Annotated in this window: 210 protein-coding genes, 1 tRNA gene and 8 pseudogenes (2 of these 219 running past the window's edge); 114 read left to right on the top strand and 105 right to left on the bottom strand. The window is 52.6% G+C overall.

Annotated features, from left to right (window positions below; genetic code table 11):
• The 11 genes from yciT to pspF all read right to left on the bottom strand — a co-directional run.
• Positions 1 to 410 carry the 5' portion of a DNA-binding transcriptional regulator YciT gene (gene yciT, locus BM427_RS07765; RefSeq protein ID WP_090120556.1) on the bottom strand. The gene continues 349 nt to the left of window position 1, outside the view, so the window shows 410 of its 759 coding nt (coding positions 1–410); it begins with the start codon at positions 408 to 410; its stop codon lies beyond the left edge, outside the window.
• A gap of 87 nt (positions 411 to 497) precedes the next feature.
• A complete protein-coding gene (yciZ, locus tag BM427_RS07760; RefSeq protein ID WP_090120732.1) occupies positions 498 to 680 on the bottom strand; it encodes a protein YciZ/DeoL in 183 nt (60 codons plus the stop codon).
• Between the two features lie 519 nt (positions 681 to 1,199).
• On the bottom strand, positions 1,200 to 3,134 hold the full coding sequence (locus BM427_RS07755) for an exoribonuclease II (protein WP_090120555.1): 1,935 nt from the start codon (positions 3,132 to 3,134) through the stop codon (positions 1,200 to 1,202).
• Between the two features lie 122 nt (positions 3,135 to 3,256).
• The gene (locus BM427_RS07750; protein WP_090120554.1) at positions 3,257 to 4,429 is read right to left on the bottom strand and encodes a CMD domain-containing protein; all 1,173 of its coding nucleotides are present in this window, start codon (positions 4,427 to 4,429) and stop codon (positions 3,257 to 3,259) included.
• A gap of 179 nt (positions 4,430 to 4,608) precedes the next feature.
• Positions 4,609 to 5,397, bottom strand: coding sequence for an enoyl-ACP reductase FabI (fabI, locus tag BM427_RS07740; RefSeq protein ID WP_090120551.1), 789 nt, complete (start codon positions 5,395 to 5,397; stop codon positions 4,609 to 4,611).
• A 122-nt stretch (positions 5,398 to 5,519) separates the two neighbouring features.
• Positions 5,520 to 6,326, bottom strand: coding sequence for a putrescine export ABC transporter ATP-binding protein SapF (gene sapF, locus BM427_RS07735; RefSeq protein ID WP_090120730.1), 807 nt, complete (start codon positions 6,324 to 6,326; stop codon positions 5,520 to 5,522).
• Positions 6,326 to 7,318, bottom strand: coding sequence for a putrescine export ABC transporter ATP-binding protein SapD (sapD, locus tag BM427_RS07730; RefSeq protein ID WP_090120550.1), 993 nt, complete (start codon positions 7,316 to 7,318; stop codon positions 6,326 to 6,328). The genes sapF and sapD overlap by 1 nt, the downstream gene beginning before the upstream one ends.
• A complete protein-coding gene (sapC, locus tag BM427_RS07725; RefSeq protein WP_090120548.1) occupies positions 7,318 to 8,208 on the bottom strand; it encodes a putrescine export ABC transporter permease SapC in 891 nt (296 codons plus the stop codon). The genes sapD and sapC overlap by 1 nt, the downstream gene beginning before the upstream one ends.
• A complete protein-coding gene (gene sapB, locus BM427_RS07720) occupies positions 8,195 to 9,160 on the bottom strand; it encodes a putrescine export ABC transporter permease SapB (RefSeq protein WP_090120547.1) in 966 nt (321 codons plus the stop codon). The genes sapC and sapB overlap by 14 nt, the downstream gene beginning before the upstream one ends.
• Complete coding sequence (gene sapA, locus BM427_RS07715) at positions 9,157 to 10,797, bottom strand: ABC transporter substrate-binding protein SapA (protein WP_090120546.1); 1,641 nt, start codon at positions 10,795 to 10,797, stop codon at positions 9,157 to 9,159. The genes sapB and sapA overlap by 4 nt, the downstream gene beginning before the upstream one ends.
• A gap of 98 nt (positions 10,798 to 10,895) precedes the next feature.
• Complete coding sequence (gene pspF / locus BM427_RS07710; protein ID WP_167518507.1) at positions 10,896 to 11,882, bottom strand: phage shock protein operon transcriptional activator; 987 nt, start codon at positions 11,880 to 11,882, stop codon at positions 10,896 to 10,898.
• A 153-nt stretch (positions 11,883 to 12,035) separates the two neighbouring features.
• On the opposite strand from pspF, the gene pspA reads away from it, so the two are divergent.
• The 7 genes from pspA (at position 12,036) to tyrR (ending at position 17,753) form a co-directional block, all read left to right on the top strand.
• The gene (pspA, locus tag BM427_RS07705; protein WP_090120544.1) at positions 12,036 to 12,704 is read left to right on the top strand and encodes a phage shock protein PspA; all 669 of its coding nucleotides are present in this window, start codon (positions 12,036 to 12,038) and stop codon (positions 12,702 to 12,704) included.
• A 50-nt stretch (positions 12,705 to 12,754) separates the two neighbouring features.
• On the top strand, positions 12,755 to 12,976 hold the full coding sequence (gene pspB / locus BM427_RS07700) for an envelope stress response membrane protein PspB (protein ID WP_090120543.1): 222 nt from the start codon (positions 12,755 to 12,757) through the stop codon (positions 12,974 to 12,976).
• Complete coding sequence (gene pspC / locus BM427_RS07695) at positions 12,976 to 13,335, top strand: envelope stress response membrane protein PspC (RefSeq protein WP_090120541.1); 360 nt, start codon at positions 12,976 to 12,978, stop codon at positions 13,333 to 13,335. Before pspB ends, pspC begins: the two co-directional genes overlap by 1 nt.
• 10 nt (positions 13,336 to 13,345) lie before the next feature.
• On the top strand, positions 13,346 to 13,582 hold the full coding sequence (pspD, locus tag BM427_RS07690; RefSeq protein WP_090120540.1) for a phage shock protein PspD: 237 nt from the start codon (positions 13,346 to 13,348) through the stop codon (positions 13,580 to 13,582).
• 40 nt (positions 13,583 to 13,622) lie between these two features.
• On the top strand, positions 13,623 to 15,020 hold the full coding sequence (locus BM427_RS07685; protein WP_090120726.1) for a YcjX family GTP-binding protein: 1,398 nt from the start codon (positions 13,623 to 13,625) through the stop codon (positions 15,018 to 15,020).
• Positions 15,017 to 16,066 (top strand): YcjF family protein, encoded by a 1,050-nt coding sequence (locus tag BM427_RS07680; protein WP_090120539.1) that lies wholly within the window; start codon positions 15,017 to 15,019, stop codon positions 16,064 to 16,066. The genes BM427_RS07685 and BM427_RS07680 overlap by 4 nt, the downstream gene beginning before the upstream one ends.
• Positions 16,067 to 16,211: 145 nt before the next feature.
• A complete protein-coding gene (tyrR, locus tag BM427_RS07675; RefSeq protein WP_090120724.1) occupies positions 16,212 to 17,753 on the top strand; it encodes a transcriptional regulator TyrR in 1,542 nt (513 codons plus the stop codon).
• 41 nt (positions 17,754 to 17,794) lie between these two features.
• Here the strand turns inward: tyrR and tpx are convergent, their stop codons facing one another.
• Positions 17,795 to 18,301 (bottom strand): thiol peroxidase, encoded by a 507-nt coding sequence (gene tpx / locus BM427_RS07670; protein WP_090120538.1) that lies wholly within the window; start codon positions 18,299 to 18,301, stop codon positions 17,795 to 17,797.
• A 116-nt stretch (positions 18,302 to 18,417) separates the two neighbouring features.
• Between tpx and ycjG the strand changes: the two genes are divergently transcribed.
• Positions 18,418 to 19,383: an L-Ala-D/L-Glu epimerase gene (gene ycjG, locus BM427_RS07665; RefSeq protein WP_090120537.1), complete on the top strand. Its 966-nt coding sequence runs from the start codon at positions 18,418 to 18,420 to the stop codon at positions 19,381 to 19,383.
• Here the strand turns inward: ycjG and mpaA are convergent.
• Positions 19,374 to 20,087, bottom strand: a complete 714-nt coding sequence (gene mpaA, locus BM427_RS07660; protein ID WP_090120534.1) for a murein tripeptide amidase MpaA — start codon at positions 20,085 to 20,087, stop codon at positions 19,374 to 19,376. The two genes, ycjG and mpaA, sit on opposite strands and share 10 nt — an antisense overlap.
• A 198-nt stretch (positions 20,088 to 20,285) precedes the next feature.
• Between mpaA and BM427_RS07655 the strand changes: the two genes are divergently transcribed.
• Positions 20,286 to 21,902 carry a peptide ABC transporter substrate-binding protein gene (locus BM427_RS07655; protein ID WP_090120532.1) on the top strand — a complete coding sequence of 539 codons (1,617 nt, stop codon included), beginning with the start codon at positions 20,286 to 20,288 and terminating at the stop codon, positions 21,900 to 21,902.
• A gap of 431 nt (positions 21,903 to 22,333) precedes the next feature.
• On the top strand, positions 22,334 to 22,522 hold the full coding sequence (locus tag BM427_RS07650; RefSeq protein WP_007371969.1) for a YdiH family protein: 189 nt from the start codon (positions 22,334 to 22,336) through the stop codon (positions 22,520 to 22,522).
• Positions 22,523 to 22,597: 75 nt separating this feature from the next.
• On the opposite strand, the gene BM427_RS07645 is transcribed toward BM427_RS07650, so the two are convergent.
• Together BM427_RS07645 and BM427_RS07640 are read right to left on the bottom strand one after the other, a co-directional pair.
• The gene (locus BM427_RS07645) at positions 22,598 to 23,821 is read right to left on the bottom strand and encodes a GGDEF domain-containing protein (RefSeq protein WP_090120530.1); all 1,224 of its coding nucleotides are present in this window, start codon (positions 23,819 to 23,821) and stop codon (positions 22,598 to 22,600) included.
• Positions 23,822 to 23,917: 96 nt separating this feature from the next.
• Positions 23,918 to 26,053, bottom strand: a complete 2,136-nt coding sequence (locus tag BM427_RS07640; RefSeq protein ID WP_090120529.1) for a putative bifunctional diguanylate cyclase/phosphodiesterase — start codon at positions 26,051 to 26,053, stop codon at positions 23,918 to 23,920.
• A gap of 448 nt (positions 26,054 to 26,501) precedes the next feature.
• Between BM427_RS07640 and BM427_RS07635 the strand changes: the two genes are divergently transcribed.
• The 4 genes from BM427_RS07635 (at position 26,502) to dbpA (ending at position 30,664) form a co-directional block, all read left to right on the top strand.
• On the top strand, positions 26,502 to 27,692 hold the full coding sequence (locus BM427_RS07635) for a methyl-accepting chemotaxis protein (RefSeq protein ID WP_090120527.1): 1,191 nt from the start codon (positions 26,502 to 26,504) through the stop codon (positions 27,690 to 27,692).
• A gap of 147 nt (positions 27,693 to 27,839) precedes the next feature.
• A complete protein-coding gene (zntB, locus tag BM427_RS07630; RefSeq protein ID WP_090120525.1) occupies positions 27,840 to 28,823 on the top strand; it encodes a zinc transporter ZntB in 984 nt (327 codons plus the stop codon).
• A gap of 270 nt (positions 28,824 to 29,093) precedes the next feature.
• Positions 29,094 to 29,264 carry a proline-rich small protein YnaL gene (ynaL, locus tag BM427_RS26225; RefSeq protein ID WP_090120723.1) on the top strand — a complete coding sequence of 57 codons (171 nt, stop codon included), beginning with the start codon at positions 29,094 to 29,096 and terminating at the stop codon, positions 29,262 to 29,264.
• A 29-nt stretch (positions 29,265 to 29,293) separates the two neighbouring features.
• Positions 29,294 to 30,664 (top strand): ATP-dependent RNA helicase DbpA, encoded by a 1,371-nt coding sequence (gene dbpA / locus BM427_RS07620; protein ID WP_090120524.1) that lies wholly within the window; start codon positions 29,294 to 29,296, stop codon positions 30,662 to 30,664.
• A gap of 36 nt (positions 30,665 to 30,700) precedes the next feature.
• On the opposite strand, the gene ttcA is transcribed toward dbpA, so the two are convergent.
• The 5 genes and pseudogenes from ttcA to nifJ all read right to left on the bottom strand — a co-directional run bounded on the left by ttcA (position 30,701) and on the right by nifJ (position 36,343).
• Positions 30,701 to 31,636, bottom strand: coding sequence for a tRNA 2-thiocytidine(32) synthetase TtcA (gene ttcA, locus BM427_RS07615; protein WP_090120522.1), 936 nt, complete (start codon positions 31,634 to 31,636; stop codon positions 30,701 to 30,703).
• A gap of 104 nt (positions 31,637 to 31,740) precedes the next feature.
• Positions 31,741 to 31,874: pseudogene (locus BM427_RS26460) on the bottom strand (site-specific integrase); the annotation flags it as partial.
• Between the two features lie 215 nt (positions 31,875 to 32,089).
• Positions 32,090 to 32,416, bottom strand: a complete 327-nt coding sequence (locus BM427_RS07605; RefSeq protein WP_090120520.1) for an antibiotic biosynthesis monooxygenase family protein — start codon at positions 32,414 to 32,416, stop codon at positions 32,090 to 32,092.
• Between the two features lie 69 nt (positions 32,417 to 32,485).
• Complete coding sequence (locus BM427_RS07600; RefSeq protein WP_090120518.1) at positions 32,486 to 32,698, bottom strand: KTSC domain-containing protein; 213 nt, start codon at positions 32,696 to 32,698, stop codon at positions 32,486 to 32,488.
• Positions 32,699 to 32,818: 120 nt separating this feature from the next.
• Complete coding sequence (gene nifJ / locus BM427_RS07595) at positions 32,819 to 36,343, bottom strand: pyruvate:ferredoxin (flavodoxin) oxidoreductase (protein WP_090120517.1); 3,525 nt, start codon at positions 36,341 to 36,343, stop codon at positions 32,819 to 32,821.
• Between the two features lie 987 nt (positions 36,344 to 37,330).
• On the opposite strand from nifJ, the gene cspE reads away from it, so the two are divergent.
• From cspE to BM427_RS07575, 3 genes are all read left to right on the top strand, one after another.
• The gene (gene cspE, locus BM427_RS07585) at positions 37,331 to 37,543 is read left to right on the top strand and encodes a transcription antiterminator/RNA stability regulator CspE (protein WP_007371983.1); all 213 of its coding nucleotides are present in this window, start codon (positions 37,331 to 37,333) and stop codon (positions 37,541 to 37,543) included.
• A 15-nt stretch (positions 37,544 to 37,558) separates the two neighbouring features.
• A tRNA-OTHER gene (locus BM427_RS07580) sits at positions 37,559 to 37,639 on the top strand.
• A 958-nt stretch (positions 37,640 to 38,597) separates the two neighbouring features.
• Positions 38,598 to 38,864 carry a putative hemolysin gene (locus BM427_RS07575; RefSeq protein WP_090120721.1) on the top strand — a complete coding sequence of 89 codons (267 nt, stop codon included), beginning with the start codon at positions 38,598 to 38,600 and terminating at the stop codon, positions 38,862 to 38,864.
• Here the strand turns inward: BM427_RS07575 and BM427_RS07570 are convergent.
• From BM427_RS07570 to BM427_RS07560, 3 genes are all read right to left on the bottom strand, one after another.
• Positions 38,861 to 39,286: an META domain-containing protein gene (locus BM427_RS07570; RefSeq protein WP_090120513.1), complete on the bottom strand. Its 426-nt coding sequence runs from the start codon at positions 39,284 to 39,286 to the stop codon at positions 38,861 to 38,863. The genes BM427_RS07575 and BM427_RS07570 overlap by 4 nt on opposite strands.
• Before the next feature lie 113 nt (positions 39,287 to 39,399).
• Positions 39,400 to 40,389, bottom strand: a complete 990-nt coding sequence (locus tag BM427_RS07565; RefSeq protein WP_090120512.1) for a 2-hydroxyacid dehydrogenase — start codon at positions 40,387 to 40,389, stop codon at positions 39,400 to 39,402.
• Between the two features lie 135 nt (positions 40,390 to 40,524).
• Positions 40,525 to 40,710, bottom strand: coding sequence for a hypothetical protein (locus BM427_RS07560; RefSeq protein ID WP_090120510.1), 186 nt, complete (start codon positions 40,708 to 40,710; stop codon positions 40,525 to 40,527).
• 171 nt (positions 40,711 to 40,881) lie between these two features.
• Here BM427_RS07560 and BM427_RS07555 point away from each other — a divergent pair, with 171 nt between their 5' ends.
• Genes BM427_RS07555 through BM427_RS07545 form a run of 3 tightly spaced genes read left to right on the top strand, consistent with a single transcriptional unit; the run spans position 40,882 to position 44,058 of the window.
• Positions 40,882 to 43,521, top strand: coding sequence for a YdbH family protein (locus BM427_RS07555; RefSeq protein ID WP_090120509.1), 2,640 nt, complete (start codon positions 40,882 to 40,884; stop codon positions 43,519 to 43,521).
• Positions 43,518 to 43,709, top strand: coding sequence for a YnbE family lipoprotein (locus tag BM427_RS07550; protein WP_007371989.1), 192 nt, complete (start codon positions 43,518 to 43,520; stop codon positions 43,707 to 43,709). The genes BM427_RS07555 and BM427_RS07550 overlap by 4 nt, the downstream gene beginning before the upstream one ends.
• Positions 43,710 to 43,719: 10 nt before the next feature.
• The gene (locus BM427_RS07545; RefSeq protein ID WP_090120508.1) at positions 43,720 to 44,058 is read left to right on the top strand and encodes a YdbL family probable chaperone protein; all 339 of its coding nucleotides are present in this window, start codon (positions 43,720 to 43,722) and stop codon (positions 44,056 to 44,058) included.
• A gap of 318 nt (positions 44,059 to 44,376) precedes the next feature.
• Here the strand turns inward: BM427_RS07545 and azoR are convergent, their stop codons facing one another.
• Entirely contained in the window at positions 44,377 to 44,982 is a 606-nt protein-coding gene (gene azoR, locus BM427_RS07540) for an FMN-dependent NADH-azoreductase (protein ID WP_090120506.1), read from the bottom strand.
• Positions 44,983 to 45,180: 198 nt separating this feature from the next.
• On the opposite strand from azoR, the gene hrpA reads away from it, so the two are divergent.
• Positions 45,181 to 49,083, top strand: coding sequence for an ATP-dependent RNA helicase HrpA (hrpA, locus tag BM427_RS07535; protein ID WP_090120505.1), 3,903 nt, complete (start codon positions 45,181 to 45,183; stop codon positions 49,081 to 49,083).
• 73 nt (positions 49,084 to 49,156) lie between these two features.
• Here the strand turns inward: hrpA and BM427_RS07530 are convergent, their stop codons facing one another.
• From BM427_RS07530 to BM427_RS07515, 4 genes are read right to left on the bottom strand one after another with little or no spacing between them, the layout of a single operon-like run.
• Complete coding sequence (locus tag BM427_RS07530; protein ID WP_090120504.1) at positions 49,157 to 49,819, bottom strand: O-methyltransferase; 663 nt, start codon at positions 49,817 to 49,819, stop codon at positions 49,157 to 49,159.
• Positions 49,820 to 49,843: 24 nt separating this feature from the next.
• Positions 49,844 to 51,220 (bottom strand): efflux transporter outer membrane subunit, encoded by a 1,377-nt coding sequence (locus BM427_RS07525; protein ID WP_090120502.1) that lies wholly within the window; start codon positions 51,218 to 51,220, stop codon positions 49,844 to 49,846.
• Positions 51,217 to 52,299, bottom strand: coding sequence for an HlyD family secretion protein (locus BM427_RS07520; protein ID WP_090120501.1), 1,083 nt, complete (start codon positions 52,297 to 52,299; stop codon positions 51,217 to 51,219). Before BM427_RS07520 ends, BM427_RS07525 begins: the two co-directional genes overlap by 4 nt.
• Before the next feature lie 19 nt (positions 52,300 to 52,318).
• Positions 52,319 to 53,971 carry an MFS transporter gene (locus BM427_RS07515; RefSeq protein ID WP_090120499.1) on the bottom strand — a complete coding sequence of 551 codons (1,653 nt, stop codon included), beginning with the start codon at positions 53,969 to 53,971 and terminating at the stop codon, positions 52,319 to 52,321.
• A 241-nt stretch (positions 53,972 to 54,212) separates the two neighbouring features.
• Here BM427_RS07515 and BM427_RS07510 point away from each other — a divergent pair, with 241 nt between their 5' ends.
• Entirely contained in the window at positions 54,213 to 54,671 is a 459-nt protein-coding gene (locus BM427_RS07510) for a GNAT family N-acetyltransferase (RefSeq protein ID WP_090120498.1), read from the top strand.
• A 107-nt stretch (positions 54,672 to 54,778) separates the two neighbouring features.
• Positions 54,779 to 55,579 (top strand): YdcF family protein, encoded by an 801-nt coding sequence (locus BM427_RS07505; RefSeq protein WP_090120496.1) that lies wholly within the window; start codon positions 54,779 to 54,781, stop codon positions 55,577 to 55,579.
• A gap of 311 nt (positions 55,580 to 55,890) precedes the next feature.
• Here the strand turns inward: BM427_RS07505 and BM427_RS07500 are convergent, their stop codons facing one another.
• Both BM427_RS07500 and gap read right to left on the bottom strand, forming a co-directional pair.
• Positions 55,891 to 56,817 carry an alpha/beta hydrolase gene (locus BM427_RS07500; RefSeq protein ID WP_090120495.1) on the bottom strand — a complete coding sequence of 309 codons (927 nt, stop codon included), beginning with the start codon at positions 56,815 to 56,817 and terminating at the stop codon, positions 55,891 to 55,893.
• 87 nt (positions 56,818 to 56,904) lie between these two features.
• Positions 56,905 to 57,906 carry a type I glyceraldehyde-3-phosphate dehydrogenase gene (gene gap, locus BM427_RS07495; protein WP_090120493.1) on the bottom strand — a complete coding sequence of 334 codons (1,002 nt, stop codon included), beginning with the start codon at positions 57,904 to 57,906 and terminating at the stop codon, positions 56,905 to 56,907.
• 187 nt (positions 57,907 to 58,093) lie between these two features.
• On the opposite strand from gap, the gene cybB reads away from it, so the two are divergent.
• A complete protein-coding gene (cybB, locus tag BM427_RS07490) occupies positions 58,094 to 58,624 on the top strand; it encodes a cytochrome b561 (protein ID WP_090120492.1) in 531 nt (176 codons plus the stop codon).
• A 219-nt stretch (positions 58,625 to 58,843) separates the two neighbouring features.
• Complete coding sequence (locus BM427_RS07485; protein ID WP_090120491.1) at positions 58,844 to 60,169, top strand: MFS transporter; 1,326 nt, start codon at positions 58,844 to 58,846, stop codon at positions 60,167 to 60,169.
• 136 nt (positions 60,170 to 60,305) lie between these two features.
• On the opposite strand, the gene BM427_RS07480 is transcribed toward BM427_RS07485, so the two are convergent.
• The gene (locus BM427_RS07480; protein ID WP_090120489.1) at positions 60,306 to 60,638 is read right to left on the bottom strand and encodes a hypothetical protein; all 333 of its coding nucleotides are present in this window, start codon (positions 60,636 to 60,638) and stop codon (positions 60,306 to 60,308) included.
• Positions 60,639 to 61,353: 715 nt separating this feature from the next.
• Between BM427_RS07480 and BM427_RS07475 the strand changes: the two genes are divergently transcribed.
• From BM427_RS07475 to BM427_RS07460, 4 genes are all read left to right on the top strand, one after another.
• Positions 61,354 to 62,448, top strand: coding sequence for a glycosyltransferase family 9 protein (locus tag BM427_RS07475; protein WP_090120488.1), 1,095 nt, complete (start codon positions 61,354 to 61,356; stop codon positions 62,446 to 62,448).
• A 348-nt stretch (positions 62,449 to 62,796) separates the two neighbouring features.
• The gene (locus BM427_RS07470; RefSeq protein WP_090120487.1) at positions 62,797 to 63,072 is read left to right on the top strand and encodes a metal/formaldehyde-sensitive transcriptional repressor; all 276 of its coding nucleotides are present in this window, start codon (positions 62,797 to 62,799) and stop codon (positions 63,070 to 63,072) included.
• Between the two features lie 32 nt (positions 63,073 to 63,104).
• Positions 63,105 to 64,223, top strand: coding sequence for an S-(hydroxymethyl)glutathione dehydrogenase/class III alcohol dehydrogenase (locus tag BM427_RS07465; protein ID WP_090120486.1), 1,119 nt, complete (start codon positions 63,105 to 63,107; stop codon positions 64,221 to 64,223).
• Positions 64,224 to 64,376: 153 nt separating this feature from the next.
• A complete protein-coding gene (locus BM427_RS07460; protein ID WP_090120484.1) occupies positions 64,377 to 66,071 on the top strand; it encodes a methyl-accepting chemotaxis protein in 1,695 nt (564 codons plus the stop codon).
• Positions 66,072 to 66,148: 77 nt separating this feature from the next.
• Here BM427_RS07460 and BM427_RS07455 read toward each other — a convergent pair.
• The 6 genes and pseudogenes from BM427_RS07455 to BM427_RS07435 form a co-directional block, all read right to left on the bottom strand.
• A pseudogene (locus BM427_RS07455) lies at positions 66,149 to 66,394 on the bottom strand (transposase); the annotation flags it as partial.
• A 157-nt stretch (positions 66,395 to 66,551) separates the two neighbouring features.
• Positions 66,552 to 66,764 (bottom strand): YdgH/BhsA/McbA-like domain containing protein, encoded by a 213-nt coding sequence (locus BM427_RS07450; protein WP_090120483.1) that lies wholly within the window; start codon positions 66,762 to 66,764, stop codon positions 66,552 to 66,554.
• 114 nt (positions 66,765 to 66,878) lie between these two features.
• Positions 66,879 to 67,007, bottom strand: a pseudogene (locus BM427_RS25945) (formate dehydrogenase accessory sulfurtransferase FdhD); the annotation flags it as partial.
• Between the two features lie 345 nt (positions 67,008 to 67,352).
• Positions 67,353 to 68,045 carry a DUF2076 domain-containing protein gene (locus BM427_RS07445; protein WP_090120481.1) on the bottom strand — a complete coding sequence of 231 codons (693 nt, stop codon included), beginning with the start codon at positions 68,043 to 68,045 and terminating at the stop codon, positions 67,353 to 67,355.
• 166 nt (positions 68,046 to 68,211) lie between these two features.
• Positions 68,212 to 70,509, bottom strand: a complete 2,298-nt coding sequence (locus tag BM427_RS07440; RefSeq protein WP_090120480.1) for an FdhF/YdeP family oxidoreductase — start codon at positions 70,507 to 70,509, stop codon at positions 68,212 to 68,214.
• 138 nt (positions 70,510 to 70,647) lie between these two features.
• Entirely contained in the window at positions 70,648 to 71,571 is a 924-nt protein-coding gene (locus tag BM427_RS07435; protein ID WP_090120479.1) for a LysR substrate-binding domain-containing protein, read from the bottom strand.
• Positions 71,572 to 71,870: 299 nt separating this feature from the next.
• Here BM427_RS07435 and hglS point away from each other — a divergent pair, with 299 nt between their 5' ends.
• Positions 71,871 to 73,214: a 2-oxoadipate dioxygenase/decarboxylase HglS gene (gene hglS / locus BM427_RS07430; protein WP_090120477.1), complete on the top strand. Its 1,344-nt coding sequence runs from the start codon at positions 71,871 to 71,873 to the stop codon at positions 73,212 to 73,214.
• A 45-nt stretch (positions 73,215 to 73,259) separates the two neighbouring features.
• Positions 73,260 to 74,768, top strand: coding sequence for a carboxylesterase/lipase family protein (locus BM427_RS07425; RefSeq protein ID WP_090120476.1), 1,509 nt, complete (start codon positions 73,260 to 73,262; stop codon positions 74,766 to 74,768).
• Here BM427_RS07425 and BM427_RS07420 read toward each other — a convergent pair.
• Complete coding sequence (locus BM427_RS07420) at positions 74,755 to 75,606, bottom strand: LysR family transcriptional regulator (RefSeq protein ID WP_090120475.1); 852 nt, start codon at positions 75,604 to 75,606, stop codon at positions 74,755 to 74,757. The two genes, BM427_RS07425 and BM427_RS07420, sit on opposite strands and share 14 nt — an antisense overlap.
• Before the next feature lie 110 nt (positions 75,607 to 75,716).
• Between BM427_RS07420 and BM427_RS07415 the strand changes: the two genes are divergently transcribed.
• From BM427_RS07415 to rimL, 4 genes are all read left to right on the top strand, one after another.
• The gene (locus BM427_RS07415) at positions 75,717 to 76,886 is read left to right on the top strand and encodes a pyridoxal phosphate-dependent aminotransferase (RefSeq protein WP_090120473.1); all 1,170 of its coding nucleotides are present in this window, start codon (positions 75,717 to 75,719) and stop codon (positions 76,884 to 76,886) included.
• A 12-nt stretch (positions 76,887 to 76,898) separates the two neighbouring features.
• Positions 76,899 to 77,678, top strand: coding sequence for an ABC transporter substrate-binding protein (locus BM427_RS07410; RefSeq protein ID WP_090120472.1), 780 nt, complete (start codon positions 76,899 to 76,901; stop codon positions 77,676 to 77,678).
• A 268-nt stretch (positions 77,679 to 77,946) separates the two neighbouring features.
• On the top strand, positions 77,947 to 79,602 hold the full coding sequence (locus tag BM427_RS07405) for a glucan biosynthesis protein D (protein ID WP_090120471.1): 1,656 nt from the start codon (positions 77,947 to 77,949) through the stop codon (positions 79,600 to 79,602).
• Positions 79,603 to 79,647: 45 nt separating this feature from the next.
• Positions 79,648 to 80,205, top strand: coding sequence for a 50S ribosomal protein L7/L12-serine acetyltransferase (gene rimL / locus BM427_RS07400; RefSeq protein ID WP_090120469.1), 558 nt, complete (start codon positions 79,648 to 79,650; stop codon positions 80,203 to 80,205).
• Between the two features lie 38 nt (positions 80,206 to 80,243).
• On the opposite strand, the gene BM427_RS07395 is transcribed toward rimL, so the two are convergent.
• The 5 genes from BM427_RS07395 to ydcK form a co-directional block, all read right to left on the bottom strand.
• Positions 80,244 to 80,990, bottom strand: a complete 747-nt coding sequence (locus tag BM427_RS07395; RefSeq protein WP_090120468.1) for an anti-sigma factor family protein — start codon at positions 80,988 to 80,990, stop codon at positions 80,244 to 80,246.
• A complete protein-coding gene (locus BM427_RS07390) occupies positions 80,987 to 81,493 on the bottom strand; it encodes an RNA polymerase sigma factor (protein WP_090120466.1) in 507 nt (168 codons plus the stop codon). The genes BM427_RS07395 and BM427_RS07390 overlap by 4 nt, the downstream gene beginning before the upstream one ends.
• Positions 81,494 to 81,502: 9 nt before the next feature.
• Positions 81,503 to 82,042, bottom strand: coding sequence for a cytochrome b (locus BM427_RS07385; RefSeq protein WP_090120465.1), 540 nt, complete (start codon positions 82,040 to 82,042; stop codon positions 81,503 to 81,505).
• Positions 82,042 to 83,094 carry a catalase family peroxidase gene (locus BM427_RS07380; protein ID WP_090120463.1) on the bottom strand — a complete coding sequence of 351 codons (1,053 nt, stop codon included), beginning with the start codon at positions 83,092 to 83,094 and terminating at the stop codon, positions 82,042 to 82,044. Before BM427_RS07380 ends, BM427_RS07385 begins: the two co-directional genes overlap by 1 nt.
• Before the next feature lie 337 nt (positions 83,095 to 83,431).
• On the bottom strand, positions 83,432 to 84,412 hold the full coding sequence (gene ydcK, locus BM427_RS07375; protein WP_090120462.1) for a YdcK family protein: 981 nt from the start codon (positions 84,410 to 84,412) through the stop codon (positions 83,432 to 83,434).
• Positions 84,413 to 84,526: 114 nt separating this feature from the next.
• On the opposite strand from ydcK, the gene tehB reads away from it, so the two are divergent.
• Complete coding sequence (tehB, locus tag BM427_RS07370; protein ID WP_090120460.1) at positions 84,527 to 85,123, top strand: tellurite resistance methyltransferase TehB; 597 nt, start codon at positions 84,527 to 84,529, stop codon at positions 85,121 to 85,123.
• Positions 85,124 to 85,263: 140 nt separating this feature from the next.
• Here the strand turns inward: tehB and pepT are convergent, their stop codons facing one another.
• The gene (pepT, locus tag BM427_RS07365) at positions 85,264 to 86,493 is read right to left on the bottom strand and encodes a peptidase T (protein WP_090120459.1); all 1,230 of its coding nucleotides are present in this window, start codon (positions 86,491 to 86,493) and stop codon (positions 85,264 to 85,266) included.
• 106 nt (positions 86,494 to 86,599) lie between these two features.
• Here pepT and BM427_RS07360 point away from each other — a divergent pair, with 106 nt between their 5' ends.
• Positions 86,600 to 88,195, top strand: a complete 1,596-nt coding sequence (locus BM427_RS07360) for an ABC transporter substrate-binding protein (RefSeq protein WP_090120458.1) — start codon at positions 86,600 to 86,602, stop codon at positions 88,193 to 88,195.
• 217 nt (positions 88,196 to 88,412) lie between these two features.
• Positions 88,413 to 89,081, top strand: a complete 669-nt coding sequence (locus BM427_RS07355) for a DUF3313 domain-containing protein (protein WP_090120456.1) — start codon at positions 88,413 to 88,415, stop codon at positions 89,079 to 89,081.
• On the opposite strand, the gene BM427_RS07350 is transcribed toward BM427_RS07355, so the two are convergent.
• Positions 89,068 to 89,982 (bottom strand): DMT family transporter, encoded by a 915-nt coding sequence (locus BM427_RS07350; protein ID WP_090120454.1) that lies wholly within the window; start codon positions 89,980 to 89,982, stop codon positions 89,068 to 89,070. The two genes, BM427_RS07355 and BM427_RS07350, sit on opposite strands and share 14 nt — an antisense overlap.
• 173 nt (positions 89,983 to 90,155) lie before the next feature.
• Between BM427_RS07350 and BM427_RS07345 the strand changes: the two genes are divergently transcribed.
• Positions 90,156 to 91,031, top strand: a complete 876-nt coding sequence (locus BM427_RS07345; protein WP_090120452.1) for a helix-turn-helix domain-containing protein — start codon at positions 90,156 to 90,158, stop codon at positions 91,029 to 91,031.
• On the opposite strand, the gene BM427_RS07340 is transcribed toward BM427_RS07345, so the two are convergent.
• Positions 91,008 to 92,192 (bottom strand): benzoate/H(+) symporter BenE family transporter, encoded by a 1,185-nt coding sequence (locus BM427_RS07340; RefSeq protein WP_090120450.1) that lies wholly within the window; start codon positions 92,190 to 92,192, stop codon positions 91,008 to 91,010. The two genes, BM427_RS07345 and BM427_RS07340, sit on opposite strands and share 24 nt — an antisense overlap.
• Before the next feature lie 76 nt (positions 92,193 to 92,268).
• Here BM427_RS07340 and BM427_RS07335 point away from each other — a divergent pair, with 76 nt between their 5' ends.
• Both BM427_RS07335 and BM427_RS07330 read left to right on the top strand, forming a co-directional pair.
• A complete protein-coding gene (locus BM427_RS07335) occupies positions 92,269 to 92,865 on the top strand; it encodes a helix-turn-helix domain-containing protein (protein ID WP_090120449.1) in 597 nt (198 codons plus the stop codon).
• A gap of 184 nt (positions 92,866 to 93,049) precedes the next feature.
• Positions 93,050 to 95,008 (top strand): peptidase U32 family protein, encoded by a 1,959-nt coding sequence (locus tag BM427_RS07330; protein WP_090120720.1) that lies wholly within the window; start codon positions 93,050 to 93,052, stop codon positions 95,006 to 95,008.
• A 30-nt stretch (positions 95,009 to 95,038) separates the two neighbouring features.
• Here BM427_RS07330 and BM427_RS07325 read toward each other — a convergent pair whose 3' ends face one another.
• Positions 95,039 to 95,290 carry a hypothetical protein gene (locus tag BM427_RS07325; protein ID WP_090120447.1) on the bottom strand — a complete coding sequence of 84 codons (252 nt, stop codon included), beginning with the start codon at positions 95,288 to 95,290 and terminating at the stop codon, positions 95,039 to 95,041.
• A gap of 70 nt (positions 95,291 to 95,360) precedes the next feature.
• A complete protein-coding gene (locus tag BM427_RS07320; protein WP_090120446.1) occupies positions 95,361 to 96,323 on the bottom strand; it encodes a LysR family transcriptional regulator in 963 nt (320 codons plus the stop codon).
• Positions 96,324 to 96,420: 97 nt separating this feature from the next.
• Between BM427_RS07320 and BM427_RS07315 the strand changes: the two genes are divergently transcribed.
• The 3 genes and pseudogenes from BM427_RS07315 to BM427_RS25235 form a co-directional block, all read left to right on the top strand.
• Complete coding sequence (locus BM427_RS07315; RefSeq protein ID WP_090120444.1) at positions 96,421 to 97,101, top strand: nitroreductase; 681 nt, start codon at positions 96,421 to 96,423, stop codon at positions 97,099 to 97,101.
• A gap of 431 nt (positions 97,102 to 97,532) precedes the next feature.
• On the top strand, positions 97,533 to 98,069 hold the full coding sequence (locus BM427_RS07310) for a dihydrofolate reductase family protein (RefSeq protein WP_090120443.1): 537 nt from the start codon (positions 97,533 to 97,535) through the stop codon (positions 98,067 to 98,069).
• An 86-nt stretch (positions 98,070 to 98,155) separates the two neighbouring features.
• Positions 98,156 to 98,303 (top strand): annotated as a pseudogene (locus BM427_RS25235) (IS3 family transposase); the annotation flags it as partial.
• 164 nt (positions 98,304 to 98,467) lie between these two features.
• Here the strand turns inward: BM427_RS25235 and BM427_RS07305 are convergent.
• Positions 98,468 to 99,355, bottom strand: coding sequence for a LysR family transcriptional regulator (locus BM427_RS07305; RefSeq protein WP_090120441.1), 888 nt, complete (start codon positions 99,353 to 99,355; stop codon positions 98,468 to 98,470).
• A 96-nt stretch (positions 99,356 to 99,451) separates the two neighbouring features.
• Between BM427_RS07305 and BM427_RS07300 the strand changes: the two genes are divergently transcribed.
• On the top strand, positions 99,452 to 100,498 hold the full coding sequence (locus BM427_RS07300) for an SDR family oxidoreductase (RefSeq protein ID WP_090120440.1): 1,047 nt from the start codon (positions 99,452 to 99,454) through the stop codon (positions 100,496 to 100,498).
• A gap of 257 nt (positions 100,499 to 100,755) precedes the next feature.
• Here the strand turns inward: BM427_RS07300 and BM427_RS07295 are convergent, their stop codons facing one another.
• Positions 100,756 to 101,709 carry an alpha/beta hydrolase gene (locus BM427_RS07295; RefSeq protein ID WP_090120438.1) on the bottom strand — a complete coding sequence of 318 codons (954 nt, stop codon included), beginning with the start codon at positions 101,707 to 101,709 and terminating at the stop codon, positions 100,756 to 100,758.
• A gap of 71 nt (positions 101,710 to 101,780) precedes the next feature.
• Here BM427_RS07295 and BM427_RS07290 point away from each other — a divergent pair, with 71 nt between their 5' ends.
• Positions 101,781 to 102,722 carry a LysR family transcriptional regulator gene (locus BM427_RS07290; RefSeq protein WP_090120437.1) on the top strand — a complete coding sequence of 314 codons (942 nt, stop codon included), beginning with the start codon at positions 101,781 to 101,783 and terminating at the stop codon, positions 102,720 to 102,722.
• A gap of 204 nt (positions 102,723 to 102,926) precedes the next feature.
• Here BM427_RS07290 and BM427_RS07285 read toward each other — a convergent pair whose 3' ends face one another.
• Positions 102,927 to 103,499 (bottom strand): TetR/AcrR family transcriptional regulator, encoded by a 573-nt coding sequence (locus BM427_RS07285; RefSeq protein ID WP_090120435.1) that lies wholly within the window; start codon positions 103,497 to 103,499, stop codon positions 102,927 to 102,929.
• 129 nt (positions 103,500 to 103,628) lie between these two features.
• Between BM427_RS07285 and BM427_RS25685 the strand changes: the two genes are divergently transcribed.
• The gene (locus tag BM427_RS25685) at positions 103,629 to 103,787 is read left to right on the top strand and encodes a hypothetical protein (RefSeq protein WP_167518508.1); all 159 of its coding nucleotides are present in this window, start codon (positions 103,629 to 103,631) and stop codon (positions 103,785 to 103,787) included.
• A 111-nt stretch (positions 103,788 to 103,898) separates the two neighbouring features.
• Here the strand turns inward: BM427_RS25685 and BM427_RS07280 are convergent, their stop codons facing one another.
• The 4 genes from BM427_RS07280 to BM427_RS07265 all read right to left on the bottom strand — a co-directional run bounded on the left by BM427_RS07280 (position 103,899) and on the right by BM427_RS07265 (position 108,123).
• Positions 103,899 to 104,924 (bottom strand): ExeA family protein, encoded by a 1,026-nt coding sequence (locus BM427_RS07280; RefSeq protein WP_090120433.1) that lies wholly within the window; start codon positions 104,922 to 104,924, stop codon positions 103,899 to 103,901.
• Positions 104,857 to 106,521 carry a DDE-type integrase/transposase/recombinase gene (locus tag BM427_RS07275; RefSeq protein ID WP_090120431.1) on the bottom strand — a complete coding sequence of 555 codons (1,665 nt, stop codon included), beginning with the start codon at positions 106,519 to 106,521 and terminating at the stop codon, positions 104,857 to 104,859. The genes BM427_RS07280 and BM427_RS07275 overlap by 68 nt, the downstream gene beginning before the upstream one ends.
• A complete protein-coding gene (locus tag BM427_RS07270; protein ID WP_090120430.1) occupies positions 106,505 to 107,065 on the bottom strand; it encodes a recombinase family protein in 561 nt (186 codons plus the stop codon). The genes BM427_RS07275 and BM427_RS07270 overlap by 17 nt, the downstream gene beginning before the upstream one ends.
• A 194-nt stretch (positions 107,066 to 107,259) precedes the next feature.
• Positions 107,260 to 108,123: an ETX/MTX2 family pore-forming toxin gene (locus BM427_RS07265; RefSeq protein WP_167518509.1), complete on the bottom strand. Its 864-nt coding sequence runs from the start codon at positions 108,121 to 108,123 to the stop codon at positions 107,260 to 107,262.
• 290 nt (positions 108,124 to 108,413) lie between these two features.
• Here BM427_RS07265 and BM427_RS07260 point away from each other — a divergent pair, with 290 nt between their 5' ends.
• Both BM427_RS07260 and BM427_RS07255 read left to right on the top strand, forming a co-directional pair.
• Complete coding sequence (locus tag BM427_RS07260; protein WP_090120427.1) at positions 108,414 to 109,748, top strand: amidase; 1,335 nt, start codon at positions 108,414 to 108,416, stop codon at positions 109,746 to 109,748.
• A 332-nt stretch (positions 109,749 to 110,080) separates the two neighbouring features.
• The gene (locus BM427_RS07255; RefSeq protein ID WP_090120425.1) at positions 110,081 to 110,557 is read left to right on the top strand and encodes a WbuC family cupin fold metalloprotein; all 477 of its coding nucleotides are present in this window, start codon (positions 110,081 to 110,083) and stop codon (positions 110,555 to 110,557) included.
• Here BM427_RS07255 and BM427_RS25680 read toward each other — a convergent pair.
• A complete protein-coding gene (locus tag BM427_RS25680; RefSeq protein ID WP_167518510.1) occupies positions 110,547 to 110,828 on the bottom strand; it encodes a polymyxin B resistance protein pmrD in 282 nt (93 codons plus the stop codon). The genes BM427_RS07255 and BM427_RS25680 overlap by 11 nt on opposite strands.
• 448 nt (positions 110,829 to 111,276) lie before the next feature.
• On the opposite strand from BM427_RS25680, the gene BM427_RS07245 reads away from it, so the two are divergent.
• Positions 111,277 to 112,065 (top strand): phosphotransferase family protein, encoded by a 789-nt coding sequence (locus BM427_RS07245; protein WP_090120423.1) that lies wholly within the window; start codon positions 111,277 to 111,279, stop codon positions 112,063 to 112,065.
• 62 nt (positions 112,066 to 112,127) lie between these two features.
• Here the strand turns inward: BM427_RS07245 and BM427_RS07240 are convergent, their stop codons facing one another.
• Positions 112,128 to 112,511 (bottom strand): winged helix-turn-helix transcriptional regulator, encoded by a 384-nt coding sequence (locus BM427_RS07240; protein ID WP_090120421.1) that lies wholly within the window; start codon positions 112,509 to 112,511, stop codon positions 112,128 to 112,130.
• 111 nt (positions 112,512 to 112,622) lie between these two features.
• Between BM427_RS07240 and BM427_RS07235 the strand changes: the two genes are divergently transcribed.
• Entirely contained in the window at positions 112,623 to 113,672 is a 1,050-nt protein-coding gene (locus BM427_RS07235; RefSeq protein WP_090120420.1) for an NAD(P)-dependent alcohol dehydrogenase, read from the top strand.
• A gap of 108 nt (positions 113,673 to 113,780) precedes the next feature.
• Here BM427_RS07235 and BM427_RS07230 read toward each other — a convergent pair whose 3' ends face one another.
• From BM427_RS07230 to BM427_RS07215, 4 genes are all read right to left on the bottom strand, one after another.
• On the bottom strand, positions 113,781 to 115,130 hold the full coding sequence (locus BM427_RS07230; RefSeq protein ID WP_090120419.1) for a GntP family permease: 1,350 nt from the start codon (positions 115,128 to 115,130) through the stop codon (positions 113,781 to 113,783).
• Positions 115,131 to 115,225: 95 nt separating this feature from the next.
• Complete coding sequence (yjhG, locus tag BM427_RS07225; protein ID WP_090120418.1) at positions 115,226 to 117,193, bottom strand: xylonate dehydratase YjhG; 1,968 nt, start codon at positions 117,191 to 117,193, stop codon at positions 115,226 to 115,228.
• A 10-nt stretch (positions 117,194 to 117,203) separates the two neighbouring features.
• On the bottom strand, positions 117,204 to 118,109 hold the full coding sequence (locus BM427_RS07220; protein WP_139234386.1) for a dihydrodipicolinate synthase family protein: 906 nt from the start codon (positions 118,107 to 118,109) through the stop codon (positions 117,204 to 117,206).
• A gap of 4 nt (positions 118,110 to 118,113) precedes the next feature.
• A complete protein-coding gene (locus BM427_RS07215) occupies positions 118,114 to 118,902 on the bottom strand; it encodes an IclR family transcriptional regulator (protein ID WP_090120415.1) in 789 nt (262 codons plus the stop codon).
• Between the two features lie 464 nt (positions 118,903 to 119,366).
• On the opposite strand from BM427_RS07215, the gene BM427_RS07210 reads away from it, so the two are divergent.
• Positions 119,367 to 120,269 (top strand): GNAT family N-acetyltransferase, encoded by a 903-nt coding sequence (locus BM427_RS07210; RefSeq protein WP_090120414.1) that lies wholly within the window; start codon positions 119,367 to 119,369, stop codon positions 120,267 to 120,269.
• Positions 120,270 to 120,313: 44 nt separating this feature from the next.
• On the opposite strand, the pseudogene BM427_RS07205 reads toward BM427_RS07210, so the two are convergent.
• Together BM427_RS07205 and BM427_RS07200 are read right to left on the bottom strand one after the other, a co-directional pair.
• Positions 120,314 to 120,551, bottom strand: a pseudogene (locus BM427_RS07205) (ISL3 family transposase); the annotation flags it as partial.
• Positions 120,552 to 120,605: 54 nt separating this feature from the next.
• On the bottom strand, positions 120,606 to 120,956 hold the full coding sequence (locus BM427_RS07200) for an SH3 domain-containing protein (RefSeq protein ID WP_090120412.1): 351 nt from the start codon (positions 120,954 to 120,956) through the stop codon (positions 120,606 to 120,608).
• A 202-nt stretch (positions 120,957 to 121,158) separates the two neighbouring features.
• On the opposite strand from BM427_RS07200, the gene BM427_RS26310 reads away from it, so the two are divergent.
• From BM427_RS26310 to BM427_RS25675, 4 genes are all read left to right on the top strand, one after another.
• Entirely contained in the window at positions 121,159 to 121,206 is a 48-nt protein-coding gene (locus tag BM427_RS26310) for a hypothetical protein (protein ID WP_341874205.1), read from the top strand.
• Between the two features lie 13 nt (positions 121,207 to 121,219).
• Complete coding sequence (locus BM427_RS07195) at positions 121,220 to 121,480, top strand: bacteriocin immunity protein (protein ID WP_090120410.1); 261 nt, start codon at positions 121,220 to 121,222, stop codon at positions 121,478 to 121,480.
• A gap of 324 nt (positions 121,481 to 121,804) precedes the next feature.
• Positions 121,805 to 122,248: a hypothetical protein gene (locus BM427_RS07190; protein WP_090120409.1), complete on the top strand. Its 444-nt coding sequence runs from the start codon at positions 121,805 to 121,807 to the stop codon at positions 122,246 to 122,248.
• A gap of 141 nt (positions 122,249 to 122,389) precedes the next feature.
• Positions 122,390 to 122,539: a hypothetical protein gene (locus BM427_RS25675; protein WP_175539125.1), complete on the top strand. Its 150-nt coding sequence runs from the start codon at positions 122,390 to 122,392 to the stop codon at positions 122,537 to 122,539.
• A gap of 148 nt (positions 122,540 to 122,687) precedes the next feature.
• On the opposite strand, the gene BM427_RS07180 is transcribed toward BM427_RS25675, so the two are convergent.
• From BM427_RS07180 to BM427_RS07160, 5 genes and pseudogenes are all read right to left on the bottom strand, one after another.
• Positions 122,688 to 123,110, bottom strand: coding sequence for an ASCH domain-containing protein (locus tag BM427_RS07180; RefSeq protein WP_090120407.1), 423 nt, complete (start codon positions 123,108 to 123,110; stop codon positions 122,688 to 122,690).
• 92 nt (positions 123,111 to 123,202) lie between these two features.
• Positions 123,203 to 123,378: pseudogene (locus tag BM427_RS07175) on the bottom strand (LysR substrate-binding domain-containing protein); the annotation flags it as partial.
• 440 nt (positions 123,379 to 123,818) lie between these two features.
• Complete coding sequence (locus BM427_RS07170; RefSeq protein ID WP_090120406.1) at positions 123,819 to 124,553, bottom strand: hypothetical protein; 735 nt, start codon at positions 124,551 to 124,553, stop codon at positions 123,819 to 123,821.
• 341 nt (positions 124,554 to 124,894) lie between these two features.
• A complete protein-coding gene (locus BM427_RS07165; RefSeq protein ID WP_090120405.1) occupies positions 124,895 to 126,115 on the bottom strand; it encodes an MFS transporter in 1,221 nt (406 codons plus the stop codon).
• 168 nt (positions 126,116 to 126,283) lie between these two features.
• Complete coding sequence (locus tag BM427_RS07160) at positions 126,284 to 127,210, bottom strand: LysR family transcriptional regulator (protein WP_090120404.1); 927 nt, start codon at positions 127,208 to 127,210, stop codon at positions 126,284 to 126,286.
• Between the two features lie 159 nt (positions 127,211 to 127,369).
• Between BM427_RS07160 and BM427_RS07155 the strand changes: the two genes are divergently transcribed.
• From BM427_RS07155 to acnB, 11 genes are all read left to right on the top strand, one after another.
• Complete coding sequence (locus BM427_RS07155; protein ID WP_090120403.1) at positions 127,370 to 128,458, top strand: 4-oxalomesaconate tautomerase; 1,089 nt, start codon at positions 127,370 to 127,372, stop codon at positions 128,456 to 128,458.
• Between the two features lie 94 nt (positions 128,459 to 128,552).
• Positions 128,553 to 129,797, top strand: coding sequence for an MFS transporter (locus BM427_RS07150; RefSeq protein ID WP_090120402.1), 1,245 nt, complete (start codon positions 128,553 to 128,555; stop codon positions 129,795 to 129,797).
• A 72-nt stretch (positions 129,798 to 129,869) separates the two neighbouring features.
• Positions 129,870 to 130,733: a fumarylacetoacetate hydrolase family protein gene (locus BM427_RS07145; protein WP_090120401.1), complete on the top strand. Its 864-nt coding sequence runs from the start codon at positions 129,870 to 129,872 to the stop codon at positions 130,731 to 130,733.
• A gap of 56 nt (positions 130,734 to 130,789) precedes the next feature.
• Positions 130,790 to 131,887, top strand: a complete 1,098-nt coding sequence (gene citC / locus BM427_RS07140) for a [citrate (pro-3S)-lyase] ligase (RefSeq protein ID WP_090120400.1) — start codon at positions 130,790 to 130,792, stop codon at positions 131,885 to 131,887.
• 1 nt (position 131,888) lies between these two features.
• Positions 131,889 to 132,182 carry a citrate lyase acyl carrier protein gene (gene citD / locus BM427_RS07135; RefSeq protein WP_090120399.1) on the top strand — a complete coding sequence of 98 codons (294 nt, stop codon included), beginning with the start codon at positions 131,889 to 131,891 and terminating at the stop codon, positions 132,180 to 132,182.
• A complete protein-coding gene (gene citE, locus BM427_RS07130; protein WP_090120398.1) occupies positions 132,179 to 133,054 on the top strand; it encodes a citrate (pro-3S)-lyase subunit beta in 876 nt (291 codons plus the stop codon). Before citD ends, citE begins: the two co-directional genes overlap by 4 nt.
• A 17-nt stretch (positions 133,055 to 133,071) precedes the next feature.
• Entirely contained in the window at positions 133,072 to 134,592 is a 1,521-nt protein-coding gene (gene citF / locus BM427_RS07125; protein ID WP_090120396.1) for a citrate lyase subunit alpha, read from the top strand.
• Positions 134,592 to 135,137 carry a citrate lyase holo-[acyl-carrier protein] synthase gene (gene citX, locus BM427_RS07120; RefSeq protein ID WP_244316580.1) on the top strand — a complete coding sequence of 182 codons (546 nt, stop codon included), beginning with the start codon at positions 134,592 to 134,594 and terminating at the stop codon, positions 135,135 to 135,137. The genes citF and citX overlap by 1 nt, the downstream gene beginning before the upstream one ends.
• A complete protein-coding gene (citG, locus tag BM427_RS07115; protein WP_090120394.1) occupies positions 135,112 to 135,984 on the top strand; it encodes a triphosphoribosyl-dephospho-CoA synthase CitG in 873 nt (290 codons plus the stop codon). Before citX ends, citG begins: the two co-directional genes overlap by 26 nt.
• 33 nt (positions 135,985 to 136,017) lie before the next feature.
• Positions 136,018 to 136,581 carry an RBBP9/YdeN family alpha/beta hydrolase gene (locus tag BM427_RS07110; RefSeq protein WP_167518511.1) on the top strand — a complete coding sequence of 188 codons (564 nt, stop codon included), beginning with the start codon at positions 136,018 to 136,020 and terminating at the stop codon, positions 136,579 to 136,581.
• A gap of 62 nt (positions 136,582 to 136,643) precedes the next feature.
• A complete protein-coding gene (gene acnB / locus BM427_RS07105) occupies positions 136,644 to 139,238 on the top strand; it encodes a bifunctional aconitate hydratase 2/2-methylisocitrate dehydratase (RefSeq protein WP_090120391.1) in 2,595 nt (864 codons plus the stop codon).
• 166 nt (positions 139,239 to 139,404) lie between these two features.
• Here the strand turns inward: acnB and BM427_RS07100 are convergent.
• Together BM427_RS07100 and BM427_RS07095 are read right to left on the bottom strand one after the other, a co-directional pair.
• Positions 139,405 to 139,602 (bottom strand): annotated as a pseudogene (locus BM427_RS07100) (Rid family hydrolase); the annotation flags it as partial.
• A 77-nt stretch (positions 139,603 to 139,679) separates the two neighbouring features.
• Entirely contained in the window at positions 139,680 to 140,513 is an 834-nt protein-coding gene (locus tag BM427_RS07095) for a sulfite exporter TauE/SafE family protein (protein ID WP_244316581.1), read from the bottom strand.
• Positions 140,514 to 140,596: 83 nt separating this feature from the next.
• Here BM427_RS07095 and BM427_RS07090 point away from each other — a divergent pair, with 83 nt between their 5' ends.
• Positions 140,597 to 141,478, top strand: coding sequence for a LysR substrate-binding domain-containing protein (locus tag BM427_RS07090; protein ID WP_090120388.1), 882 nt, complete (start codon positions 140,597 to 140,599; stop codon positions 141,476 to 141,478).
• Positions 141,479 to 141,558: 80 nt separating this feature from the next.
• Here the strand turns inward: BM427_RS07090 and BM427_RS07085 are convergent, their stop codons facing one another.
• Genes BM427_RS07085 through BM427_RS07075 form a run of 3 tightly spaced genes read right to left on the bottom strand, consistent with a single transcriptional unit; the run spans position 141,559 to position 144,034 of the window.
• Positions 141,559 to 141,687, bottom strand: a complete 129-nt coding sequence (locus BM427_RS07085; protein WP_090120387.1) for a DUF2474 domain-containing protein — start codon at positions 141,685 to 141,687, stop codon at positions 141,559 to 141,561.
• Entirely contained in the window at positions 141,687 to 142,697 is a 1,011-nt protein-coding gene (gene cydB, locus BM427_RS07080) for a cytochrome d ubiquinol oxidase subunit II (protein ID WP_090120386.1), read from the bottom strand. Before cydB ends, BM427_RS07085 begins: the two co-directional genes overlap by 1 nt.
• Positions 142,697 to 144,034, bottom strand: coding sequence for a cytochrome ubiquinol oxidase subunit I (locus BM427_RS07075; RefSeq protein ID WP_090120385.1), 1,338 nt, complete (start codon positions 144,032 to 144,034; stop codon positions 142,697 to 142,699). Before BM427_RS07075 ends, cydB begins: the two co-directional genes overlap by 1 nt.
• Positions 144,035 to 144,255: 221 nt before the next feature.
• Here BM427_RS07075 and BM427_RS07070 point away from each other — a divergent pair, with 221 nt between their 5' ends.
• From BM427_RS07070 to BM427_RS07030, 9 genes are all read left to right on the top strand, one after another.
• Complete coding sequence (locus BM427_RS07070) at positions 144,256 to 145,971, top strand: AAA family ATPase (protein WP_090120383.1); 1,716 nt, start codon at positions 144,256 to 144,258, stop codon at positions 145,969 to 145,971.
• Positions 145,964 to 146,848 (top strand): hypothetical protein, encoded by an 885-nt coding sequence (locus BM427_RS07065; RefSeq protein ID WP_139234385.1) that lies wholly within the window; start codon positions 145,964 to 145,966, stop codon positions 146,846 to 146,848. Before BM427_RS07070 ends, BM427_RS07065 begins: the two co-directional genes overlap by 8 nt.
• A 100-nt stretch (positions 146,849 to 146,948) precedes the next feature.
• Positions 146,949 to 148,355: an aminotransferase-like domain-containing protein gene (locus BM427_RS07060; protein ID WP_090120380.1), complete on the top strand. Its 1,407-nt coding sequence runs from the start codon at positions 146,949 to 146,951 to the stop codon at positions 148,353 to 148,355.
• 346 nt (positions 148,356 to 148,701) lie between these two features.
• Positions 148,702 to 149,844 (top strand): putative ABC transporter substrate-binding protein YdcS, encoded by a 1,143-nt coding sequence (gene ydcS / locus BM427_RS07055; RefSeq protein WP_090120379.1) that lies wholly within the window; start codon positions 148,702 to 148,704, stop codon positions 149,842 to 149,844.
• Positions 149,845 to 149,861: 17 nt separating this feature from the next.
• Complete coding sequence (locus tag BM427_RS07050; protein ID WP_090120377.1) at positions 149,862 to 150,875, top strand: ABC transporter ATP-binding protein; 1,014 nt, start codon at positions 149,862 to 149,864, stop codon at positions 150,873 to 150,875.
• A gap of 1 nt (position 150,876) precedes the next feature.
• On the top strand, positions 150,877 to 151,812 hold the full coding sequence (locus BM427_RS07045) for an ABC transporter permease (RefSeq protein WP_090120376.1): 936 nt from the start codon (positions 150,877 to 150,879) through the stop codon (positions 151,810 to 151,812).
• On the top strand, positions 151,802 to 152,608 hold the full coding sequence (locus tag BM427_RS07040; RefSeq protein ID WP_090120374.1) for an ABC transporter permease: 807 nt from the start codon (positions 151,802 to 151,804) through the stop codon (positions 152,606 to 152,608). Before BM427_RS07045 ends, BM427_RS07040 begins: the two co-directional genes overlap by 11 nt.
• Positions 152,609 to 152,632: 24 nt before the next feature.
• On the top strand, positions 152,633 to 154,057 hold the full coding sequence (gene patD / locus BM427_RS07035; RefSeq protein ID WP_090120373.1) for an aminobutyraldehyde dehydrogenase: 1,425 nt from the start codon (positions 152,633 to 152,635) through the stop codon (positions 154,055 to 154,057).
• Between the two features lie 270 nt (positions 154,058 to 154,327).
• Positions 154,328 to 154,549, top strand: a complete 222-nt coding sequence (locus BM427_RS07030) for a hypothetical protein (protein ID WP_090120371.1) — start codon at positions 154,328 to 154,330, stop codon at positions 154,547 to 154,549.
• Between the two features lie 55 nt (positions 154,550 to 154,604).
• Here the strand turns inward: BM427_RS07030 and BM427_RS07025 are convergent, their stop codons facing one another.
• On the bottom strand, positions 154,605 to 155,042 hold the full coding sequence (locus BM427_RS07025; protein ID WP_090120370.1) for an ECs1072 family phage-associated protein: 438 nt from the start codon (positions 155,040 to 155,042) through the stop codon (positions 154,605 to 154,607).
• 248 nt (positions 155,043 to 155,290) lie between these two features.
• Between BM427_RS07025 and BM427_RS07020 the strand changes: the two genes are divergently transcribed.
• The 4 genes from BM427_RS07020 to BM427_RS07005 all read left to right on the top strand — a co-directional run bounded on the left by BM427_RS07020 (position 155,291) and on the right by BM427_RS07005 (position 157,118).
• The gene (locus tag BM427_RS07020) at positions 155,291 to 155,569 is read left to right on the top strand and encodes a hypothetical protein (protein WP_425280065.1); all 279 of its coding nucleotides are present in this window, start codon (positions 155,291 to 155,293) and stop codon (positions 155,567 to 155,569) included.
• 160 nt (positions 155,570 to 155,729) lie between these two features.
• Positions 155,730 to 155,903, top strand: a complete 174-nt coding sequence (locus BM427_RS07015) for a GhoT/OrtT family toxin (protein ID WP_064569008.1) — start codon at positions 155,730 to 155,732, stop codon at positions 155,901 to 155,903.
• A gap of 213 nt (positions 155,904 to 156,116) precedes the next feature.
• Positions 156,117 to 156,290, top strand: coding sequence for a GhoT/OrtT family toxin (locus BM427_RS07010; RefSeq protein ID WP_090120717.1), 174 nt, complete (start codon positions 156,117 to 156,119; stop codon positions 156,288 to 156,290).
• A gap of 66 nt (positions 156,291 to 156,356) precedes the next feature.
• The gene (locus tag BM427_RS07005) at positions 156,357 to 157,118 is read left to right on the top strand and encodes an alpha/beta fold hydrolase (protein ID WP_090120367.1); all 762 of its coding nucleotides are present in this window, start codon (positions 156,357 to 156,359) and stop codon (positions 157,116 to 157,118) included.
• Positions 157,119 to 157,174: 56 nt separating this feature from the next.
• Here BM427_RS07005 and BM427_RS07000 read toward each other — a convergent pair whose 3' ends face one another.
• The 3 genes from BM427_RS07000 to BM427_RS06990 are packed head-to-tail and all read right to left on the bottom strand — an operon-like array spanning position 157,175 to position 163,678.
• A complete protein-coding gene (locus BM427_RS07000) occupies positions 157,175 to 159,349 on the bottom strand; it encodes a virulence factor SrfC family protein (protein ID WP_090120366.1) in 2,175 nt (724 codons plus the stop codon).
• Positions 159,346 to 162,327, bottom strand: a complete 2,982-nt coding sequence (locus BM427_RS06995; RefSeq protein WP_090120716.1) for a virulence factor SrfB — start codon at positions 162,325 to 162,327, stop codon at positions 159,346 to 159,348. The genes BM427_RS07000 and BM427_RS06995 overlap by 4 nt, the downstream gene beginning before the upstream one ends.
• Before the next feature lie 4 nt (positions 162,328 to 162,331).
• Complete coding sequence (locus BM427_RS06990; RefSeq protein WP_090120364.1) at positions 162,332 to 163,678, bottom strand: SrfA family protein; 1,347 nt, start codon at positions 163,676 to 163,678, stop codon at positions 162,332 to 162,334.
• Positions 163,679 to 163,956: 278 nt separating this feature from the next.
• Here BM427_RS06990 and BM427_RS06985 point away from each other — a divergent pair, with 278 nt between their 5' ends.
• Positions 163,957 to 165,555: an ABC transporter substrate-binding protein gene (locus BM427_RS06985; protein ID WP_090120363.1), complete on the top strand. Its 1,599-nt coding sequence runs from the start codon at positions 163,957 to 163,959 to the stop codon at positions 165,553 to 165,555.
• Positions 165,556 to 165,565: 10 nt separating this feature from the next.
• A complete protein-coding gene (locus BM427_RS06980) occupies positions 165,566 to 165,799 on the top strand; it encodes a YdcY family protein (protein ID WP_090120361.1) in 234 nt (77 codons plus the stop codon).
• Here BM427_RS06980 and BM427_RS06975 read toward each other — a convergent pair whose 3' ends face one another.
• Together BM427_RS06975 and BM427_RS06970 are read right to left on the bottom strand one after the other, a co-directional pair.
• Positions 165,800 to 166,249: a DMT family transporter gene (locus tag BM427_RS06975; protein WP_090120360.1), complete on the bottom strand. Its 450-nt coding sequence runs from the start codon at positions 166,247 to 166,249 to the stop codon at positions 165,800 to 165,802.
• A complete protein-coding gene (locus tag BM427_RS06970) occupies positions 166,249 to 166,764 on the bottom strand; it encodes a GNAT family N-acetyltransferase (protein ID WP_090120358.1) in 516 nt (171 codons plus the stop codon). Before BM427_RS06970 ends, BM427_RS06975 begins: the two co-directional genes overlap by 1 nt.
• Positions 166,765 to 166,801: 37 nt before the next feature.
• On the opposite strand from BM427_RS06970, the gene BM427_RS06965 reads away from it, so the two are divergent.
• The 4 genes from BM427_RS06965 to BM427_RS06950 all read left to right on the top strand — a co-directional run bounded on the left by BM427_RS06965 (position 166,802) and on the right by BM427_RS06950 (position 171,531).
• A complete protein-coding gene (locus BM427_RS06965; RefSeq protein WP_090120357.1) occupies positions 166,802 to 167,377 on the top strand; it encodes a helix-turn-helix domain-containing protein in 576 nt (191 codons plus the stop codon).
• 67 nt (positions 167,378 to 167,444) lie between these two features.
• Positions 167,445 to 168,476 carry an NADPH-dependent curcumin/dihydrocurcumin reductase gene (gene curA, locus BM427_RS06960; protein ID WP_090120356.1) on the top strand — a complete coding sequence of 344 codons (1,032 nt, stop codon included), beginning with the start codon at positions 167,445 to 167,447 and terminating at the stop codon, positions 168,474 to 168,476.
• 260 nt (positions 168,477 to 168,736) lie between these two features.
• Complete coding sequence (locus BM427_RS06955; RefSeq protein WP_090120354.1) at positions 168,737 to 169,393, top strand: GntR family transcriptional regulator; 657 nt, start codon at positions 168,737 to 168,739, stop codon at positions 169,391 to 169,393.
• 194 nt (positions 169,394 to 169,587) lie between these two features.
• The gene (locus tag BM427_RS06950; protein ID WP_090120352.1) at positions 169,588 to 171,531 is read left to right on the top strand and encodes a methyl-accepting chemotaxis protein; all 1,944 of its coding nucleotides are present in this window, start codon (positions 169,588 to 169,590) and stop codon (positions 171,529 to 171,531) included.
• A 126-nt stretch (positions 171,532 to 171,657) separates the two neighbouring features.
• On the opposite strand, the gene pqqU is transcribed toward BM427_RS06950, so the two are convergent.
• From pqqU to BM427_RS06935, 4 genes are all read right to left on the bottom strand, one after another.
• Positions 171,658 to 173,772, bottom strand: coding sequence for a TonB-dependent receptor PqqU (gene pqqU / locus BM427_RS06945; RefSeq protein ID WP_090120351.1), 2,115 nt, complete (start codon positions 173,770 to 173,772; stop codon positions 171,658 to 171,660).
• A gap of 419 nt (positions 173,773 to 174,191) precedes the next feature.
• The gene (gene ansP, locus BM427_RS06940; RefSeq protein WP_090120349.1) at positions 174,192 to 175,661 is read right to left on the bottom strand and encodes an L-asparagine permease; all 1,470 of its coding nucleotides are present in this window, start codon (positions 175,659 to 175,661) and stop codon (positions 174,192 to 174,194) included.
• Positions 175,662 to 176,124: 463 nt separating this feature from the next.
• Complete coding sequence (locus tag BM427_RS26455) at positions 176,125 to 176,322, bottom strand: hypothetical protein (RefSeq protein WP_139234384.1); 198 nt, start codon at positions 176,320 to 176,322, stop codon at positions 176,125 to 176,127.
• Positions 176,300 to 177,496, bottom strand: coding sequence for an L-talarate/galactarate dehydratase (locus tag BM427_RS06935; protein WP_090120347.1), 1,197 nt, complete (start codon positions 177,494 to 177,496; stop codon positions 176,300 to 176,302). The genes BM427_RS26455 and BM427_RS06935 overlap by 23 nt, the downstream gene beginning before the upstream one ends.
• A 308-nt stretch (positions 177,497 to 177,804) precedes the next feature.
• Here BM427_RS06935 and BM427_RS06930 point away from each other — a divergent pair, with 308 nt between their 5' ends.
• The 3 genes from BM427_RS06930 to pptA all read left to right on the top strand — a co-directional run bounded on the left by BM427_RS06930 (position 177,805) and on the right by pptA (position 179,706).
• Entirely contained in the window at positions 177,805 to 178,818 is a 1,014-nt protein-coding gene (locus BM427_RS06930; protein WP_090120345.1) for a LacI family DNA-binding transcriptional regulator, read from the top strand.
• Positions 178,819 to 178,822: 4 nt separating this feature from the next.
• Complete coding sequence (locus BM427_RS06925; RefSeq protein ID WP_090120344.1) at positions 178,823 to 179,356, top strand: P-loop NTPase family protein; 534 nt, start codon at positions 178,823 to 178,825, stop codon at positions 179,354 to 179,356.
• A 119-nt stretch (positions 179,357 to 179,475) separates the two neighbouring features.
• Positions 179,476 to 179,706, top strand: a complete 231-nt coding sequence (pptA, locus tag BM427_RS06920; protein ID WP_090120342.1) for a tautomerase PptA — start codon at positions 179,476 to 179,478, stop codon at positions 179,704 to 179,706.
• Between the two features lie 88 nt (positions 179,707 to 179,794).
• Here pptA and BM427_RS06915 read toward each other — a convergent pair whose 3' ends face one another.
• Together BM427_RS06915 and BM427_RS06910 are read right to left on the bottom strand one after the other, a co-directional pair.
• Positions 179,795 to 180,367 carry a flavin reductase family protein gene (locus BM427_RS06915; protein WP_090120340.1) on the bottom strand — a complete coding sequence of 191 codons (573 nt, stop codon included), beginning with the start codon at positions 180,365 to 180,367 and terminating at the stop codon, positions 179,795 to 179,797.
• A gap of 81 nt (positions 180,368 to 180,448) precedes the next feature.
• The gene (locus tag BM427_RS06910) at positions 180,449 to 182,227 is read right to left on the bottom strand and encodes a diguanylate cyclase (protein WP_090120338.1); all 1,779 of its coding nucleotides are present in this window, start codon (positions 182,225 to 182,227) and stop codon (positions 180,449 to 180,451) included.
• Between the two features lie 234 nt (positions 182,228 to 182,461).
• Here BM427_RS06910 and BM427_RS06905 point away from each other — a divergent pair, with 234 nt between their 5' ends.
• The 4 genes from BM427_RS06905 (at position 182,462) to nhoA (ending at position 186,745) form a co-directional block, all read left to right on the top strand.
• Positions 182,462 to 183,163 (top strand): ABC transporter ATP-binding protein, encoded by a 702-nt coding sequence (locus BM427_RS06905; protein WP_090120336.1) that lies wholly within the window; start codon positions 182,462 to 182,464, stop codon positions 183,161 to 183,163.
• A complete protein-coding gene (locus tag BM427_RS06900; RefSeq protein WP_090120334.1) occupies positions 183,160 to 184,128 on the top strand; it encodes an ABC transporter substrate-binding protein in 969 nt (322 codons plus the stop codon). The genes BM427_RS06905 and BM427_RS06900 overlap by 4 nt, the downstream gene beginning before the upstream one ends.
• 47 nt (positions 184,129 to 184,175) lie before the next feature.
• A complete protein-coding gene (locus tag BM427_RS06895; RefSeq protein WP_090120332.1) occupies positions 184,176 to 185,831 on the top strand; it encodes an ABC transporter permease in 1,656 nt (551 codons plus the stop codon).
• A 71-nt stretch (positions 185,832 to 185,902) separates the two neighbouring features.
• The gene (gene nhoA / locus BM427_RS06890; protein ID WP_090120331.1) at positions 185,903 to 186,745 is read left to right on the top strand and encodes an N-hydroxyarylamine O-acetyltransferase; all 843 of its coding nucleotides are present in this window, start codon (positions 185,903 to 185,905) and stop codon (positions 186,743 to 186,745) included.
• Here nhoA and BM427_RS06885 read toward each other — a convergent pair.
• Positions 186,742 to 186,918: a hypothetical protein gene (locus BM427_RS06885; protein WP_175539114.1), complete on the bottom strand. Its 177-nt coding sequence runs from the start codon at positions 186,916 to 186,918 to the stop codon at positions 186,742 to 186,744. The two genes, nhoA and BM427_RS06885, sit on opposite strands and share 4 nt — an antisense overlap.
• On the opposite strand from BM427_RS06885, the gene BM427_RS26220 reads away from it, so the two are divergent.
• A complete protein-coding gene (locus BM427_RS26220; protein WP_280116133.1) occupies positions 186,917 to 187,039 on the top strand; it encodes a hypothetical protein in 123 nt (40 codons plus the stop codon). The two genes, BM427_RS06885 and BM427_RS26220, sit on opposite strands and share 2 nt — an antisense overlap.
• Positions 187,040 to 187,050: 11 nt before the next feature.
• Here the strand turns inward: BM427_RS26220 and yddG are convergent, their stop codons facing one another.
• Positions 187,051 to 187,932, bottom strand: a complete 882-nt coding sequence (gene yddG / locus BM427_RS06880) for an aromatic amino acid DMT transporter YddG (RefSeq protein ID WP_090120329.1) — start codon at positions 187,930 to 187,932, stop codon at positions 187,051 to 187,053.
• A gap of 221 nt (positions 187,933 to 188,153) precedes the next feature.
• On the opposite strand from yddG, the gene fdnG reads away from it, so the two are divergent.
• From fdnG to araJ, 4 genes are all read left to right on the top strand, one after another.
• Positions 188,154 to 191,201, top strand: coding sequence for a formate dehydrogenase-N subunit alpha (gene fdnG / locus BM427_RS06875; protein WP_090120328.1), 3,048 nt, complete (start codon positions 188,154 to 188,156; stop codon positions 191,199 to 191,201).
• A gap of 12 nt (positions 191,202 to 191,213) precedes the next feature.
• Positions 191,214 to 192,098 carry a formate dehydrogenase subunit beta gene (gene fdxH / locus BM427_RS06870; RefSeq protein WP_090120326.1) on the top strand — a complete coding sequence of 295 codons (885 nt, stop codon included), beginning with the start codon at positions 191,214 to 191,216 and terminating at the stop codon, positions 192,096 to 192,098.
• Positions 192,091 to 192,747 carry a formate dehydrogenase-N subunit gamma gene (gene fdnI, locus BM427_RS06865; RefSeq protein WP_090120324.1) on the top strand — a complete coding sequence of 219 codons (657 nt, stop codon included), beginning with the start codon at positions 192,091 to 192,093 and terminating at the stop codon, positions 192,745 to 192,747. The genes fdxH and fdnI overlap by 8 nt, the downstream gene beginning before the upstream one ends.
• 293 nt (positions 192,748 to 193,040) lie before the next feature.
• Complete coding sequence (araJ, locus tag BM427_RS06860) at positions 193,041 to 194,213, top strand: MFS transporter AraJ (RefSeq protein ID WP_090120323.1); 1,173 nt, start codon at positions 193,041 to 193,043, stop codon at positions 194,211 to 194,213.
• A 187-nt stretch (positions 194,214 to 194,400) separates the two neighbouring features.
• On the opposite strand, the gene BM427_RS06855 is transcribed toward araJ, so the two are convergent.
• Positions 194,401 to 195,714 carry an L-cysteine desulfidase family protein gene (locus BM427_RS06855; RefSeq protein ID WP_090120322.1) on the bottom strand — a complete coding sequence of 438 codons (1,314 nt, stop codon included), beginning with the start codon at positions 195,712 to 195,714 and terminating at the stop codon, positions 194,401 to 194,403.
• Positions 195,715 to 195,957: 243 nt separating this feature from the next.
• On the opposite strand from BM427_RS06855, the pseudogene BM427_RS06850 reads away from it, so the two are divergent.
• Positions 195,958 to 196,068, top strand: a pseudogene (locus BM427_RS06850) (type VI secretion system tube protein Hcp); the annotation flags it as partial.
• Positions 196,069 to 196,259: 191 nt separating this feature from the next.
• Here BM427_RS06850 and adhP read toward each other — a convergent pair.
• Complete coding sequence (adhP, locus tag BM427_RS06845; RefSeq protein ID WP_090120320.1) at positions 196,260 to 197,270, bottom strand: alcohol dehydrogenase AdhP; 1,011 nt, start codon at positions 197,268 to 197,270, stop codon at positions 196,260 to 196,262.
• A gap of 278 nt (positions 197,271 to 197,548) precedes the next feature.
• Between adhP and BM427_RS06840 the strand changes: the two genes are divergently transcribed.
• Positions 197,549 to 198,148 carry an inorganic diphosphatase gene (locus BM427_RS06840; protein ID WP_090120319.1) on the top strand — a complete coding sequence of 200 codons (600 nt, stop codon included), beginning with the start codon at positions 197,549 to 197,551 and terminating at the stop codon, positions 198,146 to 198,148.
• A 150-nt stretch (positions 198,149 to 198,298) separates the two neighbouring features.
• Here the strand turns inward: BM427_RS06840 and BM427_RS06835 are convergent, their stop codons facing one another.
• From BM427_RS06835 to BM427_RS06815, 5 genes are all read right to left on the bottom strand, one after another.
• Positions 198,299 to 200,005, bottom strand: a complete 1,707-nt coding sequence (locus BM427_RS06835) for an ABC-F family ATP-binding cassette domain-containing protein (protein ID WP_090120318.1) — start codon at positions 200,003 to 200,005, stop codon at positions 198,299 to 198,301.
• Positions 200,006 to 200,311: 306 nt separating this feature from the next.
• A complete protein-coding gene (locus BM427_RS06830; protein WP_090120317.1) occupies positions 200,312 to 202,015 on the bottom strand; it encodes an NAD-dependent malic enzyme in 1,704 nt (567 codons plus the stop codon).
• Positions 202,016 to 202,193: 178 nt separating this feature from the next.
• Positions 202,194 to 202,331, bottom strand: a complete 138-nt coding sequence (gene sra / locus BM427_RS06825) for a stationary-phase-induced ribosome-associated protein (protein ID WP_090120315.1) — start codon at positions 202,329 to 202,331, stop codon at positions 202,194 to 202,196.
• A 577-nt stretch (positions 202,332 to 202,908) separates the two neighbouring features.
• Entirely contained in the window at positions 202,909 to 203,994 is a 1,086-nt protein-coding gene (locus BM427_RS06820) for a mannuronate-specific alginate lyase (protein WP_090120314.1), read from the bottom strand.
• Between the two features lie 49 nt (positions 203,995 to 204,043).
• A complete protein-coding gene (locus BM427_RS06815) occupies positions 204,044 to 205,582 on the bottom strand; it encodes a methyl-accepting chemotaxis protein (protein ID WP_090120313.1) in 1,539 nt (512 codons plus the stop codon).
• 724 nt (positions 205,583 to 206,306) lie between these two features.
• Between BM427_RS06815 and BM427_RS06810 the strand changes: the two genes are divergently transcribed.
• Entirely contained in the window at positions 206,307 to 207,548 is a 1,242-nt protein-coding gene (locus tag BM427_RS06810; RefSeq protein WP_090120312.1) for a diguanylate phosphodiesterase, read from the top strand.
• Positions 207,549 to 207,767: 219 nt separating this feature from the next.
• Here BM427_RS06810 and BM427_RS06805 read toward each other — a convergent pair whose 3' ends face one another.
• The gene (locus tag BM427_RS06805; RefSeq protein ID WP_090120310.1) at positions 207,768 to 208,190 is read right to left on the bottom strand and encodes a GNAT family N-acetyltransferase; all 423 of its coding nucleotides are present in this window, start codon (positions 208,188 to 208,190) and stop codon (positions 207,768 to 207,770) included.
• 105 nt (positions 208,191 to 208,295) lie between these two features.
• Between BM427_RS06805 and BM427_RS06800 the strand changes: the two genes are divergently transcribed.
• Positions 208,296 to 210,077 carry a thiamine pyrophosphate-requiring protein gene (locus BM427_RS06800; RefSeq protein ID WP_175539124.1) on the top strand — a complete coding sequence of 594 codons (1,782 nt, stop codon included), beginning with the start codon at positions 208,296 to 208,298 and terminating at the stop codon, positions 210,075 to 210,077.
• Positions 210,078 to 210,136: 59 nt separating this feature from the next.
• Here BM427_RS06800 and BM427_RS06795 read toward each other — a convergent pair whose 3' ends face one another.
• From BM427_RS06795 to BM427_RS06780, 4 genes are read right to left on the bottom strand one after another with little or no spacing between them, the layout of a single operon-like run.
• Positions 210,137 to 210,958: an alpha/beta fold hydrolase gene (locus BM427_RS06795; RefSeq protein WP_090120308.1), complete on the bottom strand. Its 822-nt coding sequence runs from the start codon at positions 210,956 to 210,958 to the stop codon at positions 210,137 to 210,139.
• A 37-nt stretch (positions 210,959 to 210,995) separates the two neighbouring features.
• The gene (locus BM427_RS06790) at positions 210,996 to 212,618 is read right to left on the bottom strand and encodes an MFS transporter (RefSeq protein WP_090120307.1); all 1,623 of its coding nucleotides are present in this window, start codon (positions 212,616 to 212,618) and stop codon (positions 210,996 to 210,998) included.
• Positions 212,615 to 213,025, bottom strand: coding sequence for a DoxX family protein (locus tag BM427_RS06785; protein ID WP_090120714.1), 411 nt, complete (start codon positions 213,023 to 213,025; stop codon positions 212,615 to 212,617). Before BM427_RS06785 ends, BM427_RS06790 begins: the two co-directional genes overlap by 4 nt.
• Positions 213,026 to 213,029: 4 nt before the next feature.
• Entirely contained in the window at positions 213,030 to 214,904 is a 1,875-nt protein-coding gene (locus tag BM427_RS06780) for an amidohydrolase (protein ID WP_090120305.1), read from the bottom strand.
• Positions 214,905 to 215,138: 234 nt separating this feature from the next.
• On the opposite strand from BM427_RS06780, the gene BM427_RS06775 reads away from it, so the two are divergent.
• The 5 genes from BM427_RS06775 to BM427_RS06755 are packed head-to-tail and all read left to right on the top strand — an operon-like array spanning position 215,139 to position 222,277.
• Positions 215,139 to 215,825 carry a hydrolase gene (locus tag BM427_RS06775; protein WP_090120304.1) on the top strand — a complete coding sequence of 229 codons (687 nt, stop codon included), beginning with the start codon at positions 215,139 to 215,141 and terminating at the stop codon, positions 215,823 to 215,825.
• 57 nt (positions 215,826 to 215,882) lie between these two features.
• A complete protein-coding gene (locus BM427_RS06770) occupies positions 215,883 to 216,053 on the top strand; it encodes a DUF1427 family protein (RefSeq protein WP_074776415.1) in 171 nt (56 codons plus the stop codon).
• A 4-nt stretch (positions 216,054 to 216,057) separates the two neighbouring features.
• Positions 216,058 to 216,324 carry a XapX domain-containing protein gene (locus tag BM427_RS06765; RefSeq protein ID WP_090120303.1) on the top strand — a complete coding sequence of 89 codons (267 nt, stop codon included), beginning with the start codon at positions 216,058 to 216,060 and terminating at the stop codon, positions 216,322 to 216,324.
• A gap of 17 nt (positions 216,325 to 216,341) precedes the next feature.
• Positions 216,342 to 216,728, top strand: a complete 387-nt coding sequence (locus BM427_RS06760) for a response regulator transcription factor (RefSeq protein WP_090120302.1) — start codon at positions 216,342 to 216,344, stop codon at positions 216,726 to 216,728.
• Positions 216,725 to 222,277: an AAA family ATPase gene (locus tag BM427_RS06755; protein ID WP_090120300.1), complete on the top strand. Its 5,553-nt coding sequence runs from the start codon at positions 216,725 to 216,727 to the stop codon at positions 222,275 to 222,277. Before BM427_RS06760 ends, BM427_RS06755 begins: the two co-directional genes overlap by 4 nt.
• On the opposite strand, the gene BM427_RS06750 is transcribed toward BM427_RS06755, so the two are convergent.
• Positions 222,274 to 222,894 (bottom strand): response regulator transcription factor, encoded by a 621-nt coding sequence (locus BM427_RS06750; protein WP_090120298.1) that lies wholly within the window; start codon positions 222,892 to 222,894, stop codon positions 222,274 to 222,276. The two genes, BM427_RS06755 and BM427_RS06750, sit on opposite strands and share 4 nt — an antisense overlap.
• Positions 222,895 to 223,250: 356 nt before the next feature.
• Here BM427_RS06750 and BM427_RS06745 point away from each other — a divergent pair, with 356 nt between their 5' ends.
• From BM427_RS06745 to BM427_RS06735, 3 genes are read left to right on the top strand one after another with little or no spacing between them, the layout of a single operon-like run.
• The gene (locus tag BM427_RS06745) at positions 223,251 to 223,733 is read left to right on the top strand and encodes a GNAT family N-acetyltransferase (protein ID WP_090120297.1); all 483 of its coding nucleotides are present in this window, start codon (positions 223,251 to 223,253) and stop codon (positions 223,731 to 223,733) included.
• 2 nt (positions 223,734 to 223,735) lie between these two features.
• Positions 223,736 to 224,278, top strand: coding sequence for an NUDIX domain-containing protein (locus tag BM427_RS06740; RefSeq protein WP_208809154.1), 543 nt, complete (start codon positions 223,736 to 223,738; stop codon positions 224,276 to 224,278).
• Entirely contained in the window at positions 224,275 to 224,883 is a 609-nt protein-coding gene (locus BM427_RS06735) for a class I SAM-dependent DNA methyltransferase (RefSeq protein ID WP_090120293.1), read from the top strand. Before BM427_RS06740 ends, BM427_RS06735 begins: the two co-directional genes overlap by 4 nt.
• Here BM427_RS06735 and BM427_RS06730 read toward each other — a convergent pair.
• Positions 224,871 to 226,265: an MFS transporter gene (locus tag BM427_RS06730; RefSeq protein ID WP_090120292.1), complete on the bottom strand. Its 1,395-nt coding sequence runs from the start codon at positions 226,263 to 226,265 to the stop codon at positions 224,871 to 224,873. The genes BM427_RS06735 and BM427_RS06730 overlap by 13 nt on opposite strands.
• A gap of 131 nt (positions 226,266 to 226,396) precedes the next feature.
• Between BM427_RS06730 and BM427_RS06725 the strand changes: the two genes are divergently transcribed.
• Both BM427_RS06725 and BM427_RS06720 read left to right on the top strand, forming a co-directional pair.
• Positions 226,397 to 227,308 carry a LysR family transcriptional regulator gene (locus BM427_RS06725; RefSeq protein WP_090120290.1) on the top strand — a complete coding sequence of 304 codons (912 nt, stop codon included), beginning with the start codon at positions 226,397 to 226,399 and terminating at the stop codon, positions 227,306 to 227,308.
• Between the two features lie 126 nt (positions 227,309 to 227,434).
• Entirely contained in the window at positions 227,435 to 228,550 is a 1,116-nt protein-coding gene (locus BM427_RS06720) for an endonuclease/exonuclease/phosphatase family protein (protein ID WP_090120713.1), read from the top strand.
• 75 nt (positions 228,551 to 228,625) lie between these two features.
• On the opposite strand, the gene BM427_RS06715 is transcribed toward BM427_RS06720, so the two are convergent.
• The 3 genes from BM427_RS06715 to BM427_RS25670 are packed head-to-tail and all read right to left on the bottom strand — an operon-like array spanning position 228,626 to position 229,613.
• Complete coding sequence (locus BM427_RS06715; RefSeq protein WP_090120288.1) at positions 228,626 to 229,231, bottom strand: hypothetical protein; 606 nt, start codon at positions 229,229 to 229,231, stop codon at positions 228,626 to 228,628.
• A complete protein-coding gene (locus BM427_RS06710) occupies positions 229,232 to 229,441 on the bottom strand; it encodes a hypothetical protein (protein WP_244316582.1) in 210 nt (69 codons plus the stop codon). It abuts the gene before it with no gap.
• Between the two features lie 19 nt (positions 229,442 to 229,460).
• Positions 229,461 to 229,613 carry a hypothetical protein gene (locus BM427_RS25670; RefSeq protein ID WP_167518497.1) on the bottom strand — a complete coding sequence of 51 codons (153 nt, stop codon included), beginning with the start codon at positions 229,611 to 229,613 and terminating at the stop codon, positions 229,461 to 229,463.
• Positions 229,614 to 229,802: 189 nt separating this feature from the next.
• On the opposite strand from BM427_RS25670, the gene BM427_RS06705 reads away from it, so the two are divergent.
• Positions 229,803 to 230,177 carry a nuclear transport factor 2 family protein gene (locus BM427_RS06705; protein WP_090120287.1) on the top strand — a complete coding sequence of 125 codons (375 nt, stop codon included), beginning with the start codon at positions 229,803 to 229,805 and terminating at the stop codon, positions 230,175 to 230,177.
• A 362-nt stretch (positions 230,178 to 230,539) separates the two neighbouring features.
• On the opposite strand, the gene BM427_RS06700 is transcribed toward BM427_RS06705, so the two are convergent.
• A protein-coding gene (locus BM427_RS06700; RefSeq protein WP_090120285.1) for an SDR family oxidoreductase crosses the window boundary here: on the bottom strand, positions 230,540 to 230,686 show its final stretch. Its footprint extends 495 nt past the window's final position; the window shows 147 of its 642 coding nt (coding positions 496–642); the start codon falls outside the window, past its right edge; its stop codon occupies positions 230,540 to 230,542.

The raw sequence follows: 230,686 nt of genomic DNA, 5'->3' as shown, positions 1-230,686 counted from the left end.
ATGCCGCCAAGCAGGATCACATCGCACTGCGATTCTTTCAGTAGGTGCGCGATATAGCTGCTGACAGTAATAATGGTGATATCACGTCGTTCGCCTAACTTACGGGCGAGCAGTGCATTGCTGCTGCCGTTTTCAATAAATACTGTTTCACCGGGGCTAACCAGAGAGGAGGCAAAATCTGCCAGCGCGCGCTTGACGGTGTAGTTACTCATCATGCGTGTTTCAACATCATCACTATCCAGCGGCACGGCAAAACCGTGTGTGCGGCGCAGATAGCTCTGTTTTTCGAGCGTATTCAGATCCTGACGAATCGTGACTTCAGAAACGCCGGTCATGTGAGCCAGATCGGCGACGCTCATCTGGCCTTTATCAATTACTGTTTGCAGAATAATTTGTTGTCGGGAATTCATAGTTGTGTCGTTTTAATCAGGTATTGAATTCGGACATCACCACTGCGGCTAGCGCATCCTGCTGCCGTCAGATGGTGAAAATAAAGATCAAATTTCCCAGGGCATTTTGGGGGCACCGGAAGAGGAGGCCTTGTCGTTGTTGTCGAGATCCAATAATTCCGCTTTCAGGATTTCCAGATTGCGAATTGCAGATTGTGTGTCTCCGGCAACCAGTATGTCCAGAACGGTATCAATCCGGCCAGCAAGGAGTTTAAAGTCAATGTCTGCCATACCTTCACCTATATATCGAAAACTGAATAAATTAATGATGCAGAAAAGAGTGTAAAAAGAGAAGAAGAAAAACGACATCTCAAATTGTTATAAACACTCAGCATATATTCATTATGCCATACGCAGTCTGATTCTGGTGTGGATTAGTCTTGCACTGTGCCACGCCGCGCCCTTGCTTCAACCATACATTTCATGGATCTGTTCTACCTGCACATCAGTCAAAAGTACCATCTGGGTGATATCGGCAGTTTCATCGGATGCTCATTTTATGGGCATAGCACCGCCCAGGTTAAGGGCAATCAGGACGAACGCGTTGTATTTCTCAGAACCTGTCATTAACGCAAGTCCGTGTATCAGCACAGCTGATGCGAAAAATGTATAGATCTTGACGAAACAGTAAGTTGCCCTGGATTAATTGTGGCTGTTTTTATGGGGTTGTGGGAGGCATTGAAAAAAATACGGGAAGGATTGCAGCGAAAAACGGCCCCTTCGGCGGGGAAGGAGCCGCTGGTGGGTTTTTTAAAGAGCCGGTCGGGCGATAATGCTACGGGTTTCCATGCGCACTTCGGCGATAGTGACATCAATAACATCCGTCACTTTAAACGCCGTTTCGCCTTTGATTTGCACCGTTCCGTTTTCCTGGCTGCAAACCAGTTCATCACGCACAGCGTGAATGAAGGGGGCCGGAATAAACGCGACTGCGCCGTTATCGACCAGGCGCACACGCATACCGCCGCGGCTGATATCGATAATCTCGGCCGCAAAACGGGTGTCTGTACCGGCTTTGTTCTGCAGGAAGCGGGCGTACAGCCAGTCACCGACATCGCGTTCCGCCATGCGATTCAGACGGCGACGTTCAGCCATCTGCACGGTGGTTTCATCCTGAGGACGCTTTGGCGTTTCACCTTTAATAATTGCTTTCAGCAGTCGATGGTTAACCATATCGCCGTACTTACGGATCGGTGAAGTCCAGGTGGCATATGCTTCGAGGCCAAGACCGAAGTGCGGGCCTGGTGCAACGCTGATCTCGGCAAACGACTGGAAGCGACGAATACGGCTGTCGAGGAAGCCAGATGGTTGAGCATCCAGTTCACGACGCAATTTGCAGAAACCTTCCAGCGTCAGCACTTCTTCCGCATCAACATGCATGCCATGGGTTTTCAGCATGGCGGCCAGCTGTTCACTATTCGCCGGATCAAAACCCAGATGCACGTTATAAATACCGAAGCCCAGCTTGTCACGCAGAACGCGAGCAGCACAGATGTTGGCAGCGATCATCGCCTCTTCAACAATGCGATTCGCAATGCGGCGCGGTTCGGCTACTATATCCAGCACTTCGCCTTTTTCACCCAGAACAAAGCGGTAATCCGGGCGATCCTTAAATACCAGCGCATGGGTCTCACGCCATTGCGAACGAAGCTGGCTTACGCGATGCAGCAGACGGATCTGCGCGGCAATTGCTTCATTCGTTGGTTGCCATGAACCGGTATTTTCCAGCCAGTCGGACACTTCGTCATAAACCAGTTTGGCTTTCGATTCGATGGTGGCCGCAAAGAATTCGATATTCTCTTCGATGCTACCATCGTCATCCAGCGTCATGCGGCAAACCAGCGCAGGGCGAATTTCGTTCGCGCGCAGGGAACAGAGATCGTCGGAGAGTTCGCGCGGCAGCATCGGGATATTAAAGCCCGGGAGATAGTTGGTGAACGCGCGCACTTTGGCAGAATCATCAAGCTTGCTGTCTTCTGCAATCCACGCGGTAGGATCGGCGATAGCAACGGTCAGTTGCAGCTTACCGTCGGCGGTCTCTTCTACAAACAGCGCATCGTCCATATCTTCAGTGCTGGCACTGTCGATAGTGACGAAATCCAGCGCGGTCAGATCGACGCGTTGCAGACCATCATCAAGCATTTCTGTTGCCACGCCATTCGGCGCTTCTTTTTCCAGATTGTGGCGCGCCAGGGTGACCCACCACGGAACAAAATGGTCTTCTGCAAAGGTAATAAATTGCGTCAGCTCGGCATAGAAGCCGCGATCGCCTTTAAGTGGATGGCGACGCATTTCCGCAACGGCCCAGTCGCCTTCTTTAAAATCATGCTCCACACCGCGAGCCGCGCGGCAGGGAATGGCGTCTTTTAGCAACGGATGATCCGGTACAATGGAAAGACGATCGTCTTTCTTATGCACTTTACCGACAAAACGGGTCAGAAACGGCTCGACCAGTTCTTCAGGTTCTGCGCTTTCGCGATCTTTATCGCTGTGAATGACGGCGATGATTTTGTCGCCGTGCATCACTTTCTTCATCTGCGGCGGCGGAATGAAGTAGCTTTTTTGCGCATCGACTTCGAGAAATCCGAAACCTTTTTCCGTGCCTTTTACAACACCTTCCGCGCGTGGTGTCTGGGAATGAAGTTGCTGTTTAAGCTGCGCTAGCAGCGGGTTGTCCTGAAACATAGTTATGTATTTTCGTGGCTAAAAGAGCGGCTGACAGTTTTACGCGATTCTGCTGGTTGCGGCAAGCGCTGTTTCAGTAAAATCTGTGTGGGCAAGCGGCGGCGAAGCCGCTTGCCATTGTGTTATTCAGTCTCAGGGAAGGTGGTTTGCCCGAGGGCAATTTTCAGTCGGTTAATCCAGCCATTCAGGGCGCAACCCATTAAGAGATTCACCGCGGCCTGGCGGCTGAAACCTTGTTCAACAAGCAGCGAAAAGTGCAGTGAGCTAAAGCGGTCGGCTGCGCAAGTAAGCAACTGCACTGACAGAAGCAATGCCTTGATTTGCGGATTGTCAGCCATTTCGCGATTGACCTCACGCTCGCCGCTGCGCAACGCTTGTTCCATCGACCTTTCTTGTGGCGTACGTTGTAGCGCTTCGGCGAAACAACCGACGCTGCCATTAATGCGGGCGGTATAGAGTGCGGTAAGCCCGGCGAGCTGTTTATTCGGTGTCGCCCTGGTGAGCTTGTCGCAAATTTCGCCCAGCGCATTTAATTGCAAATGTTCATGTGCCAGCAACGGGGCGAGCAGGCGCAGTTCCGGCAGCGGTTGCCAGTGAGCCAGTGACGCCATCTGCTGCGCGTTAGCAATGCGCAAATCCACGACATCAATAGCGGGCTGCCATGTGATGTTGGCGTTAGCGAACAGTGAGGCATCAGCTTCCTGTTGTATCTCCATGCCGGGGATGGCACGCACAGGCTGGCCGAGCACGGCCTGTAAAATCGCCAGGATACGGGCCTGGAAAGCGACAAAGCCGATAATTTGCGTGATAACCACCACGTCATACTGCGTTAAACCGACATCTTCCAGTTGCTGCCGTGCGCGGGTGTCAATCACTGACGGTGAAGCCGCAAGCTGGCGGGCATATTGCGTGATTTGCGCCAGCCGATAGTTACTCTCCCGCGAAGAATCCGGGCCAGGCAGCGGTGCGAGTCGTGCTGCGTAGTGGTTGCATAACCGTTGAATACCAAAAACCTGCGCCACGGTAAGCGCAGTGCTGAGACGATCGTAGGTACTGAAGGTGCGCAGGCGATTAACCGTCACGCGCTGTGGAAAGAGCAGGGCGTAGAGCTTGCGGGCGGGTGTCACAATACCGTCAAGATTGGCTGCCTGGTCTTCAGGCAGGGTGATATCGAGCAGGAAAGGGTCATTTACCGTGGCGGCTTCGGGAACCAGCGGTAGCGCCTGCGCACGGTTGGCACTCGACTGGGTCTCATGGTACCAGTGGTTTTTGCCTTCTGTCCGGCGTCGTTCCATGGTCGTTCCTTGGTCTGAAAGTGGCGATCCGGATTCGACGTCAGGTCTATACGCCGGATCTTTTTTGCTGTTTTATCCTGGCGCATGGCAAGTGAGGGATGAAAGATTGTTAGGTGATAATAAATATCAGAATGGCATATCGAAGAAAAAGCCCCTTCAGAAGAAGGGGCGAGGGTAAATTATTTGATTTCCAGTTCGTTCATCGCAGCGATGTTAAAACCACCATCTACGTGAACCACTTCACCGGAGATACCCGCTGAGAGATCGGAGCACAGGAACGCAGCGGAGTTGCCCACGTCCTCGATGGTCACAGTGCGGCGAATCGGGGTAACCGCTTCGCAATGCGCCAGCATTTTACGGAAGTCTTTAATACCGGACGCCGCCAGCGTACGGATCGGACCTGCGGAAATACCGTTAACACGAACACCTTCCGGCCCCATGGCATTCGCCATGTAACGCACGTTCGCTTCAAGAGAGGCTTTAGCCAGACCCATTACATTGTAGTTCGGGATAGCACGCTCAGCACCCAGGTAGGAGAGCGTCAGCAGTGCTGAGCCCGGATTCAGCATCTGGCGGCAGGCCTTAGCCATTGCAACGAAGCTATAGGAGCTGATGTCGTGTGCGATTTTAAAACCTTCGCGGGTTACCGCGTTGACGTAGTCGCCGTCCAGTTGGTCGCCTGGCGCGAAGCCGATAGAGTGAACGAAACCGTCAAATTTCGGCCAGACTTTCGTCAGGTCCGCAAACAGGGCGTCAATACTCTCATCTTTAGCAACATCACATTCCAGAACAATGCTGGAACCCAACTGGGCGGCAAACTCTTCAACACGGCCTTTCAGCTTGTCGTTCTGGTAGGTGAATGCCAGCTCAGCGCCTTCGCGATGCATTGCCTGAGCGATGCCGTATGCGATGGAGAGTTTGCTGGCGACGCCAGTAACCAGAATGCGCTTACCGGAAAGAAAACCCATAGCTTTAATCCTTATATTCATTGTTGTGGCGAACGTCCTCTTCGTGTGGCGTTCGTCGTTAAAACGCGGCGATTCTATCATGAGTCGCCGAATGAGTTAATCCGACCACTGCATCTCGTCAATCAGCGGTCTTTGCGCCAGGCATCAGCGGTTAATGCTTCGCCAAAATGTCCGGCGATCAAACGCTTTGTTAAATCATGCAACGGAGAGGCAAGCACATCAGCGGTGCTGCCGCGCTCCACCACTTCACCCTGATGCATAACCAGCACCTGGTCGCTAATGTGCTTCATCATCCCGATATGCTGGGTGACATAGATATAAGAGATACCCTGTTTTTCTTGCAATTCCAGCATCAGATTAATTAACTGCGAACGCATCGACATATCCAGCGAGGCCAGTGCTTCATCGGCGATGATCACCTTCGGCCGCAAGATCAGCGCTCGCGCCAGGCCAAGGCGCTGTTTTTGCCCGGGTGCCAGCATGTGTGGGTAGTAGCTGACATGATCCGGCAACAAACCCACCATGCGCAGCGTCTCGATAATACGTTTCTGTCGTGCTTCCGGCTCCAGCTCCGTGTTCAGACGCAGCGGGAAATCAAGAATTTGCGACAAACGCTGGTGTGGGTTAAGCGATGTCGTGGGATCCTGAAAAATCATGCGAATGCGCTGGCTACGGAAAGTATAGTCGCCGTAATGCAGCGGCTGATCGTCAATCACCAGCTCGCCGGAAGAGGGTTCCACCATGCCCACCAGCATTTTCGCCAGCGTCGATTTCCCGGAACCGTTCTCGCCGATAATCGCCAGCGTCTGCTTTTCGCGCAGGGTAAAACTTAACGGTTTAACCGCTTCCACGGTTTGACGACGGAACCAGCCAGTGCGGTAGCGGAAGGTTTTGCTCAGGTTACGCACTTCAAGCAAGGTCTCAACCATCATTCGCTCTCCATATTCAGCGGGAAGTGGCAGGCATAAAGATGGTTTCTTGCGCCGGTCAGACGCGGTCTTTCGACGCATTTTCGCTGTGCATACGGACAGCGCGGCCCGAGGCGGCAACCAATCGGCAGTTGCTCCAGTAGCGGAATGGCGCCAGGCATCGTGTTGAGACGGCTTTTATGCGGCATTGCGCTGCCAAAATCCGGGATCGCGCGGATCAGCGCCTGCGTATACGGATGATGTGGCGTAACCACCAACTCCTCGCTGGGCGCGGTTTCCACCGTTTGCCCGCAATACATCACATTAATGCGGTCGGCCCATTTACTCAGCATTTGTAAATCGTGGCTGATTAGCATAATGGTGGTGTTGTTGTTCTGGTTAAGACGGTCAAGCAGGCGGAAGATCTGCGCCTGGGTGGTCGGTTCCATCGCGTTCGTTGGTTCGTCAGCAATCAGCAGGCGCGGTTGGTTAGCCAGCGCGATGGCGATCATCACTTTCTGACATTCGCCTTCGGTCAACTCGTAAGGGAAACTACGCATCGCATCTTCGTGATCTTTAACCCCGACGCGGTGCAATAGCTCGACAGCCCGGCGCTTACGCCAGCCAAAACGCTGCCACCAACGGCCTTTCCACGTCCAGCCGGGAATGTTTTGCATCAACTGCTTACCGACGCGTTCCGAGGGATCGAGACAGGATTGCGGCTCCTGGAAAATCATCGACACGTTATGGCCGAGCAGCTTGCGTCGTTCGCGCGCCGAGAGGCGCAGCAGGTCGATATCGTCAAAGCGCATGCGATCGGCGGTGACCCGCCAGTTATCTTTGGTAACGCCGCAAATCGCTTTCGCGATCAGGCTCTTACCCGAACCGGATTCGCCCACCAGACCGCGAATTTCACCCTCTGCAAGCGTCATGCTGATGCGATCAACAGCTTTAACCCAGACATCGCCGGTTTTCACTTCAATGGTCAGATTGCGGATATCAAGAAGTGGCATTATTCGACTCCCGCAGCGATCGCACGACGGATCCCGTCGCCGAGGATGTTAACCAGTAGCACGCTAATCATAATGGCTGCGCCCGGTAACATCACGGTCCACGGTGCGACATAAATCAGTTCCAGCGCATCGCCGAGCATTGCGCCCCATTCCGGAGAAGGAAGCTGAGCGCCGAGATCGAGAAAACCAAGCGCAGCGATATCCAGAATCGCCATTGATAGCGCACGAGTGATTTCCGTCACCATCCCGGCTGTAATATTGGGCAGCACAGCGTACCAGAGGATATTGCTAGTTGACGCGCCATCAAGCCTGGCGGCCACCACATACTCCTTCTCGAGCTCGTCATGCACCATGCTGTAGACCGAACGCACCATGCGCGGCAGCAGCGCCAGCCAGACAGCGAACAGCGCATGAGTAAGGTGCGGGCCCGCAAACGCCACCACAATAATGGCAAGCAGCAGCGTAGGCAGTGACAACAGCGTATCGAGAATATGGTTCAGCACGGCTGAGCGCAGTCCATGGCTGGCACCCGCGAAAATGCCGAGCGCCAGCCCACAAAGCGTGGCGGCAAGCGTGACAATAAATGCACCGCCGACGGTGGGTGCTGCACCGCTTAGTAATCGACTCAGTACATCACGGCCCAGGTCGTCCGTGCCGAGGAAAAACGACACATCGCCATAGCGCGACCATGATGGCGGTAATAGCTGATAACCGAGGAACTGCTGGTCGATGCCATAAGGCGCGAACCAGTGGCCAAAAATACACAGCAGCGCCAGTGCGCCGCAACCGTACAGGCCGATCATCGCGGTGGTATCGCCATAAAATTTACGCCAGGCTGTGCGTAGCGTGCTGGGTGGGCGTTTTTCGCTGTAAACGCTATCGTAAGGCATACCATTCCTTATGTTTCAACGGGTTCGCCAGCGCACCCAAAATATCCGACAGCACGTTGACAATAATAACCAGCGAGCCAATCACCATCACACCGGCCGAAATCACCGCATAATCCTGCTGGCGAATGGCATTAATCAACCAGCGTCCAAGACCCGGCCAACTGAACACCATTTCAGTGATCATCGCCAGCGTCAGCATTGTGGAAAATTGCAACCCAAGACGCGGGATCACCGGCGGCAGGGCATTATGCAGTACATGGCGGCGCAAAATGGTGACGCGTGAAAGACCGCGCGTCGCTGCCGCTTTAATGTAGTTTTTGTCGAACACATCAATGGTACTGATTCGCATCAAACGGATCACCTCCGTTGTTGGCGCTACTGCCAGCGTCATTACCGGCAACACCAGATGGCGTAGAGCGCTTATCATCATCTCATCGCGCCACGGCGAGTCTGAAAGCCAGGCATCAATCAGCGAGAATCCGGTCACTGTTTTTACCTGATAGAGTAGATCGAAGCGCCCGGACACCGGCAGCCAACCAAGGTTGAGCGAAAAGAAAAGCGTCAGCAGCAGCGCCAGCCAGAACACTGGGATGGAAAAGCCGAGCAGCGCAATAGCGCTGATCAGTGAATCCTGCCACTTACTGCGCATCACCCCCGCGAACATCCCGACTGGGATACCGATCACCAGCGCGGAACCAAACGCCAGTAGGCAGAGCTCCATGGTGGCAGGAAAGACCTCTTTTAACTGTTCCGAAATAAGTTGGCCGTTAATGCTCGATACGCCAAAATCCCAATGCAACAGACCGTTAAACCAGAATACCCATGCGTTCCACAGCGAGGCACCCTGTAGCGGAGCGTGGGGGGTGAAATAGCTCAGGCTGAAGCCAATAAACGTCAGCAAAAAGAGGGTCACCAACAGCAGCAGCAGACGACGCAAAGTAAAGATAATCATGGTTTCGACACCTCTTGTTTATCCCGCGAGACTCCGGCAAAAGAGGCGCTGCCAAACGGACTCAGCACCAGTCCTTTAATATCATAGCGATACGCCTGCAAACGCAGCGAGGAAGCCAGCGGCAGCACCGGCAATTCGCGGGCAAGGATCTGCTGAGCTTCTTTATAATCATCAATTCGCGCAGCAAGTTGCTGTGAAGCAAGCGCTTTTTGCAACACATCGTCGAATTCATGGTTACACCAGTGCGCAAAGTTGGTCTGCGAGTTTATTGCTGCGCAACTCAGCAGCGGGCGGAAGAAACTGTCAGGATCGTTACTGTCTGTCGCCCAGCCTGTGAGTGTTAAATCATGGTTCATATCCATCAATCGCGCTTCCTGGAAGCGGCCTTCCACCGGCACGATCACCACTTTAACGCCGACCTGCGCCATATCGGCCTGGATAAGCTCGGCGGTTTTCAGTGGACTGGGGTTCCATGGCTGTGAGCTGGAGGGCACCCACAGTTGTAATGTGAGATTTTCCACCCCCAGTGCTTTTAGCCGCTCGCGCGCCTGGGCCGGATCATATTCGGTGATTTTGGCTTCATTATCATAAGCCCAGGAGGCGCGGGGCAGAATTGACGCTGCCGTTTCCGCTGTGCCGTAGTAGATCGACTGCATCAGGCGTTGGTTATTGATCGATAGCGCCAGTGCATGGCGCACTTGCGGGTTATCCAGCGGCGGTTTGTTGGTATTAAACGCCAGATAGGCGATGTTCATCCCAGGACGCAGTGTCAGGCGCAGGCGCGGATCGTCCCGCAGAATCGTCAACTGGCTGGCGGCTGGCCACGCCAGTACATCACACTCGCCGGTCAGTAATTTTGACAAACGGCCCGTACCGCCGGAGCCTAAATCGACAACGACCTGCTGCATTAGGGGCTTACCACGCCAGAATTTTTCGTGACGTTGTAACCGAATGTATTGCCCGGCGCGATACTCATCAAGCTGATAGGGGCCGGTGCCGACCGGCTGGCGATCGATCAGTTCCTGACGATCTTTTTTCGCCAGTTCGCCTGCATATTCTGCCGACATCACGGAAGCATAATGCGTCGCCAGATGCCATAAAAACGAGGCATCCGGTTTTTTCAGGCGAAACTCGACGGTGCGGTTGTCCAGCTTCCGTACGCTATCGACGGAATCGGCAAATTGCAAACTGTCAAAGTACGGGAAACTATCGCCGTTGACGTTATGCCAGGGATGATTGCGGTTGAAAATGCGCTGAAAGGTAAACACCACGTCATCGGCATTTAATGCGCGGTGCGGTGTGAACCAGGGCGTGGTCTGAAAGGCAACATTATCGCGTAGACGAAAACGGTAAGTTGCGCCGTTATCCAGCACTTCCCAACTTTCCGCCAGCTCCGGTACCAGCCGGTAAGTGTAGGGATCGACGTCTAATAAGCGATCGTAAAGTTGCGCAGCCAGCGTATCAACAATCAAACCGCTACTGGCTTTCTGCGGGTTAAAGGTATTGACCTGGCCATTGACGCAATAAACAAAACCGCTATCGCGAATATCCGCCAGCGGTACGGGCGTGACTGCCGCCTGGGCGATACCTGAGATCAGGCTTGCGATCAACAGCAGAGAGGAGAGAACCGGACGCATGATTTATTCAACGTGTTTAAATTCATGAACAAAGTGTATCGCACTTGCTATGGCTTCGTACAAATGTCTGCAAGCGACTGCTGTTATTGTCGACGATTTCAGCTGATTTGATGCTTTTTCAGCAGCGCCCTTAGCTGGTGATAGGTCAGCCCCAGCAATTCCGTCGCGCGTTTTTGGTTAAATTTTGCTTGTTGCAGACTCTGCTGTAACAGCTGCTTTTCCTGCTGGTGCTGAAATTGTCGCAGATCGAGCGGCAGGGAGACCGGGGTATTCTCTTCAACCTTCGGCGCACTCAGCGTACGGTTAAAGGGATCAAGAATTATAGTATCAAGCGGCACATCGCTGCGCCCATGACGATATACTGAACGTTCCACCACGTTTTTCAGCTCGCGAATATTTCCGGGCCAGCCGTAATTCATCAACATATCGCGGGCACGATCGGTAAAACCGGGAAACAGCGGCAATTTAAGTTCCCGGCACATCTGAATGGCAAAGTGATCGGCCATCAGCATGATATCGCTCTGCCGCTGTCGCAGCGGCGGCAATAGCACCACGTCAAAGGCCAGTCTGTCGAGCAGATCGGCGCGGAAGATACCGTCCTGCACCATCTGCGGCAAGTCGGCATTGGTGGCGCAGACCAGCCGCACATTCACCTGCAAAGGCTGGCTACCACCCACGCGTTCGAGTTCGCCATATTCAATGACCCGCAGGAGTTTTTCCTGTACCAGCATCGGCGCAGTGGCCAGCTCATCGAGAAACAGTGTTCCACCGTCGGCACGCTCAAAGCGGCCTGGATGGCGTTTCTGCGCGCCGGTAAAAGCACCGGCTTCATGGCCGAACAATTCTGAATCCAGCAGATTTTCATTCAACGCCGCACAGTTGAGGGAGATAAATGGCCCTTGCCAGCGCGAGGAGAGGAAATGCAGACGGTTAGCAATCAGCTCTTTACCTGTGCCGCGCTCACCGATGATCAGTACCGGTTTATCGATTGGCGCAAGGCGTGAAACCTGTTCCAGCACCTCGATAAAGCTATTAGCCTCACCGAGCAGGTTATCCTTGTGTTCTGGCATGATGAAATTCACCATTAGTTAGTTTTATTAACCACTCTAAATGAAAAAAACGCGGTGGTAAAATTATTAAAATCATTAATAATCAAGTAAATAAAAAGTTGGCACGAAGATTGTAAATAAGTCAGTAACAGGGCCATGCCCGATTACAGAAATGAAGAGGAACTGATTATGGGTATTTTTTCTCGTTTTGCCGACATCGTGAACGCCAACATTAACTCGTTGCTGGAAAAGGCGGAGGATCCGCAGAAACTGGTGCGCCTGATGATTCAGGAGATGGAAGATACGCTGGTTGAAGTGCGTTCAACTTCAGCACGTGCGTTGGCAGAAAAAAAACAGCTGACGCGCCGTATTGAGCAGGCCTCTGCCCAGCAGGAAGAGTGGCAGGAGAAAGCCGAACTGGCACTGCGTAAAGATAAAGACGATCTGGCGCGTGCGGCGCTGATCGAAAAACAGAAAGTTACCGCGCTGATGGAGACCCTGGGCCAGGAAGTGACGCTGGTGGATGAAAGCCTGGCGCGGATGAAAAAAGAAATTGGCGAGCTGGAAAACAAACTCAGCGAAACTCGTGCTCGTCAGCAGGCGCTTACCCTTCGCCACCAGGCGGCCAGCTCCTCGCGTGATGTCCGCCGTCAACTGGATAGCGGCAAACTGGATGAGGCGATGGCACGTTTTGAATCCTTCGAACGTCGTATCGATCAGATGGAAGCGGAAGCCGAAAGCCACGGTTTTGGTAAACAAAAATCGCTGGATCAGCAATTTGCCGAGCTGCATGCGGATGACGAAATCAGCGAGCAACTGGCACAACTGAAAGCCAAAGTGAAACAGGACAATCAATAATAATAAGGCGGTATCAGAAGATGCCGCATCACTTGCTGTAAGGAGTACACATGAGCACGCTTTTTCTGGCTATCCCCCTGACGCTATTCATCCTGTTTGTTCTACCCGTCTGGCTATGGCTGCATTACAACAATCGCCAGCGCGGCGATTTGAATCAAAACGAACAGCAGCGGCTCCAGCAACTGTCCGCCGAAGCCGCGCGAATGCGCGAGCGTATTCAGGCGCTGGAAGATATTCTTGATGCTGAACACCCTAACTGGAGGGAGCGCTGATGGCAACGTTAGATCTGAATAAGAAATTATGGCGTATCCCGCAGCGTGGCAAACTGGGTGGCGTCTGCGCCGGCATTGCGCAGTATCTGGATATCAAAGTCAAAGTAGTGCGTATTCTGGCGATCCTGGCAATGTGTTTCGGCCTGTTTTTCTTCGTCGTCGCCGCTTATATCGTACTGTTTTTTATCCTCGACCCGCTGCCAGATAATTACGTGGAAGGGGAACGCGTCCCTTCCAGCAGGGAACTGCTCGATACCGTCGATGCACAGTTGGCTGAAGGGGAACATCGCTTGCGTCAGATGGAACGCTATGTCACCTCCGACAGTTTCTCACTGCGCAGCCGTTTCCGTCAGCTATAAGAGGTAAATCATGAATCGTCATTGGCAACAGGCACGTCGGCATGCCCTACCGGGGTTGAAATTCGCCGGCAAGCTGGTTTTGCTCACCGCTCTGCGTTATGGCCCGGCGGGCGTGGCCGGTTGGGCGGTTAAATCTGTTGCCCGCCGTCCGGCCAGAGTACTGTTGGCGTTTGCGCTGGAACCGTTACTGAAACGTGCAGCGGATAAATTTTCTCGCCGCTTTATGGCCGAGAGGCAGGTAAAATAAGTGATTTACGGCTTCACCCTAAGGGCAATGCTGCATGGCGATGGACCGATTTAAGAACGAACTGAACGCGCTGGTGAACCGCGGCATGGACAGGCATTTACGCCTTGCGGTCACTGGCCTTAGCCGCAGTGGAAAAACCGCGTTTATCACGGCGATGGTCAATCAACTTCTTAACCTGCATGCGGGTGCGCGGTTGCCGCTGCTGAGCGCCGTGCGCGAAGAACGGTTGCTGGGCGTGAAACGCGTCCCCCAGCGCGATTTTGGCATTCCCCGTTTCACCTACGATGAAGGTCTGGCCCAGCTTTATGGTATGCCGCCCGCCTGGCCGACGCCAACGCGCGGCGTCAGCGAAATTCGTCTGGCGCTGCGTTTCCGCTCAAATGATTCGCTGCTGCGCCATTTCAAAGAGACCTCAACGCTCTATCTGGAGATTGTCGATTATCCCGGCGAGTGGCTGCTGGATTTACCGATGCTGGCGCAGGACTACCTGAGCTGGTCGCGGCAGATGACCGGGCTTTTACAGGGACAACGCCAGGCGTGGTCGCAAAAATGGCGCGCGTTATGCGCCGATCTTGATCCGCTTGCGCCAGCCGATGAGAACCGTCTTGCGGAGATCGCTGCGGCCTGGACGGACTATCTGCATCAGTGCAAACGTGAAGGTCTGCATTTTATTCAGCCTGGGCGCTTTGTTCTACCGGGCGATATGGCGGGGGCCCCCGCGCTGCAATTCTTCCCGTGGCCAGATGTCGATGGTGTTGGTGAGACGAAGCTGGCTCAGGCTGATAAACACACCAATGCCGGAATGCTGCGAGAGCGCTACAACTATTACTGTGAACATGTGGTGAAGGGCTTCTACAAACATCACTTTTTGAAGTTCGATCGCCAGATTGTGCTGGTGGACTGTCTGCAACCGCTGAACAACGGTCCGCAGGCGTTCAATGATATGCGGCTGGCACTGACCCAACTGATGCAAAGTTTCCATTATGGCCAGCGCACGCTGTTCCGCCGTCTGTTTTCGCCAGTGATCGATAAATTGCTATTTGCCGCCACCAAAGCTGACCATGTGACACTCGATCAGCACGCCAATATGGTGTCGCTGCTGCAACAGCTCGTCCAGGATGCCTGGCAGAATGCGGCCTTCGAAGGTATCAGCATGGATTGCATGGGGCTGGCATCGGTGCAGGCCACGCAGAGCGGCATCATCGAGGTGAATGGCGAGAAAATCCCGGCCTTGCGCGGGCATCGTCTGAGTGACGGTACGCCATTAACCTTTTATCCGGGCGAAGTGCCTGCTCGACTGCCGGGGCAGACATTTTGGGATAAACAGGGTTTCAGTTTCGAAGCTTTTCGTCCGCAGGCAATGGATGTAGATACGCCGCTACCGCATATTCGCCTCGATGCTGCGCTGGAGTTTTTAATTGGAGATAAATTGCGATGAGCGAGCCGCTAAAGCCAAGAATCGATTTCGCCGGGCCGCTGGAAGCAGAAACCGACGTGCAGTTTAAAGGCGCGCAAACTTTTGACGCGCAGCAGGCAGAGAAATTCTCGCCACTCATCGCTGACGGCTTGTCTGCTGAGGGTCCGACAGAAGCTGCAGTGGAATCCGCACTGCGCCCGAAGCGCAGTCTGTGGCGTAAAATGGTTAGCGCAGGTCTGGCGCTGTTTGGCGTGAGCGTTATTGGTCAGGGTGTGCAGTGGACGATGAATGCCTGGCAGACCCAGAACTGGGTCGCGCTCGGCGGCTGTGCGGCCGGCGCGCTGATCATCGGTGCGGGTGTCGGTTCGGTCGCCAGCGAATGGCGGCGGCTCTGGCGTTTGCGACAGCGAGCGCAGGAGCGTGATGAAGCCCGTGATTTGCTGCACAGTCATGCCACCGGGAAAGGCCGCGCGTTTTGTGAAAAACTGGCGCAACAGGCTGGCATCGATCATGCACACCCTGCAATGCAGCGCTGGTATGCCGCCATTCATGAAACACAAAGCGATCGTGAAATTGTCAGCCTTTATGCTCACCTGGTACAACCGGTGCTGGATGCGCAGGCGCGGCGCGAAATCAGCCGTTCGGCGGCCGAATCCACATTGATGATCGCGGTAAGCCCGCTGGCGCTGGTGGATATGGCTTTTATTGCCTGGCGCAATCTGCGGCTGATCAATCGCATTGCCACGCTTTATGGTATTGAACTGGGGTATTACAGCCGCTTGCGATTGTTCCGCCTGGTACTGCTGAACATTGCGTTTGCCGGTGCCAGTGAACTGGTGCGCGAAGTGGGAATGGACTGGGTATCACAGGATCTCGCGGCGCGGCTTTCTGCTCGTGCCGCACAGGGAATTGGTGCCGGGTTGCTGACGGCACGTCTGGGGATTAAGGCAATGGAATTGTGCCGCCCTTTGCCGTGGTTAGATGACGATAAACCCCGCCTTGGCGATTTCCGGCGCCAGTTGATTAGCCAGCTTAAAGAGACCTTGCAAAAGCGGCCAGCGGAATAAAAGAACAGCGTTGCGCGCTTATCTTTACAGCGTAATGCCGCTATTTCCGGCAGGCTGTCAATATTTGTTGACAGACATCTTCCTGCCAGCCAGGAAGTGGCTTATCATCCTTTAATACGTGAATGAAAAAAGGGTGGTTATTCCCATGCGTCTTGAAGTTTTTTGCGAGGATCGTCTTGGTCTGGCACGTGAATTGCTCGATTTACTGGTGCTGCGCGGTATTGATTTGCGCGGTATTGAAATTGACCCGGTCGGGCGCATTTACCTCAATTTTGCCGCACTTCAGTTCGATACATTCAGTAGCCTGATGGCCGAAATTCGCCGCATTTCCGGCGTTACTGACGTTCGCACCGTATCGTGGATGCCTTCTGAACGTGAGCACCGCGCCCTTAGCGCACTGCTGGAAGCACTTCCGGAGCCAGTACTTTCGCTGGACATGAAAAGTAAAATTGAGCTGGCAAACCCGGCGAGTTGCCAGCTTTTCACGCAAGATAGCGACAAATTACGCAACCACAATGCCGCGCAACTGATCCCCGGTTTTAACTTTCAGCGTTGGCTGGAGGGGAACCCACATACCTCCCATAGCGAACATGTGGTGATCGGCGGACAAAACTTCCTGATGGAAATTACTCCGGTTCATTTGGAAGGGGAAACAGGCGAACCGATGCTGACTGGCGCCGTTGTTATGCTACGTTCCACCGTGCGCATGGGGCGGCAGTTACAGAATATCAGTCCGCAGGATGTAAGCGCTTTTAGCCAGATTGTCGCTGCCAGTCAGAAGATGAAGCATGTTGTCGAGCAGGCGCGCAAACTGGCAACGTTGACCGCGCCGCTGTTGATTACCGGCGATACCGGCACAGGGAAAGATTTGCTGGCGCATGCCTGTCACCTTGCTAGTCCGCGAGCGATGAAGCCATATCTGGCACTTAACTGCGCATCGATTCCGGAAGAATCGGTCGAGAGCGAACTTTTCGGTCATGCGCCGGAAGGGAAAAAAGGGTTTTTTGAGCAGGCTAACGGCGGCTCTGTACTGCTGGATGAAATTGGCGAAATGTCTCCGCGTATGCAGGTCAAACTGCTGCGTTTCCTCAACGATGGTACCTTCCGCCGCGTTGGCGAAGATCATGAAGTGCATGTTGATGTCAGAGTGATTTGCGCCACCCAACGTAACCTGGTGGAGCTGGTACAGAAGGGGGTATTTCGCGAGGATCTCTATTATCGTCTGAATGTCCTGACGCTGAATTTGCCGCCGCTGCGCGAACGTCCGCAGGACATCATGCCGCTGACGGAACTGTTTGTCGCCCGTTTCGCCGATGAGCAGGGTGTACCACGACCGAAATTATCACAGGATTTGCCGCCGTTGCTAAACCGCTATAGCTGGCCGGGCAACGTCCGTCAGTTGAAAAACGCCATCTATCGGGCGTTAACGCAACTGGAAGGTTATGAGCTGCGCGCTCAGGATATTATGTTGCCGGATTACGACGCGGCAGCTGTGGCTGTGGATGAGGATGCAATGGAAGGTTCGCTGGATGAGATCACCAGCCGTTTTGAACGTTCGGTGCTGACGCAGCTTTATCGCAACTACCCCAGTACGCGTAAACTGGCGCGCAGGCTTGGCGTATCGCACACGGCGATTGCCAACAAGTTGCGGGAATATGGTTTAAGCCAGAAGAAAAGCGAAGAGTAGAGTAAAGAAAACCCGGCAGCGTTCGCTGCCGGGCTGAAATATCAGGATTTCAGTACGTCAAGTGCCGCGGTGTAATCCGGCTCAGTGGTAATTTCATTGACCAACTGGCTGAAAATAACCTTATCGTTTTCATCAAGCACCACAACAGCGCGTGCTGCCAGACCTTTCAGTGCGCCTTCAGAAATACCCACGCCGTAGTTTTCCAGAAAATCAGCGCTACGCAGCGTTGACAGCGTAACCACATTGCTCAGACCTTCCGCGCCACAGAAGCGCGATTGCGCAAACGGCAGATCTGCAGAAATGCATAACACCAGTGTGTTGTTAATTTCAGTGGCTAACTGATTGAATTTCCGCACAGAAGCTGCACAAACACCGGTATCAATGCTCGGGAAAATATTCAGTACTTTGCGTTTGCCCGAGAACTGTGCGAGAGAGACGTCAGACAGGTCTTTAGCCACAAGCGTAAACGGTTTGGCTTGTGCGCCAACCTGCGGGATTGCGCCTGCAACGGGAACCGGATTGCCCTGAAAATGAACGAGTTGTGACATAATATCTTCCTGTTTACATATAATTAACGTCGGGGCTAGTGTATGCCATCCGCTGAGAACACGGCAAACCAATTTTCACATCTATACTGGTTTACATTGCGGCAGAGGAGAGAGGAATGCGCAACGTTAAAGTTTATGAGGAAACCTGGCCGCTGCATACCCCGTTCGTAATCTCGCGCGGCGCCCGCAGCGAAGCGCGCGTGGTGGTGGTTGAGCTGGAAGAGGATGGCATCAAAGCCTCGGGTGAATGTACGCCGTATCCACGCTACGGTGAGAGCGAAGCGTCAGTCATGGCGCAGATACTGACCATTGTACCGCAACTGGAAAACCGACTTAGCCGCGAGGAGCTGCAAACGCTCTTGCCACCCGGTGCTGCGCGAAACGCCGTGGATTCTGCGCTCTGGGATTTGGCGGCGCGCAAAGCGACCCAGACCCTGACACACTATGCAGGCATTACATTGCCGCAAAGCATCACTACGGCGCAGACCGTGGTGATTGGCACACCGGAGCAGATGGCGGCCAGCGCGGCGGCGCTCAGCGAGAAAGGCGCTCAGTTGCTGAAAGTGAAGCTTGACGATCACTTGATCAGTGAGCGACTGGTGGCGATCCGCGCTGCAGCGCCTGCGGCGACACTGATTGTTGATGCCAACGAGTCGTGGCATGCCGAAGGCCTTGTGGCGCGCTGCCAACTGCTGGCGGATTTAGGCGTGGCGATGCTGGAACAACCGCTTCCGGCCGGGGGCGACGAGATGCTGGCCAACTTTATCCATCCGTTGCCCATTTGCGCTGACGAGAGTTGCCATACGCGGGAAAGCCTGGCGTCATTACACGGACGTTATGAGATGGTCAACATCAAGCTGGATAAAACCGGTGGTCTGACGGAAGCGCTGGCGCTGGCCGACGAGGCCGCAAAGCAGGGTTTTGCGCTGATGTTGGGCTGCATGATTTGCACTTCACGCGCCATCAGCGCGGCACTGCCGCTGGCAAACCGCGTGCGCTTCGCCGATCTCGATGGCCCAACATGGCTGGCGGTGGATGTCGAACCGGCGCTGCACTTTACCACCGGCACGCTTCATCTTTGAGGATCCCAGTGCAGTAATTCTGTCACCGCCGCGAGGTACTTTTCGCTCGCTTCGTCGGCTGAGATTGGCGGAAACTCAACGGTGATGCAGTGCAGACCGATATCCGCACACCAGCTTCCAAAAGAGCCGGGCGTTTCATAACCAACACTAGTGACCAGCGGCAGAGATAACGCGCTGGACAACCAGTGGCCAAGCACACTTTCCTGCGGATCTTCCACACATGCCAGCGGATCATGGAACGTCACGACCCATGCCGGGTGAATGCGATGAATCAACTGGCACAACGCCTGCGTTTCTGGTTCAGAACCAGGTGCGTCACCGGTCAGTAACACCACATCCCGTGCATCGGCGGCGCTGTTCCAGCGATAAACCGTTTCACCTGCTTTCCAGTTGGCGGCGGGAAAATTCCGGTTGAGATCGACGCCGTTGGCGTTCGCACGCAGGCCAAGCTGGCAACCGTCGGGATTGACCGCCAGGAGCACATGATGATGACGTAGATCGGCTTTCAGCGTACGCAGGGCGCAGGAAAGTGTGACAACCGAGGAGTTTTCGTCACCATGCGTCCCGGCAATAATCAAACCGCTTTCGTGCGTGGCGACGGGCGCCGGAAACCAGATCAGCGGTGCACCGAGCAATGAGCGGCCAAACTCTTCGCTTCCGGGGGCAAAACGGCCCCGCTGCGGACGTGGACGTGTGAAAGGCATTAGCTTCCTCTGTTCTGGTGTTTGCTTACAACAAGTGTTGAGCAAAAATCGGTACGACGCAAATCTTGCCATGGAGGTTAAATTACTGTCCAGCATCAATTTTTCGACTGACCAGATTTGCATTCCGCTATGTTAAAACAAATAATTACACTTCAATTGCCGGGTTTGCCGGGAAATGACATATCAAAAGGGGATCTTATGACGCATCGAGTTTCCAGGCTGTGTTGCGCGCTCTGGCTGTGCGGTTTTTCTTCAGTATCGTTTGCGGCTGATGTTCCTCCAGGTACGCAACTGGCGGCAACGCAGGAGGTTGTGCGTCATCTGAAAGACGAACCCGCCTCGCTGGATCCCGCTAAAGCTGTTGGCCTGCCGGAGATTCAGGTGCTGCGTGACCTGTTTGAAGGTCTGGTGAATCAGGACGAGAAGGGCAACATTATTCCCGGCGTCGCCAGCAAATGGCAGAGCAATGATAACCGCATCTGGATTTTTACCCTGCGCGACAATGCCCGCTGGTCTGATGGCTCCCCGGTAACCGCAGAGGATTTCGTTTATAGCTGGCAGCGTCTGGTGGATCCGAAAACGACCTCACCTTTTGCCAGCTTTGCGGCGCTAGCGGGGCTGGCCAATGCGCAGGATATTACCGCGGGTAAAGCGACGCCGGATAAGCTCGGCGTCAGCGCGGTGGATGCGCACACATTGCGGGTGCAACTTTCTCGCTCCGTACCGTGGTTCCCGAGTCTTGCGGCCAATTTCGCACTTTATCCGGTGCAAAAAGCGAACGTTGAGAGCGGCGCAGAATGGACGCGTCCAGGTCATCTGGTCGGTAACGGCGCGTTTGTGTTGAGCGATCGTGTAGTGAATGAAAAGTTGGTGCTCAGCCGCAACAAGCACTACTGGGATGATGGCAAAACCGTGATCGATAAGGTGACGTTTATGCCCATCAATCAGGAGTCTGCTGCAACCAAACGTTATCTGGCGAATGGCGTCGACATTACAGAATCTTTCCCGAAAAACCTCTATCAGAAGTTGTTGAAAGATATCCCGGGGCAGGTCTACACACCGCCGCAACTGGGCACGTATTACTACGCATTTAATACGCAAAAAGGCCCAACGTCCGATCCCCGCGTACGCCTGGCGCTGAGTATGACCATCGACCGTCGGGTTATCGCGCAAAAAGTGCTGGGCACCGGCGAGAAACCCGCATGGCGTTTAACGCCGGATGTGACCGCAGGTTTCACCCCGGAACGTTCACCGTTTGAATCGATGAGTCAGGCAGAGTTGAACGCGCAGGCGAAAACGCTATTGCAGGCGGCAGGTTATGGCCCACAGCGGCCGCTTAAACTCCGGTTGCTGTATAATAGCTCGGAAAATCACCAGAAGATTGCTATCGCAGTGGCCTCCATGTGGCGACAGACTCTGGGCGCGGATGTGACGCTGCAAAACCAGGAGTGGAAAACCTATGTCGACAGCCGTAACAGCGGCAATTTTGATGTGATCCGCGCCTCATGGGTGGGGGACTACAACGAACCATCCACGTTCCTGTCGATCCTGACGTCGGGAAGCAGCAGCAATATTTCGCGCTTCAATGATGAAAGCTATGACAAAGTGGTTGCCCAGGCGGCGCAGGAAACCAGCGCCAAAGCGCGCAATATGGATTACAACGCGGCGGAGCATCTCATTGCCGAAAAAGCGCCAATTGCGCCGATTTATCAGTACACCAATGGGCGTTTGATTAAGCCGTGGCTGAAAGGATACCCAATTAACAATCCGGAAGATGTGGCATACAGCCGCACGTTATACATTATTAAACATTGATAAAAAAATCCCCTTACGTCACGGGAAGTAAGGGGAAACTCATTGATTGCGGAATCACTCCTGTCTTAGCAGGAATGTTAAAAATTTTACTTAAAAAATGTGAAGGGACAATGAAGGAAATGTGGAGCATCACGAAAATGTGAATTGCCGTCTCAGGGCCGCGGTAAAAAAGCCTGTTGCCGCTACATTGAACGGACGAAAAATACCGGAAGCAATGTGGGCAATCTTGTACGGGATATCTGAATGTTAGACTCAACTATTCTGGATAGAGAAAGATAATCTTTATCATTTTCGCGGCTCGGCCCTTTTTTGGTATGGTCGTCGAGAACAGCATTTTTCGCGGGTAAACCCGGCTCTTTTACGATTATGGTCAAAAAACAGACAGTATTAGGTGGTATAGTAGTTTGGTGTTTACTACCTCAGAGGACGTTATGGAGACTGAATTAGACCCAACCCAACTGGCTATCGAATATCTGCGTCGCGATCGCAGCGCGATGACACCGGCCGAGTACCTCAAAAAACTCAAACGACTCCGGCTGGAGTTCGCGGATTTGCTGACGCTCTCACATACCGAATTGAAAGAAGAGATCGATTTTGCCTGGCGGTTGGGCATTCATTAATACCGTAATACCGTAATACCGTAATACCGTAATACCGTAATAGCGCCCGAAAGAGGGCGCTTTTTTTGGCTCTATTCAGGCGACAAGCACCTGGTTACGACCGTTATTTTTTGCGCGATAAAGCGCTTCATCAACGCGACGGAACATGGCATCGAGGCTTTCATTTTGCAAATGGCGCGCGACGCCGATACTGACGGTAAAGCCAGGCAGACCGGGCGTGGCGATATTCACTACCGCCTGGCGGATGGTTTCCGCCACGTCCAGCGCGGTATCCAGGTTGGTATGCGGCAACAACAGTAAAAATTCTTCACCGCCCCAGCGAAAGACATAATCACCCCTGCGACTATTGGCTTCCAGCGTGCGTGCAAGTTCGATCAGCACTTCGTCACCGCACTGATGACCGAATTGATCGTTAATATGTTTGAAATGATCTGCATCGACCAGCATGACGCAAAAATCGAGTACGGTCGGCAGAACATGCTCAGTCAGGTGATAAAACTGACGGCGGTTCAACAGCCCGGTGAGGGCATCACGGTGCGCAGCGTATTCCAGCTCCTGCTCAAGCCGCTTCTGTTCCGTAATATCATGAATAATGCATAACATCAGCCGTTCGCCGTATATCTCAATTGGCCCGGCGTAGGTTTGCACATGCCGCATTGAACCATCGGCCAACTGATGAATAAAATTGAGTGGCTTATGTCCACCAGGCAGGTTGGCGATTTCTGACATCACTGGCAAGACGTTGCGCCCCATGGTGTTAATTTCCCATGTATGCATCTTGCACATCTCTTCATGATCGTAACCATAAAAGCGCAGAGCAGCGAGATTAGCCTCTACGATCAGGCCATCGCGGACGGGATCAATAAGCAGCATTGGGGCTGACGTCGTATAGAAAAAGCGGGCATAGAACCCGTGCTTACGCGGCCGGTAAGCTGAGGGGTGGCTGGCCTTTAGCGCAGCGGCCGCAGCACCTCCGGAAATGCCCTCGAAAATGAGCACTTCACCGACTGTTTCAAGTTCGCGCAGCACGGCGCGGCAACTGATCATACACTCTTCACCGGAGGGGCAAATACTCCAGATTTCGACCACATCTTCGTGATTTTGCAGGCAGGGTAAATACATTGAAAGGGTGATCTGCGCAACGGCAGAAAAGAAGCCACTGCGCATTTCACGCAATGAACGCCCTGCCGCCAGCTTCTGCGCCTGTGTGTTAGAAAATAGCAACGTTTCCGTGTCAGGAGCGACCACCCAAACCGGCGTGGAGAGGACATTCAGCGCATCCAGGTGATATTTTAGCATGACTACTCCACTTATCGCGCAGGTTGCAATGTCGCCGCTGGTCAGATATAGCGGCAATTTACTAACTTTATTGCAACACACATGAAATGTAGAGCTTTATGCAGGTTTTTTTTGTGACGACTCTGAACATTCCAGTGACATCGCGAAAGGTTTATGTTCAAGCAGCACTGAAATCTTCTCAACAGGTTGCGGACGAGCAAACAGGAAACCCTGTAAAAAAGCACAGCCCATATTGGTGAGCAATGCATGCTGTTCTGTCGTTTCTATTCCTTCGGCGATCACACGCATATTCATCGAGTGGGCAATGTCGATTATCGTTGAGACGATTTTCACGTTGCGGCTATTTTCGCGAATATCTTTCACAAAACTTTTATCAATTTTGAGTTCAGTGGCAGGCAATTTTTTTAGCATCAACATATTGGAATAGCCGGTACCAAAATCATCAATCGCCACAGTGATCCCCAACTGCGCAAACTGGGTCAGCAGATGAACGCTACGCTCAAGGTTTTTCAGCGCGGTGTTTTCGGTGATTTCCAGTGTCAGGCGGGTTGGGTCGACATGATAACGGGTCAAAGCATCAGTGACCTGTTCATAAATATTATGCTGTTCGAACTGGATGGGCGAGAGATTGATCGCCAATGTCAGGTGGGGAAAACCCTGGTTATTCCAGCAATGTAACTGGCGACAGGCAGATTCAATCACCCACTGACCAACAGAGATAATCAGCCCGGTTTTTTCCAGCATCGGCAGAAACGTTGCCGGCAGCAAAACCCCCTGCTGCGGGTGACGCCAGCGCAGCAGGGCTTCGAATCCGGTCAGGGTGTGTTCGGGCGCGGTATATTGCGGCTGATACCAGAGTTCAAACTGATTGCGCGCCAGAGCCTGCGATAAATCCTGCAAGAACTGCGGTGCATCGGCGGTTTTCTGTGCCATTCCGGTGTGATAAATCGCCCAGCCGTTGCTTCCTTCCTGCTTAACACTGTACATAGCGGTGTCGGCCTTCAGCTTCAGCTCATGGGCGTTTTCACCGTGCTCTGGATAAAAACTCACCCCGGCGCTAAGCGATACATTGATGACATGGCTTAATTCATAAAAAGGGTGCTGAATAGTGGCGATCATACGGCGAATCAGGGCGTCAACTTCTTCCTCACTGGTCTGTGGCACAAGCAGCGTAAACTCGTCGCCGCCGAGTCTGGCCAGCGACATTTTGTCATTAATGCAGGCTGAAAGTCTTTCTGCCACCGCAACCAGCAGGCGGTCGCCAATATGGTGCCCCCAGGCATCATTCACCAGCTTGAAGCGATCCAGGTCCATATAAATCAGCGCGAAGGTCGTCTGCTCTTCTGCTGCGCTATTCAGGCAGGAATCCAGTAAAATATCGAACTGAATACGGTTTGCCAGCCCGGTGAGCGGATCATAATGCGCCTGTTTCTCCAGTTGTAGGTTTAACTGGCGCAGACTGTCGGTCAGACGTGCTGTCCGCAATTGTGAATCGATCATTGAGATAAACAGCATGATGCCAAAAATCACCAGCGTTGTAGTAGCGACCCACAGCGATAGTCCTTGCTCACCGACGCTGCGGCCCATGATATGTAGCGCATCGCTACGCACGATAATGCCGAGCCCGTCATTACTGAAGGTCGCGGCGCTCATGCCGGTGTAGTGCATGGCGCAAATGGCAATGCCCATCACCAGCGAAGCATAAACGCGATTAATAAAGATGCCATGCGTATTTTGCCGCAGGCTGAATGCCAGCCACAGAGCGACCCAGGCGCTGGCAATGGCAATCACCAGCGACAGCGCCACCAGCGGGATGTTCCAGTAAATGCTGACGAAGCTCATCATCGCCGCCATGCCGATATAATGCATCGACACCACGCCGCTACCGAGAACGAGAGTGGAGAAAATCAGGCGTCTTGTCGACAAAGTATGGCCGCTGACGGCGATATTGAGCGACAAGGTGGAGGCCAGTAAAGCAATAACAAATGAGAGGATGGTTAATTCAAAATCATAATGCATCATTATCGGCATTTTCATCGCCAGCATACCAACAAAATGCATTGACCAGATACCCATACCCAATGTAGCTCCACCAGAAATCCGCCAGAACAGGGCCCTACGAGGTTCTGAGTTCAGCACTTTACCTGCGCTATCCAGTGCGACAAATGAGGCAATGAATGCCACCAAAAAAGAGATGCCGACCAGAATAGGGTCCCACGAAACATAGAGCATATGTCATCCACGCAGGCAAAAGAGTTGATATGTAATCCTGGCACTAATTTTAGCAACTAACCTGATGAATTTAATGGTTGGGTGGATTTATTCGTGCAAGGAAAAATTAATAAACATGGATCATCTTTTATTTATCGACATTAATAGCAGGAACTTAAAAAAGTGAATGCTTTAATAGAGTTTGAAAGAAAATTAAGGAAAAATATGCTTCGAGGGTCACTGAGTGATGCGAGTTTTATATGATATATCCAGGCAGTGAATTCCGACTTCGTCGGGTTATTAGGCTGCTTATGTTGGGTTTACTGTTGGCATGTAGATAAGTTCAATGACTTAATCTAAATTAATATTATTTAGATGTGAACTTTGCGCAGTATCAATTTCATCGTGTGAAAGTATATTTCGAGTGCTATAACGATCTTACCGTGTTCCAAAGTTTGGTGGTATCACTATGCTAAGACATATTAGTGTAAGGGCTTTTATTATTTTATTTTGGCTTTCTTCTTTTATTTTTACGGAAACTTTAGTGATCATTCTCTCAAAAAATGCCACCCTCATTATGACCACCTCAGTTGTTTTCATAACTTCACTCGCATTACTTTGGCTGTATATGACGCACTATTTAGTGACGCCGATTAATACCGTTAAAAAAAGCATAGAAGAGGTAACATCGGGTAATCTTTCTATTGTTATTCCTGAGTTTGGAAATAACTGCGCCGGTCGCTTAATACCCGGAATCAACTCACTTTCTGCCAGCATCGCTACCTTAGTCAGAGAAATTCGCGCCTCTTCGGATTCTGCCCTCGATCTTTCGGCTGAACTGGCCACGCGCAGTGCTGACCTCTCCGTGAAAACCGAGGAGCAATCTGCTGCGCTGGTACAGACCGCCTCAAGCATGGAACAGATGGCTTCCAGTACCAAAAATAATGCCGATAATACACGCATCGCCAGCACCCGCGCGAAAGATGCTACAAGCTGTGCGTTAAAAGGCGGGGATTTAATGGGGAAGGTCGCGAAAAATATGCAGTCAATTACTGAATGTGCCAATCAGATGACGGAAATTATTTCGATTATTGACGGTATCGCTTTCCAGACCAATATTTTGGCGCTCAATGCGGCGGTAGAGGCCGCGCGGGCAGGCGATCACGGGAAGGGGTTCTCCGTAGTCGCCGGTGAAGTGCGTAGCCTTGCGCATCGTAGCGCTGAGGCGGCGAAAAATATCAAATCCCTGATTGCTGAAACGACAGATAACGTGACGCAGGGTGCGACAGTGGTGAATGAAGCAGAACAAAATATGCATGATATTGTTTCCGGCGCGAGCATGGTCAGTAAGTTGATGGATGATATTGCCGTCACGACGCTGCAGCAGGAAAAAGGCATTTCGCAGATCACCCTGGTATTGGCGGAGCTGGAAAAAGTGACGCAAAGCAACGTCACTACGGTCGATGAACTTGCCGGTTCCTCTGACGTGCTGAAACATCAGGTTGAGGCGTTACAAAAAAGGACCGGTAAATTCCGGCTGATCGAGGTCGCTCCGGCAGCACGCATGGCAACAGAGACCATGTTGCCGCCGGAAAAACAGCACCAGCGCGTCAAAACGCCAGTTTTGCGTAATCAGGAAAATTACTGGCACTCCTTCTGAAGGTATCCGCACTGAATAACAATGCCCGATAAACCGGGTTTTTTATTAGCAGTTTGCATGAATTTGTTAACAAATTCAGCGTGATGATTGCTTAAGATTCTCATCCGGCTAGACTGACAGCAATACCTTGCTGATTTTGGAGGCGCTGTGGAAGTATTAAAAGGCTCCAGGGTGAATGTCCCGGATGCGGTTTTTGCGTGGCGGCTGGATGGAAAAGGCGGCGTTAAGCCGCTTGAAGACGATGACATTATTACTGAGCAGACACCGTGCTGGGTACATCTGAATTATACCAATCAGGAGAGTGCCCAGTGGCTGGCCTCAACGCCGTTGCTGCCGAACAGCGCCCGTGATGCGCTTTCCGGCGAAAGTACGCGCCCACGCGTAAGCCGGCTGGGCGAGGGAACGTTAATTACACTGCGCTGTATTAACGGTAGCACTGATGAGCGGCCCGACCAGCTCGTGGCCGTGCGGTTATACATGGATTCACGGATGATTGTCTCCACGCGTCAGCGTAAGGTTATGGCGCTGGATGATGTGGTCAGAGATCTGGAAGAGGGCGCCGGTCCGACGGATAGCGGTGCCTGGCTGGTGGATGTTTGCGATGCGTTGACCGATCACGCCAGCGAATTTATTGAATCATTGCACGACAGGATTATCGATCTGGAAGATAACCTGCTCGAGCAGCAAATTCCGCCGCGGGGAATTCTGGCGTTGCTGCGCAAACAGTTAATTGTTATGCGCCGTTATATGGCGCCGCAGCGGGATGTCTTTTCCCGGCTGGCCAGCGAACGACTGGCGTGGATGAGCGACGATCAGCGCCGCCGGATGCAGGATATTGCCGATCGCCTCGGGCGCGGCCTGGATGAGATCGATGCCTGTATAGCACGTACGGCAGTGATGACGGATGAGATTACTCAGGTGATGCAGGAATCGCTGACACGACGTACTTATACTATGTCATTGATGGCAATGGTCTTTCTGCCGAGTACCTTTCTTACTGGCTTGTTTGGCGTCAATCTGGGCGGCATTCCGGGAGGCGGCTGGCAATTCGGTTTTTGGATCTTCTGCATGATGTTGGTAGTACTGATCGGCGGTGTTACCTGGTGGTTGCATCGTAGTAACTGGCTGTAAAATTTCACTTTTTTAACATTTTTTGAACATAAAAACGCCAAATAATTTGAGCGAGGTCAATAAACATAATACCTATTCAGGGCAATATTCCTCCCGCAGGTGAATGCAACGTCAAGCGATGGGCGTTGCGCTCCATATTGTCTTACTTCCTTTTTTGAATTACTGCATAGCACAATTGATTCGTACGACGCCGACTTAATGAGTCGGCTTTTTTTTGCCTCTTTTTTACCTGCGTCTACCCTTAACAAGGTATCTCATGTTAAGGAGGCGATGATGAATACACGTAATTCCTCATATCCCAGCGATCCGATTCCGACCGATCCGATTCCGATTCCCGATCCCATTCCACATCCGCAACCGATGCCGGACCCACCGCCGGATGAAGAACCCATTAAGATGTCGCGTAAACAGGGCAGATCTGAGAGGATACGCGCCTGCTGATCTCAGCCTTTTTATCGCGAGACTTTATTGTGACCGATTTTTCAACCTTAAATGCTTTGCCTGCCGCCCAGATCGAGAATCTTAACGATCTGGGCTATCTCTCTATGACTCCCGTCCAGGCCGCTGCACTGCCTGCTATTCTCGCCGGAAAAGATGTCCGCGTGCAGGCAAAAACAGGCAGTGGTAAAACGGCGGCGTTTGGGCTGGGCTTATTGCAACATATTGATGCCAGCCGTTTTCAGACGCAGTCTCTTATTTTATGCCCGACGCGTGAATTGGCCGAGCAGGTTGCCAGCGAGTTACGTCGTCTGGCGCGCTATATGCCCAATATCAAAGTACTGACTCTCTGTGGCGGCCAGCCTTTTGGCGCGCAGCGCGATTCATTACAGCATGCGCCGCACATTATTGTTGCCACGCCGGGGCGTTTGCTCGATCACCTGCAAAAAAACACCATCACCCTGGAAAGTCTGCAAACGCTGGTCATGGACGAAGCCGATCGTATGCTCGATATGGGATTCAGCGAGGCGATTGATGCCGTTATCCGTTTTGCGCCTGCCTCACGACAGACTCTGCTGTTTTCTGCAACCTGGCCGGAAGCAATTGCTGCCATAAGTGGCCGTGTTCAGCGCGACCCGGAAACCATTGAAATCGATAGCGTCGATGCGCTGCCCGCCATTGAACAGCAGTTCTTTGAGGTTTCCCGTCAAGGCAAAGTTGCGCTCTTGCAAAAGCTCTTAAGCGAGCACCGTCCGGCTTCTTGTGTCGTGTTCTGTAATACCAAAAAAGATTGTCAGGAAGTGTGCGATTCGCTAAACGCCGCCGGGCAGGACGCACTGGCACTACATGGCGATCTTGAACAGCGCGACCGTGATCAAACGTTAGTACGTTTTGCCAACGGCAGCGTGCGCGTACTGGTGGCGACCGATGTCGCTGCGCGCGGTCTGGACATTAAATCGCTGGAGCTGGTTGTCAACTACGAGCTGGCATGGGATCCGGAAGTGCACGTACACCGTATCGGACGCACTGCGCGCGCGGGTAATAGCGGTCTGGCAATCAGTTTTTGTGCTCCGGAAGAGGCGCAGCGCGCCAATATTCTTGCAGAAATGCTGCAACTGAAGCTGAACTGGTGCAACGCACCGGTTAGCGTCAAAGTAGTACCGCTCGAAGCGGAAATGGCCACGCTGTGTATCGATGGCGGTAAAAAAGCCAAAATGCGTCCCGGGGATGTGCTGGGCGCGCTGACCGGCGATATGGGGCTGGATGGCGCGGACATCGGTAAAATTACCGTACATCCGGCGCATGTGTATGTGGCTGTTCGTCAGAGCGTCGCGCGTCAGGCGTGGAAGCAGTTACAGAACGGGAAGATTAAAGGCAAAAGCTGCCGCGTCAGGCTGTTGTAAAAACAGCCTCTCTGCACGAGCAGCGAGGCTGTGATTTTATTTCACTTCGATGACATTAAGACGCAGTTCATCGAGCTGTGCGTCATCTTCTTCCGGCTGCCAGCCAGCCGGTTGCAACGGGATCTCTTCGCGGTCAAACGCCAGATCGCCGCCGTTGACCACTTCCGATCCATGCGTAATACCCTTGAAATCAAACAGATTGACATCGCTAAGATGCGACGGCACCACGTTTTGCATAGCACTGAACATGGTTTCGATGCGCCCAGGATATCGTTTGTCCCAGTCACGTAGCATATCGGCAATAACCTGGCGTTGCAGGTTCGGTTGCGAACCACACAGGTTGCACGGAATGATCGGGAAACCTTTCGCTTGTGAAAAACGCTCAATATCTTTTTCGCGGCAGTAAGCCAGCGGGCGGATCACGATATGTTTGCCGTCATCGCTCATCAGCTTCGGCGGCATACCTTTCATTTTCCCGCCGTAGAACATATTCAAAAACAGCGTTTGCAGAATGTCGTCACGATGGTGGCCAAGCGCAATCTTGGTTGCGCCCAGTTCGCTCGCCGTACGATAGAGGATCCCGCGACGTAGACGGGAACAGAGAGAACAGGTGGTTTTGCCTTCCGGGATCTTCTCTTTCACGATGCCGTAAGTGTTCTCTTCCACAATTTTGTACTCAACGCCAAGCGAATCCAGATATTGAGGCAGAATATGTTCCGGGAAGCCCGGTTGTTTCTGGTCGAGGTTGACCGCCACCAGCGAAAAATTGACCGGCGCGCTCTGTTGCAGGTTACGCAGAATTTCCAGCATCGTGTAGCTGTCTTTGCCGCCAGAAAGACAGACCATAATGCGGTCACCTTCTTCAATCATATTGAAGTCGGCAATAGCTTCGCCGACGTTACGACGCAGACGTTTCTGTAGCTTATTCAGATTGTACTGCTCTTTCTTTGTAATCTCTTGTTTCTCGGTCATTATTTCTTTTCTCTGGAAGCATCGGGAGCACAACGTGGGCAAACCAAATCCATAAGGGAAAGCCAATTATTCCCTGTGACAGTCATTACCTCTGTCTATGCACCATAAGCCATTTGCGCGTTTTTATGCCCCATCCGGCAGGCAATAAAATACAGATTAGCGCCGGCACTCAAAAGCCAGCAGGCAAAAGTATGCGCGTATGGTACGGATTCCGGCGACGAATGCCAGCGCGTTTTACGACCGCATTTCATCTTGCCCCTACACAGTATAAAGAATAGTGTGACTTTCGTTCGCTTTTGTTGGTTCGCTGAATATAAACATCATGCATTTTACTGCCTTCTATTCGTAGGATCTTCCTCAAACCTGTATCGTCGTGGTAGGGAGAAATATCCTGTTATTTATTGCCGGGCACGTTGTCGAGTAGTAAAGCAGCCGGGCAGTAAAATCGACGGGTTATTCCTGCGGCGCTGCAAACGAATACTCTTTTTCAACCCGGCAAATGCGCGTGGTGAAGGCGCTATACCACTTTTCCCGTCCAGTTTTCTGTGCAATCACGTGCTCCGCATTTGCTTTCCAGTTTTTAATGGCGTCTAGCGAATCCCAGTATGAGACGGTAATACCCACTTCCTCGCGTGCGGAATCAACACCGAGAAAGCCCGGCTGGTTAACGGCCAGTTCCATCATGCGATCGGACATCGCGCCATAACCTTCATCAACCACTGTGCGCACGGAGGTAAAAATCACTGCGTAATAGGGTGTGGAAGGGTTATTTTTGAACATTGCGTTTTCCGTTATAAGGGTGAAAAACCTTATCCTGGCAGATGAGAAGAACAGCGGGCAGCTACCTGTTCAGGCGACTTTTTTTTCGGGGAATTTTCCTTTTACCACACCATCATAAAAGCGACCTTTTGAGACGACGCTAAGAAACACCGTGAAAATCCGCTCCGGAACATTCTGATACTGATAAATGCTTTTATCATGAAAACAGATTTCGAGCGTGTGGTCGCGGCTGTCATAACCAATAGACGAAATGCGTGATGAGGTTACGGGATGATGCCGCATGTTATTCGCTCCTGCCGCCCGGGAAAACTGATTATTAACGCAGCTTGCGGATAGTGTCATGCGAAATCCGTGCGTTAAAAAAGCCACCGGTGTTAACCGGTGACTTTTTAGGCTGAACGCTTACTCTGACGTGCTTTTCTCTGCTTTTCCGGCCAGTTGCGCGAGGAAGTTGTAGCGTTTTTGCAGGTCGGCGGCGGCATCTTTCCACAATTGTTCTGCCACTTCCGGCTGCTGCGCATTCAGACGGCGGAAGCGCTGCTCATTGAGCAGGGTTTCTGCCAGCGCGTCAGACGGTGGGCGTGAATCCAGCGCCAGCGGGATTTTGCCTTCCTCTTCGCGGCGCGGATCGTAACGGTAGAGCGGCCAGAAGCCGGTAGCGGTCAACTGACGCATTTGATCGTGGCTCAGCGCCAGGTCATAGCCATGCTCTTCGCACGGGCTGTAAGCGATGATCAGCGATGGACCTGGATAGGCTTCCGCTTCCTGAATGGCTTTCACGGTCTGGTTCAACTGTGCGCCAAGGGAAATCTGCGCCACATAAACATGACCGTACATCATCATACTGATGCCCAGATCTTTGCGTGCTTTACGTTTACCGTGTTCGCCAAATTTGGTCACCGCGCCCAGCGGTGTGGCTTTTGATGCCTGGCCGCCAGTATTGGAGTAGCACTGGGTATCGAGCACCAGAATATTGACGTTTTCGGTCAGGCTCATCACATGATCCAGCCCGCCGAAACCAATGTCATAGGCCCAGCCATCGCCACCAATCAGCCAGATCGATTTCTCAACCAGCGCATCGGCATCGGTCAGAAGTTGCTGTGCACCCTCAACATTAGCCAGCGCGTTGCGCAGTTCGGCAACCTGTTTGCGGCGAACATCTGGCGTAGCTTCCTGATGAAGTGCAGTAATCAGTTCAACTGGGATATGGTCGGCAAATTGATTCACCAGACGCATCACGCGCTGGCGGTGCTGATCGACGCTGAGGCGGAACCCCAGGCCAAACTCGGCGTTATCCTCAAATAGCGAGTTCGCCCACGCTGGACCGCGCCCGTTAGCGTCTGTGGTATACGGTGTAGAAGGCAGATTACCGCCATAAATGGAGGAACAGCCGGTGGCATTGGCGATCATCATCCGATCGCCATACAACTGGGTCAGGAGTTTGATGTACGGCGTTTCACCACAGCCGGAACACGCACCGGAATATTCAAACAGCGGGGTGATCAGTTGCGAAGTACGGATATCAATGCGTTCCAGCGTGTTGCGGTCGATCTCCGGCAGGCCGAGGAAGAAGTCATAATTCACTTTCTCTTCTTCCACATGTTCAAGGCGCGACATCATATTGATGGCCTTGATGTCCGGATTCTGACGATCTTTTGCCGGGCAGACTTCAACACACAGATTACAGCCGGTGCAATCTTCCGGCGCGACCTGCAAGACATATTTCTGTCCGCGCATATCACGGGATTTCACGTCCAGTGAATGGAGCGTATTGGGCGCATCTTCCATCGCCGCCGGAGAAACCACTTTTGCACGGATCGCCGAATGCGGGCAGGCGGCAACACAGTGGTTACACTGGGTACAGAGATCTTCTTTCCAGATGGGGATTTCTTCCGCGATATTGCGTTTTTCCCAGCGAGTAGTGCCCACAGGCCAGGTGCCGTCCGGTGGCAGGGCGGAGACCGGCAACGCATCGCCAAGGCCCGCCAGCATAGCGGCGGTGACGGTTTTTACAAAATCCGGAGCCGCATCGGAGACTACCGGTGGACGGGGCGCGCTCTGCGGATTGACAGGCCCCAGTGGTACTTCGAACAGTGATTCTCGTGCCAGCGCCAGCGCCTGCCAGTTGCGCTCAACCAGTTCCTGACCTTTGCTGCTGTAGCTCTTGGCGATCGCGCCCTGGAGTTCAGCCAGCGCGCTGTCGCCAGGCAACACATGGGTCAGATGGAAGAACGCCATCTGCATAACGGTATTAATCCGCGCGCCGAGGCTGCATTCGCGGGCGATTTTCGCCGCATTGACCACAAAAAAACGGGCTTTTTTCTGATTCAACACCGCCTGAACTTCCTGCGGCAGACGCGACCACACTTCCTCTGCGCTGTAGGGCGTGTTGAGCAGAAAAATACCACCCGGTTTCAGTCGTTCTGCCATTTGGTATTTATCGATAAACTGCAACTGATGGCAACCGACAAAATCCGCCTGTGAAACCAGATACGCGGAGTTTATTGGTCTTTCGCTGACGCGCAAATGCGAAACCGTGAGGCCGCCCGCTTTTTTCGAGTCATAGACAAAATAACCCTGAGCGTACCATGGCGTAGAGTTACCAATAATCTTGATATTGTTTTTGGTCGCCGAGACGCTGCCATCGCTGCCCAACCCGTAAAACAGCGCTTCCAGTTTCGCATGCGACGGCAGGGTGTTTTCCGGCAGCGGCAGCGAAAGGTTTGTCACGTCGTCGTAGATACCGACAGTAAAACGCGGTTTAGGGTTTGCCGCGCGCAACTCATTAAACACCGCCAGCACGCATTCCGGGCCAAACTCTTTGGACGATAGACCGTAACGCCCGCCAATCACGCGGGGCAAGGTTTGCCGTTTGCCATAGTTAAAGGCTTCCGCCAATGCCGTCATCACATCAAGATAAAGCGGTTCTGCTGGTGCGCCCGGCTCTTTTGTGCGATCGAGCACAGCAACAGTACGCACGCTTTCCGGCAGAACCCCCAGCAAATGCACGGCGCTGAACGGACGATAGAGGCGAACTTTCAGCACGCCGACTTTCTCGCCCCGCGCTAGCAATTCATCAACTACCTCTTCGCAGGTACCAATCGCTGAACCCATCAGCACAATCACGCGATCGGCTTGCGGATGGCCGTAGTATTCGAACGGTTTGTAGCTGCGCCCGGTGGCTTCGGCAAAATCGTTCATTGCCTGTTCGACATGAGCGTAGACCGCGTTGTACCAGGGGTTGGTCGCCTCGCGGGACTGGAAGTACGTGTCCGGGTTAGCTGATGTGCCGCGAATAACCGGATGCTCCGGGTTCAGCGCACGGGCACGATGTTCGTCAATCTCCTGCTTTGGCAGCAGATTACGGATAGTGTCGTCCGCCAGCGGCGTAATCTTGTTGATTTCGTGTGAGGTACGGAAACCATCAAAAAAGTGAATGAACGGCACACGGCTTTTCAGCGTAGCAATATGCGAAATCAGCGCGAAATCCTGCGCTTCCTGCACGCTACCCGCAGCGAGCATGGCGCAGCCGGTCTGTCGCACCGCCATCACGTCGGAGTGATCGCCAAAAATGGAGAGGGCATGAGTAGCCACGGTACGCGCTGCGACGTGCAATACAAAGGGCGTCAGCTGCCCGGCCAGTTTGTATAACGTCGGGATCATCAGCAGCAGGCCCTGCGATGAGGTAAATGAGGTTGAGAGTGCCCCGGTTTGCAGTGCGCCGTGGACGGCTGCAATAGCCCCGGCTTCCGACTGCATTTCAACAACGCGGGGCGTGTCACCCCAGACATTCTTCAGGCCGTTACCAGCCCAGGCATCAGCCTGCTCAGCCATCGTTGAACTGGGTGTTATGGGATATATGGCGATAACTTCACTGGTACGAAAGGCCACTGAGGCCACTGCGCCATTACCGTCAATCGTGATCATATGGATGCTCTCATTGCTTAATTATAAGATTTACAAGTTTTTTTGCGCGCTAACGCTTTCCATGTTGGGCTGCAGAAAGCAATTTTTAATTTATTATGTCTGGCTGATCTGCTTTGTTCTCATTTATCCTGGTTCACCGGACGGTGTCGCCCCGTTGGACATGTCTGCTACCCATCAGGAAGGCAATGAAACGCTGGTGTACCCGTACGTGGTATGAAGTATAAGGCGCCGTGTCTTTATCCAGTATAAACAACCAGTGAAGATAGATACTTGATCTGATGTGCGTGGCCGGTATTTATCATCTGAATGAATTCACTGCGTTCAGGCGGATCGGCCTCAGATTTAGCTTTCTTCAGCAGCGCTATGCGTTCGAAAGACTTTTATCTCTATTTTTCAATGTATTGCACTCCATGAGTCGCTCCTTCAACAAAAGCACATCTGCCATGTTTGTGATAACCTATTCAGCATTACGTTGCACTATCAGGGAAAAATACACTGAAATGCAGCCAGCAATTTTCCCGTAAGTAGCACTCATTGACTTTGCCGGTGTTGATTCTGCGCGTTGAGGCGGTTACGCCGCTGCGAGCAGGGGCCGGGTAACAGGCTCTGGAGTCACATAACGTATTTACAGGATGCAACAGATAGCAGCATAATGCCGGATTTTAGCGTCATGATAATTGCAATGTCCGATAAAATTACCCGGATGCTCTTCTACCGTTGGGCGTTATTTTACGGGTAACGCTCATTGTATGGTATTTCGCCTCGTGGGTTATCAATCTAAAATAAAGCTTGCTATAAGTTGGTAGGTATGTGATTAATGAGGGGTAGGTTTGTTCCACAGATGTAATAAAGCGGTTTAGTAAAGCAGTCCTCATCACAAGTGTTATCCATAGATAATTCTTCTTTTTGAGCCTCCTTATCGTTAATAATTTAATTCTGTGCGAAAGCCGTTTTCGCCGAAAGGCTCTATGTATTGAGGAAATGCTTATGTCTAACAAAATGACTGGTTTAGTAAAATGGTTTAATGAATCCAAAGGGTTCGGTTTTATCACGCCTGACAATGGCAGCAAAGACGTATTCGTGCATTTTTCAGCCATCCAGAGCGGCGGTTTTAAGACGCTGAATGAAGGGCAGAAAGTAGAATTTACGATTGAAGATGGGCAAAAAGGTCCATCAGCAGGGAATGTTTCCGCCATATAATGCAGAACTCCCTGTCCGCCATTAGCTCAGCATGGTTAGAGCGATGCTTTATATACAGGAAGTAGGGTCGGGGTTCGAGCCCTCGATGGCGGCCCAATTTTAGTAAGATAGCCCTGCCACCCATGTGGCGGGGTTATTTATTTTCAGCGTTCTGCTATCTTTGTGTGTATTGTTTCTGCTTCCGGGTTTTCTTTATTGAAGAAATACGGACGAACAAAAAACTTTTCAACAGGGTTCCCTGCGTATGCATTATTGCGCCCCGCTTATGTAAATCAAAATTAGACCCAAATAAAAGAAGAAACAGCGGAGCTAAGTTCTGACGCCAATCGTGTAAGCAAGAATTCTTGTTCATATTACACACAGTCATGAACATTAATAATGTTAAGCTACCAGTCGTGCGTCCCGTCAATTTATTATTGCATTTCAATCCTCGTAATTGTTCATAGCTTCCTGGATACGTTTAAGTATCACATACAGCATTTTACTTTCATTGCTCCACTATGTTTTTGAATGCCAACAACATACGGGTTATGAATGATGGGTAAGACGTTGAGAACTGCATGGTTTCTACTGTTTCTGTCATTTTGTTCAGTTGCAGGCTATGCAGGTTCTTCTCCTGCCTTGCTTCACGGGCAAAAAAGTAGCTACGTTCGACATTCTTCAGGGGAGGGGGATATTGCCGAGAACCCTGATGAGCACGTCCGGGAATCAACTGAGCAATTCTTCCGCAGGCTCCAGGGTTGAATTCTTCCTGTTCATAAAAAATACGCTATAAGCAACCTGCTCACTGGGCAGGTTTTTTTATTTCAGGCTCCGGAAATCCACTACATGAATTCGTACAACCGGATCTGATACCAATGCTATCAAGGAACCCGCCCGAAGGGCTTCGGAAAGGCTTTGCCAAGAGGACACAAAATGCATTTATTGCCTTCATCAGGCGATAAAAACGCAAAAAAATGTTTCTGCGGTGCATAAAGATGACTTTCAGCTCTCGACGTATTGTGCTGTGCTGCCTATTATGCTTGGGTTTCGCTTTAATAAAGGGAGAGAAGAGATGCGTTCTGCGTTTTGGGGGATATGCGCTGTTTTACTGTTGTCGGCATGCAGTAGTGAACCTGTACAACAGGCTACGGCTGCTCACGTTGTGCCAGGCATAAAGGCGGCAATGTCTAATCGCGGTCAGGCAAATTGCGCAATGATTGGCGGGTCGTTATCTGCCGCACGACAACTTGATGGTTCGATGGTGGGAATGTGTGCATTGCCGAATGGCAAACGCTGTAGTGAACAGGCGCTCGCCACCGGAAGCTGCGGTAATTACTAAGCGTTATGCTCGCGGGTATAAATCAATGTCTGCGATACGGTTGTCAGCGTTAACTGGTCGCCGGTCAAATCAATCTGCGCGCCATCATTCAGCATTGCCTGGATAGTATGATCCAGTTCGTTACGTTGCGGATCTGCGCACATCATCATGGTCATGTCCATGTGCTTCACGGTTAATGCGCCGTCAGAGAGTTTGCCCTGACCCATAAAGCCGTTACACATTTTACCCGTGACGCGCAGATCCTTGTCAAAACGAATTTCCGCAGCCGGACCCTGGTCAGAAGCCGTCAGTGCTTTGCCGTTAAACGTAGTCAGTACAAAACGCTGGTTAGCCAGTTGCTCCGGTTTAAGAGTATCAGTACGCGAACTGACACAGGCGGAAAGAGCAACGCTCAACGCAATTAAGGGAATAATTTTTTTCATCTCTTCTTCTAAGAATTTTCTATTAAAGGCGGGGATTTTAACAGGGTTAACCAGGGGATCATTGCGTTTTAATCTTAAAACGGCTCCCCTGGCCGGGGAACCGCACAAACCGATTAAAACAGCGTGTTCGGGCAACTTTCACCGTCACGTAACTGGCGCAGATTTTCCAGCGTGGTCTCAGAAATGCTGATCAACGCCTCGGCGGTCAGAAACGCCTGGTGGCCGGTAAACAGCACGTTATGACATGCCGACAGGCGACGGAACACATCGTCCTGGATCACATCATTGGATTTGTCCTCAAAGAAGAGATCGCGTTCATTTTCATACACATCCATGCCGAGCGCACCAATTTTCTGCGTCTTCAGTGCATCAATCGCCGCCTGCGAATCGATCAGACCGCCACGGCTGGTGTTGATGATCATCACACCGTTTTTCATGCGTTCAAACGCGGCGCGGTTCAGTAAATGGAAGTTTTCCGGCGTCAACGGGCAATGCAGAGAGATGACGTCCGCCTGAGAAAACAGTGTATCAAGATCCACATACTCTACGCCAAGGTCCAGCGCCGCTGTGCTCGGGTAGGGATCAAACGCCAGCAGGCGCATACCAAACCCCTTCAGGATACGCAGCGCCGCAACGCCGATTTTGCCGGTGCCAATCACGCCAGCTGTTTTGCCGTACATCGTAAAACCGGTCAGACCTTCGAGCGAGAAGTTGGCATCACGGGTACGCTGATAAGCACGATGAATACGACGGTTGAGTGTCATCATCATACCAATTGCATGTTCCGCCACCGCTTCCGGTGAGTAGGCAGGTACACGCACCACTTGCAGCCCGAGTTCTTTGGCCGCATCAAGATCGACATTGTTGAACCCGGCACAGCGCAGCGCGATAAATTTCACACCCAGTTTTTTTAGCTCTTCCAGTACCGGACGGCTACCGTCATCATTGACGAAAATACACACTCCCTCACAGCCGTTGGCGGTTTTGGCGGTCTTTTCCGTCAACAAAAAGTCAAAAAATTCAAGATCGTAGCCATAACTCTCGTTTACCTGCTGCAAATACTTTTTATCGTATTGCTTTGTGCTATATATCGCGAGCTTCATAAGGCTTTCTCCAACGGTTTCCTGCCTACATTATCACTGCATAAAATTATTATGTAAACATTCAAATTTTATTGATAATCACAGGTGTGATGAATGTGTCTGCTTTCAGTATAACTGCCTGCAGCGCCGACAGTATTAGCGCAGTTGCTTGAGAGTACTGTTAGAGACCCAGTTAATGATAAAAGCCAGCAGCACACTGATAATCCATGGGATTTTCGAGTCGTGAAACACATTTGCACTGAGATAATCACCAAACGTGAAACAGGTGAAAATGGTAGCACCCGCAAACCAGCCGCGGATCAGAGAACCTTTAGTGAACATTCCTTAAACCTATAGCGTAATGATTTCGCAGCAATATCGTCCTCTGCTACTGAAAATGCAACAGCCAGACTATGATTAAAGCGGCTCACGCTTTTAACAGGGTGGTTAAACATGTCACAATATCCAGCAGAATTGGCTTAATCACACGATAAATCAGGATATTAGCTGCCCATGAAGGGTAAATACAAAGCCGCCATCGCACTGGTTTTATTATTGATACTACTGCCGTTAACGTTACTGATGACGTTGGCGCAATGGGTGCCGACCGTTGCCGGGATCTGGTTGCCTGTTGGTACGCGCATTGCGCTGGAAGAGCGCCCGCGCTTTACACGCCATTCACTGAATATTCCCGATCTGCGCTACTGGGTTGACGATTGCCAACTGGCGTGGCTCCAGAATGCGGAGCTTTCCCGCCCAAGCCGCTGGCAGTTGCACGTAGGCGCGTTGACGATCAATAGTGCCTGTCTGAATAAGTTGCCTGCAAACAACGCGACATCAACCGCGCCGCGTACACTGAGCGAATGGCAATCGATGCTGCCTTACACCTGGCTTACGGTGGATCAATTAACTGTCTCGCCGTGGCAATCATGGAGCGGCAAATTGTCGCTGGCATTGACACCTGAAATTCAGTACCTGAGTTACAACGGTGAACGCGTGCAGCTTGAGGCCCGTCTGCATGGACAGGCACTCAGCGTCAACCGGCTCGCGCTGCATCTGTTTAATAACCAGCCGCCATTCACGCTTGGTGGCGAATTTACGCTGCCCGCTGTCCCGAATGGATGGCCCGTAAATGGTCATATGCAAAGTACGCTCACTTTGCCCCAACAACCCGGTCTGGTGGATGTTGATATGGCGTGGCGCGATAACCAAGGGCAGACGATTGTTATGTCGCGCGACAGCAGCGATCCGCTGCTTGATTTACCCTGGCGGGTGTCCAGCGAACAACTCGCCATCAGTGATGGGCGCTGGAACTGGCCGTATGCCGATTTTCCGCTGAGTGGGCGCGTAGGTTTGAAGGTTGATAACTGGCAGCAGGGGTTGGAGAAGGCGCAGATAAGTGGTCGACTGAACGTGCTGACGCAGGGTGAAGCCGGTAAAGGTAACGCCGTGCTGACAATCGGTCCGGGTCGCCTCAGCATGACCGACAGTGCCATGCCGCTGCAACTGACCGGAGAAGCGAAGCAGGGCGACCTGGTGTTTTACGCCGTATTACCAGCGCAACTGAGCGGCAGTTTTGATGAGCCGAAACTGGCCTTTATGCCAGGCGCGCTGCTGCGTTCGCGCGGGCGGGTAATCGATTCACTGAATGTTGATGAGGTGCGCTGGCCGCTGGCGGGCGTAAAACTGACCCGGCAGGGCGTCGGTGGCCGTCTGCAGGCTATTCTTCGCGCGCACGACAATGTGATGGGCGATTTGCACCTGCATCTCGACGGGCGGGCACAGAATTTTTTACCCGATAATGGCGAGTGGCGCTGGCGTTACTGGGGTGATGGTCATTTTACGCCGATGAATGCACGCTGGGATGTTGCCGGTCGCGGTCAGTGGCAGGACAACACCATCACGCTGACCGATCTTTCAACCGGTTTTGATCAACTTCAGTACGGTGCGATGCAAATCAGTGCGCCCCGGCTGGTGTTGGATGCGCCCGTGAAATGGGTACGGGATGAGGAGAAGCCGCAATTCAGCGGTGCGTTGGCGCTGGATGCCGGGCAAACAACCTTTAACGGCGGTAGCCATTTGCCCACCTCGCAACTAAAATTCAGCGTCGATGGCACCAATCCCACCCATTTTCAGTTTAAAGGCACCCTGAGGGCCGATGCCATCGGCCCTGTGCAGGTGAATGGCCGCTGGGATGGCGAAAGATTACGCGGGCAGGCCTGGTGGCCGCGCCAGTCGCTCAGTGTTTTCCAGCCATTGATCCCACCAGACTGGAAGATGAAGCTGCTCAATGGCTCACTCTACGCTCAGGTGGCATTTTCTGCGGCGGCCAGGCAAGGTTTTGAAGCTGGCGGGCACGGGGTGCTGAAAAGCGGTAGCGTCTGGACGCCGGATAATGAAATCAAGGGTGTCGATTTTGTGTTGCCATTCCGCTACAGCAATGCTGCCTGGCAACTGGGGACCCGCAGGCCAGTGTCGCTGCGCATTGGCGAAATTGTTAACCAGGTGACAGCCAAAAATATTACCGCTGATTTACAGGGCTCCTGGCCCTGGAGCGAAGAAAACCCGCTCATCCTGAGCGATGTCAACGTCGATGTGCTCGGCGGTAAAGTGACCATGCAGCAATTGCGCATGCCGCAGCACGATCCGGCGCTGGTGCGTATCAATCATATTTCGTCCAGCGAGCTGATCAGCGCGGTGAATCCGAAACAGTTTGCGCTCTCCGGGCCTTTTGACGGCGCGCTGCCGCTGTGGCTGGATAACCCGCAATGGATAATTAAGGACGGCTGGCTGCACAACCCCGGCCCAATGACGTTGCGTATCGACAAGGATACTGCAGATGCCGTGGTGAACGACAACATAACGGCGGGCACGGCTATCAACTGGTTGCGTTATATGGAAATTTCCCGTTCCTGGACAAAGATAGATCTGGATAATCTTGGCGTGTTAAAAATGCGGGCTAGCATTCGTGGTACCAGCTATGTTGAAGGGAAGAGCAGTACCGTGAATTTGAACTATACCCATGAAGAAAACGTCTTTACCTTATGGCGCAGTTTACGTTTTGGCGACAATTTGCAGTCATGGCTTGAGCAACATGCCGCGCTTCCCCAGGCGCGCTGTGCGAAGGGCGAAAAGTGTGAGGAAATACAATGAAAACCCCGATAGCCGTGCCGGTGCTGGCAATCACCACCTTGCTGGCTGGCTGTACGCCGCGCATTGAGGTGGCGGCACCCAAAGAGCCGATCACCATCAATATGAATGTGAAGATCGAGCATGAAATCCACATCAAAGTGGATAAAGATGTCGAAACCCTGCTGAAATCGCGCAGCGATCTGTTCTGAGGCCATCATGATGAAAAAACAAGTGCTGATGGTATTGCTGACGCTGAGCCTCGCCAGCACAACTGCGCAGGCATTGACGTTGGATGAAGCCCGTTCACAAGGTCGGGTGGGGGAAACCTTAACCGGTTATGTTGCGCCGATAAGCCACGATAAAGAGACGCTGGCACTGGTGGATCGCATTAACAAAGCGCGTGCCGAAAGTTACCAGCAACTGGCCGATAGCAATAACATTTCCGTTGATGATGTGGCGAAAATGGCGGGCCAGAAACTGGTGGATCGCGCCCGTCCCGGCGAGTATGTGCAGGGCATTAACGGTAAATGGCTGAAGAAATCGTCAGCGGCACATTGATTTCATCACTGAGGTGCTGGCGTAACCACGCCATCACCTGTTCCGCCCGCCGTGTTATCGCCCACCTCCGTTCTGCTTTTTCAGCATCCCCTATGAATAATGCCGGGCTTTTATTGCGCATACATACGTTGTACCAGGCGTCGCATAATTTGCACCTGCCGGTTGATCAAAAAATTAAAGACAACATTTCACGACACCTTTCCCGGCAAGTCGAACAGTTCGATGGTTTTTACAGACGATACTGGCAGCGACGAAGCGCTATATGGCGGAGCAGAGCGGGAGAAACCCCTCCCACCGGACGGTGAGAGGGAGAATATCTTATGCTGCGACCAGGCTATCGATAGCCGCTTTGGCGTCGGTCTGCGCTTTGGTAGCCACTTCCGGACCGTAAGCAATGCCTTCAGCGAACACGAAGTTCACATCGGTAATGCCGATAAAGCCAAGGAACAGCTTCAGATACGGTGCAATCAGGTCAGACGGGGTATCTTTGTGGATGCCGCCGCGGCTGGAGAGGATCACCGCACGTTTGCCTTTCACCAGACCTTCCGGGCCAGCTTCGGTGTAACGGAAGGTCACGCCAGCGCGAGCGACCAGGTCAAAGTAGTTTTTCAACTGCGTCGGGATGTTGAAGTTGTACATCGGGGCATTAATCACGATCACATCATGAGCCTGCAATTCAGCAATCAGCTCATCGGAGAGTTTCAGCGCTTCCTGCTGGCGTGGTGTCAGCGGAGCATCGCTCGGACGCAGCGCACCAACCAGCTCGCCATCCAGCACCGGAATCGGGTTTGCGGCCAGATCGCGAACGGTGATTTGATCGCCAGCATGTTTCGCGCTCCACTGTTCAACGAAATAGTCAGCCAACTGACCAGACTGTGAGTACCCTGCCAAAATACTGGATTTAAGAACTAACACTTTACTCATGGGTGGTTCCTTTTTGTATTGATATGGGGTCGCCCCGTAATTCGTGACACTGTATGCACAAATTTCTGCCTTGAATAGCGCAATATATCGAATCCTATGTTCGAATTTCTTGAACAAGGCAAGCTGTGCCACGATGTGATATTCTACGTCCATTAAGAACTTACGCAGTTTTCCGGCAGTGCTCTGCCCAATAACGTTATGACAGAACAACATACCTTAACGATTTCCGATCTATCGCCGCGCCTCGACACCCTGATGTTGCGCGACAGACAACGCTTCGCTCGCCGTCTACATGGCAGCAAGAAAGTTAAAAATCCTGAATCTCAGCAAGCGCTGCTGCGCCAACTCGCGCAGGAGATCGGCGACGCGGCGGGAAAAGTAGCGCTGCGCGAAGCGGCTCGTCCGCAAATTGATTACCCGGAAAACCTGCCGGTCAGTCAGAAGAAACAGGCGATTCTTGAAGCGGTGCGCGATAACCAGGTGGTCATCGTCGCCGGGGAGACCGGTTCCGGTAAAACGACCCAGTTACCGAAAATTTGCATGGAACTGGGGCGCGGCGTGAAAGGCCTGATTGGTCACACGCAGCCACGTCGTCTGGCGGCGCGTACCGTGGCAAACCGTATTGCTGAAGAGTTGAAAACTGAACCGGGCGGCTGCATCGGTTACAAAGTCCGTTTTAGCGATCACGTCAGTGATAACACCATGGTTAAACTGATGACCGACGGTATTCTGCTGGCGGAGATCCAACAGGATCGTCTGCTGATGCAGTACGACACCATCATCATCGATGAAGCGCACGAACGCAGCCTGAACATCGATTTCCTGCTCGGTTACTTGCGCGAACTGCTGCCAAAACGCCCGGATCTGAAAATCATCATCACTTCTGCCACTATCGATCCGCAACGTTTTTCGCGCCATTTCAATAATGCGCCAATCATTGAAGTTTCCGGTCGTACTTATCCGGTGGAAGTGCGCTATCGGCCGATTGTTGAAGAAGCGGATGACACGGAACGCGATCAATTACAGGCGATTTTTGATGCGGTTGATGAACTCGGCCGTGAAAGCGCGGGCGATATCCTGATCTTTATGAGCGGCGAGCGTGAAATTCGCGATACCGCCGATGCGCTAAGCAAACGCGATCTGCGCCATACCGAGATCCTGCCGCTGTATGCGCGTTTGTCGAACAACGAGCAGAACCGCGTTTTCCAGCCGCACAGCGGACGCCGCATTGTGCTGGCGACTAACGTAGCCGAAACCTCTCTGACCGTACCAGGTATCAAATATGTGATAGACCCAGGCACGGCGCGTATCAGCCGCTACAGCTACCGCACCAAAGTGCAGCGTTTACCGATCGAGCCGGTTTCGCAGGCTTCCGCTAACCAGCGTAAAGGCCGCTGTGGACGCGTTTCAGAAGGGATCTGTATTCGTCTCTATTCGGAAGATGATTTCCTGTCGCGCCCGGAATTTACCGATCCGGAGATTCTGCGTACCAACCTGGCTTCGGTCATTCTGCAAATGACCGCGCTGGGGCTGGGCGATATCGCCGCATTCCCGTTTGTTGAAGCGCCGGATAAACGCAATATTCAGGATGGTGTGCGCCTGCTGGAAGAGCTTGGCGCTATTACGACCGATGAGCAGCAAACCGCCTATAAACTCACGCCGCTGGGCCGCCAACTATCACAACTGCCGGTCGATCCGCGTCTGGCGCGTATGGTGCTGGAAGCGCAGAAACATGGTTGCGTGCGTGAAGCGATGATTATCACGTCGGCGTTGTCGATTCAGGATCCGCGCGAACGTCCGCTGGATAAAAAGCAAGCGTCGGATGAAAAACATCAACGCTTCCACGACAAAGAGTCTGATTTCCTCGCCTTTGTGAACCTATGGAACTACCTGGGCGAGCAGCAAAAAGCGCTGTCATCGAATCAGTTCCGCCGTCAGTGCCGGGTGGATTACCTCAACTATCTGCGCGTGCGCGAATGGCAGGATATCTATACCCAACTGCGCCAGGTGGTGAAAGAGTTAGGCATTCCGGTAAACAGCGAGCCAGCAGAGTACCGCGAAATTCATATCGCGCTGCTGACCGGACTGTTGTCGCATATCGGCATGAAAGATGCGGAAAAGCAGGAATATACCGGTGCGCGCAATGCCCGTTTCGCCATATTCCCCGGTTCGGGGTTATTTAAAAAACCCCCAAAATGGGCAATGGTCGCAGAGCTGGTGGAAACCAGCCGTCTATGGGGACGTATTGCTGCCCGCATCGATCCGGAGTGGGTGGAGCCGGTCGCACAACATCTGATCAAACGTTCGTACAGCGAGCCGCACTGGGAGCGTGCGCAGGGCGCGGTGATGGCGACAGAAAAAGTCACCGTTTATGGGCTACCGATTGTCGCCGCGCGCAAGGTGAACTACAGCCAGATCGATCCGGCGCTGTGTCGTGAGTTGTTTATTCGTCATGCGCTGGTGGAAGGCGACTGGCAAACTCGTCACGCCTTTTTCCGCGAGAATCTGAAACTGCGTGCTGAAGTGGAAGAGTTAGAACATAAATCCCGACGCCGCGACATTCTTGTGGATGATGAGACGTTATTTGAGTTTTACGATCAGCGCATCAGCCACGAGGTGATCTCGGCCCGCCACTTTGATAGCTGGTGGAAAAAGGCCAGCCGTGAAACGCCGGATTTGCTCAACTTTGAAAAGAGCATGCTGATTAAAGAGGGGGCAGAAAACGTCAGCAAACTCGACTATCCGAACTTCTGGCATCAGGGCAATCTTAAGCTGCGGCTGAGCTACCAGTTTGAGCCCGGCGCAGATGCTGACGGCGTGACGGTACATATCCCGCTGCCGTTGCTGAACCAGGTGGACGAGAGCGGTTTCGAATGGCAGATCCCCGGTCTGCGCCGCGAGTTGGTCATTGCGCTGATCAAATCACTGCCAAAACCAACGCGCCGCAATTTTGTTCCGGCACCGAATTATGCCGAAGCCTTTCTTGGCCGCGTTACGCCGCTGGAGCTGCCACTGCTGGATGCGCTGGAGCGCGAATTACGCCGTATGACCGGCGTGACCGTTGACCGCGATGATTGGCACTGGGATCAGGTTCCCGATCACCTGAAAATCAGCTTCCGTGTGGTGGATGACAACAACAAGAAGCTGCTGGAAGGACGCTCGCTGTCGGAACTGAAAGAGAATTTGAAAGGTAAAGTGCGGGAAACGCTGTCTGCAGTGGCCGATGACGGCATCGAGCAGAGCGGGCTGCACATCTGGAGTTTCGGCACGCTTGCGGAAAGCTACGAGCAGAAGCGCGGCAACTATAAGGTGAAAGCCTGGCCCGCGCTGGTGGATGAACGTGACAGTGTCGCGATCAAGCTGTTCGATAACCCGCAGGAACAACAACAGGCAATGTGGCGCGGTATCCGCCGTCTGCTGCTGTTGAATATTCCCTCGCCCATCAAATACCTGCATGAAAAATTACCGAACAAGGCCAAACTGGGCCTCTACTTTAACCCTTACGGTAAAGTTCTGGATCTGATTGATGACTGTATCTCCTGCGGTGTCGATAAGCTGATCGATGAGGCGGGCGGCCCGGTATGGACGGAAGAGGGTTTTGCCGCGCTGCATGAAAAAGTGCGCGCCGAACTGAACGAAACGGTGGTCGATATCGCCAAACAGGTCGAGCAGATCCTCACCGCAGTGTTCAATATCAACAAGCGTCTGAAAGGGCGTGTTGATATGACCATGGCGCTGGGGCTGTCGGATATCAAAGCGCAGATGGGTGGGCTGGTTTACCGCGGTTTTGTGACCGGCAACGGTTTCCGCCGCCTGGGCGATACGCTGCGTTATTTACAGGCGATCGAAAAACGGCTGGAGAAACTGGCGGTCGATCCACACCGTGACCGTGCGCAGATGCTGAAAGTGGAGCAGACGCAGCAAGCGTGGCAGCAGTGGCTGAATAAGCTGCCGCCCGCTCGCCGCGATGATGATGAGGTGAAAGAGATCCGCTGGATGATAGAAGAGCTGCGCGTCAGCTATTTCGCCCAGCAGCTCGGAACACCTTATCCCATCTCCGATAAGCGCATTTTGCAGGCGATGGACCAAATCAGCGCCTGATGGTGTTGAGCTTATCAGTTCTCTGGTTTGTTGTTTCCAGGCCGGATACGGTGTTAGCCGCTATCCGGCATTTTTAGATGGCGTTTACCCACGCCAGCGTAAAACCGTCCCAGCCCTTCACGCCGACAGTCTGCATGGCCGTAACCGTCAGGCGCGGATCATCGCTCAACATATCAATAAATTTACGCACGCCCTGTACGCTGGCGTCGGTGGTGGTCGGGTTGGTCACTTCCCCGTTGCGCACCACATTATCGCCAATAATCAACGTGCCAGGACGAGAATAGTGCAGCGCCCATTTCAGGTAGCTGGGGTTATTGGGTTTATCGGCATCAATAAAGATCAGGTCGAACGGCGGGCGCTCGCCGAGGTTTTCCAGCGTTTGTAATGCCGGACCTTCAGCGACGGTAACCAGGTTCGCTACGCCAGCAAGATGCAGATTTTCGCGGGCAATCGTCGCATGCAGTGGCTCCGCTTCCAGGGTTAACAGCTCGCCGTTTATCGGCAGTTCACGCGCCATCCACAGCGTGCTGTAACCGCCAAGCGTACCAATTTCAAGAATTCGCTTTGCCCGTACCATGCGAACTAACAGCGCCAGTAATTGCCCCTGCATGGGCGAGACATCAATCGCCGGAAGCCCGGCGCGCTGATTATTCGCCAGTACCTGTTCTAATACCTCATCTTTTGGGATCAGTTTTTGCGCTAAGTATTCATCCACTGCGGACCATTTCTGCTGCATAACATCACTCCTGATTATCAAAATTCATTCAATCCCTGACCAGCCACCTCCCAGTGCCCGGTAGAGATCCACCTGCGCCAGCAACAGGTTATTTTTCACCTGCACCGCATTCAGTTGCGCAGAGTACAAGGTGCGCTGGGCATCCAGCACATCCAGATAGGCGGAATACCCATTGTTGTAACGGTTTTTCGCAATGCGTAGCGTCTCCTGCGCGACTTGCTGTTGTCCCTCAAGTTCGGCCAGTTGCTCGCCAAGGCGGGTGATGGCGTCCAGACTGTCATTCACCTCTTTAAACGCGTTACGCACGGTTTTTTCGTAGCTGTACAGTGCCTGATTCCGCTGCGACATCGAGATATCCACCTGCGCATTCAGCGCCTGGCGGTTAAGCAGCGGGGCAAGAATGCTACCGCCAAGGCTCCACAAACGTAATGGGTTATCAAGCAGGCCTGGCAGCGTCCTGTCCTGCATACTGCCGGTAGCCGTCAAATTGAGTGATGGCAATAGTTGCGCCTGCTTTGATGCCAGTGAGGCATCTGCGGCGACGAGCTGGCGCTGCGCCTGTACAATATCCGGACGCCGGTTTAACAGCGAAGAGGGCAACTGTGACGGCAGTTTCAGCGGCGTCAGTTGTGCAAAAGTGTTGCGGTTGACCGCGCCAGGGTTACTGCCGAGCAACAGACTCAGGGCATTTTCCTGCTGGTTTATCTGGTGCTGTAACATCGGCACCTGCGCACGGGTAGCGCGCAGCTCGGAATCTGCCTGCATCAACTCCAGTTGAGAAGTATAGCCAGTCTCATACTGGCGACGGGCAAGATCCCACGCTTCTTGCCGGGCTTTTACTGTTTCTTGCGTGACGTGTAACTGTGCATCTAGCGACAACAGGGTGAGATAACCGGAAGCTACATTAGTGGCGACGGTTAAATCAGCCGCCGCTGCCGCCGCTTTCTGCACCGCCAGCGAGGCATCCGCCGCTCGTGCGGCGCCGCGGTTCGCCCCCCAGATATCGACATCGTAGCTGGCCGTCAGGCTGCCTTTATAGAGGGTGCTGTGAATCGGCAAACCGGTCGCTGCCGATTGTGAGCGCGCGCGTGTGCCGGAAAGCCCGGCATCAAGTTCCGGGAACAATGCGCTATTGGCAGCATAAACCCGCGCCTGGTACTCATTGACCCGTTCGCGGGCAATCAGCACGTCGCTGTTATAGTGCAGCGCCTGATCAACATAACGATTAAGCTGGCCGTCATGAAAACCGCGCCACCAGACGCTATCCGTTTTACCGAGCGGGCCATTGGCACTGCGCCAGGCTGCCGGGATTTCCAATGTCGATTGAGCCTGTTGCACATCAGCAGACTGGCAGCCCACCAGCGTAAAGGCGAGGGCAATAAAGAGCGAGAGACGCCTCATTTTTGCAGCTCCCGGGTATCAATATAGACCTGTACCGACATCCCCGGACGCAGGCGGGCAATATCATCTTCGTTACCGTCAACCTGAATGCGCACCGGAATACGCTGGGCGATTTTGACGAAATTACCGGTAGCGTTATCCGGGCTGATGGCGCTGAATTCAACGCCCGTTGCCGGAGAGAGACTCTCGACACGGCCGTGATAACTGCGGCCATCGAGCGCATCTACTGTAAAACGTACCGGCTGGCCGACGACGACATCCGCCAACTGCGTCTCTTTCAGATTAGCGATCACCCAGCGTTGTGACGGAACCAGCGAAGTAAGGTGCGTGCCGGCAGCCACGTACGCGCCAAGCCGCACGCTGATCTGCCCCAGTTGCCCGTCGCGCGGGGCAACAATGCGGGTGTTTTGCAGGTCGATTTGCGCCAGTTCCAGCGCCGCCTCGGCGTTTTCCACATCCGCTTGCAACGAAGCGCGATTGACGATCGTGGTTTGCAGATCCTGGCGCGACATCTCCAGCGTCGCGTCAGCCTGCGCGATACTGGCGGTGCTTTGCGCCGCCGTGGCAAGGGCGGTATCTCGCTCGCGAATCGACAGCGAACCGTCGGCGGTTAACGCTTTGACGCGTTTTAAATCCGCCTGCGATTTCAGATCCTGGGCTTTGGCGCTGGCCAGCGCTGCTTTGTTGCGTTCAATCACAGCTTCTGCGCTTTTACGTTGCTGAAGGTTATTTGTCAGTGCGGCCTTTTTCATCGCCAGCGTCGCTTTTGCCTGATCCACCCGCTGGCGATAAATACGATCGTCGATCTGCATAATCAGTTCACCTTTCTTCACCCAGACAAAATCCTGTACTGGCACGTCAGTGATATACCCATTGACCTGCGGGCTGATAAAGGTGGTTTGCCCACGCACATAGGCGTTGTCGGTAAACTCTGTATGCCGGGTGAACGGTGGTAATTGCCACGCGTAGAGGATCACCAGCACACCGACCAGGCCTATGGCGGCGGCGGTGAAGAGGGATACGATGCGAACATTATTGCGGGTGCTGGCGCGCTCTTTGGCGGCATCCTGCTGGCTCATAAACACTCCAGTAACGTTATTATTTGGTCCCAGTCGCCCGCTTTAAGGCAAGGCGTGCGGTAATATTCAGGCGCAACAAACGCCATAAAATCCAGATTAGCGTGGCGGCGGCGATACTGGCCGTCAGCAGATAGGTATCGTTGTAGGCCAGAATGTTGGCTTCCAGCGTGGAGACCGTTTGCAGTTGTGTCACAGCCTGGGTGCTCAGTAGCGAACTGTCGCCGAGCATGCTCTGATACATCTGGCTGTATAGCTGCAATCGGTCGTTCACCAGCGGATTGAGGGTAGTGAGCTGCTCGGCCAGTAGGCTGGAGTGGTATTTCTCACGCCATGTCTGGAACGTACCGAGGATTGCCGAACCCAGCAGGCCGCCAATATTTTGGCTCATACCGAACAGCACCGAAAAGCTGACCAGGTTTCGCGGCTCTGCTATCACGCCGCCAATGCCTGCGAGCATTGCTGGTGCAATAAAAAAGGCGCTGGCAAAACCGAGTAAAAACTGGCTGATGATGAGCTGACTGGGCCGCGTAAGACTGGTGGAGTGGCTGTCCATCAGCGAGGCGATAATCATTAACACCAGCGATGTGACAATCGGCCACGCCAGCCGCTGAGGTTTAATGGTCAGGCAACTGGTGACAATGCCGCAGACAATCCCCGCGAGAATCGACCATGCCAGTTTTGTCATCTGCTCATTTTGCAGCCCCACATATTGCAACCAACCGAAAACGCCGGTGTTCTGCTCTGCCAGCACGATGCGGATCAACAGCATAATCAGCCCCAAACGCACAATACTGCCGCTGGAGAGCCAGCGAGTATTGAGCAGCGGGTTACTGCGGTTATGTTCAAACGCAATGGCCGCAACGATCAGTACCACCGCAGCCGCCAGCGCCCAACCTATCCACGGCGCTTCTAACCACCAGTCAAGACGGCCCAGCGATAGAACCGCACAGAGCAGCGCCATGCCCGGCGCCAGCAAAAAGAAGGTGATGAAATCCTTCTTTTCGAACACCTTTTTACGATCCCCTGGCGGCAATTTTAGGGCGATCACGCAGCCCAGGGAGATGAGCGCCAGGCCCAGCTCAAACAGGTAAAGCCCACGCCACTCATCGAGTTGCAGCAGTTCGCTTGAGAAGAAGCGGGCCATCGGGATGGCCAGCGACGAACCCGTAATACCAATGGTTAACGCCTTCAGACGATGTTTCGCCGGCCATGCCTGGATCTGGTAGTAAATGCCGAGTGAGCTGAGTGCGGCGGCAACCATGCCGTGTGCGGCGCGCACAAACATTGCCGAACTGAGATCGTTAATAAACAGGTGGAAAAAGGTCACTAACACATACAGCACCAGAAACCCTTCCGTAAAGGCGCGCAGCCCAAACTGCTGGCGAAACTTTACCAGCAGCAGGTTGATAGAAACGTTGGTCATTACGTACACCGCTGGCAGCCAGGCGATTTCCGTTGACCAGGCCGCGAACGTGCCCTGAAGGTTTTGCAGGTTGGCCGTCACCATTGCATTGCCGAGCGCACCGGTCAGACAGACCAGCAGGCCAACAATACCGTAGGCAATACGACGCAGTGGACTGTGGTAAGGCGTCGAGGGAGAGCCCAGCAACATAGGCTTTTCGTGAGCGGCCCATTCGCGCGGAGTGTACGGATCGCTTTTCGGCAAACGCATTACTTCTTAACCTCTCGAAGCAGGTTTCCCTGCGTTTTGTCGTATGGGGGAGTGCGTAGCTGAAGGCAGCGAAGTTCACAGTTATCTTTGTAAAGTTTTTCACTCAGTCAATGATTAGCGTGCTAACGATATTACTTATATAAATAAAGTTAATGCAAGTGTATAAGAAAAATATAGATTACCTTCGCACGGCGATCCGCTTAAGCCATAAAAATAACCTACAAAAGGTGACGCTGTCACAATGAGTACAATAACGATTTTCCCCACCTCACCGTACGATAAAACCTGTCTGCAATTGCAGGATGAGCTTTCCGCTACGTTGCAACAGATCACCGGCAGCAGCGGCAGAGCATCCTTTGATACCAGCGCATGGGGTGAACGGGATATTTTTCTGCTGGCATGCAACAACAATATTGCGGTTGGCTGCGGTGCGCTGCGTGAAGTGTCGGCAGAAATCGGCGAAATTAAACGTCTGTACGCGCGGCCTGAAACCCGCGGAGTGGGCGCACAACTCCTGCAGGCGCTGGAAAGGCATGCGCTGTCGCATGGCTTTAAAACGCTGTGGCTGGAGACGCGTAAAATCAACCAGCGGGCTGTGGCATTCTATTTACGCAATGGCTATCAGATCTGCGAAAACTACGGTCGTTATGCTGGGCGGCCGGAAGCCGTTTGCTTTGAGAAAAGATTGCCTGAGCGCTGATCAGTTAAACATAGTGCAGAGACTTACCCAAACGGGATTCGCAGTGATCCCCTGCTCAGAACAAATAGATGCGTTAGTCTTTGACGGGGGAAGCAAAGGAGGTTTTGATGCAGATAACAACATTTCCCGCCTTAGCGGAAACCACGCTAGCAGCAGCGAATACGCTGGGTGAATGGCTGGCGCAAAATGATTTTGTCGGTAAACCCATACCGGTAAGCGCGGATGTAGTGATCCTCGCGGGTAATGCGGTGATCCCGACCATCGATGCCGCCTGTGCGCTGGCAGCGGCGCTGAACACGCCGCTACTGGTTACGGGAGGTGTAGGACACTCCACAAGGTTTCTGTATGACGCTGTTGCGCGCCATCCCCGCTATAACGTGCTACGAACGACCAGACGCAGTGAGGCGGCGATCATGGCGGATATCGGGCGTCACTTCTGGAACCTTGATGATTCTCAGCTGTTGATTGAAGATAAATCAACAAACTGCGGCGAGAATGCGCGTTTTAGCGTTGATTTGCTGCTTTCGCTGGGAATAAAACCGAAAACGGCAATGGTGGTGCAGGACCCAACTATGCAGCGCCGCACCGTCGCCACCTTTGCCCGTATAAGTCAGCAGTGTGCGGACGCACCGCACTGGCTAAGCTGGCCGGGTATTACCCCCCGTTTATGCAATACGCCGGCAGGGCTGGCCTTCCAGCCGCAGCAGGAGGGGCTGTGGCCCGTGTATCGCTACCTGTCACTGATGATGGGCGAAGTTCCCCGCCTGCGTGATGATGCCACGGGCTACGGGCCGAAAGGGCGTGACTTCCTGGTTCACGTTGATTTTCCTTCCGCAGTGGAAACGGCCTGGCAGGTGCTGATTGCCGATGAGACCCTTGCCGCCACGCTCGCCAGCCGTTCACTGTGAATAATGCCCGTTTGCGCTAAAGATGCGGCAAACGGACATTATTCCCCCTCGCTTGCAATTTATTGTTGCGATTTTAGCGCCTGAGCAATGCCTCGCCGGGGATAGCTTTTTAACAATAAGTTCACTGGTTAAAAAATGCTTTACAGGGCAAGTCATGACAGCACCCGTGCAACACCTGATTTCTATCGATGGTCAACTCACCAGCTAGCAGCTAGCAGGGTGAAACTGGCTCGATGTCGTCAATCCTGCGAAGGAAGAGGTTCTGGCGCGCATTCTTGATGATGTATGGCCGTCAGGCGCGGGGGAGGCTTTTACACTTTCGTTGCTATCCACGCCATCATCAGCTCCGGCCAGACGGCGGCTGGCAACCCCAGTGCATCACGAATACCAAAACCGTGTTTTCCCTGCTCAAACAGATGCATCTCTACTGGTACACCAAGACGACGTAGTGCGGTAAACATCACCAGACTGTTCTCGACTTTGACCGCCGGATCGTCGACCGCATGCAACAGGAAAACCGGCGGTGTTTCGCTGTTAACATTCTGTTCAGGAGAATAATGATGGACCTGTTCGTCAGTCGGTGACTCGCCAATCAGTTGCTGGCGGGAAATCGGATGATCAATTTCGGCTTGCATGGTGATAACCGGATAAACCAGCGCCATAAATGCCGGGCGGGCGCTCTGACGGTCGATGTCGTCAGACGGTGGGTAAACCACTTCGTCATAACGTGTGCCGAGGCTGGCGGCGACATGGCCACCCGCGGAAAAGCCCATCACGCCGAGTTTTGCGGGATCCAGCCGCCATTCCCCGGCACGGGCGCGGATCGTGCGCATTGCGCGCTGTATATCCGCCAGCGGAGCATCTGCGCCTTCTGCATGCTGATCTGCCGGAAGACGGTAGGTCATCACAAACAATGTGTACCCTTTGGCATTGAAACAGGGAGCCAGTGCACTGCCTTCTTTATCCAGTACCACCCGACGGTAGGAACCGCCAGGTGCGATAAGGATTCCAACACCGTTGGGGTTTTGCGGGGCGTAAACGGTAATTTCCGGGGCACGAACGCCGGTGACTGAACGGTCAAACGGTGTCGGGCCTGTGTGAAACGTTTCGAGTTGAAACTGCACCGGGCTGGCGGCGGTGCCTGGCGCTTCTCCCTGCGGCCAGACAGGAAATGTAATGGCGTGCTGCACTGCGACCTTCATCAATGTTAATAAATCTTCCGGGCTGATATTTCTCATGTTTCGCCTCGCTTTATGGCGCTTGTGCTTACCCGGCCTGCATCAGTGCAGACAGGGTAAACGTTACGTCATCCGGCCTATGTGACGTTAAAGCGTGCGATATTTTTCCAGGACACGCACGAGTTGGGTGACAAAACCATACTCGTTATCGTACCAGGAGACGGTTTTTACCAGTTGTAGATCACCCACCTCGGTGATTTCTGTCTGCGTGGCATCGAACACCGAACCAAAATGGCTGCCAATAACGTCGGACGAAACAATCTCTTCATCGGTATAGCCGAAGGATTCATTATTTTCAGCGGCTTTTTTCAGTGCCTGGTGGATCTCATCGACGGTGACTTTCTTCTCCAGAACGGATACCAGTTCGGTTACCGAGCCTGTTTTCACCGGAACGCGCTGTGCATGGCCTTTTAGTTTGCCACTCAGTGCCGGGATCACGAGACCGATCGCTTTTGCCGCACCGGTGGTGTGCGGGATGATATTTTCTGCTGCTGCGCGCGAGGCCCGTAGATCTTTGCCGCGCGGCCCATCGACCAGTGCCTGCGTACCGGTATAGGCATGAATGGTGGTCATGGTGCCAGCTTTGATGCCGAAATTGTCCTGTAGCGCTTTGGCCATCGGCGCGAGGCAATTGGTGGTGCAGGAAGCGACCGAAATAATGGTGTCCTCAGCATTGATGGTTTCATCATTGACGTTAAAGACCACGGTTTTCATCTCACCGGCAGGCGCGGAGATGAGCACTTTTTTCGCACCGGCTTCCAGATGTGCCTGTGATTTTTCAGCCGAAGTATAAAAGCCAGTACATTCCACAATGATCTCAGCGCCAGCGCGGCTCCACGGGATGTGTTTCGCCTCTTTCTCGGCATAGACAGTAATGCTTTTACCGTTGACGATCAGCGAATCCTCGGTGAAATCCACGCTCCAGCCAAATGGACCGTAGTTAGAATCATGCTTCAATAAATAGGCCAGCACTTTTGGTGAGGTGAGATCGTTAATTGCGACAACTTCCGCGCTGCTGTTGGTTTCCAGCAGACGACGCAGTACCAGGCGTCCAATACGCCCGAATCCATTAATGCCAATTTTGCTCATATTTCACTCCGTTTTTCAGGTTATGATCACGTTATTGCACTCCTCAGTGATAGCCTGGAGGGGATTGTTGAGCAAATGAATCACGTTCAACGAAGGGTAAATAACTGAATGCTAAAGAGGAAAAGTTAATGAATTTTTAGGAAAATGCGGCTATGTTGACATTCTGTTATTTTTTCAGGATCGACTTATGCGCAGTAAATATTCTTCCATGCAAATCACCCTTCATTGGTTGGTGTTTCTGCTAATCGTAACCGCTTATTGCGCCATGGAGTTTCGCGGGTTTGCGCCGCGCAGCTACCGCCCATGGTTTAATATGGTGCATGTTTCCTGCGGTATTTCTATTCTTGTTCTCATGGTCGTTCGTTTGCTGGCGCGGTTAAAAAACCCGACGCCACCGATTGTGCCCAAACCCTCGGCAATGATGACCGGGCTGGCGCATCTGGGCCATCTGGTAATTTATCTTCTGTTTATTGTTCTGCCCGTTATTGGCCTGCTGATGATGTACAACCGTGGCGAGCCGTGGGTCGCGTTCGGCATGGTGATGCCGTATGCGTCAGAGTCTAACTTTGATCTGGTGGATACGCTGAAGGAGTACCATGAATTGCTGGCTAATCTGGGCTATTTTGTTATTGGCCTGCATGCTGCAGCAGCGCTGGCGCATCATTACTACTATAAAGACAATACGCTGTTGCGGATGATGCCGAAAAAACGCAACTAATGGTATCTGCCGATAGTGCTAAGCTTATCGGGCTAAAATAACGTATTTCGCCCCGCGATGCGGGGCTTTTTTATGGCGTAAAAATGTGATCCCATCTGGTTTTTCGCCGAGAAAATCAGGGCGGAAATCACATTTCACGCCATCTGTGCTGTGCTGAATTCGTACAAGCTGCGTAGATAGTATATCTATTATAGAAACACTTTGATAAGTGGAGGGGATATGACTCAGCCTGTACAGGACGCTTTCGATCGGGTCGCCGAGCAGGGGCCGGTGGCCGGATCGCGCAAATTACGCAAAGTGCTACTCGCTACTGGGATCGGCCATTTTGTTGAATGGTTTGATTTTGGCTTGTACGGCACGTTGGCCGCGATTATTGGTCTGCAATTTTTCCAGTCTGGCAATCCGAGCGTTACGTTGCTCTCATCATTCGCGGTATTTGGCGCGGGCTTTATTATGCGCCCGCTGGGCGGGTTGTTCTTCGGCTCGCTGGGCGACCGCAAAGGGCGGCAGAAAGTGCTGGCGACCGTGATCCTGCTGACTTCCGGAGCGACATTCGTGATGGGATTGTTACCCACTTATCATCAGGTGGGGATCCCCGCCACCGTACTGCTGGTGATCACGCGGCTGGTGCAGGGTTTTGCCGCTGGCGGCGAAAGCTCCGGTGCCACAACATACCTGGCAGAATATGCACCGACAGAACGCCGCGGCTATTTTACCTGCTGGATCGATAACTTTGGCTTTATGGCGTTTGTGGTCGGCTCCGGGCTGGTTTTTCTGCTTACCGCAACACTTGGCGAAAGTGTGATGAGCGACTGGGGCTGGCGTATCCCGTTCCTGATCGCCGGGCCGCTGGGTTGGGTGGGGTTATATCTGCGAAAACATCTGGAAGATTCACCAGAATTTATTGCCGCCATGAAGAGCGGTGAAACATCCAGCGCGCCGCTGCGCAAAGCAGTGACTACCGCCTGGGGTGCGTTGCTGTTCTGCGTGGGTTTTGTGGTGATCAAGGCTGTCGGGCACTGGACGCTGCAAACGTTCATGCCGAGTTATCTGGCGACCGAGTTGCATTTTTCCAAACTCAATGCCTATGCCATCACGACTATCGGCCTCTTTTCCGTCGCGGTGCTGGTACCTCTTATGGGCTATTTGTCGGATAAATATGGCCGCAAACCGTTGATGCTGATGGGCTGTGCCGGGTTTATCTTGCTTAGTTATCCGGCGATGATGGTGATGGCGAACGGCGATGTCCTCTCGGCAGTGCTGGCGATGGTGATGCTCGGCGCATTTATTGCCGCCTTCGACGGCGCCTGTACGGCGGCAATGGCAGAACTGTTCCCGACCAGCGTGCGCTACGGCGGTTTGTCCATTGCTTATAATTTTGCCGTCACATTTTTCGGCGGGATCACACCTTGGTTTTCTGCGTGGCTGATTAGCCTCACCGGTGATAAATTTTCACCGGCCTTTTACGTGATGGCCGCAGCGCTGATTACCTTCGTTACCGTGCTGCGCGCCCGGGAAACTGCTGGGTTACCGCTGAAACGTTGAATGTCATTCCGGTGAGCGCACCCACCGCTTTTTTATGCATAAGTGTTATGTATTGAATGAGGTGAACTCATAGTTCATGCCCTATAAAAGTTATCTTATTGCGAGTGAATAATTAAATTATCCAATAATCACTTGATCATTTTATACCATAGGGACAAATATCGAACGCACAGTTTTTTTGATGATCACACGTTCTTAGCGAAATATTCTCATTACCTGGGCAGCGACAACCTTTTCTCAGTGTTTGCCAGACACAAGGGAAAAAGGGCAGGGTATGAATAATATCAAAGTCACATTCTTTTCCATCAACGGTGAGGTGTTCCTGGTACGTATATAATATATTATCAGGGCGTAAAAAGTAATTACCCTTATACCAGAAAATGATCATCAATCCTGGCGTGTTGCGGGCCAGCGCAAAGGCAGTTTTGGTTGTCGGTGATACCAGCGTTTCCGTAATGCTCCAGCGCATATTTGCTCCTTGCGGTTAATTTTTTCTCCTGGGCAAAAAAAATTTAACAAATATGGAAGTGAGAATCCATTCCCTATTAATACATTTCATTTAAACAGGCGCAGGCGGCTAATATTTAATAAGCTTTGCAATAAATCTTGATACAAAACAAGGTTGTGACGTTATTGGTTGTTATGTTGCGGTTTATTTAACCAAAGAAAATTAATTACATGATGATACTCTTTCATGGCTAATTAAAATTCACAAGTAAGCAACATATAACGAACAGCACTGTACTTTATATGATATATCCGAAGACAATTTTTCAGACTGACGTGTGTTGGCTGAAACCGTTTCAGACGTCCTGTTACTTCCTTTAAGATCCGTCTGATGCTGTCGAAGGAATTAATATTTATATTGAGTGAACTTTTGATGGGAGGATGTCATCAGCAATGAATATTCAAAGGCGAATTAATAACCAAAATTGAGAAAGAATAAAGGTGTTTGCTTAATGCTGCTACGATTGCACTGCATTGGATGCTGTAGATATGAATATTTCAACAAAATAAGCTGCGCTACTGTTAGTTGAGTGGAAGACGTTCCACATTCTTACCAACCGATCGATACCCGTAAATCGCCGGAGAGCAGGTGGCCTCAGACACGATGAACTCATTGGATTAGATACGATTCAGTATGTTATAATCGGCCCCAGGAACAGCATTGGGTGGGTTAGAACATGTCCTCAAAGAAAGTAAAGGTTGCATTAGTTTCATTTTTATTGTCAGCATACCGATTGATTAAGGGAAATAGGCTATCTGTCGATAAATTTGATCCCAGTGAAAAAGTGGAAAGTATAGCAATATTTTCCACTACTGCTCTGGGTGATTTTATGTTTAACACACCCGCTATTTTGTCAATCAAATCAAAGTTTCCAAATGCACGAATAACATTGGTGTCAAGTCATAAAAATAAAAATCTTGTTGAGGGTTCTCCCTGGTTTGAACGTGTGATTTATTGGGACCAACAATTTAAAAGTATCTTGAAAGTTGTGTCTCTTTTAAAAAAAGATGTGCCTGATGTTATTGTTATACTTCATTCAAAAAGTCCATATGATGTACTTATTTCAAACCTTGCAGGTGCAAAATATATATTCAAGGACGCTTATAATGAAAGCGACTTTGCCATGAGGCCGTTTGTGACTTCATTGTCTGCTGTTAGATTTGATTGGCATATTATCGAAAGGAAATTATCCTTAATTCAATCTATGGGGTGTGATACAACGAACATTCAAATGAAAATCCCATTTTCATTTGAAACAAAAACGAAAAAACACAATACCCTTGTGATTGGGTTTCAGCTTGGAGCATCTAAAATCCAAAGACAGTGGCCAATAGTAAGATTCAACGAACTTGCCAAACTGTTAATCAATTCTGGACGTAATATTGAAATCGTATTGATTGGTTCACCGAATGAGGCTGAACTTTCAAAAAAATTTATGGAAGGTATGACGGAAATTGAACGTGAGTCGATTACCGATTGTGTCGGAAAGGTTTCATTGCGCGAACTTGTAGAGACTATCTCTGGTTTTGACTTACTGGTTACCGGGGATACTGGACCGTTGCACCTTGCTGTTGCATTACAAATAAAAACAGTAAGTTTGTTTGTGACAGCGAATCCTGCGCATACAGGCCCTCTGCAAGACCCACATCTGCACAAGGTTATACATATTTGCAACGACAATGATGACGTAATGACCTCTGCGCAGCCTATGAGCATCATTACTGCTGAGAATGTAATGACAGCAATCAGTGAAGTCATTGACGCGTGGTGACTTTGTGAACGTGTACGCAGCACTCATGCCCTTTGAGGAGCTTGCTTGCTATGTGCAAGGCACGATTTGAGCACCAGACCATCGCCGCGCTGTTGTCCGTTTAAGCCGGACGTAGCATCAGGGATGTCTGCCGCGAAGCGGGGATATCGTGAGACCCCGATTTTTAAGCTCTGTCAGCACACTACGCCAGAGCTTTGTCCCGTCATTTTTTCTGCCTTTTGTGACATCCATATGTCCAACTGTTCTTTCTGACCTTCGGTATTCCTCATAAGAAATACCGAAAATATAAATATTACAGCGATACATAAAAAATTTAGTATACTCCCCTATAGTACTACAGGAGGTCGTATGCCCCATTCACCAGAAGACAAGAAACGCGTTTTGACACGGGTGCGCCGCATCCGCGGTCAGGTCGATGCGCTTGAACGTGCGCTGGAAAGCGGCGAGCCCTGCATCGCCATTTTGCAGCAAATCGCTGCCGTGCGTGGCGCTGCCAACGGCTTGATGGGCGAAATGGTTGAAATTCACCTTAAAGATGAGCTGGTCAACGGTGACACCACTGCGGACCAGCGTGCGGTTCGTATGGCAGAAGTCGGTCATCTTTTGCGCTCTTATCTAAAATAAGCATCAAGGTATTCACAAAAAGGAAGAGACTTATGAAATCACGTGCAGCCGTTGCCTTCGGGCCGGGTCAACCTCTTAAAATCGTCGAAATCGACGTTGCACCGCCGGAAAAGGGCGAAGTGCTGGTACGTATCACGCATACCGGGGTGTGTCATACCGACGCGTTTACGCTGTCGGGTGACGATCCGGAAGGTGTATTCCCGGCGGTGCTGGGCCATGAAGGCGGTGGAATTGTCGTTGAAGTCGGTGAGGGCGTGACCAGTCTAAAACCGGGCGACCATGTCATTCCGCTGTATACCGCAGAATGTGGTGAATGTAAGTTCTGTAAATCCGGAAAAACAAACCTCTGCCAGGCTGTACGCGCCACGCAGGGTAAAGGTCTGATGCCGGACGGTACCACCCGTTTTTCTTACAATGGCGAGCCGATTTTCCACTATATGGGTACCAGTACCTTCAGCGAATATACCGTATGTGCGGAAATCTCGCTGGCAAAAGTGAACGCGCAGGCACCGCTGGATAAAGTCTGTCTGCTTGGTTGCGGTGTCACCACCGGTATCGGCGCCGTGCATAACACGGCGAAAGTGAAAGAGGGCGATACCGTGGCGATCTTCGGCCTTGGCGGTATCGGTCTGGCGGCGATTCAGGGCGCGGTTCAGGCAAAAGCTGGCCGGATTCTGGCTATCGATACCAACCCGGACAAATTCGCGCTGGCGAAAGAGATGGGTGCAACCGACTTTATCAACCCGAAAGAGCACAACCGTCCGATTCAGGATGTGATTGTCGAGATGACCGACGGCGGCGTTGATTTCAGTTTTGAATGTATCGGTAACGTTAACGTCATGCGTTCTGCGCTTGAGTGCTGCCATAAAGGCTGGGGCGAAAGCGTGATTATCGGCGTTGCGGGTGCGGGTCAGGAGATCAGCACCCGTCCGTTCCAGCTGGTGACCGGTCGCGTATGGCGCGGTTCCGCATTTGGCGGCGTGAAAGGCCGCAGCCAGTTGCCTGGCATGGTGGAAGATGCGATGGCGGGCAAAATTCGCCTCGATCCATTCATTACCCATCGTATGCCGCTTGAGCAAATCAATGACGCATTTGATCTGATGCACGAAGGTAAATCTATCCGTACCGTTATCCATTTCGGCGATAACTAACCTTGCTTCACGCCAGCGGTGCAAACGCTGGCGCTACCAATGTCCAAATCTGTGATCGCTGTTACGCTTTTCTCCATAAGAAAAATCCCATTATTGCCGATGCATATATATCATCGTGATGAACGCATTAGACAAATATGAGAGTCAATAGCCATGGATAAAAAAGCAGCAATGCAAAGAACGCAAGGCATTGGATTTATGCACAATATTCGATTGGTTCCCCTGTTTTCCTTCATTCTCGGCGGCATTTTGGTGCTGTTTGCATTCAGCTCCGGCCTGGCGGGATATTTTCTGATGCAAGCGGATCGTGATCAGCGTGATGTGACGCAGGAAATCCAGGTGCGTATGGGATTATCTAATAGTTCTAATAACTTACGTACAGCTCGTCTTAATCTGATCCATGCCGGCGCGGCAAGCCGTATCGCCGAAATGGAAGACATGAAAAATAACATCACAGAAGCAGAAAAACGTATTCAACAATCGCAGGATGGCTTCAAGGTTTATATGGCGCGCGAAGTTAAAACGCCAGAGGACGTTGCGCTGGATGACGATCTGACTCGCCTGTTTAATGCCTACATCGCAGGCATGCAGCCGATGTTGAAATACGCGAAAAACGGCATGTTTGAAGCTATTATCAATCATGAAAGCGAGCAGGCGCGCCAGCTTGATGCCGCGTATAACACTGTGCTGCTGAAGGCAATTAGTATCCGAACCGAGCGTGCAGAGCACCTGACCAAACTGGCGCACAGCCGTACGCAGCTAGGGCTTATTTTCATGGCTGCCGCCTTCGCGTTTGCGCTGGTGCTGACGGTCATCACGTTTACCGTGCTGCGTCGCGTGGTGATCAATCCACTGCAGCGTGCGGCGCAACGTATCGCGCGCATTGCCTCCGGTGATTTGACCGTTGCGGATGAACCGACTGGCCGCAGTGAGATTGGCCGTCTGAGCAAGGATTTGCAGGCGATGCAGCACTCGCTGATCACTACCGTGGCCAGCGTTCGCCAGGGGGCGGAAGAGATCTATCGTGGTACCAGCGAAATCTCCGCCGGTAACACTGATCTCTCTTCGCGCACCGAGCAGCAGGCTGCGGCAATTGAAGAAACCGCCGCCAGCATGGAACAATTAACCGCGACGGTGAAACAGAACGCCGATAACGCACACCATGCCAGCGGTCTGGCACGCGACGCGTCCGGTAAAGCGACCAAAGGCGGACAAATTGTTTCCGGCGTGGTGCAGACGATGGGCAATATCACCACCAGCTCACGTAAAATCTCTGAAATTACTGCGGTGATCAACAGCATTGCCTTCCAGACCAACATCCTGGCGCTCAACGCCGCAGTAGAAGCGGCGCGTGCCGGTGAACAAGGGCGCGGTTTTGCTGTGGTGGCAAGCGAAGTGCGTACACTCGCGAGCCGCAGTGCGCAGGCGGCAAAAGAGATCGAAGCGCTGATCAGTGAATCCGTCAGCCTGATTGAGCAAGGCTCCGGTGAAGTGGTTTCTGCTGGCGAAACGATGGATGAGATTGTGACGGCGGTGAAACGCGTAACCGATATCATGCTGGAAATTGCGGCGGCATCCGATGAGCAGAGCAAAGGTATCACCCAGGTGAGCCAGGCGATCACGGAAATGGACAATGTAACGCAACAAAACGCCTCACTGGTAGAAGAAGCGTCCGCCGCAGCCGCCTCGCTGGAAGAGCAGGCCGCGCGTCTGACCGAAGCGGTAGGGGCTTTCCGCCTGACCGGTGCTGCGCCGCAGCGCCAGAACAGCACGTCTTCGCCAACGGCAAAACCGTTTAAACCGCAGCGTACTGCGCTGGCAAATGGCGATAACTGGGAAACCTTCTGATAATCCTGGTAATATGCAAAAGAAAAGAGGCCGTTAGGCCTAATGCCGGTCACTTAATGTGACCGGCATTGTTTTTAAACCAGGTTGTACGTCAGCAGTATCCCCCAACAGTTCCTGTCTGACTATTTCAGGTAATTTACGAGGTTGCCGCACAGGAACTGCTTTGCCTCCCGATAACCCAGTTCTATTTCCCACCGGTGTTTATACCGTTCCGCTATGTCTGCCGCCGGATAACACATCGCATCCGTCATCGATGTGACAACCTGTCGTTCCGTGCCGTTAACCTTCCGGCTGATTAACCGGACAGTGAGTTTATCCGGCAGATCTTTTACGGGTTGTGCGCCACGTTACTATGGCCTGCGGGTGTAGGGGGTACGGGTGGGCGCGGCAGTTGGTACGTTGTTAATGGCGCTGAAAAGGTAACGGCGGGTATAGATAAAAAAAAAGCGCCCGCAGGCGCTCTTTCGACAGTGTTGCAACTTATTTGGTCAATTCGGCAGTCATATGAACCTGGTTACCGTTGTAAGCTTCAGTAATGTGATAAGAAGAAGCACCTGCCTGATGAGCCTGAGCGGCGATTTGTGCTTCTGCACCGCTGAGCGTCGAGTCAGTTACGCTTACAGTCTGGGCAGCGAAAGAACCGAAAGAAGCGGACAGAGCGATAACAGCGACAAAAGTTTTGATGCTTTTCATGATATAAACCCTTACGTTAATTTGTTGGAGTGAGGCGATGCGCCTCGATGAAATAAATACTAGACCTGTTCACTCACAAAAAAAAGCGGAAGGATTTGTTCTCATTATTCAAAATTACTGATTAATAATTAAACGCGGCGGATGGGTATAGATCGTCGCCCTGTACGGCTTACAAAAGACCACCCGCGTCAGCTTACAGCGTTCCGCCACTTCCATGGTCAGCGTTGTGGCCACCGATTCGGCTGCGTCGGAACAGCGTAAAGCCGCTGACTGGTTTTACGGGTTGTGCGCCACGTACTGTGGCCTGCGGGTGTAGGGGGACGGGTGAGTGCGGCGGTTGGCAGGTTGTTCATGGTGCTGAAAAGGTGACGACGGGTATAGATTAAAAAAAACGCCCGCAGCTAATGCCGGTCACATAAGGAAATGAGGCCCGATAATTCGGGCTTCTGATGAATCTGATGAAGTAAACGGGCTTAACCCTGATTCCTTCGTTTTCCTTCTAAGCATAATGATGAATTTATATTCATTAAAGTGCTTAACTGACTGACATTAGCCGTAAGGCTCTTTTTCTATCCAACGCTTATCTCGTTAAATAAAGCTGTCGTCATCATTGCTGTAGTCGTTGTCATCGAAATCATCGTTCTGCCAGGCGTCGTTATTATTGCCGAACTGATCGTCCTGGTTAAGGAAGCGATTGTCAGAGACGTTATTAACGTCGTCGTACTGATTGCCGAGGAACGACTCACCACCGGCGGGCGTTGCCGGTTCTTCGATAATATTCACGATCTCTTCAGGCCGCGACTGGTGGAACATACTGGTCAGCATTTCGGCCAGCACGACGCCACCGGCCACACCGGCGGCAGTTTGCAGCGCGCCAGCCATAAAACCGCCGCTGTGGGGAGCAGCAGAGGCCGGCGCCGCCGCCGCCCGTGAATAATCCTGAGCGGGTGGCTGTTGAGGCTGGGTATTCCAGCTGTTGTTCGGTTGTGGGGCACTTTTCCCGCCACCAAACAGACCGCCGAGGAAACTGCCTCCCGTTGAGGGTTTGCTTTTTTCCGCAGCCAATTCGCTTTCAAGCTGCTGAACACGGGCTTGCATGCGTTTCAGCGCTGCTTCCTGAATCAAAATCGATTGCGCCATATAGTAAGGAGCTGCAGGCTGCTGTTTGACAAATTCCGCGATCTGACGCTCTGCCTCTATATCCCGTTGGCTGTTTTGCTGCCCGGTCTGTTTCAGACGTTCGAAAAGGCCGTTGATGAGTTGCTGTTCTTCATATTGCATGACAATAACCTTCCGCTCTCCAGGGTGGATACCATGTAGTTTATCAGCGGCGAGAACCTGTGTCTGGTGAGTGAAATGTTTGTTTAAGATTGGTTGCAGGTTGGCTGAAATCCGTTCTGTTTTCGGGTATCCAGAAAGAAAAAAGCCCAAATGCGGGCTTTGAAGGTCAGGCTATACGCTGGGTTGCACGTGTTTGCGCCGGAGTGACGCCCACGGGGATTGATTTTGACGTTGGCGTACCTGTGCCGTCGCCAAAACGGGTCAAAGGAACCAGCGGGTTCGTCTCCGGGTAGTAAGCCGCGAGATTGCCACGCGGGATATCGTAGGCGACGAGGCGGAAATCTTCCACGCGGCGAACCACGCCGTCAGTGGCCAGGGTTTCAATATCCACGCGATCGCCATCGCTCAGGCCAAGCGCAGCAATATCAGCCGGGTGCATAAACAGCACATCGCGCTGACCATAAACGCCACGGTAACGATCGTCGAGGCCATAAATCGTCGTGTTGTACTGATCATGCGAACGTAACGTCTGCAACACAAACGGTGCGACAATTTCCGGGCAGACCGCGTCAGGCAACGTTGCGGCACTGAATTCCGCTTTACCGGATGGTGTATTGAAACGCAGCTCTGCCGCCGCATTGCCCAGCCAGAAACCGCCGGGTTCATCGCAACGGGCATTGAAGTTCTGGAAACCGGGGATAGTGGCGGCGATATGATCGCGAATCAGGTTGTAATCTGCGGCCAGAGCCAGCCAGTCGAGTTGCGCTGTTCCTAATGTCGCATGGGCAATTCTGGCGACAATCGCCGTTTCAGAGCGCTGCGTTGCCGCCAGAGGTTTGCCGATCCCCTCGGACGCATGCACCATACTGAAGGAGTCTTCGACGGTGATAAACTGGCGGCCTGAAGCCTGCACATCTTCTTCAGTGCGGCCCAGCGTCGGCAGAATGAGCGACTGTTTACCCGGCATTAAATGGCTGCGGTTGAGTTTGGTGCTGATATAGACCGTTAGCCCGCAGCGACGCAGCGCCTCGCAGGTCAGCGGTGTGTCCGGTGCGGCAGCAGCAAGGTTACCTCCCAGCGCCAGCAACACTTTCACTTCATCGCGCAGCATCGCCTGAATAGCCTCAACCGTATGGTGACCGTGCTCGCGCGGCGGTTCGAAATGAAAGTGGTGGGCAAGGCTATCGAGCAGTGCCACCGGCGGTTTTTCATCGATCCCCATCGTGCGGTTGCCCTGCACATTGCTGTGGCCGCGCACTGGACACAAACCGGCGCCCGGTTTACCCAGATGGCCGCCGAGCAGTTGCAAGTTGGTAATTTCCCGCACCGTATCCAGCGAGTGTTTGTGCTGGGTAATGCCCATCGCCCAGGTGCAGATCACACGCTCTGCTGTCTGCCAGACTGCTGCCGCATCACGCAGCTGCTGCTGGCTGAGGCCGGACTGCTGCTCAATGGTTTGCCAGTCAGTCGCATCGATTTGCGCAAACCACGCTTCAATACCCTGGGTGTGCTCAGCAATAAAGGCATCTGCGAAGATGCTACTTTCGCCGTTAGCAATACGCCGACGCTGGGTTTCCAGCAACGCTTTGGCGATCCCGCGTACCGCTGCCATATCACCACCGAGATTCGGTTGATAGTAGGAAGAGCTGATGTTTCCCGCCATGGGGGTGACGACTTCCAGCGGTTTTTGCGGATCGGCAAAACGCTCAAGACCGCGTTCGCGCAGGGTGTTAAAGGTAACAATACGCGCACCGCGATCGGCGGCGTGACGCAGGCTGTGCAGCATGCGCGGGTGGTTGGTACCGGGATTTTGCCCGAAAACGAAAATGGCGTCCGCTTTATCAAAATCGACCAGATGAATAGTCCCTTTACCGACGCCAATGCTGCGTTTTAGCCCTGCGCCGCTGGCTTCATGGCACATATTGGAACAGTCCGGGAAGTTATTGGTACCAACCATGCGGCCAAACAACTGATAAAGGTAAGAGGATTCATTACTGGCGCGGCCTGAGGTATACAGCTCAAGCTGGTTGGGGTTATCCATTGCCCGAATATGTTCGCCAATCATCGCCAGCGCATTGTCCCAGCTGATTGGTTCGTAGTGGTCGGTTTGCGGGTTATAGCGCAGTGGTTCGGTCAGGCGCCCCTGATATTCGAGAAAGTAATCACTCTGACGATTAAGTGCGCTGACGCTATGTTGCGCAAAAAAGGTTGAGTCAACCAGGCGGCGTGTCGCTTCCCAGGTGACCGCTTTCGCGCCGTTTTCGCAGAAACTGAAGGTACTTTTATTATCATCACCCCAGGCGCAACCGGGACAGTCGAAGCCGCGTGCTTTGTTCATGCGCAACAAGTTACGCATATTTTTGAGGGCATTTTTGCTGTCAATGACGAAGCGAGTAGTGGCTTCCAGAGAGCCCAGACCACCGGCAGCGGCGTGGTAGGGTTTAATTGCTGTTTTAAATTTCATTGGTTCTTCCGGATGTGGGGTGTTACAGCGTTAGCCTATTTTGCGTAACAACAACCCTTAATCAACAACCACTTTTTATCACACAATTAATGAGATGTTTACCATTTGCGCAACAAGAAGAACCCACTAAAACCGGGGTTACCCCGGCATGGTTTTACGGATCGCGCTGATAAGCGTATGCGCAGCGGGCGGCAACGGCGTATCAACACGAGTGATAATACCGACCGGATCGCCGACTCCCAGTGAAGGAATGGGCAGGGCGATCAGCGAGCCGAGACGCAAATCATCTTTTACCGCACCCGACGGCACGAACCAGACATAGTCAAAACCGACAGTTAACTGACGTGACAGCGAGGCGGAGAGTGTCTCGATACAACCAGCGGGCAGTTTGCAATTCTGGCTGGTCAGCAACTCTTCAGCGCTATCACGCGGGGGAGTGCCTTCCGGCAATACCACCACCGGCCACTCCAGTACCCGGCTCAACGTGATGGTACTTTGCAGTAGGGGATGATTTGGACGCACCACCAGTTTCAGTGATTCCAGAAACAGCAGCTCGTAATTAAGGCCACTCATCAACTCTGGATCTGACATCCGGCCAATGCCCAGATCGAGCTGACCGGACTTCAGCCCGGCCAGCAGCATCGCGTTATTGGCGGTAGCGACCTGAATTTTAAGATCCGGCTGTTGTTTATGGAGTTGGCCAATCACTGCCGGCAAAATACCCAGTGCAGCAGTCGGCAGGGCACCGATACGGATCAGATCGCTTTTTTGTTCCGTTTTATGATCCAGCGACTGCCCGGCAATATTGACGGCATCCAGCACACGTACCGCGTGCGTCAGAAACTGCTCGCCGACATGCGTCAACTGCGCGCCGAGACGGCCGCGTTCGAACAGACGTTTGCCAGTCAGTTGTTCCAGTTCATTCAGGGTTTTCGACAGTGCAGGTTGACTTAAATTAAGGGTTTCAGCTGCGCGCCCCAGCGTTCCTTGTTGAGCAACAGCCACGAAAGTATGTAAATGGCGCAGGCGAATGCGCTGTGAAAAGAGACCTTTTTTTTCCATAAGATGATGTTAAAAACTTAGCGAATTCGGTGACAGGTAATTGCATTTATTTTGATAACTTGATTGCAAAATATTTTTAACATCTAATCTATTTGAGTTACAAATGGATTTTCCCCGCAGTGTGACGAAACTTACAACTTGGTATGGGTTTTCTCGGTGATTTCCATAATCTTTCGTTATGTTTTTTACGCTTCAGCGGCATCCGTTATCTGCCCCGATCACACTTTGTAAATTTCCCATCACGCGGGGGAATGTGCTTCCTACACTCCAGAAGAAGAGCATACAGGAAGGAAAATGAAATGGGTTACAACATCACAGCCGATGAGATACGCGAACAATTTTCACAGGCCATGTCGGCAATGTACCAACAGGAAGTTCCGCAATATGGCACACTGCTGGAACTGGTTGCTGATGTGAACCTTGCCGTTCTGGAACACAATCCCCGGTTGCATGAACAACTTGTCAATGCGGATGAGCTGGCGCGGCTTAATGTTGAGCGCCACGGCGCGATCCGGGTGGGTACTGGAGAGGAGTTATCCTGGCTGCGGCGGATGTTTGCCGTGATGGGAATGTACCCGGTGAGTTATTACGATCTGTCACAGGCGGGCGTACCGGTACACTCTACCGCGTTTCGTCCGGTGGATGACGCCGCACTGACGCGCAATCCGTTTCGCATTTTTACCTCGCTGCTGCGGCTGGAGTTAATAGAGAACGAGGCGTTGCGCAACAAAGCGGCAGCGATCCTGGCGAAGCGCGATATCTTTACACCGGCTTGCCGCCAGTTGATTGAACTACATGAACTGAATGGCGGTTTTACCGGGCCGCAGGCCGTTACTTTTGTGCAGGAAGCGCTGGAGACATTCCGCTGGCATCGTCATTCCACGGTCGATGAGCAAACGTACCAGGCGCTGCACCACGAGCACCGACTGATTGCCGATGTGGTCTGTTTCCCTGGCTGCCATATCAATCACTTAACCCCGCGCACGCTGGATATCGATCGTGTGCAGGCACTGATGCCGGAATACGGTATCGAACCGAAGATCCTTATCGAAGGGCCACCGCGCCGTGATGTGCCCATTTTACTGCGTCAGACCAGCTTCAAAGCGCTGGATGAACCGGTGCTGTTCAACGGTGAACACCAGGGGATGCATACCGCGCGCTTTGGCGAAATCGAGCAGCGTGGCGTGGCGCTGACGCCAAAAGGGCGGGCGTTGTACGATCAGTTATTGGCAGAGGCGGGCTCCGGCAAAGACAATCTCACGCACCAGTTGCATTTACAGGAGGTATTCAAATCCTTCCCGGACAGCGAAATGCTATTGCGCAAGCAGGAGCTGGCATGGTTCCGTTACCGGCTGACGCCGACCGGCGAAGCGCATCGCCAGGCTATCCGCCCCGGTGAGGACCCGCAACCGCTGATTGAACGCGGCTGGGTAGTGGCGCAACCCATCACCTACGAAGATTTTCTGCCGGTCAGCGCGGCGGGTATCTTCCAGTCTAACCTCGGTAATGAAACCCAGGCACGCAGCCACGGCAATGCCAGCAAAGCGCAGTTTGAAACGGCGCTCGGTTGCCCGGTACTCGACGAATTCACTCTTTATCAGGAGGCATCTGAGCGCAGCAAACGACGTTGCGGTCTGCTGTAAAACAGGTAATCTGCCAGGAATCAGTTATTTCTGGATGATGTTGTTATGGAGAATCCTTCCGCGCCGCTGGCGCACACCCGCTACGGCAGCGTGCTGGGCTGTCGCGAGGCAGCATTTGATGTCTGGCGCGGTATTCCGTTTGCTGCGCCCCCCGTTGGCCCGCTGCGCTGGCGTGCGCCGCAGCCGGTGGAGCCCTGGCAAGGGGTTCGCATCGCCGACCGTTTTTCTGCTGCCAGTTGGCAAGACAGCGAGTTTTGTCAGCAGATTGGCGGCGGCGATCCGGGGCAATTCTCTGAAGATTGCCTCTACCTTAACGTCTGGTCGCCCACCAAACGCGAAAAACCGTTGCCGGTAATGATCTGGCTGCACGGCGGCGGGTTTACCATGGGTTCTGGCGGGCTGCCGCCGTACGACGGCAAAGCGCTGGCCGGGCGCGGTGTGGTGTTGGTGACGCTCAATTACCGGCTCGGCCATCTTGGCTTTTTTGCCCATCCGTCTCTGGAAGCCGAAGAGGGCGAACGCATATATAACTTCGGCCTGCTTGATCAAATCGCCGCCTTGCGCTGGGTGCAAGAGAACATTGCCGCGTTTGGCGGCGATGCGGAAAACGTTACGCTGTTTGGCGAATCTGCCGGGGCGCGCAGCGTGATGGCGCTGATGGCATCTTCACGGGCAAAGGGGCTGTTTCATAAAGGCATTATTCAGAGCAGCTATACCTTGCCGGATACACCTCGGGAAGCCGCACTGGCAAAAGGCGAAGCGGTTGCGGCGCATTTTGGCCTGACAAACGCCAGTGCAGCGCAATTGCGGGCGATCCCGGCCGATGCGTTCTGGCCGCTGGCTTCGCCGCTGAAAATTGCCCCTGCACCGATTGTCGGCGACGAGGTACTGCCGGAACCGACGCTGGATGTTTTTTTTGCTGCAAAGCAGCACCCGATGCCAGTGATTATTGGCTCGAACAGCGATGAAGCCAGCGTGATGGCGGAGTTTGGCGTCGATCTTGCCGGGCAAATCGAGAAAATGCGCCGCGAGCAGCGTCTGGGGTTAGGGCTGATTAAATTGCTTTATCCGGGTGTGAAGGGCGATGCCGAGTTGGGGCGACAGGTGTGTCGCGATATGGCATTTACCACGCTCGGGCTGGTAATGATGCAGGCACAGCAGCGGGTGCGGCAACCCTGCTGGCGCTACTGGTTTGATTATGTCGCGGAAGCGGCGCATGACACTTACATCAACGGCGCGTGGCACGGTAACGAAGTGCCGTACGTCTTTGACAATCTTCTGCTTTCGGAACCGTCGCGCAGTTACGTAAATCCGCGTGACCTGGCGTTTGCCGCACACCTTGCCGATTACTGGGTGCAGTTTGCCCACCATGCCGACCGCCATTGTGAATCGCTTGCCGGACCGGTGAACTGGCTGGCCTGCGTGCGCGGGCGCGACAGACTGCTACGTATCGGACTGAATAAACATGCAGGATTTCGCATGGTTAATCGTTTTATGCGCACGCGTCTGAGCTTTTTTCGCCGAGTGATGCGCCATCACGTTAAGCTGGATTAGTCGCCAGTAAGCTCTCTCGAAACGCCGCGAGCCCGTCGGCTTTATTGGCGGAGTGACGCAGAACCAACCGGTAGCTGGCACCGGTTTTGATACTCAATGCAAATGGCCGCTGTAGGCGTCCGGCGCGGATATCTTCAGCCACAACTGTCTCGTCGGCAATGGCCATACCCAGCCCCTGGATGGCGGCGGTAATAGCCAGATCCATGGTGTCGAAGTGTTGATTTTTCCTCATGGCCGGCTTGAAATCCTGCTGCTTCGCCAGCCACAGCGACCAGTCAGTTTTATCCCGCGTTGGATGCAGCAGTGTCGCTTTCTCCAGCGGCATTTTTGCAGCCAGCGCACTATTCAGTACCGGTGTCAGTGCTTCTTCAAACAGCAAATCCCCGGCGCTTAAATGCGTGCCGAACACAATCGCTGCGTCATAAGGTTCTGTTTTGAAATTGATGGCGTGATCGGTGGTGGTGGTGAGCGCTATCTGCAACTCCGGGTAGCGCTGTTCAATGTACAACAACTTCGGTACTAACCAACGAATGGCGCAGGTCGGTGCTTTTAGCCGTACCACCGTTTGCTGCACGTGTGCTTGTTCGGCAACAATCAACAAATGCTCAAACGCGCTGCGCAGTTCCGGCAGCAGGGCGCTGCCTTGCGGGGATAAGCGTAACCCACGTGCGTGGCGCTCAAACAACGGAAAACCGAACCAGTTTTCCAGCGCGGCAATTTTGCGGCTGACCGCACCCTGCGTCAGGCATAACTCATGCGCGGCATGCGTCAAATTGAGATGGCGGGCGGTGATCAGAAAAGCGTCAATGGCATTCAGCGGCAGGGTTCGGTGCGACATGGCAACTCCAGCTATGCATTTTTATCATGGCTATTATGACAACAATTCGATTGTCGCGACAGCGCGCTTTTGGTTTGAATGGTTATGCATTTTTTAGGGAAGGATGAACAATGACTTTGCGCACGCCGGTGAGAACCCGTTCCAAATTACCCGATGTCGGTACCACTATTTTTACCGTGATCGGCCAGCTTTCCGCAGAACACAACGCGATTAATCTCTCTCAGGGCGCGCCCAATTTCCCCTGCGATCCGCAACTGGTTGCTGGTGTTACGCGCGCGATGCAGGAGAATCACAACCAGTACGCGCCGATGACCGGACTGCGTGCGCTCAAAGAGTGCATTGCGCAGAAAATTGCCGATCTTTACCACACGCATTACGACGTCGACAGCGAAGTGCTGATCACCGCCAGCGCCAGCCAGGGTTTGTACTCCGCTATTAGCGGGCTGGTGCATCCGGGTGATGAAGTGATCTACTTTGAACCGTCATTTGACAGCTATGCGCCGATTGTTCGTTTGCAGGGTGCCACACCGATTGCCATTAAGCTGACGGTGCCGAATTTTGCCGTTAACTGGGATGAAGTTAGGGCTGCGATTACGTCGCGTACCCGGATGATCATCGTTAACACACCCCATAACCCTAGTGGGCAGGTCTTCTCCCACGCCGATCTCGATCAACTGGCCGCCTTAACACGCAACACGGATATTGTGATCCTCTCGGATGAGGTGTACGAGCACGTCGTATTTGATGGTGAACCGCATCACGGCATGGCGACGCACCCGCAATTGGCGGAGCGTAGTGTGATCGTCTCTTCCTTCGGCAAGACCTATCATGTTACTGGCTGGCGCGTTGGCTACTGTGTTGCTCCCGCCGAATTAATGGATGAAATCTGCAAGGTTCATCAATTTTTGATGTTCTCTGCCGATACCCCGATGCAGTACGCGTTTGCCGAGCAGATGCGCGATCCGCAAGGCTGGCTGATGCTGTCGTCGTTTTATCAGCGCAAGCGCGATCTGCTGCAAACGCTGCTGGCTGATTCGCCGTTCCGCCTGTTACCCAGCGCTGGTTCTTTCTTCTTGTTAGCGGATTACAGTTCGTTCAGCAATGAGAGTGACAGCGAGATGGTCAAACGCCTGATTACCGATTACGGTGTCGCTACCATTCCTCTGTCGGCGTTCTATACAGACGGAACAGATAACAAACTCATTCGCCTCTCTTTTGCCAAAGATGAGGCCACATTAAGAGCAGGCGCGCAGGCCCTGTGTCGTGTTAAGCCACGCTAAGGAGCGTTAATAATGAAACTAAAAGCACTCTGTCTGGGTATGGGTTTGCTCTGCTCACTCTCTTCATTCGCGGCAACGGAACTGCGTTATGGCGTTGAGGCGGAATATCCGCCGTTCGAGAGCCGCAATGCCGCAGGCGAGCTTGAAGGGTTTGATATTGAGCTGGGTAACGCCATCTGCAAAGCCGCACAACTGAAGTGCAGTTGGGTGGAAACCTCGTTTGATGCGCTAATCCCGGGGCTGACGGCGAAAAAATTTGATGCCATTAACTCTGCGATGAACATCACCGAACAACGGCGCAAAAGTATCGATTTCACGCAGCCAATCTACCGTATTCCTTCACAACTGGTCGGTAAAAGTGGTGACGGGATGGCAGCCACTGCGGAAGGGCTGAAAGGGAAAACCATCGGCGTGTTGCAGGGGTCTATTCAGGAAACTTACGCCAAAGAGCACTGGGAAAAGCACGGCGTGACGGTGGTGTCGTATAAAGATCAGAATATGGCGTGGGCCGATTTGCTGAACGGCCGTATTGATGCCTCACTGGTGATGTCGGCGGCGGGGCAGGCAGGTTTCCTCAGTAAGCCACAGGGGAAAGGGTTTGGCTTTATCGGCAAACCGGTATCTGATGATACGATCCTCGGTAGCGGCATCGGTTTTGGGCTGCGCAAAGGTGATGATGCGACGAAAAAACAGCTTGATGCCGCCATTGATAAAGTCCGTGCTGACGGTACCATCAAACGCCTGGCGGAAAAGTACTTCCCCGGTATTGATGTCAGCGTGAGCGCACAATAACGATTTACGACTCTGGCCCCTGCTGTCGATATCCGGCAGGGGCCTTTTTCTCTCTGCGTAATGTCAGCTTCATACCTCGCTTCCTATGATTTTCAGCCTGCTCTTATCGACAGGAAATATTTTCGGTTTTGCGTAAATTCTCAACAGCCAACAATTGGATTCTCAATGAATTTTGTCTAGAGTGTGCGTTCAATAAAGAAATGCTTTTGTCGCTATTTCGCACAATTGCGAAATGCCATTCTACGACCAGAAGGACGTGTTACCAGGCATGAACCGCAGACGATTTATTCAGGCATCCATGGCCCTTGCTGCAACCTACGGCACCACCGGTGTTGCCTCTCTTTTCTCCCGCGCGGCGTTTGCGGCAGAGACGGATATTGCCGATGGGCAGAGCCGCCGTTTTGACTTCTCTGTGCTGCAAGCAATGGCGCACGATCTGTCTGAGCAGCCGTGGGGTGGTGCACCGAAAGCATTGCCGAACACGCTGGCAAACTTGACGCCGCAGGCTTACAACAGCATCCAGTATGATGCACAGCATTCGCTGTGGAATAACGTCGAAGGGCGCCAACTGGATGTGCAGTTCTTCCACGTCGGCATGGGTTTCCGCCGCCGTGTGCGCATGTTCTCGCTGGATCAGGAAACGCATCAGGCGCGTGAGATTCACTTCCGCCCGGAGCTGTTCAACTATCACGATGCGGGCGTGGATACCAAACAGTTGGAAGGCCAGAGCGACCTTGGTTTTGCCGGTTTTCGAGCCTTCAAGGCACCTGAACTGGCGCGCCGCGATATCGTCTCTTTCCTCGGTGCCAGCTATTTTCGCGCGGTGGACAGCACCTTCCAGTATGGCCTTTCCGCGCGCGGCGTGGCCATTGATACTTTTACCGATCAGCCGGAAGAGTTCCCGGACTTTACCGCTTTCTGGTTCGAAACCGTGAAACCGTCTGATACCTCTTTTACCGTTTATGCGCTGCTGGACAGCCCGAGCATCACCGGGGCGTACAAATTCGTGATCCACTGTGAAGAGAGCCAGGTGATCATGGATGTGGATAACCGTTTGTACGCACGCAAAGACATCAAACAGCTCGGCATCGCGCCGATGACCAGTATGTTCAGCTGTGGCAACAATGAGCGTCGCGTTTGCGACACCATTCACCCACAAATTCACGACTCTGACCGTCTGGCGATGTGGCGCGGCAATGGCGAGTGGATCTGCCGCCCGCTGAATAACCCGCAGAAATTGCAATTCAATGCTTTCCAGGATGAAAACCCGAAAGGCTTTGGCCTGTTGCAGTTGGATCGCGATTTCTCCCATTATCAGGACGTGATGGGCTGGTATAACAAACGTCCAAGTTTGTGGGTCGAGCCGCGCAACCGCTGGGGCAAGGGGGCGGTAAGCTTGATGGAGATCCCGACTACCGGCGAAACGCTGGATAACATTGTGTGCTTCTGGCAGCCAGAAAAGCCGGTGAAAGCGGGCGACGAGTTTGCTTTCCAGTATCGTCTGTACTGGAGCGCGATGCCGCCGGTACGCTCACCGCTGGCGCGCGTCTACGCGACCCGTACCGGGATGGGTGGTTTCCCTGAAGGCTGGGCACCGGGCGAGCATTATCCGGAGAAATGGGCGCGTCGCTTTGCCATCGATTTCGTGGGTGGCGATCTGAAAGCTGCCGCGCCGAAAGGCATTGAGCCGGTGATCACCCTCTCCAGCGGCGAAGCGAAACAGATTGAAATCCTGTATGTAGAACCGTTCGACGGTTACCGCATTCTTTTTGACTGGTATCCGACCAATGATTCCACTGATCCCGTGGAGATGCGCATGTTCCTGCGCTGTCAGGGGGATGCCATCAGTGAAACCTGGTTGTATCAATATTTCCCGCCAGCGGCGGACAAGCGTAACTACGTTGACGATCGCGTGATGCGTTAATCGTCCTTCGCCCCCGTTGGGGGGCGAAGGCTTTCCGGAGGCGCAATGGCAATGGAACACCGCTCAGATACCACCATTCCCGTTAACGACCGTATTACGCTACATGCCGCAGACGATCGATTTGTGCATGAATTACACCAGTTGATCGTCAAAAATCGCGACGATTTACAGCAGTTTCTCGACTGGCCACAGTATGTTCACACGGTGGACGATACCCGTAAGACGCTACAAAGCAATATGCTGCTGCACCAGCGTGGCTACGCGAAGATGTTTATGATCGTCGTTGATGAGGTTGTCACCGGCGTGCTGGCGTTTAATTCCATTGAGCCACTCAACAAGACGGCCTATATCGGCTACTGGTTGGATAAAGAGGCGCAGGGGCAGGGAATTTTGTCGCAGGCGTTACAGGCGCTGATGGCTTTCTATACCCACCGGGGCGATGTGCGGCGCTTTGTCATCAAATGCCGGGTGGCGAATCACGCCAGTAATCAGGTGGCGAAACGTAATGGTTTTACGCTGGAGGGCTGTCTGAAACAGGCTGAGTTTCTCAACGGCAACTATGACGATCAGAATATCTGGGCAAAAATTGTTGCAGGTAAATAGCGGCGTGTTGTGCGCCGCTATCTTGTCAGTAGTCCTCACTAACTGGTCGCCTGCGAAACCGCTTTACGCAGCCCATTGACGGCAGTGGAATTCATCGGTGTCACCAGCGCGTAGTTGTAATGTTCATCACTCCAGTACTGCGCCATAACGTCATCGGCCTGGCGCTCGCCGTGCGGTAATTTCACCGGGCTGAGCGGACGGATATACCAGCCAACCCGCGTGCCGCTCGGTCCCTGATACATAATCAGCGCGGCTGGCCCCTGGGCAGTAGCAATCAACCGTCCGCCAACCAGCGTAAAGCCGTACTGTTCCAGGTTCGGTGGCTGATGTCCGTTAATGAAATAGCGCGACACCCAACGTGTTAGCTCCGTTTGCTGTGTAGCAACTACATCCATCGGCGTGACAGCGGTATTATCAAACAGCTTATAAGCCTGTACCGCATCTTCCATCGGCTGATGTGCCATTAACATTTGTGACTCTTTCATCTGCCAGCCGGTGAAACCGCCAACGCTTAGTGCCAGCACCAGCGCAAATGCTGTCGCCAGCTTCCACTGGCGTTGCTGCCGCACCTGGCGACGAAAATAGTGCGGTTCGGGGCTTTCCAGTTGCACGTGTTGCTGTTGCATTGCCTGGCGCAACTGCTGTGCGTCGCGCCGCCACCCCGTGACTTGTGCGGCGACGGCCGGGTTTTGCGCCAGATAGTGTTCAATCCGCTTTGAGGTCGCTTCATCGGTTTCGCCATCCATCCAGGCATGCAGATCGTGTTCATCAGGTGGCAGCGTCATTTCAATCTCCTCAGCGGTAACGGTGTTACCTTACCTTCTAATTTCTCATGCAGCATTTTGCGCGCCCGCGAAAGGCGGGACATTACGGTGCCAGTTGGAATATCCAGTGTGGCGGCTACCTCTTTATAGCTCAGCCCTTCAACGCTCACCAGCAGCAGGATGACGCGATACTCGGTAGGCAACGTGGCGAACAGCGCCAACGTATCGTCGGCAATCGCCAGCGACTCCGACGAGTCGCTAAACGCTTCCTCGCCGGTAAAAAAGCTGAGCAGTTTCATATAGCGTTTGCGTCGCCGCTCGCCGTCAATAAATTGCCGGTAGAGAATAGCGAACAGCCAGGCGCGCAAGCTTTCCGCACCGTCGTTATCTGGTCTGCGTGTTAAGGCTTTCGTCAGGCAACTTTGTACCAGATCCTCCGCGCTGTGCGGATTACGGGTTAGCCACAGGGCAAAACGCTGCAAATGCGGCATCACCTGACGAATTTGATCATCAGTCAGTTGCATAGATAGCCTTTATCGCTTGCGGCTTCCGGACATACTTTCAAATACCCCGTCACGCAGTATTAACGCGTGTAATAAGGCGGCAGCCAGATGCAGCATCACTGTAATAAATAGCGCCAACGCCACCACAGAATGCAGCGGACGCAGTATCGCGTACCAGCCATTATTTACCGGCAGAATGGGTGGTAAAACGAAGCTTGAACTTAATGATACAGGGTAGCCCGCCGCCGACAGCATTGCCCAGCCGATCAGCGGTTGCGCCAGCATCATCGCGTAAAGCGCCCAGTGCGATAGGTGCGCCATCGCACGCTGCCAGCCGGGCAGCGAAGCCGGTAACGCTGGTGTCGCAGTATAAAACCGCAGCCACAAACGCACGACTACCAATACGAGAATCATCATACCCAGCGGTTTATGAATCGACACCAACAAACTGTGCAGCGACGAGATGGTCGAAACCATCAGCACGCCAATGAACAGCATGGCGATGATCGCTGCCGCCATCAGCCAGTGCAGGACGCGCAGCGCTGGGTGGAAATAAGTAACCTGTTTCATCAGTGGGCTCCTGTCTGTGCGGCTTGTTCGCGGGTTCGCGCGTTGTACGATTTGGAGTAGGCCGCTGAACGCGCATTCAGTAACGGATCGTCAGAGGCGGCGATACCATCGGGGAGGATCAGCGGATCATAATTGATGTCATTGCACGGGCCTTGTTGCTGGGCAATGGCCTGGCTCAGCTCCAGCGTCCCGGCATTGATGGTCTGACGATCGGCGGGCCAGACTTGTGATGCACGGCTGCCGTCATCGCCTTTTCCGGCCACGGTGATCAGCAGATCCCACTGTAATGGTCCTTGTGCCAGGCGCTGCTGGATATCTTTTTGCAGAAAATCGTTATCGTTTTTCTGCGCTGCGCCGATCGGTTGCCAGGCGGTATGTGGCACCATGCTCCAGCGCACCAGATGCGATGCGCCGGATTTGTCGATAAAGCGGAAGGCATTCAGGCTGTTAAAACGATCGCTCGCCCAGCTTGAGGAGGGAACGTTCTGCTTTGCCCACGCCAGAAACGGCATAACCTCGGGGTTTTTCTGTACAAACGCTTTGAACTTTTCCGCGTTCGGTTTACCGGTTGCCGGATCCGGCAGCGAAGCGACTTGTAGCTCATAAAACTGTTCTACCGTCGAAACAGGAAAAAAAGGCATGGCGTTCATTCCGGTGCGCCACTGTTCACCGTTTGCCAGTTGAAAGGCCAGCGCCATGCTTCGCACCGGCACGGCGTAATCCGGCGCGGAGGGATTTCCACCAGCAATAGCAAAACGCCCGGTCACCGGCGTTTCTCCCGCAGCAAAGACCGATGCCCGTGAAAGTGCGCTGGCATTGCCGTTAGAGATAAAACGCCCGATCACACAAATACCTTTAGCATGATTGCGGCGAAACCCCGGATGTTCGCCACCGGCTTGTTGCAATACGTCGACCAGTTTGTCGGAGGTCAACCGCTGAGGTGACAACCAGCCGCCGCCCCACAAAAACAGTACGATTAACAGCAATGGAACCAGTGCAATGACGGCAAGGCGCGTGATTAACTGGCGTGGAGTAAAGGGAGTTTGGGTCATTTTTCGCTCATCCTGCTAACAATGAGCAGATAAGACGAAGAGGCGGGACATTTATTCCCGCCTGGTGAAAAAAAAGTTTAGTCAGCGAAAAATTGCCGAAAAGGAGTGAAGCATCGGGGTTCATTGCCTGAAAAATCTGCGCGAAAATTACCTGCCATCATGCCTCCTGTTTTCTCTGCTTAGGCCCAATGAAGCCGGGCACGTCGGATGAGACGCTAACGCCTATGGCATGGCAGAAATAAACAGCGCTTTGGCAGCGGCAAGGGGAGTGCCAGGCCGATCCTCCGGCTGGTGAGAGGATTATTTAATCGCGACATGGCCTTTCCTGCGAGAATATTCATATCGCGCCAGCCAGTGGCGTGCGGGTAATATGCTGATCGTTGTTAATGACTTTGGGGCCGCGCAGCAGAATATTTTCGCCTTCCAGTGCTTCGACAACTGCATCGTCGCTTAGCGTCACCTGGTGCTCGATCAGCACATTTCCACGAATGTGCGCGTTGCCCTGAACAATAATTTTTTCGTCGAGCTGCAGTGGGCCGCCGCTCAGATACGCATTGCCGCCAACCAGCACATGATGTTTGAGCACGCAATTGCCTTCGACTACGGCGTTTTCTGCTACCTGCGAGCTGTAACGTAACGTCGGGATATCATCCTCCCCGGCACCCGCTATCACTCTGGCGTGACCGTAAACTTTGGCGCAGTCGCACACCCAGACGTCGTTCAGTTCATTCCCTTCAAGCAGGGCAAAATCGAAAATTTCTGCCCGATGTTCAATAAAACCGTAATTGACCATAGCGTCGCCATAGATCTGTGCCTGATGCACAACGCGTGAGTGGGTAACGGTGGCCCGGTCATAAATTTGCAAAATCTGCTCGCGTTCCGGCGTTAACCCTCTGGCGGCAAAGATATTGCAACCGTGCAGAATACGCGCATCACCGTGTAAACGGCACTCACCGCGTACTGTCGATAACTGAACTGTGACGTTGTCACTTAATTCGGCGCCGTGGCTGATTTCACAGCTGTCCACCCTGGCGTTATCTTTGATGACCACGTCATGACAGATAACGCAGGGCTGCGTGACCCGCGCGTTGCCACTGATGCGGCTACCGAGAAAAACCATGCTGTTTTCATCATAAACCCAGCAATTTCCTTGCTGATCGATGACGTTTTCCTCATCAACCCAGCCGCCATAACTACCAGCTATGACGTCATTAAAATCACGCAGCGCAATAATCTGGCGCAGCTCGACCGTTTTTTTCTCGCCACCAATCTGATAACTAAACGTGCGCGACTCATCACTGAGACGATATTTATTCATGCCAGGTATCTCCCGTCAGCCAGAGTTAAACGTAGCAAATTTTCTGTCGCTGGCTATCAGTGGGTGAAATTCATAAAATGCATGGCAAATGCACATTAAAGGTACTGACTGACCATGATAAACCGCCCTGAAAACTACTTTACGGAAAAATATGCGCTGACCGCGACGCACTCGGAAGTGCTGAACGCCCTGAAATATATCCAGCCGGGAAAGGCGCTGGATCTTGGCTGCGGCAATGGCCGCAATAGCTTGTGGCTGGCAAGCCAGGGTTTTGACGTTACCGCCTGGGATAAAAACCCGAACAGCCTTAACAACCTGAAGGCGATTCGCGATGCTGAAGGGCTGGAAAATCTGCACATTGATTCGGCGGATTTAAACACCCTGCAATTCGATGGTGAATACGATTTTATCCTCTCTACCGTGGTGCTGATGTTCCTCGAAGCGCAAACCATTCCTGGCCTTATCAATAATATGCAGCGCTGCACCAAAGCCGGGGGATATAACCTGATTGTAGCAGCGATGGATACAGCGGATTTCCCGTGCACGGTCGGTTTCCCGTTTGCCTTTAAAGCGGGTGAACTGCGTGAATACTATGGCGGTTGGGAGTTGCTGAAATACAACGAAGAGGTTGGTGAACTGCACCGCACCGATGCCAACGGTAACCGCATTAAACTGCGTTTTGCCACGATGCTGGCGCGCAAACCTTCCTGATCTCGTCTTATTGCGGGCAATACAATATCTGCCCGCGTTTTCTGATTTTTTAGCAACGTCACACCCACTGTTCGCTGTATGAGAGGGGCTGGGATCTGCCTTTAAGATGCAGGAAAGCAACCCCCTGAGCTGCTGGTGCGTTAGCGCGCCGCCAGCAGGCAGAGTTGCAACGCTACGTTATACGAGGCTTCAAACGATTTCAGTGGCAGAAATTCAAAGCGCGAGTGGAAATTGTGCGCACCGGTGAAGAAATTTGGCGTCAGCAAACCCTTAGCGGAGAGCGCTGCGCCATCGGTCCCGCCGCGCATCGGCGTCGGTTTCGGCGTAATGCCCAGCGATGCCATTGCTTCAAACATCAAATCGATCGCCCGGCGATCTTCACTGATAGCGTTACTGATATTGCTATAGGTATCGCTAATGCTGTATTCCACTTTGGCGGTGGGGTATTGTGCGGCGATTTTGGCAGCAACATCGGCAATCTGCTGCTTGCGGCGGGTAAAATTTTCACTGTCGAAATCACGGATACTGGCACTCAGATCGGCATGCCCCTGTACCGCATTGATGCCGTTAAACCAGACATAACCTTCGCGGCCAGCGGTGTGTTCCGGCGTTTGTTGGCGGTCAAAATGGCTGATGTAATCCATCGCCATAAGCAGCGGGTTAACCAGTACGCCTTTAGCCGACATCGGGTGCGCGGTCACCCCGGTAAAGCGGATCTGCGCGCTAGCAGCGTTAAAGTTCTCATAGACGATCTCGCCCAGTTCGCAGCAGTCGATAGTCCAGGCAAAATCAACGTCAAAACGAGTTAAATCCAGCGCTTTCGCCCCGCGCAGCCCCACTTCTTCATCCGGTACAAAGGCCACCACAATATCGCCGTGGCGATGTTCGGCAGTGAGATTTTCCAGCAACGTCATGACGACGGTTACCGCCGCTTTGTTATCTGCGCCGAGCACGCTGGTGCCGTCGCTGAAAATAATCTCTTCATTGGCATAAGCCCGGATTTCCGGGTGCTCCGCCACGCGCAGCCAGATATCTTCGCGGACATTCAGACAGAGGTCTTCACCTTCAAAACGCAGGATCTGCGGATGAATATGCGGTGACAAACCGACATCAACGGTATCTATATGAGTAATAAAACCGATGCGCGGCGCACCGGGCACATTGCCTTTTTTTACGGCGGTCACTGTCGCATGATCATCAATCACGATCTCATCCAGCCCCAGCGCTTTCAGTTCATTCGCCAGCTCGCGTGCCATATCAAACTGCCCGACAGTGGTCGGCAGCGTTGTTGCTGCGGGATCGCTTTGGCTGGTGATGGAGAGGTAACGAAAGAAGCGATGAGTTAATTGACTGGTGAGAGACGACGGCATAGTGATTCCTTCTTTATTTGAATTATCAGGTGTTTGCAAATTCACTTTAATGTTATTTATGAAAGGGCAAACAACAAGCATTTAAAAGAAAACAACAGGAAAAACTATGATTAGCAAACCGACAACACTTGCTCTGGCAATGGCTTCGCTTGTAGTCAGTTCTTCTGTCGCCGCAAAGACCCTGGTCTATTGTTCTGAGGGATCGCCAGAGAACTTCAACCCGCAGCTTTACACCTCCGGCACCAGCGTAGATGCCAGCGCCGTACCGGTTTACAATCGGCTGGTGGATTTTAAAGTCGGCACCACCGAGTTGCAGCCGAGCCTTGCGGAAAGCTGGGACGTGAGCGACGACGGTAAGGTTTATACTTTCCACCTGCGCAAAGGGGTGAAGTTTCAGAGCAATAAATACTTTACGCCGACGCGCGATTTTAATGCTGACGATGTCATCTTTTCGTTTATGCGGCAAAAAGATGCCAATAATCCGTACCACAACGTCTCTAATGGCACCTATTCCAACTTTGAAAGCCTGGAATTCGGTTCGCTGATCACTGCTATCGATAAACTTGACGACCATACCGTACGCTTTACGCTGGCACACCCGGAAGCGCCGTTTGTCGCCGATCTGGGCTGGTATTTTGCCTCGATACTTTCCGCCGAATATGCCGATGCGATGCTGAAAGCCGGCACGCCGGAGCGGGTAGATATGGACCCGATCGGTACCGGGCCATACCGTCTGGCGCAGTACCAGAAAGATTCGCGCATTCTGTTCACCGCGTTTGATAACTACTGGCAGGGCAAGGCGAAAATCGACCGCCTGGTATTCAGCATCACTCCGGATGCCTCAGTACGTGTGGCAAAACTGGAGAAAAACGAGTGTCAGGTGATGCCGTTTCCCAATCCGGCGGATCTACCGCGCCTGAAAGAGAACAAAGATATCACTCTGTTGAGTAAGGCCGGGCTGAATACCGGTTTCCTCGCCTTTAACACGCAAAAAGCGCCGCTGGATAATGTTAAAGTGCGTCAGGCGCTGGCGATGGCCATCAATAAACCAGCCATTATTCAGGCGATATTCCAGGGCACTGGCACGGCGGCGAAAAACCTGCTGCCGCCGGGTATATGGAGCGCCGACAGTGAGCTGAAAGATTACGATTACGACCCGGAAAAAGCGAAAGAGCTGCTGAAAGAGGCTGGACTTCCGGCTGGCACCACCATTGATTTGTGGGCGATGCCGGTTCAACGTCCCTATAACCCGAACGCCAAACGTATGGCGGAGATGATTCAGGCAGACTGGGCAAAAGTGGGCGTGCAGGCGAAAATCGTTACCTATGAGTGGGGCGAATACCTGAAACGCGTGAAGGGTGGCGAGCATCAGGCTGCACTGATGGGCTGGACGACGGCTACCGGTGATCCGGATAACTTCTTCGGTCCGCTGTTTACCTGTACCTCAGCTAATGGCGGCTCCAATTCCGCGAAATGGTGCTACAAACCGTTTGATAACCTGATCGCCGAAGCAAAAGCCACCACCGATCACGAGAAACGCGTGACGCTTTACAAACAGGCGCAGCAGATGATGCATGATCAGATGCCTGCAGTGATGATTGCCCACTCAACGATTTTCGAACCGGTACGCAAAGAGGTGCAAGGCTATGAAATCGATCCGTTTGGTAAACATATTTTCTGGCAGGTGGATCTGAAAAAATAACCTTTTGCCGCCTGATTTACTCAGGCGGCACTCATTGAACGGTCCAGCGATAGTCTTCAAACAGGAAATCACAGGCAGCGCAGTGGGTCAATTCGGCACGAGTAGTGAATTATCTTCGCCGGGCAATTTTTTGATCTCACGCGTTTTTTTGTCACGTCGCGCTGTGAATGAATTTGCTATAACTTAATGGCAATCGTGCTCACACAGGGAACTCCTTATGCGTAATCATGCGGTGGTTAGCGTTGCCGTATTGGTCGGTCTGCTGGCGTTATCAGGCTGCGCCTCAAAAGTGACCACGCCGGAAAAATACTCCGGCTTTTTGAAAGATTACTCAGGCTTGCAGGAAACCACCTCTGCAACCGGCAAACCGGTGCTGCGCTGGGTGGCACCAGGATTCGACCCGGCAAAATATGACAGCATTGTTTATCACCCGGTTACGTATTACCCGGTAGCCAAAGCCACCAGCCAGGTGAATCAGCAGGTACTGGATGGTGTACTCAGTTACACCAACAACAAATTAAAGGCCGCCGCCGCCGCGCGCAAACCGCTGGTGACTTCGCCGGGGCCACACAGTCTGATCTTCCGCGGCGCGATCACCGGTGTTGACGCCAGCAAACAGGGATTGCAGTTCTACGAGGTGATTCCGGTAGCCATGGTGGTTGCCGGCACACAGATGGCAACCGGCCACCGCACCATGAATACGCATCTCTACTTTGAAGGCGAGCTGATTGACGCCCAAACCAATGCGCCGGTACTGAAAGTGGTGCGCAAAGGTGAGGGCAAAGATGTGAGCAATGAAAAATCGCAGATCACCGTCGACTCTCTGAAACAGGTGATTGACGATATGGCGACCGACGCCACGATGTTTGATATCAGCAAACGTTAGCTTTACGCCGCCATCCGCGTCCGCCCAGCCAGTTTTCCGGGCGGGCAAACATTACCAGGTTGCCGGTGAGGATCAGCAGCAAACCGGCAACCGCGTTAAAATGCCAGACGTAACCTTCGTAAAAGGTCGAAATGCTCAGCGCAACCAGCGGAAACAGTAAGGTGCTATACGCCGCTTTGCTCGGACCAATGCGGCCAACGAGCGTAAAATATGCGCCAAATCCGATCACCGAACCGAACAGCGCCAGATAGACCAGCGCGCCGAGATAACTTGCCGTCCACTGCGGCATAAAATCGTCGCCGCGCAACAGGCCAATTACGCCCATGATCAGCGTGCCATACAGCATCGCCCAGCTATTGGTAGTCAGGGTTTCCAGCCCTTTACGTTGATGGCGCAGGCTTATCATGTTGCCAAACGAAAAGCCCAGCGTCCCCAGTGCCGACAGACCAATACCCAGCAACAGCGTGCTGCTCCAGCCGCTGGTGACCAGATCTTCCCAAAACAGTGTCACAATACCGATAAGCCCCAGTGCAGCAGCAACAAAGAAGCGCGCTGGCGGTTTCTGTCCGAAGAACAGGTAGCTATTGACGGCATTAAACAGCACCGCCATCGAAAAGATCACCGATTCCAGCCCGGTGTTAATCCATGTGGTGGCGGTATAAAAACACCAGAAGTTAAAGCCGAAGACACAACTGCCTTGCAGCAGACAAAACAGGTGATCGCGCAGCGGTAAACCGCGCAGTTTGCGCCGAACCAGCAGTATCAGCATGATTGCCGCCGTTGCCAGCGCAAAACGCCAGAAAATCGACACTGGCGCGGGTACCGGGCCTTGTTGCAGAAAAATGGCAATCCACGTCGTTCCCCAAATAATTACCACCAGGCCGTATAGCAATGCGTTCATAGTCATTTCCGATGCGAAAAACAAAACCTGAGTGTGGCAAAACACGGGCAGGGACGATTGCACGGGGTTGCGCCGGACTTGCATATTCTTGCGCTTTTCTTCACACAACGCTGGAATCGGGCTTCAGCTATCCATAGACTTAGGTTCTGGTTGAACAATGATAATATCCGCGAATGCCTGACCACTACGAAGCCTTTGAAAACCTGAGCAAACATAACGCCGTATTGCACAATTCGGTGGCGCTTCACTCTGGCATTCAACTGGCAGCCTGGTCGAACAAACGCGACAACATTACACAGTACTGCAACCACCATACGCTGAGCCTGTACGTGGCCGATGGCTACGAGAGTTACCACAAAACCGCATATGGTTGGAAAAATGGCGGCGGGCCGGATCGTTTTTGTTTGATGCCGAAAGAGAGTGAATCGGTGTGGGACATTCGCGATGATTTGACCTTCGTTCATCTTTATTGCACCGATGAGCATCTGCGGGAGGTCGGCGAGCGGGTTTGGGATCGCAGCCCGGCCGCGTTCACCCTTGATGAGAAAACCTTCTCGCAGGATGCGCGCATCACCGCGCTTTATCGCCAGTTTCTGCTGGATTGCGACTGGCAGCAAAATGCTAACCAACTTACGCTGAGCACCGCTTCAACCCTGCTGTTGACGCACCTTGTGCAACATTACAGCAATGTGCAGTGGCAATTGCCTGTGGTGAACGGTGGTCTGGCGCCTGCGGCGCTGCGTAATGTGCTGGATTATATCGAAGCACATCTTGCACAGGCGTTGTTGCTGTCGGATCTGGCGGCGCAGGTTGCGCTCAGTGAATATCACTTTGCCCGCATGTTCCGCCAGTCGATGGGCGTGGCGCCGCACCAGTTTGTGATGCAGCGCCGGATGGTAAGGGCGAGCGATCTGTTGCTCAACAGTACACTTCCTCTCACCGATATCGCCCTGGCCTGCGGTTTTAGTTCTGCCAGCCACTTCAGCAACCGCTTTAAAGCAGCTAAAGGGCTGACACCATCCCAGCTACGGGCGACGCAACAGCGTTAATGCGCCGTAGCAGATACCGCCTGCCACTAATCCCCAGAATGCCGAACCAATGCCCAGTAGCGTGACACCACTGGCGGTCACCAGGAAAGTGACAATGGCGGCATCGCGATCCGTTTCTTTAACCAGCGCCTGATGCAGACTACCACTGATAGTGCCCAATAGCGCCAGCCCGGCGAGCGTCTGGATCCAGCTTAACGGCAGGGCGGCCAGCAGACCGGTGATCGAGCCGCCAAACATTCCCGCCAGCAGATAAAACAGGCCAGCCGCTGCCGCTGCCACCCAGCGTTTGCTGGCGTCCGGGTGCGCATCCGGGCTTTGGCAAATGGCTGCCGTAATTGCTGCAATACAGATCGAATAAACACCAAACGGCGACAAGAGCAGCGCCAGCGTGCCGGTAAAAATAATCAGCGGTGAAACCGGAATGGTGTAACCGGAAGCCTGCATAGTGGCGAAGCCGGGAGCATTTTGCGACGCCATCGTCACCAGAAAAAAGGGAATGCCGATGCTGATAAGCGATGCCCAGTGAAACTCCGGCGCGGTGTAAGCCGGAGAGACGACGGAAAATGTGAGTCGATAAGTGACAACGTCACCATGCATAACGGCGACCAGCGCACCAATAATTAATGTTGCAACAATAGTATAGCGCGGGGCGAGGGCTTTACAGACCAGCCAGGCCAGTAGCATACTGCCGCACAACGCAAAATGGCCCTCTATATTAGTGAAGGCCTGTAAGCCAAAACGCAGCAGAATACCGGCCAGCATTGCGGCCGCCAGCGTGTGCGGAATGATTTTCATCAGTCGGGCGAATAACCCTGTGACGCCGCACAGCACGATGAGTGCGTTGGCAAAGACAAAAATACCGACCGTTTCACCGGGTGTTGCGCCTTGCAGGCTGGTCGCCAGCAGCGCCGCGCCGGGGGTAGACCAGGCAGTGAGCACCGGCATGCGATACCAGAGCGTCAGCGCCAGCGTGCTGGTGCCCATGCCGAAGCCAAGCGCGGTCATCCATCCGGCGATTTGAGCAGGGCTCGCGCCAGCAGCGGAGGCCGCCTGCCAGATAATAGCGGCAGAACTGGCGTAACCCACTAGCACGGCGACAAATCCCGCAAGAATGCTGGTAAACGGCAGTGAAGACGTTGTGGAAAGCGTTACAAGACGCATTGGCGCTCCTTGTGCGTTATAGCATTCGGATAATTTAGCATCGTGCGTTATAGCGCACAAGTAAGCAGGAGGAATAATGGATCTCACCGTTTATCTGGCAACTATGCTGAAAAGTCTGCGTCAGGGCCGCGGCTGGAGCCTTTCCCGCCTGGCAGAAGAGACCGGGGTTTCCAAAGCGATGCTCGGGCAGATAGAACGCAATGAATCCAGTCCGACCGTGTCGACGTTATGGAAAATCGCCACCGGCCTGAATGTCCCTTTCTCCACCTTTATTTCGCCGCCTGAAGGGGGAACGCTGCGGGCGTACGATCCGCAACAGCAGGCGATGGTCGTCACGCCGATTTTCCCGTGGGATGAGAAACTGCATTTTGATCTCTTCTCTATTAATCTCGCACCTGGCGCTATTAGCGAATCCACGCCGCACGAAACCGGGGTTATCGAGCATGTGATTGTCATTAGCGGTGTGCTGGATATGTGTATTGACGGGCAGTGGCGAACCATTGTGGCGGGCAGCGGCCTGCGTTTTGCCGGGGATGAAGCGCACGCCTACCGCAACAGCACGGCACAAACGACGCACTTCCACTCGCTTATCCATTACCCAAAAGAAAAAGCCGCAGGCAAGCCTACGGCAAAAACGACGACGATTAATAAACCAGACAACCCTGAAGTATGACGGGTTAACAACGTGACGAGGAATGTCCGAGCCACCACTCTATTGCACCTGTAAACACAGCGGAAATAGCAATTTCGACATTGCATTGCCAGCAGGTGCAAATTCCCCTTATGGCAGGTGGTGAAACGCCCCGGTTGTGACTACAATAGCCGCCATTTTGTACATAATGGATAACGACGATCGTATGCGCCTGCAACCCCATCATCTTGAACTGTTAAGCCCGGCCCGCGATGCCGCCATTGCCCGTGAGGCTATCCTGCACGGTGCAGATGCCGTCTACATCGGTGGGCCGGGTTTTGGCGCTCGCCACAATGCCGGTAACAGCCTGCAGGATATCGCTGAACTGGTGCCGTTCGCCCATCGCTACGGCGCAAAAGTGTTTATTACTCTGAACACCATTCTTCATGATGATGAGCTGGAACCGGCGCGGCGCTTGATAGGCGATCTCTACCAGGCGGGCGTTGATGCGCTGATTGTGCAGGACATGGGTATTCTGCAACTGGATATTCCGCCGATTGAGCTACACGCCAGCACTCAGTGCGATATCCGCAGTGTGGAAAAAGCCAAATTCCTTTCCGACGTGGGTTTCAGCCAGATTGTTCTGGCGCGCGAACTCAACCTTGAGCAGATCCGCGCCATTCACAACGCGACGGATGCCACCATTGAATTCTTTATTCACGGTGCGCTGTGTGTCGCGTATTCCGGGCAGTGCAACATTTCCCATGCGCAAACCGGGCGCAGTGCCAACCGTGGCGACTGCTCGCAGGCCTGTCGTCTGCCGTACACCCTGAAAGATGATCAGGGACGCGTGGTGGCCTATGAAAAACACCTGCTGTCGATGAAGGATAATGACCAGACCGCCAACTTGGCGGCACTGATCGACGCAGGTGTGCGCTCCTTCAAGATTGAAGGACGCTACAAAGATATGAGCTACGTGAAGAACATCACCGCGCATTATCGCCAGATGCTTGATGCAATCATTGAAGATCGCGGCGACCTCGCGCGCGCTTCTGCCGGGCGTACTGAGCACTTTTTTATTCCCTCGACGGATAAAACGTTCCATCGCGGCAGCACTGACTACTTTGTTAATGCGCGCAAAGGCGATATCGGTGCCTTCGATTCACCGAAATTTATTGGCCTGCCGGTAGGTGAAGTACTGAAAGTGGGCAAAGATCATCTTGATGTCGAGGTCACCGAGCCGCTGGCGAACGGTGATGGCCTGAATGTACTGGTGAAACGTGAAGTGGTCGGTTTTCGCGTCAATGTGGCGGAGAAAACTGCTGAAAACCATTACCGCATTTTCCCGAACGAAATGCCTGACGTGCTGAAAACCCTGCGTCCGCATCATCCACTGAACCGTAACCTCGATCATAACTGGCAGCAAGCCTTGCTGAAAACCTCCAGCGAGCGGCGGATCGCGGTGGATATTGAGCTGGGTGGCTGGCAGGAACAACTGGTGTTAACGCTGACCAGTGAAGAGGGTGTCTCCGTCACGCATACGCTGGAAGGCCAATTCGACGAAGCTAACAATGCGCAAAAAGCGCTGGATAATCTGAAAGATGGCCTGATGAAGCTGGGGCAAACCCGCTATTACGCCAGAGAGGTTCAGGTAAATCTGCCTGGCGCATTATTTGTACCCAACAGCCAGCTTAACCAGTTACGCCGTGAAGCGGTAGAGATGCTGGAAGAGGCGCGTCTGGCCAGCTACCAGCGCGGTAGCCGTAAAGCGATAGCCACACCGCCGCCGGTCTACCCGGAAACGCATCTTTCATTCCTTGCTAACGTTTATAACCATAAAGCGCGTGAATTTTATCATCGCTACGGTGTACAACTCATCGATGCTGCTTTTGAGGCGCACGAAGAGAAGGGCGATGTACCGGTGATGATCACCAAACACTGTCTGCGTTTTGCCTTCAACCTGTGCCCGAAACAGGCAAAAGGGAATATTAAAAGCTGGCGCGCCACGCCGATGCAACTGGTGCACGGTGATGAAGTATTGACGCTGAAATTTGACTGCCGTCCGTGCGAAATGCACGTAATCGGCAAGATCAAAAACCATATTCTGAAGATGCCGCTTTCCGGCAGCGTGGTGGCATCCATCAGCCCGGATGACTTGCTGAAGACGTTACCGAAAAACAGATAGCAAAACGGGTGGCTAAGCCACCCGTTTCTTTTAGCGGTGATCTTCCGGCATCGGCGGTTTCTTATCGTGATCTCTTCTGTGCTTGTCGAAATGTCTTTCATCATGACGCGGCGCTTTGTCATCCTTATATCTCGGTGGCACTTCGCGCTGCGGCTTCCTGTCACCTTGATGGTGTTCGCCGTTCGGGTATTGATCCTGCGGTACTGGAGGACGATCGTCAGCAAATACCATTGAAGAGAAGCTCACGGCCATAATGGCAGACATTAATGCAATCTTTTTCATATTACTCCCTTACACGCGCTATTGCGTGGCGTTGATTTCACGCCAAAAAAGTGAAGATTTGATGGAGCAGTTAACCGGCTTGAATATTCCGGGAAGATGACGGTAGATAGCGCCAGTAGGGCGGTGAACCGAAACTCGCCAGTAAGAAATCGATCACCACGCGGGTATTGAGCGACGGGTATTTTCCGCCAGGGTAGAGCAACCACAGCGATTGCGCTTCGACGGAATAGGTTGGCGAAAATTCCGGCAGTAAATCCACCAGTTCACCACGATTCAACATCTCACCTACCTGCCAGTCCGGGTAAAGCAGTATCCCTGCGTCATTACTTGCAGCCTGGAGTAACAATTCGGCATTGTCAGAAACAATTTTCGCCTGCGGAAAAAACTGATACTGCTGATCGCCCTGATGAAAGCGCCAACGTTGCAAACCGGTTTTTCCACGATAAGCCAACAACTGATGATGTTGTAGCGCTTCCGGCGATTCCGGCCGCCCATGACGGCGAAGGTAGGCGGGCGTTGCCACCAGGTGACAGCACTGGCTGGCGATCAAACGACCATGCAGCTCTGAATCTTTCAGCGAGGCGATGCGCAGCAGCAGATCCGTGCCATCGGCAAACGGATCGATATAGTCATCATTCAGATTCAGCTCGATGTGCAGCGCCGGATAACGCGTACTCAGTTCACCGATGCGCGGCCCGATATGCCGCAGACCAAAGGAGATTGGGGCGTTAATGCGAATGCGGCCACCTGGCTCGTTGCGCCTTTCTCCCACCTGCGTTTGCGCATCGGCAAGTTGCTGGAGCATGGCGCGAAAGGCGTCGGCATAGATATGACCTGCATCGGTGGCAGTCACCGCGCGGGTGCTGCGATACAACAGTTGCGTTTCCAGTGCCTGTTCCAGTTGCTGAACAACGCGTGAAAGCGACGAGGCGGCAAGCCCTTCGTTACGCGCCACTTCTGATAAATTCCCTTCGCGCACAATGGCAAGAAACAGGTGCATAGAACGGGCGCTAATCTGGCTGAGTGATTTCATCTTTGCGTGATCCGCAATGGTCCATAGCGCATTGTAGTGTTTTTATGCACAGAATTCATCGCTAAGCTACGTGAACAATAATCACCGGAGAAGTATGATGAATAACCCTGTTTTAGCATTCGATGAAACCGTCCGTTCGCGTTCTTCCGTGCGCGCGTTCTTATCTACGCCGCTTGGGGATGAGCAGATCCGCGCGGTATTGCAGGATGCGCAATATTCACCGTCGAACTGCAATACACAGCCGTGGCATGTGCATGTGGTTTCCGGCGAGACCAAAGAGCGACTGGCAAAAATGATGACGGCTAATGACCTGAAAGGGCGACAGACGCCGGATTTCACTTTTTCTTATGAAGATTTCCACGGTGACTATATTGAACGCGCGTACGAACAAGCACGGCTTTACTACGAGGCCATCGGCATTGGCCGTGACGACAAGATTCGCCGCAAAGAGGCCTACCTGCGTAACTACCAGTTCTTCAATGCACCGCATGCCGCGTTTCTGTTTATGCCGTCCTTTGGCGATAACATCCGCGTCGCATCGGATATCGGCATGTACGCACAAAGTTTTCTGCTATCGCTGACTGCGCGCGGTTTTGCCGGTATTCCGCAAACCATGCTCGGTTTTCACGCCGATATGATCCGCGCCGAGCTGGGCGTTTCCGACGAGTACCGTCTGCTGTTTGGTATCTCGTTTGGTTATGCCGATAAAAGCGCCGCTGCCGCCAACACCCGCATGCCGCGCGTACCGGTGGAAAGCAGTGTAGTGATGCACAGGTAAGAAATGCTGGCCGGGGCAGACAGAACACTGGCGCGGCTCACGTCCCAGGCCGGATAAGGCAACGCCGCCACCCGGAAATCAACGAGACTGTTGCCGCTTCACCCCTGTGGCCAGAGAGTGAATAAACGTTTCCGTGCACAAACGTGAACCTAACGTATCCGTCACCACCGTAAAGCGCAGGAACAATTTCGCACTCAGAGTGCGGCTCTATGCCAGATAGCGGAAGTTGATAACATTGCGATATGTTACTTTATGGGGAGCAGATCACGGCTTTTCGCTCCATCATGGATTCAACACCACACGATTTTTTACCTTAATCCATAATGGGAACGTTGCTGCTCTCATGCTACGTTTTTCCACAGGGAGCATGTCAATATCGTTAACATCCCTAAACTCAACGGGATATATGCAACCTGATTACGGAGCACTTGATGGTCACCACACATGTTTTTATCGCGGTCAGTCTTGATGGCTATATCGCCCGACAGGATGGCGACATCGACTGGTTATTGCAGCGCGATGACCCGACAGAAGATCATGGCTATGCAGCATTCATCGCGGACAAAGATTGGATCGTTATGGGGCGAGGCAGCTATGAGAAGGTGCTGACCTTTGACGAATGGCCTTATGATCGACCCGTGCTGGTGCTCTCCCGACAGCTAACCGATACTCCCGTGCCCGAGGAGCTGAAAGGCAAAGTCCAGTTCTCATGCCGCACGCCAGGGGAGGTGCTTGCTGACCTGGCGGTGCAGAACGCGCATCGCGTCTACATCGATGGCGGGCAGGTAATACAGTCGTTCCTGCGCGAAGGACTGGTCGCCGATATCGTCATCACTACCATTCCTGTCCTGCTCGGCTCGGGAAAACCGTTGTTCGGAGCCCTGAATGGAGATATAGATTTGACTCTGTTATCAAGCCGCAGCTTCCCTTCGGGTCTGGTGCAGTCGCACTATCGGCTGACGTCATAAACCGCATATAAACTTAGCGGCGACCTCCGCTAAAGCTATAGTACCGCTCTGCTACCAGCGGTACTGTTTTACTTCTACGACCTTGCTTTAGCTCACTGAAAAAGGAGCTCATCGGAAAACGGATCAACAAAACCCGATATCTTCGATTACATTGAAGTGTTGTACAACCGGGCCCGGCGCCACAGTCATCTCGGGGGTGTCAGTCCGGAGGCCTTCGAACAGGCCACGTCGTGAGGACAGAATTTGTCTACTGTCGTCGGGGCAGTTTAGGCAAAAGTGCCATCTTTCGCTCCTTGCTCATACCTGCCCTTACAGTCCTTTATGCTGACCGCTTTGTATCGAAGTGGATGGAGAAATTTATGCAGTACAGAACGAAACAAGAGCCTGCTTATCGGCCATCAGCAAATTTCTGCCATCTGCGAAAGTAACTGTTTTATCACTTCCACAACGCTTCTTACCCTTTGAGGTATAAAACGGGCATCCGGGAAAACCGCATAGAGAAATCGGTCTGGCAGTCGCCATGCAGGCAGAACGGGAACCAGCAAGCCTGACTGCACCGCTTCAGCAGCAAGTGGGAGCTGCATACCACCGACACCGATGCCTGCCAGGATCGCCTGCAGCAGCCCTTCGCTGGTATTGGCCCGAAACACGGTATTCACCATCAGCTTTATTGTTTCATCACCTGAAACTAACCGTAGCGGCGCATCAAGTGCGATGCCACTAAACCGAACATGTGGCTTCAGAATCAGCTCGTCAACGGAATGAATGTGGTCAAATTCCGGTGCCGCGTAAAGCGCTGCCGCAATGCGGCCCAGTACGCGCACAGCATGTGACTCTGGTGGTTCGCTCGCCAGCCGCAGCGCGACATCAACCCCTTCGCTGACCAGATCGGCAATGCGATCATCAAATGAAAGCTCCAGATGTAACTCAGGGTGCGCTTTTTGCAGGGCCAGAAGATGGGGAAGAAAAAGCCGACCTAAACCGCTCGGCAACTGCACGTGGACGCGGCCCTGCCAGTGCTGGCCCGCAGGATTAAGGTTGATTTCTGCTTCCCGCATCGCGTCCAGCAAAGGCGTCATATCACGCCGGTACCGCTCTCCCTGCTCAGTAAGCGCCATTGCACGCGTCGTACGGTGCAGCAATACCACACCAAGCTCTGCCTCCAGTGCGGCAATTTGCTGGCTTACGGCAGATTGCTTCACACCAGTCTGGCGCGCGGCTGCCGAAAATGAGCCGGCCTCTGCCACCCGCAAAAAGGTGGCGATCGCATTGAGCTTGTTATTCATTTAATGATTTCACTTATAAGTGCCATCAGTTACAGGGGATATGAGTGGAAAAATTAATATATCACACTCTCTCCGTCACCTTATCTGGAGAAACCTATGACTAATAACGTCGCGCTGGTCGCTGGAGCCAGAGGAATTGTCGGTAGCCAGCTCGTTAAAACCCTGCTGCACCGTGGCTGGGAAGTGATTGGCTTGAGCCGTAACGCATCATCGCATCCGCAGAACATCCCGCTCGTTACCGTTGATTTGCTGGATGCAAAGCATACTGCGCGGGCACTGCAGCCCTTAAGCAAAGTCACTCATATCTTTTACAGTGCCTGGATAAATGCGGAAAACTGGACGGAAATGGTGGAGCCCAACGTCACTATGCTGCGTAACCTGGTCTGCCACACGGCGATGATTTCATCGTTAAAAACAGTGAGCCTGATACAAGGGTATAAAGTCTATGGCGCACATCTTGGGCCTTTTAAAACGCCTGCGCGTGAAAGCGATCCCGGCGTCGCGGGAGCGGAATTTAACGCTGCACAACTCGCCTGGCTCAGTGATTATCAGCGAGGACGAGCATGGCACTGGAATGCTATCAGACCGGGCGTGGTGGGTAGCGCCCTGTCAGGCAATACCATGAATCTTGCGTTGAGCATTGCACTGTACGCTTCGCTTTGTAAGTCACTCAATCTGCCGCTCCGTTTTCCAGGTTCGGAACAAACCTGGCGCAGTATTGTTGACTATACGGAGGCGGGGCTGCTCGCCGAAGCAACTGTGTGGGCCGCCACCTCATCAGCAGCAGAAAACCAGGCTTTTAATGTGAATAATGGCGATGTCTGGAGGTGGAGCGAACTCTGGCCTCTCATTGCTCGATGGTTCGGGCTTGAATGCGCGCCGCCCGTCAGACTTTCATTTCAGCAGATGTTCAAAGATTATCAGCCAGCCTGGCGCGAACTGGCCCGACGCCACCGTCTGGTAGAGACGGACATTTTGCAGGTGAACGACGGGCAGTTCGCCGACTTTGTTTTCAGTTGGGATTACGACATGTTTGGCGATGGCAGCAAGCTGCGTCGGGCAGGGTTCTGGCGCATGCAGGCTACGGATGACATGTTCTTTACTCTGTTCAAACAATTCAGAGCCGCGCGCATTATCCCTTAACGCACGGGCATTTCCCGGACAGGGCCGGCGTGCAGATATGTGCATTCTCAGGCCCTGAACAACTCGCCTTCGTATAAGAAACAGGCTCAGCCCCGGAAGCATCAATTGGGGTCTGGTCATTTCGCGCCATCAGGGACATTGGCACTTTCAATCATTCCGAGGGGTAGAGCGAAAAAAACAGGGAGCTTATCCAGCAACAAAGCGCCCCTTAATTTTATTGGGGCGCTTTTCATTAATTATGTTTGATCGCGTCAAATTTATGGCATGGACGTAGCGTCGTCGGATTCACTGCTCTCAGATAAAACATCCTTCAGGAAACGCATCGCGTTACGTAAAGCCTGGTCGGCTTCGGGCAGTGTGCCAGCAAACAAGTGCCATACATGGAACATGCCCGGCCAGACTTCGAGTGTCGTGCGTACACGCGCTTCTCCTAAGTTTGAAGCGAGTTTCATCGCGCCACTCAGCATGACCTCATTCTCGCCGATCTGTATAAGCGTCGGGGAAAGCCCCTGCACATCTGCATAAACGGGAGAAGCATCAGGATGTGTTGGTAGCTCACCGGCAAGAAATTCCCGCGCTAATTGGGTGAGAAAATCGATGCTACAAAGAGGATCGATGCCATCACGGGCGGTAGCAGCCAGACCGCTATGGGTCAGATCTGCCCAGGGTGAAAAAGCCACTCCCGCAGCCGGGAGCGGAATACCTGCATCACGGGCCTTACGCATCATTGTAATAACCATTGCACCACCGGCTGAATCACCAACGAGAACCAGATTTTTGGGGTTAATACCCCTGTCGAGTAGCGCGCGATACGCTGAAAAGACATCCTCTATCGGCGTCGGGAAAGGAAAATCAGGAGCCTGCCGATAGTCCGGGACATAGACTGTGGCGTTTAACGCTGTGGCAATGCGGCCTGTTAATCCCCTGTACGCCTCCACACCACCATGCACATAGCCGCCGCCATGAATGTAAAGCACCACACTGCTCCCAGCATGTTCATGCCTCTCACTGACCATTGTCGGCATATTGCCTAGCGTGAGCGTTTTATAAGAGACGCCACTGACAGCAGGAAAGAGGCTTTCCAGACCCTGCATATATTGTTTACGCACATCAGGCCAGCACTCTTCAGACTGACCATACAGCTTCTGAACTACCGGTCCGGCAGCCGCAATCCATCCATCCAGAACATTTTGCGCATTTTTCGACAACATTGTTGTGCCCTTATTTAATGGAAATTCTACAATGAAACTTTAACTAATCTATTGACGAAAAAGGTTCCCCAATGACGGGTAAAAAAATCGCGTCGACAAAGATTGCTGGTTCTGCTCTGGATATTGGTGCACTGCGGGTCTTTGTCGCTGTTGCTGAGACGGGAAGTTTTGTCGCCGGAGGTAAGGCCATGGGGTTAACGCGTTCTGCTGCAGGTAAAGCATTAGCGCGGTTAGAAACCTATCTTGAGACAAGGCTTTTTCAGCGCACGACGCGTCGCTTATCTCTCACCACCGAGGGGCATGAATTCTTTAACCGTTGCTGCAGGCTACTGGAAGACCTGGAAGAAGCCGAAGCCAGTATCCGCCAGAATTCACCCTTGCCAAAAGGCATCCTCAGACTCACCGTGTCAGAAGGATATGGGAAAATGGTGATACTGCCTTTTATTCAGGCATTTTTAGAGAACTCACCGGGTATTGGCATTGAAGTCAGCTTCAGCGATCGGGTTGTTGATCTTATAGAGGAAGGCTTTGATCTTGCTATTCGGGTAGGCAATGGCGCTACGAGTCATCAATATATAACGCAGGTTATCGACAGAACGCGGCCGCAATTATTTGTATCACCGGACTATCTCAAACAATGGGGTAAGCCGGAATCACTTGCTGATCTTAAAGATCATCGCCGTCTTGTCTATGGTTTGGGAACAGCTTCTAGCGGATGGAACTTAGTTGATAAGGAGCATGGGCGAATAACACTGAACGGCAGTAACCATGTCAGGTTTGACAGCGGAGATGCAATACGACTAGCAGCCATAGCAGGATTGGGTATCGGTTATTTGCCTTCCTTTATGATTGACAGAGATAGAGTGGAAGGTCGATTAGTACAACTGCTGCCTGCAACACAAGGTGAAGAAATTGCTATCCATGCTATTTATCCCAGCCGTAGACATCTCTCTCTTCGCGTGCGGGCTTTCATTGATGGTCTTAAAACCTTCCTGAGTAACATTAAAAATTGACTATTTTTGCCCTTAAAAAGCAATGCCCTGGCTGAGCGCTATGTCCTGACAATGACTGCCTGCAGATACAAAGCCGCAGGGGCGGAAGGGACTGCGCCGTGCCACTTGAGACGCTCTTTGCGGATATCGGCCAGCGTGTCAGTACGCTTTGTGCCAGCAGCGGACATAAGTTAATGCGCTGGTTTATATAAATTATGCAAACACTCAGGCCCGGACGGACGGAAGCAGACCTGCAAGCCTGTATCCCTCAATGAGTTCATCAAAAAGCTTAATATCGTTCCGGCTTCTGGCCATCAGCTGAGCGCCAGCGATAGCGGAAAAAATCGCACCTGCCCGGATTTTGCTGCTTTCTGACTCTGTGATACCCGCCTCCAGCAGTTGCTCTGAAAGCCAGTCGATGTTGACGTCGGCAAACTTCTGAACTTCCACCTTCACCGCCTCAGGCAGGTCATCATATTCAGCAGACATAAAACTGCCCATGCAGAGCCGGTTTTCGCTCTCCAGCGATCGGCGGAATATGTGCGGGTAGCGGTTCAGGCTGCTTAACGCGTCGCCTGCTGATTCCCTGAGCATTTCAAGGTCACGCGCAGTGTCTTCCCAGTAGCGTTGTGCCACTGCCGCACCGAGCTCGGCCTTGCTGGGAAAGTGATAGTAGATGCTGGCTGCTTTGATTCCCACCTCATCCGCCAGTCCACGGATGTTCAGACCGGTATAACCATGAGCCTGGGCCGCCAGACGGGCAGCATTAAGAATTTCATCCCGGGATGTTTTGCTCATCATTTTATTCCTCGCAGAGTGTGGTGCAGCAATTCTAACATTTGTTAGGTAGATATTGACAGCCTTGTCGTGAGGGGGTTACGCTAAACCTACCAACTGTTAGGTAGTTTTTTAGTGAGAGGATTTATCATGAGCAAAGACATTTTTTATTCAGATGCCACCCAACTGGCGGACATGATCCGTAACCGCGATCTTTCCCCTGTAGAAGTTATGCAGGCGCATATCTGTAACGGCTCGCAATCGAAATCCCTCCGACTCGCAATCAGCGCCATTTTCGGCTCACATTAACTGCAAATGAAAAATGCCACCGGCTCACATTAGGTGATAATGGGCTCGCATTTATCCTGCCCGGCTCGCAATCCATTTAACCGGGCTCACAATAACTGCAAATAGATTTCGTCATATCGGCAGGCCAACCGCCAGCATTCTGTCGCGTAGCTCGGCTGTGCGGGCAGGGTCTAACTGATTGTTAAATAATGCCCTGATTTCAGCAGGTTTTGCATCGAACTGCTCCACCATGTCCTTCAACCGGTAACCATGCCGAGTAAGCGTCGGCTCCAGGTCATCCAGCTGACGTGACAGCACGGATTCAACCAGCGTGGCGGTAATCGGTTTTTCCCCCGTCTGGTATCCAGCTTCCATCGCCAGCGTCAGGTGCAACTGGACCTGCAGCGGTGTTCGCAGTTTCATCGCCAGCAGGTCAACGGCTTCGGTCGTCAGAATATCTTCCGGCTTGCCCTTACCGATGCTGGTCTTCAGCAGCCACTGGATATATTCACGCTGGCTGCCGGTGATCCCGTCCAGTGTAAAAATATCGGTACGATAGCCAATTTCCTCCATCGTCGGACGACGCAGGTCATTACGTAGTTTTGGGTGACCGGCCAGCACGACAGACAGCCGACCACCGCCGTCTTCAACCACTTCCATCAGCCGTTTTAGACCCGTCAGTGTATTCCCGTTCAGGTCATGAGCCTCATCAACAAACAGCGCCACCGGGCGTTTGCCTTTTTTAACCAGCTCCTGGAGCTCGCGCTCGCGGCGTTCACCCTGTTTGGGGATCTGCACCTGCTTATCCTGTGCCAGGTCATAAAACAGGGCGTTAATCAGCGTGGCGAGCCGTACACTTTGTTTGTCTACCGACAGTGAACGGGCGACAATAATTTTATTTTCATCTATCAGTTGCTGCTGCAGGCGTCGCAGGGTGACCGTTTTACCGCTTCCCACCACGCCACAGACGGCTATCAGTCGTCCTTCGCGTATTGCCCCTTTAATGTCTTTCATCAGCTGCTTATGGTGGGCAGTTTCATAATACCCGGCCTGTTCAATCGACTGCGTCAGTCCATAATGCTCCATCACTTCAACCCGTATGGTCTTCTCCTGATTGTCTGTTACGAAAATAGTCTCTGATGCGGGCGAGTACTTCACTACGGTTAAGCGTCTCAGCCAGAATACTGTCGATAAACGCCCGGTCTTCATCCGACATCCTGGCCAGCGGTATGGCCAGATCGTCGGCAATTGCCAGTTTTGCCGCAATAACGGTGGGAAAGTGGTATTCAAATTTTCGTGCATCAAAGGGCTGATGTGGCAACTCATCAATGTGCTGCTGAGTGTCATCACTGAACATGCGGAGATCGCTGCCGGACAACGCGCTGATGGGGATGTTCAGCTGTCTGGCCAGGGCATGGATACGATCGGCCCGTTCAGCTGCTTTACCGCGCCTGAACGTCCGGTAACGGTGTAGCGGCACAGGCCCCGACACCGGATAATAAGGCCCCCAAGTTTCACCGGAAAACTCCACATACATCTCTTCGTCAAACAACCCCCACAGCAGAATGACGGTTTCGCCCGCCATATCCGGTTCGACTTCCCATGCGGTGCCGTCTATCGTTACCCGCGCGTCAACACCCACCCTGCGGGATTCCGGCTCCCGGGCGAACCGGCAGTATTGTTCCCAGCTGCACATATCTCTCACGCCGTCCCGGGGGATATTGGCCAGCCAGTCCTCCAGCCGGGAGTGTTTCTCGCTGCGGTGATGCTGCGCATTGTAACGACTCAGATAGTTCCAGAGCCATTCGTTGGCCTGCAGCTCCGTCTCCGGTTTATGGAAATGGTACAGGGTTTCATGCGCCTCTTTGACGGTCCTGAAAGGGCGCTCGACTTTCCCTTTGGAGCGTGCCGTCGTCCTGGTGCCATCCTTACCTGCCGGTGTGTGCGTCAGCCAGTCAACCTTCAGGGACTGCATCACATTCTGGAAGACATGGCTTTTGGCCACCGGACCGTTATCGAGGTACAGCATTTTCGGGCGGCCCTGGAAAGGAAAATCAGACCTGGCTTTTGGGGCCATGGCGTTAAAGAGAAAACGCAGCGCTGATTCCGCATCCTCACCGTACACACACCGGTATTCCTGGTAAGTAACCCCGCTCCGGTCATCCACCACGCTGAACAGCATCAGCGTGGGTTCGCCACGGGTGGGGTCAACCCAGTCAGGCCGCTCGATATGTTTGAGGTCGGATGGTGACATATCAAACTGCCAGCAGTCATTGCTGTTTTCAGCCTGAAACCTCACCGCCGGAGGCTCCCGTAGCAGGCGGGGCTGGTCGAGACGCCAGCGGGAAAGCCAGCGATTGACGGTCTGCTTACTAAGCAAGCCTTTGGGACTTTTTATCAACCCCTGAGCTGTCTCCACACCGTGCTCTTCCAGCAACTGTATTGCCCGCCCGGTTGACAGATGGCGACCGGATTTATTCGTCGTTCGCAGTTTTAGCGCGGCAATCAGTTCACAGTAATGTTCCAGTTCAGACGGGGGGAGTATCCGTGGCTGGCCATGATCGCGGCGGTGAGCTGTGCGTGGCCTGAGGACCAGACGAAGAGCGCGATAGACCGTCGTGACTGAAATACCATACAACTGAGCGGCAGTGGCAATCTGGGTGGCCCGTTCAGGACTTTTTGGCGGCAGGCGATCGAGCCGTTGCCGCAGTTGCAACAGAGAATCAGCCGGAATAGCGCTACGCCGGCTGCTCATAATTTTCCAGCGCCCGGTACACTGACGCTCTCCCGATCCCGAGCTGACGGGCGATGGCCGTAGCCCCCATCTTCTCCGCGGTATACAGACGATATACTTCAGCAGGATCTATGGAAGGTTTCCTTCCCCGGTACACGCCCCGCGCTTTCGCCGCGGCAATACCTTCCATCTGGCGTTCACGCCGCAGGTTGGTTTCAAACTCAGCGAAAACGCCCAGCATATCCAGAAATGCCTTACCTGCAGCAGTACGTGTATCGACGGGCTGTTCTGTTGCCTTGAGAGTAATGCCCTGCTGATTCAGGGCATACACGATATCCTGCAGATCTTTAATGCTCCGGGCCAGGCGATCAATTCGCGTAACAATCAGCGTGTCGCCCGGCCGAAGAAAATCCAGCAGAAGCTGCAGTTCATTTCGTCCATCCCGGCTGCTGCCGCTGGCTTTTTCCGCCCGGATAATTTCACAGCCGGCTGCGCGGAGCGTCTGTATCTGCAGCGCCAAATCCTGATCATTGGTTGAAACGCGTGCATAGCCATAAAGTGCCATTTTGCTAAAAGTGTCTCGTTAGGCTTTAGATGATTAAAACGTAACATGCAGATGAGACAAAAACAACCCAAATGAGACAGATAAAATGTCTCACCGGGTTGTATGTTTTGGGTGTACTTAAAGAATACACTTGAGATAGAAAAAGTGGTTAATTAAAGCTATCCACTCCACTAGTCATAATCTATTGGGTTAAATTAGTCGCCAAAAAGATTATCGCAGTCAAATTGTCTAACAATAGCGTGAGTACGTTTATCCCTGATAATAATACTGGAGTTGGAGTAAAATCCAATATCCAGCGTTTGGGTAGTCATAATAGAGTTATTTATTCCAGAGTTATTCATTACCCGAGTAATAGGTAGTGCCCAAAAATGATGTCCCTGATAACGAGGATTATAATTAACGACACAGTGCCCAGAAAGTGAACCTGCATAACTGACTTCAACCCTCATTGTTCCGCGAGTAGCAACAAGTTCAGCCGTCACTGCTTGTCCTGGCTCTAAGGTAACTTCAACACCTGATGCTGAGCCGAGAACAACGCTGGTTGATCTCTCACCGCTTATGCCCCATGACTGCTCATATGAGATAGAGGCTGTGGCGGTTCCACCAATACCTAAAAACCGAACGCCAACCTCAACGGATCCGCCGACAGATAATGTCCCTCCTGTTGACCACCCAGTAGTAACTGTATTCTCAACACTTTGGGAAATCGCTGCGTTAAATGTGGCTGGAACAGAACTGTCGTTAACAAAGTCCTGTGACATAACAACTGAAGGGGTGGTATTCTGACTCAGCACTCTGGAACTGACCGGACGCAAGGTACGGGAAACTTCCTGCCATCCGAATCGCCCATATAAACCTCCCCATTGATTTGTCTCCCGAAGAAATGCATCAAGGGGGGATCTGCCAAAATCCCGTTCCACAGCACGCTTTAGCTGGCCGTCGGACAACTGAAATGTATTTCTTTCCGTATTACTGATTAAAGACACGTCATTGCCGAAAGCACTGACACCACATTGTGATGGGTCCGTGGAGGACACAATATTAATTCTCATAGACATAAAACATTCCCTCATAAACATTTAAATAAAATCAATTTATTTTTCGCACCCAACGCTTACACAAATGCCAAACGAAACAATAAATTAGGGTCATCATTAAAGCGGGCTTGATTAATATCAAGGAAAGGCCATGTATTTCATTTGCAGTTATTGTGAGCCGTGGGAAATGGATGTTGAGCCGGAGACGATTAAAGCGAGCTCATTGTCACTTAATGTGAGCCCGGAAGAATTTTCATTGTCAGTTAATGTGAGCCGAAAATGACGCTGATTGCGAGTCGGAGGGATTTAGATTGCGAGCCCTTACACATATCGACCGTATTGCCGCCACCAACCCGGCCATCAACGCGGTAGTGTCGCTTGCAGAGGACGCCATGAAACAGGCTGTCGCTGCAGAAGTGTCCGTCATGAAAGGTAAAGAGTTAGGCCCCCTGCACGGCGTCCCTTTTACCGCCAAGGATTCCATTGATACCGCAGGTGTACTGACACAGCGCGGCTCACCCATTTTTAAAGGCCGTCGTCCTGCTGAGGATGCAACCAGCGTGGCACGTCTTAAAAAGGCGGGCGCTATACTGCTTGCCAAAACCAACCTGCCGGAATTTTCATACTGGATTGAAAGCGATAACCTTCTGTCCGGCCGCTCTAATAACCCCTGGGATCTGACCCGCACGCCAGGAGGATCAAGTGGTGGCGAGTCCGCCGCTATCGCCGCTGGCATGTCCCCTCTGGGGCTGGGCACGGACCTGGCTATTTCAGTACGTGGGCCAGCTGCACAGACCGGCATAACCTCCATGAAAGCCACACACGGTAGCGTGCCTATGACGGGCATCTGGCCGCGTGAACCTCGTCGGTTCTGGCACGTAGGCCCTATGGCCCGTTCGGTGCGCGATATTGCTCTGGCGTTTTCTCAGCTTGCAGGACCAGACGGCCATGACGCTTTCTCCAGTAATGCGCTGGCCTATTCTGATGAGTTGCCGCTCACGACACCGCGTCCGCTGCGCATTGGCTGGATGACCGGTCCGGGCTTTGGTCCGGTTGATCCGGAAGTGGTTGCGGTGGTGAAGTCAGCAGCGGATTCACTGAAGGGACCGGGTGTCGTCGTGGAGCACGTCGGCATTCCTGCGCTGGAGCGGGATTTTGCGCTGGACGTGTTTAACCGAATCCACGTTATGGAGATGAAGCCTGCATTTGCTGCGGCAACGGCTGGTCGAAGCGCTGATGAACTTTATAAGATGGCAAAAACGATGCTGTCACTGCCTGATACATCCATGTCTGAATTTATTGATGCGGAGCAGGCTGCTGAAAGGTTGCGTGACGGGTTTGCGGAATACTTTTCACAGTATGATGCGCTTATCACGCATGTTCTCCCCATTCCGGCTCACAAACACGGCGTGGAGAAATTTATCATCGACGGTCAGGAAGTGGATGCCACTTATCTGCAGGGTGCCACGGTACCGCTGAACGTGACGGGTCTTCCGGGCGTGGCGCTGCCATTCGGTAAAAGCCATGAAGGATTGCCCATCAATGTGCAGATTGTGGGGAAATGGCATGATGAGCGAACAATTCTTCACATTGCTTCTCTGCTGGAAGCCATCAGTCCTGTGAAAGGCTCTCGCCCGTCACTGTAGGAATGAACAAGTCCCGCAATCACTGCGGGGCTTTTTAACGTTCGCGATAGCGTTGGGGAATAAGCTTGGCTGATAGGTTTGCTCAGGGCCAGGAACGGACATTACTATCGATAATATGTAATTTTCACCGAAGAGCAGAACATACCCCGTTGACACCATGCAATGAATGATCTGATACATAGGCGAAAAATTGATAAGCTATTTTCAGTAAAAGTAACAAATCCTGTTTCTGCTTTGGAAAGTTGAAACACTAATGATTAAAAAGATATTGATAGCATAAAACCTCACGGCATCCGGGTTCCTGTGAGCGACCTACATTCACAAAGGCTAATATGAAACAAATTACATTCAGTGATCTACAAGAACAAAGCGAACAGGCTGAAAATTCCCCTCGCTTACGTGCTCATCGTAATCTCCACCCTGAATTGAGCGATCCTGTTCAGCGCCTGGCTATCGCTATGGAACCGGGTACCTATGTTCGCCCTCACCGCCACCCGCACACGTTTGAGCTGCTGACATCCCTCATCGGACGCTTTTTGGTATTGAATTTTGATGACGAAGGCAACGTGACCCACCGCGTTGTGTTAGGTGAAGACTGCAAGGTGCTGGAAATGGATGCCGGGACCTGGCATGCAGTGTTGTCGATGGATAAAGGAGGCGTTATTTTTGAGGTAAAACACGGGGGTTACCGGCCAGTAGCTGAGCAAGATATGGCCCCATGGGCACCCGCCGAAAACGAGCCGGGAACGGCTGAGTTGATGAAATGGTATGCACTGGCGCAAGTGGGTGATGGTGGTTTTACCCTGTAATTTTTGCTTTGAGCGGAGTGCTTTTACATGACTTTTTCAAAAAACACCACTGTGTGGCCGAAAATGCAGAGGCACTGGTGATCTTCAGACGCTGATTCTCATTTTTATTTATCAGATACATGGCATCACTGACGGGGTAAAGAATATCGCCTGGCTGTATGAGGGATTTGGAGGTGACCTCAGACATCATTTTTAATGTTCCGGCATGAAGAATGAGCATATAGCGACTCGCTTTACCCAGATAAATAGCATCAAGCACCAGCCACTCCATAAATATTCCTTTCGCAGTATCTAACGGGAAAATTAGCATAACGTGCTGAAATGACAATGGTATGGGTGAAATACGTGAGCCAGGGCAACTGAAAATATTATTGGAGGTTGATGTGGAGGATAACGACAAGGACCAAATGGGTGGCGCAATGACTGCGGATAACATGGTACTTAACCTGTTTAATGCGGGTAGCAGTGCAAGAGCAGTAACTGTATGCCCGCCGGTAAGTTGAATCGACACGGCATCGGTAGTCATCTTTTTAGCGCCAACTTCCGCTTCTCGCTCACAGCGGACCTTCAGCTCAGTTAGCTCGTCCCCTGTGTGCCAGGACCGGACATTATCCACCTGGCAACATATGGATGATGTCATTAACATTACCAGTGAAACTATCAATTTGCAGTACACTCAAAACCAAGCAACCAACCTATCAATTCTGAAGAGATAGTGCATGTCTGCCACTGATTTATCCAAAATGGGCACCGCGAAGGTGGCGCTGAATGTTAGTGACTGCGGTCATACAGTTATTGAGAAATGTCCTGTTGGCGAGGTGGAGTTCAGTTTCTATCAATATGCCGCAACGGAGATTAATCAGGCAGGAATTGCGACCCCAATGCTTTTGTCCGCAGACGCTGCCTTGCGTAAGTTAAGAATGGAATATATTCCCCACAAGGTTGAACAGAACGATGTCGCATGTGACGACGCCATTGTTATGCTGGGACGCTTGCATAAATGTCCTGCTAATTCCAAATGGCGTTACCATACTCACTTATGGTCAGAACTCGCGCTCGAAAAATCCCTCAAACTCCTGGCGTTGCCTGATAAAAGTGCACGACAGCTACGGCTGTTTCATAAATGCAGTGATGCATTGTTTGGTGAACAAAATCTGGTTTCTGGCGATAGCAATGCCGGCAATTGGGGAAGAAGGGAAAACGGTGATTTAGTTCTTTTCGACTGGGAAAGATTTGGAAAAGGGAGCCCGGCTATCGACCTGGCCCCGCTGATAAAAGGTATGGGTACGAAACAAACGTTTAATGAGGTTGCTGAACGCTATTGTCAGCTATCTTCCCATCATGATTTTAATGGGTTAGCGAGAGAAATTGCCATTGCCAAGGCATGGATTGTCACCGAAGTGATTGTACTCCTTGATGAGCGGCAAAAAGCAGCATTTCCTTTATATCTCAACTGGTACAGGGAACATCTTCCAGACTGGTTAGAAGATGGAGTCAACATGCTATGAATGGCCAATGGGCGTTAAAGCGAGCGGCATGTTCATTGCGGCATGATGGTGCTGTAAAGCACTTATCTGGACGCGGCCTGATAGCAGGCTTCCATTTTATCCAGTGCGGACTCATTTTCTAAACCCCACTGGTACATTTGCTCAATGGGTTCGGCAAACGTGCGGCCAAGTGGGGTCAGACGGTAATCGACTTTTGGAGGGATCACGTCATAAACATGGCGGGCTATCAAACCTCGCATCTCCAGTTCTTTCAGCGTCTGAAACAGCATCTTTTTGGAAATCCCCTGCAAACTACGTTGTAACTCGCCAGTGCGTGCGCGTTCACCCGGCCAGTGAGAGAGCGCATGAAGCACCATTGTGCTCCATTTAACTGAAAAGAGTTCCATCAGGCGTCGCGGCGGTGAGTCCGCATAGAAAAAGAGTTTACCCTCAACCCAGGCTGGCACTGTTCTGTCCTCTGCTATGGTCACCAAATGGTAACTACTATCAATATGGAATCTTGTTAACTATAGTTTGCCCCCCTGAATTACCCAAAACCAGCACATTCGAGAGGTAAAATGAAAATCAACGCATTAGTCGCACATGATGCGGCACAACCCTTAACATCAGATCAGGTTTCGCTGCGCGCATTACAAAAGCAGGATGTCAAAATCGAGATCCTCTATTGCGGCGTGTGTCACTCAGATCTCCATATGGCGCGTAATGAATGGTCAGTTAGCCAATATCCGATGGTGCCGGGACATGAGATAGTCGGGCGAGTCTTGGAAGTTGGAGATGAGGCCACCGATTTTAAACCCGGTGATATCGTTGGTGTGGGCGTGATGGTCGACTCCTGCCGCGAGTGCCATTTCTGCAAGCATCACGAAGAACAGTACTGTGAAGCGGGTTTTACGGCTACCTACAATGGCGTTGATAAATATACCGGCGGCAGCACCTGGGGCGGCTATGCGCAGAGCGTGATCGTCGATCAACACTTTGTTGTTTCTGTACCTCGCAACCTGCCACTTTCCGGGGTTGCACCGCTGTTGTGTGCAGGGGTGACGGTATGGTCGCCGTTACGCCACTTCAACATCAATGCAGGCGATCGTGTTGGTGTTGTAGGTCTTGGGGGTTTAGGCCATATGGCTGTGAAGCTGGCCAGCGCGATGGGAGCAGAAGTGACACTGTTTACGACCTCCCCGGAAAAGGGAAGCGATGCCCGTCGCCTGGGGGCAAAACAGGTAGTAGTGTCGCGCGATGCCACGCAAATGGCTGCCTGCCAAACCTCTCTGGATCTTATTATTGACTGCGTAGCGGCATCGCACGATCTTGATCCTTATCTGGCAACATTGAAGACCAATGGCCGCCTCGTGTTGGTAGGCATTCCGGACCAGCCACACAACTCACCGAATATTACGCCCATGGTGTTCCGACGCTTAAGCATCAGCGGTTCGTCGATTGGCAGCATCAAGGAAACTCAGGAGATGCTGAACTTCTGCGGCGTTCACAATATCACCGCCGATATTGAAATGATTCGTGGCGAGCATATCGAGGCCGCCTTTGCCCGTATGCTTAAGGGTGACGTTAAGTATCGCTTTGTCATTGATATGAAGGCGACGAACTGGTAGTGAAACGACGGGCGCAGCCTGTTCCTGGCGGCCCTGCGGGAGGAGTTGGTGTCTTATCCGGCCTACGAAATCGCACCTGCAGGCCGGACAAACGTCGTGCCCCGGTGGTTATAGAATAAAGCTGGCGAGCAGAATAAAGATCAGCCCACAGATGGATAACAGCGTGGACATCAGCGTCCATGACAACAGCGTTTCTTTGGTCGTCAACCCGAAAAAGTCTTTAATCATCCAGAAACTGGCGTCGTTGACGTGGGAACAGATACAGGACCCGGCACCGGTCGCCAGCGTAATCAAGGCTAGATTTGTATTGGGATGCACCGCCAACAATGGGATGACCAGACCTGAGGTAGAGATCGCCGCGACGGTGGCAGAACCCAGACAAATACGCAGGAATGCGGCCACGCCCCAGGCCATCAGGATCGGGTTAATATCCATGCCCGAAACCAGGGTGGAAATATACTGACCGACGCCAGAGTCGATGAGAACCTGCTTGAATGCGCCGCCACCACCGATAATCAGAAGCAGACCGGCAATGCCTGCAATCGCTTTTCCGCAGGAATCCATCAGGTCCGGGATTGTTTTCCCACGGCCCAGCCCCATGGTATAGATCGCGAACAGCAGTGAAATCAGCATGGCGATCGTCGAGTTACCCAGGAACAGAATCACGTTGTAGAACAAGCCTGAATCAGCAGCGCTTTTGGCATGAGTCATCTGGATGATGGTGACGACTGCCATCAGGATCACCGGCAGCATTGCCGTGAGAAAACTGATCCCAAAGCCAGGCATTTCGCTTTCGCTGAACCGGCGGGTCGCGCCGAGAGAGGCAATATTCCCCTCTTTTTTAAAGGCGTCCGGAATAATGCGCTGGCAGAATTTATTCAATACCGGGCCGCAAAGAATAAAGGTCGGGATGCCGACAATGATACCGTATATCAGTACCAGTCCTACATCCGCGCCATATTCACGGGCGATAACTGTTGGGCCGGGGTGGGGGGGTAAAAAACCGTGTGCGACCAATAAACCGGACAGCATCGGCACACACATAAACATCGGCGATATTTTTGCTTCACGGGCAATAGCGAATAAAATAGGTATCAGAAGAATTAAACCGACTTCGAAAAAAAGTGCAATACCGATAATAAACGCCGAGGAGACCACCGCCCAGTCAAGTTTATTTTTTCCGAAATAATTCAGCATGGTCAACGCTATTCGCTGTGCACCGCCCGCATCGGCCAGCAAGCGACCGAGCATGACACCGAAGCCAAATATCAAACCAATATGGCCCAGTGTACCGCCAAGCCCGGATTCAACCGAGGTGACGACTTTACTCAAATCCATACCACTGGCGATGGCGACAGCAATCGAGACAATAATTAACGAAACAAACGTATTGAGCTTAATTTTTATGGTTAAAAGCAGGAGTAAAGCAATCCCTGCCACAACGATAATAAGTGGCATAACGTCCTCTCATAATAGGGTAGCATCCGGCTACGCAAATAATGAATAATGCGTAGCCGAATAGTTAAGGTGTCTGGATATTTTTATTTTTTCTTTCAGTTTTTATTCATATAATCGTGCAAAGCCGCACCGATTTTATTTACATCATAAATACAACCCGTCCATGTCCCACCACTAACGGCCTGAAGCATTGCCCATAGCCGGGTATCATCTGGCAGTTCAGGATCGGGAAGTAAATCCTGATGGCTGGGTCTGGCGTTTAATATTGCAGTAGCCTCCTCCTGTGAGGGTAACTGTTCATCGTTACGGGTTCCGAGGAAATTGACTTCGCCCTGGAGCTGGCGGCAATCAATTTTAATTTCAATGATATCCCCGGTGCGTAATTTACCGATGGGGCCACCAGCCAGCGCCTCTGGCCCCACATGGCCGATGCATGCTCCAGTGGAAACGCCTGAGAAACGCGCATCGGTGATGAGCGAAACATGCTTACCGTATGACAGATGTTTCAGGGCACTGGTCACCTGGTAAGTCTCCTCCATCCCGGTACCGGAAGGTCCAACGCCGATAATGACCAGAATATCGCCCGCTTTGATCTTGTCATGCTTGATATCGTAAATCGCACTTTTCTCGGACAGATAAACCTTTGCCACACCTTTATGGTAATAGATACCCTGATCATCAATCACCGAGGGATCGATGGCGGTGGATTTGATCACCGATCCTTCTGGCGCAATATTGCCCACCGGGAAGGTGATAGTTGAGGTCAATCCGCGCTCCTGGGCTTGCTGCGGCGACATGATTACCTCGTCGGCCCTGATTTGCTCCTGTTCGAGCAGGAGTTGCTTGAACCGCCGACGCCGTTCGGAGTGCTCCCACCAGTCGAGGTTTTCCTTCAGCGTGCTGCCGGTAACCGTCATAACGTCTTCATGCAACAATCCGAGGCTGCGCAGATGCAACATGACTTCCGGAACGCCGCCTGCCATGAAGGCATTAACCGTCGGATGATAAACCGGACCATTGGGCAGTACGCTCACCAGGCGGGGGACGCGCTTGTTGATGCGGATCCAGTCGTCAACGGTGGGGATATGGCAACCCGCCTGGTGAGCAATTGCCGGAATGTGCAACAGCAGGTTGGTTGAACCGCCGAACGCCGCGTGGACCACCATCGCATTTTCAATCGCTTTATCGGTGAGAATTTCCCGGGTGGTGATGCCTTTTTTACACAGGTTCAGCGCCGCTCGCGCGGAAGCTCTGGCAATCTCCTGCCACACAGGCTCGCCGGAAGGTGCCAGGGCTGAGTGCGGGATTGCCAGCCCCAGTCCTTCAGCCACCACCTGCGATGTCCCGGCAGTGCCCAAAAATTGACAACCGCCACCGGAAGAGGCACAGGCCTTACAGCCCGCACGGCGTGCGTCCTGCAGTGATAATTCGCCATTAGCGAAGCGTGCGCCGATGGTCTGCACCTTACCGTTGTCTTCTCCGCCTTTTGCAGGCAGCGTCGCACCACCGGGTATCAGCACGGTCGCGATATCGGGCTGTGCGGCGAGTGCCATCATGGTGGCCGGAAGTCCTTTATCACAACTCGCCACACCAATGACAGCTTTCGCACCGGGCAGAGAGCGAATTAGACGGCGCATCACCATTGAGGCGTCATTACGATATGGCAGCGAATCAAACATACCCGTTGTGCCCTGCGTACGTCCGTCACAAGGATCGGAAACGTATACGGCATAAGGCAGGGCACGGTTTGCTTTAATAACCTCGGCCGCCGCTTTCATCTGGATATCCAGCTCGTAGTGTCCCTGGTGCAGCGCCAGTGCGATGGGCTTTCCGTCTGCACCGCGTAAGCCACCGAGCGTGCTGAGCAGTAAAATACCGTCCCGATCCAGTTCGTCCGGAGACCAGCCCATTCCGGCATTCATAGTCATACCGAACAGATCCCCGCTCGGGCTGTTGATAAGCATCTCCGCGGTTAATGGTAGTTCGCCGTCCGGGCCATCGGCGTGTGTTCTGACGGTGTAGATATCGTTACACTCGTCAGCAAAAATAGTTCGAACAGACATGGGCTTCTCCTCAGGCCGGTAATATGCCCTGCGCGATAAGCAGCGCGCGGACTTTATCTTTGGCTTCTTCAGATGCTTCAAGAATCGGTGGCAAGCAATAAGTCTCTACTGGCAACCCGACACACTGCATGCTGTATTTGATCAGTGAGACAAACGGTGTTTCCAGGGCATAAATGGAGGGCAGTTGCAGCAGCTTTTTATTCAGCGTCGCGGCGGTTGCAAGATCGCCTTCGCGCCAGGCGCGGTAGATGCCGATGGAGAGTTCCGGAGCAAAGTTAGCGCTGGCGGTTATCGCACCGTCGCCACCCAGCAGCATCGTGTTCAGTAAGTGGTCATCATAACCGCAGAATACAGAAAATGACGGGCGCACCGCCTTAATGGTATTGATCATTGTGCGCAGGTGACCGACGCTGTCGATGGTGTCTTTGATGCCGACGATATTCTCGTTTTGCAGAGCCAGACGCTTAACGGTCTCCGGAGTTAAGTCCTGGCCCGTCAGATCCGGAAAGTTGTACAGAATAACCGGCAGGGTGACGCTACGGGCAATCTGCTGGTAATAGTCATCAAGATTTCTTGGCGCGACTTTCCAGTAGTAGGGGTTGATGGCGACGATACCATCAGCGCCGCAAGCTTGTGCATGTCTCGCCAGTTTGACCGCTTCGTCGGTGGAGGGTGAACCGACGCCAATCAACACCGGTACCCGTCCGTTGACAACGGCCACGGCTTCTTCGGCGAGCGCCATGCGCTGGGCGGTATTCATCTGACTAAATTCACCACCAGTGCCCAGGTAAAACAGCCCGTCGACCCCTTTATTAATCAGGAAGTCGGCAACTTCACGCATTGCTGTTTTATCAAGGGTTCCGTCACGATGAAACGTGCTGGATACCGGTGGAATAATGCCGCTGAATTTTTTCATTACCTCAGTTTCCTTTTCGTAAATGCTCATTTTCGTTTCTGTATCCCAGCCCATAAGATATTTGTCCGGCGCATTTTCGCAGTAATTCCAGATAGCCTTCGATCTTATTTTCTGAATAAACCACCGGATCGCCTGAAAGCGAGATTGCATAGTTAACCCGGTTATACATATTGAATACCGGCATACTTAAGCATACTGCGCCATAGGTCGATTCTTCGTTATCTATAGCCCATCCCCGAAGCCGCGTTTTTTGTAACTCTTCCAGAAATAATTTTTTATTGGTAAATGTATTGCGCGTATGCGAGGTTAGCGTGAGAGCCTCCAAGAAATAATCCAGCTCTTCTCGTGTTTTCCAGGCTAATAATGCCTTACCCAACGCGGTAATATGTAATTCAAGTTTTTTGCCAATCCAGCTTTTGCTCGTCGGTACCGAGTCCGGGCTTTCGATTTTGTCGAGATAGATAGCCGAAACGCTCTCCATTGCGCCCAGATGGCAGACCAGTCCGCTTTTCAGCGACAACTCCTGCATTGGCCGCTTCGTCACCTCAAAGATATTTTGACGGTGTAGCGCCTGACAACCCAGTTCGTAGTTTTTTATTCCCAGCGAATAGTGGCCATTTTTGTTTTTAATTAAGAAGCCGCATTCCACCATCACATTCAATAAATTAAGCAGGCTGCTTTTGGGGTACTGGAATTCATTCAATAATTCCATATAACTTGCCACGCCAACCCATGCGATGTGGGTTAATATTTTTTCGGCGCGGACTAATGAATTACACCCTTTGCGAACCATAATAGTTTCTCCTTACTCATGGAATAAATCCTATCGGCAATTCAAAGTGGAAAATATGCCTTGTTCAGCATGCTGAACCGTAATGAAGTGATTCAATGTGATCTCGTACGCAGTTTGAATAACGGAATTGTCGTCCTGACATTCGCGAATGCGAATAGTTGAAAAACAAGAGAGGGCATGTTGTCACGACAAGGTAACCGCCCCAGTGGAATTGAGGTTATATTTGGTCTGTGATTCATTGCTCACTGCAGTTCTGCTGCCGCTCTTATCAGACCTGTTTCTTCTCGTAATTTTTATGAGCATACTTTCAGTTTTAATTGCTTCTGTGAGAGCAATTGCCAACTTCCGCTTCACGCTCATAGCACACCTTGCTACACAACTAACTGACCCTCTTAACACACGTATTGATAACCCGGATCATTTGTGATAGCAATATCATTGATGCTATCAACAAAGGTTTAAAAATGTCTTCAGTTCATGAAATACGCGCGGAATTACGTTATCTGGTCAGGGAGCTTGGTCTGCTCAGTAAAGACTGTTTTCACTCCGGCTTATCGTTAACACAGGCCCATATTCTGACTTATCTCTCCACGAACGGGCTAACCTCATTCAATGAACTCAGCCTTCAACTGAACATGGATAAAGCCTCACTGAGCCGGATACTGGCCACCCTGACGGCTTGTAATTATGCTGAAACTATCCCTGTTAACGGGGATAAGCGACGCAAATACTTCCGGCTCACACAGGAAGGTACAGACCAGTTGAGAAGAGCAGAAAAAGCAGCAGACAGTGAACTGAATTTTATTAATGAGGATATGAAAAAGGATGAAATAACAACAGTAACCGAGGGATTGCGTACGCTTCGCAAAGTGGCTTTCCGGCGTAATGCCCATCTTGAACCAGCCCGAATTCAGGTTGAATGCTTACGCACTAACCGTTACGCAGACGTTCAGGAACTTTTGCTTCATATTTTTACTGAAGAGCAGAAAATACCGGAAGAACTGGTCCCCATTTCTGAAAAGCACCAGAGTAAGTGGTGGGTGGCACGCGCCGGAGAATATCTGCTGGGCACAGTAGCGTGCTGGCAGGAAAATGAACAGCATCACTGGGGGCGGTTTTGCGTTGATCCGGCTTACAGAGGGCTCGGGATAGGTAAAAAACTGGCCCTGACATCCCTTCAGGATATTTTCCTCGAATGCAGTGAAGTAATCATCGATGCCCGCGAAATCACGGTAAACATTATCAGGCAGTTTGGCGGAGAGGTAACGGGAGAGGCGCGTAATTTTTATGGCATGCCGGTTACGCCTATGAGGCTGGAAAAAAAACGGTTTGAAAGTATATCAGCTGCCGCCGCGAGCCCTGAATGAACCGGTAACCCACTGTCAGCCAGTTATAGCAAAATACAGGTCGGAACTTCGCCCAGTTGCTTTGCGACATGGAAGTGGTCAAAGGCGATTTTCTCGACCGTACTGGGTAAAGGGATACGTGCTGCTCTTATATATTCTGCATCCATAATGGCCCGTTAGTGAGCGTGCGAAGATAGCTGGCTTTAGCCATGAGAGCACGAACGATTCGAACAGAAGCGTATACCGGCTTCCCGGGCCTGCCTACGGAACAGGCAGGGTCTGGCAGCCATGCTCCGGACAAATTGAGAATATGTGCATAGAGGGATCTTTCGTCCACAGGAGCGCACCGGATTAAAATTAGATATCCAGAATACTTACACATTCTTCTGGCACCCAGCCAGATTCACCTGAGTCCTTGAGCGCCCAGTGCCAGCCATTGAGAGATTTCATGACAGTAATTCTCTCACTGGACCTGACTGATAATTCATGCGCTGTATAGTCTTCAAGGCAGACGGCTTCATTTGCGCTAAGGGGCGTAAATATTTGTTGTGGAGCCCATCCGGCTTTGCCAGAGGCAAGCGTTATCCATACCCATCCGCGATATTCAAGATCACAATGGCTGATAACGGCAGTACTGGCCTTATTTATAGAGATGGGGTCAGGATAAGCTGAAGTGTAATCTCTGATGACAACAGCAGCATTGTTCAAGTGATCTCCTCCTCTTGTTCGCTAAACAGCAAAAATCCTACAACGGTTGCCACAACAGGGGAAGACCCATATCCCTGCGTCATCTCTTGTTTGGTAAGGCAACTTTTGTCAAAAAAGGAGAACGTGTAGGTAAGCGTTTAAAGCATGAGCTTCACCATAAAGAACCTATACAGGAAGTGGTGCAGTATATAATCTTGACAACATAAGGGTGTTAACCCCTAAGCGTCATGTTGAAACCCATAAAAAATAGTGAGGTGGTCAATATGGATTATAAGAAAAAAATCACTGATTATTCTGAGTCTGAATTTTTAGATTTTGTCCGTGGCATTTTTAATCCCGCTAATACCACTGAAAATAAAGACGTGGAAAATGTACTCTATTTTGAGGAGATAACTGAACACCCTGATGGTTCCGATCTTATTTTTTACCCGCGAGATAATCGTGAAGACAGTCCAGAGGGTATTGCTCAGGAAGTTAAAGAATGGCGCGCAGCTAACGGCAAACCAGGCTTTAAACCGGAATAAACACTCAATGGCTTTTCTAATGACCAGCGCCCGGTTGACTATCACACGTCAATGTTAGTCCAACATCCCGGTGATTGTGACAAATGCGAACTTCCGCTCCTCGCTCGCAGCGGACCTTGTGACCTTGATTTCTGTCCGCTCAGTGCCAGAAACGGAAGTTGTTACAGCATCTGTCTTAGTCACTTGGAGCGTTTAATGTTTTAATATCCCCTCACGCTGTTTAACATGGACACTCACAGACATGTTGTAATGTCCTGAAACATTACTTTTGTTATGTAGTTATATTCACGGATTCAGATAGGGCAACGTGCTTAGAGAGGAAAAATGGATAAATATGCGGAACGACTTTCAGGATTTATGCGGGCTGTAGGCTGTATGAATGATGCGGCAAACCGCGTATCAGATTATTTTGTGATTAAACTTGAGGAAAGTGACAGCATGCTGACGTCTTTGGCGATGTATCACTCATCCATCACAGATAAGTTTCCGTCCGCATACTGGCACCCACAACTTAAAGCATGCTCTCAAAAAATATTTATGGAGACAGTAGCTTTATGGTTCTTTGAGCATGAGGACATGCAACTTCTGCCTTCCTCACTCAAGCAGAACCTCCTCGCCAATTTTACCGATGCTCTCAATGAAATGACCGGTAATGCAGAGTTCTTTACTCTTATCACCAGCCCACCAGTGTGGTATGGCTCCCTGCACGAAGAGTTTGTCATTGAAGCACAATATGGCAGATACCTCGTTCATTTCAGTATCTACTGACTCCTTTGTCACAAACCAAAGCCAGCAAAGTGAATCCCCGAGTATTTAACTGAATCACTGACCGTCGAGTTTTTACCTTATATTCCAGCGTTTGCACCGGAAAGCGATGCGCTATGTCGTTATTGTGAAGAGCTCACGCGCTTGCTAATTAATGGTTCACTGTCCACCGAACAGTCCCGAGTGATAGGGGATTTGTTGCTGGATTTGGTGATGTTTTTTGCTGGTCGTCTGAAAGCGCCACGCTGGATAAAAACCGGGCAGGGCGTTATTGCGCTGGACACGCTAAATTAAATCCAGACGCGGATGAAAAAAGAGTTTGCTGTTTATTGCCGCAAACTCTGTTTCAACCACGCCACTGATTTCAGCACCTGAACCCCATATTCTGGCTGCGTATGCTAAAACGGAAAGCCGAGGCTATTTTTTCGTTACTGATATGCAGTCACTTGCCGGATGACAGAATTTCAACGACCACAAACTCTTCTGCGACAAGCTCCATATCTTCAGAAAAAAAACCTTCCCGGGTGAAAAATCGCTGATGTTCTTTCCTCCAGTAGGCAAGGCTCAAATCGCCTTCACCCTCTTTGCGGGCAAACGCTTCGGTAACGTCACAAAAACGTACCAGACGCAGCGAAATCATTCTGATAACACATACCGGTGTACCCTGACCATCGAGAATAATATGATAACTGCCGATCCGGGGCGGTGATTCTTCTGCCTGGAAGGACGCAAAAGAGCCACATGAGGCCGTTTTAATCCCTTTTATGACCAGCTTTGCAAGCGCGTTGGCCAGGTCAGGGCTGTCCCCAATCTGCCATGCATTTGCCCCTGGATACTTCATTTTTACTTCGTCAACTGTACTCATCAAAAAGCCCTTCTTAACAGTTATCTGACGCCCAGCGCGTCTTAAAACCGTGGTTGCCCATTTTTGCTTCCATCACACGGTTTATGCGCGAATTAGCCAATCCAGTTTGCCGCCATAAAATCGATAAAACAGCGTATCCGGGGAGAAAGGTAACGGCTGGCCACAGTGCGGAAAATGTGCCCTGTGTGATGCAACAACCGGCTAACACTTCTTGGAGATCGCCTTGGATAAGTGCTTCTCGCACGGTGAAATCAGGGACATAACTGATACTGCAAGAAAGTTACGATTCCGCCTATACCTTTTTACATTCACTGGCGGTAATGACGCTGCTCTGCGCTTTTATGATCTGGAAGATGTTACGCAGAAGCAGCCACGGTCAAACCTGAGTGTTATGTCGTTAAGCCGAGGGAGGACGGCGGTGGAACTCATATTTTATGAACGCATCCAGGTTAACAAACACTTATAAGGCAAAAAATTATAATTACAAGATCTAAGAGAAGGTTATATTTATCAGATTCATTATAATAGCTATCGCTCAATTAAAGAGCCTAATCACCGTGTCCACAAAGAGGATTTTCTCAATCTGACTGAAGAACTCAATAGTGTATAACCAATTGATATATATCGCGGTAAATAATATCAAATACACCAGGGCGAAGGCGGTTTTCCGGGGTATTCACCATTGAGTCAGTCAACAGAGATAGTGATTCAACACATGTAATCTGACAACGCTCGTCGAATATTTCCTGTATAGTGCTGCAGCATAATTTCAGCTTTGTCTATTTTACTGTACTTAACCCGACCCAACTGCAACCGGTTAATCTTTAACGCACTCAGCGCTCTGTCAAACTGTTCTCCGGCATCGTAATGCCTGACCGTTTTTAAACGCTGCATATCGTTATCACCCTGCGCATCAAATCCAACCACATGGGCATCAGGTGCGGTGAGTTTACCGAGAAAACCAACGGCAGGATTATATTTTTCTAAGAACCCGCTATAACAGCTATACAGGGATACCACCTTTACGCCAGGCTTGTTCTCCAGCATGGAAATATGATGCTTATCCAGGAGTTCAGAAGGGGAAATAACAATCAGGCTTTGATAGCCTCTTTTAGGACTGATTGCCCCATGATAATCAATAATCACTTTATTTATATTTTGTAGTTCATTTTTTCCAATAGCATTCCACGTTTCTATAAATTCCGCCACGGTGGAGGCATATGCCCCCGTTACGTTATGGCCTTTATGCATTAAATAACTCATTTTATGCTTTGAAAATTCAGTAGTGGCGTCGTGTGAACGATCAAAAAAAAGACCCGGTCTTGCGCTGATATACAATATGTTGTAACGCATCTTTCCCACTTTCGATTTTAGCTTTTCGTCAAACAGCTGCTTCAGCCCAAAATTGAGATCTATTTTTTGGGGAGTAAATAGCTCCAGCATATTATGGCTTTCCTTTTTTAGTAAAAATAACCATCACTAATGAGTGGTATCGTTAGAATGTCCAAGAGTAACTTACTAACTAATTGTCCAACAAGGAAATTTAGCTTATTTAGCTACTTAATATTATTTATGTAGCTAAATAACAAAATAAATTAATCGTTTGATAAATATGCTTATTTTAAAGTTCACGTTTAAATGGAAAGCAAAGAAAACTTAATTCCAACTGCAAGAGTCAACTGCGATAGCGTTTACTGTTTTGTTCCTCCCCATTATCGCGGTGTTAGAAGACACCGCGAAGTGCCAGAATTATCTCTCCATCTGCATTGCGGGTAGCCTGCTGGTCAGTCCGCACCTACCTTAAGTGTCCGCGCTGATGCATGTTCAATAAGGACGCTCGCATATCGCCACCAGATAAGCAGTGCCACAAGCGCGATGGCGCTCAGCACGCTGAACGCCGTGGCAAAGGAGTAATTACCGGCAATCGCCCCTGTTAATGCAGGGCTCATTGACGCACCCACACCCTGCATTAACATCACCACACTTTGCCCGGCGTTGACGTGCCCGCTCTCGCACAGCAGTGCGACAATAAAACCAGGCACCACCACGCCCAGGATACCCGCAGCCGCTCCGTCCAGTATTTGTACTGGCACCATCATTAGCGGGGCAGCCGAGGTCGCTGCCAGCGCCGCCCGCAGAGGCATTATCAGCAACGCCAACATAATTAATCGCCAGTAGCCGTACTTGTCGATTCGCCGGGCAACCCAGATGGCCATCGGGATCATCACGGCCTGAGAAATAATCACCGTGGCAGCCGCATACAAGCCGGGGTTCATGGTGCCAGGCGCAGCGGCAACACGCATGCTGAGCATGGGTAACAGCGCAGCATTTGCCAGATGAAACAGCATCAACGTTAATCCGGTAATAAACAGTGCCCTGTTTTGGGTGAGTACGGAGAGTCCCGGCAGAGCCTGAGGAACCGAGGACTGGATACCTCGTGCCGCATCGTTATCGATATCCTTATTACGAATAACCAGCAGAGCACACAGCGTTAACACGGTCGTACAGGCCATCAACAGGAAAATACCGCCGACGCCCCAGTACCAGGCAATGCCTCCGGCAATCAATGCAGTAAAGAAATTTCCGGCGTGATTGAATGCCTCATTTTTACCCATCTGTCCATTAAAGCCGCGTTGTCCCGTCAGACCAAGTGTTATCCCCGTGATCAAGGGGCCCACAAAAGCAGCACATATTCCGCTGACAATTTGTGAAAGCGCGACGACGGTATTTTTCTGACTGAACCAGAGCAGAAACGTACTTGCGGTAATCATTATGCAAAGCAGAGCCAGGAGGGTCCGCTTGTTTTTGGAGGTGTCGGTGACAAATCCGGCCGGGAGTGTCGCCAATAACCCTGCCACGCCTCCCAGCGTCATCAACAAGCCGATATCATCCGGTTGCCAGTGTCGCTGGGTGAGAAATATCCCCAGAAAAGGGCCGAGACCATCACGGACGTCAGCAATAAAAAAACTTGTCAGGCACAGCGCCCGCAGTGAACGAAGAGACATATTTCCTGCCTTGTTCATAGTTAACTCACTCTGTTAGCAATGGTATATGCCCCAACCAAACTCGCGAAATCATTCTCATTCAGTGTATCGGTTATTGATGAAAATAAGATGTCGCGCGAACCATGCGTTTCGCTCTTGTTAACAATGAGCCATAAAACAAATGGCTATTTAATTGCTAAATTTTCCAATCCACGGGCTGGTGTTATCCTGAGACCACAGCTTCATCAACATTTCACGGAATTTTTCGGCCGCAGGGCTCAAAGAATTTCCCCTTCTGACGACTAATCCAAGGGTTCTGCGGATCACCGGCTCAATAAGCGGACGACTCACCAGAACATGATGCTCATCTGTCGGCATTGCCAGACTGGGGACGACGGCCACGCCTAAACCGGCTTCTACCATCCCAAGAGAGGTGGACAGATGTCTTACCTCGTAAAACCAGTTGGGTTGCCAGTCAAATCCTTCCAGCGCCTGATCGATCAACAGCCGGTTGCCACTCGATTTACGCACGCCAATCAGCCTCAGTCCGGCAAGATCCTCCCACATCACAAGCGATTTTTTTGCCAGATCGTGGTCTCGTTTACAGGCGAGAACGAAGGGCTCATTGACCAGAGGGGTAAACTCAATATACGGGTGTGTGATGTTTATCATATTTATGCCAAAATCTGCATCGCCGTTAAGCACGGCTTCGAGGCAGTCATTAGCACTATGCTCAAGTATGCGGATGCGGATATTCGGGTAATGTTCGTTGTAATCACGAATAACGGCGGGCAAAAAATAGAAAGCTGCGGTAGGTAAACAGGATAACGTAATCACGCCTGTCTGATGCGTCGCCATTTCTTTGATACTGAGTATTGAGCTTTCATAAAAATCTAAGAGATTCCTGGCCTTGGGCAGGAAGTCTCTTCCTACTGCCGTAAGTTTCACTCGTCGGGTTGAACGCTCAAATAACGTGGTACCCAAACTTTCCTCAAGTTTTTTTATTCGTCTTGTTAATGCTGGCTGAGAGATGTGTAAAAACTGTGATGCTCTTGTAAAGCATCCAATTTCTGCAATCTTAACAAAAGCTTGAATACCCTGTAATTCGTGCTGCATTTTTTCAAACCTTCTGGTTGCCCGGTATGTAGCCATCTTAGCCGACGGCGGATTAATGTGTAAAACGCATCAATCCTTCGTTTTTTGACATTAGAGTTATTTATCCACTTATGGGACGCTTGCTCCATCATTTAACATGTGGGAAGAGAAAGAAAACCTATGTTCAACATTCCTTGCGTATTGATGCGTGGTGGCACGTCTAAGGGACCGGTTATTCTGGCGAGCGACTTGCCCGTTGACGTTCAGGAACGAGACGCCGTTCTGTTGTCTTTGATGGGAGCTGGCCATGAACTGGAAATTGATGGTATCGGTGGTGGGAGCCCACAAACCAGTAAAGTGGCGATTGTGAGCCCTTCGGATAGCCCCGATGCTGACATTGACTATCTTTTTGCGCAGGTCATGGTGAAAGAGCGGCGAGTGGATACAACGCCAAACTGTGGAAATATGTTATGTGCAGTGGGCCCGTTTGCCATTGAAAAGGGACTGGTTACGCCCAAAAATCCGGTAACAACAGTACGTATCCGCAATCTCAACACGGGAACATTCGTTGATGCCGAAGTGCAGACACCCGATTACCAGGTGAGTTACGAGGGAGATACGCAAATTGATGGTGTACCGGGTACTGCAGCGCCTGTCGGCTTGACGTTCCTGAATTCCGCAGGTTGCAAAACCGGGAAGTTGCTCCCGACCGGTAACACAACGGACGTGTTTGATGGTGTTGAAGTTACATGCATTGATATGGCAATGCCGATGATCTTAATCGATGCTCATCAGATGGATAAAACCGGCAGTGAATCACCCGCTGATCTCGATTCGGATCTGGCGTTTATGCAACGTCTTGAAAAAATCCGTCTAAAAGCAGGCGAGGTAATGGGTTTTGGCGATGTAACTAACAAAGTTATTCCCAAACCCGTCCTGCTGAGCAAACCCACGGCAGGCGGTACGATTAAGGTTCGCTATTTCATGCCGCATAATTGCCATAAATCACTTGCTATTACAGGGTCTATTGGTATTTCTACTGCAACGATAATCGAAGGTTCCGTTGCACATAAAATCATTAGCGACCTGCCCAAAGATGCATTTACCAACATTGTTAACATTGAGCATCCAAGCGGTAAGATTACAGTTTCTTTATTAAAGTGCGGAAATAAAATAGAAAACACCCGTGCTTCTGTAATCAGGACGACTCGTAAATTATTCGAGGGTAATGTTTGTGTTCCGGAAATCGCTTTAGCGGAAGCTATCTAAACATTGGCCAGCCTTTGAAAATCTGAACGTATTAATACCTTTAGCCCACAAGGGCTAACAAACTCTGTACCAGAAATATAAAGTTGAGGATATTATGGCTATAACTAATGTTAAAAATAACTCAGGTGGAAGTGGAGATGTAAAAGCAGGTCAATACATCCGCGTGATTATTGCTTTAGCACTTTCAGGATTGGCTGAGTTAGCTTCTTTATTTTTTATTCAGCCTTTGTTACCTGCTCTTGCCGTTGAATATGACATTCCTGTTCATCAGGTAAGTATTATTCTTTCTGCAGAAACTGCCTTGCTTGCGATTGGTTTATTGTTCACCGGTACGCTTTCCGATCACTATGGCCGTAAGCGTTTGATTATCGTCTCCTTACTGCTTGGTGGTTTTTTGACAGCGCTTTGTCCGTTGGTACACTCCTGGACCATGCTGGTAGCGCTACGTGCAGTGATTGGGCTGGCATTGAGCGGCATTGCCGCAGCGGCAACGGCTTATATTAGTGAAGAGGTGGCACCGGTCGTCGCAGGTGTTGTAACGGGCTACTTTGTCTTCGGGAACTCGATGGGGGGGATGTCTGGCCGTATCGTCGCCAGCCAGTTGATCGACCATATTTCAATCAACACCATTTTCTATGGTTTCGCAGCAAGCCTGATTATTGTTGCAGCGCTGGTATTCTTCACTCTGCCAGCCTCCAAAAAATTCACACCAACTGAAAACCTGAATGTTTTCCGGGTTGTGAAAGGCGCGGCCTCACATTTTAAAAATAAAAAACTCGCACTCGCATTTGTCATCAGCTTCATCATTTTTGGTACCTTCACTTCTCTTTACAACTACCTGGCATTTTTCCTGAAGGGTGAACCGTTCCATATCTCTCCCGCTAACGCTGGGTTACTTTCATTCAGCTTTGCATTGAGCTTTTTTACCGCGCCGCAAGCTGGTCGTTTATCCGCTAAATATGGCAGCATGAATGTTCTTCGCGTGTTATTTGCAGTTATGTCTTTGGGCATGTTACTGACATTAACGCCGAATGTAATTACGTTCATCATTGGCGCGGTCATCTTCACCGCATGCTTCTTCGGTTGCCATTCCATCGGCCTGAACTGGGTAAGTAAAAATGCCGCACATGCACGCGGGCAGGCAGTCGCACTCTATTTATTCTTCTACTACATGGGTGGATCAGTGGTTGGGTTCGTCAATGGCTTCGTCTTTCACTCTGCCGGCTGGGCAGGCATGACGGCATTTATTATTGCCTTGCTGGTGCTGGGCATGATTGTGGCGACACACCTTGCTTCGGACAAGAAAGCGAATCTCATTACAGTAGAAACTGCGAAGTAACCGTAATAAATACTTCCCTCATGGCCAGAATTGCCGTGAGGGGATAAAGCGAAATAGTCATTAGGTGTTATTATGAAACTTGCAAGTTATATTCATCATGGCCGTAAAAGTTACGGTATTCATACTGAATCCGGCATTATCGATCTTGGTCAAAAAATTGGTCAGCAATATCCTACATTGAAAGATCTTCTGCAATGGGATGCTCTCGATGTTGCAAAACAGTATGTTAACTATCCAGCGGATATTACGGACAAAGATATTACTTTCTTACCGGTTATCGAAGAGCCTGGAAAAATCTTTTGCGTGGGAATGAATTACGCAGAAAAAAGAAAAGAGTTTGCCGAAACTAATGATGCGCCAACATTATTTATTCGCTTCGCGGATTCTCAAACCGGGCATGCAAGACCGGTAATCAAACCCAATATTACTGAGGAGTTTGATTACGAAGGCGAACTTGCCGTTATCATCGGAAAAGCGGGCGAAAATATTGAACGAAGCAATGCGCTGAGCCATGTTGCAGGCTATAGCTGTTACATGGACGGTTCTGTTCGTGACTGGCAGCACGCCTGGTTTACAGCGGGTAAGAACTGGCGTCAAACCGGCGCTTTTGGGCCATATATGACCACTGTCGATGAAATCCCGGATCCGCACGCGTTATCCATTCAGACATATTTAAATGGTATGCTGGTTCAGAATGATTCAACAGCCAGTATGATTCACAAGGTTGCAGATCTTATTTCATATATTAGCACCTTCACTATTCTTAGCCCTGGCGATGTCATCATTACTGGCTCACCGGGTGGCGTCGGAAAAAAACGTAATCCACCGCTGTTTATGCACGACGGTGATCGTGTTGAAGTGGCAATCGAAAAATTAGGACGGCTGACGAATACAATTGTTGAATCAACAGAGCGATTACATTTACTCGCCATTTAATTTTCGAAATAAATACACACACTGCGTCGATTACTTTCAGGTCAGGAACAATTAAGATGTATGCCGAAAAAATGCCAGAATTCGGTACTGTTGAAACCAGCAACGGTATTGTCAAAGAGGAGATTATCCGATTTCTGCACAGTAATGGATTAGGAATAGATGATGATATCGAGCAATTCGTGATTGCTCGTGCAGATAAAGAATTAATTGCCTGTGCTGGCCTGGCGGGCAATACATTGAAGTGTATTGCGGTTCACATAGAATGGCGCGGAACCTCCCTTGGGCTGCAGTTGATTCGTGAAGCGGAATATCTGGCAAACCAAAATGGCGATCATCATCTGTTCCTTTTAACCTGTCCTGATAATGTTAAATCTTTCCGTGGATGTGGCTTCTATCCTTTAGCCACCCTTGAGAATAAAGCAACGTTGATGGAAAACACGCCGGTTGGAATCCATCGGTACTGCAAAAAACTTCGTGCCGATTTTTTCATCCCGGCAGACAAAATTGGCGGAATCGTTATGAATGCGAATCCGTTCACGTTAGGCCATCAATTTCTCATTGAGCAAGCATCCCGCGCCAGTAATTGGCTGCATGTTTTTGTTGTCGAAGAGAACTTGTCTCAGTTCTCCTTTAATGATCGTATTGCCATGGTACGTGATGGCGTGAAACATCTCTCCAATGTGACGGTACACCCTGGCTCCAGATACATTATTTCTCGCGGCACGTTTCCTGGCTATTTCTTAAAAGAAAAACAGGTTGTTAATGATGTCTATTCTGCAATCGATTTGATTATTTTTCGGCGTTACATTGCGCCATCACTGGGTATTACACATCGTTTCGTCGGCACTGAGCCATATTGTAAAGTAACAGCTCAGTACAACCAGGCAATGCACCACTGGCTTGAAGATGAATGCGTCATTCCGGCAAACTCTATTACGGTTCATGAAATAGATCGGAAAACTGATGAGAATAATTATCCTATATCAGCATCAGCCGTTCGTTCTCTCTTGAATGAAAACAAACTGTCAGTTGCAAAAAATAGGGTGCCAGAAAGTACCACCCCTTATTTATATAACTGGCTGAGAGCAAATCACCATGACTTGCCGGAACCCTGTCTGGCAGAGAATCCCATGAGTATTAGCGTAGGACATTAAAATGAAAATTGTACAGGCAGCTCTGGCGGGTACGCTGGAGTCGAGCGACCTAATGGTTAAAGTTAGCCCTTCGGACACCGGACTGGATATTGTTATTAACAGTGAAGTAATGAAGCAATTTGGCGAGCAAATTACTCAAGTTGTCAAAGAAACGTTAACAGCATTCAACGTCACTCATGGGCAAATTATTGTGGATGACAAAGGTGCGCTTGATTGTGTTATTCGCTCCCGCATGCAAGTGGCCATTATGCGAGGAACATGCAGCGATGAAATTAACTGGGAGAAATTACAATGAAAAAATTACGTCGTAGCATGCTTTTCTTACCGGGCTCCAGTGCGGCCATGTTATCTACTGCCTTTATTTATAAGCCCGATTCGATCATGTTCGATCTTGAAGATGCGGTTTCTTTGAGAGAGAAGGACAGCGCACGTATTTTGGTCTTCAATGCGCTTCAGCACCCCATGTATAAAGATATTGAAAAGGTCGTGCGTATTAACCCGCTTAATACCCCATTCGGATTGAAAGATCTTGAAGCGGCTGTGCGTGCCGGGGTTGATGTTATTCGACTGCCTAAAACAGATACGCCAGAAGATATTCACCAGCTTGAACGTGAAATTGTACGCATTGAGGAAAGCTGTGGCCGTAAAGTGGGTTCCACACAACTGATGGCTGCTATCGAGTCTGCTGTTGGCGTCATCAATGCGGTTGCCATTGCCCGATCTTCAGAGCGGCTGATGGGTATTGCATTAGCCGCATTTGACTATGTCATGGACATGCAGACGGAGCGCGGAGACGGTACTGAACTGTTCTATGCGCGTTGCGCAGTTTTACACGCGGCGCGCGCCGCGGGTATCGATGCTTTTGACGTGGTGTATGGCGATGTTAACGATGAAGAGGGCTTCTTAAAAGAAGTCGATTTAATTCGCCGCATGGGCTTCAACGGTAAATCTTTAATTAATCCCCGGCAAATTGAGCTGCTTCACAATGCCTATGCGCCAACCCAGGAAGAGGTTGATTACGCGGAGCGCGTAATTACTGCTGCCGAAGAAGGCGAGCGTAGTGGACTCGGTGTCATTTCTCTGAATGGCAAAATGATTGATGCGCCAATTATCAATCACGCCAGGGTTGTTCTTGAGAGAAGAAAAGCATCAGGCATTCGCCACTAATTTACAGGATAATAAAGATGAGCAAATTAATCGAAGCTTTACAAGAACAGCTCGGGCATTCAAAAGAGTATATTGCTTTTACCCATGCCAACACAACAACGCCCTATCTTGCAGATACCAGACAAAAATATCAGCGTAAACTTTGTGAAAGTCTGGATGAAATGTTAGACCGCTGCGAACTCCATGATGGTATGACTATTTCATTCCATCATGCTTTCCGTGAAGGCGATAAAGTCATCAATCTTGTCGTAGATAAACTCGCGGCATTGGGTCTGAAAGGTATTACCCTGGCATCCAGTTCATTAATGACCTGTAATGCCCCGTTAATTAATCATATTCGCAATGGGGTGATTACGAAAATTTATACCTCCGGCATGCGAGGGGAGTTAGCTGATGCTATTTCTCACGGCCTGATGGAGGAGCCGGTACAAATTCATTCGCATGGTGGTCGTGTTAATCTCATTCAAAAAGGTGAAATTAATATTGATGTTGCCTTTCTTGCTGTCTCCTGTTCCGATGAATATGGCAACGCAAGTGGTAGCGGTGGTAAATCACGCTGCGGCTCTCTGGGTTACGCGATGGTAGATGCTGCGTACGCGAAACAGGTTGTACTGCTGACCGAATCAATTGAACCTTTCCCTTATATGCCTGCAAGCATTGTTCAGGATCAGGTCGATTACATTGTTCAAATTGACAGTGTCGGCGATCCTGCAAAAATCAGCGTCGGCGCCGCTCGCGTAACCAGTAATCCTCGTGAGCTGATGATCGCGCGTTCAGCTGCCGATGTGGTTGAACATTCGGGTTACTTCGAACAAGGATTCTCAATCCAGACAGGTTCTGGCGCTGCTTCAACGGCATGTACGCGCTTCTTAGAATCGCGCATGAAAAATAAAAACATCACTGCGCGTTTCGCATTAGGTGGGATCACCGGCAGTATTGTGGATCTTCATGAGAAAGGGTTGATCGCTAAACTCCTGGACACCCAAAGTTTTGATAGTGCTGCCGCAGCGTCTTTAGCCAGAAACCCAAACCATGTTGAAATCTCTACCAACGTTTACGCTAACCCGGCATCGAAAGCAGCATGCTGCGATCGCGTTGATATTGTGATTCTCAGCGCCCTTGAAATTGATACAAATTTCAACGTTAACGTGCTGACGGGATCGGATGGTGTGATGCGCGGCGCTTCCGGTGGTCACTGCGATGTTGCCGCAGCAGCGAACCTGACAGTGGTCGTTGCGCCGCTGATCCGCAGCCGAATTCCGACCGTTGTGAAGCGCGTTACAACTTGCGTTACACCGGGTGAAAGCATTGATGTATTAGTCACCGATCACGGCATTGCCGTAAACCCTTCACGCCCTGAAATTTATCAGCGACTGGTGGATAATGGCTTACCTGTAGTGAGTATTGACGAGTTGTATCAGCGTGCGCTGGACATCTCCGGTCATCCAAAAGCAATCGAATTTACCGCCAAAATTGTGGGCGTCGTCCGTTACCGCGATGGCAGTGTTATTGACGTCGTCCGGCAGGTTAAAGAGTAATGAACGTTATGGCAGATGCATCGTGCTCACCCATTTCTTTGGAGCAGTTACTGATTGCCAGAGAAGCCCGTTCGTACCAGCAGCAACTCTGGTTGAACCGTTGGGGACATACCCTGATTTCTACGACCCTGGTCTGGCCTGGTGAGGTAAAAGATACGCCTGAATCAAGGGCTGTCATGGCGGCAGCGAATGACGCTCTCACTGCTCTGATCACCGCCAATGGCTGGGAAATCATCAGGCACAATGCTCGCCAGTTTGTTACCGGGCCAGAGTCATTCTGGTCCGTCAACGCACCCGCATCACAGGTAAAAAAGGCGACAATACGCCTGGAGGAGAGCCATCCACTGGGAAGGTTGTGGGATATCGATGTGTTTTGCCCGGATAGCGGCTTATTGAGTCGTAAATCTGTCGGTGAAGACAAAAGACGATGTTTTCTCTGTGATGAGCCAGCACATGTCTGTTCACGAATGCGGCGGCATCCGCTCCACACCTTACACGCTGTTATGGAGGATATGATTGATGACTATTTCTGCCATCAGAAATGAACCGTTCAGTCATGAACTTAACATTGCGGAATTGGCTGCCGAGGGAATGTACCGCGAAGTTATTCTGACCCCCAAACCAGGGCTGGTAGACCGTCATAATAATGGGGCGCATACTGATATGGATCTCAGGCTATTCATGTCCAGTATTGCAGCAATTGCCCCCTGGTTCGCAGTGTTTGTTGCACAAGGTCTACAAACCGCTAAACAAGAGCCCAGACAGACACTCCTCGCCATCCGGCCTGCTGGGCTTGCCTGTGAGCAGGCCATGTTCAGCGCGACGGGAGGGATCAACACCCACAAAGGGGGAATATTTTCGCTGGGTCTGTTTTGTTCTGCTGCCGGGCGACTGAAAGGTAAGGGCGAAGCGATCAATCGTAGCGCGCTTTGCCGGGAAGTTAGCCAGATCTGCATCGGTATGGTGCGCCGGGAGTTGAAGCAAAATGGCGATGCGAAAACCAAAGGGGAACAACTGTTTCGCGAGTATGGCGTTACGGGCGCGCGTGGAGAGGCCGAAAGCGGGTTTGCTACGGTAAGGAATCATGGATTACCCGCATGGGAAAAAGCGATCAACGCGGGTTATTCACCGGAGGAGTCTTTACTGCGGGTGTTACTTTCGTTGATGGCTCACAATCCTGACACGAATATCCTCGCGCGAGGGGGACTCAAAGGCTTACGCTATGCACAACGATATGCGGCCAGAATCCTGCGCATTAAACACCTCACCGGCAACAGGTTCAGGCAGGCGCTTTTGCACATGGACACTGCGTTCATTGCCCGAAATTTAAGCCCGGGAGGAAGTGCGGATCTGCTGGCGGTAACCTGGCTGCTGGCGCATTACCCAGCCTGAGCGATAGAAAACTAAGGACTGATGGAATTTACCATGACAATACCGCGTCTGTTACAACTGGATGATTCTTTCACAACGATTCTTGTTCCGGGATTAAGAGATAGCGACGATTACCACTGGCAAACCTGTTGGGCGCGTCGTTTACCTCGCTGGAAAAGAATAAGTCAACGAAACTGGTTGCAGCCGGATATTGAAAGTTGGGGCGCAGCGATTCGCAGAGAATTAGCCACCTGTACTTTGCCCGTTATTTTGATTGGGCATAGCTTTGGCGCGCTTGCATCCTGGTACCAGGTCCAGAGCAGAGCTGCAAATGTTGCCGGGATTGTTATGGTTGCGCCTGCTGAACCGTCACGTTTTGAACTTGAAGGCGTTATCACCGCATCGAAGTTAAAAATACCCGGAATGGTCTTTGCCAGTCACAATGACCCGCTTATGTCATTCAATCGTGCTGTATTTTGGTCTGACAGTTGGGGATGCGAGCTGATAGATGTCGGAGATGCTGGTCATATTAATTCGGAGTCCGGATTTGGCGAGTGGGAATATGGTCTTGAAAAAGTATCACAATTTGGAGAGATGCTATTAAAAATAAACAGATGAATTTTTAATGTAGATGGCACCCTGGCGCATTTTTTAATTTCCTGTTATAAGGTTGAGACCCTATGTTTGAAGAATATAAAACGCACGTCGCTGAACGGGCAAAAAATGGAATACCAGCAAAACCCCTCACCGCTCAGCAGACCTGCGAATTAATTACTCTCCTCGAAAACGAACAGTGTGAGGAACGAGAGTTTTTAATTAATCTGTTAATTAATCAAGTTTCTCCCGGTGTTGATGCTGCTGCAAAAGTTAAAGCAGAATTCCTTGATAAAATCATTAAGGAAAAAACAAATCAATACGGCATTACGCCTGAAGATGCTATAAATATTCTTGGCACCATGCAGGGTGGATATAATATTCAACCTCTTATCGATGCGTTAGATGACGTCGTGCTGGCTCCTTTAGCGGCGATTAAACTTAGCCACACAATTCTTATTTTTGAAAAATTTAAAGATATAGAGCAGAAAGCCCATAATGGAAATGCTCATGCCAAAGCGGTTATTGAATCATGGGCAAATGCCGAGTGGTTTCTCGAACGCGCCAGTCTTGATGAAAGAATAACCCTGACCGTATTTAAAGTCCCCGGTGAAACGAACACGGATGACCTTTCTCCGGCACCTGAGGCGTGGTCACGCCCGGATATTCCCCTGCATGCGCGCTCAATGCTGAGTTCCGTAAGGGAAGGGGTGAATCCCGACCAACCGGGACAATGCGGCCCGATATCTCAGATACAAGAATTAAAAAACCGGCAGTATCCTCTCGTTTACGTCGGGGATGTTGTGGGAACAGGCTCTTCAAGGAAATCTGCGACGAACTCAGTCCTGTGGCATATCGGCAAGGATATCCCTTTCGTACCGAACAAACGCAGTGGGGGTTTTGTCTTCGGAGGGAAAATTGCGCCCATCTTTTTCAATACCCTGGAGGATTCGGGTGCCTTGCCCATTGAGCTGGATGTCTCGGGTTTGTCGACGGGGATGCTGATCGATCTCTATCCGTACAAGGGCGAGATTCGCAACCATAGCGATCAAACGCTGATAGCCTCATTTCACCTGAAAACCGAAGTCTTGCTGGATGAAGTACAGGCAGGCGGCCGCATTCCGTTGATCATCGGCCGTAGCTTAACGGCCAGAGCCAGAGAGTCGCTGGGGCTGCCAACAACGTCCATTTTCAGGAAGCCAAAGGCGCCTGAACCTTCTTCTGCCGGGTTTACTCTGGCGCAAAAAATGGTCGGCAGGGCGTGCGGGGTTGAAGGTATTCGACCTGGTCAATATTGTGAACCTAAAATCACAACCGTGGGTTCGCAGGATACGACCGGCGGGATGACTCGCGACGAACTGACGGATCTCGCATGCCTGGGGTTTTCTGCCGATCTGGTCATGCAGTCGTTTTGCCACACATCTGCGTATCCAAAACCTGTCGACGTTAATTTGCATAGTACGCTGCCTCAGTTCATTACCAGCAGAGGAGGCGTTGCACTGAAACCGGGTGATGGCATTATCCATTCCTGGCTTAACCGCATGCTTATTCCTGACACTGTAGGGACAGGGGCTGATTCGCATACGCGCTTTCCATTAGGGATCTCATTCCCGGGCGGTTCCGGGCTGGTCGCTTTTGCGGCGGCCACTGGAATTATGCCTCTCGACATGCCTGAATCTGTCCTGGTCCGCTTTAAGGGTGAAATGCAAAAAGGGATCACTTTGCGTGATTTAGTGCATGCAATTCCTTACTACGCAATTAAGCAAGGATTATTGACGACCGAGAAGCAAAACAAACGCAATATCTTTTCCGGTCGTATTCTGGAAATCGAAGGTTTGCAAATGCTAAAAGCTGAGCAGGCCTTTGAACTGGCCGATGCCTCCGCTGAGCGCTCTGCTGCTGCCTGTGTGCTACGTCTTGAGGAAGAGAACGTTATTGAATATTTGCGTTCCAATGCCACCTTGCTGCGTTGGATGATTGCGCAGGGTTATCAGCACGCGCCAACACTTGAAAAACGCATTGCAGAGATCGAAGCATGGCTGGCGAATCCGTCATTACTGAGTGCAGATGACAATGCGGAGTACGCGGCAATCATTGAAATTGATCTGACTGAAATTACGGAGCCAATTGTTTGTGCGCCAAATGACCCCGACGATGCCCGTCTACTGTCCGAAGTCGCCCGCACGCCAGTAGAGGAAGTTTTTATTGGCTCCTGCATGACAAACATTGGTCATTTCCGGGCTGCCGGAAAACTGCTGGCAGACTCCAAAGAGATCCCAGCCCGGCTATGGATTGCTCCGCCAACCAAAATGGATGCGCAGCAACTTTCTCGCGAAGGGTATTTTAATAAACTCATCCGAACCGGAGCGCGAATTGAACCGGCCGGCTGCTCACTTTGTATGGGCAATCAGGCTCGGGTTAAAGAAGGAAGCAGCGTTGTCTCCACCTCAACCCGTAACTTCCCGCACCGTCTTGGTACCGATGCAAAAGTCTTCCTGGCATCAGCGGAGCTCAGTGCGATTGCCGCAATGCTTGGCAAAATGCCGACCGTTGAACAGTATCTCTGGCACATGGAAAGGATCAATGACACACGAGAAGATACCTATCGTTACTTAAATTTCCATCAGTTGGCTGCGTATCAAACAGAGGGGAATGATCGCATTGATGTCGTAACGGTTTAATCTTCTTGCTCTTTATCCTCTCCGATATTCATCTTAATCGGTGTAAAGCATAAGCAGATTAAGATACAGAGTGACACCGTTGGAATGGTGTCTACTCCAGTGCCAGCATGCAATGGCGTCATGCCGACAGGGAAGACATTTCCTGTCGGCATTGTCTGGTCCGTTTCTACCGGGCAGGAATGCGGGCAATGACCTTAATTTCAAAATCGAAGCCGGCAAGCCAGGTAACGCCAACGGCCGTCCAGTTTGGATAGGGTGGCTGCGAGAAAAGCGACTGTTTTATCTGCATAATTGTCGGAAACTGATTTTGCGGATCGGTATGAAAAGTCGTGACATCAATCAGATCGTCAAGCGTACAACCTGAATTCACTCATGTAACATGCACCGTTCCGATTTTCGCATCGACCAGCCATGAATAACGCGCCACTCATTTTCCGCTGGTCAGTGAATTGTTTCCCATAACAGCTTGATCAGCAGGCTGCACGCCAGCAACAGGAAAAGTCGGCGTATCCATTGATTTCCTCCCTTGATCGCAATCTGTACGCCGATAAAGGAGCCACTGATTGCCGCAATCCCCAGCGGAATAGCCAGCCCATAATCAATAAGGCCGTGTGGAATAAGAAAAAACAACGTCGAGAAGTTCGTTCCAAAATTGACGACTTTTGCGCAAGCGGTTGCCCGCAAAAAATCAAAATGAAAGAAATGGATAAACAAGAACAGCAGAAAACTTCCCGTGCCTGGGCCGATAAAACCGTCATAAAAACCGATAGCAAAACCCAGGCAAACACCTTTGATGAGATCGGCGCGGGTAGGTGACTGACTGGTATCATGATGACCGAATTGGGGTTTGAACCAGGTGTAGGCCACCATCACCGCCAGCACGACGATAACGACCGGTCGCATCCATGCGGAGGGCATAAAATCCAGGAATCTGATCCCCGAGTAAGCACCGACAACGGCACTCACTGCGGTGGGCAGGATCAGTGACCAGGGCAGGCGCAATCTTGTCATAAACTGCCGGACAGACATCAGGTGCCCCATAACAGATGAGAGCTTGTCGATCCCCATGATTTGGGCAGGGGTGAAATGTGGCAGGGTGCTATAAAACGTTGGAATGGTGATCAATCCGCCGCCACCGACAGCCGCGTTAATGATCCCGGCAATAAATGCGACGGGAAGCAGCAGGTAAAGCTCGTAATGCATTTGTGTTCCTTTCTGAGACGCTATTCTGGTGTAGCAGGAAGAGGCAATAAATGTTTGCATCGGCGTCAGCATCGCTGGCGGCTTCAATGGTAGGATTGCGTTGTTTTACTGTCCAATATATAAATAAGCATCAATTTATATATCCGGACATATAAGTGGAATTTCGTCATCTCCGCTATTTTCTGACCGTCGCACAAGAGTTGCACTTCACGCGCGCCGCAGAAAAACTCAATATTGGCCAGCCTCCGCTGTCGCAACAGATCCAGTCACTTGAAAGTGAGCTGGGGGTAAAGCTCTTTAACCGAACGAGACGCAGTGTGGCCCTAACGGAAGCCGGTGAGCACCTTGTCATTCAGGCGAAGGAAATATTACGCATCAGCGGTAATCTGCAGGCTGAGTTACGTGATATTGAGCAGGGGAAAAGGGGGGAGTTGAGAATCGGGTTTACCACCACCGGTTTATTTGTGGACGAACTCAGTCAGCCGCTTAAAACCTACCGACGCCATTATCCAGACGTCAGGATCTCACTTAGCGAGATGTACTCCCGCCAGCAGTTTGACGCTCTTCTTCAGCAGGAAATTGATATCGGCTACGTCCGTCTTACACCCGGCACCCGACAGCATGGGTTGGACATCCGTATCCTCAGGCGTGACCGACTCTGCGTCGTTCTGCCAGCAGATCATCCTGAAGCGACGGCTGACTCTCTGCCCATCGTTGCCATGCGCAATGCATCTTTTATCTTTTATCCGGAGACATCAGGGGCGGCAGTCCCTGAATTGGTCAGACGGCTTTGTCATCAGGCCGGGTTCACACCAACCGTTGTCCAGGAAGCCGCGGAGGTGTTGACGCATATTGGGCTTGTCGCGGCGGGAGTAGGCATTTCTGTTCTGCCAAAACCGGTTGATAGCCTCAGGCCCGGCGGGGTGGTGTTTATCCCTTTGGCGGATGACGATGCGGAGTTATGCATGGCGCTGGTGACGCGAAGTGAAGAGAGAAATATGCGGATCCTTAACTACATCAAGCTGGCTTCTCAATAAGTGACTTTGCTTTTCGCTCGTAACCGTCTTATTTCTATAAAAAAGAGTTTGCTGTGTTTCCACAACAAACTCCGCACACATCAGTGAGATTTAAACCCGGCCGCCGACATCAACAGGCGGAATACCATACTCACGGCTGCCAGCGCCAGTACGCTGCCGCCCCAAATCAGTACCAGCCACATCAAGCGGGTGAAAAACGAATGTTTCATCAGTGATAGCCCTCCCCAGGTTGTACTTTGCCGCGGAACACGTAATAGCTCCACGCGGTATAGACCAGGATAATTGGGATAATGAGCAGCGCGCCGACCAGCATAAAGCCCTGGCTTTGCGGCGGCGCGGCTGCCTGCCAGAAGGTGATATCCGGCGGAATAATGTGCGGCCAGATGCTGATGCCCAGCCCGCTAAAACCGAGGAATATCAGGCCCAGCGTCTGCACAAATGGCAATGTATGATGCTGCGAATTGCCGAGGCTACGCCACAACCAGGTGCTGAGCGCAATAACCAGCAGCGGCACCGGCGCGAAGAACAACAAGTTTGGCAGGCTGAACCAACGGGAAGCAATCGCCGGGTGCGCCAGCGGTGTCCACAGGCTAATGGCCGCGATAACCACCAGTAGAACCAGCAGCAATTTCTTCGCCGCGGCACGCATTTTATCCTGCAACGGCACGCCGCTTTTCATCACCAGCCAGCTTGCACCCAGCAACGCATACGCAATTACCAGCCCGACGCCGCAGAACAGCGTGAAGGGGGTTAGCCAGTCCAGCGCGCCGCCGCTAAAGCGCCGTCCGCTGACCGAAAAACCATTCAACACTGCGCCAACCACCACGCCCTGCGTAAAGGTTGCCAGCACGGAACCCGCCATAAACGCTTTATCCCAGAACGGGCGATGCGCAGGTGTCGCTTTGAAACGAAACTCGAATGCCACACCGCGAAAAATCAGCCCCAGCAGCATCAGCGTCAGTGGAATAGTCAGCGCATCAATAATCACCGCATAAGCCAGCGGAAAAGCGCCGAATAACCCCGCACCTCCGAGCACCAGCCAGGTTTCGTTGCCGTCCCAGACTGGCGCAACGCTGTTCACCATCACATCGCGATCATGGGTGTTACGAACAAGTGGAAACAGAATGCCGATCCCCAGATCAAAACCGTCCATCACGATGTACATCAGGGTGGCAAAAACAATAATCACAAACCAGATCAACGAAAGATCGATACCCATTATTTTGCCTCCTCATGCCAGGCCTGCGGGCCCTTGCAGATCAACCGCACCATATAGCTGTAACCGACACCGAAAACGGCGCTGTAGACTACGAAGAATGTCACCAGGCTGAGACTCATCTGCATCACGCCGTGAGCCGAAACCGCATCGGCCGTGCGCAACAAGCCGTTGACCACCCACGGTTGACGGCCAACTTCGGTGGTGACCCAACCGGCGAGAATGGCGATTAACCCGGCAGGCCCCATCCACAGTGCAAAATGGAGGAACGGTCGCGACTGGTAGAGCCGTTGTTTGTAGCGCAACCACAATGCGCCGACACCCAGTGCAATCATCAGCACACCGAGACCGACCATCACACGGAATGACCAGAACACCAGCGGCGAATAAGGGCGCTCATCTTTGGGAAACGCTTTCAGCGCCGGAACCTGTTTATCCAGGCTATGGGTGAGGATCAGGCTGCCAAGCGCCGGGATCGCGACCGCGTAACGGGTGCGTTCCTGTTGCATATCCGGCAGGCCGAACAGCAGCAGCGGGGTGGCTTCGCCGGGCGTGTTCTCCCAGTGGCCTTCAATGGCGGCAATTTTTGCCGGTTGATACGCCAGCGTGTTTAGCCCGTGCATATCGCCCACCATGGCCTGGATCGGCGCGACAATCAGCGCCATCCACATCGCCATCGAGAACATTTTGCGCATCACGGGCGTATCGTTACCGCGCAGTAAATGCCAGGCAGCAGACGCGCCGACAAACAGCGCGCTGCTGAGGAACGCGGCGATGGTCATATGCATCAGACGATAAGGGAAAGATGGGTTGAAGATGACTTTCAACCAGTCCACCGGCACCACCTGGCCCTGCTCGATAATGTAACCCTGTGGCGTGTGCATCCAGCTATTAGAGGCGAGAATCCAAAAAGTGGACATCAACGTGCCCAGCGCCACCATGCAGGTCGCAAAATAGTGCAGCCCCGGCCCGACACGGTTCCAGCCAAACAGCATCACCCCGAGAAAACCGGCTTCCAGAAAGAAAGCCGTCAGTACTTCATAGGTCAGTAATGGCCCGGTAATACTGCCGGCGAACTGGGAAAAGCCGCTCCAGTTGGTGCCAAACTGGTAGGCCATCACCAACCCGGAAACCACGCCCATACCGAAGTTAACAGCGAAAATCTTCGACCAGAAATGGTACAGCGTGCGCCAGTCCGGGTTACGGGTTTTCAGCCATAAACCCTCCAGCACCGCCAGAAAACTCGCCAGCCCAATGGTGATCGCCGGGAAAATAATGTGAAACGAAACGGTGAAGGCAAACTGTATTCTTGCCAGATGAAATGCGTCTAAACCAAACATGGACAACCTCAGATCAACTGCTGTGAGGGGTATGGTAATGAACGCGAGCCGGAACTTGCAGAAACAGATTGGCGAAATTTTTGTATAACAGTTGTTATAAACTATGTGAATTTTACTGCTGATATAAAAATAAATAAAAGTCTCTGATTTCTGGGCGTTGACATCGTGCAGACAATGGTCGATGTTAAATCGTCCAAAAAAGAAATAAACCAGGGAAAACAATGAATAGCATCGAGCAATTACCGGTCTATCTGGTACGCCCCTCCAACAGGTTCCGCGATTATGAAAAAAAGCCCGGTATTTATATTCAAAGCCAGCATATCGACCGCGCCTGGAATGATAATGGCTATTTTTCCAATGTGGCAATTTTAATAAAGACAGCAACAGACAATGTACTAGTGACCGGTTATATCGGGTTTATTGACATTAATAATCCCTTACGTGACCTTGATGAAGATAATGACGGCTTACAAATAGTCTCTCGCTATTTTAAAGAAAATAATATCGATTACATCGATTTAAAGAACAATAGCGGTTCTTTCTATATAATGCTAAAAAGCTCCGCAGAGTATCGTTTACTGATCAAAAGTTTTGGCCTGGAAGCAGCGCAAACCATACTCAAAAAAATCAATGATGTTATTCTGACTAAAGAACTTAATACCTCATCTGAATTTATTACCAAACTGGAAGATCGGAGTATATTTAAATACTCATTCCTTCGTCACTCAAGCTCCTGGTTTGCATGGCACAACGCCGGGACTATCTTGCGTGGGTTAAATGAGGAGTTATTTGATGTTATTTCATCCAGCATGCATATTCAATTCAAACGCGAGAATATGTCTACGCCACATGAAATTACATTTAATTTCAATCTTGAAAGCCTCATTTCTCAGCGTATTGCTGTCATTATTGGTAAGAATGGTATAGGGAAAAGCCAGACGCTGGCAGAAATCGCCTCAGCATTAATTGCCAAAAAGGATAATTTTTTTGTTCCTGAGACTCATCAGCGAGTAATGGTAAACCGACTGCTTGCGTTCTCGCCATCAAAAGAGGTGCAATCGCTGTTTCCAGAAGATGGGCGAACAACACGCCAGCCGGAACAATATTACGACGCGATGCAAATCTATTACCGTCGTTTTTTACTCAATCCGAATACCATTCCTCGCAGCAGGCTGGATCGTGATTTTATTGTCAATGATATTTTGAAACTGGCTCGCGTACGGGAAACACTAGGGAACCGCAGTCGTTGGGATATTTTCCGCGCGGCATTACATTCCATTGATAATAGCCATGAGATTGCGCTTGCGCATCGTAGTGATGACGGCTTTATTACCCTTGACGAGCTGGCAAATATTTACCAACCCTGGCCGGGACGTGTCCGTATCGACTCCTTCAATGATGTGCTTGTATATGAGGAACCCTTTCGCCAGTGTGGCGACAGACGTTACCCTCTCAGCAGCGGCGAGCGAAATTTTCTCGCTTTCGCCGCGCAAGCCTGTTGCCATATTGATAATGGTACGCTGGTACTGATTGATGAGCCTGAAACGCATCTCCACCCGCAGTTTATTAGCCAGTTCGCGAATTTATTGTTTAATTTGCTTGAAATGAGCGGATCGGTTGCCATCGTTGCAACTCACTCGGTGTATTTTGTCCGTGAAGTAAGCCAGAAACAGGTCATTGTGTTACGGCAGAAAAATGAAGATGAAATAACTGTCGACGTACCGATCCTGAAAACACTGGGGGCCGATGTTGGCGCAATTTCATGGTTCGTATTTGGCCAGGAGCAACAAACGCCACAAGTCGAACGTATTACTGCCATTTTGCTAGAAAAATACAGAACAGAAGGCTGGGAAGCATTGGCGCGTGATTACGGTCATTTGCTGGCAAGTGAGTTACTGTCCTCATTGCGAATTGCCCTGGAAGGCTCAAATGAATAAGTTAAGATGTGCTAATTATCGTGATGAAAAGCGTCTCGATATCTTAAATTCACGAAGTACAAAAATGGCCAAAGTCATTGGGTTAGCCAGTGATATGAGCAATATAAAAGCTGCTTATCGACTCTATAAAACTAACCGTGGAAATCCAGAAAAAATAATTGCCGGGTTGAGTAAAATCTCTATCAGCAAAGAGATGGGGGAACTGTTATCATACTATTATGATCATCCAATGTTGCCGATCAAATTTATTGATAAACTACGTGATGAACACAGTTTTCGCTGTTGCCCGATGTGTGGTTCATTTTCTTGTGGCACTATTGATCATTACTTGCCACAAGCACCGCATAATATTTTCGCGATTTTCTCTTTAAATCTTGTGCCTACCTGCCTGTGCAACAGTAAAAGAAGCAACCGCTTAACCGGAAAAAACGTCAATGAGCGCTTCCTGCATCCCTATTTTGATAACTGTCTGCAACAGCGATTAATTAAAGTCGATTTTCATCACCTTGATTCGTCTCCAACCGTGAGTAGCAGAGTAATATTACCAGCAAGCCACCCGGACTTCACCGCCGTTAATTATCATTTCGAAAAACTGGTACAGAAAAAACTGGAAAACTACGTGCAGAAGCGTTTTATTGATTTTTGCCGCAGACCTGCGGTTTATATAACGCCGTTGCGGGAAAATCCGAAGAGCATTGGTCATCTGCGAGACATTTTTGAATGGGAATTGCAGGCAAAGGATGAAGAGTATGCTTCAAAAAATAACTGGAATTCATTATTTGTCGACGCATTACTGGATGAACGTGTGTTCGCCTGGCTAGCCAGCAAGCTCTTTACCCGAGGCAGGCTACCCGGCATGCCGCTTATCCCTCTGTAACATAACAGCACTATCAAAAAGGCTGGTTTATATGAACTGATATAGTAAAAGCCGAGTTCCCGTGCCATCATATTCATCATCCTCAACCCGGTGAATATCCATGAAAAAATACCAGCGCCTGGCGCAACAAATCAGCGAACAGATTGAGCTTGGCGTCTGGCGTCCGGGGGAAAAGCTGCCGTCGTTGCGCGAGCAGGTCACCAGCAGCGGGCTGAGTTTTATGACGGTGGGCCACGCATACCAGTTGCTGGAAAGCCAGGGCCGCGTGATTGCCCGGCCGCAATCCGGTTACTTTGTCGCGCCAGCCTCCGGCGTGCCGCGCGTGGTGGCGGCGCAGGTTACCCGCGATGAAGCGGTGGATATCAATACCTATATTTTTGATGTGTTGCAGGCCAGCTGCGATGCCTCGGTGCTGCCGTTTGGCTCCGCGTTTCCCGATCCGAAACTGTTTCCAATGCCGCAGCTTAACCGTTCGCTGGCGAAGGTCAGTAAAAGCGCCACCGCCATGAGCGTGATTGAAAACCTGCCGCCGGGCAACAGCCAGTTGCGACATGCCATTGCCCGGCGCTACGCTCGTCAGGGGATGAACATCTCCCCGGACGAAATTGTCATTACCGCCGGGGCGCTGGAGGCACTGAACCTCAGTTTGCAGGCGGTCACCGAACCGGGCGACTGGGTGATCATTGAAAGCCCGTGCTTCTATGGCGCGTTGCAGGCACTGGAGCGTTTAAAGCTGAAAGCGCTGTCGGTGCCGACGGATGTGAAAGAGGGTATCGATCTTGATGCGCTGGCACAGGCATTGGCCGATTATCCGGTAAAAGCTTGCTGGCTGATGACCAATAGTCAGAACCCGCTGGGTTTTACGTTGAGCGCGGAGAAAAAAGCGCGTCTGGTGGCGATGCTGGCGGAACATAATGTCACGCTTATTGAAGACGATGTTTACAGCGAACTCTATTACGGACGCGAACAGCCGTTACCGGCAAAAGCCTGGGATAAGCAGGATATGACGCTGCACTGTTCTTCTTTTTCTAAATGTCTGGTGGCCGGTTTCCGCGTTGGCTGGGTGGCAGCCGGTCGCCACGCGCGGCGCATTCAGCAACTGCAGTTAATGAGTACGCTCTCCACCAGTTCGCCGCTGCAACTGGCGCTGGTCGATTATCTTTCTACCCATCACTACGACGCACACCTGCGGCGCCTTCGGCGCGTAATGGCGGAGCGCAAACATCTGGCCTGGCAGGCGCTGCTGCGCCATCTTCCGCCAGAGGTAAAAATTTACCGCAATGAGAGCGGTTATTTTCTCTGGCTGGAGTTGCCCACCGGGCTGAATGCCGGGACGCTGAGTCAGCAGGCGCTGGCGCACCATATCAGCATTGCTCCGGGGAAAATGTTTTCGACATCTGACCGCTGGCAATCCTTTTTCCGCTTTAATTGCGCCTGGGCGTGGGGTAATAAAGAGGAACGTGCGGCAATTCGCTTAGGGGAATTGATTCGCCAGATGATGAAATAAACGCGCGCATTCCATTCTTATTTCCTGAATACCTTGTTCTCGTTTTAAAAATAGTGACGGTAAAAAATTGAAGAACGCCGTCATTATTTTCTATGCTTTTCTTTTGGTTATTCATAGGAAATGTGAATAGCAACACAAATTAACCGCACATCAGCTAACTCCTTGTCTATAGTAAAAAAGACGGACGACTACCATTTTCATTCGAAGCGCAATGCGTTATGTGTCACATCCTGGTGAAATTTATGTCTGGTGACATTCTGGCCGTCCGCGTGCCGTCTATTTTTATTAAGGGAGATATATTTACGGCAAGGCTGCCGCACTTTTTTCATTGCGACAGGAGTAAACAATGAGCAAGAAATTTGCCCGCAGCAGTCTGTGTGTGCTGAGCATGACGATGATGGTCGCGCATGCCGCCGAACCCACCGAAGTGGGAAAAGGGGAAGGTCGTCTGGATATTATTGCCTGGCCGGGGTATATCGAGCGCGGCCAGACCGACAAGCAATATGACTGGGTTACCGCCTTTGAAAAGGACACCGGTTGCGCGGTGAACGTCAAAACCGCCGCCACCTCCGATGAAATGGTCAGCCTAATGGCGAAAGGCGGTTACGATCTGGTCACCGCTTCTGGCGATGCCTCGTTGCGCCTGATTATGGGGAAACGCGTGCAGCCGATTAATACTGCGCTGATCCCGAACTGGAAAACCCTCGACCCGAAACTCGTCAACGGCGCGTGGTTTAACGTCGGCGGCAAAGTGTATGGCACACCGTATCAGTGGGGGCCGAACCTGCTGATGTATAACACCAAAACCTTTCCGACACCGCCGGATAGCTGGTCGGTGGTGTTTGTGCAACAAAACCTGCCGGATGGCAAAACCAATAAAGGCCGTGTACAGGCTTATGACGGGCCGATCTACATCGCCGATGCAGCGCTGTTCCTGAAAGCCACACAGCCGCAACTCGGCATTGACGATCCGTACCAGCTCACCGAAGCGCAATATCAGGCGGTACTGAAAACCCTGCGCGATCAGCACATGCTGATCCACCGCTACTGGCATGACACCACGGTACAGATGAGCGACTTCAAAAACGAAGGTGTTGTCGCCTCCAGCGCCTGGCCGTATCAGGCTAATGCTCTGAAAGGTGAAAACCAGCCGATCGCCACCGTGTTCCCGAAAGAGGGCGTCACTGGTTGGGCGGATACCACGATGTTGCATGCCGATGCAAAACACCCGAACTGTGCTTACAAGTGGATGAACTGGTCGCTGACGCCAAAAGTTCAGGGCGACGTGGCCGCCTGGTTTGGTTCGCTGCCGGTCGTGCCGGAAGGGTGTAAAGCCAGCACGCTGCTGGGAGAACAAGGCTGCGAAACCAACGGTTACCGCTTCTTTGACAAAATCGCTTTCTGGAAAACGCCGGTTGCTGAAGGTGGCAAATATGTGCCATATAGCCGCTGGACACAGGATTACATCGCCATTATGGGTGGCCGTTAACCTGCAAGGAGCTAAGTATGACCTATGCAGTCGAATTTCTGGATGTTTCGCGGTCATACGGCGACGTCCGGGCGGTTGACCGTGTCAGTATCGCCGTCAACGACGGGGAGTTTTTCTCCATGCTGGGGCCGTCCGGCTCCGGCAAAACCACCTGTCTGCGGCTGATTGCCGGGTTTGAGCAATTGAGTGGTGGGGCAATCCGCATCTTTGGCCGTGAAGCCAGCGAGCTACCGCCGTGGGAGCGGGACGTCAATACCGTGTTCCAGGACTACGCGCTGTTTCCGCATATGTCGATTCTCGATAATGTGGCCTACGGGCTGATGGTGAAAGGCGTAGACAAAAAGCAGCGCCACGCCCGCGCCCGTGAGGCGCTGGAAAAAGTCGCGCTCGGCTTTGTCCACACGCGCAAACCTTCCCAACTCTCCGGCGGGCAGCGGCAACGGGTGGCGATCGCGCGGGCGCTGGTTAACGAGCCGCGCGTCTTGCTACTGGATGAGCCGCTTGGTGCGCTCGATCTGAAACTGCGCGAACAGATGCAACTGGAGCTAAAAAAGCTGCAACAGGATCTGGGCATCACCTTTATTTTTGTCACTCACGATCAGGGCGAAGCGCTGTCAATGTCCGACCGGGTGGCGGTGTTTAATAATGGCCGCATCGAGCAGATCGATACCCCGCGCGAACTTTACCTGCGCCCGCGCACGCCGTTTGTCGCCGGTTTTGTCGGTACGTCAAACGTATTCAGTCAAGCGCTTGCCAGCAAACTGTGCGGTATGCAGGGCACTTTTTCATTGCGCCCGGAACATATTCGCCTGAATACACCAGGGGAAATTGAAGTCAATGCTGTGGTGCAGGCGGTGCAGTACCAGGGCGCTGCGACACGTTTTGAACTGCTGCTGGCGCAGGGGGAGAAAGTGCTGGTCAGTCAGGCGAATCTCTCAGGCGTGTCGCTGACGGAAACGCTGACGTTGGGGCAACAGGTGCAGATTTCATGGTCGCGGGACGCGATGGTACCGTTACAGGGAGCGGGGTGAAATGGCAATGAGTATTCCGTTAACTGCCCGGCGACGTGCAAGTCTGAGCGGGGTGTTCTGGCGCAAACCGCTGCTTGGGCTGCTGCTCTTGTTGCTGGGGCCACTGATGTGGTTCGGCATTGTCTATTTGGGTTCGCTGTTAACACTGCTGTGGCAGGGTTTTTACACCTTTGACGACTTCACCATGTCGGTGACGCAGGATTTAACGCTGGCCAACCTGCAAGCGCTGTTCAACCCGGCGAATTACGACATCATTGTGCGCACCCTGATGATGGCGATGAGTGTCACTGTGGCGAGCGCAATCCTCGCGTTCCCGATGGCGTGGTATATGGCGCGTTATGCGCAGGGGAAATGGAAGGCGTTTTTCTATATCGCCGTGATGTTACCAATGTGGGCCAGTTATATCGTCAAAGCCTATGCGTGGACGCTGCTGCTGGCAAAAGATGGCGTGGCACAGTGGTTTTTAAGCCACTTTGGGCTGGAGCCGATTTTAACCACCTTTTTGACCATACCTGCCATCGGCGGTAACACGCTTTCCACGTCCGGGCTGGGGCGTTTTCTGGTGTTCGTCTATATCTGGCTGCCGTTTATGATTTTACCGATACAGGCTGCGCTGGAACGACTGCCACCCTCGCTGTTGCAGGCTTCCGCCGATTTGGGTGCGCATCCACGCCAGACCTTCCGCTATGTGGTGTTGCCGTTGGCCATTCCGGGCGTGGCGGCCGGGTCGATTTTTACCTTCTCGCTGACGCTGGGTGATTTTATCGTACCGCAACTGGTGGGTCCGCCGGGGTACTTCATTGGCAACATGGTGTATGCGCAGCAGGGGGCGATTGGCAATATGCCGATGGCCGCCGCCTTTACGCTGGTGCCGATCGTGTTGATTGCCCTTTATCTGGCGTTCGTGAAACGTCTGGGAGCATTCGATGCACTCTGAGCGCGCACCGTTTTTTCTCAAAATCGCCGCATGGGGCGGCGTTATCTTTCTCCATTTCCCGCTATTGATTATTGCCATCTATGCTTTTAATACCGAGGACGCGGCATTCAGTTTCCCGCCGCAGGGCTTTACGCTGCGCTGGTTCAGCCTCGCGGCGACACGCGGGGATATCCTTGATGCAGTGACACTGTCACTACAGATTGCTTCGTTGGCGACGGCTATCGCCTTGATTCTTGGCACACTTGCTGCAATGGCCTTATGGCGCAGTGAGTTTTTTGGTAAGAACGCGATCTCGCTCTTACTGCTGTTGCCGATAGCGTTGCCAGGGATCATTACCGGGCTGGCGCTGCTGACTGCCTTCAAAGCGGTCAATTTGGAGCCGGGTTTTTTCACCATTGTGATCGGGCATGCGACGTTTTGCGTGGTGGTGGTGTTTAACAACGTCATCGCCCGTTTCCGGCGCACCTCATGGAGCCTGGTGGAAGCCTCAATGGATTTGGGCGCTAACGGCTGGCAGACCTTTCGCTATGTGGTGCTGCCGAATCTCGGTTCGGCTCTGCTGGCCGGGGGGATGCTGGCGTTTGCGCTGTCGTTTGACGAAATCATCGTCACTACCTTTACCGCAGGCCATGAGCGCACTCTGCCGCTGTGGCTACTGAACCAGTTAGGTCGCCCGCGCGATGTGCCGGTAACTAATGTGGTGGCACTGCTGGTGATGCTGGCGACGATGTTACCCATTCTCGGTGCCTGGTGGCTGACACGTGATACCGACACCGTTGCCGGAACCGGCAAATAACACACCAAGCTGAAGGACAGAACTATGCAACATCACTTGTTTATCAATGGAGAACTGGTTAACGGCGAAGGCGAGAAACAGGCGGTCTACAACCCGGCCACCGGCGAGATGTTGCTGGAGATCGCCGAAGCCTCCGCCGCACAGGTCGATACGGCTGTTCAGGCAGCCGATCGGGCATTTGCCAGTTGGGGACAAACCACGCCGAAAGCGCGGGCTGAATGTCTGCTGCAACTGGCTCAGGTAATTGAGGATAACGCTGAAACCTTCGCGCAACTTGAATCTCTCAACTGCGGCAAACCCTACCACTGCGTGCTGAATGATGAAATTCCCGCGGTAGTCGATGTGTTCCGTTTCTTCGCCGGTGCGGCGCGCTGCCTGAACGGGCTGGCGGCCGGAGAGTATCTGGAAGGGCATACGTCGATGATCCGCCGCGATCCGCTGGGTGTGGTGGCATCGATTGCACCCTGGAACTACCCGCTGATGATGGCAGCATGGAAACTGGGTCCGGCGCTGGCGGCGGGTAACTGCGTAGTGATCAAACCGTCGGAAATTACCCCGCTGACGGCGCTTAAACTGGCCGAACTGGCAAAAGATATCTTCCCGGCTGGTGTGCTGAATGTGCTGTTTGGTCGCGGTCAGACAGTCGGTGACCCGTTAACCGGCCACGAAAAAGTACGTATGGTGTCACTCACCGGTTCGATCGCCACCGGCGAACACATTATTGGCCATACTGCGTCGTCAATTAAGCGCACCCATATGGAACTGGGTGGCAAAGCGCCGGTCATTGTGTTTGATGATGCGGATCTCGACGCTGTGGTGGAGGGCGTGCGCACCTTTGGTTTTTATAACGCCGGGCAAGATTGCACCGCAGCATGCCGGATTTACGCACAAAAAGGGATCTACGACGCGCTGGTAGAAAAACTCGGTGCTGCCGTCTCCAGCCTGAAAATGGGTCCGCCAGAAGAGGAAAGTACCGAGTTGGGGCCGTTGAGTTCTGCCGCCCATCTGGCACGTGTCAGTAAAGCCGTTGAAGAGGCAAAAGCGCTGAGCCACATCAGCGTGGTCACCGGCGGGAAAAAGGGCGAGGGCGCAGGATATTACTATCAGCCAACCTTGCTGGCTGGGGCGAAACAGGAAGATGCCATTGTGCAGCGCGAAGTGTTTGGCCCGGTGGTCAGCGTAACGGTGTTTGATGATGAAGAGCAGGTGCTGGGCTGGGCGAATGACTCACAGTATGGGCTGGCATCATCAGTCTGGACGCGTGATGTCGGGCGGGCGCATCGCTTAAGTGCGCGTCTGCAATATGGCTGTACCTGGGTGAATACCCATTTTATGCTGGTCAGCGAAATGCCGCACGGCGGCCAGAAACGCTCTGGTTATGGCAAAGATATGTCGCTGTATGGGCTGGAAGATTACACGGTTGTTCGTCACGTAATGATCAAACATTAGTCACGGAATAAGGCCATGGAAGGCTTTTAAAAATCTTACGAACGATGAGGCAAATCTCATAGATAAATTATCTGTGTTGTTATTTATGGAAAACTGATTTAATAATATTCAGCCATCAGCGGAGTGGTGAAATATCATAATCAAATAATACCGCACACCGGCATTTCTTCTGCCTGTCATATGAATGTCATATGACAGAAAACAGATAGTCATTGCGACAGAAGATAATAGCTGGCTTTTTTATAAAAAACAGGCAGGGGAAAACCCATAATGAGTAAAATCGTGGTCGTGCTCGTACCCGGGGGCGCGTCTGAGTTTTTGACGGTTGATGATAGCGAAACCGCCGTCTCATGGGCTACTGGTAACGGTAGCCGCGGAACGCAAACCGGTTTGTTACCCATCGAAACCTACTACTGCGAAGGCGAAGAGTTTTATTTTGCGCGCGTGGAAAATCTTTCCAGCAGTGAAATTGTCTCCGCATCCCTTAATTAAAATAAGGGCTCCAGTGCGAGCCCTTATTTTTTAATCATTTAATTAATTTGTCTGCTTATCGTTTTAAAAACGCTTCATTCTCGCGCGGTGCCCAATCTTTCTCTGAAAAATCATAGGTCGGGCAGGACTCATCTTTTACACCCTGAGAACGAATAACGGCACGAACTTCCGTCGGCAAGTTTTCATCACGAAATAATTCTGCCAGCACAAACAGCGTATCAATAAAGGATAACTGTTTTACTTCAAAGGGTTTCCAGCCGGTGCGTTTAAAAATCAAATGATAAAGCGCTTCTTCGCCTGCCAACGGAACAAAACTGCTGGCGTACTTCTCACGGTGGCGTGCAAGCAGGCATTCAAGAATAAAAATCTGCGCGATGCGCTGACGTGCCGCCTGTCCGCGCGGCGTGTCAGTGGTCATATCGATGTGCGTTATGTCATTGTTTTCACGCACCCGAACTTCTATGGCTTGCCACAGGTCGTCATATTTCTGCATAACCTTACCTTGTTGATCCGAAGTATTCCTTGCAGAAAGACAATATCAGAGAAGATTGTGCGCCGCCAAATTTCCTGATACTTGCGTTAGTGTTGCTGAACCGTAAATTCAAACTTAAGCTAAATCTCACTATAAAAAAGAAATGGCCCAGCGTAATTTGTTTTTAATCAATATTGACAAATTTTGAGAATAATAATCTGTATATTCATACCTTTTCCAGGATAACAAAAATGCGAATTCGTTCGATGATGTGGGGGGTGGTTGTTGCGATCTCATTGCTGGACGCAACAGAAGGGGTTGCCAGAACGCAAGCGTTGTCCGATGCACAGGTTAAAAAAGCGATCATTGCGGAATCTATTGCGCGATATCCCGGCACCTGCGCCTGCCCGTACAACCAGGCGCGCAACGGCAGTGCATGCGGCAGGCGAAGCGCCTGGAGCAAACCGGGAGGGTATTCGCCACTTTGTTATCCTGACGATGTCAGTAAAGAGCAGGTGAAAGCATGGCGCGAGCGTCAGCAGCCGTGAAATTAACAGGCCAGGTGAAATCCTGGCTTTTTTACGTTCTTCAGTAAGTTAAATCAAAATTACCGATAGCGAGGCTTGTTACAAAACTAATTAAAGTTGATGGATATCAATAATTAGAGCATATTGCACACGTTTTGTTACTTCCGGGTTAATGTTTGTTATGTCGTTATATCAAAAAATGTTGGTTTTCTACGCAGTGATGGCGTTGATTTGCGCTCTGATTACCTGGTTCCTTTCCCATGATCGTAAACGGATTCGCTTGCTGAGCGCCTTTCTGGTCGGCTCTACGTGGCCAATGAGTTTTCCCGTAGCGTTGTTATTCTCGATTTTCTGATCATAAAGCGTGACCAATAAAACGATACCTTATTGAAAATTAGGGCAACATGTTAGCCGAATGTTTATACAAGTTATCCTTCAAACCGCCTCTTTGTTGGCTTCGCCTTTGCACCCCAGTCACTGACTTATGTAAGCTCCTGGGGCTGCGCAGTCTTGCCGCCTCGACGCAGTGTGAATGATTTTGTGTATACCTAAGGACAGGAGGCATACGTTGGAACTCTATACAAAACTGCTTATCTTCTACGTTGTCATGATGGGATTGTCCGGTGTGGCAACGTACTTTCTGGCCCGCGACAAGCGTAAAATCCGACTCCTCAGTGCAATACTCGTTGGTGCCACCTGGCCCATCAGCTTTCCGGTCGCGTTACTCTTTTCACTCTTTTGATTGCGATCGCTCCCTTTTATTGTGATACTGTATATAATTACAGTACTTCGCTAAAAGGGAAACCTCATGAACACATTCTATTCACGTTATGCTCAGGGGCAGGTGCGTTGGCACGATCTGCCGGGGCACGGCGATCCGCTGGTGTTTATCCACGGGCTGGGCTGCGCATCATCGTTTGAATACCCGAGAGTAGTCGCCGATCCCGCATTTTGCGGCAGGCGCGCCATCCTTATTGATTTACCTGGCTGTGGTTACAGCGAACGGCCAGCCAGTTTCTCTTATCGCACCAGCGAACAGGCGAAAGTAGTGGTAGAACTGCTGGATAAGCTCGATCTACAGGCCTTCTGGCTCTACGGCCATAGCATGGGCGGCAGCATCGCCATTGAGGTGGCTACGCAGATGGACGCGCGAATAAACGGAATGGCGGTGTCGGAACCTAATTTCTATCCCGGCGGCGGTATGTTCAGCCGCCAGATTGCCAGCCAGGATGAAGCGGGATTTGTCACCAGCGGTTACGCGGCAATGCTTGCGCAGGAGAAAACCGCATGGGCCGGATGCCTGCAAAGCAATGCACCTTGGGCGGTCTGGCGCGGGGCAAAAAGCCTGGTCGACGGTATCGAGCCCACCTGGATGACGCTGTTTGTCAATTTCCCGCAGCCAAAAATGCTGATCTTTGGCGCGCTTTCGCTGCCGGATGCTGACGAAGAGGCAGTTCGAAAACAGGGGATTCCGGTACAGGTGATTGCGCAAGCAGGGCATTCGATGTCCTGGGAGCAACCCGGCGCACTGGCGCAGACGCTAAATCGCTTTATTACTGAACATGAATAAAAAAACCCGGCGCGTAAAACCGGCCGGGTTTCTGTTTTGGCTGCATCTATTTTAGCTTACTGCAGTAAAGATTTTAGCTTCCTGCGCGCCGCCGGAGTGACATCCAGTGGATGGCGGTAGCCAATGTTTTCCGTTGCCCGGTGATAGAGCGCCACCAGCCAGTCGTAAACATAGCGGGTAGCGGCATGAACCGGCTGCTCGCTCAGCCGGGTTAAGCGTGTATTGCTCGCTTGCGCCGAACCGATGGCGAAAATGGCGCGATCTTTCTGCACGCGGCTGGCCGGGCGATCGGCTTCCGCCACTGATGCATAACCGAGCCAGGCGACAAAGTTGCCAATCGCGGCATGCAACTGTGCGGCACAAGCGGTATCACGCTGCATGATGGCTTGCAGCTGCTCCGGCAAATTCAGGCGGTAGCTACTGACAATCACTATTTCCGCCATCTGACGCAGGGCTGTCGGGCTGAGCCCAAGACGCGCGGCATTGTCATCGTTGCGGCTCCACTGGCGGACATGGTTAACCCACAGCGCATGCGCCTGCTGACCGATATCTTTGCTTTGCGACTGCTGTTCAGCGTTATCCGTCGATTCAGCAAACAGATCGATTGCATCATTAAACAGGCCGCTGACTTTCTCTTCGCGCGGCTGCTGCACTTTCCACAGCGTATCAAACTGCTGCATATCCGGCTGCAAACCTTCCAGCAATTCACCATGACGGGAGGCCTGCCCCTGCAGTTCGCGTACAACAGCTTCAGCGCGGGTGCGTTGGGTGGCTGCGTCTTTCTCCGGGCTGACAAGCCATGTTTGCAGCAGTTCGCGCAGCGCATGACGATGGCGCTCTGCCAGCGCTTTTAAACGCTGTTGCCGCAGTTCCGGCGCAGTGGCCTGCGCTAACCATGCCAGCAGGCGTTGCAGACTGCTGGCATCCAGCGCCTGCAATGTCCCCCAGTGCTGGCCCGGTTTGCCGATCAACTGCTGGACTGCTTCATCCAGGTTCTGCGCCAGCGTAAAACGCGCATCATGTGGCGTAATAGCCCAGACCAGGCCCGGCAGCGCGGCCTCCTGGCCCGATTGCGTCTCTTTCACCCAGTTGAGCAGGGCACGGGCAGTGACAGCCGTGGTCGAACGCTCCAGCGTGGCGTTGCAGATCATCAGCACGTCTGGCTGTAAACGTTGGCGATAGCTCTCCAGCAACCAGCGGCATTTACTGCGCCACAGCGGTTGACCGTCCTGCGGACCGGGCGTCGGGATATCAAGAATATCCACAGATGGCAACACACTGTTTTCCACCGGCAGCACCAATTCGCGGGTGATCAGCGCCAGCGTCGCCAGCGGAATACTGACCGCATTGAGCCGTTGATCGTTGGCCCAGGGATGCACCACCACTTCATCATGAATCTCTTCACTGCCGGGTTCCGTCGGGGTTAAAAATCCTTCTGTCGGCAGGGCGAAGTTATCGACCAGAACGCTTAATGGCGCGGCCAGCTCGCTTGCATTACCCGTCTGGTGCAGGATGTGCGCCAGCGCGAGCCACTGCTGCGTCAGTTCGTGTTGCTCGCCCCATAATAACGACCAGGCGCTGGCACGCGCACTGAGATCCAGTTGCGGCAGCAGGCTGGCAAACTGATACCACAACGCATCGTCCATTTGCTGCTGCGACGAAGGTACTATCGAACGCCAGAAACGGGCAATGCAACCAATCTCATCGGCGGTGATCCCTGGTACCGGATTCGGCTGGCGCAGGGCGCGCCACTTGGCGACCCGGCTTTCGATCACCGCTTTGTCGGCCGCGCGCAATTCAGGCTGCTGCTGGGTATGGGCAATAAACAACTGCACCAGTTCGGCTTCGCTGATGATGCGTAAACAGAGCGGAAAACTGTCGTCCATCGGCGAGTGATCCGCGCTGAAACGCAACGCCATGCTGGTCAGTGCGTGGCCCGGATTGATATGGGTAAAATAATCCAGTGTTTTGTCGCCCGGGCGCACATCCAGCCGCCCGTTAACGCTGCCGCACAGCGCGCCGAGCAGATGGGCTTTCGCCGCCTGCGAATGGCCATACAGGCCGATGGTGCAGGGCGCGTCAACGGCGTCGCGCAGCGCGGTTTCTCCGGCAGCGGCAGCATTCAGGCGCGCCAGCAGCGCGTCAGCATCATCATCCAGCAGCGGTGAAAGTGTTCGGTTCTCGTTAATCCATGCGCTCAACGCCTGGGTGGTGTTTACGCTCGCACTCATTTCAGATACACACTCCCGCTGTCGATCCAGTAGTGACTACCGCTATGGCGGCGGTCGGCCAGCGTATTCAGTTTAAAAGTTAACGCGTCGGCAGGCACCGGCGTTCCGTCCTGCAACCAGGCTTCACTCAGTGTGAAGGATTCCGGGCCGTGATGTTTGTTGCCGCCACTAAAGGCAAGACGCACGTTTAATACGCCATCGCCAGCGATGGTTTTCGCCAGATCCTGCGAGTTAATGCTCAGCGTATAGAGCGGCGTGGCAGGCCAGCGGGCGTTAGCTAACTGGCGGAACCCCAGTGTCACATTGCCGCGCAGCGGGAAGTGCAGCTTCGCATCGAGCTTGGCGCCCGGTTTATCGAGATCAATATCGTGATACCAGATGTTTTCGTCGCGCAGCGTATTAACCACGTTATCCAGCACACCGAGGTAGCGCACAGTGGAATAAGCGCCGATGTCAGCAGCCTTAAAGTTAAAGCGCGGCAGACGCAGGTCCAGCGCCAGACTACACAGCATCGCCCCGACCGCCGCAGTTGATTTCGGGTTACCAATTTTGCCCTGCTGGCTGAAGGGATACCACTCATGTACACGATATTTATCCAGCCAGATCATGCGGTTTACCGGCACAGGCTGTAAATGGCGGATCAGAGCCTGTACGCCGGGTAAACAGCCAGGACGACCCGTGATCAGCAACACGTCGCAACTGTAGTGGGAAATGGCTTCGCACACGGCATGCAGCGGAGCGGTAAGCGTAAATTGACCGTTCAGCATCGCATCTTGCAATTCGCGGAAATTGACCTGCAACGGTACGGAAAGCACGTCGAACTCAGCCGAGCCAGACGGCAAGGCATGATCGATCGCCTGACGCAGATAATTCATCACATTGCGCGTCGGCTGTTGCTTGAGCAATTCGCCAAAGGTCGCATGCAATCCGGCCAGCGGATCGTTGATATCGCTCTCTTCCCAGGCGGCAAGGATCGCATGGCCGATCGGCATAAACAGTTGCAGCGTGGTCTGCTGGCGCAAAACCGCCTGCGTATCAATACGCCCGGAGTCGCCAAACAGCGTCGCCATAATCGCTGCCGCATCGCTGATGCCCGCTTTTTGCATCTGCGTTTGCAGCGCAGGCAGCACGCAGCGCTGGATAATATCCAGCAGAATGTCATCACCGGCCACTTTAAACCCTTCGCGAAACAGCAGTTGCGGGGTGATTTTGACGTTACTGCCAGTGCCATCATCAAGCTGATAATGTGTGATCGCCATATCGGTGGTACCGCCGCCAATATCGACAGAGGCAACGCGCAGCGAACGGCCTTTCACGGCACCGGGTGCTTCTGCGCGATCCGGGCGGGCGAGGGAGGCAAAAAAGGTTTCCGTCTGCCCGGCAAAACGGGAGATCGCTTCATTATACAGCCACACCAGTTGTCCGCAGCTCGCTTCGTCCCATTCCATCTGAATATGCGGAACCGGCACCACGCTCTTTTCTTGCTGCTTGCGGTTGGCAAAGTCTTCATCCTGGGGATGCCAGCCCATCGCTTTCCACACCAGTGCGATCGCTTCAAACATGCGGCGGCGGAAGATTTCACGCTCCTGTTTCGGCATGGCGGAAGGCAGGGTCAAAATAATGGTGCGCAACTGGCGCGGAGACGCCGGGAAACCAAGGCGCAAACGCGTCGCCACGCTGTTGATTTGCCCCAGTGCTTGCGACAGCAATTCGCACAACATGTGGGTCATCAGAGTGCTGCGGCTATACTGCGGTGAGAAGACCGGCAAACGCTCATCCAGCGGCAGGCTGTAGAGCGGTTGGCCTTCATCGTTCATCAGGTTCATCAGCGGGAAAGCGGTAGCCAGCGGTTCGCGCTGTGTTTTGCTGTTCATCTGGCTAAATCGCCAGTCCTGCAACACCGGCGTTTCATCCCACAGATAACGGCGCGGGCTGGAGATCCCGCTGTTGCCTTCAGTACCGACTCGCTGCATCGCCAGTTTGCGCGCTTCATCGCCGACGCGCACAATCGACGGCCAGATAAAGGCATCTTCGCGCCCGCTCTCCACTGAGAAGTGCTGCTTACCAAAACGTGCTTCTGAAAATTCCAGACGGCTGGTAAATAACGGTTCGTTAAGAAATTGCGGCTCGCTGAGCGATCGCACCTGTAGCTCTGCCGTCTGGCGTAAACCATCGTTGGCATCGCCATGATCTTCAATGATCACGCCGCAGGTATGGGTGTTACCGACATCGAGAATCAGATCGACCGGAATCGCCGGGGTGCTCAGCGTGTGGGTGACAATTTTGACTTCCGGCACCTGCAATTGCGAGCCGAGCAGGGTCATCAGATTAAGCCAGTGTGCCTGGTATTCAAAACCGCGCAGCGCTTGTGTTATCTCACGTTCACTGCGGCTTTCATGCTGAGAAATAAAGTGTAAGAAGGCCTCCCGCAGCCAGCCGTCAACCCAGGTTTGATCGAGGAAATCGGCGACTTCATCATCCTGCCAGGCCAGCGCAAAGCGCGTACCGTTAAGGATATCGTTCTCAAGCGGCGCCAGAGAAGCCGGAGAGTTGTCGTTGATCTGGCTGTCGAGCGCCAGTGCGATGCGGTGCGTATTACCCGCACTATCCGGTTCGCTCAATTTACGAATCTGTATCCGCGCCCAGTTATCCGGCCCTTCAACAAAAGTACGCGGCGGGTTAAAGCGCAAAAAAGGCACCGGTAGCCAGACGCCATCCAGGATCGACAGCGAATACTGCAACGAGTGGGTGCTTTCAGGCTTGACCACTTCCGGCTGACCGCCATCACGGTTCGGCAGGGTATAACGCTCGTTCACCACATCAAAATCGAGCCGCAGCAACGGTCCATTGGTCGTTTTACGCACAAAACGGCCGCTGTTCGCCGAATCCTGCGGCGTCACGCCAAAATCAAGAAACTGCACGCCGCTGTTGGCAATCAGCGTCACGCTCTGTTTGTAGTCGCAAAGATTAACCAGCATAAACTCAGTCACCTGTTTTTCTGAACGTCACCGGAACGGTGGTTTGGGCGTCAAAACGTGCGCTGCACACGGCTACGTCGTTGCTGCCTGCTTTACAGGAAATATCCGGCATCGGGTAACGGGTACCGTCATTGCACCGTGCGTTACCGCGACTTTTAACCGACAGTTCGCCGGTTCCGTGCAGGCCCGAGAAGATCTCCGCGCGGCAGGTAATGTTCTTACCGTGAACAATGCGCGCAGAACCTTTGTTGTTCTGGATTTGGTAACGTACCACTGGCGCTTTGTTAGTCACTGGATCTTTGACATCCAGATCAACGCGCCAGCTACCGTTAAGGAATTTGGTTGAACCGATTTTCACCTCGACAGCATCCATTACCAGCGCGCCTTTCGGAATGGCGGAAATCACCACGGACTCTTTTTCTGGGGATTTCTCGGCCACGGTTTCGACAGGGGCAGAGACTTCTGCCTGGTGCAGCGGCAGCTTCGCCGTCAGTGCAGGAATTGGCGCAGCCTGCATGGCGGGCGGCGCAATCTCGACAGGTTCAGCTTTTGCGACCACCGGCGCGGGAGCCGGAACTTCTTGTTGCTTCAGCAGCAGCGGGGTGGCAATAGCCGCCGCAACTGCGGCCGCAACCGGCAACGCCCACAGACCATAGCGACGGCGTTTTTTTGCAGGCATCGGGGCAACCGGTGCGGGTTCTGGCGTCGGCGCGACCTGCACAGGCGGTTCTTCAACCGGTTCAGGCTGCAATTTTATTTCTGGCGGCGGGCTTAACAGCGGCGCATCCGCCTGGCTGAAGATGGCTTCAACGGCAGGGGCTTCTTCTGCCTCCGGCTCCGGCAGCATGGTAATTTCCGGTACTTCCGGTTCCGGTTCTCGCAGACAATCGAGCACATTTTCACGGGCGCTTTCATTGAGGTTGACGAATCCCCAGAAGGTGATCACCGGCTTGCCATCGACGAGGAAAACGTGGTTTTCACCGGGAAATTGCAACGCTTTTTCCAGCAGCGAGCCAAACAGCTGCTGCGCTGTTTTCTGCGATTGCAGGCATTTGCGGCTCAGCGCATAAGCGCTGTCGAGGGTCTTTTCGAGGTACTCGCGGGCGCGGCTTCGCACCTCTTCATCAGCGGCTTTCCATGAAACCGGACGACCATCGACAGGTGAGTACCAGTCGACACGATCGCCTTCATCATTGACCTGGGGTATTGCCAGACAGTCAACCAGTGCTTGCTGTTTGCGCAGACGCAGTGCTTCACGAATTTGTAACGCCGAATCAAATACGGCCTGACCGCCGCCGCCCACGGCCTGGAAATCATCCAGATCGCCGCTGCGTAAGAGAGTTTTTGCCACGTTTTCATCCCATAGGCTTCTTTACGCGTCTACTATACGCAAACTTGTCGTCTGCAAAAGGAAGAGGAGACCGCAAAACCATTGAATTCTCGATGCATAGATAACATCAAACAGACTTGACGCCGTGATAATTATTTAAGATAAATTTTAATCGTAAGGATGGTTGATATTTCAGCGAAATCAACTGCTTTAGCATAACCTGATAGAGAATGACTGTTTGCCAGTTCACCTGAGCTGTGCTGAGATGACTACTCCATATAAATAAAAAGGTCCTGATAATGTCTACAGGGAAAACGCTGCTCGCCCTCGCGCTGAGCACTCTGTTACCGGCAAGCGCTGCGTGGGCAGCGTCTAACGACACCATCGTTTACTGCTCCGAAGCGTCGCCTGAATCCTTTAACCCGCAAATTGCCAGTTCTGGCCCTACTTTTGTTGCCAGCTCGCAGGTGCTTTATAACCGCCTGGTCACCTTCGATCCGGTGAAAAATATCCCGATTCCGTCGCTGGCGACGCAGTGGAAAGTGTCGGAAGATGGGAAAACCTGGACGTTTACGCTGCGTCAGGGAGTTAAATTCAACAGCAATAAATATTTTAAACCGACGCGCGATTTCAACGCCGATGACGTCATTTTCTCCGTCATGCGACAGATGGACACGAAACACCCGTATCACAATGTTTCGCACGGTAATTACGAATACTTCACCGATGTCGGCCTTGATAAGCTGATCAAAGAGGTGAAAAAGGTGGACGATTACCACGTCCAGTTTGTGCTGAACGAGCCTAACGCCGCATTTCTTGCCGACTGGGGGATGGATTTCGCCTCTATTCTTTCAGCAGAATACGCCGATGCAATGCTGAAAAAAGGCACACCGGAAAACGTCGACAACTGGCCAATCGGTACCGGCCCCTATGTGTTGCAGCAATATAAAACCGATGCGCAAATCCGCTACCTTGCCAACCCGAACTACTGGGAAGGTCCGGTGCCGACCAAACATCTGATTTTCTCTATCACCCCTGACGTGCAGACGCGCCTGGCTAAGCTGCAAACCAACGAGTGCCAGATCATTCCGGCACCGTCACCGGTGCAGTTCGATCAGATCAAAAAGAATAAAGATTTAACGCTGCATACCATTGATGCGCTGAACGTCGGTTATCTGGCGTTTAACACCGAGAAAAAACCGTTTGATAACGTACTGGTGCGTCAGGCGCTGAATTACGCTACCGATAAACAGGCGATTGTTAACGCCGTATTCCTCGGCTCCGGCAGCGTGGCGAAATCGCCATTGCCGCCAAATATGCTGGGCTATAACAAAGATCTGCAGGATTACAGCTATGATCCGCAAAAAGCCAAAGCGCTGCTGAAACAGGCGGGTCTGGAGAAAGGCTTTGAAGCCACACTGTGGTCAATGCCGGTACAACGTCCGTATAACCCGAACTCGCGCCGTATCGCTGAGATGATTCAGAGCGACTGGGCGAAAGTGGGTGTGAAAGCGAAGATTGTCTCTTTCGAATGGGGTGAGTATCTGGCCGGAATGCGTAAAGGCGAGCACGATACAGCACTGTTCGGCTGGATGTCGGATAATGGCGACCCGGATAACTTCGCCGATACGCTACTTGGCTGCAACAGCATCAAAACCGGCTCCAATGCCGCACGCTGGTGCGATAAAGGCTATGATGAGCTGGTGCAGAAAGCCAAAGTGGTCAGCGATCCGGCAGCGCGCGCCAAACTGTACGACAAGGCGCAGGATATCTTCTACCAGCAGGCGCCGTGGATTACGCTGGCGAACGGCAAAACCTTCTACGCCACGCGTAGTAACGTGACCGGTTACCAGGTTAGCCTGATGGGGAGTGATTTCTCAAAAGCGAAATTGAATTAAAGGAGTGGATATGTCACATCTGGATGAGGTTGTCGCTCGCGTCGATGCGGCCATTGAACAGAGCGTTATTATCGGGATGAACGAATTACTGGTTGAACTCAGTAATGACGCCGCGCTAAGCCGGGAAGAGCGTTACGCGCAGCAGCAGCGCTTGCGAACGGCGATTGCGCATCACGGCCGCCAGCATAAAGAAGATATGGAAGCGCGCCGTGACCAGCTCACCAAAGGTGGCTCAATCCTGTAGTCAGAACTGGCGTCTGGCCACCAGCCAGGCGCCAATGACCAGCAATACCGCGCCGCACACCGGGCCAATCAGCGCCCGCAGCGCGATCCCCTGACTCCTCACCACATCCATCACCAACCCACCAATCAGTTGGCTTGCCACCAGAACCGCAATTGTCGTTGCCGCGCCAACGTACTGATAACCGCTGATGCTGGCAAAGACAAAAAACGAACCCAGCAGACCTGGAATTAATGTCCACCACTTCACACTGTCATACAGTTCTTGAAACCCACTCATCCCGTGCTTGATCAGCAATATCGAGACAAACAGTACAATACCCACCAGTGAGTTGAGCAGCATGGCGATAAGGATCGTCGAGGCCGACTGGGTAATGCGCACCATCAGCGTGTTTTGCACCACCAGGCCAATCCCGGCAGCGATCAGAAAGGTGAGTGTCAACGACTGGTTCATTAGATAGCATCCGGATCGGTACGGTTATCAAGCTGTAACTGCATAAAGGTTAAATCAAGCCAGCGGCCAAACTTGGTACCGACCTGCGGCATTTCCCCGGTCGTGACAAAACCAAGTTTACTGTGCAGATGAATTGAGCCGTGATTTTGCGACTCAATCCCTGCCACCATCACATGTTTGCCAATGCGTTTCGCTTCTTCAATCAGGCGTTTCATCAGCGCCAGCCCGAGACCTTTGCCCTGATGTTCGGGGTGAACATATACCGAATGTTCAACGGTGTGGCGAAAACCATCGAAAGCGCGCCAGTCACCGAACGAAGCGTAACCGGTGACCACGCCATTTTCTTCACTGACCAGTACCGGATAACCCAGTTTAGCGCGCGCTTCAAACCAGGCAATGCGGTTCCCGGTATCGACCGTTTGGTCGTTCCAGATGGCGGCGGTATTCACCACTGCATGGTTGTAGATCTCCGCAATGGCGGCACAATCGTCTTTCCCGGCAAAACGAACATTCATGGTTGAACCTCAAATTTGTACACTATAGTATTACGATATGAATACTATCTCAGACAATATAAATCAACGGATCAGTGCCCGAATTCGCGTGGAACGTGAATCCCGCGGTTGGTCATTAAGCGAGCTGGCCGAACGCGCGGGCGTTTCGCGGGCGATGATCCACAAAATCGAACGTGGCGAGAGCAGCCCAACGGCGGCGCTGCTGGCGCGGCTTTCCGGCGCGTTCGGCATTAGTATGTCGACATTAATTGCTCGCGCCGAAATGCAGGAAGGGAAATTGCTGCGCTATGCCGATCAGCCGGTATGGCACGATCCGCAAAGCCACTACCTGCGCCGCCACATTTCGCCGCGTAGCGATCTGCCTATCGACCTGGTGCAAATCGATCTGCCAACTGGCAGCGATATTCCGATGCCCGCTTCCTCTTACGCGCTGGCGCGGCAATTAATTTGGTTGCAGGAAGGCGAGTTGGTGTTTGTCGAAGGCGATACGCGGCACGAAATGAAAGCAGGGGATTGCCTGGAACTCGGGCCGCCAAACGATTGCCGCTTCATCAACGAGAGCAGCGCGCCTTGCCGCTATCTGGTGGTGCGACTCAACCACGCAGGAACATAATGTTAACGCACTGCTGGCAGGAAACGACTAGTATCAGTAGTTAGTCTTTCATGCACAGGAGAGCACGATGAACCAATCTTCTCACCACAATCGCCGTTGGGTGCTGGCATCCCGCCCACATGGTGCACCAGTTAACGACAATTTCCGCTTTGAAGAGGATCACATCGCGACACCCGGCGAAGGCCAAGTGCTACTGCGTACTGTTTACCTCTCGTTAGATCCCTATATGCGCGGCCGTATGAGCGATACGCCATCCTATACGCCGCCAGTAAAAATTGGCGAAGTGATGTGCGGCGCGACAGTCAGCCGCGTGGTCAGTTCACTGCATCCGGATTTTGCCGAAGGTGACTGGGTGCTGGCCTACAGTGGCTGGCAGGATTACAGCATTGCCAGCGGCGACGATGTGATAAACCTTGGTAAAGATCCACAACATCCTTCCTGGTATCTGGGGATTCTCGGTATGCCGGGGTTTACCGCCTACATGGGGCTGCTTGATATTGGTCAACCGAAAGCAGGGGAAACGCTGGTCGTTGCCGCGGCAACCGGCCCGGTCGGCGCAACGGTCGGGCAGATTGGTAAAATTAAGGGCTGTCGTGTTGTCGGGGTCGCCGGGGGCAAAGAGAAATGTCGCCATGCCGTGGAGGTGCTCGGTTTTGATCTCTGTCTCGACCATCATGCGGAGGATTTTGCCGAACAACTGGCGACAGCCTGCCCGCAAGGGATCGATATCTATTTCGAAAATGTCGGCGGCAAAGTCTTTGATGCTGTGCTGCCCTTATTAAATACGCTGGCACGAATTCCGCTTTGCGGATTAGTCAGCCGTTATAACGACACTGAACTTCCTGATGGCCCGGATCGTATTCCGTTATTAATGGCAACGCTGCTTAAAAAACGAATTCGGTTGCAGGGGTTTATTGTTTCGCAGGATTACGGTCACCGAATTAACGAATTCCAGCAAGAAATGGGGAAATGGGTAAAACAGGAAATAATTCACTATCGTGAACAACTCACAGTAGGTCTTGAGCAAGTACCGGAGACATTTATCGGTATGCTGCAAGGTCGAAACTTTGGCAAAGTCGTCGTGCAAGTTGGACCATAATGCTAAGCGACTGATGGCGGCGAAAAAAACCGCCATCAGAATTGTGCAAAATCCGAAAAAACGTCTTTAATTAGACATGCATAAGGAACTGATAACCTTGTGAAGTCGGTTCCTGGTAGTTGTGCATAATAACTAACTTATTAGCTACATCTTTTACGCGACAATTATCCAATACCAGGCATGTTTATATAATATATTTTATATCGTTACGGACACGCTACCAGGCTGAAAATAGATAAAAAATTATACAGGACGCAAACATGCTTGATTTGGAAAAAGCGCAACGAACCAGTCTCACTATGCAGGTGGAGTCGAGTCTGAAGAATGCGCTTATTATTGGTGCGCTAAAACCTGGCGCACGGCTTATCACGAAAGAAATAGCAGATCAGCTGGGTACCAGTATTACTCCGGTACGGGAAGCGCTTTTGCGATTGGTCTCCGCTGGCGCGCTGCATGCCACACCGGCGCAGGCATTTTTAGTGCCGGAAGTTGGCCTCGAACGCTATGGTGAAATCAACCAGATACGCAAAAACCTTGAAGGGATGGCCGCCCGTGCCGCCAGTCAAAGTATGACCCCGGAGAGGATCCGGGGGCTACGAGCGCTGGCTACAACTTTCCATGAAGCACTAAAAAGTGGCCAAACCGAGCAGATTTTGCAGGCAAATCGGATTTTTCGTTTTTCGATTTACCAACAGGCGGGTATGCCGACATTGACAGCCCTGATTGAGCAATTATGGGTACGCATTGGTCCATGTTTTAATTATCTTTATCCCCACTCGGATGATTTAACACGCAGTCACGATTATTCAGACTTATTAGCCGCACTTGAAGAAGGTGATGCTTTTGCCAGCGAACGCGGAATATGGCGCGCCATTGATGAGGGCGCAAACATTCTTCATAAGCAATTTCATCGCTGAGCCATCCCTCTTAAATACAAACGCTTAACCTAAATTATGGATGTAACCCGACCAAAATTTGTCATTGGGGCGCATCCATATCACGTTTTGCATTTATAAGGACAGTTAATCCCTGAAATTTATGCATGCCCTGCCGATAACTTTTTAGCGCGTAGTCAGGCGCTAACATTTGAAGTCCAGTGAGGAATCGGGGAATGTCATTTAACCAGCGGTTAAGCAATATAAAAATTAGCAGAAAGCTGTCGGTAGGATTTGGGTTAGTTCTGTTTCTGGTTGCTGTCGCTTCTATCCTCAGTGTGTTGCGCTTTCAGGAAATCCGCGACGTCTATCAAAAAACCAATCTGCTGTACAACATCAACATCGAAGTGTTTCAGGCAAAAATTAACCGCCTGAAATATTTCTATGGTGATGATAAATCGGGTGAGGTGATGTCCAATTATGTTCGCCACGCTTCAGAATTGACGGCCAGCGCTGACAGCATGAGTTGGTCAACCAACGAAAAGCAGATCATCAACGATGTCGCCGACCATCTTACGAAGTTCCAGAGCAGCATTGGCGAGATGCAGAAAGCGACCAGTGATATTCACGCTGTTCGTGATGCGCTGGATAAACTCGCCACTGAAGATCTTGCCGCCAGCTACACCACGCTCGTGCGGACGCCGCTGGCAGATCCGAGCCTGGTGATGCAAGTTTATGAGCAACTATTCGCTATCAGCGCAGTACGTGACGCGGCGCTGGTTGTCCGTTATAGCCCAGGCAAAGAGAGCAGTGACGCGCTGGAGCGCCATTTCAGCGACACACAAAAAAGTGTGCAGGCGCTGGCGAGCCAGCTGCCGGGCGAACTGCAAGCGCCGTTACAGGCTTTATGGGATAACACCGTTAAATACCACGATCTGAGCCGCAACTATTTCACCGCCTACCAGGCGCTGAAGGCCGCTGAAGATCATGTTAAAACCGGTGGCGATAACAGCAGCGCGGCGCTGAAGCAGATCATTACGGTGGTGAAAGCGCACAACGATGAACTGGCCTATAGCTCCAGTACCATCACGGCGATTATCGGTGCTATCGCTATTTTACTCGGTGTGATTGTTTCCTGGTGGGTGATCCGCCAGATTACTCATCCGATTGACCACAACCTTGCGCTGGCAGAACGTATTGCCAGCGGCGATCTCAGCTCGCAAATTCGTGCACAGAGTACCGACGAACTGGGGCAATTGACCGGGGCAATGGGGCGGATGAACGACACACTGCGTGATATGATCCATGAAGTGCGTAGCAGCGTGACGAAGGTCTCCCGCGCGGCAAGCGAAATTGCCGAAGGCAATACCGATCTCTCTTCCCGTACGGAACAGCAGGCCGCTGCGGTGGTGGAAACGGCCGCCAGCATGGAAGAGCTGACCGCGACGGTGAAAAATAATGCCGACAACGCCCGTAACGCCAGCAGCCTTGCCGCTCAGGCCTCACAAACGGCCAGCGAAGGTGGAACGGTGATGCGCGAAGTGGTGAACACCATGAGCGACATTCACAGCAGCTCTAACAAAATTGCTGATATCACCGCAGTGATTAACAGCATTGCGTTCCAGACGAACATCCTGGCACTGAACGCCGCAGTTGAAGCCGCGCGTGCTGGCGAACAAGGCCGCGGTTTCGCCGTAGTAGCCAGCGAAGTACGCAGCCTTTCTCAGCGCAGTTCGCAGGCGGCAAAAGATATAGGACAACTGATCAGCGAGTCGGTTTCCCGTATCAATGTCGGCAGTGAATTAGTGGCTAAAGCCGGTGAAACCATGGATCAGGTTGTCCAGTCGGTAACGCGAGTTAACGACATCATGGGTGAAATCTCCTCCGCATCGGAAGAGCAGAGCCGGGGTATCGAGCAGATCGCCCGTGCCGTGAGCGAGCTGGATAGCACCACGCAGCAGAATGCTGCACTGGTGAACGAATCGTCTTCAGCGGCAGGTTCGCTGGAAGAGCAGGCGCGTCTGCTGGAAGAACTGGTGGCGATCTTCCGGCTGGAGCAAAACGAAGCAAAAAGCGCACCGAAAGCCTCAACGGGAAAATCTACACGCAGACCAACAGCGAATGCGTCTGTTGCAAAGCGTGACACGCAAAGCAGCGATGAGGGCTGGACCACATTCTGATAGCGTTTAACGTGACTCTCCTGATATAGGTTGACACTTTTCTGCCTGTCAAACGCCTGATGTACATCACCAGGCGTTTTCCTGTCTATAGAAAACCCGCTTTCGGGTGAAGGCGGGTGGCAAGCATTATTCGAACTGATAAGCAATGGACATACCGACGCCGTAATTACGTCCCGGAGCGGGTTCGTAGTAACGACCATTGGATTCATTAACAATCACCGATCCAACATATTCACGGTCAAACAGATTATCGATACGGCCAAACACATCCATCATCCAGTTACCGTAGTTAAATTTATAGCCCGTGTTAATGCCCGTAACGGTGTAGGAGGGCGCTTTCGCGCTGTTTTCATCGTCGGCCATGATATCGCTCATATAGCGCACATCGGCGCCCGCGTACCAGCCCTGATCCGGGAGCCATCCCAGCGATGCATATCCCATATTGCGCGCAATGCCCGGAATACGATTGCCGTTACAGTCGCTGTCGCTACACACTTCGCTACGGTAAATGGCATCCAGATAAGTCCATGATACTTTGGTACGCCAGTTTCCGGCGAATTGCTGATCGAGCGACAATTCCGCGCCCTGACGACGGGTTTTCCCGGCGTTTTTGTACGTGGTGCGCCCGCCGCTACTGGTATCAGTGACGATCTCGTTATCAGTATCGGTACGGAACAGCGCTGCTGTCAGCAGGCCGTTGCCGATTCGCGTTTTACTGCCGATTTCCACGGTTTCATTGGTGGAGGGTTTCAGCGCGAAGTTCAACCCACTCTGGTTACCGGGACGATAAGAGAGTTCATTAATGGTCGGCGTTTCAAAACCGCGTCCGGTCGCCGCGTAAACGTTCCATGCATCAGTCAATGCGTATTTCAGCGACGCCGCCGGTAGCCATTTGTGATAACTGGCTTCACCGCTGTCATCGCCATTCCCCGCCGTGACATAGTGATCGTTGGAATCAAACCACACTGAGCTGTAACGAACGCCCGCATCAAAGGAGAGTTTATCCGTCAGTTGCCAGGCGGTCTGCACGTACGGGTCGAGGTTCCACATCAGGTTGCGTTCGTTACGGCGCAAGTTGCCTTTTTCGCCATAGACCGGCGTCGAGTCATCCATCACATAGTTTTCGTAACCTTTGCGATCCTCGCTCATGTTTTCATAGTTCAGCCCGCTGGTGAAGGTTACCGGCACACCCAGCTCGCCACGGTGCGTCCAGCGCGTGTCGATGCCCTGATAATGGCGCGCCAAATCGATCACACCGCCCGAATGAGCCGGGTTAAGCTGCGGTGCGAGCGGGATCGACTGGTACTGCGTCGTTTCACGTTCCCCGGCATACATCATTATGCTTAAATCATCCTGGTGGCTCATCTGGCGCTCATAACGCAGCCCGGCCTGCGTTTGTTTGATGGTTTTGCGGGTGTTGTACTGGTCAGCACGCGGCGACTGGCGTGGATTATCCTGCCACTCCTCTTTGGTCAGGCCACCCGCATCGTTGGCTTTGATATCAACGCTATTAAAGATCAGGCTCAGCTTGCTGACATCATCAATCCGCACGCCCAATTTTGCGTTGGCGAGATTTTTGCGCGCGCCGCTGTGATCGCGATAACCGCCAGTGACGAAGCGGGTACTGGAAACGGTGTAATCTACATCGCCAGCATGCGTACCGTCGCCTACCGCGCCGGTTGCTTTCAGGCCGTAACGCCAGCTAGCGTCGCTACCGTAATAGCTGCTGGCTTCAATGGTTGTCGGCTGCCGGCCGGTCTGCGTGGTAACGTTCATCACACCGCCAGAAGCATTTCCATACAGCGCCGAGAAGGGGCCGCGCAACACATCAATGCTCTCCACGCTATTGAGATCGATATTAGACGTTTGCCCCTGACCATCTGGCATCGTCGCAGGAATACCATCCACATACAGGCGAATACCGCGCAAACCATAAGTAGAACGCGAACCAAATCCACGGATGGAAAGCTGCAGATCCTGCGCATAATTTTGCCGGTTTTGTACCTGCAAACCTGGCACGCTATTCAACGACTCCGACAAATTGACGCGCGGTGCAGCCTGACGGATATCGTCACCCTGCACAACACTGACGGCGGCGGGGCTATCAAGTTCAGAGACTGCCTGTGGCGCGGCGCTGACAATCATCGTTTGTTCATTGTCAGCGGCATTAGCAGAAGGAGAGAGGACCGCCGGGAGTAATAGCACCGGCAGAGAGGCCTTTGTGGCAGAAAGAATAGTCATATCGGAACCGAGTGAGAAAAAACCAAATGGAACATGTGCGAATATGTTAAAGATTATGTAAATAATTTGAAAACATTAAACGCACTTTAAGTTAAGAATGAGTGTAGTTCCTGCCTGCCAATCGCGCTTCTCGTTAGTCTGGCTCCTGTTTATTGTCATTAATAATTACTATTCTCACTTATAGCAACAAACAAAAACCTTGTTTCGTGCACTGAATGCCTGTGAACAGGTTCTCATCGAGTTAATCAAAGGGAGGGGGAGGCGTGATGTCTTGCGTTGTCGGCCAATCGCAAAACGCTGTATGGCAGGCTTCAACCCGGGGAAAAGAAGCCACGCAACCGGATGATGTCATCCGTATTGCACGGTAGTAAAAAGGGAAGGCCAGTGCCTTCCCTCCATTTATTTATACTGCCACCCGTTTAGCGCCGGGCGTTTTCAGTCGGCGCAACCGGTGCAGTGCTGTGAATTTCCTGTACGCGTTTGCGCACACCAAACCAGCCTGCAACCAGCAGCACGGCAATCAGGGGGATAGAACCGATGGTGTAAGTACCGTTCGGGTAGTCAAACGCCATCAGCACCAGCACGCTCAGCAGGAACAGCAGTGTCAGCCATGACGTAACCGGTGCGCCAGGCATTTTGAAACTGACATCCGCCACTTTGCCTTCTTTGATCGCCTGACGCAGACGCATCTGACAAATCACGATAAATCCCCAGGAGGCGATAATGCCCAGGGAAGCCACGTTCAGCACGATTTCAAACACCTGCGACGGTACCAGATAGTTGAGGAACACACCGACGATATAGACGCAAATGGTGACCACAATACCGGCATAAGGCACATGATGACGGCTCATTTTCGCCATAAACTTCGGCGCGGAGCCGCCCATCGACATCGAACGCAGAATACGACCGGTGCTATAGAGGCCAGAGTTCAGGCTGGAAAGCGCAGCTGTCAGCACCACCATGTTCATGATGTCGCCAATGTACGGTACGCCCAGTTTGGAGAAGAAGGTCACAAACGGGCTTTGACCTGCCTGATAGGCATTCCATGGCAGCAGCAGCACGAGCAGAACCACCGAACCGACGTAGAACAAACCGATACGCCAGATCACGCTATTGATTGCTTTTGGCACCATAGTCTGTGGATCTTTACACTCACCGGCAGCAGTACCGACCAGCTCGATAGAGGCAAAAGCAAAGACCACGCCCTGAACCAGCACCAACGCTGGCAGCAAGCCGTGCGGGAAGAAACCGCCGTTGTCAGTGATCAAGTGGAAGCCGGTTGTGCCGCCGTCCAGCGGTTTACCGCTGCCGAGGAAAATAGTCCCGACAATCAGGAACACCACAATCGCCAGCACTTTGATTAACGCAAACCAGAACTCCATTTCGGCGAACCATTTCACGCCAATCATGTTCATCGTACCGACGATCGCCAGCGCGGCCAGCGCAAAGACCCATTGTGGCACATCGCCAAATGCGCCCCAGTAGTGCATATAGAGCGCCACGGCGGTGATATCGACGATACCGGTCATCGCCCAGTTGATGAAGTACATCCAGCCGGCGACAAACGCAGCTTTTTCGCCCAGAAACTCACGGGCATAGGAAACAAAACTACCACTGGAAGGGCGATGCAGTACCAGTTCGCCCAGCGCGCGGAGAATAAAGAAAGAGAAGATGCCACAAACCAGATAGACGATTGCCAGCGATGGCCCTGCCATCTGTAATCGTGCACCGGCGCCCAAGAATAAACCTGTCCCGATCGCGCCGCCAATAGCGATCATCTGTACCTGGCGATTGCCCATCGCCCGGTTATAGCCCTCTTCATGAGAGTTTAGCCAGCGTCGTTTCGCCGCGTGATGCTCTGTGGCGCTGTTGTTGTCTGTTTTCATTTCGTTACCTGTTACCTGTCTGAACCTTGCGGGATTCCTCAACCTGCGTGAGCAAAAGCCAAACGATTGCTCCCACGGTAAATGTTTGCCTTTCCAGTGATTCTACGTATGGATAAGAGAAACATGGCGCAGCATCCTACCTGCAATCGGCAAACGACGCAAAACATACCCGCTGGGTACACCGGGACTATTAGCAGAAATTGTGAGGTGAAAGGAGACAAGCAGCGTAAATGATTCAATCAGCAGAAAAAAGCAACAGAAAAATCCAGTCGTAAACAGGTAAATACTTGACAATTTTGCAAGGTTATGACCTTAACCCATAAGTATAAGTGATGATTTGCAGGCGGCGAGTACCTGCAGTCACTGGTCAATCCACTGGGTATTATCTGTAACTCAAAAAGCTGCTCCGCCGGGAAGTTCTGGGTGACGAGACCCCTGCGTTAGCAAGACGCCATAATTAGCCTCAGGAAGCCGTTGGCGTCAGGGTAATGGACTCCAGCGAACCAACACCGCCCAGCAGCCCGCCGATAAACCCGGCGATCGCCGGAATGCTGGCGACAAACTCGACTCGAAACAGAGTTGATTGTCGTGTAGGAAACAGAAAAAGACGGCAGGATTCTCCCGTCAGGATGACATTATTATGGACGTTTACCGAATTCACAGCTGGTTTGCGTCCACGCGCGAGCCTGTTCGCTGATGCTGAAACCAAGACCATGGCGGTCAGAGACGTACATACGCCCATCGCGCAATTCAAGCTGTTCGTTAAACAGCGGGTTCAGCCATTCGAAATGCTCCAGCCACGGCTCCAGCGGGTAAGCCGCAGAGAGATGCAAGTGAACTTCCATGGCAAAGTGCGGTGCCAGTTTGCGACCATGTTTGGCGGCCAGATCCATGATCTTCAGGAACGGTGATATCCCGCCGACGCGCGGAGCATCTGGCTGCACATAGTCGCTGGCGTTGCCGAGAATAAGTTGTTCGTGTTCGCGAAAGCTGGTCAGCATTTCACCGGTGGCGATCGGGGTATCCAGCGCGACGGCAAGTTGGGCGTGACCTTCGACGTCATAAGCATCCAGCGGCTCTTCAATCCAGATCAAATTGAATTTCTCCATCTGGCGGCCCATGCGAATCGCCGTTTCACGATCCCACTGCTGATTGGCATCGACCATCAGCGGGAAATCATCGCCCAGCACTTCACGCACGGCAGTCAAACGACGGAGATCCTCTTTGGTGTCCGGCTGGCCGACCTTAATTTTGATGCCGCCGATACCGTTTTCCCGAGAAATAATCACATTTTTCAGCACCTGATCCAGCGGCGTATGCAGGAAGCCGCCGGAGGTGTTGTAGCACTGCACCGAGTCGCGGTGAGCGCCCAGCAGTTTCGCCAGCGGCAGACCAGCACGTTTAGCTTTCATATCCCACAGCGCAATATCGATAGGGGAGATGGCCTGCACTGCCATGCCGCTACGGCCAACCGACGCGCCCGCCCACAGCAGTTTGGTATAAATTTTGTCGATATCGTTCGGATCTTCGCCCAGAAGGTTATCGGCAATCTCTTTGGCGTGGGCATAGATCCCCTGACCCCCGGCACGTTTGGAGTAGCTGAAACCAACCCCCTCAAAACCATCACGGCTGCGGATCTCCGCAATAATGATCGCCACTTCGGTTAGCGGTTTCTGGCGACCGGTGAGCACTTTCGCATCGCTTACCGGCGTAGCCAGAGGCAGGAAGGCGAGGGAGAGTTTTACCCATGCAATACGATCGCCGGTTTCAGCGGCGGTTTTCGCCCCTGCGGCTTTAGCATAGGCCACGGCATCGGAATTCGTACTTACGGTCATGATTAGCTCCTGTGAACAACAAAAATGTTTGCGATAACATTTGTAGTTCGGTAATAAATACATGACCAGAGAAAGGATGTAATTATGTACAATCGGTCACAAACAATGGTGTCAAAGAGGGCGCCTTTGTGAAAGATGTCGCATTTAATCGTCAAATGAAAAGCAATAGCCCTATTATGATTGCGCTAACATAAATAATTAAAACTTCTGTTAACCTACTGATTTATGAGGCGTAGCGGCAATGATGGGAGAAATGCGTATAATACAATGCGAGAATCAAAAAAAAGCGAAAGGCTCTGTGAGTGAACATGTCGAAAACATCTCGTTCTGCCACACCGCGTGCGCCCACCCTGGAAGATGTTGCCCGCGCCGCTGGCTTGTCATCCATGACCGTAAGTCGGGCGCTTAACACACCGCAACGGGTACGGCCCAAAACGGTCGAAAAAGTCATCGCGGCGGTCAAAGCAACGGGGTATATCCCCAATGCGTTGGCCGGTGGGCTGGCCTCGCGCCGCAGTAAATTAATTGCCGTGGTGGTGCCGCAAATCAACAACAACATGTTTGTCGACACAATTCAGGCCATCAGCGATGAGCTTGCGGTGCGCGGTTACCATATGTTGCTCTGCGTTGCCGGATACACACAACAGACTGAAGCCGATCTGGTTGCCGCGTTGCTCTCGCGCCGCCCGGACGGTATCGTTCTGACCGGCATCCATCACTCAACGGATCTGAAAAAAGTGATCCTCAATGCCAACGTACCAGTAGTGGAAATCTGGGATTTAACCCCGACGCCGCTGGATATGCTGGTGGGCTTCTCCCACGAAAAAGTCGGCCAGGCGACAGCGGAGTATTTGCTGCGTAAAGGCTATCGTCGCCCGGGTTTGCTGTGGACGGTGGACAAACGCGCCGCGCAGCGTAAAGCCGGTTTGTGTGAAGTGCTTGAGCGTAACGGTATCAGTGAACCGGGCAGCGTCGATGTCGCTTTACCTGCGCGATTCACCTCGGGCCGCCAGGGGCTGTCGCAACTCCTGGAGCAGGGCGATTTTGATGTGATTGTTTGTAGCTCCGATACACTGGCGCAGGGCGCAATCGTTGAAGCGCAGTCGCGCGGTTTACAGGTACCACGCGATCTGGCGGTGATTGGCTTTGGCGATCTCGATTTTGCCGCCGGAAATCAGCCTGCCATTACCACGGCCAGCGTTGATCGGAAAATTATGGGTCAGCGGGCGGCAACGATGCTGGCCGATAGTATCGAAGGTAGCGAGGTTGATGTGCCTGTCGTCGATATTGGCTTCCATTTTGTTGAGCGAGAATCCGCATAACACCATGAAAATAAATGTTATCGGTACCAGCGGAAGCGGAAAATCGACGCTGACGAAACGTATCGCCGCAAAGCTTAATGTGCCGTATATCGAAATGGACAGGCTTTACTGGCGCGCCAATTGGCAGGGAACGCCGGACGAGGAGTTGTATTCCCGCCTGGAGCAGTTACTGGATCAGCCAGGCTGGGTACTTGATGGCAACTACAATCGCAGTCGGGATGTAAAATGGCGGCATGTCGATCTTGTTGTATGGCTTGATTACGGTTTCTGGCGCACGCTGCGTCAGGCCGTGCTACGCGCCGCACGCCGTGCCTGGCACAAGCAGGAGTTATGGCCAGGCACCGGAAACTGCGAAAGTTTCCGCCGATCATTCTTCAGCCGTGAGTCGATCATTCTCTGGACGATAAAAACCTGGCGTGCGAATCGCCTGCGTTACGCCCAGGATATGGCTGACCCGCGCTACCAGCATCTGCGTTTTGTGCGTCTTACCACCCCACAGCAGGCTGACGACTTTCTTGCCACGCTGACCGAAAATTAGGGTTTATCCTCTGTAAGTGTTAAGAAAATCCGGATGACCGCCAGGCTGGTCACACTTTGATAAATCGGTGCAAATGCGTTGTGCTACTGTGGCACTCTGTTGAAAACGAGGAGTTTGTCATGCCACACATTGATATCAAATGTTTCCCCCGCGATCTGGATGATGAGCAGAAGGCAGCACTGGCGGAGGATATCGCCGGAGTGATTATTCGTCATCTGAACAGCAAAGAGAGTAGCATCAGCGTCGCGCTGAATGAGTACGCGCCGGAAGAGTGGAAAGCGCAGGTTTGGGATACGGAAATTGCCCCGCAAATGGAGCAACTGATCAAAAAACCGGGCTACAGTATGTAGATTCCCGGCAGCCCACATCGCCGTGTGGGCCTTTTTATATTTATCAGTGGATTATCCTCATATCGAGACTGACGCAGTAACCGGCAGCTTATTCGCCAACGGTAATCCGTTTGCCGCTGGCAACAAAATGACCGCCACCCAGGTGATGAATGGTATTCAGTTTGTCGTCGTCAAACTGCCAGCGTCCGTTGATAAAAGCCCGTTCGTCGGCAGCCGCCGAAACCACTTCGCCAAACAGCGTGTCATATTTCTCCTGTGCGGCAGTCGGCGGCAGCAAGCGGCACTCCATCCACGCCAGACATTTCTCTTCAATCACTGGCAGCCCGAGCACCGGACCGGCAAATGTCGGGATCCCATAGCAGTTGAATTTATCTTCATCGCGACCGGTAATACTGCCGACCGCGTAACTCCAGTTAGTTGCTGCTACGCCAGGCACCACAATGCCGAACATACCGCTACGCTCTATCAACTCGCGTGACCAGGCGCTTTTATCCACCACAATTGCGATACGCGGCGGGGAAAACTCCACCGGCATCGACCAGGCCGCCGCCATCACATTACGGCGATCGATCTGCTCATCACGGCTGGTAATCAAAATGGTCGGGCCATGGTTTAACAGGCGACTGGCGTGTTCTAGTGTCACAGGGCGAAAATAGCTCATAGGCTGCTCCTTTATGCATGATTTTGCGGCGTTAAATGACTGTTCTTTAACCAAAAACAAGCGCAGAGCAGGGAAAAGAAGCTATTCGGCACTTTTGGCAACGACAATCTTCCCGCGCCCTTGTTCTTTCGCCATATAGAGCGCCAGATCGGCTGCGCGCACCAGATTATCAGCCCGGGCGTGGCGCGGCCAGGTCGCCAGGCCAATAGAGACGGAAACTGGGCCAATATCCTGCGATTCATACAGCATATGATGGTTATACACATTACTCAGCAGCGCTTCAGCAACCGTCATTGCCTTCGCTTCATCAACGTCCGGCAAAATAATCAGAAACTCCTCGCCACCATAGCGGAACGCAATACTATTCTCATCCAGCGTTTCGGTGATCAGTTTCGCCATTTCGCGCAACACTTTATCACCGGCTTCATGACCATACTGATCGTTGAGTTTTTTGAAGTAATCCACATCCAGCATCAGGCAACTGAGTGTGCTGTTCTCTATCATTGCCTGATCGATCCTATTCCGCAGCGTCTCTTCCAGACTGTAGCGGTTTCGCAGGCCCGTCAGCGGATCATATGTCGCTCTTTCGGTCAGCGTATCGCGCAGGATCTGGTTGGCCAGTGCTAACGCCAGCGTTTCCGCCAGTAACTCCAGGTAGGCGTACGGTGGCTCTTTGCCCGGTGTGTAATTATCAACAGTCAGCAAGCCAATACTCTTATTTTGTGCATTGAGTGGCACGCAGATCGCTCGTGACGCCAGTTCCGGCAAAATATGTTCGCACGGCATATCCACAGTATCCCGGCCAGGGCTGTGCAGTTGCCCGCGTTTTAGCGCCCAGCAATATTCCGGCGGGAAGGGGGAATCCTCGCCGGGCGGCAGCCCCCAACGCACCACACATTTCATACGATTAGTCCGCGTATTCAGCATATAAAGCCGACCGCCCATGTCCGGGATGATTTGCGGAGCAAAACGGCCAACCACGCGGAAAATGGCGCTGTGCGTATCGCATCCCTGCAAACGCTGGGTCATACGCGCCAGCAGAGTGCGCGTGGCCCATTCCTTGTCGCGTTCCTGTTCAAGCCTCTGCCTGGCAAGGCCATTTTCACGGAAAATGCGGATCGCCTGCGCCATATCGCCAATCTCATCAACCTGCGCCAGCACCGGCGTTTCGACGTTGTAATCCTGCGTCGCCAGCCGGTTCACCACATCGCTGAGCGTCACCACCGGGCGCAGAATTCGGTGTTTGATAATAAAGCCGAGCACAAACAAGAACAGCAGTGCGGTCAGACCGACCATCACTTCCGATAAGGTACGCAGACGCAAAGAGAGTGACGTTGCGTCTTTGATGGAGGCCTGCGTGCGCTGGTCCACCAGGCTGCGAAAATGGGCGAAGCGATACTCGGCTTCTTCGAGCTTGTCTTCGTAGCCGCCACCGAATAATTGATTCACACCCTCTATATTTTTGCCCGCCTGCACATCATTAATGGCAGTACTCTGCTCCTCTTCAAGCTGATCGAGGGTGGCAAGCCCATCCCGCAGAATCAGAATTTCCTCATCTGAGGCGCCATTATCCCGCAGAGCAACCAGCCGGTTTTCCAGATTGATGTCCTGTTCGCGGCGGGTTTTCCAGCTTTGTAATGTGTCCGGTGTAAACTTGATTACCGCATCGCGCGCCATATCGCTCAGTGCAAAGGCTTCTCTTTCCAGAGAGTCCGTTAAGGCATCAAAAGTGCGGCTCCTCGCCACGGTGTCACGTTCCCTGTGCTCGGCGCTTGAGGCCATAAACAGTGCAATGCCTGAAGTTAATGTCAGTACCACTGTCGCGATGTAAGCATAATTAGTGATCGTTGCGATTCGCACGAGGAACCCTTTTAAAAGCAGTGTAGAGATATGCCTTCCAGTTTAGACATTCGATTAAAATTCAATGCGCAATAATGACGTCATTTCTTCGTCATAATCCCTGCCTATAGTCAGCCGCATCAAATCCCAAAGAGGATAACAAGATGTTTGCTCCCCTGACTTTTGTGCAGGTGGATGTGCCCCATTGGCTGAAACCCTCTGGGGGATCACGGCTTCCCGCTGCGGAGGGCGCTGATGTTCGCATTCACTGACGTCCGGCTGCAAGGCGTTTCCTACGCCTTCGGCACACATACCGTTCTTAATCACATCGATTTGCATATCCAGCCTGGCAGCATCGTTGCATTGCTTGGACCTTCCGGCTGCGGAAAAAGTACGCTGTTGCGATTGCTGGCAGGGTTAAGCGAACCGGCGGAAGGTGAAATCTGGTTTGGCGATCGCCTGGTCGCCAAAGCGGGGTGGTCGCTACCACCGGAAGCACGCGATATCGGTATGGTTTTCCAGGATTACGCTCTGTGGCCGCACATGAGCGTGGCGCAAAACATAGCCTTTCCGCTGAAGATGCGTAACGTACCGCGCGGCGAACGCGAGCAGCGTGTAATGCAGGCGCTCAGTATGGTCGGGCTGGCGGAGTTGGCCCAACGCAAACCAGCAGGACTTTCTGGCGGCCAGCAGCAGCGCGTAGCGCTGGCACGGGCGATTGTCGCTGAACCGGCCGTACTGCTGTTCGATGAGCCACTTTCCAATCTTGATAGCGCGCTGCGCGAATCTCTGTGTCATGAGATGGCGCGCTTGCTGCGCCAGCTCGGTACAACGGCCGTTTATGTCACGCACGATCGCCGTGAAGCCGAATGGCTCGCCGATCGCATCGTACATTTAGCATCCGGAAAGGTGGAATCCGTCAGAAACATCACTTCATCCTCAGGGGAAATCGCATGAAAGCCTTACTGTCCGTGAAAAAAGGAGTCGCTTTAGCCATGGTGCTGTCGTCCATGATGATCTCCAGTGCGCACGCGCTGACCGTTTATACCGCAGGTCCCGGTTCGCTGGCAAAAAGTCTGGCCAGTGGGTTCGAGCAAAAAACCGGCGTGAAAGTCAATATTTTTCAGGCCACCACCGGCAAGGTGATGGCGCGGCTCGAAGCTGAACAGGCCAATCCACAGGCTGATATTCTGATTTCAGCTTCCTGGGACACGGCTGAAGATTTGCATCATCGCGGCTGGTTGCTGCCGTTTACCAGCGCCAATGCGGATAAGGTTCCGGTTGCGCTGAAAGGCGCAGATTATGTTGCACAGGGCGTCTCAGCGCTGGGCATCGTCTGGAACACCAAAAGCGGCACGCCGGAACCGAAAGAGTGGCAGGATCTGACGTCGGCGGCCTTCAAAGATAAAGTCACCACGCCAGATCCGGCGTTATCCGGTGCCTCGCTGGATTTGCTGATCGGTCTGCAAAACGGCATGGGTGAGAAAGCCTGGCAACTGTTTGATGCGCTGAAAAACAACGGCATGGTAGTGAGCGGCCCGAACGCGCAGGCGGTAACGCCGGTAATGCAGGGTGCGAAAGCCGCCGTCTTCGGCGCGGTTGATTACGTCACGTACGGTAATATCGCGCAGGGTGAATCGCTGAAAGTAATCTTCCCCACCAGTGGCACGGTGATTGCGCCGCGCCCGATGATGATCCTTAAAACTACTCAGCATGCCGATGACGCAAAAGCGTTTATTGATTACGTCCTGTCGCCGGAAGGACAGAACATGGTTGCCGATGCCTGGTTGATGCCAGCGCGTACGGATGTGGAAGCAAAACGCCCGTTGTTTACCGAACTGAAGGTGCTGCCAACGCAAAGCAACGGCACCAGTGAGCGCGGCGACGTTCTGAAGCGTTTTAACGCCCTGTTTGCGAAGTAATCCACACCATTTATAGCGGGGGCAACCCCGCTTTCAGGATACCTGCTGTGAACCAGAAACTGATTGCGCGGGTAACGATAGTGCTGCTGGTGATACTGGTTGCGCTACCGTTACTGTTTATTCTCTTGCAGGCGGTGTTTCCGCAGTTTAGCGGTGGGGGGTTTAGCGGCGCATTCTCCGGCATTCCGCGCCTGCTGGCGGAGCCGCAACTGCCGTTGATGCTTAGCGGCACACTGCAAATCGCCACTGGTGTGGCACTGCTGAGTGTGATCATTGGCCTGCCACTCGGTGTGGCACGCGGTCTGTTTGATCTGCCGTGGCCAAAAGCGTGGGATCTGCTGTTTTTGATCCCGTTTTTAACGCCGCCCTATATTGCTGCTTTATCGTGGATGCTGTTCCTGCAAACGCAGGGCTATCTGATGCAGCTTACCGGGCTTGATCTTAATAATTTATTGTTCAGTAAAACCGGTATCGTGCTGGTCATGACGCTAAACATTTTTCCGGTGGTCTATTTTGCCGTATCGCGCAGTTTGCTGGCCAGCGGGCAGCGACTGGCGCAAGTTGCCCGTGTTCATGGCGCCACGCCGTGGAGGGCATTTTGCCATATCACGCTGCCGTTACTTTCCCCGGCGCTGGCGGCTGGGATGTTGCTGGCGTTTACCCTCGCAGTGGAAGAGTTCGGCGTTCCGGCGGCGCTGGGTTCTCGTGCGGGTGTGGTGATGTTGACCGTCGGCATTGAAGAGAAGCTAGGAGACTGGCCGATAGACTTGCCGGGTGCGTCGATCCTGTCGGTGATGCTGATCGGCATTGCGCTCTGCGGCTGGTGGCTGCAACGTCTGTTGACGGGCGATCAAGACGTGACCAGCGTCTCCGGTAAACCCACCGAACATGTGGGAGCGAAACTGGGCTTTTTCACGCTGCCGGTACTGCTGGTTATGAGTAGCGTGGGGTTTCTGGCCGTGGTACTGCCAGGCCTGTCGATGGCGTTAAGCGGTTTTAGCGCAACACTTTCCGGCGGGCTGACGCTGGACAATCTGACGGTTAAACACTTTGCCGCGCTCTTCACCCAGCATGGTGATGCGCTGCCTGCACTCGGCACCAGCTTATCGCTGGCGCTGGGAGCATCGCTGCTCACCGGGCTACTCGGGCTGTGCGTCGCCTGGCTGGTGGTGATGCAGAAGATAAAAGGGCGCTCGGTGATCGATGCGCTGTCACTGATGCCTGCGGCGCTGCCCGGTGTGGTGGTGGGTGTCGGGTTGATTTTATTGTGGAACCGCAGTTTCTGGCCAGTTTCGCCGTATAACACTTGGGGGATGTTGCTCATCTCCTATTGTTGCCTGCTGTTGCCGTGGCCAGTACGCTACATCGGAAGCGCCATGCGTCAGTTAGGCGGTAACCTCGAGCCCGCTGCGCGAGTACACGGTGCCAGCGCATTTCAGGCGTTGCGTCTGATTGTGCTGCCACTGATCTTTCCGGCGATGCTGGCAGCAATGTTGATGGTCTTCGCCATTGCTTCGCGCGAACTGGTGACATCTCTACTGCTGTCACCCGCAGGAACGCAAACCGTCGCGGTGTTTATCTGGCGGCAATTTGAGCAGGGTTCGGTAGGGCAAGGAATGGCAATGGCCACGCTGACGCTGATTGTCGGGCTGATGTTAATGCTGACAGCACTGTGGCTTCTGCAGCGCAACACAAAACATTAAAAGGCACGAAATCGCCAGTTGGCGCAAAAAAATCCGGTATAACAAAGGGACATTACGTACAAGGAGCCTGTATGACCCCTTTTTTGACCGCTTATCTGGCGCGGATTGGCTGGAATTTTACGCCCGATGTCTCACTTGAAACACTGCGGGCGCTGCATTTGCAGCATAATGGCGCGATTCCTTTTGAAAACCTTGATGTTGTTTTGCCACGCGAAATCGAACTCAACGATGAAGCCCTTTTTCAAAAGCTGGTCATCGCCCGACGCGGTGGCTACTGCTTTGAGCAGAATGGGCTGTTTGAACGTGCGCTGAAAGAGGTTGGGTTTACGGTACGCAGTCTGTTAGGGCGGGTGATCATTTCCAATCCGCCACAGATGCCGCCGCGCACCCATCGCGTTTTGCTGGTTACCCTGGAGGGTGAGCAGTGGATTGCAGATGTCGGTTTTGGCGGACAAACTCTGACTGCGCCGATTCGTCTGCTTGCGGAGGTAGAACAGGCAACGCCACACGGTCTTTATCGGTTACAGCGTGCAGGCGAAGATTGGGTGTTGCAGTTCCGTCATCATCAGCGCTGGCAATCGATGTATCAGTTTGAAATCGGGCCGCAGTACCAGGCCGATTTCGTGATGGGTAATTTCCACTCCGCCCATTGGCCCGCATCGCATTTTCGCCACCATCTGCTGATGTGTCGCCATCTGCCGGACGGCGAAAAGCTGACATTGACCAATTTCCACTTCACGCACTGGAACAAAGGGCATGTTGAGGAAGATAAGGTGCTGGCGGATGTTCCGGCGTTGTACGAAACCTTGCAAACGCGTTTCGGGCTGGGCGTCAGCGATCCGCAGTATGGTTTCAGTATTCAGCAACTCGAAGAGGTCATGAGCCGCTTCGATTTACACGGTGAATACGCTTAACCCAACTCTTTTTCTATCATGACCGACAGATGTCGATTGAAGGCCACGTCATCGACATCTGGCATACTCAGCATACAAATCCCGTCCATGTCGCACACCAGCGCAATCAAACGCCAGTCGATGTTTTCGGCACTGCCGCAGTCGGAGCTTGGTGCTGGTCCAGGGCTCGCCATGTTTGGCTTGATCCTGAGCCGCAGTTTCGCCGCGTCGTTCAAGTTACCGCAAGGGCTGGCTGTCCAGGCTTCCTCATCGATTGGCAAGGCATTCCGCCTGGCGCAGGTGAAGCAGAGATAGTAGCGGCCTGTTTACGGTGTGCGAGTCGACCACCAGCAGAGCAGAGACCCGCCGCACACCATCACTGCGCCCTGCCAGAAGGAGAAAGAGAGCGGGGCGTTCAGCATCATGGCGGCCAGCGCTGAAGAGAGCACCGGAGTAAAGTAGGACGCAGCGGCCAGCACTGTGACATTGCCATGCAGGATGCCGATATTCCACGACGCATAACCAAAGCCCAGTGCTACCGCCGTCATCACTAATTTCACCGTTACCGATAGACTGAAAACCATCTCTGGTTGCGGTGAGAGGGCATATTTTCCCCATAGCGTCGCCGCCGTCAGCAGAACGAACAGCGTAATGCCATTGGCACCCTGCGCATATTTGGCCGTCACCGTACAATAAATCGCCCAGATAAATGCTCCGGCAAAAGCCAGCGTATAGCTGAACGGACTGGAAATAATATTTTCGCGAATGTCAGCAATATTCAGACCGTTCTCGCCGCCAAGCACCCAACTAACGCCAATTAAAGCAAGCAATAGCCCCGGAATAACCCAGAACGTCGATTTTTGTCCGTTAAATAATATGGCGCAAAGAATAGTCAGGCTCGGCCATAAATAATTGACCATTCCCACTTCGATTGCCTGTTGGCGGGTTGTGGCAAATCCCAGCGACAGGGCAAGACAGAGTTCATAGCTGACAAATAACAGACTACCAACCAGCAGATATTTACGCGGGAAGCGGCGCAAATCGGGAAACCCGACGGTGAAGATTAACAGGATACCGCTCAGGGTATAGATCATTGCTGCGCCTCCCACCGGCCCAAGACCTTCACTGACCGCGCGGATAAAACCAACCATGGTGCTCCATAATACTACCGCCAGTAAACCCATTAATGTTGCGCGTTTTTTGTTCATTGCTGCACTTTATCGGCGAAAATCAAACCTGAACTTATAACACGGATTAATAACCTGGTGCGAATTCAGCTCCGAGCTATCTACTCCTTACGGCTTAATAAAATCAGATAAGTGCGACTATTAGGGGGCAACTGGCCAGCGTTATTGATTTACCGCAATTATGTCGCCTGCGGGAATGTTTAGTTTCCCGCCGCAGTCGAAGACAAATAATGAGGAAAGCAATGGACGTTAGCCGCAGACAATTTTTCAAAATCTGCGCGGGCGGTATGGCCGGAACCACAGTTGCCGCATTAGGGTTCGCCCCGAAAATGGCGCTGGCTCAGGCGCGAAATTATAAGTTATTGCGCGCAAAAGAGATCCGAAACTCCTGCACATACTGCTCCGTGGGTTGTGGGCTATTGATGTATAGCCTGGGCGATGGCGCGAAAAACGCCAAAGAAGCGATTTATCACATTGAAGGTGACCCGGATCATCCGGTCAGCCGCGGCGCGTTATGCCCGAAAGGCGCAGGCCTGCTTGATTACGTACACAGTGAAGACCGGCTGCGCTACCCGCAATACCGCGCACCAGGCGCCAATAAGTGGCAGCGCATCTCGTGGGACGAGGCTTTTAGCCGCATCGCCCGGTTAATGAAAGACGATCGCGACGCGCATTTTGTGGAAAACAACGCGGCGAGCGTGAAAGTCAATCGCTGGCTTTCCACTGGTATGCTTTGCGCTTCGGCAGCCAGTAATGAAACCGGCATGCTGACGCAGAAATTTGTGCGCTCCCTCGGCATGCTGGCGGTAGATAACCAGGCGCGCGTCTGACACGGACCAACGGTAGCAAGTCTTGCTCCAACATTTGGTCGCGGTGCGATGACCAACCACTGGGTTGATATCAAAAACGCGAATGTGGTGATGGTGATGGGCGGTAACGCCGCTGAAGCCCACCCGGTCGGTTTCCGCTGGGCGATGGAAGCCAAAAATAATAATGATGCCACGCTGATCGTTGTCGATCCGCGCTTTACGCGTACAGCATCGGTGGCGGATATCTATGCGCCAATACGTTCCGGGACGGATATTACTTTCCTTTCTGGCGTACTGCGCTACCTCATTGAAAACAATAAAATCAACGCCGAGTACGTCAAACACTACACCAACGCCGCATTACTGGTGCGCGACGATTTTACCTTTGAAGACGGCTTGTTCAGCGGCTACGACACCGGGAAGCGTCAGTACGATAAGACGTCGTGGAACTATCAGTTTGATGAGGACGGCTATGCCAGACGTGATGACACGCTCAGCCATCCTCGCTGTGTGTGGAATCTGCTGAAACAGCATGTCAATCGCTATACGCCGGCAACCGTCGAAAATATTTGTGGTACGCCGCAAGCAGACTTCCTGAAAGTGTGTGACGTGCTGGCCTCAACCAGCGCGGCAGACAGAACCACCACTTTCCTTTACGCGCTCGGCTGGACGCAACACACCGTCGGTGCGCAGAACATTCGTACCATGGCGATGATCCAATTGCTGCTCGGCAATATGGGGATGGCGGGCGGCGGAGTGAATGCGCTGCGCGGCCACTCGAACATTCAGGGGCTAACGGATTTAGGGCTGCTCTCGACCAGCCTGCCGGGCTACCTGACACTGCCTTCGGAAAAACAGTCTTCTCTGCAACAGTATCTGGCGGCCAATACGCCGAAAGCGCTGTTACCGGATCAGGTTAACTACTGGAGCAATTATCCGAAGTTCTTCGTCAGCCTGATGAAATCTTTCTATGGCGATGCCGCGCAGAAGGAGAACAACTGGGGCTTTGACTGGCTACCGAAATGGGATCAGTCTTACGACGTTATCAACTATTTCAATATGATGGCGAAAGGCGAGGTGACCGGCTACATCTGCCAGGGCTTTAACCCGGTGGCCTCGTTCCCGGACAAAAACAAAGTCGTCAGTACGCTGAGCAAATTGAAGTACATGGTGGTAATCGATCCGCTGGTGACCGAAACCGCTAACTTCTGGCAGAACCACGGCGAAATGAACGATGTCGATCCGTCGACCATTGCAACAGAGGTGTTCCGTTTACCATCAACCTGCTTCGCCGAAGAAGACGGCTCAATTGCCAACTCCGGTCGCTGGTTACAGTGGCACTGGAAAGGCCAGGATGCGCCAGGTGAGGCGCTGAATGATGGGGAAATTCTCGCCGGGATTTACCACCGTCTGCGCGAGATGTACCGCACCGAAGGCGGTAAAGGGGCAGAGCCGCTGCTGAAGATGAGCTGGAACTACAGCCAGCCGCACAATCCGCATTCGGAAGAGGTGGCGAAAGAGAATAACGGCTACGCGCTGGCGGATCTCTATGATGCCAACGGGCAACTGCTGGCGAAGAAAGGGCAATTGCTGAATAGCTTTGCGTTGCTGCGTGACGACGGCTCAACTGCGTCATCCTGCTGGATCTACAGCGGTAGCTGGACAGAGCAGGGTAACCAGATGGCCAACCGCGATAATGCTGACCCTTCCGGTCTGGGTAATACGCTGGGCTGGGCATGGGCCTGGCCGCTCAACCGTCGCGTGCTCTACAACCGCGCGTCGGCTGATATTCAGGGCAAACCGTGGGATGCGAAAAGGATGCTGATTCAGTGGAACGGGACGAAGTGGGTCGGTAACGATATTCCAGACTTCAACACCGCGCCGCCGGGCAGCAATACCGGGCCATTTATTATGCAGCAGGAAGGATTAGGACGTCTGTTCGCCCTCGATAAGCTGGCAGAAGGGCCGTTCCCGGAACATTACGAACCAATGGAAACCCCGCTCGGCACCAACCCATTGCATCCGAATGTCGTCTCCAGTCCGGTAGTGCGCATCTATCCGGACGATGTGAAGCGGCTCGGGAAAAAGGATCAGTTCCCCTATATCGGCACCACTTATCGTCTGACGGAACATTTCCACACCTGGACCAAGCATGCGCGCCTGAATGCCATTGCCCAGCCGCAGCAGTTTGTTGAAATCAGCGAAACACTGGCGGCGGCGAAAGGCATCAGCAATGGCGATCGCGTTCGGGTCAGCAGCAAGCGCGGTTTTATTCGCGCAGTGGCTGTTGTCACACGTCGCCTGCGCACGTTGCAGGTGCATGGTCAGCCGGTGGAGACCGTTGGTATTCCGCTGCACTGGGGTTTTGAAGGTGTTGCGCAAAAGGGCTACATCGCCAATACCCTGACGCCGAACGTAGGCGATGCAAACTCGCAAACACCGGAATATAAGGCGTTTTTAGTGAATATCGAGAAAGCATAAGGGAGCGAGATTATGGCTATGGAAACTCAGGACATTCTTAAGCGCTCCGCGACTAACCCAATTACGCCGCCCCCACGGGCGCGTGATTATAAGGCCGAAGTTGCCAAGCTTATCGATGTTTCCACCTGTGTGGGCTGCAAAGCCTGCCAGGTGGCGTGTTCAGAATGGAACGACATCCGCGATGACGTGGGACATTGTGTCGGGGTTTACGACAATCCGGCAGATCTGAGCGCCAAATCCTGGACGGTGATGCGCTTTAGCGAAACCGAGCAGAATGGCAAACTGGAGTGGCTGATCCGCAAAGATGGCTGCATGCATTGTGCCGAACCGGGCTGCCTGAAGGCGTGTCCTTCTGCGGGTGCGATCATTCAGTACACCAATGGTATTGTCGATTTTCAGCAGGATAACTGTATCGGCTGCGGCTACTGTATCGCCGGATGTCCGTTTAACATCCCGCGTCTCAATAAAGAGGATAACCGGGTCTACAAATGTACACTCTGTGTCGATCGGGTTAGCGTCGGCCAGGAACCTGCCTGTGTGAAAACCTGCCCGACTGGCGCTATCCATTTCGGTACCAAAGAGGAAATGCTGGCGTTGGGCGAACAGCGGGTAGAAAAACTGAAAGCGCGCGGTTACGCCAGCGCAGGGATCTATAACCCGCAGGGCGTCGGCGGGACACACGTTATGTATGTGCTGCACCATGCAGACCAGCCGCAGCTTTACCACAATTTGCCGGAAAATCCGCGTATCGATACCTCGGTCAATCTGTGGAAAGGGGTGCTGAAACCGCTGTCGGCGGCGGGATTCCTCGCCACGTTCGCCGGTTTGATTTACCACTACATTGGGATTGGGCCGAACAAAGAAGTGGATGACGACGAAGAGGATCATCATGAGTAAGTCAAAAATGATTGTGCGTACCCAATTTATCGATCGCGCCTGTCACTGGACAGTGGTGGTCTGCTTCTTTCTGGTCGCGCTTTCCGGCATCTCGTTTTTCTTCCCGACATTACAGTGGTTGACGGAAACCTTCGGTACGCCGCAGATGGGACGCATTCTACATCCCTTCTTTGGTGTGGCGATCTTCTTCGCGCTGATGTTTATGTTTGTGCGCTTTGTGCATCACAACATCCCGGACAAAAAAGATCTGCCCTGGCTGAAAAACATCGTCGAAGTATTAAAGGGTAATGAGCACAAGGTCGCTAAGGTCGGGAAATACAATGCCGGACAAAAAATGATGTTCTGGACCATCATGAGCATGATGACGGTGCTACTGATGACCGGCGTCATCATCTGGCGTCCTTATTTTGCGCAGTATTTCCCGATTCAGGTGATCCGTTACGGCCTGCTACTGCACGCTACATCCGCGATTATTTTGATTCATGCCATCCTCATCCATATGTATATGGCCTTCTGGGTGAAGGGCTCCATTAAAGGCATGATCGAAGGGAAGGTGAGCCGCCGCTGGGCGCAGAAACACCATCCGCGCTGGTATAACGATGTGGTGCGTCTGGAAGCAAAAAAAGAGAGCAGCGAAGGGATCAAGTGATCTTAACCCCGCTCCGGATGCCCATCCGGAGCGGCTTTCGTGGATATTCGCCACCTGCGCATCAAGGGCACCAACAACACAGTTCCCTTTCCTTGCGCAGATTACCGAAATCATCATGCGGCCTGAATTTTTTAACCGCCAGGTGAGACAATGTTGTATTACGGCGAATGTCATCTTTGCCGCAACCTGCCTGATTTTATGGATTAATGAGTCAGTCGCGGCTTTTCGTCTGGTCTGCTGCGGTTGAATGGTCAATAATGCCCGCAACACTCTTTTAACAAGTGATTTGTGGTATGAAAAAAACGATTTTTTCGTTAGCACTTGCGACCTTTGGTCTGGGAATGGCGGAATTCGGTATTATGGGCGTGTTGACGGAACTCGCCACCAATGTCGGTATCTCGATTCCGTCGGCAGGACATATGATTTCGGCTTATGCCTCTGGCGTGGTGATCGGCGCGCCGATCATGGCGCTTTTTTCTAACCGTTTTTCGTTGAAAAACATCTTGTTGTTTCTGGTGGTGCTGTGCGTCATCGGTAATGCCATGTTCACGTTCTCCAGCGCTTATCCGATGCTGATTATCGCCCGCTTAATTTCCGGTTTTCCGCATGGGGCAATCTTTGGCGTTGGGGCAATTATCCTGTCGAAAATAGCCCCTCCCGGCAAAGTAACGATGGCAGTGGCAGGCATGATCGCCGGTATGACCGTCGCGAATCTGATCGGTATTCCGCTGGGTACATGGATCGGCCACAGTTTTAGCTGGCGCTACACTTTCTTGCTGATTTCGCTGTTCGACATCGCCGTAATTATCTCGGTGATCTTTTGGGTTCCGGCGCTGTTTGATAACACCGAAAGCCGCCTGTGCGAACAGTTTCAATTTCTGAAAAAACCAGAGCCGTGGCTGATTTTCGCCGCCACCATGTTTGGCAATGCCGGTGTGTTTGCCTGGTTCAGCTACGTGAAGCCATTTATGGTCACCGTCTCTGGCTTCTCCGAAGTCTCGATGACTTTCATCATGACGCTGATGGGGCTGGGAATGGTGCTGGGGAATATGTTCAGCGGCAAGCTCTCCGTCAAATTCAGTCCATTACGCATTGCGGCAGCGACTGAATTTTGCATTATGCTGGCGATGCTGGGGCTGTTCGTCGCTGGAGAAAACAAAGTCGGGGCGCTGTCGCTCGGTTTTATTTGCTGCGCAGGCCTGTTTGCGCTCTCCGCGCCGCTGCAAATTATGCTGCTGCAAAATGCGAAGGGCGGCGAGATGTTGGGCGCAGCAGGAGGGCAAATGGCCTTCAATTTCGGCAACGCGGTGGGCGCATGGTTCGGTGGCTTGATCATTACTTTCGGCCTGACTTATCGCTATCTTACGCTGCCTGCAGCGGTGTTGACCTTTGCCGCCATGACCGCACTGCTGGTCTATGGTCGTCGCCGCACGAAAATGAGAACCGAACCTGTCACACAGGCATAAAAAAAGGGTAAGCACGACGCTTGCCCGGTCCTGAATGGCGGCGACACGTTCAGGGTAACTTAGGTTTGCCTGATGCTGACGGAACCCGAATCGATTGCGACAGATACAGAAGTACGGCTGAAAGGGGAATAAGAATCGCGTAAAAATTTGCCGGATAGCCCTGTAAACGCCGTATCCGGCCGATGAATTAATGTGCTTTACGGGTCATGATCCCAATGATCTGTTTGTCCGTTTGCTGCATGGAATGACACGCCAGCGCACACAGATTCGCAATCGAGTGTTCCACGTTGTGGGCCACAATCCCTTCGTCACCCGTGACTGACGTATTGTCCAGCGCCATCAGCACCGCTTTCCACGCAGCAGATGCACTTGTCGAGACTTTCATCGCACAACTGTTCGATGCGCCATCACAAATCATTCCGCTCACATCGCCAATCATGCTGCTGATTGCCATTGAAATCGTGCTGTATTGCCCATCGCCCATCAACCAGGCCATTCCGGCTGCCGCCCCCATCGCTGCTGTTGTTGCCGCACACAACGCTGACAACCGCGGGAGTTGATGGTGGATGTAGATGGCACTCAGATGAGAAAGCATCAGCGCACGCGCCAGTTTCTCATCACTGGCACCAAAGTGCTCCGCCACTACCATCACGGGTACCGTGGCGGTGATTCCCTGATTACCGGAACCGGAATTGCTCATGGCAGGCAATGTTGCCCCCCCCATGCGTGCATCTGACGCTGCGCTGGTACGGATGAGGATCGCCGTCGAGAGATCGTTTGCCAGCAGACCGCGCGCGCACTGTTTTTCCAGCGTCGCGCCGATATGCAATCCCCATGTTCCCCGTAATCCCTCCTGCGACAGTGCGCCGTTAAGTTGGGCGGCATCCAGAATGAAACGAATAGCGTCGAACGGCACGGTATTCACAAACGCGAGGATCTCTTTCAATGACGTCTCCGACAATACCGCTAGCGGCGATGCCCGATCATCAGTCCCCACACCCGCGTCCTGAGTAAACTTCACGCCAGTCTCTGTTTCGATATGCACAATGTGAGTATGCCCGCCTACGATCGTTACGCACGCCCAACCATCCTGACTGTAGAGCTTTGCACGGGAAAACAGGATATCGTCGCAGGGTTGCTGAAGCATCACCTTGACCTTTCCGGCTTTCAGCATCGCTTTCGCATCGGCAATCGCCTGTACAGAGGCATCTTTCAGCACCTCCAGCCCGGCACCGGGATTTCCACCTAATGCCCCCAGCGCTGCAGCGATCGGCAGTCCAGCCATGCCGGTTCCCGGCACCGTCACCCCCAGCCCGTTTTTCATCAGATTGGGGGAGACCCAGGCGTCAATACGCTCCAGCGAACCATTCAGTTCAGAGGCCGCAACCGCTGCCGCCAGTGCCAGGGAAACCGGTTCTGTACAACCCAGCGCAGGTTTAACCTCTTCCTGCACTGCGTGGATGAAACGCTGCCACAACGGATTTTTTATAATTTCAGACATAACGACAACCTTCAGGATAATCAGGCAAACGCCATAAACGGAGACAGGTAGAATGGAAAAAAGCATACGCTTGGGCGCAGAGAAAAACGTCACAAAAAAACGGGTAATTTCTATAAATTAAGAAATTTATTCTCTTAAAAATATTTATAATGTAATAATTTGCTTAATATGAAGATGATCGCAACAAAAAAGCACAGGCGAGCGGGCTGATAATCAGCAAAAAGTGCTTTGCAGGATGCACCGAGCAGCACTCATCTGGAAACGCTCGAATTGCGTTATGGGGCGATTACCTGGAAGTATATGGAAGGTAATATTATCTATCGTGATTCAGGGAACGATCTTTGTTGTGGTTGATGACGCATATTGCTCTGCGTTTTCTCCGTATAACGCCTGCCTACGGAATCTGGGCGTAAAAACGATGTGATATTTACAATTCCATTGGTGAGGCAAAAAAGTCCAAATACTTTTTTAAAAACAATGCCGGTCACCTTACGTGACCAGCATTAGGCATCGATGCTCCCGTGATTATAGGCAATAGCAGGTAATTAATGGCGTAAATCGATTACCATGCGGCCGCGGATCTGGCCCTGTTCCATCTCTTTGAAGATAGCGTTGATATCTTCCAGCGGACGCAGCGCCACTTTCGGTACTACCTTACCTTCGGCGGCAAACTGGAAGGCTTCCGTCAGGTCCTGGCGCGTACCGACCAGCGAACCGACCACCTGAATACCGTCCAGCACCAGGCGCGGAATATCGAGGCTCATCGCTTCCGGCGGCAGACCAACCGCTACCACGCGGCCGCCAGCGCGCACTGCATCGACGGCGGAGTTAAACGCCGCTTTCGCCACCGCCGTCACTACCGCAGCATGCGCACCGCCGGTTTTTTCCTGCACGATCTTCGCTGCATCTTCGCTACGCGAGTTGATGGTCAGGTCTGCGCCCATGCTGGCCGCCAGCTTCAGTTGCTCATCGTTAACATCCAGCGCAATAACTTTGGCATTAAAGACATTTTTCGCATATTGCAGCGCCAGGTTACCGAGACCGCCGAGACCGTAAATAGCAATCCACTGCCCAGGTTTGATCTGCGAGACTTTAACGGCTTTATAGGTGGTGACTCCGGCGCAGGTGATGCTGCTGGCTGCCGCTGAATCAAGGCCATCCGGTACTTTTACCGCGTAATCCGCCACCACAATGCACTCTTGTGCCATGCCGCCATCGGCAGTGTACCCAGCATTCACCACGTCACGGCAGAGGGTTTCGTTACCGCTGTTACAATATTCACAGTGGCCGCACCCCTGGAAAAACCAGGCGACAGAAGCGCGATCGCCCACTTTCAGCGACGTAACGCCTTCTGCCACTTCAGCCACAATGCCAATCCCTTCATGACCGAGAATAACACCGGTCTTATCGCCAAAATCACCGTTCTTCACGTGCAGGTCGGTATGACATACCCCACAGCACTCCATTTTCAGTAACGCTTCGCCATGCTTCAGCGGACGCAGTGTCCTTTCAGTGACATCAACCTGATGATCTTTCGTAACTACAGCAGCTTTCATGGTGTTTCTCCTTTGATAAGCATAAGAACTGAGATCCGGGTGTGGCGTTCGGCTTCAACCGTTATCTACATCTTTAAGGATTAAGGGGGTTAGACAGTGGATTCAATGGGTTGGCAACATATTGTAAACATTCAGCGAATAATCCCCCAATTCAGGTAGGGGGAAAAAGACCATAACTATCTTATTTATAAGGTTATTGATGTGCAGAAAGGGATGTCATACGGTTGTCATCTATTGTCGCCAAATTGTTGCTTTCTAAAAACAAAGAGTGAACAACAATGCATCTGGTGAAAAAAATCCTCGCGGTGAGCGTACTGATTTCAGCGTCCGTGCAGGCGCAGAATATCCTCGAATTCCCGCAGCCTGAAAACAACCCGGACGAGTTTTATGCGGTAACGGAGATCCCGGCAGGCGGCATTATCAAATATGAAACAGACGCGAAAACCGGCTTTATTGTCGTCGATCGCTTCCAGTCAATGCCGGTCGCTTATCCGGCGAATTACGGTTCGCTGACCCAATCGCTGGCGGGGGATGGCGATCCGCTGGATGTGATTTTCTATACCCGCGCGCCGCTGGCTCCGGGCACACTGATCAAGCTGCGCCCAATTGGCGTGCTGAAAATGATTGATGGCGGCGAGACCGACGACAAAATTGTTGCCGTTCCGGCCAGCAAAATTGACCCAACCTATGACGACATCAAGAATGTCACCGATCTGCCGAAGATCGAGCAGGAACGACTGGAAGCTTTCTTCCGCGTCTACAAACAATTGCCTGACGGTCGCAAAAAAGTTGAGCTGAACGGCTTTAACGACGCCGCCAGCGCGAAGCAGGAAATTAAACAGGCATGGGAAGCCTGGAAAGCGAAACATTCGCAGTAAAAAAACAGGCGCAGAAGAGCGCCTGTTTGCATTAAATGGCCCCGCGTTTTAAGCCGACTCCCCGGGCTAGCTCAGTCACAGCCGCTATCCGGAAAAGCACATCCGGCAAAAGCACAATACTTCGTCGGATGGCGCTGCCGCTTATCCGGCCTACAGGAGAAGACGTATACGGTCAATCTCCTCGCGCCACTGTGCCTGCAACTGCGGTTTCTGATGCTTATCCTTACGCGCCAGATCCTCTTCTAGCCGCGTCTCCAGTTCGATAAGGCGCAGAAGAAGGGTGTCGTCGTCATCCGTTTCATCAGCCGCAGCAACAAGCGGCTGCGGCTGAGTGGCAGAAACCGCGACGCTTTCCCGTAAGCGATAATAAACCGCTTCGGCATCATGCCATTCGTTCAGTTCGCCGTTTTCCACCAGCCAGAAACGATTGCAGCAGGCATTAATCAATTGACGATCGTGACTGACCAGCAGGACCCCGCCGCTAAACTGTTGCAGGGTTTCGGCCAACGCCTCTTTGCCTGCCATATCAAGATGGTTGGTGGGTTCATCCAGCAACAACAGGTTAAACCGCGCCAGCGACAGGCCGACAAACAGCAGCCGCGAACGTTCGCCGCCGCTCAATGTCGCCACCCGCTGCCCGTGACGCGCCCAGGCAAAACCGGCGCTAATCAGCGCCATTTTGCGATCGGCGGGCTGGGGGGCAAACGGCTCCAGCGCGTCGAACAGCGTGGCATCATTCGGTAGCTGATGTAACGTCTGGTCGTAATATCCCGTATGCAGACGTGGATGTAGCCGCAACGTAGATGCTTCGCCGTGCAAAGCCCGCCAGATCAGCCGCAACAGCGATGATTTCCCGCAGCCGTTGCGCCCCATCACCGCCACGCGATCGCCGCTTTTCAACCGGGCGAGCGGAACATGGAACAGGGCGGGCAACCCTGATGAGGGCGGCACAGCAAGCTGTTCCATCTCCAGCAGTCGATCCGCGGGTAGCGCTTCGCCATGCAGCGAGAGCCGCCAGGCACTACCTTCGGTTAGGGTGGTCTGGCTCTCTTTCAGGCGCTCAACCTGCCGCGCCATCTGTTTAGCCTTGCGCGCCAGATCTTCGTTGTCGTAGACCCGTCCCCAGATAGCCAGCCGCTTAGAACTCGCCGTCACACGGTCGATCTCCTTTTGTTCCGCTTTGTGACGTAGCGCGTCGCTTGCATCGCGCTCTTCCAGCGCCTGGCGCGCCTGGCTGCACGGTAAAGCAAAGTGGTTCAGAGTGTGGTCACGCAGGATCCAGCTGCCGTTAGTAACAGCATCCAGCAAGGCAGCATCATGAGAAACCATCACAAAGCTTCCACGCCAGCCGAGCAGGAACTGCTCCAGCCACAACAACGTCGGCAGATCAAGATGGTTACCGGGTTCATCCAGCAACAACAGATCCGGTTCGCGGATCAGCGCCCGCGCCAGCAGCAAGCGGGTATGCTGGCCGCCGCTGAGAGTGGCGGCGGTGAGGGCGATTTCCGCCGTGCTCAGCCCCATGCTGGCAAGCAGCGATTCCGCGCGCCAGCGCTGGTTGTCACGCTCGTTGCCAGGCAACTGCGCCAGCACGGCATCAAGCAACGTCATCGCCAGCAAATCGTCAGGCAAATGTTGTTCCACGCGCGCCAGCAGGCAGTGGTGCGCAACCGTAACGTTGCCGGAAAGCGGAGACAGCGAGCCGTCCAGCACTTTCAGCAGGGTACTTTTGCCGCAACCATTGTCACCAATAAGTCCAAGGCGATCGCCTTTTCTCAGGGTAAAAGAGAGATCGGAGAATAACGGGCCAAAGGCCGTTTCAACACGGAGAGATTGTGCAGATAGTAATGTGCTCATTGCTTACTCAAGAGTTACAGGCACGAGAGTGCCTCGTCAAACATCGCTGACGATAACCCGGTAAGCCCGAGAGAAGGGGGTTTTAAGCTTCGCTCAAGCCGAAGTTATCGCAGCACGATACCGATAACGCTTGAGCTGGCACGATCGCCAAATGCATGTGAAACATTGAACAGTTCACAATACAGCATAATTAGCCTCCTTTTATATTCAGTAAGTTGATGGGTGAAAAGGATTTTAGCGGGGAAATGAATCTTTTACCAGCGAGGAAGCATAGCCCGGCGCACAAGGACGCCGGGCGCAGGAGGATCAGATAGAGGTACGGCGATAGCTGCGGTACTTCGGTTCCCAGAAGTTGTCGTCGATCGACTGTTTCAGTGCTTCAGGCGAGGTTTTCGCCGCCACGCCTTGTTGCTGCGCCATTTTACCGACGGCAAACGCGATAGCGCGGGAAACGGACTGGATATCTTTCAGTTCCGGCAGCACCAGACCTTCACCATTCAGCAGCAGCGGCGAGTATTCCGCCAGCGTTTCGCTGGCAGCCATCAGCATCTCATCGGTGATGCGCGACGCGCCGGCGGAGATCACCCCAAGACCAATGCCCGGGAAAATATAGGCGTTATTGCACTGAGCAATTGGATAGGTTTTCTCTTTCCACTGCACCGGCGCGAACGGACTGCCAGTGGCGACCAGCGCCATACCATCGGTCCAGCTAATGATGTCCTGCGGTGTCGCTTCCACACGGGAAGTCGGGTTGGAGAGCGGCATCACGATTGGGCGCGGGCAATGCTTGTACATTTCGCGGATGATCTCTTCGGTGAACAGACCCGTCTGTCCAGAAACCCCGATCAAGATGTCCGGCTTCACATTACGTACGACATCCAGCAACGACAGTGCTTCATTCTGCGCGCCTGTATCCCAGTTTTGCAGGTTTTCGCGTTTCTGCACCAGTTTGCTCTGGAACGGCAGCAGATTCGGCATTTCGTCCGTCAGCAGACCGAAACGATCGACCATATAGATTTTCTGACGGGCCGCCGCTTCGCTCAAACCTTCGCGCTGCGTCTGGGCAATGATCTGCTCAGCGATACCGCAACCGGCTGAACCTGCGCCGAGGAAGACTATCTTCTGGTTACTCAACTGGCTACCCGCCGCACGGCTGGCGGCAATCAGCGTACCGACAGTTACGGCTGCCGTCCCCTGAATATCATCGTTAAAACAGCAGATCTCATCGCGATAGCGATTCAACAACGGCATCGCGTTTTTCTGCGCGAAGTCTTCAAATTGCAGCAGCGCATCCGGCCAGCGCTGTTTCACTGCCTGAATAAATTCATCGACGAAAGCGTAATACTCTTCACCGGTAATACGCGGGTGGCGTGACCCCATATAGAGCGGATCATTAATCAATTGCTGGTTGTTGGTGCCTACATCCAGAACCACAGGTAGGGTGTAAGCCGGGCTGATACCGCCACAGGAGGTATAGAGCGACAGCTTGCCAATCGGAATCCCCATGCCACCAATCCCCTGGTCGCCAAGACCAAGAATACGTTCGCCATCGGTCACCACGATCACTTTGATATTGTGGTTCGGTACGTTTTGCAGAATATCGTCCATACTGCTGCGATTCTGCCAGGAGATAAATACACCACGAGAACGGCGGTAGATGTCAGAGAAGCGTTCACAGGCCCAACCAACAGTCGGGGTGTAGATCACTGGCATCATCTCATCGAGATGGTTTTCTACCAGACGGTAGAAGAGGGTTTCGTTGGTATCCTGGATATTGCGTAAATAAATGTGCTTATCAATATCTGTTTTAAAGCTCTGGTACTGCAACCAGGCGCGTTCGGTTTGTTCTTCAATTGTTTCAACTACTTCTGGTAACAAGCCCAGCAGATTGAAATTACTGCGCTCTTCCATGCTGAAGGCGCTGCCTTTGTTCAGCAGTGGAAACTCCAGCAGCACTGGCCCGGCATAAGGAATATATAACGATCGGTTTTTATTATGTTTGGCATTCATTTTACAGCTCCTTGTTCAACGATCCCTGCGAGCGCGTTTCGCGGGGGGGTGTGCGACGGGCGAAAGTATAAAGCAAGCCGTCAGCAAATTCTGCTTGTTCGCGGATTTCGTTGATGAATTGTTATCAAGCAGGGAAAACAAAAAACCACCCCGATTGGGGTGGTTAAGGGGGAAAAACTTAACCCGCGCGGCGATGACGCCCGGAGCGATGAACGACCACCGTCTCTTCCTCATTGTCTTTAGTAACAATTTTACGCGTATTTGACACTTTGTAATCCAGCCCCATGATGTGGCGTGCCTGACGGTTCGATTTCATGCTTACTCCTTAATCCAGTTCAATGTTTCAAGGACAAGCCCGGTAACAGTGCCGGGCGAAATTCAATCTCATCATTGCAGTTCGGTACAAAAAAATACCGAACAACTATCCTCGATCATTGTTACGTAAAGCGCAACAGGAAAAAGGGATTTCAGGATTGTCTTAATTCAGCCGGTTGTTCCTGCGCATCTGGCGAAAAATACTGGAGAAGTGCATGAAAAGGGATCGCAATAAATAAGCAAATAACCTTTTCCCGAACGCATCTTTAAAACACCAGGACTATACCCATTGATACGCTGAAGGTCTCTTTAACACGCACTAAAATATGCCCCTTCACTAAAGGATAATTAAAAAAAACCACACACTACATCCCCAGACGCGACGCATTCTGCAAATAACAGCAGAGAAATAGAGTCTTAATCACTTTGCCTGACGCGCCTTCCAGGTTGGGACGAAGTGCAATTTTTTGCCGGGACGAACCGGAATGACGAAAGTGGAAACCGCTCGCCTCGTTTTCCGGCACGCCGTAAATCTGCACCGATTACCTGACGGCTCTCTGAAATGGGCAATAAGTGATTCACTCAACGCCGTAGGCACCGGCCAGACGGCTCAGGTCGCCCCCCAGACGCGTATTATACAAGGGGCGCAAACTGGCCAGTCGCTGTCTCAGTGTGCTGTCACAGGCGTACAGCGAACACCAGGCCTCAAGCCAGGCCAGGTTCGTCGGATGTTGCAAAAACGCCATATCCTGCACTACGCCAGTACGTTGCGTAAATGCGCTGGCCTCATCCAGCCCACCAATAACCCGCACGCCGAGGCGTTTTAAGGCACTGTGATTTTCCACCAACGCATCAACGCTGTTTGCCCGCGCAAACAGAGCGATCATCACCAGCGGTTGCAGCGCGTAATTATGATAGGAAAGGGCGCGCTGGCGGCGGCGCAGTTCATTGGGTAAAAAGCCCTCATCATCTACCTGCTGCATGGCGGTGCGATAGATATCCAGCGCGGCGGTGAACAGATCCTGTCGCTGCGTTACCACGGCAGTGGTAATGATGGCCCAGGCTGCCCAGTAACTATGGTTGTTAACCTTATCAAGCGGCAAATCATGCCACTCCTTCACGACCAAATCCCCCAGATTTCCCAGCCAGCGTTGAATATTTTTTTGCTGATCCGGATAAGCCTTAAGCGGGTGCTGCGGCGCGTATTCCAGTTGCAACCAGGCGGAGGAGAAGGAAGCCAACGCCCATTTGCGCATTGACCTGCCAGTATGATTTTGGGCACGTTCCGTTAATGCGCCCGCGCTGGCCCATTGATCCAGCGCGGCCACCGTGCAGGCAATGTGCTGCGCATTCCCGCTGTGCGCCCAGGCGGTGACCTGACGGCTGATATAGCGCTCCATTTCGGTGATGGGCTGCGTTTGCTGGCGAAACGCCGCATCAGCCTGTGGATTGAGCGTGGCGCGGGCGTGGTCGGAGCCTTCATATTTACTGGGAAAATCGAGCACGCGAGTAAACGGTGTGGGAACATCCGGGCACTTTACCGCTTTATCGTCTGAAGCCTGTTGTTCCGGTGGCTGCATAAATCCGGCAGGAGGACGCAGAGAAGCGGCGGCACAGGTGGCCGCCGACAGGATAAAAATCAGTACTGCTCTGAGTAACATCATGCTTCGCCTTTTGCGCAAAAATGCCCGCTGCGACTATAGCATGTGTTTATCAGCTACCGCCGAACACATGTACCGCGCGATGCAGGCGGGTAGTCCGTTCCGAAAGATCCTCCGCTGCGCTGGTCACCTGTTCCACCATCGACGTGTTGTTGTGGGTCATCGTCCCGATACGAGAAACAGACTGGTTAATCAGCTCCAGAGCCTGCGTCTGTTCGTGGGTCGCGGTGCTGATCTCTTTGATCATCGTGGACATGTTAATCACGTTGTCAATCATCGCCGTCAGATGCGTCTCTGTGCTGGCAACCATATCAACACCGCTTTTCACATTCGCCACGTTATGCTCGATCAGCGTCTGGATCTCGCGCGCGGCGGAGGCTGAGTGTTGCGCCAGATTGCGTACTTCGGCGGCAACCACAGCAAAACCACGGCCAGATTCCCCGGCGCGCGCAGCTTCCACCGCCGCATTCAGCGCCAGAATATTGGTCTGGAAGGCGATACTGTCGATGACGCTAATAATATCGACGATTTTGCTGTTATCCGCAGAAACAGACTGCATCATGTCGATAGTTTTTTTCATCACATTACCGCTTTCCATCGCACTGGCGCTGGCTTCATCCGCTCTGACCATCGCTTCAGCAGCGGTTGCCGCTGTCTGGCGCACGGCACTGGCGATCTCTTCTACAGCCGCGGCGGTCTGATGCAGTTCGCCGGAGGTTTCTTCCGTGCGGCGTTGCAGAGATTCGCCTTCGCTGGAAATACGCCCACTAATCACTCGAATGCCATTGATATGCGTCGATACATCACCCACCAGAGAACGGAGATTTAACCCGGCCTGGTTAACCAGACGCATCAATAAACCAATTTCATCCACACGATTAAAGTGCACATAATCGGCCTCGCGTCCGGAAACCACTTTCTGCATTTGATCCAACACGATTTTCAACGGAGCAGATAGTTGACTGTGCAAAAAAAATGACAAAAACCCTAATATAATAATTGAACTCCCGGCTTTTTCTGCAGCATCAAAAGGTACAAATTGCAGCGCAACGAGCAGGGCGGCAGTAATAATCGTGCCAACATTTATGCGTTTTGAAACACTGATTCGCTGAAAAATAGAGAAAAAAGAAAATAAACCTCGACGAACAACCAGACCTTTATAAAAACGATGTCTGCGGAGTTTGTTTTCATTCGCCTGCTGATAAAGTTCAGCACAGGCGTCAATTTCTTCACGCGTTGGGATATTTCGCACCGAGATATAACCGGTGAGCTGCCCTTGCTGATATACCGGGGTAACGTTGGCGCGAACCCAGTAGTGATCACCATTGAGGCGGCGGTTTTTAACAATTCCGGTCCAGGAGTCTCCCTGCTGGATAGTGAACCACATATCGCCAAATGCCGCAGGCGGCATATCAGGGTGACGAATTATATTATGCGCCTCACCCATAAGTTGATCTTCGCTATATCCGCTGGCATCAATAAAGGCGGAATTAGCATAAGTAATCTGGCTGTGTATGTTAGTAGTCGACAACAGTGTCATGCCATCGTTAAGCAAAAACTCTTTCTGTGTAACAGGAGTGTTACGCTTCATGAATATACCCCACAATATACCGCGTTCAAAAAAGTATTACTGACGCGGTAATAGCTTTTTTTTATAATTTACCGGCCAGTCGATTTGTTATTGCCGATGTATTCTCCACAAAGCAGAGGCCAACGAAAAGTAGCTATGATAAATATTTTTTAAGTCAGGGTAACAGTTCCACTGATAAATATTGTTATGATTTTGCGAAAGAAAAATGACGAAATTAAAATGCATCAGCCATAAATTAACCCTTAAGCTAAATTATCAGCCCGCAATCCATGAAAGTCTGAAAATTAAAGGTCGGGAAATAAAAATATTAACATAGCAGGCTAATTTGTTTACATTTTCACCAGGCAAAATATGAACAAAACTGCAGCATTCATTAAAGATCGCCTTAGCAGCAGCTCAAAGAGATTATATTTTGTGTGGGAAATAACACTGACCGCGAATATGAAATGGGAAAACTGCGCGCAATACTCATGGCGAAGGAAGAGGCAAAGCACGAGCATCAGGTGATTTTGATGCACTGGCTGTCGCGAGCGCTTTACCACGCAGAAAGCCGTTTCTCAACGCATTCATAACACGGTTATCGCCTCCGATTAACCCTGTTAAGCCAGCGAGCACGCTAATAGAATACCCCTTAATCAACGGACTGAATGCTTGCAATCTTGCTAGGATCGCGAGATTGCATTATCTAATCGGGTTTTTCCAGGCATTCTGAGGGTAGCTTCTCGTGTTAGCGACTTTGATTTACCGTAGCCGTCTGAATCGCACATTAGATCCCTCTCAGCTGACGTCAATTGTCGAGCGAGCAAACCTGCGCAATTCACAGTTGCAGGTCACAGGGATTTTACTGTTCAATGGCGATCATTTCTTGCAGGTCCTTGAAGGGCCGCTGGACGCAGTGAACGTGGTCTATGAGCGAATAAGCCGGGATACACGCCACAGCAGTATGGTTGAATTATTGCGTGATTATGCGCCGTGCCGCCGGTTTGTCGATCGCGGCATGATGCTGTTTGATCTCTGCTCAATGACATCGCCAGCGGTGCTGCGCACAATCCTGCGGTTTGGCACGCTGAAGTATCAATTGGCGAGCAATGATCGGGTTTACAAATTCATCCGCAATTTTATCGCCTCGCCGAAGAGCAATGACGGAATACGTAATACCGAGCCGGATCAGTGGTCATTTACCCTTAAAAGCCCACCGTTCGTCAATGTCAGCACACCTGTGACTGAAGGCCAGCCGTGCCAGTTCGCGTTCCAGCCGATCATTGAACCGCTGCGCGGCAATATCTCTTCGCTGGAAGCGCTGATCCGCGGACCGAACGGCGGCAGCCCGCAGGAGTATTTCGCCACAATTGCCCCCGACAAGCTGCATGAAGCGGATCTCGCGTCCAAAGGCTGGGCGCTGGCGATGGCCAGCCGCCTGGGAATTGGCAATCACAAAGTGGCCATCAATTTGTTACCCATGTCGCTGGTGAAAATTCCCGGCGCGGTGGACATTCTGCTCAATCACATAACCCGCAATCATCTCAACCCAGGGCAAATCATCGTTGAAGTGACAGAAGATGAAGTGATTTCCGGCTACGATGAGTTCACATGGGCCATTCGCCAGCTTCGCGCTGCCGGAATCGGCCTGGCGATTGATGATTTTGGTTCCGGTTTCGCCGGGCTGTCGCTGCTGGCAAAATTCCAGCCCGACAAACTTAAAATCGACCGCACCATCGTCACTGACATTCATCTGCACGGCCCGAAGCAGGCGATTGTGAAAGCCATTCTCGATTGCTGCGCTGAGCTGCAAATCACCGTGGTGGCTGAAGGCGTTGAAAAAATTGAAGAGTGGTGCTGGCTGGAAGCAGTGGGTGTTGAACGTTTCCAGGGATTCCTGTTTGCCCGCCCGGCACTCAATGGTGTTTCCCCCATCAACTGGCCCCAACGCATCTCGCCATCGCTGACGAGCCGCAAAAAAGTGTGAGTTATTAATTGGGGTCAGGGGCCGAGATAAAGGGGAGAGAGGATGAATTTCAGTAAACGGGTTGCTGCTCGTGGGCAGGCGCACAACCCTTTCCTCTGAGCAGTATTACATTCTGTTTGGTTGTACTGCTGGTGGCGGGTATTGCAACCAGCACATAACTACTCTCCGTGCATGGTAAAAGGAAGTGGCGGATGTCGAACACGACGCCATTAACCAGTCTCATGCTGGCAGGTCTTTGATCAGATAGTGGCGCTGCATTCCCTTGTGCGGGAAATCCGCCAGCGTCATCTGCTCTTCAAAGCCCAGTTTTTGGTAGAAAGGCAACGCCTGAAAACTGAAGGTGTCGACCAGCGCGTGGCGACAGCCGATCGCTACCGCTTCCTGCATCGCCCGCAGCATCAACTCGCGCCCCAGTCCGTTACCGCGCTGCGACTCATGCACCCAAAGATACTTGATATCCAACCACTCCCCTTGCTGGCGGGCGATCACGCCCCCCTGCATTACACCGCTTTCGTCGCGAAAATAGACCGCCAGATGCGACCACTCGCTGAGATTAACAAACTGCTGGTTGTAACGCCGTAAACCGTCAAACAGCTCGCTCTGGTCCTGCTCAGTCACTTCATGCTTAACGATAAGATTCATCCGTTTCTTCCTTATTTCCGCGTTTGCTCAGCGGATACCGCCAGAACTGATCCTGGCATCGTCTACCTTTAAAGACGGTTATCCACGCGCAAGGAGAACATTTCAGTGACCATGAAAACAAGCGATTTCTTTGTCAAACGCCTGAAAGAGTGGGGCGTAACGCGCATTTTCGGTTACCCTGGCGATGGCATAAATGGCGTGCTCGGGGCTATTCAGCGCGCCAACAAAGCCGGAGACGGTATCGAATTTATTCAGGTACGTCATGAAGAGATGGCCGCGTTTATGGCGGTCGGTCACGCCAAATTCACCGGCGAGCCAGGCGTCTGCTTATCGACGGGCGGGCCGGGGGCCACACATCTGTTAACCGGGCTGTATGACGCCAAAATGGATCACGCTCCGGTGCTGGCGATCAGCGGCCAGGCAGAAACCACCGCGCGTGGCGCCAGTTATCAGCAGGAGATGAACCTCGACCGCATATTTGCTGATGTGGCGAATTTCGTGCAGGAAGCGGCATCCCCCGCGCAGGTCCGCCATCTGGTGGATCGCGGTGTACGTATTGCCATTGCGCAGAACGGTGTTGGTGTTGTGATCCTGCCGAAAGATATTCAGGATGAAGAATGGCAGCCACCGGCGCATACGCACGGGTTTACCCACTCAGCCGTCGGTTATCAGCGCCCACGCGTTATCCCGCATGACTGCGATCTGCAACGCGCGGCAGAAGTGCTGAATGCCGGGAAAAAAGTGGCGATTCTGATCGGTGCTGGTGCGCGTAATGCCGCCGTGGAAGTGGTTCAGGCCGCCAATGTGCTTGGTGCAGGTGTCGCCAAAGCGCTGCTGGGTAAAGACGTCCTGCCGGATGATGCGCCCTTTGTCACCGGCTCGATTGGGCTATTGGGAACGGAGCCCTCCTGGAAACTGATGCAGAAATGCGACACGCTGCTGATGATCGGCAGCGGTTTCCCGTGGACGGAGTTTCTGCCGCCGGAAGGCCAGGCGCGAGCAGTGCAAATTGATATCGATCCGGCGATGCTCGGCCTACGTTACCCCTGCGAGGTGGCGCTACACGGCGACGCCACAGAAACTTTACAGGCGCTTCTACCGTTGCTGACGCACAAAGAAGACCGCAGCTGGCAGGAGGAGATCGCCCGTCAGGTACAGGCATGGTGGCAGGTAATGGAGCAGCGCGCGATGGCACCAGCCAGGCCGGTCAACCCGCAGCGAGTGGTGTGGGAAATGTCGCCGCTGCTGCCAGAAAACGCCATTGTAACCTCCGATTCCGGCTCCTGCGCCAACTGGTTCGCCCGTGATTACCGCGTCAAACAGGGGCAGCGCGCATCACTCTCCGGCGGTCTGGCCTGTATGGGCGCGGCAGTACCGTATGCCATTGCGGCGAAATTTGCCGCGCCAGAAAAACCCGTCGTGGCGCTGGTCGGCGATGGTGCCATGCAGATGAACAACATGGCCGAGCTGATTACCGTGCAGAAATACTGGCAGCAGTGGCAGGATCCACGGTTGATTATCTGCGTCTTCAACAACCAGGATCTCAACCAGGTGACGTGGGAGCAGCGGGTGATGGAAGGCAATCCGCGCTTTGAAGCCTCGCAACAGGTGCCTGATGTCCGGTACGCGGAGTTTGCCCGCTCGCTGGGCTTGCAGGGCATTTTCGTCGATACGCCGGAGGCGCTGAGCACGGCCTGGCAACAGGCGTTGCAGGCAGATCGCCCGGTACTGCTGGAGGTGAAAACCGATCCGGAAGTCGCGCCGTTACCGCCGCATATTACACTGAAACAGGCCAAAGCCTTTATGGCGTCGATGGTGAAGGGCGATCGGGGCGCTGTGCAGGTACTGAGCGATACAGCTAGCCAGTTGTTCCACAAAAAATCGTAAAAAAAACCGGGCGCTGATGCCCGGTTTCTTCCTTCCTTTCTTCCCTCACGCGTTACACGTTACAGTTTGCTCAGGAATGCCAGCAGATCTTCATTCAGTTGATCCTGATGGGTAACGGCAAAACCGTGCGGGCCGTTTTCGTATACTTTCAACTCCGCGCCTTGAATCAGTTGCGCCGACAGTTTACCCGTGGCTGCGAACGGGACGACCTGATCGTTGCTGCCATGGATCACCAACGTCGGGACATCCACGCTCGCCATATCCGGACGGAAGTCGGTTTCGGAGAAGGCGGTAACGCAGTCCAGCGTACCTTTCAGTGACGCCAGCAGAGCGATATTCAGCGTTTGCGTCAGTACACCCTCAGAAACTTTCTGTCCGGCATTCAGACCATAGAATGGGGTAGCAAAATCACTGATAAACTGCGCGCGATCTTTGAGCAGACCCTCTTTGATACCCTCAAAAACGCTCTTATCGACGCCTTCCTGATGATCGGCAGTTTTACCGAAAATCGGTGTAACGGCACCCAGCAACACCAGACCCGCCACGCGCGAGGTGCCGTAGCGGCCGATGTAACGCGTCACATCGCCGCCGCCCATTGAGAAACCCACCAGCGTCACACCCTGCAAATCCAGCGCGGTAATCAGATCGTTAATGTCGGAAGCAAAAGTATCGTAGTCGTAACCGTTCCACGGTTGATCGGAACGACCAAAACCGCGACGGTCGAAGGCGATAACGCGATAACCCCGCTCAGCGAGGAAATTCAGCTGGCTATCCCACATATCGCCATCCAGCGGCCAGCCGTGGCTGAAGAGAACCGGCTTACCCGCGCCCCAGTCTTTGTAATAAATCTGAGTACCATCCTGCGTTTTGATTGTGCTCATCTGCTTACCTCATTGTTAAGTGGGTTAACTTCGGTTATCACCCGGCGGGCGCAACCAGATGCCGGACAACCGGCGGTTCATCGCCCTGATGAAAAGCCAGCACGCGCTCACGGATGCGTTGATCGTTCACCGTGTGCCGCTCGTGCTGACGTAAATGCTCTATCCACGATCCCATCACCCAGGTTTCGACAAACACACCTGGCTGTACCGCATCTTCATACACCGCCCAGCCCATCGCACCGGTACGGCGCCTGACACGGCGCATATCCTGCATCGCAAGGGTGAATTCATGGGCGTCCTGCGGATCAATGCGGTACTCACAACTCACCATCACTGGCCCACGTTCGTGGGGGATGGTGATATCCGCCGTGCCGCCTGCAGAATCAAGAATATCGAGATCCAGCGATGCATCTTTTTCCAGCCGCCAGCGTAAGACCGTCGTCGCGCCCAGTACCATGCCGACTGTTGCCACAGACAATGACCATGACACGCCGAATTCCGACGCCAGTTTCCCCCAGATCGCGCTACCGACGGTCATCGAACCAAAAAACACCGTCAGGTAGACCGCCAGCGCTCGCGCTTTAACCCAGCGGGCAGCGCTGCGCTGCGCGCCGACATTCAGCGTCGAGAGTACGGCAATCCAGGAAAAGCCGGTGAAAAACTCAAAGGCATTAAGCAGCCAGACGTGGCGGATAAACGCCAGCGCCAGCATAGTGACGGCAAACAGCAGGCTTGCCGCCACCATCATCTGATCGGCATTCAGCCGTTTGCGCAATTTCGGTAGCAGTACCGCGCCGCAAATCGCCCCGACGCCAATACAGGCCAGCATAGTGCCGTAACCGCCCGGGCCGAGGCCCAGCTCACGACGCGCCACCAGTGGCAGCATCGCCCAACCCGCGCTGCCAAACAGAAAGAACGCCACGGTGCGCGCCAGAACATTTCGCAGCACCGGCGCGGCATGGACATAACGCAGGCCACCACGAATGGCAGTGAAAAAATGCTCCGGCGGCAGGCGCTGCACCGTGGCCTGCGGTTTCCAGCGCAGCAATACCACCGCCACGCCAACCACCGACAGGGCATTAAGCAGAAACACCATCCACGGGCCGGCAAACGACAGGATCAACCCGCCGAGTGCCGGGCCGATTGCACGGCTGATATTGATGCCCAGCGAGTTGAGGGCGATCGCCGGGCTCAATTCCTGCTTTTCGACCAGATCCGGCACAATCGCCTGAAAAGCGGGCGAGCTGAGTGCTGCACCGGTACTGAGTAAAAAGGTCGCCACCAGCAGTACTTCCGGTGTGACGTTGCCGGTAAAAGAGAGCAGGGCAAGCCCGGCAGCGGCACAGAACGACCACACTTGAGAGAAGAACAGGATCTTGCGTCGCTCAATGATATCGGCCAGCACACCTGCAGGCAGGACAAACAGGAACATCGGCAGGCTGCTGGCAGCCTGTACCAGTGCCACCGCCAGCGGATCGGTGCTCAGCGAGAGCATCGTCCAGTTAATACCGATATCGCTCATCCATGAGCCGATGTTGGAGACCACGGTCGCCATCCATAGCATGCGGAAAACGCGCTGATGCAACGGTTGCCAGGCAGAGGCGGAAGGTTGAACCGGTGACACTGTCACCGCTGCTTTCAGTTCGTTTTGTTGGGTCATGTAATCGCTCCTTTTACCGGCCGTCGGATTCGCCAGTTCCCGGGGCCAGTCAGCAAAAGCGTAGTAAAGATGATCAGCAGCAGCCAGCCGAATTGCCCTTCGGCAATCGACCAGTCGGCATGGACCGCGAGCATCGCCACCAGCAGCACGCCGATGATTGGCAGGCAGGCCAGTCGCGTCGCCACGCCCGCTATAATAAACAGCGGGCAGATCACCTCGGCGAAAATCGCTGGCAGCAGGCTCATATAAGGCCCGAGACCAAACGGATCTTCGATACGCGTCAGCTCTTCACTGAAATGGAACACCTTCGGCAGCCCATGGACATACAGCAGTAACAGGCTACCCGCCAGGCGCAGGAAGAACAGCCCCGCATCAATACGGGGCGCAAAGTCAGTTGACGTTTTCATGATGTCAAAACGCAAAGCAGCTACAGCCGAGCGCGCCCCAGAACGCGTTCTCATCCGAAACCGGCATGGCATTGCCACGGGCGATATCGTGCTGATGGACGTGAACCCCACACGGACCAGAACAGTGATGAACACCCGCAGCCTGACCCACACGGGCCGCCTGCGGCGGTGCGCTACGATAATGACCCGCAACCTTGACCACCGGCGACCACTCCGGCACCACCGGAATAGCTGGCGGCGCCAGCGGGCCAAACTGACCGGCGGCATAGACGATATCGCCACCTACTACTGTCAGCACCGACTCAATCCCTTTAATCTCCTCTTCCGGTACGCGGAAGTAGTCTTTACTCAGAATGGCGAGATCCGCCAGTTGACCCGCTTTGATCTGACCTTTTTTCCCCTGTTCGCTGGAGAACCAGGCGCTGCCCTGCGTCCACAACAGCAGGGCGGTATCACGATCGAGACGGGCGCTGTGATCATACATCTGCATACCGCCGACAGTGCGGCCGGAAACCAGCCAGTAGAGCGCCGTCCAGGGGTTGTAGCTCGCCACGCGGGTGGCGTCGGTACCCAGACCAACCGGCAGACCGTGTTCCAGCATTTTCGCCACCGGCGGCGTCTGTTTGGTAGCCTGCTGACCGTAGCGCTCAGCGAAATATTCGCCCTGGAACGCCATACGGTGCTGTACGGCGATGCCGCCGCCGAGCGCTTTCACGCGTTCGATATTGGCTTCGGTAATGGTTTCTGCGTGATCAAAGAACCAGTGCAGGCCGTTGAACGGGATCTCGCGGTTCACTTTTTCGAACACATCAAGCATGCGACTGATGGATTCGTTATACGTGGCGTGCAGACGGAACGGCCATCGGTGCTCAGCCAGGTGGCGCACCACGCGCTCCAGCTCCTCTTCCATTCCCGGCGCCAGGTCCGGGCGCGGTTCAAGGAAATCTTCAAAATCCGCCGCCGAGAAGACCAGCATTTCGCCCGCACCGTTATGGCGGAAGAAATCACTGCCCTGGCCCGGCGTCAGCATATCGGTCCATTTTTCAAAATCTTCCCGTTCATGGCCGGGGCGTTGCGTAAACAGGTTGTAGGCGATGCGGATCGTCATCTGTTTTTTCTCATGCAGTTCAGCGATCACCGCGTAATCTTCCGGATAGTTCTGGAAGCCGCCACCCGCATCGATGGCGCTGGTCAACCCCAGACGGTTCAGTTCACGCATAAACTGTCGGGTGGAGTTAACCTGCTGCTCCAGAGGCAGTTTTGGCCCTTTGGCCAGCGTAGCGTAGAGGATCATCGCATTCGGACGGGCAATCAGCATACCGGTCGGATTACCGTTGCTGTCACGCTGGATCTCACCGCCCGGCGGGTTCGGCGTATCGCGGGTATAGCCCACAACCTTCAGCGCCGCTCGGTTGAGCAGGGCGCGATCGTAGAGATGCAGAATAAAGACCGGGGTATCAGGTGCGGCTTCGTTGATTTCATCCAGCGTCGGCATACGGCGCTCCGCAAACTGGAACTCCGTCCAGCCGCCGACCACGCGTACCCATTGCGGTGACGGCGTGCGCAATGCCTGTTCTTTCAGCATGCGTAACGCATCGGCCAGCGACGGAACGCCTTCCCAGCGCAGTTCGAGGTTGTAGTTAAGCCCGCCACGGATCAGGTGCAAGTGCGAGTCGTTCAATCCCGGGATCGCCGTATGGCCCTGTAAATCGACAACCTGAGTGTGTTCGCCGCGGTATGCCATCACCTCGGCTTCACTTCCCACTTTAACGAACTTTCCATCACGGATGGCGACCGCGTCGGCAAGTGGGTTTTCCCGATCAACGGTGTGAAACTGGCCATTGCGCAATATCAGTTCTGCATGTGCGAGCAAATCCATACTTCCTCCAGTCTGGCGGCCCTGTTGAGCCGATAAGCATCTGGAGTGAATTATGTAAAGCGCGGCGGAGAAAAGACCAGTTGTACCAAAGTATAGGTATACGAAAGGATAGTTATACCATCAGATAATAGTCGGGCCAGGGGAGCGCAGCCTACCATGCAGCCACCGATAGCGAAGCCCTGTCGTTTGCTGTCTCAACGTAGCTCCAGCTCTTTTAACCTAATGGGTGTAAATATGACAACCTCAAAGCTTGAAGTCCTGACCCCGGCTAACTGTCAGTTAATCTTTATCGATCACCAGCCTCAGATGGCCTTTGGCGTACAGTCCATTGACCGCCAGGTCCTGAAAAATAACACCGTTGCGCTGGCGAAGGCCGCCAAGGTATTTAACATCCCGACCATTATCACCACCGTTGAAACCGAGAGTTTCTCCGGCAATACCTACCCGGAACTGCTGGATGTATTCCCGGAGAAGGACATTCTGGAACGTACCTCCATGAACTCCTGGGACGATCAAAAAGTGCGTGACGCACTGGCTGCCAACGGCAAACGCAAAGTGGTAGTCTCCGGCCTGTGGACAGAAGTGTGCAACAACAGCTTTTCCCTGTGTGCGATGCTGGAAGGCGATTACGAAATCTATATGGTGGCAGACGCCTCCGGCGGCACCTCAAAAGAAGCACACGACTACGCAATGCAGCGCATGATCCAGGCTGGCGTGATCCCGGTAACCTGGCAGCAGGTGATGCTGGAGTGGCAGCGCGACTGGGCGCACCGTGAAACCTATGACGCGGTCATGGATATTGTCAAAGATCACTCCGGTGCCTACGGCATGGGCGTTGATTACGCCTACACCATGGTGCATAAAGCGCCGTCCCGCGCCAAAGCCGGCCACCGCACTTTGGCGCCGGTTCCGGCACGCTAAGCCGCTAGCTGACCGGTATATGCCGGTCAGTATTTCCCTTTCCGGCAGGAGTTTGCCATGAGTATCGGACTGATTTCCTTTGCCGCAGGCGTGCTGATTGGTGTGATGTATGCACTTCTGAAGGTACGTTCTCCCGCGCCGCCAGCGATTGCGCTGGTCGGGTTACTCGGCATGCTGTTGGGCGAAGGCGTGATCGCCACGCTAATGACTCACACAACGGCGGGGTAAACCCATGAAAACCTGGATTGTTTCTCTCCTGGTCGGTCTTCTGGCTGGCATTATTTATGCTTTACTGGGGGTTCGCTCACCCGCGCCGCCGGTCGTTGCGCTGCTTGGACTTTTCGGCATGCTGGTGGGGGAGCAAATCGTACCGGTAACCCGTCGTCTGCTGGCCCGACAACCGCTGACCATGGCGTGGTTCCGCCATGAGTGTGTACCGAAAATTAGCGGTGCGCCGCGGCCTGACCCCCCAGACTCGCCGCCGCGCCAGGATGCCTGAAAGCCAGAGGAGATCGCATGACGCAACCCCGACTTATTGCCATTGTTGATGATGAACCTTCCGTCCGTAGCGGACTGAGTAATTTGCTGCAATCGGAGGGCTACACCACGATAGCATTTCCCTCGGCGGAAGCGTTCCTCAACGACGGCCCGGCGCAGCCCGCGATTGCGCTGGTTATTGCGGATCTCAAACTGAAAGGCATGAGCGGCGCAATGATGTTTGAGAGGTTGCAGCTTAGCCCGGCACCGCCACCGGTGATTTTTATCTCCGGCCACGACGATGAAACCTGGCAACGGTACTCGGGCAAACCCGGTGCCGTTGCCTTTTTGCGCAAACCCATCGATATCGATATCCTCCTTGAATATGTTCAGCGCGTGCTGGCCAATAGCGAGGATAATTCATGAGCGACGCTTCACGCCTTCCATTGTTGCCGGAAACCCGGGAACAAAACCCAGGGCAGCCTTTTACTGTGCAGGATGACGCCATCTATACGCCGCTAGCGCAGGAAGGATACATTGTCTGGATGAATGCCCATTACCCATGGGCCAGCGACGCCTTTATCCTTGCCACCGCCGTCAGCGACGATGCCGAACCGCGTGCCAGCCAGTTGCTAAAAAATGAGCTGTCGCTGCGCGCGCAGCTAGAGAGTGACTGGGCGGTCATTCCTGTCGCCAGCGCGCAATATCATGGCCGTTTTGCGCTAATCTATCCGACATTTGCTTTTGAGCCGCTCACCCGGATGACCGCTCAGCCGATAGACTGTATCGCCAGTTGGCTCGAGCTGGCCTTACGTATCTGCGCACCGCTGCGCCAGATGCATCATCGCAATCTTATTCACGGCGATATCAAGCCAGGAAACATTTTTCTGAGCGAGGAGCGCTGCCGTCTAAGCGGATTTGGCCTTACCACCAGCAGCGGTGAAGCGCTGGCGCAAAGCTGGCTACCGCTTTCCGGCGGCACGCTGGCGTACATGTCGCCGGAACATACCACCCGTACCCATCATGCTGTTGATAGCCGCAGCGATCTCTACAGTCTGGGCATTGTTCTGTATGAATTACTGACCGGCGTGCTGCCGTTCGATCTGCCCGAAGGTGGGCAGGCAGAGTGGACGTTGCACCATATTGCTTCTGAACCTGCCGCGCCGCATAGCCTGCGGGAAGGGTTACCGCCGATGCTGTCGACCATCCTACTGAAGCTGCTGGCTAAATCGCCGGAGAAACGTTACCAGACTGTCGATGGCCTGATCGCCGATCTGCGCCGATGTCAGGCCACGCTGACGCCGGAGCAGGGCATTTTGGCGTTTACGCCCGGTTTACAGGATCGTTCTCCGTCGCTGCACTTTGCCAATACGCTGTATCGCGCTCATCCGCAGGCGGGCGAGCTGGTCGCTGCGCTGGAAGAGGTCAACCACAGCGGCAAACAAATACTGGTCACCCTCAGCGGCCCGTCCGGGATAGGTAAATCTTCGCTGATGGCCTCGGCGCTGAAACTGTTTCTGCAACGCCCGACGCTGATCGCGCTCGGTAAAGTGGAGCAGAACAGTTCGGTACTGCCGCTTGGTGCGCTGTCGGCGGCATTTCGCTCGCTAACGCTGCATTTGCTGGGGCTACCCGCCGAAGAGGTGGCACGCTGGAAATCACGACTATCCGTTGCGCTGGCCGGGTACGAAGGGCTGGCGGTAAGCCTCGCGCCGGAGTTGGGCCTGCTGCTGGAGAGTAAACCTGCGCCTTTCGTTGACAGTATCACGCTGGATGCCCGCGCGCGCTTTAATCATATGGTGTTGCGCCTGGTGAGTGTGTTTGCCTCGCCCGGTAGCCCACTGGTGATATTGATCGACAATCTGCACTGGATCGATGGTGCCAGCCTGCAACTGCTGGAGTATCTGTTGCAGCACAGCCACACCTTACCGTTGCTGATGGTGGTATCGCACCGCGATCTGCCGTCGCTCGAAGATGCGTCGTTTGCCGCCTCGCTCGCACGCCTGCGCAGTGCGGCCAGACGAACAACAGCGTGCGAGCCGCAACCACTTGCCGTCAAAGCCGTGGCGCGTTGGCTGGCGATCGTTTTTCAAACCCGTCCGGCATCGACCGTCGATCTGGCAAAACTGATCCATGAAAAAACCGGCGGGAATCCGCTGTTTGCCCATGAATTTTTTAAACGCATCGTTGAAGACGGGCTGGTGAGTCATAACAGCTATCAGGGGCGCTGGCACTACGATCTGGCCGCGATTCGCGCCCGTTACTACAGCGAAAACGTCATTAGCATGGTGCTGCAACAACTGGAACAGATGCCGGATGAGACCCGTACGTTGCTTGCTCATCTGGCCTGCCTTGGTAGCGCGGGCGGACTATCCCTCGCAAGCCGCATACTGGAAATGGCACCTGGCGAAATACACTTGCACCTGCATCCAGCGGTGTCCGTGCAGTTAATTACCCTCAACGCCGACGAATACGCCTTTACCCATGAGCGCATTCAGCAGGCAGCAAGTGCCTCGCTACCTTTGTCCGTGTGCCGTCAGTTACATTTGCGGGCCGCCATCCTGCTGGCCGATGAGGCGCGACAAACCACTGGTAACGAGATCCTGTTTCGTACCATTCACCATGTTACGGCGGCGATCGACTGTATCCAGCCTGCGCCACAGCGGCAAAGGTTCAGCGAGCTTTGTGCTCTTGCCGCCCGGCAGGCAAAACGCAGCGGGGATTATGCTTCCGCGCTGGGATATTTACAGACTGCGCGCACGCTAAGTGCCGACAGTGGCGATCTCTTCGCGCTCGATTTACAGCGGGCTGAGTGCGAACTTCTGTTGGGCCATCTTGCTACCGCGTGCACATTGTGTGAATCGTTGCTGGCCTCGCCGGGCGGGCTGGCAGAAAAAGCCCATGCCGCCAACGTGCTGGCAGAAGTGCATATCCGTAGCTCCAGCTATTCACAGGCACTCGGCACCACACTGAGCTGGCTCTCCGTGTTCGGTATTCACGTGAGCCGCCAGCCGGACGATGCCGAGTGCGACGAAGCCTGGCGGGAGATTTCATCCCTTATCGGCACGCACCCCGCCAGCGTGTTTATGGCGTTGCCGCGCATGAATCACCGCGAAACGGATGCGCTAATGAACCTGCTGGGGAGCGCCAGTCTGTACGCCAGTTTTAACTGCCCACGACTGCATTTCCTGCTGCTCTGCCGGACACTGCAACTGACGCTGGAGCGGGGACTCACCGGTCCATCCACTGCCGCGCTGGCGTGGTTTGGCGTGATGATCGGCGAGCGTTATGGCGAGTATGAGCAGGGCTTTCGCTACGGTACGCTGGCGCAGGATCTGGTCACGCGCCATGGTTTTCATGATTATGCAGCCAAAACACTGGTGGCGCTGGGGCGCAGCAGCGTCTGGATCCAGCCGTTGTCGTATACCGTCCAGTGCGCCAGAAACTGTTTCACTGCGGCGGTTGCGCATGGCGATCTCACCATTGCCTGTTTCGCGTCCTTTCGTGAAATCACCAACAGCCTGGCCTGCGGCGATCCGCTTGATGTGGTAATGCGTTATATAGAACGCGGGCTGGCATTCGTGCGTGAGACGCGTTTTACGGATATGCATATTATTCTTCTGTTACAACGTCACTTTATTGGCTACCTGCGAACACCCCAGCAGGTGTTTAGCGGTAAAGCGGTGCTGCCGGAGTCGCTGTTACCGGCAACGCCGCCGCCAACTATACTGTTCTGGTTCTGGCTTTATCGTGGAATGGCGCACTTCTTTGCCGGTGAATACGCGCAAGCGGAAAGCAGCCTGCTGGAAACGGGACGCTTCGCCTGGTCTGCGCCCGGACACGTCAATCTGCTCGATTACCATTTCTACAGCGCGCTGTCTCTGTCGATGCAACTGACACCGGATACCTTTTCTGCCGCGCACCGCCAGCGGCTTAACCAGCACTACAACCAGATAGCGCGCTGGGCACGACTCAATCCATCGACCTTCAGCGACAAAGAGGCGCTGCTGTACGCCGAGATCGTCCGGCTCGATGGAATGAACAGTATCGCCATTGGTCAGTACGAGAAAGCCATCATGTTGTCGCGCGAAGCGGGTTTTAACCTGAGTAACGCGCTGGCGCAAGAGCTGGCCGGGCAATTTGCCCGCAGTTGTGGTTATCCAACGATTGCCGATGCCTGGTTTCGCGGGGCGATGGCTGCCTGGGGTCGCGTCGGGGCGCACGGCAAAGTGCGCCAGCTCGAACAGACTCACCCGCACCTTGTCGCGAAGGCGGCCAGCACGGCATATGACACTATTGCCTTTGCACAAAATGATGAAATTCGCGATCTGCAAAGCATCATCAAAGCCTCGCGTGCACTCTCCGAAGAGATCAATCTTGAACGTCTGATTCAGATCCTGATGACCATGCTGCTGGAGCGGGCAGGTGCACAGCGCGGCCTGTTAATCCGCGTGATGGATGACAATATCCCGCTGGTTGAAGCCAGCGCGCACACCAGCAGCGAAGGGGTGCGCGTGCAGGTACTGAACGAAACGCCGCTGGCGACGGATTTACCGCTGTCGGTACTGGCGGCGGTGATACGTACCGGACAAGAGATCCGCACCGGCAGGCCGGAAGAGTACAGCCCCTTCAGCCAGGATCCCTATCTGTTGACCTCCGGTGCGGCCGTAATGTGCGTGCCGATGTTTAAACAGGCGCGGCTGGTGGGGGCGCTCTATCTGGAGAACCGTCTGATGCCTGACGTGTTTACCGCCGGACACTCCCGCGTGGTGAACTTGCTGGGCGCGCATGCGGCGGTTTCGCTGGAAACAGCGCGTCTGTACGCCGAACTGCTGCAGGAGAATATTCAGCGCCGCCGGGTAGAAAAAGAGCTGCGCGCCAGCCAGACCTCGCTGATGCTCGGCGAACAGATCAGCCACACCGGAACCTGGCGCTGGGTGCTGGAACAGGATCTGATGCATATGTCTGATGAATATGCACGCATTCTGGGGCTACCGGAGAAACGCAAACTGATCTCAATGGCCGAGTTTCTCACATATGTACATCCTGACGACCATGCGCATATTAGCGCGCTGGTGACCCGCAGCGTCGCGCAGGGGTTAACCATGCAGGCGGAGTTCCGTATTATCCGCACCGACGGCGAGGTACGTTATATTCTCGGTATTGGCGATCCTGTGGAGGCCAGCGGTGAAACGGTGCATGAATATTTTGGCACCATCACCGATATAACCGCTCAACGGCAAAATGAAGATGCAGTACGCGTGGCACAGGCCGAACTGGCGCGCGTTTCGCGGGCAACCACCGTCGGGCAACTGACCTCGTCGATTGCCCATGAAATTAACCAGCCGCTGATGTCGATTGTCTCCAACGCGGGTGCCAGCCTGCGCTGGCTTAACCGCGATCCGCTGCCGATTGAAAACGTCCGCACCGGGCTGGAGGAAATTATTCGCGAAGGTCAGCGCGCAGGCGAGGTGATCCGTAGCTTGCAATCCCTGACGCGCCGACAGCCGCCAGTGCTTGAACGCCTCGATCTGCACGCGTTGCTGCACCATATTTTGACCCTGTCACGCAGCGAACTTGAGCGACGGCATATTGCTGTCGATTATCGGTTGCAGGCCACCAATAGCCAGTTTTGCGGCGACAGTGTACAGATCCAGCAGGTATTGCTGAATCTGGTAATGAATGCCATCGAAGCGATGGCCGAAGTGGATTCGCGCCCGCGGGTGCTGACGCTCAACACACAGAACCCGCAGCCAGGTGAACTGCTGTGCACCATTGCCGATACAGGTAGCGGAATGGATGCCGAGGTGCAGGCACGGCTGTTTGAATCGTTCTATACCACCAAGGCGCAGGGAATGGGGATGGGGCTGACCATCAGTCACACCATTATTGAACGGCACCAGGGAAAACTGACGGCGCAGTCAAGAATGCCATTTGGCAGTCTGTTCTCCTTTACCTTGCCTGTGGGCGATTAACGGCTGCGGGATTTGGCAATTTGCAGGCTACCGGCAGCATGTACCAGATCCGCCAGCGAGCGGGCCTGCATTTTGTCCATCACCCGTCGACGATGCACTTTGACGGTGATTTCACTGACGCCCAACTCCGCAGCAATCTGCTTATTCAGCAAGCCGCTGATCGCCAACTCAAACACTTCCTGTTCGCGAGGCGTTAAAGAGAGATGACGCTGCTTGAGGGCGAAGTTCGCCTGCTGCTGTTCAAACTCCTGCTCGGCGCCTTTCAGGGCATCCACCACCGCAGCCAGCAAACGCTCCGGCTCCACCGGTTTGGTGAGAAACTCACGCGCGCCGGCTTTCATTGCCTGAACGGTGAGTGGAATAGTGCCAAATCCCGTCAGAAAGATAATTGGCAACTCGCGTCCGCGATCTTTTAACGCACTGGCAACATCAAAACCATTCACCACTGGCATGTTTAAATCAAGGATCAAACAGGCCGGAACACCGACCAGGGGATGAGAGAGAAATGACTCCGCGGACGCGAAGTCGAGAGCGCGGTAACCTTCGGATGCCAACAGCCGGACAATTGATTTTCTGACGGCATTATCATCATCGACAACATAAACGACAGGTTCCATTATCATTCAGCCTCACAGGACGACGCGCCTGAAAATACACGTCTTTCACTTTGCAGGTTGATACTGATAGCATAGTTTTTAACTGGATGAAATGATGAGAATTTCCTTACAAACCGTGGGATTATTATTCAGGTAAACAGCGATTTTTCGCTACGGTTGACAGCATCGTTTCTCACTGTGACTTTCGAATGAAATTTTGGCTAAGGCATTGAATGTTGTATGTCATTTAACCGAATGTTGCATAAATGCAATTATTGTCAACCAACGCAACCTTCTGCTGCTTTACTGTCCTAACGTAAAAATAAGACTAATCCTACCTTAACCGCGCTTATATCATTTTTAACCAAGGAGCACGTATGACGATCAGACTTGCGGTGCCCGAAGAAGCTGAAACGTTGTGGCAGATACGCAACGCAGCGATACAACACGGGTGTAAAGAGGTCTATTCACCGCAGGTGATTGAGGCGTGGACGCCGCAAGCCATGCCAGACAATTACCGGGTGGTGATTGCAGAAAACCCGTTCTATGTTGCCATCACACCGGAAAATATCCCTGTTGCCACCGGTTATCTCGATCTGCGTACCGGCAGTGTAGAAGCCATTTTCACCCTGCCGCAGTGGCGCGGCAAAGGTCTGGCTTCGGCAATTATCGCGGTGCTGAAGCAAGAGGCGCAACGCCGAGGTTTTACCCGCCTGACGCTGGCATCAACGCCGAATGCCTGTCGTTTCTATCAACAGCAGGGATTTCGTGTCATACAGGAAAACCGATATCACTCAAAAATGGCACGAGCCGATCTGCGCTGCTTTGATATGGGATGCGAACTCACCCCAGGAGAATAATGATGCCCGACATCAAAACCCTCACCAGCACTGAAGTCTATCGTAATAAATGGATGCGCCTGCGTGAAGACCGTATTCTGCGCGCCGACGGCAGTGAAGGGATCTACTCCGTGGTGGAGAAACCCGACTTCGTAGTGATTATCGCCCGCGAGGACGATGCGCTGTACGTCGTTGAGCAGTACCGTTACCCGATTGGTAAGCGCACGCTCGAACTGCCGCAGGGATCGTGGGAGCACGCGACTGACGAAGATCCGCTGCGCGTCGCTGCCGGGGAACTTCAGGAAGAGACCGGGCTGGTGGCCAGACGTATGCGCTATGTCGGCTATCAGAAACTGGCACAGGGCTACTCCAGCCAGGGTTACCATATCTTCCTCGCAGAAGATCTCACCCAGCACCAGACTTCGCTGGATCCGGAAGAAGTCGGCCTGACGGCGCGTAAAATTACACTGCGCGAATTTGAAGCGCTGATCGCCGAAGGCGCAGTCAGCGACTCCACGTCGGTTACCGCGTATCTACTGGCGAAGCTGAAAGGGATGCTGCCATGAACCGCTCTGCGCCCGCCAGCGCCATTCTTTCCCTCTATCAACGGCATGCCGCCGCGTTCGCGCAGCAACGTTCGCAAACGCTGTTTGAAAAAAGCTGGCTGGAGAAATTCGCCACACGCTTACCGGACAATGGGCGAGTTCTGGATATTGGCTGCGGCAATGGTCAACCGATCGCCGCATGGTTTATCGCCCAGGGATTTCATCTCACCGGGGTGGATGGCGCACCGGCGATGCTGGAAAGGGCCCGGCAGGCTTTTCCGTCGCAGCGCTGGCTTCACCAGGATATGCGCCAGCTTGCGCTGGGGGAAACCTTCGACGGTCTGATCGCGTGGAACAGCTTTTTCCATCTTACGCAGAACGATCAGCGCAGTATGTTTGCCCGCTTTGCCCGCCACAGCCATCCAGGCAGCGTGCTAATGTTTACCAGCGGGCCGGATGACGGTATTGCCATCGGGCAATTTGAGGGCGAAGCGCTGTTTCACGCCAGCCTCGCGCCAGGGGAGTACCAGGCACAACTGGCGGCAATCGGTTTTCGCGTGCTGGAGATGCGGGTGGAAGATCCCGACTGTGCCGGTCACACAGTCTGGCTGGCTCAGCGTGCCTGATCCGACAACTGTCGCAGGCGGCTCAGACTGAAGGTGATTGCCAGCAACGTCGCCATCACTGCCAGCCACAATCCCAGCCGTATTGCCAACGCTTCCTGCTCGATTGCGCCTGTTGGCGCGCAGAGTGCCAGCATCACCCCCACCAGTGCCGCGCCAAAGCACTGTCCAAAGGTGCGTACAATGGCTAACACGCCGGAAGCATAGCCACTGTGCTCGCGTGAGGCGCTGGCGAGCATCTCCCGGTTGTTCGGACTTTGAAAACAGCCGAAACCCATTCCGCAGATCAGCCCGCGCAAGCTGATATCCCACGCCGCCGCATTTTGCGGTAGCAGCGCCAGCAGCAGCAAGCCAACAGCGAACAGCAGTAACCCGGCAGTGGCAATCTTTGCGGGCGCATAGCGATCTGCCAGCCGCCCGGCATGTGGCGCCACCAGAATGATACCGACCGGCCAGGCGGTAAACAGCAACGCGGAGGTAAGGGTGCTGTAGCCATAAACATTCTGAAAGAGAAACGGCAGTGCGACAACGGTTACGCCCTGGCTAATAAAAGAGGCCAGCGAGGTGAGTGCAGCAAGGGAGAAGCGGGGCGACGCGAAGAGCCCCAGAGGCAGCAACGGTTGCGGCGCTCGCCGTTGACGGCGCACAAACGCCAGCCCGCTCGCCACCGCGACCATAGCACAGGCTGTACCCATGTAGGATATGGACGTCGACGCCATGATTGCCGCTCCCAACATCAATGCCGAGAACAGTGCGCCCTGCACATCAAACGGCCCGCTGACGTTGGCTGTTTTTCCCGGAATGACGCGCAGGGCAAATACCAGTGCGATAGCGCCCAACGGAATATTGATAGCAAACAGCCATTGCCAGCCCAGCGCGCTTAGCAGAGCGCCACCAATGACCGGCGCAATAGCCGTGCTGGTGGCGATAAGCAGCGCATTGATGCCGAGAATGCGCCCCAGCAAACGCGTGGGAAAAATTGAACGCAGGATCGCTGGTGCAATACTGAGCGTGGCCGCGCCGCCAATCCCTTGCAGTACGCGCATTGTCACCAGTGCTGGCAGTGATGAAGATAATGCACAGCCCAGCGAAGACACTGTAAACAGCAGTAACCCACTGGCAAACAGTGTGCGAAACCCCATGCGCGCAGCGAGCGCAGCAAAAATAGCCAGCGTCATGGCAGCCGAAAGCAGATAGCCATTCGCCACCCAGACAGCAGCCCCGGCGGAGACCTGCAGCGCACGGGCGATCTGCGGCAGAGCAATATTCACCATAGTGCCATCAAAAACGGCCATCGTGGTGCTGGTCATCAGCGCAATCAACGCCAGCGCACGCTGTTTACCCGCTACCCCTTCGTCACCTGGCCGGTCTGTAAACAATTCCATCATTACCTCAGTATTCGTTGTGCTTGCATTAACTCTACTTTCGCGGGATACATGGCGGAAGACGCAGCAGTTGCATTTATACCGTGCAGCAAACGCCACATCTTCTTAATCTCTATGGGAAACAACTTGCTATGACAGAACCGGACCTGAACCTGCTGTTTGCGCTGGATAGTCTGCTGGCCGAAAGAAGCGTTGCCGCCGCCGCCCGAAGACTGGGGCTGAGCGCATCGGCGATGAGCCGCACGCTGAGCCGACTGCGGGAGACCACCGGCGATCCGCTGCTGGTGCGGGCAGGGCGGACGATGGTGCTGACGCCTTATGCTGAAGCTATTCGCGAACGCACGCAAAGCGCCGTTTTCGAAGCGCGGGCGGTATTACGTCCGGCAACGCCGGTACTGGACATTGCCAGCCTGCGACAGATGTTTACGCTGCGTGCCAACGACGGTTTTGTTGAAGGCTTTGGCCCGGCGCTGATTGCACAAGCCGCTGCCATTGCGCCTGGCGTAACGTTGCGCTTTACACCGAAAGCGGAGAAAAGCGATAAACCGCTGCGCGAAGGAAGGGTCGATCTGGAGATTGGTGTGCTGGGGGAAATGGGGCCGGAAATCCGCGTACAGGCACTATTTCGCGATCGCTTTGTCGGTGTCGTCAGAAATGGTCATCCGTTGGCGCAACTGCAGGCCGTAAGTGCCGAACAGTATGTCTCGTTTGCGCACGTTATCGCCTCACGGCGCGGGCTGCTGAGCGGGCCGGTGGATGAAGCGCTGACCGATGCCGGGCTGAAGCGCCACATCGCCGCCGTAGTGCCGGGCTTTCCGGCCGCGCTGGCGGTGGCGCGCGCCACCGATTTGATTGCACTGGTTCCGGCCTCGTTCCTGATGAATAAGGCGACAAGCGAGGGACTTCGCGTATTTGAACTGCCAGTCAAAACCCGCGGCATCACCGTTTCCCAGCTCTGGCATCCGCGTTCAGAAGTGGACCCGGCGCACCGCTGGCTGCGGCAGTTTGTCCTGAGCGTTTGCCGCACGTTGCGGCCTGACTGAATCCCGCTCTCCCGATGGCTCGCTATTTCTGTCATGCTGAAGACACAGCCGACGACTACAATCATAACCGGAAACTGCCTGTGCGACCGCAACAGAAGCGGCTGAAATCAAGGGGGAGGGTACATGATGCGGCTAGCGTCTTACAATGTGGAAAACTTATTCGACCGCGCGAAGGCCATGAACCTGGCCGACTGGGATGAAGGCAAACCTATTCTGGAAAAATTTGCCGCCCTGAATGCGTTACTCGGCGAATTAACCTATACCGACGAAATGAAACAAAAAATGGTGGTTTTGCTTAACGAGCTAGGGCTGAAAAAGTCAGATACTGGCCCGTTTGTGATCCTGCGCCGTAACCGTGGCAAACTGCTGACGCGGCCCACAGATGGCTCAGAGATCCGTATTATCGCCGAAGGGCGGGCTGACTGGGTTGGCTCGCTGGAGTTGCGCGTCGCGCCGGTGGATGAAACGGCCATGCTGTTGACCGCGCAGGTGATGATTGATTTGCAGGCCGATGTTCTCGCTGTCGTCGAGGCGGAAAGCCGCCCCGCGTTGCTGGCATTTAACCGCGAAATCATTCCCGCCCGAAACGGCAAGCCGTTTGAGCATGTGATGGTGATTGATGGTAACGACGAGCGCGGGATCGATGTCGGTTTGATGACCGTCAGCGCATTCCCGATTGAGACCATCCGTAGCCACGTTGATGATAAAAATGCCGACGGCGCGCTGATTTTCTCCCGAGATTGCCCGGAGTTTGCTATCCCATTAAAGGATGGCAGAACGCTGCATGTGTTAGTGAATCACCTAAAAAGTAAAGGCTATGGATCGCAAAACAGTTCAGATGCCCGTCGCCGGGAGCAGGCCGAACGGGTAAAAGCGATTTACCAGCAACGCATTAAAGAGGGCGAAACGCTGATTGCCATCGTCGGAGATTTCAACGACACTCCCGACAGCCAGCCGCTTGCACCACTGCTGAAAGATACCGATCTGCGCGATATTTTCACCCACGCAAAATTTGATAATGGCGGCTATCCGGGCACCTGGGGAAGCTGTACCAACAATAATAAAATCGACTATATCCTGCTGTCACCGGCGTTATGGGAAACGGTAAAGCAAGGCGGTGTGTACCGTAAAGGGATGTGGCCGGGTGTACGTCCGGCAAAGTGGGAAACCTACGCCGAGCTGAAAAAACCGGTCAATGCTGGCTCGGATCATGCCGCCGTGTGGGTCGAGTTGGATCTGTAGGGCGCAGGACGCGCCGAAGCTGATATTTTGAAGCCGGTATTGACGCTGCGAAATAATAATCGCAGCGGCTTTATTTTATCGTTTTGAAAGGAGTATGTTCTGACGCTGAATATTCAGCTGTTTGCGCCAGACCCGGTTGTGTAAATATAATGCATTAGTGCGGAAAAACATCGCGCTATTAAGACATTTAACGCTACAACCAATGAAAATTAGCCCCAACAATGAGCTGATAACAAACCACAGTTGACGTTCAGCGCCAAACAATGCCGGAATAAAGGCTGTCAGAAAGAATATCATGGCGACCAGCGACGTTACAAAAAGCGTACACAGATAAATCTTCATCGCCGATAAAAAACCACGCGAAATGAAGACCATAGCAATAATAATAATGGTGCTATAGAGCAGTGATACTGGGATCACCGCGGCCATCACGGCATAATGCGGCAACGACAGCCAGCTAAAAATCGCCAGCCAGATAAAGGGTTGGGGAAGGGCGAAGCTAAACACCGCGAGGATCATGCTGGCAATCAACGGCAGTCCCATCATATGCCAGCCCGCAGGAACCCCCAACCGATCCTTTAAACGATCCTTTAATTTCTCCAGCCGTTCCGGATCGGTAGTTTTTATTTTCTCTGCTACCACAGTACTTAACGTAAGACTTCTTTTTATATATTTCATCATCTACCAATTACTTCCTGTAAAGGAAAATGACTGTATCAGACCAATAATGTACTGCCCAGAGGTTTTCATATTGCCAGGGTTGAGGATCGTTCCGGTTAACGCGCTACCAGCAAAGGCTGAGGTATTAACCAGTGCCGCCGTCAGCTCACGCTGCAACGCAGTTTGTAATGCTTCTGAAGGATAACGTTTCGGGTAAAATCCTGCTTTCATCGCTGCTTTTACGCCGGTGTTAAATGATGCCAACCTGGTGAAAACTGCGGGTACAGTCGAGTTGATTGCCCAGGGACGTAAAGTCAAAATCATCACCGGGGGCCAGGCCCAGGCTGCGTGCAAGACCGTAATCGGGAAGGTTGTTACCAGAGAGTTGGCCGGGGAAGGTCATCGAGTCGCTCCATCACTAATGTTCTTATGTATTTGAGATGTTAAGAATAAATGGCGTAACGCGGTAAACAATTAAGAATAATCTGAATGAATTATATACAACCGATAAATGGATGAAGCTTACAGATCGGATGCCGGAGTGAAAACTCGCAGTTCGGCATTTATCGATGAAGATGAAAAAAGGTGAACGATGACAGAAGATTTACAGTCGCGGATTGTGCAATACGAACGGCTGCTTCATCGGGCAGAAATTCGCAGCCAGAAGATTGCCATTGAGACGTTTCTGCACAAACATTTTTTCGAGATTGGTCGTTCGGGAAAACGATATGGCAGGCAGCAAGTTATCGATTCGTTATTGACAGAAACCGACCGGCAGCAAATCACGTCTGAGGAATTCGTGTTAACGCAGATCGAAAGCGGAGCGCTGTTATTGACATACCGGACGTTCACACAAAGTACGTCAGGAAAGAAAATGCATCGCACATTGCGCACATCGTTATGGGTCAGAAATGAAGATGATCGCTGGCAAATGATTTTTCATCAGGGAACACCTGAAGCGGATTGAGCGGTCCGCGCAGGCCTGAAAAACCGGAGACCAGGATAAAACAAGCAACACAATCGCAGGTGCGAAATGCTGGATTTCGCCTGATTACATGTTAGTGCGCATAATGTATATTATGTTAAATGATATATCGAGGTAAGTAACTCCACAAACCCAAATCTTTCCCTATAAAAACAATATGATAGTCATTTTTGAACTTGCTCTGTTTCATGTATGAAGTACTGAGTGCACATTAGTTCACATCAGGTGCTTCCGGGTTGAACTGCCGTTGGAGCCTGTTGGGTGTCACGATACTGGCCTCCCCTTACGCGCTCGTGGGCTTCGGTACCTAAGTCGATTCGCAGCATGTTCCCATTCCTCCTTACTCAGCGATTAGCGATACCCGGCGCGGCGCGCACGAATGTTTTATCCGTGACCTGGTCCACAAGAAACTTAGCCAGATTGCCTCTGGACAGTTTCATGCTGAGCTTGCTCCGCCCGTACCAGCCCACATCAATATTGCCATTTGCAGG

This window comes from Kosakonia arachidis, assembly GCF_900116535.1.
Lineage (GTDB): Bacteria > Pseudomonadota > Gammaproteobacteria > Enterobacterales > Enterobacteriaceae > Kosakonia > Kosakonia arachidis.
Note: the sequence above shows the minus strand (reverse complement) of the source record. Positions and strands in the feature narration are given on the sequence as shown.

Bases quoted from the DNA above. Each gene is read 5' to 3' on its own strand.
- BM427_RS07155 (WP_090120403.1), top strand. From the start codon at position 127,370: ATGTTCAACATTCCTTGCGTATTGATGCGTGGTGGCACGTCTAAGGGA.
- fdnI (WP_090120324.1), top strand. From the start codon at position 192,091: ATGAGTAAGTCAAAAATGATTGTGCGTACCCAATTTATCGATCGCGCC.
- pspF (WP_167518507.1), bottom strand. From the start codon at position 11,882: ATGGTGAATTTCATCATGCCAGAACACAAGGATAACCTGCTCGGTGAG.
- BM427_RS07645 (WP_090120530.1), bottom strand. From the start codon at position 23,821: ATGCTAAAATATCACCTGGATGCGCTGAATGTCCTCTCCACGCCGGTT.
- BM427_RS06765 (WP_090120303.1), top strand. From the start codon at position 216,058: ATGAAAACCTGGATTGTTTCTCTCCTGGTCGGTCTTCTGGCTGGCATT.
- BM427_RS06730 (WP_090120292.1), bottom strand. From the start codon at position 226,265: ATGGAATTGTTTACAGACCGGCCAGGTGACGAAGGGGTAGCGGGTAAA.
- BM427_RS06780 (WP_090120305.1), bottom strand. From the start codon at position 214,904: ATGGATTTGCTCGCACATGCAGAACTGATATTGCGCAATGGCCAGTTT.
- BM427_RS26220 (WP_280116133.1), top strand. From the start codon at position 186,917: ATGTTTGGCTTGATCCTGAGCCGCAGTTTCGCCGCGTCGTTCAAGTTA.
- ydcS (WP_090120379.1), top strand. From the start codon at position 148,702: ATGAGCAAGAAATTTGCCCGCAGCAGTCTGTGTGTGCTGAGCATGACG.
- citD (WP_090120399.1), top strand. From the start codon at position 131,889: ATGAAAATTGTACAGGCAGCTCTGGCGGGTACGCTGGAGTCGAGCGAC.
- mpaA (WP_090120534.1), bottom strand. From the start codon at position 20,087: ATGCCTTTCACACGTCCACGTCCGCAGCGGGGCCGTTTTGCCCCCGGA.
- BM427_RS06770 (WP_074776415.1), top strand. From the start codon at position 215,883: ATGAGTATCGGACTGATTTCCTTTGCCGCAGGCGTGCTGATTGGTGTG.
- BM427_RS07415 (WP_090120473.1), top strand. From the start codon at position 75,717: ATGACTTTGCGCACGCCGGTGAGAACCCGTTCCAAATTACCCGATGTC.
- fabI (WP_090120551.1), bottom strand. From the start codon at position 5,397: ATGGGTTTTCTTTCCGGTAAGCGCATTCTGGTTACTGGCGTCGCCAGC.
- BM427_RS07040 (WP_090120374.1), top strand. From the start codon at position 151,802: ATGCACTCTGAGCGCGCACCGTTTTTTCTCAAAATCGCCGCATGGGGC.
- BM427_RS06735 (WP_090120293.1), top strand. From the start codon at position 224,275: ATGAACCGCTCTGCGCCCGCCAGCGCCATTCTTTCCCTCTATCAACGG.
- hrpA (WP_090120505.1), top strand. From the start codon at position 45,181: ATGACAGAACAACATACCTTAACGATTTCCGATCTATCGCCGCGCCTC.
- BM427_RS06840 (WP_090120319.1), top strand. From the start codon at position 197,549: ATGCATCTGGTGAAAAAAATCCTCGCGGTGAGCGTACTGATTTCAGCG.
- BM427_RS06795 (WP_090120308.1), bottom strand. From the start codon at position 210,958: ATGAGCACAATCAAAACGCAGGATGGTACTCAGATTTATTACAAAGAC.
- BM427_RS07435 (WP_090120479.1), bottom strand. From the start codon at position 71,571: ATGGAAAAAAAAGGTCTCTTTTCACAGCGCATTCGCCTGCGCCATTTA.
- BM427_RS07550 (WP_007371989.1), top strand. From the start codon at position 43,518: ATGAAAACCCCGATAGCCGTGCCGGTGCTGGCAATCACCACCTTGCTG.
- BM427_RS07420 (WP_090120475.1), bottom strand. From the start codon at position 75,606: ATGTCGCACCGAACCCTGCCGCTGAATGCCATTGACGCTTTTCTGATC.
- nifJ (WP_090120517.1), bottom strand. From the start codon at position 36,343: ATGATCACGATTGACGGTAATGGCGCAGTGGCCTCAGTGGCCTTTCGT.
- BM427_RS07285 (WP_090120435.1), bottom strand. From the start codon at position 103,499: ATGAGCAAAACATCCCGGGATGAAATTCTTAATGCTGCCCGTCTGGCG.
- BM427_RS06820 (WP_090120314.1), bottom strand. From the start codon at position 203,994: ATGATGTTACTCAGAGCAGTACTGATTTTTATCCTGTCGGCGGCCACC.
- BM427_RS06705 (WP_090120287.1), top strand. From the start codon at position 229,803: ATGACAGAAGATTTACAGTCGCGGATTGTGCAATACGAACGGCTGCTT.
- BM427_RS07265 (WP_167518509.1), bottom strand. From the start codon at position 108,123: ATGTCTATGAGAATTAATATTGTGTCCTCCACGGACCCATCACAATGT.
- BM427_RS06980 (WP_090120361.1), top strand. From the start codon at position 165,566: ATGTCACATCTGGATGAGGTTGTCGCTCGCGTCGATGCGGCCATTGAA.
- BM427_RS07335 (WP_090120449.1), top strand. From the start codon at position 92,269: ATGGATCTCACCGTTTATCTGGCAACTATGCTGAAAAGTCTGCGTCAG.
- BM427_RS07390 (WP_090120466.1), bottom strand. From the start codon at position 81,493: ATGCAACTGACTGATGATCAAATTCGTCAGGTGATGCCGCATTTGCAG.
- hglS (WP_090120477.1), top strand. From the start codon at position 71,871: ATGGGTTACAACATCACAGCCGATGAGATACGCGAACAATTTTCACAG.
- BM427_RS07685 (WP_090120726.1), top strand. From the start codon at position 13,623: ATGGACCGATTTAAGAACGAACTGAACGCGCTGGTGAACCGCGGCATG.
- BM427_RS06975 (WP_090120360.1), bottom strand. From the start codon at position 166,249: ATGAACCAGTCGTTGACACTCACCTTTCTGATCGCTGCCGGGATTGGC.
- BM427_RS06745 (WP_090120297.1), top strand. From the start codon at position 223,251: ATGACGATCAGACTTGCGGTGCCCGAAGAAGCTGAAACGTTGTGGCAG.
- pspC (WP_090120541.1), top strand. From the start codon at position 12,976: ATGGCAACGTTAGATCTGAATAAGAAATTATGGCGTATCCCGCAGCGT.
- adhP (WP_090120320.1), bottom strand. From the start codon at position 197,270: ATGAAAGCTGCTGTAGTTACGAAAGATCATCAGGTTGATGTCACTGAA.
- BM427_RS07360 (WP_090120458.1), top strand. From the start codon at position 86,600: ATGATTAGCAAACCGACAACACTTGCTCTGGCAATGGCTTCGCTTGTA.
- BM427_RS07050 (WP_090120377.1), top strand. From the start codon at position 149,862: ATGACCTATGCAGTCGAATTTCTGGATGTTTCGCGGTCATACGGCGAC.
- BM427_RS07005 (WP_090120367.1), top strand. From the start codon at position 156,357: ATGAACACATTCTATTCACGTTATGCTCAGGGGCAGGTGCGTTGGCAC.
- BM427_RS07160 (WP_090120404.1), bottom strand. From the start codon at position 127,210: ATGCAGCACGAATTACAGGGTATTCAAGCTTTTGTTAAGATTGCAGAA.
- BM427_RS07170 (WP_090120406.1), bottom strand. From the start codon at position 124,553: ATGCTGGAGCTATTTACTCCCCAAAAAATAGATCTCAATTTTGGGCTG.
- BM427_RS07405 (WP_090120471.1), top strand. From the start codon at position 77,947: ATGAACCGCAGACGATTTATTCAGGCATCCATGGCCCTTGCTGCAACC.
- BM427_RS07750 (WP_090120554.1), bottom strand. From the start codon at position 4,429: ATGGAACGACGCCGGACAGAAGGCAAAAACCACTGGTACCATGAGACC.
- BM427_RS07410 (WP_090120472.1), top strand. From the start codon at position 76,899: ATGAAACTAAAAGCACTCTGTCTGGGTATGGGTTTGCTCTGCTCACTC.
- BM427_RS07545 (WP_090120508.1), top strand. From the start codon at position 43,720: ATGAAAAAACAAGTGCTGATGGTATTGCTGACGCTGAGCCTCGCCAGC.
- pqqU (WP_090120351.1), bottom strand. From the start codon at position 173,772: ATGACTATTCTTTCTGCCACAAAGGCCTCTCTGCCGGTGCTATTACTC.
- BM427_RS07460 (WP_090120484.1), top strand. From the start codon at position 64,377: ATGGATAAAAAAGCAGCAATGCAAAGAACGCAAGGCATTGGATTTATG.
- BM427_RS06760 (WP_090120302.1), top strand. From the start codon at position 216,342: ATGACGCAACCCCGACTTATTGCCATTGTTGATGATGAACCTTCCGTC.
- BM427_RS07210 (WP_090120414.1), top strand. From the start codon at position 119,367: ATGTCTTCAGTTCATGAAATACGCGCGGAATTACGTTATCTGGTCAGG.
- tehB (WP_090120460.1), top strand. From the start codon at position 84,527: ATGATAAACCGCCCTGAAAACTACTTTACGGAAAAATATGCGCTGACC.
- nhoA (WP_090120331.1), top strand. From the start codon at position 185,903: ATGACCCCTTTTTTGACCGCTTATCTGGCGCGGATTGGCTGGAATTTT.
- pspA (WP_090120544.1), top strand. From the start codon at position 12,036: ATGGGTATTTTTTCTCGTTTTGCCGACATCGTGAACGCCAACATTAAC.
- BM427_RS06935 (WP_090120347.1), bottom strand. From the start codon at position 177,496: ATGACCGTAAGTACGAATTCCGATGCCGTGGCCTATGCTAAAGCCGCA.
- BM427_RS07520 (WP_090120501.1), bottom strand. From the start codon at position 52,299: ATGAGCCAGCAGGATGCCGCCAAAGAGCGCGCCAGCACCCGCAATAAT.
- BM427_RS07320 (WP_090120446.1), bottom strand. From the start codon at position 96,323: ATGAAATCACTCAGCCAGATTAGCGCCCGTTCTATGCACCTGTTTCTT.
- sapB (WP_090120547.1), bottom strand. From the start codon at position 9,160: ATGATTATCTTTACTTTGCGTCGTCTGCTGCTGCTGTTGGTGACCCTC.
- BM427_RS06805 (WP_090120310.1), bottom strand. From the start codon at position 208,190: ATGAATCTTATCGTTAAGCATGAAGTGACTGAGCAGGACCAGAGCGAG.
- BM427_RS07425 (WP_090120476.1), top strand. From the start codon at position 73,260: ATGGAGAATCCTTCCGCGCCGCTGGCGCACACCCGCTACGGCAGCGTG.
- BM427_RS07060 (WP_090120380.1), top strand. From the start codon at position 146,949: ATGAAAAAATACCAGCGCCTGGCGCAACAAATCAGCGAACAGATTGAG.
- BM427_RS25680 (WP_167518510.1), bottom strand. From the start codon at position 110,828: ATGGAGTGGCTGGTGCTTGATGCTATTTATCTGGGTAAAGCGAGTCGC.
- tyrR (WP_090120724.1), top strand. From the start codon at position 16,212: ATGCGTCTTGAAGTTTTTTGCGAGGATCGTCTTGGTCTGGCACGTGAA.
- BM427_RS06855 (WP_090120322.1), bottom strand. From the start codon at position 195,714: ATGTCTGAAATTATAAAAAATCCGTTGTGGCAGCGTTTCATCCACGCA.
- BM427_RS07255 (WP_090120425.1), top strand. From the start codon at position 110,081: ATGAAACAAATTACATTCAGTGATCTACAAGAACAAAGCGAACAGGCT.
- BM427_RS06995 (WP_090120716.1), bottom strand. From the start codon at position 162,327: ATGCTGGTTAATCTTTGCGACTACAAACAGAGCGTGACGCTGATTGCC.
- BM427_RS07020 (WP_425280065.1), top strand. From the start codon at position 155,291: ATGTGGGGGGTGGTTGTTGCGATCTCATTGCTGGACGCAACAGAAGGG.
- BM427_RS25670 (WP_167518497.1), bottom strand. From the start codon at position 229,613: ATGACCTTCCCCGGCCAACTCTCTGGTAACAACCTTCCCGATTACGGT.
- BM427_RS07605 (WP_090120520.1), bottom strand. From the start codon at position 32,416: ATGTTCAAAAATAACCCTTCCACACCCTATTACGCAGTGATTTTTACC.
- BM427_RS06755 (WP_090120300.1), top strand. From the start codon at position 216,725: ATGAGCGACGCTTCACGCCTTCCATTGTTGCCGGAAACCCGGGAACAA.
- cydB (WP_090120386.1), bottom strand. From the start codon at position 142,697: ATGGGTATCGATCTTTCGTTGATCTGGTTTGTGATTATTGTTTTTGCC.
- BM427_RS07565 (WP_090120512.1), bottom strand. From the start codon at position 40,389: ATGAAGCTCGCGATATATAGCACAAAGCAATACGATAAAAAGTATTTG.
- BM427_RS06815 (WP_090120313.1), bottom strand. From the start codon at position 205,582: ATGAAGCGTAACACTCCTGTTACACAGAAAGAGTTTTTGCTTAACGAT.
- BM427_RS07635 (WP_090120527.1), top strand. From the start codon at position 26,502: ATGCTAAGACATATTAGTGTAAGGGCTTTTATTATTTTATTTTGGCTT.
- sra (WP_090120315.1), bottom strand. From the start codon at position 202,331: ATGAAATCGAACCGTCAGGCACGCCACATCATGGGGCTGGATTACAAA.
- BM427_RS07480 (WP_090120489.1), bottom strand. From the start codon at position 60,638: ATGCGCTGGAGCATTACGGAAACGCTGGTATCACCGACAACCAAAACT.
- citG (WP_090120394.1), top strand. From the start codon at position 135,112: ATGACTATTTCTGCCATCAGAAATGAACCGTTCAGTCATGAACTTAAC.
- BM427_RS07575 (WP_090120721.1), top strand. From the start codon at position 38,598: ATGCGTTCTGCGTTTTGGGGGATATGCGCTGTTTTACTGTTGTCGGCA.
- tpx (WP_090120538.1), bottom strand. From the start codon at position 18,301: ATGTCACAACTCGTTCATTTTCAGGGCAATCCGGTTCCCGTTGCAGGC.
- BM427_RS07650 (WP_007371969.1), top strand. From the start codon at position 22,334: ATGGAGACTGAATTAGACCCAACCCAACTGGCTATCGAATATCTGCGT.
- BM427_RS07190 (WP_090120409.1), top strand. From the start codon at position 121,805: ATGGATAAATATGCGGAACGACTTTCAGGATTTATGCGGGCTGTAGGC.
- BM427_RS07530 (WP_090120504.1), bottom strand. From the start codon at position 49,819: ATGCAGCAGAAATGGTCCGCAGTGGATGAATACTTAGCGCAAAAACTG.
- BM427_RS06915 (WP_090120340.1), bottom strand. From the start codon at position 180,367: ATGAGCTATTTTCGCCCTGTGACACTAGAACACGCCAGTCGCCTGTTA.
- BM427_RS07350 (WP_090120454.1), bottom strand. From the start codon at position 89,982: ATGAACGCATTGCTATACGGCCTGGTGGTAATTATTTGGGGAACGACG.
- BM427_RS07515 (WP_090120499.1), bottom strand. From the start codon at position 53,971: ATGCGTTTGCCGAAAAGCGATCCGTACACTCCGCGCGAATGGGCCGCT.
- araJ (WP_090120323.1), top strand. From the start codon at position 193,041: ATGAAAAAAACGATTTTTTCGTTAGCACTTGCGACCTTTGGTCTGGGA.
- cybB (WP_090120492.1), top strand. From the start codon at position 58,094: ATGCGCAGTAAATATTCTTCCATGCAAATCACCCTTCATTGGTTGGTG.
- BM427_RS07300 (WP_090120440.1), top strand. From the start codon at position 99,452: ATGACTAATAACGTCGCGCTGGTCGCTGGAGCCAGAGGAATTGTCGGT.
- patD (WP_090120373.1), top strand. From the start codon at position 152,633: ATGCAACATCACTTGTTTATCAATGGAGAACTGGTTAACGGCGAAGGC.
- BM427_RS06885 (WP_175539114.1), bottom strand. From the start codon at position 186,918: ATGGCGAGCCCTGGACCAGCACCAAGCTCCGACTGCGGCAGTGCCGAA.
- gap (WP_090120493.1), bottom strand. From the start codon at position 57,906: ATGAGCAAAATTGGCATTAATGGATTCGGGCGTATTGGACGCCTGGTA.
- BM427_RS07110 (WP_167518511.1), top strand. From the start codon at position 136,018: ATGACAATACCGCGTCTGTTACAACTGGATGATTCTTTCACAACGATT.
- sapC (WP_090120548.1), bottom strand. From the start codon at position 8,208: ATGCCTTACGATAGCGTTTACAGCGAAAAACGCCCACCCAGCACGCTA.
- ttcA (WP_090120522.1), bottom strand. From the start codon at position 31,636: ATGACCGAGAAACAAGAGATTACAAAGAAAGAGCAGTACAATCTGAAT.
- yddG (WP_090120329.1), bottom strand. From the start codon at position 187,932: ATGAACAAAAAACGCGCAACATTAATGGGTTTACTGGCGGTAGTATTA.
- BM427_RS06785 (WP_090120714.1), bottom strand. From the start codon at position 213,025: ATGAAAACGTCAACTGACTTTGCGCCCCGTATTGATGCGGGGCTGTTC.
- BM427_RS07330 (WP_090120720.1), top strand. From the start codon at position 93,050: ATGCGCCTGCAACCCCATCATCTTGAACTGTTAAGCCCGGCCCGCGAT.
- pepT (WP_090120459.1), bottom strand. From the start codon at position 86,493: ATGCCGTCGTCTCTCACCAGTCAATTAACTCATCGCTTCTTTCGTTAC.
- BM427_RS06985 (WP_090120363.1), top strand. From the start codon at position 163,957: ATGTCTACAGGGAAAACGCTGCTCGCCCTCGCGCTGAGCACTCTGTTA.
- azoR (WP_090120506.1), bottom strand. From the start codon at position 44,982: ATGAGTAAAGTGTTAGTTCTTAAATCCAGTATTTTGGCAGGGTACTCA.
- BM427_RS06790 (WP_090120307.1), bottom strand. From the start codon at position 212,618: ATGACCCAACAAAACGAACTGAAAGCAGCGGTGACAGTGTCACCGGTT.
- yjhG (WP_090120418.1), bottom strand. From the start codon at position 117,193: ATGTCTGTTCGAACTATTTTTGCTGACGAGTGTAACGATATCTACACC.
- citX (WP_244316580.1), top strand. From the start codon at position 134,592: ATGAACGTTATGGCAGATGCATCGTGCTCACCCATTTCTTTGGAGCAG.
- BM427_RS06925 (WP_090120344.1), top strand. From the start codon at position 178,823: ATGAAAATAAATGTTATCGGTACCAGCGGAAGCGGAAAATCGACGCTG.
- BM427_RS07445 (WP_090120481.1), bottom strand. From the start codon at position 68,045: ATGCAATATGAAGAACAGCAACTCATCAACGGCCTTTTCGAACGTCTG.
- BM427_RS06710 (WP_244316582.1), bottom strand. From the start codon at position 229,441: ATGAAAGCAGGATTTTACCCGAAACGTTATCCTTCAGAAGCATTACAA.
- BM427_RS07755 (WP_090120555.1), bottom strand. From the start codon at position 3,134: ATGTTTCAGGACAACCCGCTGCTAGCGCAGCTTAAACAGCAACTTCAT.
- BM427_RS06830 (WP_090120317.1), bottom strand. From the start codon at position 202,015: ATGAATGCCAAACATAATAAAAACCGATCGTTATATATTCCTTATGCC.
- BM427_RS07305 (WP_090120441.1), bottom strand. From the start codon at position 99,355: ATGAATAACAAGCTCAATGCGATCGCCACCTTTTTGCGGGTGGCAGAG.
- BM427_RS07600 (WP_090120518.1), bottom strand. From the start codon at position 32,698: ATGCGGCATCATCCCGTAACCTCATCACGCATTTCGTCTATTGGTTAT.
- BM427_RS07355 (WP_090120456.1), top strand. From the start codon at position 88,413: ATGCGTAATCATGCGGTGGTTAGCGTTGCCGTATTGGTCGGTCTGCTG.
- curA (WP_090120356.1), top strand. From the start codon at position 167,445: ATGAACCAATCTTCTCACCACAATCGCCGTTGGGTGCTGGCATCCCGC.
- BM427_RS07500 (WP_090120495.1), bottom strand. From the start codon at position 56,817: ATGAGAAATATCAGCCCGGAAGATTTATTAACATTGATGAAGGTCGCA.
- citF (WP_090120396.1), top strand. From the start codon at position 133,072: ATGAGCAAATTAATCGAAGCTTTACAAGAACAGCTCGGGCATTCAAAA.
- BM427_RS07555 (WP_090120509.1), top strand. From the start codon at position 40,882: ATGAAGGGTAAATACAAAGCCGCCATCGCACTGGTTTTATTATTGATA.
- BM427_RS07270 (WP_090120430.1), bottom strand. From the start codon at position 107,065: ATGGCACTTTATGGCTATGCACGCGTTTCAACCAATGATCAGGATTTG.
- BM427_RS07025 (WP_090120370.1), bottom strand. From the start codon at position 155,042: ATGCAGAAATATGACGACCTGTGGCAAGCCATAGAAGTTCGGGTGCGT.
- BM427_RS06740 (WP_208809154.1), top strand. From the start codon at position 223,736: ATGCCCGACATCAAAACCCTCACCAGCACTGAAGTCTATCGTAATAAA.
- BM427_RS07180 (WP_090120407.1), bottom strand. From the start codon at position 123,110: ATGAGTACAGTTGACGAAGTAAAAATGAAGTATCCAGGGGCAAATGCA.
- BM427_RS07150 (WP_090120402.1), top strand. From the start codon at position 128,553: ATGGCTATAACTAATGTTAAAAATAACTCAGGTGGAAGTGGAGATGTA.
- BM427_RS06900 (WP_090120334.1), top strand. From the start codon at position 183,160: ATGAAAGCCTTACTGTCCGTGAAAAAAGGAGTCGCTTTAGCCATGGTG.
- BM427_RS07570 (WP_090120513.1), bottom strand. From the start codon at position 39,286: ATGAAAAAAATTATTCCCTTAATTGCGTTGAGCGTTGCTCTTTCCGCC.
- BM427_RS07680 (WP_090120539.1), top strand. From the start codon at position 15,017: ATGAGCGAGCCGCTAAAGCCAAGAATCGATTTCGCCGGGCCGCTGGAA.
- BM427_RS07340 (WP_090120450.1), bottom strand. From the start codon at position 92,192: ATGCGTCTTGTAACGCTTTCCACAACGTCTTCACTGCCGTTTACCAGC.
- BM427_RS07085 (WP_090120387.1), bottom strand. From the start codon at position 141,687: ATGAAACATTCGTTTTTCACCCGCTTGATGTGGCTGGTACTGATTTGG.
- BM427_RS07235 (WP_090120420.1), top strand. From the start codon at position 112,623: ATGAAAATCAACGCATTAGTCGCACATGATGCGGCACAACCCTTAACA.
- BM427_RS07230 (WP_090120419.1), bottom strand. From the start codon at position 115,130: ATGCCACTTATTATCGTTGTGGCAGGGATTGCTTTACTCCTGCTTTTA.
- BM427_RS06775 (WP_090120304.1), top strand. From the start codon at position 215,139: ATGACAACCTCAAAGCTTGAAGTCCTGACCCCGGCTAACTGTCAGTTA.
- BM427_RS07165 (WP_090120405.1), bottom strand. From the start codon at position 126,115: ATGTCTCTTCGTTCACTGCGGGCGCTGTGCCTGACAAGTTTTTTTATT.
- BM427_RS06930 (WP_090120345.1), top strand. From the start codon at position 177,805: ATGTCGAAAACATCTCGTTCTGCCACACCGCGTGCGCCCACCCTGGAA.
- BM427_RS07075 (WP_090120385.1), bottom strand. From the start codon at position 144,034: ATGTTTGGTTTAGACGCATTTCATCTGGCAAGAATACAGTTTGCCTTC.
- BM427_RS07245 (WP_090120423.1), top strand. From the start codon at position 111,277: ATGTCTGCCACTGATTTATCCAAAATGGGCACCGCGAAGGTGGCGCTG.
- BM427_RS06720 (WP_090120713.1), top strand. From the start codon at position 227,435: ATGCGGCTAGCGTCTTACAATGTGGAAAACTTATTCGACCGCGCGAAG.
- BM427_RS07385 (WP_090120465.1), bottom strand. From the start codon at position 82,042: ATGAAACAGGTTACTTATTTCCACCCAGCGCTGCGCGTCCTGCACTGG.
- ydcK (WP_090120462.1), bottom strand. From the start codon at position 84,412: ATGAATAAATATCGTCTCAGTGATGAGTCGCGCACGTTTAGTTATCAG.
- BM427_RS07525 (WP_090120502.1), bottom strand. From the start codon at position 51,220: ATGAGGCGTCTCTCGCTCTTTATTGCCCTCGCCTTTACGCTGGTGGGC.
- BM427_RS06715 (WP_090120288.1), bottom strand. From the start codon at position 229,231: ATGATGAAATATATAAAAAGAAGTCTTACGTTAAGTACTGTGGTAGCA.
- BM427_RS07505 (WP_090120496.1), top strand. From the start codon at position 54,779: ATGCAGATAACAACATTTCCCGCCTTAGCGGAAACCACGCTAGCAGCA.
- BM427_RS06965 (WP_090120357.1), top strand. From the start codon at position 166,802: ATGAATACTATCTCAGACAATATAAATCAACGGATCAGTGCCCGAATT.
- citC (WP_090120400.1), top strand. From the start codon at position 130,790: ATGTATGCCGAAAAAATGCCAGAATTCGGTACTGTTGAAACCAGCAAC.
- BM427_RS06955 (WP_090120354.1), top strand. From the start codon at position 168,737: ATGCTTGATTTGGAAAAAGCGCAACGAACCAGTCTCACTATGCAGGTG.
- BM427_RS07475 (WP_090120488.1), top strand. From the start codon at position 61,354: ATGTCCTCAAAGAAAGTAAAGGTTGCATTAGTTTCATTTTTATTGTCA.
- BM427_RS07560 (WP_090120510.1), bottom strand. From the start codon at position 40,710: ATGTTCACTAAAGGTTCTCTGATCCGCGGCTGGTTTGCGGGTGCTACC.
- BM427_RS07325 (WP_090120447.1), bottom strand. From the start codon at position 95,290: ATGAAAAAGATTGCATTAATGTCTGCCATTATGGCCGTGAGCTTCTCT.
- BM427_RS06905 (WP_090120336.1), top strand. From the start codon at position 182,462: ATGTTCGCATTCACTGACGTCCGGCTGCAAGGCGTTTCCTACGCCTTC.
- rimL (WP_090120469.1), top strand. From the start codon at position 79,648: ATGGCAATGGAACACCGCTCAGATACCACCATTCCCGTTAACGACCGT.
- BM427_RS06970 (WP_090120358.1), bottom strand. From the start codon at position 166,764: ATGAATGTTCGTTTTGCCGGGAAAGACGATTGTGCCGCCATTGCGGAG.
- acnB (WP_090120391.1), top strand. From the start codon at position 136,644: ATGTTTGAAGAATATAAAACGCACGTCGCTGAACGGGCAAAAAATGGA.
- sapA (WP_090120546.1), bottom strand. From the start codon at position 10,797: ATGCGTCCGGTTCTCTCCTCTCTGCTGTTGATCGCAAGCCTGATCTCA.
- sapD (WP_090120550.1), bottom strand. From the start codon at position 7,318: ATGCCACTTCTTGATATCCGCAATCTGACCATTGAAGTGAAAACCGGC.
- BM427_RS07275 (WP_090120431.1), bottom strand. From the start codon at position 106,521: ATGAGCAGCCGGCGTAGCGCTATTCCGGCTGATTCTCTGTTGCAACTG.
- BM427_RS07295 (WP_090120438.1), bottom strand. From the start codon at position 101,709: ATGTTGTCGAAAAATGCGCAAAATGTTCTGGATGGATGGATTGCGGCT.
- pspD (WP_090120540.1), top strand. From the start codon at position 13,346: ATGAATCGTCATTGGCAACAGGCACGTCGGCATGCCCTACCGGGGTTG.
- pspB (WP_090120543.1), top strand. From the start codon at position 12,755: ATGAGCACGCTTTTTCTGGCTATCCCCCTGACGCTATTCATCCTGTTT.
- BM427_RS07465 (WP_090120486.1), top strand. From the start codon at position 63,105: ATGAAATCACGTGCAGCCGTTGCCTTCGGGCCGGGTCAACCTCTTAAA.
- BM427_RS06725 (WP_090120290.1), top strand. From the start codon at position 226,397: ATGACAGAACCGGACCTGAACCTGCTGTTTGCGCTGGATAGTCTGCTG.
- BM427_RS07485 (WP_090120491.1), top strand. From the start codon at position 58,844: ATGACTCAGCCTGTACAGGACGCTTTCGATCGGGTCGCCGAGCAGGGG.
- BM427_RS07215 (WP_090120415.1), bottom strand. From the start codon at position 118,902: ATGGTTCGCAAAGGGTGTAATTCATTAGTCCGCGCCGAAAAAATATTA.
- BM427_RS07655 (WP_090120532.1), top strand. From the start codon at position 20,286: ATGACGCATCGAGTTTCCAGGCTGTGTTGCGCGCTCTGGCTGTGCGGT.
- yciZ (WP_090120732.1), bottom strand. From the start codon at position 680: ATGGCAGACATTGACTTTAAACTCCTTGCTGGCCGGATTGATACCGTT.
- BM427_RS07510 (WP_090120498.1), top strand. From the start codon at position 54,213: ATGAGTACAATAACGATTTTCCCCACCTCACCGTACGATAAAACCTGT.
- BM427_RS07220 (WP_139234386.1), bottom strand. From the start codon at position 118,109: ATGAAAAAATTCAGCGGCATTATTCCACCGGTATCCAGCACGTTTCAT.
- cspE (WP_007371983.1), top strand. From the start codon at position 37,331: ATGTCTAACAAAATGACTGGTTTAGTAAAATGGTTTAATGAATCCAAA.
- BM427_RS07000 (WP_090120366.1), bottom strand. From the start codon at position 159,349: ATGAGTGCGAGCGTAAACACCACCCAGGCGTTGAGCGCATGGATTAAC.
- BM427_RS07095 (WP_244316581.1), bottom strand. From the start codon at position 140,513: ATGCTGACGCCGATGCAAACATTTATTGCCTCTTCCTGCTACACCAGA.
- BM427_RS07045 (WP_090120376.1), top strand. From the start codon at position 150,877: ATGGCAATGAGTATTCCGTTAACTGCCCGGCGACGTGCAAGTCTGAGC.
- BM427_RS07195 (WP_090120410.1), top strand. From the start codon at position 121,220: ATGGATTATAAGAAAAAAATCACTGATTATTCTGAGTCTGAATTTTTA.
- ansP (WP_090120349.1), bottom strand. From the start codon at position 175,661: ATGAAAACAGACAACAACAGCGCCACAGAGCATCACGCGGCGAAACGA.
- BM427_RS07310 (WP_090120443.1), top strand. From the start codon at position 97,533: ATGGTCACCACACATGTTTTTATCGCGGTCAGTCTTGATGGCTATATC.
- BM427_RS06835 (WP_090120318.1), bottom strand. From the start codon at position 200,005: ATGAGCACATTACTATCTGCACAATCTCTCCGTGTTGAAACGGCCTTT.
- citE (WP_090120398.1), top strand. From the start codon at position 132,179: ATGAAAAAATTACGTCGTAGCATGCTTTTCTTACCGGGCTCCAGTGCG.
- BM427_RS25685 (WP_167518508.1), top strand. From the start codon at position 103,629: ATGAGCAAAGACATTTTTTATTCAGATGCCACCCAACTGGCGGACATG.
- BM427_RS07290 (WP_090120437.1), top strand. From the start codon at position 101,781: ATGACGGGTAAAAAAATCGCGTCGACAAAGATTGCTGGTTCTGCTCTG.
- fdxH (WP_090120326.1), top strand. From the start codon at position 191,214: ATGGCTATGGAAACTCAGGACATTCTTAAGCGCTCCGCGACTAACCCA.
- BM427_RS07030 (WP_090120371.1), top strand. From the start codon at position 154,328: ATGAGTAAAATCGTGGTCGTGCTCGTACCCGGGGGCGCGTCTGAGTTT.
- BM427_RS07380 (WP_090120463.1), bottom strand. From the start codon at position 83,094: ATGACCCAAACTCCCTTTACTCCACGCCAGTTAATCACGCGCCTTGCC.
- BM427_RS07145 (WP_090120401.1), top strand. From the start codon at position 129,870: ATGAAACTTGCAAGTTATATTCATCATGGCCGTAAAAGTTACGGTATT.
- BM427_RS07015 (WP_064569008.1), top strand. From the start codon at position 155,730: ATGTCGTTATATCAAAAAATGTTGGTTTTCTACGCAGTGATGGCGTTG.
- sapF (WP_090120730.1), bottom strand. From the start codon at position 6,326: ATGGTTGAGACCTTGCTTGAAGTGCGTAACCTGAGCAAAACCTTCCGC.
- BM427_RS06950 (WP_090120352.1), top strand. From the start codon at position 169,588: ATGTCATTTAACCAGCGGTTAAGCAATATAAAAATTAGCAGAAAGCTG.
- BM427_RS07450 (WP_090120483.1), bottom strand. From the start codon at position 66,764: ATGAAAAGCATCAAAACTTTTGTCGCTGTTATCGCTCTGTCCGCTTCT.
- pptA (WP_090120342.1), top strand. From the start codon at position 179,476: ATGCCACACATTGATATCAAATGTTTCCCCCGCGATCTGGATGATGAG.
- BM427_RS07440 (WP_090120480.1), bottom strand. From the start codon at position 70,509: ATGAAATTTAAAACAGCAATTAAACCCTACCACGCCGCTGCCGGTGGT.
- BM427_RS07065 (WP_139234385.1), top strand. From the start codon at position 145,964: ATGAATAAGTTAAGATGTGCTAATTATCGTGATGAAAAGCGTCTCGAT.
- BM427_RS07395 (WP_090120468.1), bottom strand. From the start codon at position 80,990: ATGACGCTGCCACCTGATGAACACGATCTGCATGCCTGGATGGATGGC.
- BM427_RS06750 (WP_090120298.1), bottom strand. From the start codon at position 222,894: ATGGAACCTGTCGTTTATGTTGTCGATGATGATAATGCCGTCAGAAAA.
- BM427_RS07315 (WP_090120444.1), top strand. From the start codon at position 96,421: ATGAATAACCCTGTTTTAGCATTCGATGAAACCGTCCGTTCGCGTTCT.
- BM427_RS07070 (WP_090120383.1), top strand. From the start codon at position 144,256: ATGAATAGCATCGAGCAATTACCGGTCTATCTGGTACGCCCCTCCAAC.
- BM427_RS07345 (WP_090120452.1), top strand. From the start codon at position 90,156: ATGCCTGACCACTACGAAGCCTTTGAAAACCTGAGCAAACATAACGCC.
- BM427_RS07640 (WP_090120529.1), bottom strand. From the start codon at position 26,053: ATGCTCTATGTTTCGTGGGACCCTATTCTGGTCGGCATCTCTTTTTTG.
- BM427_RS07470 (WP_090120487.1), top strand. From the start codon at position 62,797: ATGCCCCATTCACCAGAAGACAAGAAACGCGTTTTGACACGGGTGCGC.
- ynaL (WP_090120723.1), top strand. From the start codon at position 29,094: ATGATGAATACACGTAATTCCTCATATCCCAGCGATCCGATTCCGACC.
- ycjG (WP_090120537.1), top strand. From the start codon at position 18,418: ATGCGCAACGTTAAAGTTTATGAGGAAACCTGGCCGCTGCATACCCCG.